Here is a 230,686-nt window from a genome sequence, read left to right as displayed (position 1 = left end):
AGCAAGATAAGGCCGATCGTGGCAATCAAGCTTCCCATGAAGGAGGCAATCGCCGAGATCGCCAACGCCTCGGCGGCCTTGCCCTTCTGCGCCATCGGGTAACCGTCGAGACAGGTCATCATCGCCGGCTCATCGCCAGGAATATTGAGCAGTATCGACGAGATACGTCCGCCATACATGGCCCCGGCATAGACGGAGGTCAGCATGATGAGCGCGGTTTCCGGTGGCAGGCCCAGCGTAAAGGCCAGCGGAATCAGAATCGCCACGCCATTGGCTGGCCCCAGCCCCGGCAAAGCCCCGATCAAGGTACCCAGAAAGGCCCCGATCAAGGCGAACATCAGGTTGTGCGGCGCCAGAGCGACGCCAAACCCATCAATCAGATAGCCCAGGGTTTCCATCAGCTTCCCTCCAGTACACTCAACACGCCCAGCGGCAGGGACAAATCAAGGCCGATCGTGAACAGAAAATACACCACGATGCCCGCGATCAGACCCGTGACGTAAGCGCGAATGGGCGCCGCCCCCATGCGCCAGCACAGGGTGCCGACAGCCAGGGTCGTGGTAATAATGAAGCCCAAGGGCTGAAGCAAAAGCACATAGGCGATCAACACCACCACGGCGATCAGCAGTTCCAGCCCCGTGCGCATCGGTGGCCATTTTGATCCCGGATCGGGTTTGACGATCAGGTACAGACTACTTAGCGCCAGCACCACGGCCAGCAAGGTGGGAAATGTCTCGGGTCCGATGCCCTCACCCCCACCGAATGGTACGGGAAACTGAGTGGCGCCCCAGCCGTACGCGACGGCCAGGACGAGCATCAGTAGACCGAAGATGCGGTCATTGCATTTCATTTAATCAGTCCGATTTCCTGGGAGAGTTCCTGGATATCCTGGATCTGCTGTTTCACGAATTCATTGAACTCATCATCACTCTTGTGGAACGGCATCAGCCCGTTCTTTTTCATGAGCTCCTTCCATTCGTCGCTGGCGTAGACGGTATTCATCGCGTCGACCCAGTACTCACGGGCGTCATCGGAAATATCCGCCGGCATGTAGAAACCACGCCAGTTGGGGCCCAGCGCATCGATACCCTGCTCACGCGCGGTAGGAATGTCGCTGAACTCGCCGGGCAGGCGCTCTTCCGAGAGCACGGCGAGGATGCGCAGATCGCCGGATTCCATGAAGCCTTGCGCCTCGGTGATGTCGCCGGTAAACGCGTCCACATGGCCGCCGACCACCTGCGTCAGTGCCTCACCTCCGTTGTTGTACGAGAGGTAGGGAATCTTCGGCAGCTTGCCGACATCGGCCGCTTTCGCCGCGATCAGCACCTTGAGATGGTCCCAGCCACCTTTGGCACTACCCCCGGCAAATTTAACCGCACGCGGATCGTCCTTGAGGGCATCCATCAGGTCATTGAGGTTTTCGTACTCGGAATCCTTGCTTACCGCGATGACGCCATAATCGGCACCCAACGCGCCGATCCAGTTGACCATGTCGGCGTCCAGGCCCTGGAACTGCCCCTGCGCCAGACGCGTGGTGGTGGCCGTGGAGGCGGCAACCAGCAGTTGCTCGTCCCCGGCACGCTTGCTCACGGTGTGCGCATAGGCCACCCCGCCGCCGGCGCCGGCCATGTTGATGGTCTGCACGCTGCGCGGCACAAGATCGAGATCCTCGAGGACATTGCCAATGCTACGGCAAGTGAAGTCCCAACCGCCGCCCGGATCGGAGGGCGCGATGCACTCGACCTTGCCGGACGGTTCGAACGCCATGGCGGTGCTGGCACCGAGTGTCAGCGCAGCCGCCATGATGATTTTGAGCGGCGTCTTGAAAGCCATTGTTGTTATCTCCCTTGAGCGAGAATTGAAATGGGTTGCGGGCAACCTGACACTTACCTTACAGTTCTGTAAGGCAGAACAACGTTCCCTTGAGCGGAAAACTAGGCCTGTCATAAGCGAGCGTCAACGCTCGTGCCGCCGTTCAAGACTAAAGTTGAATACTGCCATTGCGGCACGCAAACACCCTGGGAGACCCGCCATGGCGCAAGACCGGGTAGAGGCTGTCGAACGTGCGCTATCCGTCATGGAAGCCTTCGACACGCAGCATGAAAGCCTATCCTTGGCCGAGTTGGCCGAGGTAACCACACTCTATAAAAGCACGCTGTTACGCTTGCTCGGCTCGTTGGAGCGTTACGATTACGTGCAGCGCGATGCACGCGGACGCTATCGCCTGGGCGCCACGCCGGCGCGCTTGGCCAGACGGCACGCACCTACGCGTCAATTGGCCAGCCTGGTCATGCCGGTTCTCGAACGTTTATGCCGCGACACGGGAGAAACCGCCGCGCTACTGTCATGTGAGGAAGATCAGATGGAATGCTGCTTGAGCGCCTTGCCGGACACCGACCTGCGCCATACGCTACGCCCCGGCTACCGCTGGCAGATGCAGGACGACGATCCCTCGCTGGCCTTGCCCGGCGGGACGATGACCTGCCAGGCCATCCCTGACACCGCCTACTGGCTGAGCCTTTCCGGCCCCAAGGGGCGTTTGCCCGCCCGCGAAGCGCGACGCGCCCTGCAAGAAGCCGCGACAGTACTAAGCCACCGCGCATTGCAGGACTATCCGTCATGACGCCCGAGACCACCGCTCCCCTATTGCTGGTCGAGGACGATGCCCTGCTGGCCAGTACGCTGTACGACGTCCTGAGCCTGGCCAGCTACCGAGTCGATGCCCTCGAGGACGGCGACGCCGCCTTCACCCGCCTGGCCTCCCCCGAGCATGGCTATGTATTGGTACTGCTCGATCTCAACCTGCCGGGCCGCGGCGGCCTCGAGATACTCGATGCCATGCGGCGCCATGATCGCGACACGCCGGTATTGATCCTGACCGCACGCGGCGCCATCGAGGATCGCGTCAAGGGGCTCGATCTGGGCGCCGACGACTACCTGGCCAAACCCTTCGCCCTGGATGAACTAGAAGCCCGGGTGCGCGCCCTCTTACGCCGGCGCCAACACGACGACGGCACGCAATTGCATGTCGGGGCGTTGCATTTCGACACCCTGACACAACGCTTCACTCTCGATGATGTCACGCTCGAGCTGCCGCCCCGCGAGCAACGCCTATTGGCTTATCTGATGCGCCATGCCGGGGAACCGGTGGAAAAAGCCCACCTGCTCGAGCAGGTCTTCGCCGAGGAAACGCTCGGCGACAACGCCATCGAGGTCTATATCCACCGCCTGCGGCGACGTCTTTCCGGCTCGTCTCTGGCACTGCGCACCGTGAGGGGGCTGGGTTATCTGTTGGAGAGCGACGCGTGAGCCCACCGGTCAACTCGCCCAGCCTCTACCGGCGCCTGCTGGTCTGGCTGCTGGTGCCCATGCTGGCACTGGGGACTTTGATGCTCATTCAAGCCTACTTGGCCTCGCGCGATACCGCCGACCGGGCGTTCGACCGTTTGCTCGAATCGGCCTCACTCTCCATCGCCGAACAGGTCAAGCGCCAGCAGGGCCAACTGTGGATGGACCTGCCCCCGGCGGCCCTGAAAATGCTGGCCTCGAACGCCGAAGAGCGCGTTTTCTATGCCCTTTACGATGCCCATGACAACTTCATCAGCGGCAACGCCGAGCTACCACGCATCGACGACGGGCAAGGCAACATGCGCTTCGCCAACATCGAGTGGCACGACATGGCGTTGCGCCTGGGCGTGCGGCGCTCGCTACTCGAAGGGTGGCGCGACCGCCAGCCTTTCGAGGTCCGCGTGGCGCATACCCGCGAAGGGCGCGCAGCTCTGACACAGGCGCTGTTCCAGGGCAGCATGCTGCGTTTGATCGCCATGGCGCTGTTGGCCATCGGCGTGGTGCTGCTCGGGGTGCGCATGGCCCTGATGCCCCTGACCCAGCTGCGCCGGGCGATCCGCGCCCGTGACCCGCGCACCCTGGCACCGCTCGACCTGACCCTGCCTCGCGAACTCGCCGAGCTGCGCGAAACCCTCAATGAACTGTTGGCGCGCATGCGCCGTGTACGCGCCAACCAGGAACGCTTCATCGGCGATGCCTCGCACCAATTGCGCACCCCGCTGGCGGGGCTTTCGGCACGCGCCGAGCTCGCCCTGCGCCAGGACGATCCTCGCGCCTGGCACGATGCACTCGGCGTCATGCGCGGCAGTGCCGACAAGACCGCGCGCCTTGCCTCACAACTGCTCTCCCTGACGCGCCTCAACAACCCCGAGTCGATGCCGGAAGCCCGCGATATCGATCTTTGCGACATCGCCCGGCAAGCCATACGTGACGCCCTGACGAGTTGCCATCGCGCGGGCATCGACCTGGGCGTCGAGACACCCTCGCATGCGGTCATCCAGCACGCGGTCGAATGGCAGCTCGCCGAGGCCCTGGCCAACTTGATCGACAACGCCTGCCGCTATGGTGCATCGCGTATCACGGTGCGCGTCGGCGAAGCCCCAACACGTCTCGAGGTCGAGGATGACGGCCCCGGGATCCCCGAGGCACAACGCCTGCTAGTGCTGCGTCCCTTCCATCGCGGCATCGAAGGTGGCCAAGGCTCGGGGCTTGGCCTGGCAATCGTCGATGGCATCGCCCGGGCCCATGCCGCCCGACTCACCCTGGCGCCGGCTCAGCCGAATGCCGAACCGCCGGGCTTGCGCGTGCGCTTGCATTTCACCGAGGAGCCGACACCATGACCGCGCCACATCGCTCACCCGCGCGCTGGGCCGTCGCCCTCACCGCCATGATGCTCTCCGCCATCACGCTGGCCGATGACGCCAATGTCCTGCGTTACCCCGCCGCCCACGAGGCCGCCGCGCAGCCACTGGAAATTCACGGCGCACTGGACAACGAGTTGATGGCCCCGCTACTGGCCGACTTTCATGCGCGCTACCCCGAGATCGAGCTGATCTACCGCAACCTGACCACGCTCGCGTTGTACCGGCGTTTTCTGGCGGAAGACGAGGCCTCCGCCGACGTGGTGATGTCCTCGGCCATGCCCTGGCAGTATCAGCTTGCCAACCGCGGCCACGCACGGGCGTTGACCACCTCCGCAGCACAGCAGTGGCCCCAGGTATCGCGCTGGCGCCACGAATTGTTCGGCTTTACCTTCGAACCCGTGGTCATCGTCTATCGACGCGACGCGCTCGAGGGCGCAACGCCTCCGGATAGCCACGAAGCCTTGCTGAGCTTGCTCACCCATGAGCGCCAGCGTCTCAAAGGCCGCGTGGTGACTTACGATCCTTGGCGCAGCGGTGCCGGCTATACCTATGCCACCGAAGACGCGCACATGTCACCGCGCTACTGGGAATTGGTGGCTGCCTTGGGCGGTGTGGAAGCGGCGCTGGCCGACACCACCGGCGAAATGCTCGACGGCCTGGCCGACGGGCGCTACGCCGTCGGCTATAACTTGCTAGGCTCCTACGCACGTGACTTCGTGGCCGATCACCCGCAACTGGAAATGGTCATTCCCAACGATTATGCCCTGGTGACGCAGCGTCTGGTGTTGATCCCCAAGCGCGCGCGCCATCCCGAGACCGCCGAACGCTTCGTCGATTATCTTCTCAGTCGTCAAGGGCAACGGGTAATCCGCGACAAGACGCCTCTCGGGGCGGTACACACCGCACTCGACGGCGAAGGCACTGCGCGTGACTTGCGCCAGACCCTCGGCGATGCCCTTCATCCGATCGCCATCGACCCCAGCCTGCTGGCCACGCTCGACACTCTCAAGCGCCACTCACTGCTCGACCGTTGGCAGCGCGAGTACACACGGCTCAGCGACAGCGGGCCGTGAACGCATGAACGTCACGCCACCTCGCGCTATACTGCGCGGCGTTTTATCGACTCCTTTTATCGACTTCTCAGCGGTGTGGGCATGCAACGTCTCGACCAACTTCTCGTCGCCCAGGGCTGGGCACGCTCACGCACGCGGGCCCAGCGTCTGATCCGCCATGGGCGCGTCACGCTGATCTCGACGGACCCACCGCGTACGCTGACCAAGCCCGGCGAGAAAGTCGCCGACGACAGCCGCTTCCAGCTCGCCGAGGATCCGGAAGAGCGCTACGTCTCGCGCGCCGGGCTCAAGCTGGAGGCCGTTCTCGACACGCTGGGACTGCGCCTCGCAGGGATGACGGTACTCGACGTGGGACAGTCCACCGGCGGGTTCACGGATTGCGCCTTGCGCTACGGTGCCACGCGCGTGGTAGGTATCGAGGTCGGGCGCGATCAGCTCGACGCGACGCTGCGCAAGGATGAACGCGTCATCTGTCTGGAAGGCGTCAACGCCCGCGCGCTTCCCCACGAGCGGCTCGCCGCTCTGGCCCCGGAAGGACTGCACGTGGCGGTCATGGATGTCTCCTTCATCTCGCAAACCTTGATCCTGCCCGAGCTCGCCACCGTGCTCTCGCCAGGCGCGCACCTGGTGTCACTGGTCAAGCCGCAATTCGAGGTCGGCCCGCATAAGGTCGACGCCCACGGCATCGTCCGCGATCCGGCGCTTTATGCGGCGGTGGAAGCTCGCATCCGCGAGAGTTGCACCGCCGCCGGCTTCGAAATCCGCCACTGGCAGGAAAGCCCGCTACGCGGCGGCGACGGTAACCGCGAGTTCCTGCTGCATGGGGTCAAAAGCGGCTGAGGCCGCCCTCAATCATCGCTGCCAGCCGTCCCGTCTCCGCCGGAACTGCGGCCGGCATCGACATCCTCGATGCCATCGCGTCGCGCCGGCCTCGATGACGTTACCTCGCCGCCCAACGGCGCCTCTCCCTGAGGTTGCGAGCTTACCCAGGCTTGCCGCCCTGCGGCATCGTGCAGCCAGACATCCAACTGGTTGAACGCGATACGGATGCCGTATTCATGGAACAAGGCATCGAGGCGTCGATTGATTTCATCGCTGGCATACAGGCGATCCATCAGGTCGTTGACGAAGATCCGCAACTCGAAGCTGAACGCCGTGGCGCCATATTCGAGGCAGAAGATCTGCGGCTCGGGATCGCGCAGCACGCGCGGGTTTTCCTCGGCGGCCTGACGCAGCAGGCGGTGGACCTGCTCCAGGTCGGAACCGTGCGACACGCCATAAGTCAGCACCACCCGCGTGATGTTGTCGGAAAGCGACCAGTTGATCAGTTGATCGGTGACGAAGGTCTTGTTGGGAATGATGATTTCCTTGCGATCGAAATCCGTCACCGTGGTGGCGCGAATGCGGATACGGCTGACCGTACCGTGCAAGTTGCCCAGGGTGATGGTATCGCCGATACGCACCGGGCGTTCGAACAGGATGATCAGCCCCGAAATGAAGTTGGCGAAGATCTCCTGTAGCCCGAAGCCCAGCCCCACGCCCAGCGCGGCGACCAGCCATTGCAGCTTGTCCCACGACACCCCCAGCGTGCCCAACGACACCACGACCCCGGTGCCCACGATGGTGTAGGAAAGCAGCGAGGAGATGGCATAAGCACTGCCTTGCTTGAGACTCAGGCGCGAGAGCACCATGACCTCCAGCAGCCCAGGCAGGTTGCGCGCCATCATGAACGTCAACGCGACCAGCACCAGCGCCGTGAGTACGTCGGCCACGGTGATCGGGCTGGTGGTCATCGCCTCGCCCTGGCCGCGCTCGATCTGCCAGACGGAGACGTTGTCGAGATAAGACAACACCCCCAGCAGATCCGCCCACACCACGTAAAGCACCAGGGTAAAACCCAGAAACAGAATCAGCTTGGACAGGCGCAGCGACTGCTGATTGACCTGCTCCATATCCAACGGCGGCTCTTCGACTACTTCGAGTCCACTCTCTGTGTCCTCCTTGGATTGCGCGTGGCGACGCGCCACCGCACGCCGATAGGCCAATCGCCGCGCCGCGACCGCCAATCCGCGAACGACCGCAGCCTCGACGAGAATCCACAGCCCCAGAATATAGATAGAGGTGATAAAACGTCCGACCAAACTCAGCGCGGTATACTCGAACCCCATGACGATCAGGCCCGCGAGTATCAACGGCACGACCGATAACGCCAAACCCAGCAGCAGACGAAAAAGCTTGAGGCCGAAAAACGGCACATGGGCGAGGATCAGGCGCACTAGTACCGCGGTCATCATCACCAACCCCAGCAGCAGCAATAGCAGCGACAACGGCCGCTCCGCCAGGCGCCCATCGCTATAGGGCGCCACGTTACTGATCAAGATGACCGGAATCAGCGCGATGCCCAGCCATAGCAACAGTTGCCGCAAGCGCAGCACGTACTGCGGTGACCAGTGAAAGTGGCGCGCAGCCACACCATCGGAGACCAGCAAACGCCGCGACCAGGCGATGACGCCCCACGCCAGCGCCAGTTGCAACAGCGCGTCGCCCAGCACCACGGCGAGGCCATGCCCACCCAGGTTGAGAGCCCCGCCCACGGCCGCCAACGACAAGGGACCATGCGCGGCGAGCAACGCATTGAGCGCGATCGCTCGGGGCGTGTGCATCTGGGTGTCACGCTTGAGGCGCCCGATTTCCTCATGCAACCTGAGCAGTGACGCCTTGAGACGCCGCCGCCATAGCAACAGCCCGCCGGAAAGCAGCAACAGCGGCACCATGGCGAACGCCTCGCCATCGGGACGTTGCCACGCGGATCCCCATGTCGAACGCCAGTCGTCGTCTGTCATGCCTTGCCACAGCGTGCGCGGAAACTGCCGCAGCCATGTCCAATCCAGCGGGCGCCCATTGGCCACCCAGAACAGCTGCTCTTCGATAGTCGCGCGCAGCTCGTCACTGATCTTCAACAACTGCTGTTGATTGAGCTGCTGGTTGATGGCAATCGTCAGCAGGTTGCCGTATTCCCCATCGAGCTGGTCGAGCAGCTCACGGCGCGACTCGAACAACTTGATCAACGCCTCACGCAGCCCCGGGGCATCGTCTATATTCGCATCGGCCAGGCTTTTATCGGCCAATTGCTGGGGGCGTCGCAAGGCGTCGCGTTGCTGCGATAGATCGAACTGGCGCAGGCGCAGATCGGCGATTTCGTCCTGTAACCCGCTCAGCGCATCAACCTCGGGCAACGACTCTCGCTGCTCGCGAAGGATGCGCGACAACAGCAAGCTGCCACGAATCGCATCGATCTGTTCGTTGAGCGTGCGCTGGACCTGGCGCACACGATCGAGCTGGGTTCGCGTTTCGATCCCCTCGCGCACCAGGTCGTTAGCGCGGTCGGTCACTTCCAGCAATTCACCGCTTAGATCGCGATTGACCTGCTGGACCTTGGTCAGCACAGGATGCTCGGCAATCGTCTCGGCATCTTCGCGACCGACATCGGCGATGGCCTTCTCCGACTGCTCGCGCCGCGCCTTATCCAGTGCTGCCTGCAACGCCGACAATTGGCTTTCCTGGAGCGCGATGCGCTTTTCCAGCACGTCACGCTGCTGCATCGCCAATTCGCGCAAGCGAGTGTTATGAGAAAGCTCGCTCTGATGCCACCGTGCGCGGCGCTCGGCCAGCGCCTGCTCAACCTGATAGCGGTCACGCTTGGCAAGTTCCGCCTCGTTCGACTCTTCGACGTCGTCTAACTCGGCAAGCTGAGCCTGGCGCGTATCGGCACGTTCCCGCGCTTCGACAATCGCCGTCTGGGCGCGTTCGGGAAGCGTCTGGGCACTGATCAACTGGGCATTGACGTCCGCCAGACGGCTCTGCAGTTTCTCCAATTCTTCCAACGCATCGCCGGTACGCTCACGCAATTCATCCAGCGACAAGGCGTCAAGTCCGCCCTCAGGCGCGGCATCCGACGGCGCCTCCAGGCGCTGAAGTTGCTGCGCCAAGGATTGCGATTCCTGAGGCGCGTTCTCCGCGCGCTGCTCGAGCGCGTCGAGTTTATCGTCGACCGACTCGAGTTCTTGCAGCCCTTCCAACGCGGCGCGGGTATCGTCTATGGCCGTGCGCTGGTCGCTATCGGGCTGCTCGATGGATTGCAGCCGTTCCAGACGCGTTGTCAGCTCATCATGCTCGGGCAATGCCGACTGCGCCATGGCGTCGCCAACCACGCACAGCAGGCAAAGCGCAACACATGCGATACAATGAACCACACGCACCTTGGCATGCCCACGTTCATGCCGCCCAGGCCAGCATTGCCAAGTGAAGAAATGATGCCAGCGTCGCCACGACATGCTCTGTCCTCGTTACCCATGCGGTGCGCCGATTGTCGGTGCGTGGCACGCACATGGCAATCTTGGGCGAATATTTGCGTTCTACCACCCACGTGATAGAAATATTCACCATGACCAATGTTAGGGTTTTACGCCATCGACAAGGTACTACCATCACAAGGTACTAAATGACATGGAGTCACCACGCCCCCGCTTGCCGATCCTCGTGTTGCTCACGCTTGCACTGTCCGCTCCCGTGCAGGCAGCCGCCGCCCTGAGCGATAGCGAACGCGAGGCCATTGAAGCGCGCGTTCAGACACTCGAAGCGGAGCTGCAAGAGCTACGCGCAACATTGGCCGACGACACCACGGCCACAGCGGCCAACGCCACGCCCCGAGAGCGCGAGGCACAGAACTTGGAAGCCCGTGCCGACAAGCGTCGCGCGCTGGAGCGCGAATCCTCGCGCAACCCGTTGGCAGTCACCACGTATCGGCGCAACTATCTGTTGCCTTGGGCCTACAACGCCAACCCCGATCAAGACCGTTTCAGCGAAGTCAGCGACGCGGACAATGCCGATAACGCCGAGGTCAAGTACCAGTTGAGCTTCAAGGTCAACCTGATCGAAGATCTGTTCGAGGATAACGGCGATCTATACTTCGCCTACACCCAGCGCAGCTGGTGGCAAGCCTACAATTCCGAGGCATCGGCGCCATTTCGCGAAACCAACTACGAACCCGAGATGTTCGTCAGCTTCGATAACGACATGAGTGCCCTAGGCTGGACCAATACCATTAACCGTGTCGGTTTTGCACACCAGTCCAACGGCCGCTCCGACCCGTTGTCGCGTAGCTGGAATCGTGTCTACGCCGATATGGTGTTCCAACGCGGTGAGTGGGCGGCAAGCATCGCCCCTCACTGGCGTGTCCCGGAGGATGAGGAAGACGATGACAATCCCGACCTCGAAAACTACATCGGCTATGGCGATATCACCTTGGTACGCGCCTTCGGCGATCAGGAAATTTCTCTGCTGATGCGTGGTAACCCCGGCAAGGACCATTACGGCGCCCAGTTGGACTATTCGTTCCCACTTTTCGGCAAGGTTCGCGGTTACGTTCAGTATTACCATGGCTACGGCGAAAGCCTGATCGACTACGACCACATCAACCGACGCCTAGGGCTGGGTTTCAGCATCAATACCTTCTTGGCCGGCATTCCTGGCCTGGACTAACGATGCAGGCCAGGAAGGGCTGTTGATACGGCGGCTTGGCCTGCTATGCTGAAGACGCAAATTAACCCGTCAGAGGAAGACATCATGGCCATGCAGCCTACCGGTACCCAACGCGAAAACGAAGCGTCCACCGAGCAACTCAAGAATGACCTGCGCCAGCTGTCGCAGACCGTTGAAGAACTGGTCAAGGCGACTTCTGACGATTCTCGCGGGCACATCAGCGAAGCTCGCGAGCGCGCTCAGCAACGTCTCAACGAAACGCGCGCCAAGCTTGAAGCGCGTGGTGAAAAAGTCTACGAAAGCGCACGCGAACAGATGGATTGCTGCGACCGTTACGTACGTGACAATCCCTGGACCAGCATCGGCATCGGGGCTGGCGTCGGGGTCGTCATCGGCTTGCTCATCGGGCGTCGCTAATGGCGGATCGCCAGGGACCGGCGGAGCGCGTCATTAGCTCGGCGCGCCGTCTGCTTTCCAATGTGATCGCCATGGGCGAGACGCGCTTGCGTCTCGCCGTGCTCGAGTTGGAAGACGAACGCGATCGCATGCTCAGCCTGCTATTGCTGGCGGGCGCAGCATTGATCACCTTCTCGTTCGCCATCGGCATGCTGCTTTTGATGCTGGTGGTCCTGTATTGGGAAGATCACCGTCTGCTCGCAATCGGTGTGTGCGCGGTCGTGTTGTTCATCATCACCGCAGGCCTGGCGTACGCTGCCAAACGTCTCGCCAAACGTCGGCGCCTGATGCAGTCCACCTTGAGCCATTTGGAACAAGACCGCCAAGCGCTAGGGGGTTCGCGTGAATCGTCGTGAACGCGCTGCGGAGCTCGAGCATCTCGAGACCCGTATCCTGCAGCAACGTCTCGATATGGGTCACGCACTGCTCGACTGGCGAGACGCCACGGCGCCCATCGATCATGGCTGGCAACGCCTGATGCAGTGGCGAGCACCCTTGGTAGGAGGCTTCGGCCTGCTCGCAGCGGTGGGTATACGCCGTCCCCGGGGAGCACGCGCCTGGATGCGCCGCGGCCTCTCGACCTTCTTGATGGCAAATCGAGCACGCGCTCTGTACCGCCTCGCACGCCGTTAGCCCTCGCTATCGCTAGTGCCATAAAGCCTCCATTCGGAGGCTTTTTTCATATTCAAGGTGTCAGTCGGCTAGTCAGCTCGGCATCGATATCCACGGTACCGGGCACTAGGCGTACAAACGGCACGCCCCGTGCCGCTAATCCCTCACGCGTTTCATCGGCGAAAACGGCCAGATCGTCCTCATGGCAATAAACCACCGCCGCCACACTATAGCGTTCCACCAGTGACGGTACCTCGCTGGGATAGTAGACACGCACGCCTTCCACTTGCGTACCGTGATGCCAGGGATAGTCATCGACCACCGCCAGCGCCCTGTAGCGTGTCGAGCGTGCGAAATGGATCAGCAACCGATAATGCGCGTATTCCAACCCGCACACCACCACCGGCAAGCGTTCCCGCCCCTTCTTCGACCGGCTAGCGGAGAGTCGTTGGCCTATCGCGTGCCAGAACCCTCGCGATGCACGTTGCGACATGCACGCCTCCTTTGCTTATTAGCCGCTTGCTGGGCTATAACTACATCGACTGCCCGCAGGCCACGCCGGACGCCCACGCCCATTGAAAATTGAAGCCGCCCAGTTGGCCGGTGACATCCAGCGCCTCGCCGATGAACCGCAGCGCCGGCAGCCCTTCTACCGCAAAGGTCTTGGAAGAAATCGCCTGCGTCTCGACGCCCCCCAGCGTTACCTCGGCGGTCCGCCAGCCCTCGGTCCCTGCGGGTTTGAGCTGCCAGCGTTTTAGCTCGCCATCCAGGCGCGACACTTCACGCTTGGAAAGCGCTCCCAGCGGTTTTTCCGTCACCCCTTGCCATTCGCACCAGGCCTGCGCCAAACGCTTGGGAAGTCGCTCGCCCAGCCACGTGGATACATGCCGCTTGGGCGCTTCGTGACGCAGGGTGGCAAGCTCTCCGGCAACGTCGATATCCGGCAGCAAGTCGATGGACAACGCCATACCCGGCTGCCAATGGCTGGACGCCTGCAGCATGGCCGGCCCCGAGACACCACGATGCGTAAACAGCATGGGTTCACGATAGCGCCCCTCGCCGACCTCGACCGTCACTGAGCAGCTCACCCCCGCCAGCGACGCGGCCCGCTCTCGCCATTGAGAGGTCAGCGTGAACGGCACCAGCGCGGCTCGCGTGTCGGTGACGCCCAAGCCAAACTGACGGGCGATGTCATAGCCGAAACCGGTGGCGCCCATGGTGGGAATCGACAATCCGCCGGTGGCGATGACCACCGCACCGGCGTCGATCGCGCCACTCGAGGTCTCGAGACGCATGCCCTCACCACGGCGCTCGAGAGATGTAATACGCGTCTTGAGGCGTACTTCCGCGCCTGCCCACTCGCATTCGGTGAGCAACATGGACACTATCGGCTTGGCCGAATCGGCACAGAAGAGCTGCCCCGGCGCCTTCTCGACATGCTCGATGCCGTGGCGCTCGACGAGCTCGACGAAATGGCCCGGCGTATAGCGCTTGAGTGCGGAGATGCAAAAATGCGGGTTGGCAGAGAAGAAATGCTCCGGCCCCGTCGCCAGGTTGGTGAAATTGCAGCGCCCGCCTCCGGACATCAGGATCTTCTTGCCCGCCTTGTTGGCATGGTCAAGCACCAGCACACGCCGCCCCTCATAACCGGCAGTCAGTGCGCACATCAGGCCCGCCGCGCCGGCACCGATCACCACTACGTCATAGGTCTGCGCCATCGTCGCGTCTCATTGCTGGCAAAGGCGATCATTCTAAGCGTTAAGCGACACAGCGACGAACCTGTATATTCTGTATGCTCGTCATCGTCACCGACAGCACAACAACGAGACACTATGCCCGTATTTCCTCTCCCGGCCGTGAGCGCATTCGGCCGGCGCACTCTCGGGCTGGCGGCATTGAGCCTGCTGGCACTGACAAGCGCCCACGCGCAGGAAGCCACCGAGCGCACGCAGGTCATCGCCGTGCAGGCGTCCACCGCCGAGTGGAGCGATCCGCTGGAAGCACTGGGTACGCTGCGTGCCGACGAAAGCGTGACGCTTTCCGCGACCGTGACCGAGACCGTCGCCGAGCTCAATTTCGATGATGGCCAGCGCGTCGCCGAGGGCGAGCTGCTGATTCGCCTCGACGATAGCGCGGAACAGGCCGAGCTGCGCGCCGCCCAGGCCCTGCGCCGTGAACGCGAGCATGCCGTGCGCCGCGCCCAGCAACTGCAGGACCGCAACGTCGGCATCCGCGCCGACGTTGAGGATGCCCAGGCCCAACTCGCCCAGGTCGACGCGCAGATCGACGGGATTCAATCACTCCTCGCCGATCACCGCTTGCGCGCGCCGTTCGACGGCACCGTCGGTCAACGCAATCTCAGCGTCGGTGCGCTGGTCACGCCCGGCACCGAGCTGGTCACGCTCGACAAGCTCGATCACATGAAACTCGATTTCACCGTCCCCGCGACGGTGCTCGACATGCTCGCACCAGGGCTATCGCTCAGCGCCACCACGCCCAGCTATCCCACACGCACCTTTCGTGGCGAAGTGACCAGCATCGGCACGCGTATCGACCCCGTCTCGCGCAGCGTCAGCGTACGCGCTCGCCTGCCCAATCCCGAACGCACATTGCGCCCCGGCATGCTGATGGTGGTCACGCTGGAACGCAATCCACGCCAGACACTGATGGTGCCGGAGTCCGTCCTCGTGCCCAGCGGTGAACGCCAGTACGTGATGCGCATCGACCGTGACGCGGACAACCGCATCCAGCGCCATCCGGTGGAGATCGGCAAACGCCGCGTCGGCAGCGTCGAAATTCTCGACGGCCTCGCGCCGGGCGACTGGGTCGTCAGCCACGGCATGAACAAGGTACGCGATGGCGATCACGTGGATATCCTGGCGCTCGACGATGGCAGCCGCGAGATCAGCGAGATCCTCAAGGCCGCGCGTGACGGAGAAGACGGCTGATGCGCCTTTCCGATACCGCCATCCAGCGCCCGGTGCTGGCGACCGTCTTCGCACTGCTGTTGATCGCCTTCGGCATTCTCGCGCTCGAACGCTTGCCGGTGCAGGAATACCCCGCCATCGACCCGCCGGTGGTCAGCGTCGAGACGAACTATCCGGGCGCCTCGGCGGATGTCGTGGAAACGCGCATTACCCAAGTGATCGAAGACCGCATTGCCGGTATCGAGGGCATCGACCTGATCGAGTCGACCAGCAGCGATGGCGAATCGGAGATCGACATCACCTTCAACCTCGACCGCGACATCGAAGCCGCCGCCAACGATATTCGCGACCGGGTCTCCGGGGTCAGCGACAACCTGCCCGAGGAAGCCGACCCACCCGAAGTGGAAAAGGCCGATAGCAGCGACGACGTCATCATGTGGCTGAGCCTCACGGCGGAAGGCTACTCGGTCCCCGAATTGACCGACTACGCCAATCGCTACCTGGTCGACCGCTTCTCCACCCAGACCGGCGTCTCGCGCGTGCGCGTCGGCGGCGGCAAGGAATACGCCATGCGCGTGTGGCTGAAGCGCAATGCGCTGGCCGCTCGCGAGCTGACCGTCAGCGATGTGGAAGGCGCCTTGCGTGCCGAAAACGTCGAACTCCCGGCGGGCTTTCTGGAGTCCGACTCGCGCCAGTTCACCCTGCGACTGCCGCGCAGCTTCGAGACCGCCGATGACTTCCGCGACCTGGTCATCGACCAGGGCAACGACGGCTACCTCACGCGGCTAAGCGACGTGGCGCGTGTCGAAGTCGGCTCGGTGGAGGAACGTTCTCTGTTTCGCGGCAACGGCGTGCCCATGGTCGGCCTGGGCGTCATGAAACAATCAACCGCCAACATTCTCGAGGTCTCCCAGGGCGTCAAGGCGGAGATGGAACGCTTGGAATCGACTCTGCCCGACGGCATGCAACTGCGCCTCAACTTCGACTCCTCGGTGTTCGTCTCCGGCGCCCTGAAGGAAGTCGTCGCCACGCTATTCATCGCCATGGGTCTGGTCGTGGTGGTGATCTTCCTGTTTCTGGGCAACGTGCGCACCACGCTGGTGCCGGCGGTCACCGTGCCGATCTCGATCATCGGCACTTTCATCGCCCTGAATGCCTTCGGCTTCACGCTCAATCTGCTCACCCTGCTCGCCCTGGTGCTGGCCATCGGCCTAGTCGTCGATGACGCCATCGTGGTGCTCGAAAACGTCCACCGCCGCATGCAGCGCTATGGCGAAACACCGCTGGTAGCCGCGTTTCATGGCACACGCCAGGTTGGCTTTGCGGTCATCGCCACCACCCTGGTGCTGATCGCGGTATTCGTGCCATTGAGCTTTCTGCGCGGCGACATCGGCCGGCTGTTCTCCGAATTCGCGCTGACTCTGGCCGCCGCCGTGGCAATCTCCGGCGTGCTCGCGCTATCACTGGCACCGATGATGTGCTCCAAGGTCCTCGACCCGCGCATGCACGAAAGCCGCATCAGTCATGCCGTGCACACCCTGCTCGACGCCACCCAGCGGCTCTATCGCTATGTTCTGGTCACTCTGCTGCGACTGCGCTGGCTATGTCTGATCGTGTTCTTCGTCCTGCTCGGCGCCACGGCCTGGCTGTTTGCCGAGCTACCCAACGAATACACGCCGCAGGAAGATCGCGGTAACTTCTTCATCCTCGTCAACGGTCCCGAAGGTGCCACCTTCGATTACATGCAGGACTACATGGACGAGATCGAGGCGCGTCTGCTGCCGCTGGTCGACGCGGGCGAGATCCGCAACATCTCGGTACGCGCACCACGCGGCTACGGCAATATCGAGAACTTCAACGACGGCATGGTGGTGGTCAGTCTCGCCGACTGGGGCGAGCGGCGTTCGGCCTGGGAGATCATGGCCGACGTGCGCCAACGCCTCGCGAACCTGCCCGGCGTCGACGCCGCCCCGGTAATGCGACAAGGCTTCGGCGGGCGCATTCAGAAACCGGTGCAGTTCGTGATCGGCGGCGGCACCTACGATTCCCTGGTCACCTCGCGCGACCGCTTGCTCGAACGCATCCGCGAGGACGACTCGGGACTCACCGCCGTAGAGAGCGACTACAAGGAGACCCAGCCCCAACTGCGCATCGAGATCGACTACCAGCGTGCCGCCTCGCTGGGCGTGACCGTCGACACCATCGGCAGCACCCTGCAGACACTGCTCGGCGGACGCAGCGTGACCAGCTACGTGGATGACGGCGAGGAATACGACGTGATGCTCGAGGGCGAACGCGACACGCAGCGCAGCCCCAGCGCGCTGGACAACATCCAGGTGCGTTCCGAACGCAGCGGCGAATTGATCCCGCTGGCGAGCCTGGTCACCCTCAGCAACTACGCCGACGCCAGCGAACTCAACCGCTTCAACCGCGTCCGCGCGATCACTCTGGAAGCCAATCTCGAAGACGGCACCTCCATGGGCGAGGCACTGGGGTATCTCAACGCCATCGCCGACGAGGAACTGCCCGCCGACGCCATGATCGATTACAAGGGTCCCTCGCGCGACTATCAGGAAGCCAGCGGTGCCACCGCCTTCCTGATGCTCATGGGTCTGCTGGTGGTCTTCCTGGTGCTCGCGGCGCAATTCGAGAGCTTCGTACATCCAATGGTCATCATGCTGACCGTGCCCCTGGCGATCAGCGGCGCCCTGCTCGGCCTGTGGCTGACCGGCCAATCACTGAACATCTACAGCCAGGTGGGCATGGTGATGCTGGTGGGGCTCGCCGCCAAGAACGGCATCCTCATCGTCGAGTTCGCCAACCAGCTCCGCGACGAGGGGCGTGCCTTCCGCGATGCCCTGATCGACGCCTCGGTAACACGCCTGCGCCCGATCCTGATGACCGCCGTGACCACCATGGCCGGCGCCGTGCCGTTGATTTTCGCCAGCGGTCCCGGCGCCGAAACACGCCTGGTCATCGGTACGGTCATCTTCAGTGGCGTGGCCGCCGCGACGCTGTTTACGCTGCTCGTCGTGCCCGTGGCCTACGACCTTCTGGCACGCCATACCGGCTCGCCCGGCGATGTGGCGCGGCGTCTCGAGCGCGAAATGGACACGACAACACGTGACACGCCCGCGTCTTGATCAAAAAAAACCCGGCCATCCTAGCCGGGCATTTGCACGGCGTGTCCTTTGCCGTACATTCATCATAGGCGGTATGGCGACGTTTACCTGTCAGTGATATCTGACACGCGATGTACGTTTAACGCTGACAGCGCCTTGCATCACGCAAACTCTTCGGTATCGACATCCGCCTGCTGAGCATCGTTGTAGCGTCCGCCACGCACTTGATCGGGCGTCATCATGGCATTCAACGTGGTGAGCGATGCAGCATCCAATTGCAATGTCTCGGCTGCCAGGTTCTCGCGCATGTGCGCGACATCACGCGTGCCGGGGATGGGCACGATATCCGCACCTTGCGCCTTCACCCACGCCAGCGCCAATTGTCCCGGCGTTATCTCCAGCTCATCGGCCAGCGCAGTAAAATCCGCCAGCAGGCGCTGATTGTGCGGATAATGCTCGTCGCTGAAGCGCGGCATGCCGCGGCGCATGTCGCTTTCCTCCAGACGCGCCGGGTCCGGCACTGCATCCGCCAGAAAGCCCCGGCCCAACGGGCTGAACGCCACCAGCGTGGTGCCTCGTTCGCGACAGGCTTCAAGCAAGGCGATCTCAGGGTTGCGCGTCCACAGCGAATATTCCGACTGCACCGCCGCCACCGGATACTCGGCGTGGGCACGGCGTAGCGTCTCGGCGGAGACCTCGGAAAGCCCCACCGCACGTAGCTTGCCCTCCTCGACCAGTCGCCCCAACGCCCCGACGCTCTCCTCGATGGGCACCTGACGATCCATGCGATGCAGGTAATAGAGATCCAGCCGATCGGTACGCAGGCGCTGCAAGCTCGCCTCGCACTGGCGGCGCAGCGTCTCGGGACGCCCATCGATCACCTTGCGCCCCAATGCCGGATCGATCGCCATGCCGCACTTGCTGGCCAGCAGCAACTGATCGCGCCGCCCCTCGAGCGCCTTGCCCACCAGCGACTCATTCGCCGTCGCTCCGTAAAGCGTCGCGGTATCGAAATGGCGATAACCCATCTCGAATGCCGCCTGCAACGCCCGCACCCCTTCGTCCTCCGGCACCGGCGTCCCATAGCCATGGGACAAGTTCATGCAACCAAGCCCGATAATCGGCGACGCAGCCTCCTCCAGAAGAGATAACACATTCGGCATGGGGGAATCCTTGTAAACGAGTGGCATAAAGACCGACCAGCAGCCGGGATGACAGAGACACAGCTTAGCAAAATAACGGCATGCAAGGCTGCGGTTCCACAGGTGTTGAAAAGCTTCGGCTGGCGTTTCTGGAGCGCATTCACCACTGCCAAGTCCATCAAGCATCTTAAGGGCGGTGCATTGGCAAAGGAACTCGATGACCAGGCGCCGGTAGTCTGCACGCTTAGTACGCCCCATGAATCTGACGGGAGGGCGACTTAAGTATAGTTAACCAAAGTCGCATCCAGACGCTCTCGTGTATGCCGATAAACAATGAAATGAAGCATTCACGCTGAGTACGGGAGGTCGTCTGGATGGCCACGACAAAACACGGGGCGCACCGCGGTATTTCGCTAAGCCTGCAGGGCAAGGTTCTGCTGCTGGTTCTGGTGCCACTCTTCCTGGTGACTGTCACCCTGATCGGGGTAGTCGCCTACGACCTGACGCAGGCATCGCGCAATGCGCTGGCCGAGCAGCGCGACATGTTGGTCGAATCGCGTAAAGCCGCCGTACAGAACGTCATAGAAACCGCCAAGTCTGCCATTGCGCCAATCGTCGCCGAGGCCGGTCCCGACGATGCCGAAGCTCAGGCCCGCGCCAAGGAGATCCTCAGCAGCATGCGTTTCGACGGCAACAACTATGTCTTCGTCTATGACTATCAGGGGACTACGCTGGTGCAGCCGGTGAAGCCGGAGAGCATCGGCCAGAATGCCATCGAGACTCAGGACAAGCACGGCAATCTGCTGATCAGCGACATGATCGACCTCGCCAAGCAAGGGGGCGGTCATTACCAGTACGCCTGGCCGCATCCAGACAGCGGCGAGACCGAAACCAAGTATTCCTACGCCGCCGGTATCGACAAGTGGAACTGGATGCTGGGCGCCGGCACTTATGTCACCGGAATCGACGCGGCCATGGTCGCTGTCGAGGCTACCCAAGCGGCCGAACTGCGCAGAGTGCTGATCGCTACCGTACTGATCGGTGCAGCCATCTTCGTCATCGTTGCCCTCATCGCCTACTGGCTGACCCGGCGCACCATTCAACCCATCCGCCGCACCGCACATGCCATGCAGGACATCGCCCAGGGCAAGGGGGACCTGACCCTACGCCTCACAGTTGAAAGTCGCGACGAGGTCGGCGAGCTGGCGACCCAGTTCAATGCCTTCGTGGCACGCATGCAAGAGACCCTGCGCGAGGTGCGCACCAGCACCACCCATGTTACTCGCGCCTCGGAAGAAATTGCCCGCGGTAGCGAAGAATTGGCAACACGTACCGACCAGGCTGCCGCCAACCTGCAGGAAACCTCGGCCTCGATGGAAGAGATCACCTCCACCGTCACGCATAGCGCCGAATCGGCACAGCAGGCCAATCAATTGGCCCAGACCACGGCCGACGTGGCACGTCGGGGCGAAACCTCGATGAACCAGGTCGAGCGCACCATGAACGATATCAACGCCTCGGCGACCAAGATCGGCGAGATCATCACCATGATCGACTCGATCGCCTTCCAGACCAATATCCTGGCACTCAACGCCTCGGTGGAAGCGGCCCGCGCCGGCGAACACGGTCGCGGTTTCGCCGTGGTCGCCGAGGAAGTACGCACGCTCGCCAGCCGCTCCAGCGAGGCCTCGCGGGAGATACGCGAGCTGATCGATACCTCTGTCACGTACACGCGCTCGGGCACCGAACTGGTGCGCAATGCGGGCGAGACCATGCAGGAGATCGTCACCAGCGTGGCACGCGTCACCGATGTGATCGGCGAGATCAGCGCGGGCGCGCGGGAGCAAAGCAGTGGCATCAGCCAAGTCAATGTCGCGGTGACGGAAATGGACACCATGACCCAGCAGAACGCCGCCATGGTCCAGCATACCGCCGCCAGCGCCGACGCCATGCGCGAACACGCCCAGCGCCTGAGCCAATTGATCAACGGCTTCGTGCTCGGCGAGGACGAGGGATCGTCGGCATCTCGTCCACCTGCAACGCAGCCGGCGGTACACTCGACACCGGTGCGAAGCGAGAAAACCAAGTCGCCGGTATCCAGCGAGGGGGATGACTGGGAAGCGTTCTAGGTTTGTACGAATGATATCCCGACAAGCGGAACCGCGCTTCACTCGCAATACCGAGTGGCCGACAAATGTCCGTCACTCGGGCGAGACATCGGGAAATGGTTGTTTCTCGCGAATCCGCCCTCGAACATTCGCTAGGCTTTGGTCAAATAGTCATACAACGCCAATTCGCGTAAGGTGCTAATGGCTATCGCGCTATTTAATTATGGCAGACTCTCATGTCACCTTCACGAGGCGCTTCGTGACCGACCCCGCCACTTCGACGCCCTCCCCCGACACGGGCACTCCCGCACGTGCGGTGCCGGCGTTATGGATGCTGGTGCTCATCACGCTGGCCGGCACATTGGCCATGCATATCTTCGTGCCATCGCTACCCATTGCCGGCGAGGCTTTGCACGCCAATAACGCCCAGATGCAGTTGACGATCAGCCTCTACATTCTGGGGCTGGCGCTCGGGCAACTCTTCTATGGGCCATTGTCCGATGCGCTAGGTAGAAGACCCGCACTGATGCTGGGCATGCTGATCTACAGCGTGGCCGGCATCGTCGCCTGGCCGGAGGCATCTCGATGCTGGTCGTCGTGTTCGCCGGCTGGGCATCCGTCGTCACCCTTGAGGCTTCGATGCTGCTGTTCACGCTGGGCGTGGGCATGACCGGCCCAACGGCACTGACGCTGGCCGTCGGCATCAACCCCAAGGTTGTGGGCTCGGCCGCCGGCCTCTACGGATTTGCTCAGATGGGCATCGGCGCCCTGTGTACCGCGCTCGCCGGACTGGGTGACAATCCGGCTCAGGCAGCGGCCATGGTGCTGGCCACGGCCGCCATTATCGGGCAGATAGCGCTGAGAACCGCACTGCGGTTCGATCGCCAGGCAAAGTGACGGGGTCGATTCGCTTTAAATAGCGGGGCCTCAAGAATTAGCAGTACTACAAAAGCTGGGTGAAACACCACGTAGTAAGAACATCGATGAGGACACCCGAGTCCAAAGATGAGAATGTTAAGTATTCTTGTTAATGTGGATTGACGTCATGTTGAGTGATTCACCCAGCCACTACGGCAGCATCACGCGATGCCTGAACTGGCTCATCGCGATTCTGGTCATTCTTCAACTGACCAGCGTGTTCTTCAATATTCTGTGGGAGGGGAACGTCTACAGTCAGGCTGTCGTCCAGTGGCATACGACCATTGGCGTCGGCATTCTGACATTGATGGCCATACGCACGCTGTGGGCCATCTCGCAACTCAGACACCGGCCAGAGCACCATGGCGCACTTCAAAAGGCGGCGATATGGGGTCACGCGCTGATGTATCTAGTGCTGTTGCTGATGCCGCTGTCGGGTATGGCATTCACTTGGGGATCGGGCTACGGCATCTCTGTATTCGATACGACGTATTGGACCGACGCCGATGTGCCCTGGGCCGCCGCATTCGGCCAAATCCATGTGCCTCTTTCCTGGTTCCTCTCCGCGCTGGTGACCGGACATATCGTCATGGCGGGTTATCACCGGTTGATTAGGCGCGACGACACGCTAGATCGGATGCTCGGGCGCTAAGCGTTCACGGTGTCGTATCGTCTAGCGCCCCCTTGATGGCCTACTTCCCTGCCGTTGCTCGATCAGATGACGCACTGGACGAGTTTGGTCAGATGAACCTGAAAGCGCTGTGCCGCCATATGCGGGGCCTAAAGGAGACCTGACGCGGATGCCGGCTGTATGACGTATTCAGCGTACCCAGAGAGTTCACTGGATATCGTCCTGCCAATTCCTTTCCCCGCGTTCAGCCGCGACGCGCCGGAACGGAGAGCCCAGCGGGAGCGCAAGTTGATGACCGTCTTGGGCGAGCTCAATGGGAAGATGAGCAAGGGCACGGTGCGCCTGCTTGTGCCACACAAGAACGCCGCCTAGCACCTGCTCAGTTCGCACCGCACACATAGATGAACCACGCAATAGGGAGAATTGAAAACGGTGAAAACTTGAAGCCGGCCTTCCATGGCCTGCCACGACCCATGCTAAGTACGCAATGGCGTCCCTGGCGGCGGGCTTCTCCTGAAGCGCGCAGGTGCCTGACGGCATGCGTTTCAGCCTAGCGCCGCCGGAGAGTTGGCAATGTCAGCGATCACTGACGAGAAGAGTCAGTTAACTTGATCAGCTCGGAGAGAGCCAGTAGCCAGATAAAAATCACTCATATCGAAAAAATAACACCCGAGAAAAACTCAGGCGTAAAAATCCAAAAATCATCGACTTATATAAAAACTTACCAATCCTGCGTACGCAAATACAACAAAAAAAAGTTTAAAACCTCATCAAATATTTTTTCACTACATCCAAACGAAGCAGACGATGACACTTCCATACGACCACGTCTATAGCCTGTATGAAGCTGTATACGCACTTTCCCAATAAAAAATTCTTTGTTTTTCAAAAAAGAAACAGCATCCTCAAATGCATTTTTTGCCGACGTAAATACAATATCTGCTCTTGATGACTCATTAACAACAATCTTTTTTGCTTGCAACCTATCTATGCTATCAACCTCGAGCTCAGCAGACTCACCCAAAGCGGATAAGAATCCACTTATATCGACCTCGATAGTGCGGACATAAACTCCTGTTCGTATGGCATCAGACAACGATGAAATCAAAGACTTCAGTGTTCTGGGCGGATTATAAACCACCAAAAAGAAGCAGTCATCATGGGAAAATATCGAAAAAACACACTCCTCAAACCTTATTGTTTCAACTTCCGACTCATCTCCGTAGGGATCAACAACCAGCTCGCTATAGATAACCTTTTTTACAAACTTGGCTTTCAAGGAGCTCTTGTCGTATTCAAAAATCTCAAAACCTTTTTCTTGTTCACTACTATAATAATAGTGAGACAAAGCCTCCACCAGTCCATCAAGAGACTTGCCAATACGCAAGTTGACAATCTTAGCTTTCAACATCCTCGATCTCCTCGCCATCTTCCTCCATCACTTCTTCTATAGCACAGCGCGCGGCTTCTTCTATCTTTTTACCTAAAGCCCGCTCCTGCTGATTGTCAAATCTCTTCCTATGCTTATTATACTCCCCTCCTGCTTTATATCCATAATAACCTTTCGCCAAATAAGAAAAATTTCTAAACTTCTCAGGATCGGAGAACTGAGCCTCAAACTCATAAACATCAGAGTCGTGAAACTTCCCTTTTGACTGCCAAACAATTTTCCAAATATAAAACCCTCGATCGTAAAGCCCCCTCAGCTCATCCGAATGCAAAACCTTTTCCCCTTTGAGGGAAGCTTTCTTTATATGAACACCGGTATCAACCGGGTCTAATGACTCACTATCTTGATCTTCAAAACTGTCTTCTTCAGGCTCATCATCTACATTTTTAGGATGATAAATATACACATCTGAAACATCGTAATGTTTCAGATCCTCTAAATTATGAACAAGACGCTCAAAAAACTGAGTTCTGAACAAAGGATCTCTAACCCCCTCCATATTAATAGTGCTCACATCAACATCTTCATCAACATTATTTGATAACGCGTTTATAAAAAGATCTGTAATCTCTTGGACTGTTTCAGTGTGGGGCCTCCTGATGCAAAGGGCACCATTTTCTATGCTTAGATTAATGCTTGCTTCACGCTCAGAAACCTGCCTAAACTCGTTAACATTAAAATTTAAAACTCTATACTTAAGCGAAACCTCGACAACATCACCTACGCGATTTATGTGACATGAAGCATCGTACGCGCCTAGATTTTCTGATATGTCGTGAGCAGCCTCTTCCACTTGCTCGATTGAAAATTTTTCTGCTGGAACATAAGAAACCGTGGACTTATCTCTATAATTTCTAGAGTCCAAAGTGCGAGCCAGTTTTTCATAGTCATAATAATCATGGACAAACATTGAAAAATAATTTGCTAAATTATCACGCTTGGTTTCTGAAGAAACCAAAATACCTCTGGAGTAAAAAAGATCAACGATATCCGACTTCGTTACTTGTGATTGCTTAATCGCATCAGAAAGCGACTTATCGTTAGCGCAATAGATATTACCAGACTTCATCAGCTATCTCTCCAGCCAATATCAACCGAGCTGAAAACTTTTTTGACAGTTTCGACTCTTTCTATCTCAATCTCTTGTAGCAACCCTTTCTTATAACCATCGAACCCCCAAGCTTGGGAATATGCATCAATAGCTTTACTGAAATTAGAAATCATCTCGCTGCTACACTCATCACAAGCAACTCTAACTCTAATCTTAAGGCCACTTTCCAAAAGCTGATAGTTAGAAAGCATATCAAAAAAGTACATAAACTCATGATGAGTACTACCCGATCGATTGTAATAGACAACAAAGCCCATCGGGTACTCGCCTATTTGCTCGCCAGTACTTTCATCAAAGCGTTTCGCAACTTCGTGCTTAATAATCAAAAAAGGGCCAGTCAACATCTCGATTGTAGCTGGCCTTGAGGATGACTCACCGTGTGTCTTGTGAAGCCTAAGGTCCGGATAAAAGAAAGAATAATTTTTCTTGGGGAAGGTTCCATCAAAATGAAGCACCTTCATATCATTAACGATAGTAATAAGATAGGATATAAGCTTAGGATCAACAATGTGAATTTGCTGATTCTTCTCTAACGGAAGCTTGCCTAAATTAACCCCTCTTTTTTTACCTTCATCATCTGGAGGCCTTATATAACTATAAAAATGTTTATGAAACTCCCCGTCATGATTATACACAAATAGCATGCCTCTAACTTCAGGCTGCTCATCTTGCATATACGAGTAACGGTCTCTCCAAACAGGACTAACACGAGCACAGTCAATAGCTTTGGCCAAAGACCTCAGGGCATTCCTGATTGAAGAAGGATTAATTGAATCTCTTTTATAGCTCTTGAGATCGGCATTAAAAAACACCCTTTTATTTGTGTACGGATCAGTGTAATAAAACACAACATCCACAGGGTGTGTATACTCATCTTTTGTGCTATGCTTATTCGGCTTTGCACATGGGAAGTTTTCGTCCTTGAGATTCAAGCACTCCCACCTGAAATGCTTAAATATTTCCTCAGAAACCTTATTGGCCATCTGAGATATGTTTGAAGTCTCTCCCGCCATATATGCGTCCCCTGCGAAACAATCATCTAAATTTAATTAAAATATTCATCAACTAACCCGCCCAATCCGAATCTCAGACCGCCCTATGGTCTCCACGTCTTCCATGTCCTGTGGCTCGATCAATTCCTTCTCATAGCACGGGTTGTCGCTGATCAGCAGCCAGGGCGACGCGCTGGATACGTCACTCGGCGTGCACGAGCAGCAGGAACACGCCTTGGGGATATCCGCAGGGGCCTCAGGTCATCCTGTAGACTCTGGTTACCGACTCCAACGGCACAATGCACGCTATGTGAAATGACTCGATAGAAAGCTGGAGTTACCAAGCCCATCGCTCCCAAACATACTGCCACTCAGCACACTTAGGAAACACTACCGAAAGCCAAGGTCGCTGTCATTCCTAAATGAGCGGATATGCGACCAAACGGGGATGGCGGTGAAAACGAAAGCGAGGGCGGGAGCCGGGAAGTGCGGAGCAGACCTTCCAAAAGGCAGACACAAAAAAGCCGCTGATGGCTCAGCGGCTTTTCTAAATTCTGGCGGAGGGGGAGGGATTCGAACCCTCGAAGCCTTTCGACTTACGCGCTTTCCAGGCGCGCTCCTTCGACCACTCGGACACCCCTCCGCAAATTGTTGTCCCGTCGGAGGGCCTTGGCCTTCTCCGTCAGAACGGCGCACATACTATCGAGCTAAGTACTGTTTTGCAAGCGATTTTCCCTTCTGCGGAGAATCACTTGAGTACGGCGTAGCTGCCTTGAGCTTCCATGCAGAGAGTGTCGCCGCAGTAGACGCGCTGCACGAGCTTGATGCGCCCTCGCCCTTTCTCGCTGAGCGCGGTATCGAGCCTGGCAATACCGTCGGCTTCAAGGGGAAAGCACTGCATGTGGTAGTCGGTCGTCACGGGGGCGAGAAAACGCTGCTGGCCTTCGGCAATCACCACGTCTTGCGCCCTGCCCTGGGCACGTAGCCAGAGCGTCGTCCAGCACCAGCCAAGCAAGGTGGTCTCACCGGCAAGTGCACCGCCGAAGCCGGTGCCTTTGTCGTTGAGGTTGTCAGCCAGCGCTACCCGCCAGCTGAGTACTGAATCATCCCAGGCGGGCTGTTGGATGCCGTAATGCGCGACTTGAGGGATCGCCTCGCGCAGCCAGACGAAAAAGGTTTCGAGGTCTTCCCCACCGCCTGCCTCGGGCAACGGCAAGCGGGGATGCATCACCCCCGGTTGACGCGGTGTATCGTTCACGACCAGCGCTCGACGAAGTCTTCGGGATCGCGCTCGGGCAGCGGCTTGTGGCGCCCGCCCATCTGTCCGAGGTAGAGAAAGCCGACCAGTTCGTCGTCATCGGCGAGGCCAAGGCCTTCACGCACGGTGGGATCGAAGGCGTAGTGGCCGGTGCGCCACATGGCGCCCAGGCCTTGCGCCTGCGCGGCAAGCAGGATGCCATGCGCTGCACAGCCCGCAGAGAGCACCTGTTCGATACGCGGCACTTTGGGGTGATCCGGCGTGACCTTGGCGATCACTGCGATCAGCAACGGCGCCCGCTTGGGCTTCTTGCGCGCGGCGTCGAGGTGGCCGTCATCGATATGCGGATTGAGTCGCTGCTCGGCCTTGGCGTAAAGCTCGCCCAGTCGGTCGAGCCCCTCGCCAGAGAATTCGATGAACCGCCAGGGCATCAGGCCATCGTGATCGGGGGCTCGCAACGCGGCACGATAGAGTGCATCCAACTGCGCACGATCAGGGGCAGGCGCGGCCAGTTTTCCCATCGAGCTACGTTCATGAAGAAGGGTCATCGCCTCCACGGGCGTCTCCTTGGCCGTTGACTGTAATGACGATATGCGGTCGGCGGCGCGAGCGTTCAATGACGCTGGCGCTCGCTTTCCGGCAAAAATTCCGTCTACTGACGCGCGAGGCGTAGCGGCAAGGGGGGGCGCTCGCCGGGAGTGCCACGCCAGGGGCTGATATCCAGCCCGCCGCGCCGCACGTAGCGCGCCATGACCAGCAGCCGCTCCGGCCGGGCCCGCGCCATGAGATCGACGAACAGGTGCTCGACGCAGTGCTCGTGAAAGTCCTGATGCTGGCGGTAGGAAATCAAGTACTTGAGCAGCGCCTCGCGCACCAGTTTGGGGCCGCGATAGCGAATCAGCACGCTGCCCCAGTCGGGCTGACCGGTCACCGGGCAGTTGGACTTGAGCAGGTGCGAGTGCAGCGTTTCCTCGACGATCTCTTCGCCCACGTCGAGCAGTTCGGGCGTCGGCGTGTAGTGCTCGATGCTCACATCGAGGTCATCCAGACACTCGCCGGGCAGCGCACGCGGGGTCAGGGCCTCGTCCTCGACGCCGAACAGCTCTACCGTGACCGGCGCGCCCGCCGCCTGGGCCAGATCACGCTCGAGGGTCTCGACCACCGCTGCACGGCTATCGAAATGCGTCTGATTGAAGCTGTTGAGATACAGCTTCCAGGATTTCGACTCGATCAGCGACGGCGAATCGGCGGGCAGTCGAAACCGGGCCACCGCGACATGCGGCTTACCCTTTACGTCCAACCAGGAAAGCTCGAAGGCGTGCCATTCGTCCTCACCGACGAACGGCAGCGCGGCATCGTCGAGGCCCAGCGGGGCGCGATTGGCCTGCCGGGGAATGGGAAACAGCAAGCCGGCATCGTAGTGCTCGGGATACGCGGACTCGCGTCCTAGCGGCGCATGCTCGAGCGTATCGGCGCGTTCATTCATGTCAGCTACGAATCCCCTTGCCACGCTCGAGCATCCACAGACCCGCCATGAAAAACACCACGATGAATACGGCGATGGCCACCAGCGCCCCGCCGACCGGAATGTCCGAGACGCCGAGAATGCCGTAACGGAAAGCGTTCACCATGTACAGGATGGGGTTGATCATCGACACGCCTTGCCAGAAATCCGGCAGCATATGGATCGAATAGAACACCCCGCCCAGATACGTCAGCGGCGTCAGCACGAAGATCGGCACGATCGAGATGTCGTCGAACTTGTTCGCCACCAGGGCGTTGATGAAGCCGCCGATGGAGAACAGCAACGCCGTCATGATCACCACGGCGATGGTCACTAAGGGATGATGAATCGAAAGGTCGGTGAAGAACATCGACACCACGGTGACGATCAAGCCTACCGCCAGACCGCGCGACGCCCCGCCAACCACGAAACCGGCGAGGATCACCCAGTTGGGCATCGGCGAGACCATCATCTCCTCGACGCTACGCTGGAACTTGTTGGAGAAGAAGCTCGAAGCCACGTTGGAATAGCTGTTGGTGATTACCGCCATCATGATCAGCCCGGGGACGATGTAATCGATATAGGGGATATCGTCCATGGGCCCAATGCGCGAGCCGATCAGGTTGCCGAAGATGATGAAGTACATGGTCATGGTGATCGACGGCGGCAACAGGGTCTGCGGCCAGATACGCATGTAGCGGCGCACTTCCTTGGTCACCAGCGTCCACAGGGCGATCCAGGTCTGCCAGGCGTTCATGAGCGCACCTCCACCTTGTCGGTGGATCGGCCGCTTTCGGCATTGGCGTGTTCGACCATCGACACGAACATCTCCTCCAGACGGTTGGCACGGTTGCGCATCGAGACGATTTCGAAGCCCTGCGCGGAGAATTGCGCGAAGGCGTCGTTGAGCCGCTGACCACGCTCGACGGAAAGTGCCAGTTGCGTGGCATCGACACGTTCCACGCTGAAGCCTTCAAGCGTCGGCGCGGTCTCGACCGGATGCGCCAGATCGAGCAGGAAGGTCTCGGTATTGAGCTGGGCCAGCAGGTCACGCACGCTGGTGTTCTGGACGATATCGCCATGATTGATGATGGCAATGTTACGGCACAGACTCTCGGCCTCTTCCAGATAATGCGTGGTGAGGATGATGGTGGTGCCTTCACGATTGATGCGCTTCATGAATTCCCACATGCTGCGGCGCAGCTCGATATCCACCCCGGCGGTGGGCTCATCGAGAATCAAAAGCCGTGGGCGATGAATCAACGCGCGCGCAATCATCAGGCGACGCTTCATGCCCCCCGAAAGCATTCGCGCGCTGCCCTTGCGCTTGTCCCAAAGGCCGAGATCGCGCAGCAACTGCTCGGTGCGGGGCTTGGCCTCGCGCATCGGCATGCCGTAGTAGCCGGCTTGGGTCAGGACGATGTCCTCGACCTTCTCGAACTGATTGAAGTTGAATTCCTGCGGCACCACGCCGAGGTGATACTTGGCCTTGGCGAAGTCGCGGTCGATATCGATACCGAACACGCTCACGCTGCCACCGGTCTTCTGCACCAGGGACGAGACGACCCCTAGGGTGGTAGATTTGCCCGCACCGTTAGGGCCGAGCAACGCAAAAAAGTCGCCTTCGGCGACGTCGAGATCGATGCCCTTGAGGGCATGGAAACCATTACCGTAGACCTTGGTCAGCCCGCGGATGGACAGTGCTGGTTCTGCCATCTGGCGCACCCAATTCTTGATATTCGAAAGAAACCTTGCAAAGACAGCTGACAATGCGGGCACATCGAGAAAAATCAATGCCTCGAACGATGCACTGCGCGGCAAGGCAAACAATGAGAAGGCGAAGTGGCGTCCCATAGGGGGTTCGAACCCCTGTTACTGCCGTGAAAGGGCAGTGTCCTAGGCCACTAGACGAATGGGACGTATCAATACAGAAGGGGGGGAGTTGTTGAAGCGGGAAAGGAGATTCGACTGGGCTGGCACACCAGCTCCCGACCCTCACTTACCGTTTTGCTACTACCAAAAACTGGAGCGGGAAAGGAGATTCGAACTCCCGACCCTCGCCTTGGCAAGGCGATGCTCTACCGCTGAGCTATTCCCGCATCACGAACAATACTGCTACTGCGACCACAAACTGGAAGTGGCGTCCCATAGGGGGTTTGAACCCCTGTTACTGCCGTGAAAGGGCAGTGTCCTAGACCGCTAGACGAATGGGACGCATTTTGGAGCGTGACAGGCAATACTGCCTATCGGATGCTACCAAAAATTGGAGCGGGAAAGGAGATTCGAACTCCCGACCCTCGCCTTGGCAAGGCGATGCTCTACCGCTGAGCTATTCCCGCATTTCCAGCCACACGAGGTGAGTTGGCGTCCCATAGGGGGTTCGAACCCCTGTTACTGCCGTGAAAGGGCAGTGTCCTAGGCCACTAGACGAATGGGACGTGTCATCACTCGCCTCGTCGAGGTGCGGCGTATATTACTGGGCACCCCCGCGGGTGTCAACCCTCTGTCACGACACCCTTTTCTCATGGTCACTTTGTCCCCATATTGTAAGCCAAGTAGCGTTCACTGCCGCTACTAGGCCGCGACATCCCTCATGCTATATAAGGGCGTTCGGCATCGGCATGACGCATCACGACACTCACAATGCAGGAGGCGGCAATGAGCGACAAAACGCACAAAAGCGAGCAAGAATGGCAGCAGCAGTTAACGCCCGAGCAGTATCGTGTGACGCGCGAGAAAGGCACCGAACGCCCTTTCACCGGCGATCACCAAGTATCCGACGAACAAGGCATCTACCACTGTATCTGTTGCGGCGCTCCACTCTTCGAGAACGAGCATAAATTCGATTCCGGGTGTGGCTGGCCGAGTTTCGACCGCCCGCTCGCGGATGCCGGCGTCGAGGAACACCTGGATACGACCCACGGCATGCGCCGCGTCGAGGTTACGTGCCGGCGCTGCGACGCACATCTGGGACATGTATTCCCCGACGGCCCGCAGGAGACCACCGGGCAGCGTTATTGCATCAACTCGGTATCGCTCGACTTCCACCCCGGCGAGTAATGCCTCTGCATGAATCATGCATCTGGAGAGTGATTCGTCACGGCCGCCGCTCTGCTACCATAGGCGGCCGTTTGTTTGAGCTGGAGTAAAGACGATGCTGGGTTGGTATCCCGGACACATGCACAAGGCCCGCCGCCAGATAACGGAGGCGCTGCCGGAAATCGACGTGGTACTCGAAGTCCTCGATGCCCGCCTGCCCTACTCCAGCGCCAACCCCATGCTGGCCGAGCTGACCGAGCACAAGCCGGTGCTCAAGGTGCTTTCGCGGGCCGATCTCGCCGATCCTGAGCAGACCGAGCGCTGGGTGGAGCACTTCAACGCTCAGCCCGACATCCGCGCGCTGGCGGTCACTACCACCCAGTCACGCGAATTGAAGCGCATTCCCGCGCTGTGCCACGAGCTCGCCGGCCATGTGCGCGCCGACCGCGACGTGCGCGTGATGGTGATGGGCATTCCCAACGTCGGCAAATCGACGCTGATCAACGGCCTGGCCGGCAAGAAGCTCGCCAAGACCGGCAACGAGCCGGCGGTCACCAAACGTCAGCAGAAGATACGCCTTGATGGTCGCGTTGCGCTGATCGACACCCCCGGTGTGCTCTGGCCAAAGATCGAGGATCAGGCCAGCGCCTATCGCCTGGCGGCCAGCGGCGCGATCCGCGATACCGCGATGGAATACAGCGATGTTGCCATCGTTGCCGCCGCCGAGCTGGCCAAGCGCTATCCGGAGGCCCTCAAGGCGCGTTACAAGCTAAAGACGTTGCCTGCCTACACCCCCAACCCGGATGCCGGCAACGTCGAGGCCGATGGACCGCCGCACCGTGATCTGCTGGCGCTGGCCGGTTTCGATGGCCAGGCCATCGTCGAAGCCATCGCCGGCAAGCGGGGTGGCCTGCGTGCCGGCGGTGTCGTCGACATGCACCGCGGCGCCGAAGTGCTGCTGCACGAACTGCGCGACGGCAAGCTGGGGCGTCTGACGCTGGAGACGCCGGACGACATTCCCGTACCCGAGGAAGACGATCCCTCTCTGGACGAGCCGGTTTCCCCGGCCTGAAGCCAGGCTTTTACCCTTCTACTTCAATCGCCTATTACAGTGCGGGCCATTTGCGTGGCCCGCGCGCCACGGTATGCTAGGAAGCGGCGCGGCAGCCCGCCCCGAACGGTACGGAAACACCGCCTCCACCCCATCGGCTGCGCAGCAAACGGAAGCCCCATGGATACCGACACGCCCATTCGGAAATCGCACAAGCTCGATAACGTCTGTTACGACATTCGCGGCCCGGTACTCGACCACGCCAAGCGGCTCGAAGACGAAGGTCAGCGCATCCTCAAGCTCAACATCGGCAATCCCGCATCCTTCGGTTTCGAAGCTCCCGAAGAGATTCTTCAGGATGTGATGCGCAACTTGCCGACGGCCCAGGGCTACTGCGATTCCAAGGGACTTTACTCGGCGCGCAAGGCGATCATGCAGGAATGCCAGCGCAAGAGCATTCCCGACGTCAGCGTCGAGGATGTATTCGTCGGTAACGGCGTCTCCGAGTTGATCGCCATGGCCATGCAGGCGCTGCTTGACGACGGCGACGAGGTATTGATTCCCGCGCCCGACTATCCATTGTGGACGGCATCGGCCAACCTCTCCGGCGGGCGACCGGTGCATTACCTGTGCGATGAACAGGCCGACTGGGCGCCGGACTTGAACGATGTGCGCGACAAGATCACCGCGCGCACCAAGGCCATCGTCATCATCAATCCCAACAACCCCACCGGCGCTGTCTATCCGCCGGAAGTGGTCAAGGAGTTGCTGGCGATCGCGCGGCGCCACGGCCTGGTGGTGTTCTCCGACGAGATCTACGACAAGATCCTCTACGATGACGCCGAGCATGTCTCCACCGGTGCCCTGGCCGACGACGACCAGCTCGTGGTGACGCTCAATGGACTGTCCAAGAGCTATCGCTGCGCCGGGTTTCGCAGCGGCTGGATGATTCTCTCCGGGAATCGCGGCAAGCAGCGCGCCGACGACTTCATTCAGGGGCTCAACATGCTGGCCTCGATGCGCCTGTGCGCCAATGTGCCCGCGCAGCACGCTATTCAGACAGCGCTCGGCGGCTATCAGTCGATCAACGACTTGGTGCTACCCGGTGGGCGTCTGCTCGCCCAGCGCGACATCACCTATGACAAGCTCAACGCCATTCCCGGCGTCAGTTGCGTCAAGCCCAAGGGAGCGCTTTACGCCTTCCCGCGTCTCGACCCCGAGGTCTTCAACATTCAGGACGATCAGAAGCTGGTGCTCGATTTGCTCCTGCAGGAGAAGATCCTGCTGGTCCAGGGCACGGCCTTCAACTGGCCGACGCCCGATCATGTGCGCATCGTCACCCTGCCTTGGGCCGATCAACTCGACGATGCCCTCGAGCGCTTCGCCAACTTCTTGTCACGTTACCGCCAATAACACGCTATCGCCGATGCCCCGGACCTTGCCCGAGCCATGCCCGGCTCGGGCGGCAATCATCGCACTTTCAACGATTATCGACATTTGTCTTGAAACCCAAGGCCAGACGCCGTATCTAATGGCCAACAAGAATCGACATGACCATTGCTGTCTCACTGATTGAGGGAACCCAACGATGATGCGAATCCTGCTGTTTCTGGCGACCAACCTAGCCGTGGTGATCGTGGCCAGCATCACCCTGCGAATACTCGGGGTGGAGCCTTATCTCAACGCCAACGGGCTCAACATGAACAGCCTGTTGATCTTCTGTTTCGTGTTCGGCATGGCAGGGTCGTTGATCTCGCTATTCATCTCCAAATGGATGGCGAAGAAGAGCACCAAGGCCAAGGTGATCGAGCAGCCCAGCAACGCGACCGAGCAGTGGCTACTCGACACCGTCGGCGAGCTGGCGCGGGATGCGGGCATCAAGATGCCCGAGGTGGCGATCTTTCCCGCGCAGCAATCCAACGCCTTCGCCACGGGCTGGAACAAGAACGATGCCCTGGTCGCGGTATCCGCCGGTCTGCTCGAGCGCATGCGTCCCGAGGAAATCCGCGCGGTACTAGCGCACGAGATCGGCCACGTTGCCAATGGCGACATGGTCACGCTGGCGCTCATTCAGGGCGTGCTCAACACCTTCGTGATGTTCTTCGCGCGCGTCGTCGCGCAACTGGTGGATAGCTTCCTGCGCCGTGACGATGATGGCGGCGGCCTGGGCTTCTTCGGTTACATGGCGGTGGTCGTCGTTGCCGAGATCGTCTTCGGCCTGGTGGCCTCGGTCGTCGTCGCCTGGTTCTCGCGCTTCCGCGAATACCGTGCCGACGCCGCCGGTGCCAAGCTTGCCGGTAGCGGCGCGATGATCAATGCCCTGGGACGTCTCAAGGCCGAAACGCAGATGAAGGACCAGATGCCGGATACGCTGACGGCCTTCGCCATCACCTCCGGCCAGACACGCAAGATCATGGAGCGCCTGTTTTCCAGCCACCCGCCGCTGGACGATCGCATTCGCGCCCTCAAGGAAAGCGCCTACCGCGAATAATCGCGGCACGCGACTGCGCAACGCAAAACACCCACCGGCCCTGAATTCATCAACAGGTCAGTGGGTGTTTTCGTATCGGCACGGGTTAAGGCGCCAAGCTGCTTTTTGGAAACCAATTTATTTTTTGGAAACCAAGCTACTGTTTCGAAACCAAGCTACTTATTGGAAAGCTTGACCTTGAAACCGAAGCCTTCGAGGGCGTCACGTAAGCCGCCCTTGTTCTGCTTGAGTTCGACACGCAGGGTGGAAAACTCACGGCGCAGCGGATACTCGGCGCGGTAGGCGTCAAAACCTGCCGCCATGCCCATGCGCCGTCGATAGCGATCGAACGCCAGCATATCGCGGCGCACGTCGTAGCAGGCCCGCGTGCATAACGACAGCGCTTCCAGCGGCGGCGACCAGGGCGTCAGGACGATCTTGCGCAGCCACGGGTCCGGTTTGAGCTGACCGAGCTTCTTGCGCGCCGGCAAGCCGAAATGGCGCATCGCCGCTTGGTAGACCAGCTCGGTGCCACGCATCTTGCCGTCGATGCTATGCCCGGCAATATGCGGCGTGGCGATATCGACGAGATCGTAGAGGCCTTGATCGATGCCCGGCTCGTTCTCCCACACATCGAGCACCACGCGCAGATCATTGGTGCGCTCGAGACGCTCGCGCAGGGCCTGATTGTCGAGACAAGCACCACGCCCAGCGTTGATCAGCACGGTGCCCGGCGCCAGGGCCTCGATACGCGCCGCATCCAGCAGATGCCGGGTCGCGTGTTCCCCGTCCTTCACCAGCGGCGTATGCAAGCAGACGATATCGGCACGCTCGAGCAGGCTATCCAGCGCCAGGAAATCCTCACGGCCTTCCGTCTCGGCACGTGGCGGATCGCAGATCAGGCATTCGACGTCAAGATCGTCGAGACGCTCCGCCAGGCGGTTACCCACGTTGCCGGCCCCGACGATGCCGATGGTCTTGCCGGCCAGATGGAAGCCATCTTCCTCGGCCAGCAACAGCAGGCTCGAGAGCACGTAGTCGACCACCGAGTCGGCATTGCAGCCCGGCGCGTTGGCGAAGCCGATGCCTGCTTTTTGCAGGTAGTCGAGGTCGACATGGTCAGTACCGATGGTGCAGGTGCCCACGAAGCGTACGCGGGATCCATCGAGCAGCGCCGCATTCACCGGCGTGATCGAACGCACGACCAACAGGTCCTGATCGCGGACCGCCGTCGCATCGATGTCGCGCCCAGGCAAGCGGGTGATATCGCCCAGCTCACCGAAGAATTCGTCGGCCAGAGGAATGTTTTCATCGACCAGGATGCGCATGACCTTCTCTTTTCTCCCTTGTTCACGTCCGACGGCCGGTTACAATACGCGCGGGGCGCACTTGCCCGCCCACGGCCACGCCGGGGACGGCACTTGCCGGGGATTCGATACCCGCCGGGAATGTCGATAGTAGGCCCGCGAAAGACACGTCACAAGCCCATTGCCAACCACAACGGCAGCCACCAGGAGTTCTCGTGATCGTCCGCTGGGAAAGTGAACACGACTACGTTCTCGTGCATGTCCACCAAGATATGTTCGGGGACTGGATATTCAGCCGCGCCTGGGGCCAGATCGGCACCCAGTTCGGCGGCCTCAAGCATCAACTCGCCGACAGCTATGCGCAGGCCATGACCTGGCTCGAGGATGTCGCGCATATCCAATCTTCACGCGGCTTCGCCAAGGTCTTCGAGGCCAGCGATGAGACCAGCCCCGAGGCCCAGGCAGCGGTGCGCCAGCTGTCGCTGCTCGACGGCCTCTAACCCCGCGCCCGCACCTCGCGCGGCCGCGGCCCTCAGCGGTGACGAATCAAAAAGCAATGGTGCAGATCCGGACGCCGTGCGAAGTCCGGGTCGAACGTCCGCGCCGAAATGTCTTCCACCGCAAAACGCTCGCCAATGGCGGTGTCGAGCGTGAAGCGCCGCTGATTGTTGGAAAACACCAGAGTACCGTCCGCTGAAAGGCGCGCCATCGCCAGCTCGATGAGCCGCGCGTGATCGCGCTGCACGTCGAGTACGTCATCCATCTTCTTGGAATTGGAGAACGTCGGCGGGTCCATGAAGATCAGGTCGAACTCGCTACCTGCGGTTTCCAGCCACCGCAGGCAGTCGTCACGAATCACCCGATGCCGGCTGGGATCGAGGCGGTTGAGCGCGAAGTTATCGCGTGCCCAGGTCAGGTAGGTATTGGAAAGATCGACACTGACACTGTCGCTCGCCCCGCCCAGTGCCGCCTGAACCGTGGCCGTTCCTGTGTAGCAGAACAAATTGAGAAAGCGCTTGCCGTCGGCCATGTCGCGCAGCATCCGGCGCACGGGGCGATGGTCCAAAAACAAGCCGGTATCCAGGTAGTCGCGCAGGTTGACCCACAACCGCGCTACCCCTTCGCTGACCTCGAAACGTTCGCCGCTGGCCCCCTGCTTGGTGTATTGCGCCTTGCCCGATTGCCGCGTGCGCTGCTTATAGTGCACGTCCTCTGGACGCACGCCGAGCACCTGGGGGATGACCTCCAGGGCATCGAACAAGCGACGCTGCGCCTGGCGCGGGTCTACCGAGCGCGGTGGCGCGTATTCCTGTACGTGTACGTGGTCGCCGTAGACATCCACCGCCAGGGCGTATTCCGGCATATCCGCATCGTAGAGCCGATAGCAACTCTCGCCGGACTGTTTGAGCCACTTTTTCAGTCGCTTGCGGTTCTTCTCCAGTCGGTTGGCGAACATCTGCGCGCCCTCATTGCGCGGGGCGCGGCCCGGCACCTCCTGAGCGCCCTGCTCGCCTGCCGAGTCGCTTTTTGTCGAGCCCTTAGCAGAGGCCCCGCGCGAAGCGCTCTCCGCCACGACCGGGATCAGCAGCAACTTGCAATCCAGCGGCCCATTCTTGAACGCATACTGCTTGGTGGCCCGCAGCCCAGTGCGGTGGCCCAAGTCGGGGTTGCCGGTGAACAGTGCCAGTTGCCAGCCCTCGAACTCGGCGCGCAGACGCTCGCCGAGAGCGGTGTAGATAGGCACCACCCCGGGCAACTCACCCAGACGCTCGCCATACGGCGGATTGGTGATGACCAGCCCCGGCCCGTCGATGCCTTCCGGGCGCGTGAGTTGTGCCACCTCGGCGCCTTGCAGCTCGATCAAGGCGGGAATCCCCGCGCGCATGGCGTTGGCCTTGGCGGCCGCGATGGCCGGCGGGCTCTGGTCGCGACCGAACAGCGTTGACTTCACGCGGCGACGCCCCACGCTGGCACGGGCATCCGCCTCGCGCTTGAGCTCCTGCCATGCGCCGGGATCGTGACCCGCCCAGGCCTCGAAGGCGAAATGAGGCCGGGCCAATTGGGGGGCGATATCCGCCGCCATCAAGGCCGCCTCGATGAGCAGTGTGCCTGCTCCGCACATGGGGTCGAGCAAGGGTTCGCCCCGCCGTGCCCGCGCCGGCCAGTCGGCACGTATCAGCAAGGCCGCGGCGAGGTTCTCCTTGAGCGGCGCGTGGCCAGCATCGAGGCGATAACCACGCTGATGCAGACTACCGCCGACCAGGTCGAGCCCTAGCAGCAAGCGGCCACGATGCAGGTGTGCGTAAATACGCATATCGGGGTTTTTGAGCTCGATCGTCGGGCGCTCGTGTCCGGCCGCCTGCAGCGAATCGACGATACCATCCTTGACGCTTTGAGCGCCGAAGCGCGTATGGCGGATATGCTCGGATTGGCCGTGGAAATCCACGGCCAGACTATTTCCGGTACGCAGGTGCGCGCGCCAATCGACCCGGCGGGCGGCCTCGACCAGCGCCTCGGGACGCTCGATATCCTGCTCGCGCAGAAGACACAGCACCACGCGATTCGCCAGACGCGACCACAGGCAGATGCGATAGGCCATCGCGACATCGGCCTGAACGTGGACACCCGCCACGGTGGTGCCAGTCACCTCCGCGCCGAAGCCCGCGAGTTCGTCGGCCAGCAGGCCCTCGAGGCCCCGGGGACAGGTGACGTAGAGCGTCAAGGATGGGGATTGCACATCGGTCATAAAGTCGTCATCCCGGCGCCACGCACCGGTCATATTCCTGTGGTTTACATGGAACGTTTGGCTTATGCCAAATCGCTGGTCGACAAATCCGCCTCAAAGCACTAAACATTAAAGGTAGTAGCTACTGAAAACGCATGCGTTTCGTGTCCGGACGTTCCGGTTCATGGCGGTGATGGGTGCCCCATTGTCGGCATGTACTGTCAGATCTCAACAATCGGTTCTTGATAAGAGGCCATCCGATGAAACGACAGAAACGTGATCGCTTTCAGCGTGCATATGTCCACGGATACAAAGCCGGTATGACGGGGCGCTCTCGCGATGACTGCCCCAGCCAGGACATCAACCTCCGTGAATACTGGATGAGCGGTTGGCGTGAAGGTCGTGGGGACCAATGGGCCGGCATGACGGGGATTTCCGGCATCCATCGAAACCCCATGGTACTGTGATGGTAGAACTCTTCGTGGCACCTGGATCAACACCCCATTGACAGGTCCATGACAAGGCCCGCATCGCGGGCCTTTTTATTTCAAAGCACGCTACTCATGTCAAAGCACACTACTTATGTCAAAGCACGCTACGCCAGCGCCCCAGCGCATTCGCCTACCAGCGCCGGTCCGCGATAGATAAAGCCAGTATACAGCTGCACGAGATCGGCCCCCGCCTCGCACTTGGCACGCGCCGCGTGCGCGTTATCGATACCGCCGACGCCAATGATCGGCAGCGTCGGTAGATGACGGCGCAACTCGTGAATCACCCGATTGGACGGCTCGAACACCGGGCGTCCGGAAAGCCCGCCCTGCTCCTCGGCGTGCTCGAGCCCCGCCACCGCCTCGCGTGACACGGTGGTATTGGTAGCGATGACCGCGTCGACAGCGTTGGCCGCCAGCGCCTGTGCAACGAGCGCGACTTCGTCGTCACTCATGTCAGGAGCAATCTTCACGGCCAGAGGCACACGCCGGCCATTGGCATCGTCGAGGCGATGCTTTTCCTCGACTAGGGTGCCCAGTAACGCCTCTAGATGCTCGCCGAACTGTAAGTTGCGAAGTCCCGGCGTGTTCGGCGACGACAGATTCACCGTGACGTAATGCGCATGCGCATGCACCTTGCGCAGACACGTCAGGTAATCGTCCACCGCGTTCTCGACTGGCGTACTCAGATTCTTGCCAATGTTGATGCCGATCACGCCGTGATAGCGGCTCTTGCGTACATTGGCGACCAGCGCGTCGACACCGGCATTATTGAACCCCATGCGATTGATGATCGCCCCTTTCGCCGGCAGCCTGAACAGGCGCGGCCTGGGGTTGCCCGGCTGTGGCTTGGGCGTCACCGTGCCCACTTCGACGCAGCCGAAGCCAAGCGCCCCGAGCGCATCGAGGTGCTCGGCGTTCTTGTCGAGCCCCGCCGCCAGCCCCACGCGATTGGGGAACGTCAGCCCCATCAGCGTGACGGGCGCCTCGACATGCGTGCTCATCCACCTACCCAGCCCCAGGCGATGGCCGGCATCGAGTGACGTCAGTGCAACGCCATGGGCGGTTTCAGGATCGAGTCGGAAAAGTAGCGAACGGGCCAGGGCGTACATGGATCCTCGGACAACATAATGAGCGGCAAGAGGTGAAACGGGCGCGCAGTATAGCGTAGCCACACCCAAAAGCGCAGAGCCCCGCGTTCGCGCATGGCGAAGCGGGGCTCACGTCGAGGTGCATCAGCACCCCGACATTGCAGCGAGCTTACGGCTGAGTATCGAGTTGCTGCACGCGTAGCGTGTAGTTGTTGACGCCGCTCATCGCACTGCCGAACTTCCGGCCCTTCACCCAGACAGTGTAGCGTCCCGGCTGCAGCGTCGTTTCGATGTCGAAGTCACTCTCGAAACCTTCACCTTTGTCACTGGCCACGACATCACCGCTCTCGTCGAGGATCCGCGCTTCGAGGCTATAGGTGCCCTCATTGCCGGGGAAGGTCGAGCTGGTCACCGACACGGTACCCGCTTCCACCACATCGAAACTCAACACCTTGCCCTGCTCGCGAATGGCCAGGTCGGTCACGATCTCGTCGAACGCGTCCGGCAAGGCCTCTTCGTCGTCCTGCGTGGCCGCCGAGGGATCACTGCTTGACGTGGAGTCCGATGCCGCATCGTTCGCTGCCGATGACGTTGCGGCGGTACCCGAGGCCACTGCAGACGCCGACTCGGCCGCTTCACGACGCGGTGCTGCGATGGTCGCCACGTCATCTTCATCATCGACGAAGGCCGTTGTACGGCCATCTTTACCCGGCCCACCGAACATGATGCCACCGCCGGCGTCGACACCGCTCTCCTCACTCGAGAGCCGATTGCCCTGGGCATCCAACTCATTGACGGAGACAACGAAGCTATTGCCGCCCGTCTTGGTGGTACCGAACTTCTGACCGGAGACACGCAGCACGTAATCGCCGGGCTCCAGGCGCTCCTCCATAGTCAAGCCATCGTTCTGGCCCAACCCCGACGCCGAGGCAATCTCATTGCCTTGAGCGTCGAGCAAGGTCGCTTCGATTCGGTAATCGTCGGAGTCGCCCGGCAAGGTCGAACTCTGGAATTGATAGCGCCCTGCCTCTTCAACGGTAAAGGGATGCCTCTGCGTCCCGCCGAAGAAAAAGCTCTGGCTACGTGCGTCGGAGCTCGACTGGAAGAAATCGGTAAGATCGATTTTAGCCGCCGCTTCGTGCGCCTTCTGCTGTGCAGCACTCTGGGCCATGGCCAGTGACGACGTACCGGCCAGTCCCAAGGCCACAAGCATTGTGGTAATCACGCGATGATTCATGGGGCTTCTCTACTTGGCTTCGAACCTGAGTCGGATACAGCATATCAGAGACATAAGCGCCAATGCTTCACTTGCGGGTTCGAAGAGGAAGGAAAAACGACAACGCCCCGAGCACGCTGCTCGGGACGTTGTGAGCGATTGGCTTATCCCTCGCCGTTGCTCTCGGCGAGATCGACCAGTTCGCGAATGGCCACCGCGAATAGCGGGAAGCCGCCCTGAGCACCGGAACGCACCTCGTTGAGCAGACCACACCAGCGTTCGACCAAGCCCGCGTGGCGTTCCAGCCACTGCTCGACACGAGGCTCCACACCACTTGGCGCGCCGTCCATCTTGAGCACGCTGACGGTCAGCGCCAATTGCTGACGATCGAGATCGTCGCGGAAGGTTTCGCGCGCCTGCGCCTGCCAGCTATCGCGCACTTTCAGTGCGTTGATCTGGGTATTCATCCACGGCAGCTCCAGACGATGGCCGATGTCGTAATAGACCTCGGCGACACGCTGGATCTTCTCGTCGGTGGCACGGGCCGCCTCGATGATGCCCAGCCCGGCGTACAGGCTGTCAGCCGCCGCGACGATACTCGCCAGAGAGGTCGGCACGCCGGCCTTTTCCAGCTCGTCACGACGCGCGTCCCACATTTCATGGTCCTCGCCGCGCAGGCGCTTGCCGATCCCCTCTTGCAACTGCGTGATACGCGGCGCGAAGTACTCCACCGCCTCTTGGATGCTCTGGTTGGTGCGGTGACGCAGGAACCAGCGTGTGGCCCGGCGCAGCAGCCGCATCAGATCGAGCATCATGCCGTACTGAACACGGCTTTCGACCTGATGATCGAGGGCCTCGATCTGCTCCCAGAGACCTTCGAGATTGAAGCAATCGCGTACGATGAGATAAGCGCGGGTCACTTCCGCTCGCGTGGCGCCGGTGGAGTCACGCAGACGCCGCACGAAGGTAATGCCCATGTGATCGACCAGGTCGTTGGCGATCTGCGTCGCGGTGATCTCGCGCTTCAAGCGATGCTGATACATCTCGTCGGGGAAGCGCTCGACCAGCGTCTGCGGGAAGGCCCGCGCCATGTGCCGCTGGACATGCGGGTTGTCCGGCAGATCGGAGGCGATCATGTCGGTCTTCAGCGCGCTCTTGGCATAAGAAATCAACACCGACAGCTCAGGTAGCGTCAGCCCTTTCTCTACATTGGAGCGTTCGAGTAGCGCCTCATCGGAAGGCAGGAACTCTAACTCACGATCCAGACCGCCGGCGGCTTCCAATTCATTGATGAAGCGCCGATAAGGGCCCATGCCTTGCTGGCTGAGAATCTCCGACAAGGAAAGTGCCTGGGTCTGGCGATAGTTATCGCGCAGTACCAGTTCACTCACTTCCTCGGTCATGCTCGCCAGCAACTCATTGCGCTGCTTGTCGGTCATATCGCCGGCTTTGACGATGTCATCGAGCAGGATCTTGATATTGACTTCGTGGTCGGAGCAGTTGACCCCGCCAGCATTATCGATGAAGTCGGTCGTGACGCGAACGCCCTGCTCGGCAGCTTCCATTCGCCCGAGCTGAGTAAAGCCGAGGTTGCCGCCTTCACCGATCACACGGCAGCGCAATTCATGCCCATCGACACGCAAGGCGTCGTTGGCTTTGTCGCCCACCTCGGCATGCGTCTCGTCGGAAGACTTGACGTAGGTGCCGATGCCGCCATTCCAGAGCAGGTCGCAACGCGAGGTCAGAATCGCGCGAATCAGCTCGTTGGGCGACAACTTGCTGGCCTTGATGTCGAAGGCCTTTTTCATCTGCGGCGTGATGCTGACGGACTTGGCATCGCGCGAGAACACGCCACCTCCCTCGGAGATCAAGGTGGTGTCGTAATCTTCCCAGCTCGAGCGCGCCAGCTCGAACATGCGCTTGCGTTCCTTGAACGAGGTCGCCGGATCCGGATCGGGGTCGACGAAGATATGCCGGTGGTTGAAGGCAGCGATGAGGCGGATCTTGTCCGACAACAGCATGCCGTTGCCGAACACGTCGCCCGCCATGTCGCCGACACCCACTACGCTAAACGGTATCTCCTGGGTGTTGAGACCCATTTCACGGAAGTGGCGCTTGACCGATTCCCAGGCACCCTTGGCAGTGATCCCCATCTTCTTGTGGTCATAGCCATGCTCACCGCCGGAGGCGAAGGCATCGCCCAGCCAGTGGCCGTATTCCAGCGAAATGGCATTGGCGATGTCCGAGAAGGTCGCGGTGCCCTTGTCGGCGGCCACTACCAGGTAGGGATCGTCATCGTCGTGACGCACCACGCGCTCGGGCGGCACGGTCTCGCCACCCTCCAGGTTATCCGTCACGTCGAGCAGCGCACGAATGAAGGTCTGGTAGCAGGCAATGCCTTCCTTCTGCACCGTGTCGCGGTCGGCGCCATCGGGCATGCGCTTGCAGATGAAACCGCCCTTGGCACCTACCGGGACGATGACGGCGTTCTTGACCTGCTGCGCCTTGGCCAGGCCCAGGATCTCGGTCCGGAAGTCCTCGTGACGATCGGACCAACGCAGCCCGCCGCGCGCGACCTTGCCGCTGCGCAGGTGAACGCCCTCGACGCGCGGCGAGTAGACGAAGATCTCGAACATCGGGCGCGGTTTAGGCATGTCCGGCACTTGCGTCGGCTCGAGCTTGAGGGCGATGTAATCCTTGGCCTCGCCGTCTTCACGTCGTTGGTAATAGTTGGTGCGCAGCGTCGCCTGGATCAACGCCATGTAGCGACGCAACAGCAGATCGTCATTGAGGCTGGCCACCTCATCGAGCAGGCCCTCGATACGCGCCACGCACGCCTCGATCTCGCTGTCACCGGCGGTATCGTCGGGATCGAAGCGCAGCTCGAACAGCGTCACCAACTCGCGGGTAATTTCCGGATAGCCGGTCAAGGTATTGGCGATGTAGTCCTGCGACAGCCCGAAGCGCAGTTGCTTGAGATAGCGCGCATAGGCACGCAATACCGCCACTTCGCGCCATGCCAAGTTGGCACCGATAACCAGGCGATTGAAGGCATCGCTTTCGGCATCGCCGGTCCAGATCCGCGTAAATGCCTCGATGAAGACATCACGCATTTCCTGCAGATTGACGACCCCGTCACCACGGTGTTCGAGGGTGAAGTCATGAATCCAGTAGGCCTGATCAGGGCACTCGACCTCGTAGGGACGCTCGCTGATCACTCGGAGCCCCAGGTTCTCGAGCACCGGCAGCACATCGGAAAGCGGAATCGGATTGCCGGCGTGGAACAGCTTGAGGTTGACCCCGTCGATATTCTCTTCGACCAGCCGATAAAGGCTCAGGCTGATCGGCGCGTTGGCGTTCAGCTCGCCGAGGTGGTGAATATCGTAGACAGCGGTGCGCGCCGAGAAGTCTTCGCGATAGCTGCTGGGAAACGCCTCGCGATAATCTTGCATCAGGCGGTTGGCCTGTTCCTCACCGTAACCCTCGACCATGGCTGCCTGCAGATCGTCCCGCCAGCTACGCGAGAGCGCCGTGATCTTTTTCTCCAGGCGGCGTATATCGTATTCGGCCGGGCGCTCGCCGTTGAAACGCAAGATGAACTGGATCCGCGCCAGCACCGACTCGGAGAGGTACGTATTGAAATCGCCGAAGGTGGCATCGAGCTCTTCGCAGAGCAGGTTCTGGATACGCACGCGCAATTCGGTGGAAAACACATCACGCGGCACGAACGCCAAGCACGAATAGAACTGGCCGAAACGGTCCTCACGAATGAACAGCCTCACCTTGCGGCGTTCGCGGATATTGAGGATGCCGAAGGCAGTCTGCGCCAGCTCGTCGGTATCGATCTGGAACAGGTCGTCACGCGGATAGACTTCGAGAATCTGCGTCAGCTGTTTGCCGTTGTGTCCCTTCGGATTGACGCCTGCGGCCTTGATGACGGCTTCGATCTTCTTGCGCAGCACCGGCACATTGCGCGGTGATTCGTTGTAGACCGTCGAGGTATAAAGCCCCAGAAAGCGGCGTTCGCCGATGACGCGACCGTCTTCGTCATAACGGTCGATGGAGATGTAATCCGGATAGGCAGGACGATGCACGCGTGCGTGATAGGCGCTCTTGGCGAAAGACAATAGCTCCGGCACCAGTACGTACTGATCGTCTTCGACGCCTTCGTCGGTACTGATACGTTCGCGATAACGCGGCTGGTCGAGCTTGAAAACGCCCAGCTCGCTCTTAGGTATCTGGCGCAGGCGATCCTGATCGTCTTCCTGCAGCACCTCGTATTCGTCATAACCCAGGAAGGTGAAGTGGTCGTCGAGCAACCACTCGAGGAAAGCGATGGCCTCTTTATGATCATCGGCCTTGATCTGCTTCGGACGCTGCGCCTTGAGTTCCTTGATCGCCTCGCGCACTCGCTCGCGCATGGGATCGAAATCTTCTACCGCCGCCCGCGTATCGCGCAGCACCTCATCGAGCCCCTCATGCAAATCATCCAGGGTGGTCGGATCGGAATGACGGTCGACCTCGACCAGAATGATCGACTCACGCGCCGTCGGCGCATCCTTGGCCTGGGTCGAGGTCACGCGCTTGAGGTGATGCTTGGCATCGCGCTCCACCGCCAGGACGGCGTTGTGGATCGCATGCACGGTCAGTCCGCGGCGGTTGAGCTCGATACGCACCGAGTCGACGAGAAACGGCATGTCCTCATGCAGCACGGCTACCACAGTGTGCGGCGACTGCCAGCCGTGCTCCTCGAAATCGGCGTTGAAGACGCGCACCTTGGCATCGCTAGGATCATGCGTCTGCATGAAGTGCCACGCCGACAACGTGGCGCCATAGATATCATCCAGACCGCGCTCGGCGGCTTCCTCGAACGGCGCCGAGGCATACAGGTCCTCGGCGAAGGCAGCGATCTGCTCCACTTTTTCCTGGGGAAGCCGCTTGGCCAGTTGTTCTTTGAGCTGGGCGAGAAATTCTTCCTTGCCCTCGATCGCAACGTGTTGCATCAAGCACCTCGTCTACGACCGGCCGCTCTTCATGGCGACCGATGAATGATCCTTCGGCGGCATGCACGCGTATCGCGTGTACCACCACGGTGACACGAGCTTACGCCTATCGTGCGTCAAGCCCCACCAATGTGACGCACCCTCATGGCGTATGCCGGTTGTGCATGGGCCTCGTCACGCCTGTGCTGGCGCTTCCCGGCGTTCCAGCAGCACGCCACATTCGCAGTGGTCGGTATACGGAAACTGATCGAACAATGCGAAACGGGTTACGATATGGGTCTCGCTCAATGTCTCGAGATTCGCCTCGAGTGTTTCAGGGTTACAGGAAATATAGACGATGCGGGCGTAGGCTTTTAACTGCTCGCAACTATGCGCATCGAGTCCCGCCCGCGGTGGGTCGACCAGCGCCGTGGTGAAGGCATGCTCGTCGAGCGCCAGCGCCGCCACGCGCCGCCCGCTTTTCTCGCCAGCCAGGGCTTCGCTGAATTCCTCGGCGGACATCCTCGCCACCACGGCGTTGACCACACCATTGGCGTCGAGATTGACGTTAGCCGAAGCGACCGAAGTCCGCGAGATTTCGGTGGCCACCACGCGACGAAAGTTCTCTGCCAGCGCAATCGTAAAATTGCCATTGCCGCAATAGAACTCCACCAAATCGCCATCGCGGCTCTCGCGGGTCACGTCTCGCGCCCACCCCAGCATCGACCGGCAAATCGCCGCATTGGGCTGAGTGAAGCTGTTCTCCACCTGCTGATAGACGAATTCGCGGCCTTCGACGTTCAGCCGCTCCCAGACATGATCGCGCTCAAGCACCAGACGCTGCTTGCGCGCCCGGCCGATGATCGATACGTCCAAGGCTTCCTGCAACGCTCGTGCTTCTTGCTCCCAAGCTTCGTCGAGTTGGCGGTGATAGATCAAGGTCACCAACGCCTCGCCACTCAGCGTGGTCAAGAATTCGACCTGGAACAACTTACGCCGCAGGGTATCGCTGGCCAACAGTGCATCGCGCAGGACCGGCATGAGCGCATTGATGCGCTCGCCCGCCACCGGATATTCATCCAGGCGAATGACCGCCTTGCGCTTGGGATCGGCGGGGTCGACCTCGAACATGGCATAGAACAGATCGTCGCCGTCATGCCAGATACGAAACTCGCAGCGTTGCCGATAATGACGCGGCGGCGAGGGAAACACCTCCAGCGGCGGTGGAGAGAAGCGCGCAAATTGCGCCGTAATGCGCTCGCGTTTGGTGTCGAGTTGGGACTCGTAACGTTCGGGGTCGACGACGGGTACGGCCACGAAAACTCCTTTCAGCAAAAACTCGCGATGTCGCCGCAGCGACACCGTCTCATGGAAATCAAAAGGTTAAAACCGCATCAGGCAATGCCAAAGAACACGGTGCGCTGAAGCCGTAGCCCGCCAGGGTGCGTACCAGGCCCATTTGTTGCGCCGCGCTGGCCCAGCTCGCATCGCGGGCGGACGCATCACACCAGATGTTAGCAGCGACCTGAGGAACGACCTGCGCCACGCGCCGCGCGATGGCGTCGCCGGAATCGATCCACGCGATTTCACGCGGCGCATGCCGCTCGAGGGCCTCGCGCAGCAGCGGAAAGTGCGTGCATCCCAGCACCACGGTATCGAGCCGCGACGCTTCCCATAACGGCGCCAGGCTCGCGGCGATGACCGCATCGTCCCAAGCCATCCCGGTCAGGACGCGTTCGGCCTGCGCGACCAAAGGATCGGCGGCCAGCCTCACCACCGTGCAATCCGGCGCGAACTCATCGATCAAACGCTGCGTATAAGGACGCGACACCGTCGCCGAGGTCGCCAGTAACCCGAACACGCCGCTGCGTGAGGCATGGGCCGCCGGCTTTATCGCCGGCACAGTGCCGATCACTGGAATACGCAGGTTCTCGCGCAAGGCGTTTAACGCCAACGTGCTGGCCGTATTGCAGGCCACTACCAGGGCGCGCGCGCCACTCGCCGCCACCGCCGCGCGACACACCGCGACGATCCGCGTCACCAGCCAGTCATCGGGCTTGGTGCCGTACGGCAACGCGGCGTTGTCACACACATACGCCAGCGGCGCGCCGGGCAGGTGCGTGCGCAATGCCCCCACCACCGAGAGCCCGCCGACGCCCGAGTCGAAGATCAGAATCGGCGCCGTCATGTGCGAGTCTCCGCGAAGTGCTCAAGCAACGTATCCACCAAGGCTCGCAGGCGCGCGGGGATGAACTCACGCTCGGCATACAACAGGTGGACACTGATCGGCGCCACGCTGAACTCGTCCAGCACGCGGACCAGCCGCCCGGCCTCGACTTCCGGTTCACCCAGGAACGCCGGTTTGTAGACCAGCCCCATGCCGCGTATCGCCGCCTCGGTCAGAGCGCGGCCGTTATTGCAGGCCATGACCGGGCGAATGCGCACCCGATACGGCGCTGAGTCGACCTGGAAGTGCCAATAGTGCCCTTCGCGCGCCAGGCTGTAGTGCAGGCAACGATGCCCACGCAACTCGGCAGGATGCGTCGGCGTCCCATGCCGCGCGAGATATTCCGGCGCGGCGTAAACATGACGTGGCATGTCCATTAACGGCCGCGCGATCAGGCTGGAGTCTTCCAGCTCGCCGATACGCACTACCAGATCGAAGTCCTCGGCCACCGGATCGACACGGCGGTCCTCGAGGACGACATCGAGCATTACCGCCGGATGGCGGCGCTCGAACGCCTGCAAGGCGGGCATTAGCGCACGCACGCCGAAATCCAGCGGTGCGGAAAGCCGTAACCGGCCACGCACTTCACCGCGCTGCTCGCCGAGCCCGGCCTCCAGCTCCTGCAGTTCGTCGAGCAGACGGCTCGCCCCATTGAGATAACGTTCGCCCTCGGCGGTCAGTTGCAAGCGCCGCGTGGTGCGCGTCAACAACCGTACCCCCAGGCTGGTCTCCAGCTTGGCGATCTGCTTGCTGACCATGGCATTGGAGAGCTCCAGCTTGCGCGCACCGCCGGCGAAACTGCCGGCCTCGACAACGGCGCGAAAGGTGTGCATCGCCTGCAGGCGGTCCATACGACTTCCTCGAAAACGCGTGCGCTCATTCTACCTTACCCGCCCACGCGATGAGATGGCTCGACTTGCCTCAAGGCAAAATACTGTTTATTTTTACAGTATTCATCATTTCGTTTTCGAGGTTCCGCCATGTCCATGACGCCTATCGCTCTTGCCGCGTCGACCTCGGCGCCCACATCGGGCGATACCCTGACACGCGGCGCCAGCGGCTTCCCCTCCCCGGCCGACGACTACCGGGAAGCACCGCTGGATCTACATCACCATCTGGTGCGTCGCCCAGCCTCGACGTTCTTCATGCGGCTGGAGGGCGATGACCACCGCCACGCCGGCCTGTATCACGGCGACTTGCTGGTGATCGACCGCGCCATTTCACCGCGCCCCGGGCATTGGCTGGTCGTGGTCATCGACGGCGAACTTAGTGTGTTGCGCCTAGAGCGCCGCGCGGCTCGGCTGTATCTCGCGCCGTCACGCCCCGACCTGGCGACGATGCCCTTCGAGGCCGATGACAACCGCTTGTGGGGCGTCATCTGCTACGCCATTCACGCCTTGCCCGCCACGGGCGAGGAACCGGCTTCGCCCCCATGTTCGCGCTGATCGACTGCAACAACTTCTATGCCGCCTGCGAGCGTTTGTTCGAACCACGTCTGGAGGGCGTTCCGGTGGGCGTGCTATCCAACAACGACGGCTGTGTCATCGCGCGTTCCGAGGAGTTCAAGGCGCTCGATATTCCCATGGGCATCCCCACCCACAAGATCGATCCAACACTGCGGCGCCGCGTGGTGCTGAAGTCCTCCAACTACACGCTTTACGGCGATCTCTCGGCACGCGTACAGCAGGTCCTGGCGCGCCAGGTACCCACGCTGGAGCCTTATTCCATCGACGAGTGCTTCCTCGATCTACGCGGCATGCAGGAAGACTGGCACGCCCTGGGCGCGCACCTGGTGCGTAGCGTGGTGCGAGAAGTAGGGCTACCAGTCTCTATCGGCATCGCCCCGACGCGCACCCTGGCCAAGCTCGCCAACCGCCAGGCCAAGGCGCAGTCGACGCGTCCTCAGGTGTGTGTTTGGCAAAGCGCCGACGCACCCGAATTGACGGCGCACCTGAAGCGGCTATCGCCGCGCGATGTGTGGGGCATAGGCGAACGGCTCAACGCGCGCCTGGCCGGCCTGGGTGTGCTCACCGCCGCTGCGCTACGCGAGACGCCCGACAGCGAGCTACGGCGTCGTTTCAGCGTGGTACTGGCGCGCACCGCCAGCGAACTCAACGGCCATCCCTGCTTGTCGATGAGCGACCTGGAAAGTCCGCGTCGCAGCATTCTCTGCTCACGCTCGTTCGGGCGCCCCCTGCGCGACCGCGCCGCCCTCGCCGGTGCCTTGCGTCATCACTGCCAACGCGCCGGCGAAAAACTGCGACGCGACGCCATGCAGGCGTCGGCCATCGGCATCTATCTGCGCACCAACCCGCATCACAATACGCCCTATCATCACGCTTGCGAGTGGACCGCGCTGCCCTTTCCCAGTGCCGACACGCAGCAGCTCAACCGCGCGGCGCAGCGTCTTCTAACGCGCTTATGGCAACCGCTGGCGTATCAGAAACTCGGGGTAATGCTCACCGAACTGACGCCCCGTCAACAGCGCCAGACGACGCTCTTCGATGGCGCCGAGCCCGCCCGGCAAGAGGCGCTGATGGAGGCCTGGGACACGATCCGCGCCCGCTACGGACGCCAGGCACTGACCTTGGGCCCGCAACCCGCCGACGCCGCCTGGCAGATGAACAGCGCCTACCGCTCGGCGTGCTATACCACGCGCTGGGAAGAACTGCCCCGCGCACTCGCCAGGTAGCCAATATGACGTTGACATGGCGACATAGCTCAATTCAACGGCGAGGGCGCCTCTCGGAATTCGGCGTAAAGCTCCGGATAACCGTCCTGCAGACGCGCCAGTTCGGCTTCGGCCCCTTCCGGCAGCGCCTTGGCCAACCGGTCCAGATCGTCTTCGTCGAAGTGCTCGCGGATCAACGGAAACAACTCCTCACGCTCGCCGCGCAAATAGGTCCGATGCGCCTCGAGATAGGCCTTGAGGTCTTCGCTGAAGCGGTCCATGGGCACTACCGCGTCCATCAGGATCATGTCGAGATCCTGGGAGAGCCGGGCCAGACGGGCATTGAGTGCCCGATAATCGTCGGCCAACCGCTGACACAGTGCGTCGGCTTGCGGCGCCCGCGTGTTCAACTGCTCGGTGCACATGCGTTCCAGCGGTTCGGTGAACCCGCTCATGTAGTCGAGAATGTAATCCACGACCTCGCGTATCAATTGGAAGTTGGGTCGCTCGCCTTCCGCCAGGGTCTTCTGCTTGAGCTGCAACACGTGCAGCAGACGCGCCATATTGGCGTGGTCTTGGCGCAGTTGGGTCAGCATGGGCATGTACAGGCCTCCTTTGCTGTCGGAGCGTGGCAGCGCGGGGTATCCGGCAGCCTTATTTGCCAGTCTAGGCGAGAGTACGAGAAGACTCTCGCCTTCCCCGACGGGAAACACCCTACCGGGGCTTGAATGTTTTACCCTAGCGCGTATGACAGGATTACGCCTGTTGGCCGAAAGTCTAGAGACGGTTTTCGGCGACTCGACCCAGAGGGTCGTTACAAAACAGGCGAACGAAGACAAAACAAGGCAAAATTGGCCGAAAACACGGAGTTTACATGGGGTAAATGAGTATTCTGAGGCCGATTTTAACGCCGGATTGTCGAGTGCAGCCCTTTTGTAAACACCCTCTCACCCACCGGTGGCATACACATGGACCTGTTCGCTTCATCCCAACCCGATAACACGCCGCTGGCCTATCGCATGCGGCCACGCCAGCTCGATGACTACGTCGGCCAGGAGGCGCTGGTCGGCCCCGGCAAACCGCTGAGTCGCATGGCGGAAAGCGGCGCGGTACGCTCGATGATCCTGTGGGGGCCGCCGGGCGTGGGCAAGACCACCCTGGCCGATATCCTCGCCGATGCCTCGGGTGCCATGCTCGAACGCCTGTCGGCGGTGATGGCCGGCGTCAAGGACATCCGCGCCGCCGTGGAACGTGCCCGCGAGGGCCAGGTCCGCGGACAGCCGACGCTGTTGTTTCTCGACGAGATCCACCGTCTCAACAAGAGCCAGCAGGATGCCCTGCTGCCGCACGTCGAATCCGGGCTGCTGACCCTGATCGGCGCGACCACCGAGAATCCCTCCTTCGAGGTCAATTCGGCGCTCCTCTCGCGGGCACGCGTCTATGTGCTGCGCAAACTGGAGGTGGACGACCTGCTGCGTGTGCTGCATCAGGCCCTGACGGATACCCAACGTGGCCTAGGAGAGCGCCATATCGAGGCCGACGAAGACGTGCTGGAAACGCTCGCACGCTCGGCCTCGGGCGACGCACGTCGCGCACTGGGTCTGCTGGAGACGGCTTGCGATTTCGCCACACCCACCGAGAACGGCGAACGCCTGACCCTGCAAGCGCTGCATGAAGTCCTGGGGCACCAGGGCAGCGCCTTCGACAAACAGGGCGATCATTATTACGACCTGCTCTCGGCGATCCACAAGTCGATACGCTCGTCACGCGCCGATGCTGCACTTTTGTACATCGCGCAATTCGTGCAGGGCGGCGGCGACCCACTCGACGTGGTACGCCGCCTCGCCGCCATCGCCTCGGAGGATGTCGGCAATGCCGAGCCCCGTGCCCTGCCGCTGGTGATGGCCGCCTGGGATGCCTACCTGCGTCTGGGCGACTACGAAGGCCAGCGCGCCATCGCCCATGCCGCACTGCATCTCGCCATCGCGCCCAAGAGCAACGCCATCGACCAGGCCTGGAACGCGGCCAAGCAATTCGTCGCCGCGAATCCCGACTTCGAGGTGCCAACGTATTTGCGCAACGCCCCCACCAAGTTGATGGAATCCCTCGGCCATGGCGAGGGCTACCGCTATGCGCACAACGAACCCAACGGCTACCCCGCCGGCCGCGCACACGACTGCTGGCCCTCGGAGCTCCCCGAGACCACCTTTTTCAACCCCACGGAATACGGCCAGGAAAAACGCTTCAAACAGATGCAAGCCTGGCGCGCCGAACTCGACGCCCACGCCGACGGGACGTCATGAAACGTCTCGATGCCCCCACAGCCTCAACGGCAGCAAGTAAAGGATCACTTGAGCGGCACTCGCTCCTGTCGTTCATCAAACCACTGTTGCTTGAGTCCGCGTTGCTCGTCGAGCAGCAATGCCAGGTAGCCGTGCAGAGGATGCTCGGCCGGCAGTTGGTCGCGATACTGGCGCAATGCATCTTGATCCGGGAACTGCTCGGCGGGTACATGATGTCGCGTAGCGTGCTCGCGTAGCCAGTCCGGGGGTGGCAGCAGCATCTGCGTGGCCCCGCTGCCGAGTACGATACGCACGCCTCGCGGGTCGAAATCGCCAAACCCCAGGTGCGGCTTACTGCGGGCGCTCCAGGCCTTGGCCAGTTGGCTGAAGCCACCGCCATAGTGCCTGTCGCCCCTATAGACCACCAGCGGCTGGCAATATCCCGCCAGCGCCAAGCTATCAGGCGCAAAGGCATAGAAGCTGTCGAGGTTCTCGATCATGATCAGCGCATCGAAGGCATCAAGGTCCAGCTCGCGCCAGTCGAGATCGATGATCTCACGGGCGGCGTCGGAAATCCCCGGCCGAGAGCTCAATGTCTCGAGATTCAGCAGCACACGATGGGCGCGCGGGCGCTCTCTCGAGCCTTTGTCTTCCAGGTCGCTGAGCCGTGCCTGCTGGGAGGTCGTCTTGCCACTGGCGCTCTCCCCCAGGGGAAGATGGCCAAGGCTGTCCAGCAGATCCTGAACCTTGGTGATCAGCATGCGATCGAAGCGCAGCACACCGCTTCCCAGGTAGGCATCGAGATCGATTTCATGCTCATCGCACCATCCCCTGAATTCTTGCGTCGCTTCGAGCTGGAGCTTCTTTTCGACACATGATTGACGGCGCAACCTATCGTGAATGCCGCTGAGCCAACGATGAGTCCGGGGCGATAACGCTTCATTCATGCCGAATTCGCCAGTTGCAGGGTGACGTCGTGGATCAGCCGAAGGTCGTTGAAGCGGCTGGCGCGGCTCTCCAATTGATGCAGCTCAAAGGCCTTTTGCTCGTTGCGTGGCAGGCCCTGGTACTCGGCGATCACCTGGAAGAGCCAGATCTCCTCACCCCATTCCATGTCACTTTCCTGCAGGTACGCCAGCGCACTGATGCCGGGGGGATCGGGATGGTCGATCACCGTCAGATAGAAGCTTTCCACGTCCTGCTTGAGCGCCTGTTGGCGCGCCGCCACCAAACTCTGCTCCTCGGCTTCGGCGGGCCGTGCAGCGGCGACCGTCTGCGGCTTGTGCAGCGGCGTCGGCAACTGGTGCACGAGGTCGGTCAGTACGCGAATATCCGGCTCATGATCCAAGGCCGGCGCGGCAGCGGCGATCAACGGGACGGCCTGGTTGATCAGGTCGGGCACATCGCTGCGCCGTGCATAGTTACCGGGAACGAAGTTGGGATGCTCACGCAGAAACGCCGCCATGCCACTGATCAACCGACTGCGCGATTGCTGCTGGCGGAAGCGGGCCATCAGCTCGGTCAAACGACTCTGGACTTCACGCAAGCTGGTGTAGTGCTGGCTGATCTGGCGCTGCAATTGACTGATCAGCAGCTTGCGCAGGGTGCCATCGCCGCCGACCAGTTCGATCAGCTCGTCGAAGTCGATCAGTTGCAGGCCATCCAGCAGGCGCACGATCTGCTTCTGGGCACGCTCGTTTTCGCGAATCTTGTCGGTCAGGCGACTGACGAAGCCGAAGTCGCTGTTGAGGCGCTGCCAGAGACTGTCGATGGCATCGGCGAAACGTCCGTTGAGATCATCGACGGCCTGGCGCAGACGCAGCAACTGCTGCTCCTGACGCCAGTATTCGCCCTGGCTCTGGGCCTCGCGGTAGCTCTGCACCAGCGTGCGCACCAGCTCCAGGGTTTCGCCCACATCGGCGTTGACCTGGCGGCGGGTTTCGTCGGCCAGCATCTCGGCGATCAACTCGCGCACCCTGGGCGCCAGCTTGACGCCCCCTTGATCATCAGGCCGCCAGACGATACGCGCGGCCAGCAGCCGCCGCAGCGCACTGTCGCTCAGGGCCTCCAGCGGCACTTCATCGCGACTGTAGCCCTGCATCAGGACGTCGGCGTGCTTGCCAAGCAGCGCCAGACGTTCCACGCCGGTGCCGATCAGGCGACTTTCCAGCTCATGCTCGTCGCTCACCGCAAACTCTTTCATAACAAGCTTTCCTGCGTCTGCGGGCTCTCGTCGTCGACGGGCAGGTTTTCTTCGTCGCGAATGAGCCGCACTAGGTCGACGAGGTAATCGATCTTGCCGGTGACCAGATAGACCTGGCGGTCGGCATGCGGCTGCAGCAGATAGCCGTGTTCCCTGAGGCGTTTGAAGACTTGCTTCATCTGGGCGTCGAGCTGTTCGCTCTGAGAACCGAAGAAGCTGTCGCCGGCGAGACGTTCGAGCTGCTCGCGCAGGCTCTGGTTGTCCTCGCAGCGGGCACTGAGTTCGGCGGGTTTGAGCACGTCGCCAGGTGCCACCAGGGCATCATGGCCCAGGGCTTCCTGCATCAACTGCAGCCATTCGAGCATCGGCATCAGGCTATGCAGCACCTCGCCGAGCTGCCGCGATAGCTGCTCGCGGGCCTCGTCGTTGAGCTGCCGCCATGCCAGGAAGTAGACACTGCCCTCGGCGTTGGTGGCCAAGCGGCGATTGAGCGGCCGCAGGTAAGTATCGATCTGCTCGCGCACCTCATCGTCTTCGAGACGCCGGAAGGCTCTTTCATCGCTCACGGCGCAGACGAACTCGCCGGCCAGCAAACGCTCCAGCAGCGGACCATGTTCGATCATGACGCGACCTCCTCGGTGGTACGTTCCTGCAGGCGCTCGGCCAGGCGACTAAGACGCGGTTCGATGCGCTTCAGGCGGCGGCGACTGGGTTGCTCGGCGTCACGGTCGATCAGATAGCGGTTATGGAACAATAGCAAGACGTCGGATTCGGGGTTGGGAAACGCCCCGACGATATGGATGCGGTTGCTATCGCAGGCCTCGAACAGCATCTCGACATTGTGATAGGCCAGCGTGCCGATCTCATCGATGGGCCAGTGAATGGCGATCTCCGATGGTCCGCGCAACAACCGCGTAAAGGCGAGCAGGAACTTGCACAGGATCAGATAAGCCATGCCGTGGCTCGAAGATTCGAGCAACTGACGATCGCTCTTGATCACCAGGTCGGTGCCACCCTCGTTCAAGTGCAACTCAAGGCGCAGCAGGCTTTCGAAACTGTATTGCTGGTCGTGGCGCAGCAGATCGACGACATCGGCCAGCGCATCCAGATAGTCATCACTAGGCAGCGTCTGGCTGGAACTCTCCCAGTCACGGTAAAGCTGAGCGAAGCGCTTGAGCGGCTCCCAGAAGCCCAGCTCGTCGATGGTCGACTGAATGCGTACCTCGGCCTTGTTGATGCCCTCGAGGCGCAGGTCATCGGCCACCTCTTCGGACAAGCGACGGCTCTGGGCACTGATGCGTCGATTGAGGTCGCGGAAGACGGTGAAGAACTTGTCCAGATCGGCGCCCAGATTGCGTCCCTGCTGGATCAATTGCTGCTGCTGGTCTTCGAGCAATTGCAGCATGCCCCGCAGCAACGGGAGCTGACGCCGTGGATCGATGCCCTGCTCGCCCGCCCCGCTGCCAGCACCACTGAACAGCTTGGCGCGCTCGGCTTCCAGGGTCTCGACGAAACCCTGGCTGGCGCCCTTGATCAGCTCGCTTTCGACCTGTTCGCAGCCCTTGCGCAGGGTTTCCACCTCCCTGCTCCGGTTGCTCAGTGCTTGGCGCGTACGCTCGATGCGTTCATGCACATCGCCTGGCGCCTCCCGGGAAGGTTCGTCGGCGGCACTCGGCGTTGAAGTAAGCCCTAGCCCGTCGACCTGACCGAGCAATGGCTTGAGGGCATCGATGACTTCGCGTTCGCCATTGCAGCGTGCCTTGAGCGTCTTGGTGGCTTTCTGGTGCGCCACCTTGGCAGCCTGATAATCGCTGCGGCACTGCTCACGCTGGTGCTCGGCGGCCTGCTTGTCACGCGTCAGCGTCGCTTCGCGGTCGACCAGTTGCGGCTTGCGCTCGCCCCATTCGACACGCATGAAACGCGTGTAGGCATCGAGCTCTTCACGGCGGCTTTCGGTGACGCGAATGCGCTCCTGCAGATCGCTGATGCGCTGGCGCGTCGAGCGCAGGGTTTCAGGATCACCGCCCTGGTCTTGCAGCTCCTGATCGAAGGCCGCTTCCAGTTCCTGGCGTTGACGCTGGTGCTCAGTCTTGAGGCCTTCGAGTTGCTGCTTGTACTGATCGATACGGGCATCGAAGCTGGCCAGTTGGCTCTGGCCATCGGCCTTGAGTTCCAAAAGTTGCGCTTGATGAGTCTCATCGAGCGTGCTGAGTGCCTCGCGCTTTTCATCGCGCAGCGCCTTGTCGGCGGCCTGCTGACTGGCCAGCGCTTCTTCGGCGGCCTGCCGGCGCTCTTTCTGCTGCCGAGCGTGGCGCTCCTGAAGTTGATGTCGGGCATCCAGGGCATATTCGACTTCGTCATCGGCATGCTTGAGGGCGAGCCGCGCCTGGCTCAGAGGTTCCTCGGCCCCCTGTACTCGGTCATGGCAGGCCTTGAGTTGTTTCTCGGCAGCCTGAAGATCGGTTTCGGCGCGCGCTTGTTCAGCCTCGGCGACATCGATAGCAGCATTGAGACTCGCCTCGTCGCGGGCGTGATCGGGCAACTCGATGGCGGCAAGATCGAGCGCCACGCCGAACAGGTCATCATGCTCGGTGTCACCGAGCTGTGGCGAAAGATCGCGGCGCTCGAGCAGTTCCGGCGCGATGACCTTGCCCAGGCGGTGCTCCCAGCCAGGGCGATGGTAACGCATGAAATAGCGCAGGCTGCCCTCGTCAGGATCGCGCTGCCGCTGGAGTTCCTGAGAGCGCTGATTCGCCCGATTGAGTTGCTGTTTGGCGCTTTCTCGCTGCTGCTCTGCCGTGTCGCGTTCGCGGCGCAGGGTTTCGTGCTCACGGCGCAAGCCTTCGAGTCGACTGGCGGCCGCGTTGCGATCGCTTTGGGCCTGATCGACCCTGGACTGGGCGAGTTCCGCTTCCTGAATCTCCTCGGGCACCTGACCGGTCGAGGCGAGTTGCGCCTTGAGATCGGCCAAGCGTTCGATGCCTTGCTCGAGCCGGGCCTGATAGCCGGCGTCCAGTTCGCTGCGCTGCGTGTGGTACTGGGCTTCCAGTTCACGCTCGGACGCCCACTGCTGCTCCTGACGCGCCGATTTCTCGTCGCCCAGTTCATTGATGAGCGCCTGGATTTCATCACTGCGCCACGAGAGGTTATCGGCAAGTTCACGCAGGCGACCATCAAGGCGTGAGCGGTTAGCCTTGGAGGCCTCCTGCATTACCGCCAGATGCTCCTGCAACTGCTGGGCCTGTTCGCGCCATTGCGGCAGTTCGGCCAGGTCCCGCTCCAAGGCGGGCATATCGGCCTCGGCATATTGCTCATATTGCTGCTGCAGGTCGTTCAGGCTGCGCTGGGTGCGATCAAGCTCGCTGGCAAGCTCACTGATACGGTCATTGAGGGTGTCACGCGCCTGTTCGTATTCCTGCTCGCGCGCCTGAAAGGCTTCCTGCTGCGTGTTCAGCTCGGCCTCGGTGTCGGCCAGCACGCGCTCCGCGCGATGGCGGTCGGCATCCAACTGTGGCTTGAGCTGCCAGAGGGTCGCTTCCAGATCGACGATATTGCGGTCGACATCGGCCAGTTCCGTCAGTGACTTTTGCAGCGGCTCCAGACGCATCGACTGGCGCATCTGCGCGATCCAGTCGCGCGCCTTGGTGTTGCGGATGCGAGTCACCGGCAGTTCGACGCCGTCTTCCTCGAAGATCGCCGCCAGCATGGTCTTGAGGGTGTCCATCTTGCCCTCTTTGGCATGCACCGCTGAAATCAGCTTTTCCATGTGGCGGATGCGCCGCTCGGGTTTGACCAGGCTAAACTGCGCAGCGGTCTGGCGCAGCTTCAACGCCTCGCGCCGATTGCCCTGCTGCTGGGTGAAGTCGTTCTGGATCACCGCACGGTATTCGGAGGTCGCCCCGAACTTGGCCGAGAAATTGATACCGGCGCGACGCAACCCCGCCAGCCAGTCGCCGTACTCCAGCGCCACGACACCGTCCTGACTTTCCACCAGGTAGTCTTCGGGCTGGTACGGCGCAGCGACGAAGCGATATTCCAGGCCGCCCTCTTTCTTGCGCGTCAGCACGGCCTGGCAGACATTGCCGGCTTCGCGACGGTATTCGTAGATCAGATAGCTGTTGCGATGCGGCAGGTAGAAGGCATCGAACTTCATGCGTGTCTTGGGGACGACCTTGTTGGGCAGTTCGCCATAGAAGACCGGCACCAGTCGCTGCAGCGTGGTCTTGCCCGAAGCGTTGGTGCCACAGATATTGGTATGGCCATCGACATCCAGTTCGACGACGCCTTCCAGATGACCGTGAATCATCACGATACGTAATAAATGGGCCATGCCGCGTCCTTGGTAGTTTGCGCTTTTGTGCAAAAAGCCATTCTACCCACCGCCGGCAGGCACAACCAAGTTGGCTCCTCCTCCACGCTTTCCATTGCGAGGGGCGCCCGCTCACTCACATCGGACAGTCCCCGTTCTCTTCTACCCCAGCCTGCTTACAGATCGTCAGCTCGCGGCGGCTTGCCGACGGTCACTTCACTGAGATTCTCGTGGGCCAAGCCCCGCAGCAGCGCAAACATCATGGCAAACACCAGGATGAACATCGGCAGGCCAATGACGGTGATGACCTGCTGCAAGGCGGTCAACCCGGCATCGCCGGCAAGCACGATCAACATCGCGGCCAGCATACCTTCGGACACGCCCCAGAACACCCGCTGATGCCAGGGGCCCGGCTCGGGCGTCCCGGTGCACAGCATATCGACGACCAGTGAGGCTGAGTCCGACGAGGTGGCGAAGAAGATCGCCACGATGACCACCGCCAGGCCCTGAATCAGCGTCGCCGCCGGGAAGTTCTCGAAAAAGGCGAACATCGCCAGCGGAATGCTCTCCTCCACTGCCGTAGACAGCGACCCGGCCTGCGCGCCGAGTGCCGCACGTGCATCTTCGCCGATACCGTCGATCTGCATTGCCGACCAGCCGAAGATCGCGAACCACACCAGGGTAAATATCGACGGGGCGAACAACACACCGAGTACGAATTCACGGATCGTGCGGCCGCGGGAGATACGCGCCACGAAGATGCCGATGAAAGGCGACCAGGTCACCGTCCACGCCCAATAGAAGACGGTCCATCCTCCTTGCCATCCCCAGCCTCCCTCTTCGTGAGTATATTGCGCCAGCGCATCGTTCCAGAACGCCATCGGCACGATGTTGGAGACGTAGATGCCGACCGTTTCGATGATCGAGCGCAGCAGGAACACGGTCGCCCCGGTGACCAGCACGAACAGCATCAAGCCGACGGCCATGCCGATATTGATGTTGGACAGCACCCTCACGCCCTTGTCCAGACCCGCCACGATCGAACACACCGCCACCGTCGTTAGAACGGCGATGATGATGACCTTGGGCATGACGCCATTGGAGACACCGAGCAGCTCACTCAAGCCGGCATTGATCTGCTGAGTGCCCAGACCGATCGACACGGCCACACCGAACAGGGTGCCGAGAATCGCGAAGACATCCAGCGCTTTACCCAGTGGCCCGTAGATACGATCGCCGATCAACGAATAGAACACCGAGGAAAAGCGCATCGGCAGGTCATAGCGGTAGATGAAATACGCGAATGCCAACCCGGGCAGCGTAAAGATCGCCCAGGTGTGCAGTCCCAGATGATAGATCGCGAACCCCATGGCGTCGTCGGCGGCCTGCACCGAGAAGGCCTCGACATCCGGCCGCGGCGGGTTGGCGAAATGCGACATGGGTTCGGCCACCCCCCAGAACATCAGCACCGTGCCGATGCCCCCGGCAAACAGCATGGTGAACCAGGAGACATTGCCATAAGCCGGCTTGGCATCATTGCCGCCGAGGCGAATTGCGCCGAAACGACTGATGGCTACCCACAGCAGAAACACCACCCAACTGGTCACCCCGAAGATGAAAAACCAGCCAAGATTGGTGACGATCCAGGTTCGTCCGGCCCCGAAGGCAGCACCGATGGGTTCAGGTGCCACTAGCAGGGCGATCAGGAAGACCACCATGATGCCGGCCGACACGAAGAATATGGTCGGATCGGTTTGCAGCCCGAGTCTACGCGCCAGTTTTTCCATGGGTTATTCCTTTATCTTTTGTTGTCCTTCTAGGAATACCGTAGAAGCAGACGGGCACGGCGTCGAATGGCACACGCCTTCCCGGCATCACCGACCCCGACGATATGCGAGAATAGGCATCTGCCAATCGCCACGCTCGCGATATCCCGGCCATACTCAGTTCTGCAGCGAGAGCGATCGATGATTCAGGAAACCTTGCAACGCGTCTTCGGCTACGCCGATTTTCGCCCCGGCCAACGCCAGGTGGTGGAGGCTGTCACCCAGGGACGTTCGGCGGCGGCCATCTTCCCTACGGGCTCCGGCAAGTCGCTGTGCTATCAGTTGCCGGCCCTGCATCTGCCAAATCTGACGCTGGTGGTCTCGCCGCTGCTCGCACTGATGCAGGATCAGCTCGATTTTCTGGCGCGTCACGGCATCGCCGCGGCGAGTCTCGATTCGCGCCAGACCCGCGAGGAGGCCTCGGCGGTGATGCGTGGCGTCAAGCAAGGCGAGATCCGCATCCTGATGATCTCGGTGGAGCGCCTCAAGAACGAGCGTTTCCGTGCCTTCCTGCGCCAGGTGCCGGTGTCGCTACTGGTCGTCGACGAGGCGCACTGTCTCTCCGAATGGGGCCATAACTTTCGCCCCGACTATCTCAAGCTGCCCGACTACCAGCGCGAATTTGCCATTCCTCAGGCGCTGTTGCTCACTGCCACGGCGACGCCCCGCGTCATCGAGGATATGCGTGAAAGCTTTGCCATCGACGCCGAAGACGTCACCGCCACCGGCTTCTACCGCGCCAACCTCGAGCTCGAAGTATGGCCCACCGCCGCCGACCGACGCGCTCGCACCCTGGCCGAGTGGCTTGGCCCTCGCCTGGCGCAGACACCGCCGCAGCCGAGCATCGTGTATGTCACCTTGCAGAAGACCGCCGAGCGCCTGGCCGCCTATCTCGGCAAGGCGGGCATCGACGCGCGGGCGTATCACGCCGGGCTCGATAGCCAGACCCGCGATACGCTGCAACAGGCCTTCATGAGCGGCGAGGTGAATTGCATCGTCGCCACCATCGCCTTCGGCATGGGCATCGACAAGGCCGATATCCGCAACGTGGTGCACTTCGACTTGCCCAAGTCGATCGAGAACTACAGCCAGGAGATTGGCCGCGCCGGGCGCGATGGCCAACCGTCTCAGTGCCTGATGCTGGGCGGACGCGACGCCCTCGGGGCGCTGGAAAACTTCGTCTACGGCGATACCCCGGAGCGCGACGGCATCGAACGTGTGCTGCGCGACATCAGCGATGCCGCGCCCCACGGCCAATGGGAGGTACGCCTCAACGCGCTCTCGCAGCACAGCAACATTCGGCCGCTACCGCTCAAGACGCTGCTGGTGAGGCTCGAGCTCGAAGGCATCATCGCGCCTCGCTATGCCTATTTCGCCGAGTACCGCTTCAAGTATCTGCTCGACCCCACGGCGCTGATCGAGCGTTTCAGTGGTGAGCGTCGCGACTTCGTCGCCGCGTTGATCGATGCCTCGCCCCGCGCACGGACCTGGTGCGAGCTGGATCAGGATGCGCTGGCGACGCTCGGCGCCGAACGCGGCCTCGATACCTCACGCGGCCGCGTCATCAGCGCCCTGGAGTATTTCAACGACCAAGGGTTCATTCAGCTCGAAAGCAAGCAGATGACCGAGGTCTACGCCGTGCTGTCCAGCGAGGTCGATGTACCCCTGCTAGCCGAACGGCTAACGGCGTATTTTCAGCACAAGGAGCGCGCCGAGATCGAACGCCTGCAGGCCATGCTGTCGTTGTTCGAGTCGACGACCTGTCTCAGCCGGCGCCTGGCCGACTATTTCGGCGACGCCAATGCGCCCGAGCACTGCGGCCATTGCTCAGTGTGTCGTGGCCATGTCGCGCAGTGGCCGGCAGACACAACGCGCGCACCGCTCGACCCGCGCCAGGTAGCCTCGCTGTGCGCGCCGCTGCATGAACGGCTAACCGCGCTGTCAGATGCACCGCCACCCAGTGCCGCGTTGTTCACACGCTTTCTCGCGGGGCTCACCAACCCCGTGCTGACGCGGCTCAAGGCACGCCAGCTCGAAGGCTTCGCGGCGCTGGAAGACTGGCCCTATCCGGAGATTCACGCGGCCGTGATGGCCACATCTTCGATCGAGTCGTAAATCATGTTTCGTTACGGTAGGCCCGCCCCGGCGCTGGCTTCTACACTGATATAAATCACTCGAAGGAGGCGAAAAACACCATGAGCGAGCTTGCCGAACTGAAGTGCGAAGCCTGCAGCGCCGACGCCCCCACCGTCAGCGAAGGGGAAATGCATAGCCTCGGTGCGGAGATTCCCGAGTGGCGGATCGTGGAGCGCGATGGCATCATGCAGTTGGAGCGTGAATTCACGTTCCGCAACTTCAAGCAGGCCCTGGCGTTCACCAACCAGGTGGGCGATATCGCCGAGGCAGAAGGTCATCACCCGGCGCTGACCACCGAATGGGGCAAAGTCACCGTTACCTGGTGGTCGCACAAGATCAAGGGCTTGCATCAAAACGATTTCATCATGGCCGCCAGAACCGACGAGGTAGCTCAGTCCCATGTTCGAGCAGATTGAACGCGTACCCGGGGATGCCATCCTCGGGCTTATCGAAGCCTTCAAAAAGGATCCCAATCCCCAGAAAGTCGACCTGGGGGTCGGCGTTTACCGTGACGCGCACGGCAATACGCCCGTCATGCGGGCCGTCAAGGAGGCCGAGACGCGGCTGCTGAGCAACGAGACGACCAAGAGCTATATCGGCTCGCACGGCGATCCGCGTTACGGCCAGGCGGTACTCGAACTTGTCCTGGGGGCGGATTCACCCGTGCTGACCGCCAACCGCGCCAGCGCTACGCAATCCCCCGGCGGCACGGGCGCGCTGCGTCTGGCGGCGGACTTCATCAAGTCGCAACTGCCCGGCAAGGGTATCTGGGTCTCCGATCCCACCTGGCCCAACCACTTGGGTATCTTTCATGCGGCGGGCGTCGAGCTGAAGAAGTACCCGTACGTGGACGCCGACAACCGTCTCGACTTTGACGGCATGCTGGGCGCCCTGCAGCAGATTCCCGAAGGCGATGTGGTGCTGCTGCACGCCTGCTGCCACAACCCCTCGGGCTTCGACCTGTCACGCGAGCAATGGCAACGCGTGCTGGAGGTCGTACGCGAGCGCCGCCTGCTGCCGCTGGTCGACTTCGCCTATCAAGGCTTCGGCGATGGCCTCGATGCCGACGCCTACGGGCCGCGCCTGCTGGCCGAGAATCTCGACGAAGTGCTGATCACCAGCTCGTGCTCCAAGAACTTCGGGGTCTATCGCGAGCGTACCGGCTGCATGATCATGATCGCCCGTGATGGCGAGCAGATGGAGAACGTCCGCTCGCAGATGGCCATCGTCGCCCGCGAGAACTACTCCAATCCGCCCGCCCACGGCGGCGCAGTGGTCGCCGAGATCCTCCATGACGAGGCGCTGGCCAGCGTGTGGCGTGAGGAACTGACCGAGATGCGTGACCGCATCAACGGGCTGCGGCGCGATTTCGTGGAAGCGCTCAAGCCTTACGGGCTGGACGAACGGTTCGCCTTCATCGCCGAGCAGCGCGGCATGTTCTCCTACACCGGCCTGAGCCCGGAACAGGTCGACCGCCTGCGCGACGAGTTCGGCATCTACATGGTGCGCTCCGGCCGGGCCAACGTCGCCGGTCTGGCGCAGGAAAACCTGCCCTATGTGGCCAAGGCGATCGCCACCGTCGTGGGCTGAGATACGTAGGCCGAGAAAAAAATCCCGGTACACAAACGCCCGTCATGCACACGCATGACGGGCGTTTTATTGTGCGCTTACTTATTGACGCTCACTTCTCCTGAGCGTCGGGTAGCGTGTCCGAGCCGACTTCGTCGCGAAACGTCTCCCGCGTCACCTCGCCATCACCCTCGTCGAGGCGTTCGAACAAATCGAGCCGGTCGGCCTGGCGTGCTTCCTCTTCGCTGAGCACACCATCCTCGTCGACATCCATCTGATCGAAGGTCACCGCATTGCGGCGTTGGTCGAGCGGAGTTTGTGCACCGCCCTGACCGAAACTGGCCTCTTCATCGCTGACCCCGGTCGCCTCCTCGCTGATCTCGTCTGCCTCGGTCGCTTGGCCCTTCTGGTCCGAGGATGGCGCGGTCTCGTCCTGGGCGAGTACCGCCCCACTCATCATCACCGAACTGCTCAATAACAACGCCAGCATGCCGGCGCTTGCGGCACGCCCGCCCGAGCGAATCGTCATCGCTGCCTCCTCAATGGCTCTCATCGCACTCTCAAGAGTACCCGGTATGGATGGACCCGGGACGGATAGACCGGGTCTGATGCGAGTTTGGACAAGCGAAGCGCGCAGGGATTCCCTACGGAATGGGTCACGCAGCGTAACGCGCCACACCCAGCCCCTGGGGGTCGATTTCCGGGCGACGCCCCGCCATCAGGTCGGCCAGCAAGTGCGCGCTACCGCAACTCATCGTCCAGCCCAGAGTGCCATGTCCGGTATTGAGCCACAGGTTGTCATACTGCGTGGCGCCGATGATCGGCGTCGAATCCGGCGTCATCGGTCGCAGGCCGGTCCAGAACTCAGCCTTGGCCATATCGCCGCCTTCCGGAAAGGCATCCCGCACCACCATGCTGATGGTCGCACGGCGTTTTTCCAGCAGGCTCAAATCGTAGGATGCCAACTCAGCGGTACCGCCGACGCGGATCCGGTCGTCGAAGCGCGAGATAGCCACCTTGAAGGTTTCATCCATCACCGTGGACTGCGGCGCACCACCGTCGTCGATCACCGGCAGCGTCAGGCTGTAGCCCTTGACCGGGTAGATCGGCAAGCGGATATCGAGGTCCTTGACCAGCAGCGGCGAGAAACTGCCCAGGCACACCACGTACGCATCGGCACTCAGCGCGCCCGCCGAAGTCATGACGCGCTCGACGCGACCCGCCTGACGCTCGATGCGCTGGATATCGACATTGAAACGGAACTCGACGCCCAACTGCTCGCGGCAATAATCGGCCAAACGTTGGGTGAACAGATGGCAATCGCCGGTCTGATCGTCCGGCAGATGAAGTCCGCCCACGAACTTGCCCGGCACCCGCGCCAGCGCCGGTTCCACGGCGGTCACTTCCTGGGCATCGAGCAGCCGGTGGCGTACGCCACAATCGCTCAATACGCGCATGTCCTTGGCGACCGCCTCGACCTGGGAATCGTCACGAAAGAGCTGCAGCAGCCCGCGTTGACGATCCTCGTAGCGGATGCCCGTGTCGCGGCGCAAGGTGTCGATGCACTGCCGGCTGTATTCGGCCACCCGCACCATGCGTTCCTTGTTGACGGCGTAGCGCTCGGGCGTGCAGTTATTGAACATCGCCATCATGAAACGCGCCATGGCAGGATCGGCCTTGGGCTGAATCTTCAACGGCGCGTGTTCCTGGAACATCCACTTGAGCGCCTTGCGCGGGATGCCCGGGGCCGCCCAGGGCGAGGAAAAACCGAAGGAGACCTGACCGGCATTGCCATAGCTGGTCTCCATGGCGGGCCCCGCCTGGCGATCCACCACCGTGACCTCGTGCCCCTGCGATGCCAGGTAATAGGCGCTGGTGACACCGACGACACCACTGCCGAGAATGAGTACGTGCATGGCCTTCCCCTGCTTGGCGCTGATTGGATGCGAAGCGAAGCGCCAGTATAGGATGGAGAGGCTAGAAAATTATGGGGTAATCAGTTTCATGACCAGATGATGGAATCGATTTTTATCCATCATCTGGTCTTTACGACTTAAAGAACGGCGTTTTCAAGTATTGCTATGGGCCGCCATACGCAGCGTCAGGGAGCGCCGGAAGATACCCCAGGCGAGACCGCCCGCCAGCACGTTGCCCAGCGCAGCTCCCCAGGCGACGCCAAAGATCCCCGACAGCCAGGCGCCCACCGCCAGACACGGCAAGTAACACACGAACAAGCGCATGAAGGACAGCAACATGGCGCGTACCGGCCAACCCAGCGCATTGGAAGCGGACACCACCAGCATGCAAAGGCCCAGCAGGCTATAGCTGGGTAACAGCCAACGAATCAATGTTGCGAGTTCATCGCGTATTTCCGGATTGCCCGACAAGGCGACCGCTATCCAAGGCGCCGCCAGTGCCATGACACACCCCAGCGCCAGTTGCCAGATCACGGCCGTGCGCACCGCCAGCCTCATCAAGGCATCGATGCGCGGCCAGTCACCGGCGCCGTAACAACGCCCCAGCCAGGGCGGCAGCGACATGGTCAGCGCCAGCACCACCATCAACGACAGCGTTTCCAGACGACTGGCCAGGCCCCAGGCCGCAACAGCGGTCTCGCCCAGCTTGGCAACGATCGAGGTCGCCAGCATCGCCGAGAGCGGCGGCATCAACTGACTGATCATCGCAGGTCCGGCAATCGCCATGAATGGCACGGCCGAAGCCCGCATTTCCTCGCGCAACCCACTACGCGCCAGCCAGTCGTGGGCCCGCAAGCGCACCACCAGAAACCAGATGCCGATGGCAAACGCCAACGCCGTCGCCCAGGCCGCGCCAGGTAGCCCCCAGCCCGACCAGTCGCCGACGCCGAAGATCAGCAAAGGGTCGAGGACCAGATTGATCAGGCTGGTCAGCACCATGAGCTTGCCGGGCAAGCGCGTATCGCCGTGCGCCCGAAACAGGCTATAGCCGAAATACAGCACCGCCCCCAGCCAGTTAGCCACCAACTGCGGGGCCCAGTAGCCGCGAATCAGCTCCCGCGTGGGGACATCGGCCCCCAGCAGCGTGAAGATCGGCGTCTGCGCAGCCCACATGATCAGCATCAGCAATGCCATCAATGCGCTTCCACCGACCAGCACCAGGCTGCCCAGGCGCCTGGCACGCGCTGTATCGCCGGCACCCAGGGTGCGCGAGATCAGCGCCGCGATGGCAATACCTAGTCCCACCTGCACGCCGATGATCAGAAACGACAGCGGAAAGGTGAAGGATTGCGCCGCGAGCGGCTGGGTGCCCAAACGGGCGATAAAAGCACTGTCGACAAGCTGAAAGCCCAGCAGCGAGAGCACACCAATGGCCATGGGCCAGGTCTGCTGCCACAGCTGGCGACGCAGCGAGGACATGGATTCCGTCACGGAAACCTCTTTATGAGTCAACGGTCAAGGTATCAAACAGGGCGCCCCCGGTATCGCTCGATACCGGGGGCGACAAGTCTAACAGGCTACTAGCAAAAAGCGCCTTCGTGAGTGATGACGATTCAGGTATCCCAGTCGGGCGCGAAGTCCGGGTTGGCGATGCGTTCACCGCGATCCAGCGCATCGATACGCGCCATCTCGTCGGCACTCAAGGTGATCGCCATCGCGTCAAGATTCGATTGCTGGTGCTCGGGCTTCGTGGACGACGGGATCACCACGATGTCGCGCGCCGCGACCCAGGCCAGTGCGATCTGCGCCGGACTCGCGCCGTGCGCCTCGGCAATGTCCTTGAGCACGGGCTCGTCCATCACCTTGCCCACCGCCAGCGGCATGAAACCGGTGACTTGCAGGCCCAGGTCGTGGCAATGCTCGACTACGGTGCGGTTGGCCAGGAAGGGATGCACTTCGATCTGGTTGGTGATCAGGTGCTCACCGCCGGGGACCGAGAGCGCCTGATCGAGCTGGGCCACCGTGAAATTGGAGACGCCGATCTCGCGCGTAAGGCCTTTCTCGCGCGCCTGATTCAAGGCGCCGATGTAATCGGCCATCGGCACCTCGTCGCCGGGCGACGGCCAGTGCACCAACGCTAGATCGACGTATTCGACACCGAGTTGCCGGCAGCTCTCTTCGAGACTCTCCAGCAATGCCTGCGGCTGCAGACGGTCCCACCACACCTTGGTGGTAAGGAAAATCTCGTCGCGGGGCACATCGCTTTGCTTGAGCGCCTCACCCACGGCGCGCTCGTTATCGTAGAACGTAGCGGTATCGATATGCCGGTAACCGAGTGACAGCGCTGACATGACCGAGTCGATGACGTCCTGATCCTTGAGGCGAAAAGTCCCCAGACCGATACGGGGCAACGTACGTTGATTCAGCATGGTGACTCCTTGTCAGATGGCAAAAAGTACAAAAAACCTAGTTACAATATGAAACATAGTGTCAGGCGATCTGTCGTACTTCTATCTCTCGTACTTCCAAAGGAGTTGGGGACCGTTAAATTGACTTTCAACACCCGCCTCATGCTAGATCGCATTGAGATTGGCCACTGCATCCCCTTATGATCAAGCTTAACGTAACCAGTAGTTACATCCTTGAGGAAGCTCCGCCTCATGCCTCATTCGCTCTACATACGCATGATAGTCGCCGCCATCGTGCCGTTCATGATCATGATGACGGGCTGTCTCGCCCTCTATCAGGCGTCCCAGGTCGAGCAGCGCACGGCACGCAGCGTCGCCCAGACCCTCGAGGTGATCGCCGATGCCAATCACTTGATGCGCCTGTTCATGGACGCCGAAACCGGTCAACGCGGGTATGCCCTGACCCATGATGGCACTTACCTGGCGCCCTATCAGCGCGCCTTGAGCGCTTTTCCGCGCACCCTGAGACACCTGCACGAGGCCTCGAATGACGAAACACAATATCAACGCCTCGTGCAGGCCAACCAGCTCTTCCGACAATGGATAAAAGACGTCGCCACCGACAGCATCATCAAGACGCGTAACGACAATACCGAACTCTCTCCTATAGCCGATAAAGCCAGCAAACGCCTGGTCGATGACTTCCGCACCGTCATGGGGGCCTTCATCGATACCGAGCAGGACGCCCTCCATACACGCCAGGCCGATAGTCAGGATGCCGCGAAACGCGCGCAGCACATCATGGTATGGAGCATCTTGCTGGCGCTGGCGAGCGCCCTGCTGACCTGGTGGCCGCTGTTTCGTCGCACCCGCCACGCTATTTCGGAAATCACCCAACGCTCACAACGCATGGTCGCGGGGGATCTCAGCCAGCGGGTAGCGCTCCGGGGGCGCGATGAGTTCGCCTGGATGGCGAATACCTTCAACGCCATGGCGGCGCGCCTCGAGGCCCTGGTCGCCACCGAAAAACGCACCAGCCGCGAGCTCGCCGAACGCGTCAATGTACTGGTGCGTGACCGAACCCGCGATATGCGGGCGCGTCATGATCTTGTCGAAGCCCTGCAAGCCTGCCGCAGCACGCAGGAAGCGCAGTCGACGCTCCGCGACCAGTTACCCACGGTTTTTGCCAACACTCTCGGCGGCACCTTGTGGTGCCTCGATGCACACACTGCTGCTCCCCATCGCATTTGCCAGTGGGGCGAGGACAAAGGCGATGTCGATGGAGACGAATGCCTGACCCTGAACGATGGCGGAATACGCGATGTCACTCTTCCCGTGGCGCACGATGCGGAAGTTTGTTCGCACCTGCGTACCGCATTCCCCGGACGGCATCTTTGCATTCCCCTGAAAGGTACGGGGGGGCCGGTAGGTATACTCCACCTGCATCTTGCCAGCGCTCCCGACGAGGCGGGAAACGGCGATCCTCAAGCCGAGTTCGCCAAAGGCGCTGCCGAGGATATGGCACTGTCGCTAAGCAATGTGCGACTACGCGAGCAACTCGAGGAGGCCAGCATCCGTGACGCCTTGACCGGCCTCTACAATCGCCGCTTCCTGGACGATACCTTGATGCGCGAACTGGCGCGTGCCGAACGTCAGCCCGGTCCCTTGTCGGTCCTCATGCTGGATATCGACCATTTCAAACCGATCAACGATGACCATGGTCATGCCTTCGGGGACAGAGCCTTGATCGAGGTCGCCGATCTCCTGAGCGACAACGTCCGGCGCGGCGACATCGTCTGCCGTTACGGCGGCGAGGAATTCGTGATCATCATGCCCGGCGCCGGCCTGTCCGCCGCACGGCAACGCGGCGAGCATCTTCGCCAGCAGGTCGCCGCGCTGGACATTCCCCTGGATGACGCAACACCGCTTCGCGTTACCGTCTCTCTGGGGCTCGCCTGTTACCCCCAGCACGGCGAGTACGCCGAAACCCTGCTGCATCACGCGGATATGGCGCTTTACGAGGCCAAGCAAAGCGGGCGCAACCGCCTGGCAATTGCTCAAGACTGAGCCCAACGTGAATCGCCCCGCACGAGGCGGGGCGATTCAAGCTCGATCATGCATGGCGAATTACTGGCGAATACCTTCGACCACCAGGTACATGTCAACGGTGGACGCCGTCGGCCCCAACTTGCTGGTATCGATGCCGAAGTCGGACAACGTCAACGTCGTTTCCCCCTCGAAGCCATCGCGATAATCGCCCCACGGGTCGTCGCCGCCGCCGATGTGGTCGACATCGATGGTGATCGACTGCGTCTGGCCATGCAGCGTCAAATCACCTGTGAGTTCTCCCTCGCCATCACCGGTCGATTCGAAACTGGTGGATTCGAACGTCGCGGTGGGGTACTGCGACGCATCGAGGAAGTCGTCACTCAGGATGTGCTTGTCACGCTCGGCGTGGTGGCTATCGAGACTGTTCACGTCGATCTCGACATTGGCACTGGCTTCTTCCGGGGCATCGGCATCGTAGCTGAATGTTCCCGTGAAGTCCTCGAAGCTGCCGAGCACATAGGAATAGCCAAGATGGCTGATCTTGAACTCAATGAAGGCATGCTGCCCTTCGCTGTCGATCTTGTAATCGGCGGCGTTGGCCTGGGCCATGGGCAATAGTACGGCAGCACCGAGGGCGGCACTGGTCGCGGTCTTGAGTAGCGATTTCGAGAACATCATCATCTCCTTGAAGGATTGAAGTACTAAAGTGGCGGCTTTCCGCCACGGATATCGAACTCATTGACGTCGAGATCCGCCGGGCCACCACATGCGACGCAAGGTGTCCCGGCGATCGAGAATATGATGTTTAACCGCGGCCAGCGTGTGACCCACGGCGAGCACTATCAATGCCCAAGCTACGTACCAGTGCACCTCCCCCGCCAGAGTTGCCTGGCGGGGCAAACCGCTGAGCAATGCGGGGACTTCGAAGACGCCGAACACACTGATGCCTTGGCCTTCGGCCGTGGAGATCAAGTAGCCGCTGAGCATCACCGTCAACAGTAAGACATAGAGCAGGCCATGGCCGGCATGCGCCAGCATTCGCTCCCAAGACACGCCATGTGCCTCGGGCGTGGGCTGGCTCAAGCGCCATGCTAGCCGCAGCAGCGTCAATCCCAGTAGCATCAGGCCCAGCGACTTGTGCCACCACGGTGCCAGTTGATACCAGCGATCGTAATAGCCAAGGCCGGTCATCCACCAGCCCAGCACGAAGAGCGACACGACCAGCACGGCACTCAGCCAATGCAAGAGAATGCTGGGCAAGCCCCAGCCGTGTACCGAATTACGCCACATCGTGTCTCTCCGCCAGTCATGCCTTCAGCATAATGGCTATCGCGCGTCACGCCAGGACGTATCGAGGAAAGGCATCATTAACCAAAAAGAAATAATGGCCCGCCAAAGCGAGCCATTATAAGAAAAGCGTGTAAGAATCGAGAGGTAGTGTCAGCCTATCAGCGCCTCCAGCAGCAACTTGGCCGTCGGCGCACTGGAGGCCGGGTTCTGACCGGTAATCAACAAGCCATCACGCAGTTGAAAAGGCGCGAAATCGGTAGCGGAACGCTCATAGTGGCCACCCTTTGCCTTCAAAGCATCTTCCACCAGCAGGGGCACGACTTCGGTCAGCCCCACGGCGTCTTCTTCGCTGTTGGAGAACCCTGTCACACGATGGCCCTTGACCACCGACTGGCCGTCAGCGCCATGCGCGTTCACCAACACGGCAGGCGCATGGCAGACTGCGGCGACCGGCTTATGCGCCACAAGGAAGTCGTGGATCAACTGCTGGGAATGACGATCCTCGGTCAAGTCCCACAGCGGGCCATGGCCACCGGGATAGAAGACTGCATCGTAATCATCGGCGCGCACCTCGGCCAGCTTGCGCGTATTGGCCAACTGCGCCTTAGCCTCGCTATCCGCCTCGAAGCGGCGCGTTTCCTCGGTCAGCGCATCGGGTTGCGTAGAGGTGGGGTCGATGGGCGGCTGCCCACCTTGAGGCGACGCCAGGGTCAGCTCCGCGCCCGCATCCTTGAACACGTAGTACGGTGCAACGAACTCCTCGAGCCAGAAGCCCGTGGCGTGGCCGGTATCGCCCATGCGATCGTGCGACGTCAGTATCATCAGAATCTTCATGCGAGCCTCCTTGGGTAAGCGACATTCATGTCGATACCCATGAGGTGGAGACATCCGAGTAGACTTCAAGGTATCGCCGCGCCAAGCCCCCTACTCGATCGCCACTTCCACCTCGTAGCCACCGAACTTGCGCAGATTGATGACACCCGTATCGAAGATCAGGTACTGCCCCTTGAGTCCCATCAAGCGGCCGCTGACCTCGGGGGATTTATCGAAATTGTGCGATACTACCTTGACGGGAAACTCCAGGACCGGATAGTGCAGATCGACCGGCGTCGCCGCCAGCGTACCGATCGCCTGCTCGCCGATGCGTCGCTTCAGCGCCGCCAGCTCCTGATCGAGCGCCGCCAGGAGACGATCCCGCTCGGCAGGTAGATCGAGCGGCGCCACATCGCCTTTCAGCATGGTGCGCCAGTTGGTGCGATCGCCCACCACCTGCTTGAACAAGGTTTCGACCAGCCCCGACTGCAGGCGATTGTCGACCTCGAGAATCGGCAGTGCCTGAATCGCCCCCTGATCGAGCCAGCGCGTGGGCAATTGCGTCTTGCGCGTGATGCCGACCTTGAGCCCCGACGAATTGGCCAGGTAGACCACATGCGGCTGGAAACAATGCTGCTCACCCCACGTCGGTTCGCGGCACGTGCCCGCATGATAGTGACAGGTTTCCGGCTTGACGATGCAGGTATCGCACTGAGCAAGCGACTTGAAACAAGGGTAGCAATAGCCCTGGGCAAAACTCTTGCGCGTGGCACGCCCGCAATGCACGCAGTGAATGGCGCCGGTATGCACGAGTCGCAACGACGCCCCCAGATGCGCGTTGAGGCCGATGCGCTGTTCGCCGGCACGCAGGGTGTATTGCGCCGGCGTCTGAGCGTCGCCGGGCGCTATGTCCATCTTGCGCAGCGGTCCGCGTGCGGCGCTGACATCCGCCACGCTGAACAGATCGCTCATCAGTTCATCCACTTGATGGCATCGGACTCGCCCGCTTCGTCGTTAGTGCTGCAACTGCTGCGCTCGAGATAGCCCACCCGCTCGTTCTCGGGGATACCGTGGGCGACTTCGTATTTCATCACCGCCTCGAGACACAGCTCGGTCTGCTCCTGGCTCAGGCGCTGTCCATCCGGCCATTTACGCAGTGCAATGGCCTGCTTGAAGCTGTCGTACACGGCGGGTGTCATCTGCGCCACCATCTTGTCGAAGTTCATATCACTCACTACCGTTCTCCTCTCGCGGCACGTCCACCGGCCCACCATCCGCTGACCAGCCCGACCAACAGACCACCCAGATGGGCCTCGTTGGCGACGTTACCGAATCCAAACAAACTCGCCATATCGGTCATGGTGAAGACCATCCAGGCAAGCATGAACACCACCAGCATCTGGGGCACGAAAAATCCGCTTTCCGGGGCTCGACGTGCCATCAGCCAGACATACCCCAGCAAGGCATAGTCGACCCCGGACATGCCGCCGAACAGCACGGTCCCCGTGGCGTATTGCGCCAGGTTGGAGACGAGCGCCGCCACGACGGCGAGCATGATAAGGCGCACGGGGCCTTGCAGGGCCTCGACCTGGCGTCCGAAATACCACAACCACAGCATATTAAAGACCAGATGCATCCAGCCGAAATGCATCAACGCCGGCGATACCAGACGCCATATCTGACCGCTGGCCAGGGAATCCCCCAGGGTGCCGACCGTCAGGCGCCCGGATACGGAATCGACGGGCACGAAGGTCAGCGCCGCGATCACACGATCCCCGAACAGCGCCATCAAGGCGAAGACCACCACACACAATGCCACGCAAGCAGCCGCCAGCGGCGCCTGGGTAAAAGCACTACCCAGCATGCTGGGCGATCGGCGTTTTGCCGCTTGAGCGGGACGCTCGGCCAACTCGCCACGATGCCATTGCTCGATCAAATACGCCGCCTCGTCACGCTGACGCGGATCGGCCAGCCATAACACCTGAACCGCCTCTTCCTCAGTCACCTGATGGCCGATACGATGCGCCCACAACGCTCGACGCAGCGCGACGATATCCTGTTGATGAGGCAATTCCAGCAGCTTGTACATGGGCGGGGTCCCTTTCAGTACCGCAGACGAACGCACAAAAGAAAAAGTCCGGCGGAGGGGGCCGCCGGACAAGAGCAAGGGATCATTCAAGGGAACACTTACTCTGACGACGCCCCACCGCGATGAGTTCCCGGCGCAACGAAATTTTTTCCAACTTTTTTCTGCGCCCCTCAAGCCAGTGCGATGTCATCCGGCGTTGGAGGAGCCGATCCCTCACGCGCCACATCGACCCACACGAAGCGATTGGCATCCAGGCGCTGCTCACCTTCCCAGCGATAGGCCACCAGACGCCCGTATTTCACGGCGCTGTAATCGAGACAAGCAATATTCGGCGCCGGCAACGCCGGGACCCCCTCGCACCAATAGTGGCCAATGAAAAGTGGTAGCTCATCCGGCCCGTAATACGGCAGGCGCTGTCGCTCATCCGCACTCAAGGGCTGATTCTCGATATCGCCGGGAAGGTTGTCGGGCTGGAAGACCACATCGCCATAGGTAAGAGGATCACGTGCCCAGAAATGAGTGCGAAAGGTGGTACGCGTGAAACCGTCGCCGGAATAGATCCGCAGCCCTGCCGGCAGTGGCAGGGAGGGGCCGCGCGTCAGCCGATCCATGACGCGAAAGGCGAAGGTGCCTGGGCACGCCGAATCGTAAAAAAAATCCTCGCTCATGCAACCATCGGGACACTGCGCCAGGAATGGCGCGATGAGATCGTGATCCCAGCAGGCATGCACCACCCGTAGCCCGTCACGCTCGAGGCACAACGGCATCGTCATGAACCAGTCGAGATGGGACTGCCACTCCTGAGGGTGATCGCGAAACTGTGCCAGCGTCTCATTGATGATGCGATTGTGGCGCGGTGAATGCTCGCGTAGCCACTCGCCCGCCCATTCCGGCGGCGCTCGGCGACAATACGCCAGGGCATTGTATTCGTGATTGCCCATCACGATATCCGCCTCGCCCGCCTCGACCATATCGCGTGCGATATTCAACGCCAGCCGAATGCGAGGACCACGATCGATCAGATCGCCCAGGAAGATGACCCGACGACGCGGATGACGATACACGCCATTCCAGTCGCGATACCCGAGCTTCTCGAGCAACACCGCCAGCGAGGCGCCACACCCATGCACATCGCCGATCAGGTCGTAGCCATCGAGATCATTCCGAGCCAGCGTCATGTCACTCCCCCATCCGGCTACTCCAGCCGAGCTTGGTGCGACAGGCCTCGAAATAGTTGTGTCCATGCGGATGAAGAAGCGTCAACCGTTCTCGCTTACGGCGCACGACCAGGCGGTCACCGGGCTTGGAAACCACCTGGGTCTGGCCGTCACAACTGACATGCGGATACGCGTGGTTGGTTTCGCCGATATGCACCGTGATCTCGCTGGCCGCATCGATGACGATCGGCCGACTCGACAACGTATGCGGAAACATCGGCACCAGTGTGATGGCCTCGAGCCGGGGATGGACGATCGGGCCGCCTCCCGACAAGGCATAGGCCGTGGAGCCGGTCGGCGTCGCAATGATCAACCCGTCGCTGCGTTGGCTATAGACGAACTGGCCGTCGATGAACAGCTCGAATTCGATCATCCGCGCGGCCTTGCCGGGATGGATGACGACATCATTGAGCCCCGAGGCCGTGCCGACCTGTTCGCCGGCGCGAATCACTTCTGCCTCCAACAGGAAACGGCGCTCGCTCTCGAAGTGCCCATCGAGCACTTCGCCGATTCGCTCTTCGACTTCATCCGGCGAAATATCGGTCAGAAAACCCAACCGCCCTCGATTGATGCCCACTACCGGCGTCCCCGTGTCGCACAACGCCCGCGCGGCGCCCAACAGACTGCCATCCCCCCCCACCACGATCGCCAAGTCACAGCGCTCACCCAGTTGGCGACGGCTCGCCTCAGGATAACCATGATTGGGCAAGACCGTGGCGGTGCGTTCCTCGACGATCACATGGAGTTGGCGAGCGCCGAGAAAGCGGAGCAACCGCTTGAGCGTCTCGACCGCGTTAGGGTTGCCCAATCGCCCGATCAGGCCAATGGTCTTGAATGGCTGCATGAAAGCGTCTCGTTGCCGGCGTCGCGGCCCATCATTATGCGGACTGGCGAGCAGCGGAGCAAACCGCCCCGAACCGCAAGGCTTGCGACATTAGCGGCATACACTCATTTCTCGGGATCGTTGTACTGATCCGACTCAGGCGTCTGCACGGGGTGCAACTCCCACCAGTAGAGATACAAGGCCACGGGCGACGCAAAGATCGTATTCAAGATCATGAAGGTCACCAACGCTGCCCGGCCCTGACCATCGACCTCGCCGTAATAGAGCATCATGAAGGCAATGCCGGCGATGCCCACAATCACGTTGATCACGATGATGGCCGCGAAGAATTTGCCGATGGCGCGCCACCGACGACGCTGGACCGTCTTTTCCGTCATTACGCATCTCCGGTTCAAGAATTGGCGTGCCACCTCGGTGTCTGTCGACGACCTGGCAAGCAAGGGTATATTGTCAACACGCGGGTGCACTTAGTACAGCCTTGAGTAGACGCGATGTTGATGACAGGCGCCTCACAGATGACCACGACATGACGCAAGCAATGCTCGATGCCACCACGTCAGCGTTGGAAGACGAAGGGGCAGCGCTTCACCATCCTGGGGTGCGTGATCTCGCTTGGCTATTGCATGCACCGGATATCATCGAAAGCGCTCATCCGGGCCGGCCGACCCTCGAGGAACTCGGGCTTGGCGACGCCGCGTACAGAAAGGCCTGGCTGCATGCGCTCGACGCCGAACCGCAACGGCTCGTGCCTTATATCGGCACGCCGCCGCAACGCCTGGGGCATTATCATGAGCGTCTCTGGCACGCCCTGCTCGACCTTGCCCCGGCGACACGCCTACTGGCCACCAACATCACGATTCACGAGGCCGGCCGCACCCTCGGAGAACTCGATATCATCTATGCCGATGCCCAGGGACACCCCGTCCATCTCGAACTGGCCATCAAATACTATCTGGGACTACGTGATGGGCCCGGCGGCGAACGCCACCCGGCACGCTGGATCGGCCCCGGCTGCGCCGACTCGCTGGCACGCAAGCATACCCATACTCGGCATCATCAGCTGCCCCTGGCCCATCATCCCCTCGCGGCGGCACGCTTGAACGCGCTGGGTATCGACCCAAAATCGCTGCGACAGCGTGCCGCCATGCTCGGAATGCTGTTTTACCCGTGGCCCGGCACGATAGCGGCACCGCATTTGGCAAGCACCACCGCCGCTCATGGCGCTTGGCTGACATGGCGAGACTGGCCGATACTGCGTAACCACTTACCGACGGGAACCTTGGGCGCCCCTCTGCGCAAGCCGCATTGGCTCGCACTCCCCGGAGTCGAGGCATATCGCTCGCTGGAGAGACTGGAAGCCGAGCTCGAAGCACACTTCACGAGCGCCAGCGCGCCACGGCAATATCATCTGCAAGCGCCCGACGGCACACAGCGACGTTTTTTCATCGTGCCCGATGACTGGCCGCGTAGCCTGCCGCTACCCCCTACCACCCCGATCACAGGGAGGAACCATCACCATGTTGAGGATTGGAGAACTCGCCGAGCGTAGTGGCGTCAGCGTCGACACGTTGCGCTACTACGAAAAGGAAGGGTTACTCCCCGAAGCCCTGCGCGGCGACAACGGCTATCGCTACTACGCTGCGGACAACCTCGAGCGCCTGCATTTCATCCTGCGCGCCAAGCGCCTGGGCTTTACCCTGGCCGATATCCGTGAGCTGCTTTCATTGCAGGTCGACGCCGATGCGCACACCTGTGAAGAGGTCAAACGCGTCGCCGAGGACAAGCTCGCCGCCATCGACGCGCGCCTGGCCGAGCTGCATCACATGCGCCAGGCGCTGGCCCATCTGACCGATGCCTGCTGCGGAGGCCCGCACGCGGCCACGCAATGCACGATCCTTACCGCCTTCGCCAACGGCAAGACCGCCCCCGAGCCCCTCCAGCACCGGCATGACGCCTGAAAACACCCACTACGCGGCCGTCGCCCCGCTCGGCGCGTCAACCAACTGCACGGGGGCGAAGCTCTTGGCCTGCGCCATGCGCCAGATACGGCCATAAAACGGCCGCTGAACGGGGTCGCGCAACAACTCGCCCGGCTCCAGGAACGGATGTAGATGAGTGAACAGCTTCACCTCGTTTTCCGAAACCCGGTGCACGAGGTGATCGGGCGTAATCTGCCACGGGCGCGTCAGCCCCGCCGCCGCGATCATTTCCGCCAGGGCATGCAAGGTATTGTGATGGAAGTGATACACCTGCTCGGCCTTATCACCGACCACCAACGCCTTCTGACGTAGCGGGTCCTGAGTGGCCACCCCGGTCGGGCAGCGGTTGGTATGGCAGCTTTGCGATTGAATACAGCCCAGCGCGAACATGTAGCCGCGCGCGGCATTGACCCAATCAGCGCCCATGGCCATGACCCTCGCGATATCGAAGGCGCTGATGATCTTGCCGCTCGCCCCTAGGCGGACCTGCTCACGCAGCCCTGCGCCGACCAGCGTGTTATGCACGAACAAGAGCCCTTCTCGCAGCGGCGTTCCCAAATGGTCGGAAAACTCCACCGGGGCCGCGCCGGTGCCCCCTTCACTGCCATCGACGACGATGAAATCGGGCACGATATCGGTTTCGAGCATCGCCTTGACGATGGCCATGAATTGCCAGGGTTGGCCAAGGCACAGCTTGAAGCCCACCGGCTTGCCGCCGGAAAGCTCACGCAATTGCGCGATGAAGTCGAGCATCTCGAGCGGCGTCGAGAACGCCGGATGGCTGGCCGGCGAGAGACAATCCTCGCCCTGGGGGATCTCCCGCGTCTGGGCGATTTCCGGCGTAATCTTGTCTGCCGGGAGCAGCCCACCGTGGCCAGGCTTGGCCCCCTGACTGAGCTTGACCTCGATCATCTTGACCTGTGCATCGTGGGCCTGCTCGGCAAAGCGCTCGGGGTCGAACTCGCCTGCCGGCGTACGGCAGCCAAAGTAGCCACTGCCTAGCTCCCAGATCAGATCACCGCCATGTTCGCGATGATACGGGCTGATGCCACCTTCCCCAGTATCATGCGCAAAGCGTCCCAGCCGGGCGCCCTTGTTGAGAGCGCGAATCGCATTGGCACTCAGTGCGCCGAAACTCATCGCCGAGATGTTGAACAACGAGATTTCATAGGGTTGCGCGCACTGATCGTTGCCGATGGTCAGGCGGAAATCGTCCGGTTCCGCCACCGGCGCCGTTTCCATCGAATGGCCGATGTATTCATACGTATTGGCGTAAACATCGCGCAGCGTCCCGAAGGGCTTCGCATCGTTATGCTGACGCGCGCGCTGATAAACTAAACTTCGCTGCACATGGGAAAATGGCAACTGCTCGGTATCGGCCTCGAAGAGATACTGACGCAACTCCGGGCGCAATGCCTGAAAGATATAACGCAGGTTGCCAAGGATGGGATAATTGCGGCGTACCGCATATCCGCGCTGCGAGAGATCGGCGATGCCCAAGAGCACCAGCGCACCGCTCACCAGCGGTACCGGCCACCATCCATGCCACTGTATGGCCATGAACGCCGTCACCAGCGTGGTCACACAGCACACCGTAAAAAACCCGTAACGCGATAACAAAGAATGCTTCATGAAGATGTCCTGAACGAAAGGCGTCATCACCATGAAAACACGAAACGTCTTCCGGGTTTAGAGCCGCCTGACGCCACAGGTGCCCGCCACGCTATCACGCAACATCGAGCGATGCCTGATGGCGCCGACGCCACCAGGTATTGATCAGCAGCGAGGCCAGTAATATTCCCCCGCCCAACACCAGACGCAGTACGTCAGCGTCGCGGTTCCAGATCAGCAGATTGACCAGCAATCCGGCGGGCACCAAGGCATTGTTCATGATCGCCAGCGTCCCGGCATCGACGCGGCAAGCGCCCTTGTTCCACAGGAAGTAACCCAGTCCCGACGCGACGACGCCCAGCCATAGCAGGATGCCCCACTGCAACGAGGTCGTCGGCAATGCCGTGACATCGCCGAACAGCCAGAACGCCGGTAGCGCCACGCACAACGCCCCCAGGTAGAACCAGCCAAAGATATGGCGATGCGCTATTTCCCGAGGCAAGCGTGGCGCCAAATGGCGATAGGCGACCTGCCCCACGGCAAAGCATAAATTCGAACTCTGTACGACCAGGAAGCCGACCCAATAGGCATCGCTGATATCAGCGTAACGGATGACCGCCGCCCCGAGCACGGCAAGCGCAGCGGTGAACAGATAGAATGGCGTGAAGCGCCCCTTGAGGATATCGTCGATCAAAGTGATGTAGAGTGGCGTGAAGATCGTGAACAGCAAGACTTCCGGCACACTCAACAACAGAAACGACTGATAGAAACCGATATACATCGCGCCTAGCTGTACAGCGCCAATGGCCATCAGTCCCAGTACGTGCCCGAGCGGCAAACGTCGCGGACGTAGCCAGATCAGGAAGACCAGCGCCGCCAATCCAATGCGGGTCAGCACCGCGAAATAACTATCGACCTGGCCGGAGAGGTAGACCCCGATCAGGCTGAAAGAAAATGCCCAGAGCGTCGTCACGCCGATCAAATACCCCATTTACGGTTAACCTCAGGATTTATTAAAGTTGACTGCTATTATACGCCTGACACGTCTGTTGCCTAGTATTCGTCGACTGAGTTTCACGTCTCGCTCGGGACACGCCTCCCAGGTGGCCTGGTCCGGCCAGGGCGCGGGGATCGTGACGCCCGAGACACACACCGACTGGGTGCGCTTCATCGAACAGGGCCACTTCCTGCCTCAAGGACAGTCACGCGAAGTCGCGTTTCGCAACGTCTATCGCTGGGATTTTCATCCTGAGCATATCGCGCTCTATCATGAGCGCCGTGGCCCCGACGCAGCGGTCTGGCTATTCGATCTCGTCGCCGAATCGGCGACCACATTGATCAGCAAGTCGCCGCATCTCTGCGGTGCCGATACCTACCAGGCCCGGCTCGACCTCGAGCCCCATGGCTTTCGACTCGAATGGCATATCGCAGGACCGCACAAGAATGAGCGACTCGTCTACCATTATCGGCAGCCAGACGATTAACGCAGCGCAGCGCAGCGACACGTCTTCGTCGCCAGCACTGGCAGGCATCGTCACAACGCGCTAGAATAGTTTGAGAACACTGTTTTAAAACAGTATGGCAAGCAACGGAGGTCGCATGAAAGCACTACTTCCTTTAGCACTCATCGGAACATTGGCACTGGCCGGTTGTGCCAACACCTCGCCTTATTCCGGCGATGTCTATCGCAGCGGGCAAGCCGAGACCGCGCAGTCGGTGACTTACGGCACCATCACGTCGGTGCGCCAAGTGCAGATTCAGGCCGGCGATCAGAACGAAGGCATTCTAGGTGGCCTAGGCGGCGCCGTACTGGGTGGCTTGCTGGGGAACCAGGTCGGCGGGGGTTCTGGAAGCACCATCGCTGCGGCGGCCGGAGCCATCGGCGGCAGCGTTGCCGGCAGTAAGGTCGAGAATGCCGCCAACCGTACCCAGGCCTGGGAGATAGAAATTCGGCGCGATAGCGGCGATTCCGTCGTCGTGGTCCAGAAGGCTGACCGCAACTGGCAGGTAGGACAACAAGTGCGCATGGTCGGCAGCGGGGCCAATCTCAGCGTCGCCCCCTACTGAGCCAATGTCACAGCGCTCATGCTCTCGATGGGGGCATGAGCTTTAAAAGCACGCTAATTTTTCCTGTTCGAACCTTTTTACATACGCTATCGTATGTAGCGTGATACGCCACGGATAGGAAAATCGTCTCATGAACAAAGGGCGCACGCTCGGTTACCTCGTCTCTACCCTTGCCTTTACAGCCTTCTCCAGCCCCGTGCTGGCCGATGGAATGCTCACGATCAAGAGCGAAAACGACCTTTTCGCCAGCGGTGACGACGGGCATTACACCAATGGTTTGGAAGTCGACTGGTCCTTCAAACCCGATGAGGCGCACTGGACACGACGTCTCGCCGACGCCGTGCCCGGCTGGTCGGGCGCCGATCTCGACGGCGTGGCTTATCGTGCCGGCCAGCAGATTTACACACCCAACGATATCGACCGCTCGGACCTCGTCGAGAACGACCGGCCCTATGCGGGCCTGCTCTACGCCGGCGTGTCACTCTTCGATGACCACCAATACAATGGCTGGCGCCAGGCGGACGATCTCCACTTCGACGCCGGCATCGTCGGGCCGGCATCGGGGGGGGAAGCCGTACAGAAGAACTTTCATCACCTCATCGGTAGCGACGAACCCAAAGGCTGGTCGCACCAGCTTCATAACGAACCGGTGCTCAACCTGACCTACAAGCGCAGTTGGTGGCTGCAAGACTCGCTCGGCAACCTGGACATGGAATACGGCCCCAATGCAGGCTTTGCCCTCGGCAACCTGTATACGTATGCCGCAAGCGGCGTGGGCCTGCGTATCGGCGATAACCTACACAATAGTGCCGGTATGCCTGCCGTCGCCCCCGCCCAAAGCGGCCGAAGCCATTTCACACCCGGCCAAGGATTTGGCTGGTATGCGTTCGCGAGCCTCGAGGGTCGCTTCATGGCCCACAACCTGTTGCTCGACGGCAATACCTTCGAGGACAGCCACTCAGTGGACCGCCGCCAATGGGTCGGCGATGCGTTGGCCGGTATCGCCTTGACGTGGGACAGCTGGCAGCTCACCTACACCAGCGTCTGGCGGACCCACGAATTCGAAGCCCAAGACGAAGGTGACCAGTTTGGCTCATTGACGCTTTCACTGTGGCTGTGACGCTCCCCGATAACGACAATGCCCCGCATCAGCGGGGCATTGATCTATCGCAAAACGGCTTTTCGTCAATGTAATTTGACGCGGCGCATCAACCAGCATCCCAAGCGCTTGGCGATCCAGAAAAACAGCGCCAGAAGAATCAGCGTCAGTAACATCGAAATCGGATTGACGATGAAGGTGGCGCCCAACACGGCCAGGGCAATGCTCCACACCCAACGATCGTCACCGCCCAGCTGCAACGCCTGCGGAATGCGGCGCATGATCATCTTTCCGAGAGAACCATCCCACGCACGCAGTGCCAGGAAAAGAATCACGGCGAAAGCGATCAGCCAGATCAGCGTTACGGTCATGTTGGCCTCCTGATAGGCAACGTCGGTAATCTTTCAAATGCACCAATCTCGGCAGGGTACCGTCACCCCCTTTACCGCGCAACCGGCGCGACGTCCTGACGCAGGGTGTTATAAAAAGACCGTTCGCCGGTGAATTCGTTCCCGATGCACCTTGAAGTATCGTCATGCAACTCAAAGGGCATATGAAAACCCCGAGAGACCCCTGACACACTTGGGTGAGCGCGTTACCATGGGTGGCGACATACACCCAGAAAGGTCTTCAACATGCAGATTGCCCAGAATTCCGTGGTTTCCTTCCACTACACCCTTACCAATAACGAGGGTGAAGTGCTGGACAGCTCGGAAGGCCGCGATCCTCTGACTTACCTGCACGGCGCGGGCAACATCATTCCAGGGCTGGAAAAGGAACTGGAAGGCCGTCAGAGCGGCGAGAACCTCAAAGTCACCGTCGAGCCGGCAGAAGGCTACGGTGAAACACAGCCCGGCCTGATGCAAGAAGTGCCGCGCGATGCCTTCCAGGGTGTCGACGATATTCAACCGGGCATGCAGTTCCAGGCGCAGACCCAGGGTGGCCCGCTCATGGTCACGGTCACCCAGGTCGAAGGCGACACCGTCACCGTCGATGGCAACCATCCGCTGGCCGGTCAGACATTGAATTTCGATGTCGAGATCGCTGAAGTGCGTGAAGCTTCCGAGGAAGAAGCCGAACACGGTCACGTACACGGTGAAGGCGATCAGGAACAGGAGCACTAAGACGCTCCTTCGCAACACCTGACGTAAAAACGGGCGGCCTGCGGGCCGCCCGTTTCATGTCTACGCCCCGCTTACCAGGGCTTATCTCTCGATGAGTCAGCCTCTTTCCCGAATGATTCTCCGGAGCCACCTTCAGCCCTGCTCAAGGCACGGTAGCCTCCCCCGATACGCATCGCCGCCGTCAGCAGGCACGCCAGCGCGAAGAAGACCGCCAACCCGGGAAAATATGCCGGCCACAGGCAGAAAACGACGAAGGCAATGATTGTCTCGGTACCTTCGGTCAAACCATCCAGGTAGTAAAACGCCTTGTGCTCGAAATGCGGACGCTCCAAGCCATGGCGTGTCGCGGCGATCGCAAAGGCCAAAAACGAGGCGCCGGTCCCCATGAACGCGAAGAGCAAAAAGGCCGCAGGCAAGGCGTTTTGTACCGGGTCGGCGAGCGCGAATCCCAATACAACGGCGGCATAGAAGACGAAGTCCAGGGCGATATCGAGAAATCCGCCAGCGTCGCTTTGACATTGCAGATGACGCGCCAAGGCGCCATCCAGACCGTCACACGCGCGATTGAGAACAATCGCCAAAAGTGCCAGACCATAGGCCTGATAGGCCAATAACGGCAGCGCCAGCATGCCGATTGCAAAGCCGCCCACCGTCAGTTGCGTCGGCGTCACGCCACGACGCCCCAAGCCAATGGCGCAGCGCGCCAGTACCGGCGCAACCCAGGCATTCGTCCATTTATCCAGCATGCGAGTTCTCGCTATTTTTCGAGTAGACTTGATGTATGTTCAGCACATCAGCATGGCACATTAACCCGACGAACCCGACGTTCAGGAGCTTCCCGATGCGCTTTCCCGTGATGGCGTTAGCTCTACTCACAACGCTTGCAGTCGTTCCCATCTCCCAGGCGCATGCCGCACAACGCGAGGCCATCTTCGCCGGTGGCTGTTTCTGGTGCATGGAACCGCCTTACGACAAACTCGAAGGCGTCGTCTCGACAACCTCCGGCTATATCGGCGGTGATAGCGAGCGTCCCACCTACGAGCAGGTCAGCAGCGGCACTACCGGCCATGCCGAGGCGGTCAAGGTCGTCTACGATGACGAGGTCGTCGACTACGACACGCTGCTCGACGTGTTCTGGCACAATATCGATCCCTTTGCCGAGGGACGCCAATTCTGCGATGTCGGTAGCCAATACCGTAGCGCCATCTTCCCTCTCGACAAGCGCCAGCGACGCCTCGCCGAAGCCTCCAAAAAAGCCGTGGAAACGCACTTCGAGCGCGGCGTCAAGACACGCATCGAGCCGAAAGCGCCCTTCTGGGACGCCGAGGAATACCACCAGAACTTCTACAAGAAAAACCCCGTGCGTTACCGCTTCTACCGGGCCGGTTGCGGCCGCGACGACCGTCTTGAGGCGGTATGGGGCGATGACGCCGGCAAACCTTGAAGGTACGCGCTCAGGTCGTCGCCGGCATGCGTCGCTCGCGACGCCACAACCAGGCCGCCACGCTGAAGGTTCCCAGCAACACCAGCAGCGAGGCAGCGATCACGCCGCCCCATTGCCAGCGCGCCCAGAACGGTTCCAGATAGAAACCACCGAGGCTGGCGCCCAGGTAGTAGAACACCAGATACAGCGACGACGCACTGCCCCGCGCGCGCTGGGCGTGGCGGCCCACCCAGCTCGAGGCCATCGAATGCGCCAGGAAGAACCCCACGGCATTAACCGTCAGCCCAGCGACGATCGTGATCAAAGAGGGCACCAAGGTGAGTAACGAGCCGCTCATCAGGATACCGATCCCCAGCATCATGCAGGCCGGTTGCGACAAGCGCTGCGCGATACGTCCGGACAGCGCCGAGCCGACAGTACCGCCGAGATAGGTCAGAAAGATCAGGCCCAGCCATTGCGAGGTGAGAGAAAACGGTGCCTCGCTGAGCCGAAATGTCACATAGCTGTATTGATTGATGAAGATGAAGAAGTTGAATCCGCCGATCAGATAAGCGGCAATCAACCGGGGATCGCGCAAATGCCCTTGCATGTCCCGTGCGGCCTGTCCCACGCGCAACGGCGTGGGTCTGAACTGTTGGGCTGGCGGCAAGGCGCGCCAGAAGACCCAGGTGCATGCCAAGCTCAGACACGCGATTGCCACGAAACTGCTATGCCATCCCCAATGTTCGGCGACCGTACCGCCGATGACACGCCCGCCGATCCCACCCAACGTATTACCGCTGATATAGAGCCCGACAGCCAGCAACAGCGCTGGCTTGTTGAACTCATCGCCCATCCAGGCGATCGCCACCGCAGGCAACCCGCCCAGCAAGAACCCCTGCAAGGCACGCAAGGCCAATAGACTCGCGAAGTTGGGCGCAAAGGCCATAGCCAAGGTGCAGAGACTGGCGAGTATCAGCGTGACGCGCATGATGGCGGTTCGGCCGATGGCATCGGAAAGCGGTCCGTAGAACAGTAGCGACAGTGCCAGCGTCAACATGCTCACCGACATCGCACTGCCCGCAGCCAGCGTCGAGACATCGAAACTCTCGCGAATGGCCGGCAGCAACGGCTGAGCAACGTATAAATTGATGAAGACGGCAAAGGAGCCCAGGCACAGTGCCAGGGTTGCGCGCCACCAGGCGCGAGTACGCGGTTCGATCATAATTTCCTCCATGAGCGCATCATGATCTCGTCCGGCGCACCATTATACAAACAAGACACGAGACGAACCTGTCGCCCCGGCATGGCGAACCGGCGAGTCGCTCATCCTTCGTGGGGTTGGCGATCGATACGCGCCGCCAGTTGCGTTCTATCCATGGGTCGACGTGACTGCCAGTAGTGGCGATTCCAGTAGACATTATCGAGGCGTGACAGCTTGACGCCCTGTGATGTCGAGGCATGCAGGAAATAGCCGTCGTCGACATAGACGCCGACATGATTGTAAGGGCCAGGGGAGCGGAAAAAGACTAGGTCGCCAGCTTCCAGCTCACTGCGCTGGACCCGTCTTCCCTCTTGCATCTGCTGTTCGGTAGTACGCGGCAAAGAGAGCTGAAACGCATCGCTATAGACATGCTGCATCAACGCCGAGCAATCGATGCCACGTTGCGTGGTCCCGCCGAGGCGATACGGAGTCCCGACCCAGCGCCGATGTTCAGATAGCAGCGCCTCGCGAATACGCGCCGGTGACACCAGCGCGCGCTGAACGTCGCTGGCACGAAAGGTGGCCAACGGAGATTCGCGCCCCGCGTTGGGCAGCGCGTCTTCACCGGCTTTGGCAGCCGCGGACAGGGAAGACGATTGTGGCGCGGTATGTTGCGGGCTTTGTGTGGCACAGCCACTCAATAGAGCAGCCAGCACCCATCCCAATGCCATGGTTCGAAGCATCCAAGCGACCTCATCACACGTATTCAACCTCGCGGATGCCTCGGGGCGCTTGCACGAATGCAAGACGACGCCCTGCCTTGCTAGGCACTACCTGGCGAGGGGGTCGCTGTGGTGGTGGCGCGCATCGCAGGTGCCACCGCCAGAGCGGCCTAGACTCGACTCGTTAACATGCCATGTTCCCAATGGTGGGCATCACGACCGACACGATGATAGAGAAACTCCCGCCTTTTGACGAGAGCTCTCGGAAGCGGGATACGAAATGTTTCATCCCGGCGCCCTACCCGATCAGTGCAACGTCCGCGCATCGCCCGGCAGGGTATCGATATGCAGAGGAGCCCAGTGACGTGCGGGCGCACCCGGAAAATCGAGACTCGCCCAGCCGCCGGCCAGCGGTGGCGCGGCCGTCAACCAAGCGGTCAGTGCCTCACCGAATCCTTGCAGGAACGCCTCACGCTCGTCGGTCTCACCCATGAAGAAGGAAAAGCCCGCGTAAAGCCCACGGGCATAGTCGTACCAACTCGCATAATGCGATTGCGCCAAGTGAGCGGCGCGCTCTACCAGGGCGTCGAACTCCACCGCCGTCAGCCAATTCATCTGTCGCCCGGCAATCGCGAGATCGACGGCCTGGGCCACATCCCAGGCGGCCATGTCGTACTCGTTGCATCCCGAGGCGTTATTCTCGACACGCCGCAGGCGCAATAGATGATTGCGATCATCCTCGCTGCACTCGCCGGACTCGATGATCGCGACTTCCTCACGCAAGCGCGCGGCATTGAGCGTGTAAGGCGCATAGTTGATCTGATATTCCTGGCGGTCGCCCGCCTCGATCAGAAAATCCAGGAACTCCCTGAGTGCCTCCGCCGACAGCAACCCATAATGGCTATCGAGCCATTCGCGAAGCTCTTCACGCTCGCTACCGACTTCAGGGCCCGGAGCGCTCCACACAGGGGCATTGAGAGGGCCGACCAACGCCAAGGCCGTGAAGCGCGGCAACGACAAGCGCTCGCCGGGTTCAATCCAGGTGCCATGGCGCCAGTCGAGCCAATGGAAGGGGCTTCCCGGGTCATCGCGGTGCCAACGAATTTCCGCCACCAGGGACGGCTCTTCCGCTTCTGGAAGCGCCGCCTCCCATGCCGCCCACGCCTCGATCAGCGCCTTGGGGCCACTATAAAAGCGACTCAGCACACCGCGCAGCGACTCCGCCAGCGCCTCGAGCTCACGTCGATCGTAATCACCGCTGTCGGCACACATCATCAGATAGAAAGCGTATTTCTCCGCCATGAAGATCGTCGCCGCATGGCGCGCGCAGTGCTTGAGGCCATTGCGAAGTCGCACGGCCTCTGACATAGCATGTCCAAAAGGGGTTTTTGCCGCGGGCAATGCCCCGTGAGCGGCATCCGCAGCCAGTTGATTGAGATGATGCACCTGTCCGGGCAACCACAAACTGGCCAGACCAGCCGTGCCCATGGCAGGTTCTAGGCCCAACGTGTCACGCAGATAGCGGCGCGCTTCGTCTCGCTGCTGCGCATCTGGGGGGCGGTCGATGCCCTGCCGATACAATAGATCGGGTTCACGCATCGCCGACAACGCCAGGACCCAGTGCCACGCCGGGGCACGCCAGGCGCGAATGACCGGGCGCGCGGCCTCGCGCTGGGCATCATCCAGCAGCGCCTCGAGCGTTACCTGCCAGGGGCTCGACCGTGAACGCAACAAGACATCCCAGTCACGCGCGAAATCCGCACGTCGATCGGCCCCCTCGAAAAGACTACGCCCACGCTGGTACGCCTTGGCGACGGCCGTCCAGTCGCGATACCGGCGCATCAGCAGATCGCCTGCGTGCGCGGCAAATGCCTCGGCTTCCTGGGCGTCGAGCCAGCCCGCGTTCCAGCCTGCGTAGGCTAAATCCGCCAGCCGCAGCCAATCCCATGCCGCCCATTCCAGCGGCTCTCCGCCATCGATGAATGTCAGCATTATCTGGCCGTAGTCACTCGCCTGGCCGAGCGACTCCCACCATTGACGTCGAGCGCTTTCGCCCTGAGGGGTCAAACGCGCGGCATCGAGATCCCATGTATAACGATGCCCTTGCCCGCCCAACCACAGCAGCATGCGAATCAATTCATCGCGCCCGTCGATCTGCCAGACATCGACCAACCAGCGCTCCACCTCCGGCCAGTCCAAGCGCGCATCGCACGTCGCAGCCAGTACGGGGGCGAAGACCGCGCGCAACCGCCATACGCCAGCGTTCTGATCGACCGGCCACGGCAACTCACGAGGCCGGTCGGACAGCCACTCGGCGAGTACCTCCCAAGTGACGCCGGCCGCTTCGCGCTCGAGTTGCGACAATGCTTCGCAGGCCTCGAGAAAGCCGTCATCGTCATGCGTCCAGTCGATTTGCCCTCGCTCGTGGCGCAACGCCGTCAGCCATGCATCCAGCGAGGCATGATGCGCCTGGATGTCGGCAGCAATCCACTCTGCCCAGGCCTGGGCTCGGGTAACGTCCAGCCAACCGGCAGCGCCCGACAACGCCAGCAGCTCAAGTGCTTGTAGCTGGCGCAAAGCCTCGCCCTGCCCCAGCATGCACGCTTCGGCCAGGCGCCAGCCGAGCTCTCCCCGTTCGCGCACGTCCAACAACGCTAGACGGGCCTGCGCCGTCTCGGGCGGCACACTCAACGGTTCGGGATCAAACGCCCAGCCGCACAGCACCAATTGCTGGGCCCACCAGGCGTTAAGAGGATCGATCAAGACGCACCTCACTCATGACTCGGCATTCACACAACGGCGCCATAGTGTACCGGAAAGAGACTGGTGTCGCCGATACGCAAGGCACGATAACCTGCCTGCGCAGGGATACGAAAAATCGCTGGACGCCACCTCGCCCAAGTGTTTTAAATAATGCACACTCGTCACACAATAGGCGATGAATCACGCTTCACCCGGAGGCTTCCATGAGTCAGCCAACACCCAATATCTTGATCGACCGCGCCTACATCGGCGGCGAGTGGCGCGATAGCGCGCGCCGTTTCGCCGTCACCGACCCTGCCACGGGCGAAACCCTGGCCGAGGTACCCGACCTGGGCGCCACCGATGCACACGATGCCATCGCCGCCGCCGAAGCCGCTTGGCCGGCATGGCGCAAACGCCCCGCCAAGGAGCGCGCGTCCTTGTTGCGTGCCTGGTTCGAGCGTGTCATGGCCCACCGCGAAGCCCTGGCACAACTCATGACCCTGGAACAGGGCAAACCCCTCTCTGAATCGCGTGGCGAGGTCGCCTACGGGGCCAGCTTCATCGAATACTACGCCGAGGAAGCCAAACGCATTGCCGGCGAGACCTTGCCCGGCCACGGTGCCGACAAACGTATTCTCGTCATGCGCGAACCGATCGGCGTGGTGGCGGCGATCACGCCCTGGAACTTCCCGCTGGCGATGATTACCCGCAAATGCGCCCCGGCCTTGGCGGCCGGCTGCCCGGTAGTGATCAAGCCTGCGGAAGCCACCCCGCTAACCGCCCTGGCATTGGCCAAGCTCGCCGATGATGCTGGGCTACCCGCAGGGGTCATCAACGTGCTTACCGCCGAGAAGCCCGCCGAGATCGGTCACGTTCTGACCACCGACCCTCGAGTACGCAAGGTCTCGTTCACCGGCTCGACACCGGTCGGTAAGCGCTTGCTCGCGCAATGTGCCGAGACGGTCAAGAAAGCATCCATGGAGCTGGGCGGCAATGCGCCCTTCGTCGTCTTCGACGATGCCGATCTGGATGCCGCCGTGGAGGGCGCCATCGCCTCCAAATTCCGCAATTCCGGGCAGACCTGCGTGTGCACCAACCGCTTCCTGGTGCAAGACGGCATCTACGACGCCTTCATCGCCAGATTCGCCGAGCGCATCGCACAACTCAAGGTCGGTAACGGCCTCGACGACGACGTGACCCAAGGCCCCTTGATCAACGCCGCCGCCATCGACAAGGTGCAGGCACACATTGCCGATGCCCGGTCCAAGGGCGCACGCTTGGTGTGTGGCGGCGAACCGCACGCGTTGGGCGGCACCTTCTTCCAACCGACCCTGCTCGCCGACGTCACCGACGACATGCATGTCGCCCGCGAAGAGACATTCGGCCCCGTGGCGCCGGTCTTTCGTTTCACCGACGAGGCTCAGGCCATCGCCATGGCGAATGCCACCGAATTCGGCCTTGCCGCCTATGTCTATGCGCGCGACTATCGGCGTATATGGCACGTAATGGAAGGCCTCGAATACGGCATGGTCGCCATCAACGAAGGGCTTCTATCGACCGAGCTGGCGCCCTTCGGCGGCATCAAGGAGTCCGGGCTGGGACGCGAAGGCTCGCACCACGGTCTCGAGGAATACACCGAACTAAAATATGTCTGCATGGGCGGACTTTGACAAGGAGGCAAGCATGAACAACGCACAGCTCAATGAACTCAAGACACGCTATGTCGCCAGCGGCGCCGCGAGCCCGGCGACCCAGTTTGCCGAGCGCGCCGAGAACGCCCTGATCTGGGATGCCGACGGCAATCGCATCATCGACTTCGCCGGCGGCATCGGCGTGCTCAACGTCGGCCACCGTCATCCCAAGGTAGTGCAAGCGGTCAAGGACCAGCTCGACAAGGTGATGCACACCTGCCAGACGGTGATGCCCTATGAAGGCTACGTGAAGGTCGCCGAGAAGCTCAGCCAGCTCACCCCGGTACGCGGCCATGGCAAGGTAATGCTCGCCAACTCTGGGGCCGAGGCGCTGGAAAACGCCGTCAAGGTGGCCCGCGCGGCGACCGGGCGCGACAACGTCATCTGCTTCACCGGCGGCTACCATGGCCGGACCTTCATGACCATGGCGATGAACGGCAAGGTCGCGCCCTACGCCACCGACTTCGGCAGCATGCCGGGCAACGTCTTCCGTGCGCCCTACCCGGTGCCTTATCACGGCGTCAGCGAGGAAGACGCGCTAAACGGCCTGAAGATGACGCTCAAGACCGATGCCAACCCAAGTGATACTGCGGCCATCGTGCTCGAGCCAGTCCTCGGCGAAGGCGGTTTCTATGCGGCCTCGCCCAGCTTCCTCAAGGCGGTCCGCGAGATCTGCGACGAGCATGGCATGCTGATGATCGTCGATGAGGTGCAATCCGGCTTCGGTCGCACCGGCAAGCTGTTCGCCATCGAGCACAGCGGCGTCGAACCCGACATCATCACCATGGCCAAGAGCATGGCCGACGGCATGCCGATCTCCGCCGTGGTCGGCACCGACAAGGTCATGGACGCTTCAGGCGGTAACTCGCTGGGCGGTACCTACACCGGCAGCCCGGTCTCCTGCGCCGCCACGCTGGCGGTGCTGGAAGTCTTCGAAGAGGAGAAGATTCTCGAGAAGAGCCAGGCGCTAGGTGACAAGCTGGGCGAGCGCTTCGCAAAATGGCAGCAAGACTTCGCCTGCGTCGACAACGTCCGTCACCTGGGGGCCATGGCCGCCTTCGACGTGGTCGCCGACAAGGCCAAGCACACGCCGGATGCTGAACTGACCGGAGCGCTGTGCAAGAAGGCGCGCGAGAAAGGGCTGATCCTGCTGTCCTGCGGCCTTTACGGCAACACCCTGCGTTTCTTGATGCCGGTCACTATCGAGGATGACGTGCTCCAGGAAGGCCTGGACATCGTCGAAGCCTGCCTCAAGGAGCTGAACCACGCGTAAACGACTCGCGCGCACTCATGACAACGCGTGCTCATGACAACGCGTGCTCATGACAATCAGGGGGCGCCATGCCAATGGCGCCCCTTCGTCGTTAAAGCCAGGGTGTTAGAGCCGCGCAGCGACGTCAGCGCGCCACCTTCTCGGTATGCGACGGCGGCGACCCCACCCTCGGCAGCAGCCAACGCTGGATGGCATTGCGCACCCGCAGCACGAACTGTTCCTGAAAAATCACGCAGAACAGCACCGTCAACAAGAGAAACAACGGGTAGAGCACCAGCGAGCTATCACCGGCAGCGTCGAAACAGGCGCGAAATCCGCTCGTGCACAGGGCGGGATCGCCCGCGAAAACGCGCTCGATTCGGGTGAAGATCACGAACAGCGGCACATGCAGCGCGAACATCGGCAGCGACGCGCCACCCAGCCGACTCGCCAAGCGACGCACACGGCGACTCTCGGGCGTGCGCCATTGCGTGGCCAGTAGAATCAATGCCAACTGCGCGGGCAGTAACAAGCCATTATGCAGCAGGTAATACCAAGCATGGCCCTTACCCAACAACCAGACCGCCACCACGACACAGCTCGCCACGAATACCACCAGCAACAGCCGCTGCCTGACACTCAGCCAGCCGCCCGCCGCCCGATAGCGGGTATACCACACGCACAATAGTATTCCCGCCACGAATTCCGGCAAGCGGATCAACGGATTACGGTGCAGGATACCCGTTTCGGGCATGCCGAAGTCGGTCATGGCGATGACCAGTAACGGGGGAATCAGGTACAGCACATTGGTCAGCGCTAGGGCCCGGCCCACGCGACGCAGACGAAATAGGCGCGGCGCTAACCACGGGAAGACCAGATAAAAGCCCATCAGCGCCGAAATCGACCAGGATGGCGGGTTGAAGGTCAGGTAATACGGATTCCAGGCATGCAGTAGACCGACATTGAGCACCAGATTGAGCGCAAGCTCGCCGTTGCCCATGAAATGCTCGAGAGCATCCGGCGTCGCTTGTCCCAGATCATTATTGACGTCGTAAATGACGAAACGAGGCGACATCCCGGCGTCTTGAGGAGAGATCGCCAGATAGCCTACCAATAGGGAAATACCGATCGCCAGCAACAGAGAACCGATATGAATCGGATACAGATTCGAGAAGCGTTTGATCCAGAAACTACGCGCCGGCTCACGCAGTTGGCGATGCTCATCGAGGTACACGTGGGTCAGCAAAAATCCCGACAGCACGAAGAAAGTACTCGTCGAGAAAAAACCGATATCCGTCACGTAATGCGACCAAGCACTGATCGACGGATAGGTATGCAGGGTATGGAAGATAACGATATAAAGCCCGAGCGCGAAGCGTAACCACTCCAGGCCGATGAAGCGTTCCTTCTGGGCTGTCTGTTGCGTCTTGTCCATAAGCGCGAATCTCACAGCAGTTCCGAGGGCACGGCATTCATGAAAAGCCCCGACCTCTCAACGGGGTCGGGGCAATGAGTCATGCGTTTTCCATCTTCAACGGGTGCTCTTCAGCGTGTCGGTACCTCACGACGCGCTACGACTTGCGGACCTTGGCTACGATCCACAGCAGCAGCACCGCACCAATCACGGCCATGATCAACGAGCCGATGATATTGGTCTGCGCAAGCCCCAGTAGACTGAAGAGGAAACCGCCGATCACCGCGCCCACGATGCCGACCCCAATGTTGCCGAGGATACCGAAGCCGCCACCGCGCATGATCTTGCCAGCAATCCAGCCGGCCAAGCCCCCGATGATCAACCACAAAATGATACTCATTCCTTCATCTCCTTCTTTCCTTGAATGCGACGCTAAATGACAGACCACTTACAGACATCGTTTCCAGCATAGCAGCTAGGCTGGCAGCGATGACGTCATACCCCATCGTCTCATCCCGGTACCCGCCATGAGACAGGCGTCGGCATGCCGAGTTCACGCCAGTCCGGGTGTGCATCGGACGATGTCCATACCCAGTGATGCAGCATCGACAGCAGCACGGGGTCATCGAGAAAGTTCAGTTGGGTCGCGGGCTTCACCTTGCTGGGATTCTCGGTGACGACCGCCCTGACCCGCTCTTCTCGACGCCGCCGCAGGAGCGCCGATACGCCATGTCGGCTCGTGGCCAGTGCACACCCTAGCGCATTGGCCACAGGATCGACGGCTACCTGCACGAAGGTCGGTGCCGCCGACTGCTGGGCACGCATGCGTTTCAGATGCCGCACCATGCGCCGCAACACACGCGGAGGGTGCGTCTCTTCGGGAATACGAAACAAGCGCGCATGCTGACACCAGCGCCCCAGCGACACACGGCTGGAAAGCACCGAGACGGGAATCGACACCATCAAGGCGCCAACGATGGGCGCCAACCACCAGAGAAAGGTCGGTTCCATATAATACACGCCGACAGCCCATACCGCCCCGATGAGCGTCTGTACGCCATGGTGACGCACGGCATCGCCCCATGGCGTATCGCTGTTATCACGCGACGGAGAGCGCCACTGTATGGCACGTCCCAGAAGCGCCGTCAGTACGAAGCGTGTATGAAAGAGCATTCGCACCGGCGCCATCAGCATGGAAAACAGCGATTCCAGGACCATACTCGCGCATAGCCGCAAGCCGCCGCCGAATTCCTTGGACCCTTGCGCGATAACCAGGATCACGCTGAGCACCTTGGGCAAGAACAACAGCGTCGCCGTCGCCGAGAACAGCCCCACCGCCATGGTCGGATTCCACTGCGGCCAGACAGGGAACATCATGCCCGGTTCGGGGAAATACTGGGGTGTACTCAACGTATGCACCGCCAGCAAGGCCGTCGACAAGATCAGAAACAAGCACCACAGCGGCGCCGATATATACGACATCACGCCGGTCAGGAAGACCGCACGATGCACGGGATGAATACCCTTGGCCAGAAACAGGCGAAAGTTCATCAAGTTGCCGTGACACCAGCGGCGATCGCGATTGAGCTCGTCGAGGAGATTGGGGGGCATCTCTTCGTAACTGCCATCCAGGTTGTAGGCGATCCACACACCCCATCCCGCGCGGCGCATCAACGCTGCTTCGACGAAATCGTGAGACAGGATTTCCCCGGACAGCGAGCCTTTCCCCGGCAACGGCGCCAACATGCAGTGGCGCATGAAGGGGGCCAGGCGAATGATCGCATTATGCCCCCAGTAATGTGACTCGCCCAACTGCCAGAAATGCAGCCCCGCCGTGAACAGCGGCCCGTAGACACGCGTGGCGAACTGTTGCATACGCGCATAGAGGTTTAGACGGCCGGAGGCACGCGGCGCGGACTGGATGATCCCCGCTTTGGGATGCGCTTCCATCAACCGCACCAGACGCGTCAAACACGCACCGCTCATGACGCTGTCGGCATCCAGCACCAACATATAGCGGTAATTGGCGCCCCAACGGCGGCAGAAGTCGTCGATATTGCCGCTCTTGCGCTTCATGCGACGCTGGCGGCGCCGATAGAAGACGCGGTCGAAGGCATCCAGTTCACGACACAGCGACAACCAGGCGTGCGTCTCCGCGATCGCCAGTTCGGGGTCGAAGCTATCGCTCAGGATGAACAGGTCGAAGTGGCGTTCCTGGCCGCTATCGCGCAGCGACTCGAGCGTGGCACGCACACCCGCAAAGACGCGTGCAACGTCTTCGTTGCAGATGGGCACGACCAAGGCCGTGCGCGCCGTCTCCTCGATCGGCGCATCCTCCTCCACGTCACGGGCATCGATTGCGTAGCGGTCGCGTCCGCGCAACAGCTGGAAGAATCCCATGAGAGCCGTCCAGAACCCTGCCGAGACCCAACAAAACAACAGCACGAACAGCGTCAGAATGGCGATCTCAAGCGCTTGTTTGCCTTGATAGGGTAATACCGAACGCATGTATTCCGCCGCGACCAGGCTCTGCCCCACCACCAGAATCAACAGAATTCGGCGTCGCAGCATGCCGACTTTTTGCCAACGCGGTGTCGGGGAAGCTTCAGGCTTAGCCTTATGCCGGCGTCGAAACCCCCGGTCGATCCACTTGCGCACTCGTTGTCCATAGCGCACGAAGGGGTTGGTCGCCCAGGGTTCCGGCGCCAAGGGCGTGCGCGTCATCGGCGGCGTAGTACAAAGCTGCGTGATGCCTTGCGCATCGGTCGTGAGCACGGTGGGTGGCGCCAACGGACGGGCGCTATACGCCAGCGACAGACGCGCGCCCACCGACGTCGCGGCCGGGTCATCCTCCGCGACCTCGCGCGCGCCGAGGCTCGAATGCAAGGCTTCCATGCCTTGTTCATCGAGGCGACTGGCGAGTAGCTCGCGGCGCGCTCTACGGGAGTCCGTTTCCTGTGCCAGGCGCTCGAGATAATCGCCCGTCACCGTACCGGCTTGTGTATCAACCATTGGCAGGGAGCCGGTAATACCAGGTTTCCGAAAGCCGCTCATCCCCATCCTTCAAGAAGGCGCGGATATCCAGCGGTTTGCTGCCATCGCTGCGCTTGACGCGCAATAACATGCGCCAACCGCCTTCGGCATCATTGGATACGACACGGCTTTCGACCAGCTCGCCGTTATCTCCAACATCGGCCGCGACTTCCATAGTGGCGCCGTCTTCCAAAGACTCCAGGCCCGGCCCCTTGAAATCGACGATGAAGGCCAGCGATCCATCGGTCTCACGTACCAGGTTGTCCTTACGCACCTCGCCTTGCGAGCGGCGCGTCTGGTCGGCCCAGGACAAATCGGGGCTATGAAACTTGGCTTCGTGCGTCGTCCAGTACATGCGGTAACTGAAGTCGAGTTCATCCCCCGCTTGTGGCGCTTCGTCGGGCTTCCACAAGGTGACGATGTTGTCGTTGGTTTCGTCGGGCGTAGGAATCTGGATCAATTCGATCTGACCTTTGCCCCAGTCGCCCTGCGGCTCGACCCACACGCTTGGACGACGGTCGTAGCGATCGTTGAGATCTTCATAGTCGTGAAAGTCGTGACTGCGCTGAAGCAGCCCAAACCCCTTGAGGGAGTCGACATCCTGCTCATCGACCATCAACTTGTCGGGATTGGCAAGCGGGCGCCAGACCCAGTCTTCCTCGCTCCCTTCTGCTTGTTTGCCTCCGTCGTGCACCAACAAGCCATTGGAATCGTGAATCGCCGGGCGATAGTTGAGTGAATCAGTAGGCTGACCAGGGCCATATAGGTACATACTCGTCAGCGGTGCGACACCCAACTTTTCTACGGCGTTACGCATGAAAAGCTGCGATGTTACATCGACGACGGTGTCTTCGCCGGGGCGGAGGACGAAACGATAAGCGCCGGAAAGGCTCGGTGAGTCGAGCAAGGCGAACACCGTCAGGTACTGGCTATCCTTGCTCGGCTTGACGACCCAGAACTCACGAAACGCGGGGAATTCCTCACCACTGGGTAACGCCGTGTCGATCGCCAGTCCACGACCGGAAGCACCATAGGTCTGATCACGTCCCAAGGTGCGAAAGTAGCTCGCCCCCTGAAAGGCCATGATTTCATTCATGCGGTCGGCGTCATTGAGCGCATTGGTCACCTTGAAACCCGCAAACCCGAGGTTCTCAAGATCTTCATCGGGAATATCCAGATCGCCGTAAGCGAAATCGTCAGGGTTGAAGGAAATGTCTTCTACCTCACCATCCACCACGGTGTGTATCTTCACCGGGGTGTCGTAGTGCATCCCTTCATGAAAGAACGCGAGATTGAAGGGTAGATCCTCATCTCCCCACAGCGCGTGACCATCTTTGGTGTGAATCTTGGCGTAGTCAGAATACTCCAGGTTGCTCAGCGATTCCGGCAGGTTCGCTCCGGGGGATTGATACCCCTGCTCGGAAATTTTTTCGGCTTTCTTGACCACATCTTCAAAGCCAAAGGCAACACAAGCCTGCGCCGCGAAGGCCAACCATATGCCCAGGACGCCCGCGAGAGGGCGACTACAACGGCGCGAGGAAATTGCCGTCAAAAAATGTCGATTCGGTACACTCACATTACTACTCCCTTGCGGCTTTTCAGGGGGAAATCACCCCTTTACGTCACATTCTTCGGCTGAACACACTAGTCTATGCAATACACTCAACGAAGATAAAAGTTCCGGAGCAACGCAGATTGATGAGACGAGAAGCCTTCCATGCTCCTGACACAAGAGCTTAGCATCACGCAGGGCGTGAAGGGAGCCCACTGGCAGCGTTGTCGTTACATGGCGCTCATCCGCACTTTCTCCACACCGACGAAGGGTACCTGATGTCGACACTGTCAACGCCGCCACCCTCTCGCACGCCGAGTCCCAATGCCTGGCGATGGATAGGCGCCTTCATTGGTCTTGTGCTTGCCACTTACCCGATCGTGGCGGCCGATCGTCTCTACCTCGACGATATCTGGCGCAGCATGCATGGCGACCCCGGCTGGACCTCGAATGCGCGCCCTCTCGCCGACGCCGTCATGCTCATGCTCAACCTAGGCACACGTGTCGTCGAGCTGGCTCCACTTCCTTTATGGTTGGGATTGGCCGGCGTCGCGACAATGCTCGTCGGACTACGCCAGACCTTTGTAAAATTTAGTGACGGCCACGCCTGGCTTGCGATGGCGCTGTTGGTCCTGCAGCCCTTCTTCCTGCAGAACCTTTCCTATCAGTTCGATGCCTTGCCCATGGCACTTGCCGTTAGTTGCGCCGGGTTGGCCTTTGCCATCGGCATGAGATCGTCACCGAAAAAGGGGCTCATGCTGTCAGTCATCGGCTTATTCGCCAGCCTATGCTTCTATCAGGCGGCAGTGAGCGTTTACTTCGTGTTGCTCGCGTTTCATGCCCTGCTCAGCTTGGCCACGCATGGCACACTACAATGGCGGCGTCATGTCGGCTTGCTGGCCGCAGGCGCCGTCACGCTGCTGGGGTACAAGCTGATCTCGGGCTGGTGGCTAGCTGGCGATTATAGCTTATCGCATAGCCAAATGGCTGCCCCGGCGACATTGCCCATGCATATCCTCGACAACACCCTGACCTTCTGGCGTTATGCGGCCAGGACGCTCGCCGGTGCACCTTGGTGGGGCCTATCGGCCACGGCGCTGATCGCACTGACCGGCCTGATCCTGGGTACCCTCAACCCTCCTCAGGCCAAGCGCCCCCTCGCCTGGCCCTGGCGACTCTTGCTCCTGTTGGTCATCTTGCTGCTACTACCGCTTGGCGCGCTGGGCATCATGGCAGCGCTTGAAGATCCTCTCTGGCGTCCGCGCACCTTCATCGGATTCGGCGCCTTGTGCGCCGGCTCACTGTTTTGCGCAGTCGCTATTTGCGAGCGCTACGGATGGCCACGCTTAGGCATGTCAATGCTCATTCTCGTGCTGGGAGGTGCCACAGTGATCGCGTATGCCTATGGCAATGCCCAGGGCAGCCAAAAAGCGTTCGAGGAAAGCGTGTCGCGCCAGCTAGTCGACGACCTGCGACGGTTCGAGGCGAACGGTCCGCTCGTCGTCTTCGGCACCCTCCCGCTGAGTAGCAGCGCCGACAACAGCGTACGCGCGCTTCCCGTGCTCAAGGAACTGCTGGGGCGCTATCTCGACAACGGCTATTGGTGGGGCTATCAAAACCTCTACCGTCTGGGCTTGCCCCAGCGTTACGAGTTCAATGGCGACCAGGCGCTGCGCGACGCCTTCGCCGACCGTTGCACTACCCTCGAGCCTTTCCTGGAACGTGGCTGGTACACACTGTACCAGTGGCAAGACGCAACCTTCGTCTCCTTGGACGGGGCCTGCCGAAGGAACGCTAGCAACCCATGAGTCGAGCTGCACAGACATTGCTCGAGCAATGTCAGACAAATGGCGAATGGTAGTTTACGGTTCGCCGGCTAAAATTCGTCCCCACGATGTAGTGTTATCGACGCGGCGTGCGCTTGAAGACTGACGATATGCCAATGGCATGTCGTCGGTCTTCAATTGTATTGATCGCAGCAGGCTATTTCATACCGCCCTTCAACAAGATTCTCGACGTCACCAGCCAGTACCACTTCGTGGCAGGCGTCTTCGTCTTGCTGGTCGTCATCATGCTGATCATCGGCAAGCTGTTCCCGCGTGAAACCAAGTGGGTACACCACGACGCCGGCGAAGTCGATCTAACGCCCTGGAAAGGCGCTTGGCCCGTAGGCTTGGTGCTGGTCCTGTGTGTCATCGCCATCTATGCTGCATTTGCTGGCGGTTAAACGCACACATCATCAATGAGAACGATGAAAAACGCCCGATCGGCATTGAAGCCGAGCGGGCGTTTTTTCGAAAGTTCAGGAAAAGCGACTAGTCCGCGAACGGGTTGCGCAGCACGATGGTCTCGTTGCGATCGGGGCCCGTGGAGATGATATCGATCGGCACCCCCGTCTGCTCCTCGAGAAAGCTGATATAGGCCCGTGCGTTATTGGGCAGGTCCTCGATGCGCTTGGCCCCCAGGGTCGACTCGCTCCATCCGGGAAGATCCTGATAAAGCGGCTTGACCACTTCATAACCTTCGGAGTCGACAGGGTGATCGATGATGGCGCCATCCTTGCTGCGATATCCCACGCAAACCCGGATGTTTTCCAGACCATCGAGCACATCCAGCTTAGTCAGGCATATCCCCGATACCGAATTGATCTGCACCGCATGGCGTAGCGCCACGGCATCGAACCAGCCACAGCGCCGTGCGCGCCCCGTCGTGGCACCGAACTCGTGGCCTTTCTCGGCCAGATGACGGCCGAATTCATCGAAGATCTCGGTGGGAAACGGCCCCGACCCGACACGCGTCGTGTAGGCCTTGGTAATCCCCAGCACGTAATCAAGATACAGCGGCCCCACGCCAGAACCGGTGGCCGTCCCCCCCGCTGTAGTATTGGAGCTGGTCACGTACGGATAGGTACCGTGGTCGATATCCAGCAACGAGCCCTGGGCACCTTCGAAGAGGATATTCTCGCCGGCCTTGCGCATCTCGTGAACCAGCGACACGGTATCGCAGACCATCGGGCGAAGTTCCTCGGCCATTTCCATCGCCTGATCGAGAACCTCCTGAAAATCCACCGGTGATTCGTTGTGATACTGCGTCAACACGAAATTGTGATAGTCGAGTACCTCGCCCAGCTTCGACGCGAAACGCTCGCGATGCAGAATATCGCCGAGACGCAGCCCACGCCGCGCGACCTTGTCCTCGTAGGCCGGCCCGATTCCCCGGCCGGTCGTGCCAATCTTGGCAATGCCACGCGCCTTTTCGCGCGCCTGATCGAGACGCACGTGATACGGCAAAATCAGAGGACAGGCCGGAGACAAACGCAGCCGTTCACGCACGGGGACGTCTTTCGCCTCCAGCTCGCGGATTTCTTCCATCAACGCTTCCGGTGAAAGCACCACGCCATTGCCAATCACGCAGGTTTTACCGGCACGCAATACACCTGAGGGAATCAGGTGCAGGACGGTTTTTTCGCCATCGATCACAAGCGTATGGCCGGCATTGTGCCCCCCCTGAAAGCGGACCACCGTGGCGGCGGATTCCGTCAGCAGGTCGACGACCTTGCCCTTGCCTTCGTCACCCCATTGGGTGCCCAATACGACTACGTTCTTGCCCATTGCTTTCGTCTCTCGATCAAAGAATCCGCCGATTTACGCGAGCGGTTCGACCCGCCATTCGCCGTTGGTTTCCACTAGCTGCCGATCACAACGCTGTTCGCGAGGCCCCACACGCTGCCCTGGTAATGCCTGAATGACACGCTCGCCGGCGGCGCGCAGATGCGCAATGGCCTGGATGAGCGTGTCACGATCGTCGGCAGGCGCCCAGATGGCATCGCTACGCGGGCCACTCTCGATGAGCGAGGCCAACAGTTTGAGATCCATGGAAAACCCCGTCGCCGGACGCGCCCGACCGAAGGCGCGTCCCGTGTCATCGTAGCGCCCTCCCTTGGCCAAGGCCTGACCGTAACCCGGCACATAAGCCGCAAACACCATCCCCGTATGGTATTGATACCCGCGCAACTCAGCCAAGTCGATATACACTTCGGCCTGTAGATGATTGGCCGTGACGGCGCGGCACAGCGCCTGAAGTTCATCCAGTGCCGCCGCGACGGCGGGAGGCGCTCCCGCAAAGACTTCGCGAGCCTGGTCGAGCATCTCCTGCCCGCCGTAAAGACGCGGCAACGTTTGCAGCATCTCGGCCAGCGCGGGGTCACGAACGTCACGCGCGACCAAGGCATCGACATCATTGAAGGCTTTGCGCTCGATGGCTTCGAAAAGCGCATGCTCGCTTTCCGCATTCAATGCTGCCGCGTGCACCAAGGCACGATAGATGCCGATATGACTGAGCGCCAGGTGAGTTTCGCCGGCCCCGGCAACTTCGAGCCCCGTGAGTGCCAACCGCAACACCTCGATGTCTGCATCCAACCCCGCATGGCCGAACAGCTCCACGCCGACCTGAGTCGGGCTGCGTCCACCCTGATGTTGATCGGCCTTGGCGCGCAACACGGTCGTACAGTAGCAAAGCCGTGCCGGCCCGTTGCGCTTCAACGAATGCGCGTCCATACGCGCCACTTGCGGCGTCACATCCGCGCTGGCGCCCATCATCCGCCCAGAGAGCTGATCGGTCAGCTTGAATGTCTGCAGATCGAGATCGGTCCCCGTGCCGGTCAAAAGCGAATCGAGAAACTCGACCGTCGGAGGAATCACCAAGTCATACCCCCAGCGATCATAGAGATCGAGCAATGCGCGGCGCAGTTGTTCCATGCGCGTCGCCTGAGGCGGAAGCACTTCATCCATACCGTCGGGAAGCAGCCAGCGGTCAGCGATGGTCATTTTTCGGTCCTGCCAGAAATGAATGGCGTATTGGCATCGTCGGCTAAGGACGAGCCGACACGAACGCTGACACGTCGTGCCGGAGTCACATACCGAGCCCGTCGCGAATCGCCGTAGAGGCAGCCAAATCCGCTGACAGGCCACAAAAAAACCGGGCGACGCCCGGTGTCAAGAGTCTATCACATTTGGCCTCCGGATGTACCCCGGACGGATGTACCCCGAACGGAGGTTCCCCGGAGGCCAGGTCGTGACTTATTCGTCGTTGCTGCTTGTCTCGCCGTTCGGCGACCGGAAATAACGGAAGAACTCGCTATCCGGGCTCAACAACAGCATATCGTCGCCCTTGTCGAAGCTGTTCCGATACGCTTGCAGAGAACGATAGAAATTGAAGAAGTCTTGATCCTGTGTATAAGCACTGGCATAGATGTCCGCAGCCTTGGCATCACCTTCACCACGCAGGGTCTCGGCCTCCTTGCGCGCATCCGCCAACGTCACCTGACGCTGACGATCGGCCCGGGCGCGAATACGCTCGGCCTGCTCCTCACCTTGGGCGCGATACTGACGCGCTTCGGCATTACGCTCGGTACGCATGCGCTGGAAAACCGCCTGCTGAACTTCTTGAGGCAGTTCAACACGCTTGAGGCGAATATCCAGTATCGAGACACCCACCTCTTCGCGCAGTCGTTTATCCAACTGTTCTTGAGGCTCCTCGAGCATCTCGTTGCGTTCTTCGCTGATGATCTTGTCCACTTCGCGGCTACCAAAGGCGTTACGCAAGCTTTCATCAACGCGCGGCGCAATGAGGTCCTCAGCACGCGACACCTCGCCTCGTGTGGCCTGATAGTACAGGCTGGGATCGATGATCTGCCACTTGATGTAAGAGTCGACGATCAAGGCATTGCGACGCGCTGTCAGGAAGCGACTTTCGGTGCTTTCCAGCATCTGCACGCGCGCATCGAAGAAGCGCACGGTGTTGAGCACCGGCCATTTTGCGTGCAAGCCAGGCTCGATATCGGATTGCACCACCTCACCGAAGCGTAACTTGATGGCACGCTGCTTCTCCGTCACCACATACAAGCTGGAACTGGCGATCCAAGCCCCCACGGCCAGCAGTGCGACGATACCCAAGGCACGATTGTTGACCATGATTAACGACCCTCCCGCGAAATTCCGCTCGACTGGCGCTGACCACTGCTATTGTCGCCACCAGAAAGTGGTTCGTTTTGAACCTGCTGGGAGACCGACTCAAGTTCACGTATATCTTGTGAGTCAACACCGCTACCGCTACCACCGGCGCGAGGCTTACCTAGCTGATCGAGCGGTAGATAGATCATCGAATTGTTCTGAGAACCGACATCGATCAATGCCTTGCGGTTGTTACCCAACACTTCGCTTACCGTATCCAGATAGAGACGTTGGCGTGTCACTTCCGGCGCCTGCTGGTATTCGCCCAACACGGCCAGGAAGCGGCTGGTTTGACCTTCGGCATCCGATACCACGGTATTACGATAACCAGTGGCTTCCTCGATAAGGCGCTGCGCTTCCCCTTCGGTGCGGGGCTGCAGGGCATTCTCGTAGGCGCGCGCTTCGTTGATCGAGCGCTGACGATCCTCTCGCGAGCGAATCACGTCGTCCACGGCCTCTTGAACCTGGTCGGGCGCCTGAGTGCTTTCCAGGTTGACGGTCTGCAACCGCAGCCCTAGCCCATAGGCATCCAGCGATTCCTGGAGCCGTTTGGCGACCTCGGGTCCGAGTTCTTCACGACCACTGAGCAATGAATCCGGGACCGGCGGCGTCATGGTGACCACCGGCAATTCGCTGGGATCCTCCACGGTTTCCGGCATATCCGGCACCTTGCCGCCTTCATCGATCTGTTTGACTTCTTCGACCTCAGTGGTACTGGTCAACACATTCTGCATGCCACTCGCGCCGACGACATGGCGCAACGTGGAATCCAGCGCGTTGCGCAGGCTCTGCTCGGGATCACGCACGTTAAGCACATAATCACGAGGATTAGCGACCTGATACTGGGCGGAGAGACGTACCGTCACGATGTTGGTATCGCTCGTCAGCATGGAAGCATTCTGACGGAACGAACGCACCTCGGTAACGTTCACCCTCGTCACTTGATCGACGAAGGTGGGGCTCCAGTGCAGACCAGGGTTCACCGTATCGTGGTATTTGCCGAAGCGCAGCACCACGCCACGTTCAGACTGATCGACCACGTAGAACCCGGACCCGGCCCAGATGACCAATGCGATGATCACCAGCACACCCGGCAGTATGAAGGGATTCCCCTTACCGCCCCCGGAGCCGCCATTGCCATTGTTATTGCCACCACGCTTGCCGCGCTTCCCCATCAAGCGACTAAGCTTATCCTGAAACTTCTTCAGCGCCTCGTCGAGATCCGGTGGGCCTTGGTTGTTGCCACCATTACCACCATTGCCCCCACCGCTACCGCTACCGCTGCCACGGCGACCACCGCCGCCGCTCCACGGGTCCTGCTGATTCCCACCACCAGGCTCGTTCCAAGCCATACGTTTTCTCCACTGCATTGATTGCGATGCATCTCGCCAAGGACGCCAGTGACGGGCACTGTCAGTGGCGCTCCCACTCCGGGTGATCAAGGGCTCCCGGCGGCAAATAATCTGCTGCTTTCTCGCCGAGACGGGCCATCAACTGAAAGAAATCGCGTCTAGGTAGACGGATATCCAGAAGGATTCGGCCCTGCTCGTCAAATTGTTCTTGCTGCACGGCATTCAACGCATGCAACGATGCCCGCAATCTTCCCTGATCGGGCGCCAGCGTCAAACTCGTCTCGAGCAGCTCTTCAGCCAGCAGCTCGCCGAGTGCTTGATGCAGCAATTCAAAGCCGCGTGCATCACGTGCCGATAGCCACACGATCTGTGGACGCCCGTGTCCGTCACGCTCAAGACGTGGGGCGCTGTCCAGCATATCGATCTTGTTCATGACTAGCAGCCGCGGCACCTCAGCGGCACCGATCTCCTCGAGCACCGTATCCACCTGCGCCACGTTGAAGTCGCGATCCGGGTCCGCCGCATCGATGACATGCACCAATAACGAGGCTTCAGTCGCTTCCTGCAAGGTGGCGCGAAACGCTTCTACCAATTTGTGTGGCAGGTGGCGGATGAAACCCACGGTATCAGCCATGACCACGGGCCCGACATCCTCGACGTCGATGCGACGCAGCGTCGGGTCGAGCGTGGCGAACAACTGGTCGGCGGCGTACACATCCGAATTGGTCAAAGCATTGAACAGCGTCGACTTGCCGGCATTGGTGTAGCCCACCAGGGAAACGCTGGGGATCTCGGCGCGTGCCCGCGCACGGCGATTCTGATCGCGCTGTGTACGGACCTTTTCCAACCGCTTGTGAATCGCCTTGATCCGCGCACCCAACAAGCGACGGTCGGTTTCGAGCTGCGTTTCCCCGGGGCCGCGCAAGCCGATCCCGCCCTTCTGGCGCTCCAGGTGGGTCCAACCACGCACCAGGCGCGTTGACATGTACTCTAGCTGCGCCAGCTCGACCTGAAGCTTACCTTCGTGCGTACGCGCGCGTTGCGCGAATATATCCAGTATCAAACCCGTGCGATCCAGCACGCGACTTTTCAGGGCGCGCTCCAGATTGCGCTCCTGCGAAGGCGACAAGGCATGATTGAAAATGACGACCTCGGCGCCGTGAAGTTCGCGTGTCTCGCGAATCTCCTCCAGCTTACCGCTGCCGATAAATGTTTTGGGGTCGGGACGACGCCGACTGCCCTCGATGAGGGTCGCCGGCGTCACACCCGAGGAACGCACCAACTCCAGGAATTCTCCCGGGTCTTCACGCTCCTGTTCGTCGTGGAAATCCACATGGACGAGAATCGCCGTTTCACCGGCGTCGGGACGTTCGAAAAACAATCAGCGCCTCTCGATCAAACGTCTTCTTCCGCCGGGGCATTCGGATCCTGGACGGGAAGACGCACGTTGCGGGATGGCACAACCGTGGAAATGGCGTGCTTGTACACCATCTGACTGACGGTATTGCGCAGCAGGATGACGAATTGATCGAAAGACTCGACCTGTCCCTGCAATTTAATACCGTTCACCAAAAAGATGGAGACCGGAATGCGCTCCTTGCGCAGAATGTTCAAGTACGGATCTTGAAGGGACTGTCCTTTGGACATTTTGCTCTCCCTAACTTCTCGCTGTGGTTTATGGTCGTTTTCGAAGGGTCACAGCCGCCATTCGCGTCGCCACCGCCGTTCGCGGCGCTACTCGCCAAGCGTTGTCGTGACCGGTCATCTTACGCTAAGTGCCGCTTCCGCGCACGATTTTCAATACCTGCTCGTGCATATCGCTCGCCTCGCTATCGACCCACCGCACGCCTTGCCAATTGCGCAGCCAGGTCAACTGACGCTTGGCGAGTTGCCGCGTCGCCGCCATGCCTCGCTCGCGCATCGTGGCTTCATCGGTCTCGCCATCCAGATGTTCCCACATCTGACGATAGCCGACACAGCGAATCGCGGGGAAGCCGCGATGCAAATCGCCGCGCGCCCGGAGAGCGGCGACTTCCTCGCGGAAGCCTCCCGCCAACATGTCCTCGAAGCGCTGTGCGATACGTTCATGCAGCACTCGGCGCTCGGTGGGTGCCAGCGCTATGGACACGAGACGCCAGGGAAAGGTTTCACTAGGCTGTTCGGCCCATAGCTCGCCCAGTGCCCGGCCAGTGAGGCGATACACTTCCAGTGCCCGCAGCAAACGCTGCCGATTGTGCGGGTGGATAGTGCTCGCTGCGATCGGATCGACCTGCGCGAGCTCGGCATGCAACGCCTCCAACCCCTCGCGTTCGGCGCGCAGAGCCAGCTCATCGCGCAGCGCAGGATCGCGAGCGGGCAGTTCCGCCACGCCATCGATCAAACGCTTGATGTACATCATGGTGCCACCCACGAGTATAGGGATACGCCCCTGCGACGAGATGTCGCGCATTTCGGCCAAGGCGTCCTCGCGGAATTCAGCGGCGGAGTACGTGTCGGCAGGGTCGCGAATGTCGATCAGACGGTGCGGCGCACGCGCCAACTCTTCCGCCGAAGGTTTCGCGGTACCGATGTCCATGCCGCGATAGATCATCGCCGAGTCGACGCTGATCAGTTCACCCCCCAAGCGCTCGCGCAAGGCGATGGCCGAATCGGTCTTGCCGGCCGCCGTCGGGCCCATCAAGAGGATGGCCAGTGGCCGCGTATCGTTCATCGAGAATCCTGAAAACGGTCGCTGACCAGCATTACTGGCCACGAAGAAATAGCTTATCCAGCTCGTGCATCGACATCTCGGTCCAGGTCGGCCGCCCATGATTGCACTGCCCGCTGCGTTCGGTGCGCTCCATGTCGCGCAGCAAGGCATTCATCTCGGGCACTGTCAGCCGACGGTTGGCCCGCACGCTGCCATGGCACGACATGCTGGCAAGCAATTCATTGATATGCGCTTCGACTCTGTCCGACCGCCCGAAACGCTCGAGATCGCCCAGCATGCCATGAATCAGCGATTCGACATCGGCATTGTCGAGCAGCACCGGCACCCGACGCACGAGCAGCGTCTCCGGGCCGGCGACGTCCAGCTCGACCCCCAGGCGCTCGAACGTCTCTCGCTCGCGCTCGGCGGTTTCCACCTCGCGCGTGCTGACCGCCAGCGACATCGGCACCAGCAGCGGCTGTGTCTGCAATCGCCCCAGGGCCTGGCCGTCACCATGAACTTGCTGCTTCATGCGCTCGTAGGTAATGCGCTCGTGCGCGGCATGCATGTCGACCACGACCAGTCCGCGTGCGGTCTGCGAAAGGATATAGACACCATGCAACTGCGCCACCGCATACCCCAATGGCGGGGCTTGAGTCGCATCGGCTTCGGGCATCGCCGGTGCCTGGATGTCAGGCTCAGAGGTCGCCGTCGCCTCGGGTTCGGCGCGCGGTGGCTGCGGCGTCAACAGCTGGTCTTCATGCTCGGGATGCAGCGCCTGGTAACCGGCCATGAATTCGCGCACGCGATGCGCCGCGGGACGCTCCTGATCGGCGCCCAGCGCCATGCCCTGTTGTTGCCAGCGCGGTTGCGCGTCGACAGCCGCTGACGACGCTCCCGATACCGGCATTTCATCACCAGCGCTCGCGGTCGCCGGGTCTGACGAAGTGGCCTCGTTGGGGCGCACATCGGCCAGCGCACGATGCAGGCTCGAGAACAGGAAATCATGCACTAGGCGCCCATCGCGAAAGCGGACTTCATGCTTGGTGGGATGCACGTTGACATCGACCACGTGCGGGTCAAGCTCCAGATAGAGCACAAACACCGGGTGACGCCCGTGAAATAGCACATCGCGATAGGCTTGACGCACGGCATGGGCGACCAGGCGGTCACGCACGACACGTCCATTGACGAAGAAATACTGCTGGTCCGCCTGTGCGCGGGAGTGGGTCGGCAGCCCGACCCAGCCCCACAGCCGCAAGCCGGTCGCTTCGATATCCACATGCAGGGCATTCTCGAGGAAATTGCGACCCAGCAGCGCCCCGACGCGCCGCTCCATCGCCGCCGGCTCTTCGCCCGCCCGCAGCTGATGCACGACCTTCTGATTATGGCGCAGCACCCAGGCGATGTCGTAGCGCGACAGCACCAGCCGCCGAAACGTCTCTTCGACATGGCCGAATTCGGTCTTCTCGGTACGCAGGAACTTGCGTCGCGCAGGGGTATTGAAGAACAGATCGCGGACCACGACCGAACTGCCACGCGGATGTGGCGCGGGGCTCACCCGAGGCTCCATCTGGCGGCCTTCGGCGACCACGCGCCAGCCCTCGCTCGGCTCATCCTGCGTATTGGAAACCAGTTCGAGCCGCGAGACCGAGCTGATCGAAGCCAGTGCCTCACCGCGAAAACCAAGGCTATCCACGCCTTCGAGATCGTCCAATGAGGCAATCTTGCTGGTGGCATGTCGTGACAATGCCAGCGGCAGATCGTCCTCGGCGATGCCACGCCCATCATCGCGCACACGAATCAAACGGGCGCCGCCGGCTTCGAGATCGATCTCGATCCGCTGGCTGCCGGCATCGATGGCGTTCTCGGCCAGCTCCTTCAATACCGAAGCCGGCCGTTCGACGACCTCGCCGGCCGCGATCTGGTTAGCGAGCCGAGGATCAAGGATATGAATGCGTCGGGATTCCGTCATAGCCACCATTGTGCCTCGCGCATAGGGCTCACGTCATGTTCACGCTCACGAATGGGGGATCTGCAACACTTGGCCCACACGCAGGATATCGCCGCTAAGATCGTTGGCCTGCTTGAGCGCCAGCATCGTTACATCATGACGCGCCGCCACCTGAGACAGGGTATCGCCTTTTTGCACGCGATATTCGCCAGGCCCTTCGCCACGCCCCTGGTCACGTTGCCAGGCCAACAAGCTGCTAGGCGGCGGATGGCGGCGAAAATGCGCGATGATGCCGTCGCCGATGGCATCCGCAACCTTTTCTTGAAACGCCGACGAGAGCAGCCTCTTTTCTTCCCCAGGATTGGAGATGAATCCAGTTTCGACCAGCAATGACGGAATATCAGGTGATTTCAACACCACGAAGCCCGCCTGCTCGACTTGTGAGCGATGCAGACGATTGACGCGCCCGAGTTTATCCAGCACCTGGCCGCCGACGCTGAGTGAATCATTCATCGTCGCGGTCATGGTCAGGTCGAGCAGAACACCGCGCAGCACTTCGTCCTTGTCGGACAGGTCGAGATTGCCATCGACACCGCCAATCAGATCGGAACGGTTTTCCGTCTCGGCCAGCCAGCGCGCACTCTCCGAAGTAGCCCCGTTCTTGGATAGCGCATAGACGGAGCTGCCAGTGGGCCCTCGGCTCTTGACCGCATCGGCATGCACCGAGACGAAGAAATCGGCTTTTTGTTCACGCGCCAGCAGCGTTCTCTTGCGCAGGCCCACGTAGTAATCGCTGTCTCGCGTCAAAAAGGCTTTGAAGCCTGGCGTGGCATTGATGTGCATCTTGGCCTTGCGCGCGATGGCCAATACGACGTCCTTTTCATACGTGCCGCCAGGTCCGATCGCCCCGGGATCTTCCCCCCCATGGCCGGGATCGACAGCCACGATGATATCGCGCTTGGGGTGGGGCTTGGCCTGGCTATCATTCTTGGCCAACGCCGCGCTCGGCGACGTCCCTTCTGCCTCGGCCTGCCTCAGCTCACGTTCGGCATCCATTTCCTGGTCGCGAATCATGGCCGCGATGGGATCGACAGGTTCTTCCAGCGCGCCCTCGCCCGGGTAGTCGAGATCGACCACGAGGCGATAGCCATACTGATCGGTGGGCGGCAACAAGAAATGATGGGGCTCTATCTTCCTGTTGAGATCGAAGACCACGCGTAGGTCGTCGCCGTTGCGCCTGCCAGTGCGCAACGTCTCTATCGCGCTGTCGCTGGTGTCGATATCGTCCGGGTCGAAGGCCAGTTGCGCGTCCTTCAAGTCGACGACTAGGCGGCGCGGGTCGTCGAGCTTGAACACGGAACTGCTCACCTCGTCGGACAAATCGAAGACCACGCGCACATGATCGGGTGCCGCCCAGAGTCGGATGTTGTCGACGTCGACATCAGCGGCCTGGGCAGATGCCACATGACTCATCGCCAGCATCATCAGCATCGTCAGGCTAATGAGATGCCGAACGGCACTCAGGCGACAGCGTATCTGCCAGGGGGTATCGTGAAACGGCTTCAAGCGTCGGTTTCCTTGTCCTGACGAGTGGCGTGTAGTGCAGCGATCACGGCCTGACCGTGCGGACTGAGCCCTTCGAGCGTGACGTGGCGGCCCTCGCCTTCCAGGGCAAGGCGTACCACGAGATCGGCCCGGGGCAGCCATCCAGCACCTCGGGACGGCCATTCGATGAGGCTCAAGCCGTCCTCGCCGAGCATGTCGCGTGCGCCCATGAATTCGAGTTCTTCGGGATCGCCCAGCCGGTAGAGATCGAAATGATAGAGGCGGCGCCCGTCCAGCATGTACGGCTCCACCAATGTATAAGTAGGACTCTTGACCGCCCCCTCATGGCCATAGGCACGCAAGATGCCGCGCGTCAGCGTCGTTTTGCCGGCCCCCAGCTCACCCTCCAGGTGTACTTGGCCGTGACCATCCAGGGCATGCCCCAGGGCTTCGCCGAAAGCGACATGGGCGGCTTCATTGGGCAGAAAACGTTGCATCTATCGTGGCATCTCGCGTTATCGCATGACATCAAAGGGGGGAGGGTTGGCAATCGCGCGCGCATAGGATGCCAGATCCGTGGCGACCAGACCACGCTCGCCTCCATCGCGTGCCGCCGCATCACCGGCGAGGGCATGCAGTAGAACACCATACCGCGCCGCTTCGCCCGGCGTTTGGCCCTGTGCCAGCAACGCCCCGACGATTCCGGAGAGCACATCGCCCATGCCGCCACTCGCCATGCCCGGGTTGCCATAGGGACACACGGCGACGCCGTTGGCGTCGGCGATCAGAGTGCCCGCCCCTTTGAGCACCACCGTACCCCCATAGCGCTCATGCAACGCCAGTGCCGCCGCACGCCGATCACCCTGAATCTCGGCGCCGGAGACACCCAGTAACCGCGCCGCCTCGCCGGGATGCGGGGTCAGCACCCAGTCGTCACGGCGGCGCGGGGCTTCCTCTGCCAGCCAGTTGAGCGCATCGGCATCGAGCACGCTGGGCACCCCCGCAGCGAGCGCCGCCTGCCACAGGGCGTGCCCCCAGGCCTGACGTCCAAGCCCCGGCCCGACCACCAGCACATTGGCTTGATCGAGCAGCTCGCGGATATCTTCGGCCTTCTCCACGCCGCGCGCCATGATTTCCGGGCTGCGCACCAGGCTTGCCGCGACATGCGCGGCATCGGTAGCCAGGCTGACCTTGCCCGCTCCGCTGCGCAGCGCAGCTTCGCTGGCCATCAACGCCGCGCCCCCGAAACCGGCGCCGCCACCGATCACCAACACATGACCGAAATCGCCCTTATGACTGCCCCGTGGCCGGGGCGGAAGTGCGTGCTGCAATATGTCGGCCGCCTGCAGTTCGCCCAATGGCACGAGATCATCATGCGCCTGAGGCGTCACACCGAGCATCTCGACACGCAGTTCACCGACATGATCCGCGCTGGCACCGGTATGCAAGCCAAATTTATCGGCAATAAAGGTGACGGTCAGGCTGGCTTGTACCGCCACACCTCCGATACTGCCGGTCTGTGCCGACAGTCCCGAGGGTACGTCCACCGCCAGCACCGGGCGCGGTGTCGCATTGAGAATTTCGATGGCACGGCGCAATGGTTCGCGAACCTCGCCCGTCGCTCCGGTGCCCAGCAGCGCATCGATCACCACGTCGCCATTGATCACTGTCTCGGGCCGCCATTCAATGACATCGATCCCGGCTTGCCATGCCATCTCATAAGCCCGGGCCGCGTCGCCGCTCAGCGTCGCGGGGTCGCGCAAGGCGATGAGCTGCACGTCGAGGCCATCGCCCGCCGCCAGCGCCGCCATCACATAACCATCGCCGGCGTTGTTGCCACCGCCACACAAGATGCTCAAGCGATGCGCTTCCGGCCAGCGCGCACGCAAGGCGGCATACGCCGCCTGCGCGGCACGCTGCATCAACTCAAACCCCACCACTCCCTCGGCGATGAGACGCCGGTCCAGCGCCTGAACCTGATCGGCACCATACAAGGGATGCGGCGCTCGGCATGTGGTTGTCATGGTTCGCCTCCTATTTTCGTGCTCGCCGGCGACAAGCATTTATTCCCCGCAACGATTGCGCTAGGGTGGCGCCCTCGCTTCACGGGGGTCTCGTCATGTCCTCATCTTCGCCCATCGATTACGCCGCGCTGGCCGATCGCATCCATACGTGGGGACGCGAACTCGGTTTCCAGCAGGTCGGCATCACCGACACCGATCTCGAGGCGCATGAGCGCTATCTCGAGCGTTGGCTCGCGGCCGGCTACCACGGCGAAATGCATTTCATGGCCAAACATGGCCACAAACGCACGCGCCCCGAGGAACTCATACCCGGCACCCTGCGCGTGATCAGCGTGCGTATGGACTACCTGCCCCCCGAGGTGGAAACCACCAAGGTGCTCGGACAACCCGAACGCGCCTATGTTTCACGCTATGCGCTGGGACGCGATTACCACAAGCTGATCCGCAAGCGCCTCGCCACCCTGGCCAAGCGCATCGAGGACGAAGTCGGCGCTTACGGCTACCGTGCCTTCGTCGATTCGGCCCCGGTCATGGAGCGTGCACTGGCGCAGAAAGCCGGCCTTGGCTGGTTCGGCAAGAATGCCATGCTGCTTAATCCCCAGGCCGGTTCACTGTTCTTCCTCGGCGAGCTTTACACCGACCTACCGCTACCGATGGACGCGCCCTTCGAGAGCGAGCATTGCGGCAAATGCTCGAGCTGTCAGACGGCTTGTCCAACAGGTGCCATCGTCGACGATAAGGTCATCGACTCGCGGCGCTGCATCTCGTATCTGACCATCGAACTCGCCGGCTCGATCCCCGAAGAATACCGCAAGGCGATGGGTAACCGCGTATACGGCTGCGACGATTGCCAACTGGTATGTCCCTTCACGCGTTTCACGCGCGCTTCGCAGGAAGAAGACTTCGCGCCGCGCCACGATCTTGACCGTGCCTCGCTGATCCGCCTCTTCGCCTGGAGCGAAGAAGAGTTCCTGATGCGCACCGAAGGTAGCGCGATTCGTCGCATCGGCTACGAACGCTGGCTGCGCAACCTGGCCATCGGCCTGGGCAACGCGCCCTGGAGCGAACGCGTCGAAGGCGCTTTGCGTGCGCGCCTGGCCTACCCTTCCGATCTGGTCCGCGAACACGTGCGCTGGGGACTCGAGCAGCAGCGCCATAAGCGCGAGCAGTTGATCGTCAGTCACGTCGAGGTCTAACTAGCAGCCTGCTCAGACGCGCAGAAACGTCTTGCGGTAATGCGCCAGTTCGGCCAACGACTCGCGGATGTCATCCAGCGCCTGATGCGTATTGCGCTTCTCGAAGCCTGCCAGGGCCTGCGGGTTCCAGCGCTTGGCCAGTTCCTTGAGCGTCGACACATCGAGATTGCGGTAGTGGAAGAACTCGGCCAGTTCGGGCATTTCCCGCAGCATGAAACGCCGATCCTGGTGCACGCTGTTGCCACACATCGGCGAGCTGTTCGGCGTCACATACGTCTTTAGAAACGCCAGCGTCTGGCGCTCGGCCTCGGCGGTATCGATACCGCTCTCGCGGACGCGTTGCGTCAGCCCCGAGGCGCCATGCGTGCGCGTATTCCACTCGTCCATCGCCTCGAGCAACGCATCCGGCTGATGCACCGCCAGCACCGGCCCTTCGGCGATCAGGTTCAGGTCGCCATCGGTGATCAGGGTCGCCACCTCGATGATGCGTTCGCGGGCGGGGTCGAGCCCGGTCATTTCCAGGTCGATCCAGATCAGCAGGTCGTTACGCGGGGCTTGCGGAGTGTCACTTGCCATGGGGGTCTCCATCGGGGCGCCATGCCTAGGGACAGCATGGCGCAATGAACGCTACAATGACCACCATTGTACCCTGTCCCGAGAGCGCATGAGCAAACGTAAACTCAGCCGCCAGCAACGTTGGCGGGTCGAAAAGATTCAAGCCCAACGCGCCGAACGTGCCGAACGCCGCACCCAGAGCGACGACACCGCGCTCGAAGCCGGCGATTACGGCCCTGAGCGCCTGGGACGCGTCACCGCGCATTTCGGGCGCACCCTGGAGGTCGAAGCCGAGGATGAACACGGTGATCTTCAGCGCCACCGTTGCCATCTGCGTGCCAACCTCGAGGGCCTGGTCACCGGCGACGACGTGGTATGGCGTACGGCGAGCGACGGCAGTGGCGTGGTCGTGGCGCGTCAGCCGCGGCGCAGCGTACTGGAACGCCCCGACGCGCGCGGCCAGCTCAAGCCCGTGGCCGCCAACATAGCGCAGATCCTGATCGTCTTCGCCGTGGAGCCCGCACCCCACCCCAACCTCATCGACCGCTATCTCGTCGCTGCCGAAGCCACTGGCATCGCCCCGGTGCTGGTGCTCAACAAGACCGATCTGTTGCCCGACGAAGGCGGTGAGCTGCGCGCGTTACTGGCGCGCTATCGCGAACTGGGGTATCAAGTAGTCAGCGCCTCCACCCAATGCGAGAACGGTCTCGATGCCCTGCATGCCTGCCTCACCGAACGCACTTCGGTGTTCGTAGGTCAGAGCGGGGTCGGCAAGTCGTCCTTGATCGACCGTCTGCTGCCCGATAAACAACTGCGGGTCGGCGCGCTCTCGGTGGACTCTCGCAAGGGCACGCACACCACCACCACCGCCACGCTCTATCACCTGCCGGCGGGCGGCGAACTGATCGACTCGCCGGGCATTCGCGAATTCGGCCTCGGCCATCTCGACGAACCCGACGTGGCGCGCGGCTTCATCGAGTTCCAGCCCTACCTGGGCCACTGCCGGTTTCGCGATTGTCATCACCGCCAGGAACCGGGATGCGCCTTGCGTGAAGCCGTGGAGCGCGGCGAGATTCTCGCCTCACGGTTCAATAGTTACCGACACATCGTCGATAGCCTGACACCCGATCGCTCTCCATGAAGAACGCCTCATGAAAAACGCCACGCCCCAGAAGGGGCGAGGCGTCATGCGTACGATGTGACATGTTACCTAGCGTAATCGACAGGCCAGGATGCGGCTCAGCCGAGCGTATCGAGCCCACGGCGGATATCGCGCTTGAGATCATCCAGCGCTTCCAGTCCCACGGCAATGCGCACCAAGCCTTCACTGATTCCCGCGGCGGCCTTCTGCGCGTCACTCAAGCGCGCATGCGTCGTCGTCGCCGGGTGCGTGACGGTGGTTTTCACATCCCCCAGGTTGCCAGTGATCGACATCAGGCGAGAATGGTCGATAAGCGCCCAGGCACCGTCGCGACCGCCCTTCACCTCCACGCCCAGCACGGCGCCGAAGCCGCTTTGCTGTTGCTTGGCCAGCGCATGCTGCGGATGGCTTTCCAGGCCGCTGTAATGCACACGCGCGATTTCCGGCTGCGCCTCCAGCCACTGGGCTATGGCGAGGGTATTCTCACAATGCGCTTTCATGCGCAGCCCCAGGGTTTCCAGCCCCTTGAGGAAGATCCACGCATTGAAGGGGCTCATGCACGGACCGCAGGTACGCACCACGCCCACCAGTTCCTTGAGCATCTCCTCGGGCCCCACCACGGCACCGCCGATGGCACGCCCCTGGCCGTCCAGATACTTGGTCGCCGAATGGATCACCAAGTCGGCGCCCAGATCGAGCGGACGCTGCAACACCGGGGTCAGAAAGCAGTTATCGATGGCGAGCCAGGCGTCATGGCGATGCGCCAAGTCGGCCAACGCGGCAATATCCACCACCTCGGAAAGCGGGTTGGACGGCGTCTCGGCGAACAATAGGCGCGTCTGCGGCGTGATCGCAGCCTGCCAGGCATCCAGGTCGCCCAGCTCCACGTAGCGGGTCACGATGCCCAACTTGCCGAGATACTTGTCGAACAGGCTGACCGTGGAACCGAACAACGAACGCGAGGCGACGATTTCATCACCGGCCTGCAAGAAGGCCAGCGCCGTGGCGAGAATCGCCGCCATGCCGGAGCTGGTGGCGACGCAGCTTTCGCCCCCCTCGAGCGCTGCCAGACGTCGCTCGAAGGTGCGCACCGTGGGGTTGGTGAAACGCGAATAGATGTTACCCGGTTCTTCGCCGGAGAACTTGCGCGCCGCCTCGGCGGCGCTACCGTAGACGAAGCTCGATGTCGGAAAGATCGGCTCGCCGTGTTCCTGTTCGTGCGTGCGGTCGTGGCCGGCACGGATCGCCAGTGTGTCGAGCGCGAAGGCGTCGTCATGATCGTCATGCATGTCTCACCTCCTCAGTCTTCTTCTTCGACATCGTTATGCAGATCGACCACGGCATGCACCGTATTGTCCTGATGCTTGGCCACATCGTTACGCGCGGCCTCGAGATCGGCCAGATAGGCGGCATCGATATCGCCGGTCACGTACTCGCCATCGAACACCGAGCAGTCGAACTCCTCGAGCGCGGGATTGACGTCGCGGCATGCCGCTTTGAGGTCCTCGAGTTTCTGATAGACGATGCGATCGGCGCCGATCAGCTCCCCGACCTCCTCTTCGCTGCGCCCATGCGCGATCAATTCCGACGCCACTGGCATATCGATACCATAGACATTGGGATAGCGCACCGGCGGCGCGGCAGAGGCAAAATAGACCTTACGCGCACCGGCCTCGCGAGCCATCTGGATGATCTGTTTACACGTGGTACCGCGCACGATGGAATCGTCGACCAGCAGCACGTTCTTGCCGGCGAACTCGACGTCGATGGCATTGAGCTTCTGACGCACGGATTTCTTGCGCTGCGTCTGCCCGGGCATGATGAAGGTCCGCCCGATATAGCGATTCTTCATGAAGCCTTCGCGGTACTTCACCCCCAGATGCTGAGCCAGTTCCAGCGCCGAGGTCCGCGAGGTATCGGGAATCGGGATCACCACATCGATGTCATGCTCCGGCCAGTCACGCTGAATGCGATCACCCAGCTTGCGCCCCATCTCCATGCGCGTGCCATAGACATAGGCGCCATCGAGAATCGAGTCGGGGCGCGCCAGATAGACATGTTCGAAGATGCACGGCGTCAGCTGTGGGCGGTCGGCACACTGCTGAGTATGCACTCGGTTGCCCTCGGTCTCGATGAAGATCGCCTCGCCCGGCGCCAGATCGCGACACAGCTCGAAGCCGCCGACATCCAGGGCCACCGATTCGGAGGCGATCATCACGTCCTGGCCTTCTTCATTGTCGCGCGTCCCGTAGACCACTGGGCGAATCCCATGCGGATCGCGAAACGCGACCATGCCAAAGCCGTTGATGCAGGCCACTGCGGCATAACCGCCCTGGCAACGACGATGCACGCGACGTACGGCATCGAAGATGTCATCGGGCGTGAGATGGTGCCCCTGCTTGCCCAGCTCGTGTGCAAACACGTTGAGCAGGACTTCAGAGTCGGAGCTGGTATTGATGTGGCGCAGATCGGAAAAGAACAGCTCACGCTTGAGCTGCTCGGAGTTGGTCAGATTGCCGTTATGCGCCAACGTGATGCCATAAGGCGAATTGACATAAAACGGCTGCGACTCCGCTTCGCTGGACGAGCCGGCCGTCGGGTAGCGAATATGCCCAATTCCCATGTTGCCGCGCAGACGCGTCATGTGGCGGGTATGGAACACATCCCGCACCAGGCCGTTGCTCTTGCGTAGCAGGAAACGTCCCTCATGCCATGTCATCATCCCGGCGGCATCCTGGCCACGGTGTTGGAGCACTGTCAGCGCGTCATACAGCGACTGATTGACCGCCTGATTGGCCATGAGGCCCACGATACCGCACATTGTGCCTTTCCTCGCTTGCCTTGAGAGTAGCAAGCGGCGATGAACGCCGCTCGCGATTGAAACCTGTCACGCATCGAGGCGCTTTTTCAGGGCGCCGTCGTCTCCGATGATGTACTCGATGCAGGTACCTCGGGCGATGTTTCCAGCGCTTGACCGGCGGCCTCGCGGCCCGTGTCGCGCAAGGCACGTTCGGCGCCCGAGGTGTCGATTTCCCACGCCTCCAGGCGGTCCACCGACCAGTCGCGCAGTTGCTCGAAGGCCGGGCGCAGCTGCGCATTCTGCCATGCGGCGATCCCCGACAAGGGCGTCAATGTCAAGATGACCGTCGCCAGCACCAGAATCAAGGCACCCCGCGCGGCACCGAACGTCGCACCGGCGACACGGTTGAAAAACCCCATGCCGACCCATTCGATGGCGGCGTTGATCATGCGGATCAAGAACCCGCAGAGCATGACGATGACGAAGATGACCAGCACGAAGCCGAGCACCAGGCGAATTTCGGGATGATCGATATAGGGCGACATCATTTCGGCTACCGCCGGGGCGAACATTCGCGCGCCCAACAATGCCGCCACCCAAGCCGCCAACCCTAATGCTTCGCGCACCAGACCCCGCATGAAACCGGCCAACATGGAGACGGTCAATACCGCCAGGAAGGCCCAGTCGAGCCAGGTCAGCGTCATCACTCCTCCCGCACGCGAATCAAGAGCCCCTGGATATTGACCTCTTCTTTGAGCTCGGTGCGCACGCGCTCACCTTCATCGGAGGATTCGAACGGACCGACGTACACCGTCGTCAGATCATTATCCCGGGGGCGCTGGTAGGCATCGAAACCTTGCGATTTGAGCTTTTCGACGAGCCGTTGGGCATTGTCCGGCTGGCCGAAGCTGCCGACCTGGACCGCCCAGCCACCTTGAGCCTGGGGCGCACCGGACGTTGAAGACGCTTCGCTGTTGCCGTCGCTCTCCTCTTGCGCTGTTGAAGAAGAAGACTGCTCGGCAATGGCGGCAATGGGATCGTCGTTCGTGGATTCCGCCTCGCCGGATGCTTCACCGTCATCGGGCGTCGCTGGCGGCGAAGACACAGTTGGCGAAGAAGCACCAGCGTCGGGTTGACCGAGCTGGGACCCGGTCGCCGGCTCGACAACCCTGTCATCGCCCGTATCGCCTTCGAGATTCGCCGGCGGCTCGGGTGAAGCGACATCGCGCTGATCCACGGGAATCGGCTGTTCAATGGTCAGTACCGGTTCGGGGCGCTCGCCGCGCGGCGTCGGCTCATCGAGCAGCATGGGGAGGAAAATCACCGCCAACGCGACGAGAATGATCGCGCCACTGATACGCTCACGCATTCCATATTTCATGACACACTCCTTGGGCTCGCCACGATCCCGAGTGCCTCCAGGGTGGTCAAAGCCTCGGCGACGGTCCAGAACGAGCCGCAGACCAGCACCTCGTCGCCATTGTCCATATTGGTGTGCAACCAGCGTACGCCAGCGTCCGGCGACGCGGCGCAATGCATCACATGAGCGTCGCACGCGCCAAGAAAGGCCGCCAACTGCTCGGCGTCGCGCGCGCGATCACCGCTCAACGACACCGGCACCCACGCATCGACCTGCGGCGCCAGCGCTTCGATCACGCCCTTGGCGTCCTTGTCGGCCAGCATGCCCAGCAGACAAAAACGTCGTCCGCGCGGCGGGCGCTGCGCCAAGTAGGTGGCAACATAAGCGGCGGCATGCGGATTATGGCCGACATCCAGACACCAGGGGCCCTGCCATTGCAGCCGACCGGTCAGGACGGCGCGACCCAAGGCCCGCTGGCACGCCGATTCCTCCAGAGACATACCGGCCAGCATCAGTGCCTGCAATGCCGTCGCGGCATTATCCAGTGGCAGACCAGGATCGGGAAGCGCACGCAGCGTCAGGGGCTCACCGGTAGCGGTTTCGCCCTGCCATTGCCAGCCATCGGCTGCGGCTTGCCAGTCGAAACGTTCGCCCAGTGCGAATACTGGTGCCGCCAGGCTCTCGGCATGCTGACGCACACTCGCCGGTAAGGCGGTACTCCCCAGCACCGCCGGACGCCCCGAACGCATGATGCCCGCCTTTTCCTGGCCGATGGTCTCGAGATGGGTGCCTAGAAAGGCCGCATGATCCTGAGCGACGGTCGTCACCACCGCCACATCCGGGTCGACGACATTGACCGCGTCCAGCCGTCCGCCCAGCCCCACCTCGAGCAACGCCACATCGGGTTGCTCGCGCCTAATCAGCCACAAGGCGGCCAAAGTGCCAACTTCAAAGTAGGTAAGGCTGATCTCTTTATCCGCAAGGCGCGCCGCTTCAACGGCCTCGAAGGCCTCGACCAGGGCGGCATCATCGGCCTCTTGGCCATTGAAGCACAGGCGCTCGTTGTAACGCTGTAGATGCGGTGATGTATAAGCGGCGCTTCGCCAACCATGCTCGCGTGCCAGTGCATCGAGCATGGCCACGGTCGAGCCCTTGCCGTTGGTGCCGGCCACGGTGATGACACGCCCCGCCAGCGCTCTAGTCTTGAGACCCAGGCGCGCAGCGACTGCAGAGACCCGCTCGAGCCCCAGATCGATGGCAACGGGATGCTGGCGCTCAAGACGCGCCAGCCAAGCTTCCAGAGTGGTCGTATCAGCCATTCAGTGATCGGTCCGGGAGAACTCGTCCAGTGTGGCCTGAGCCGACGCTTCGTCGTCCTCGCTATCTTGGCCGAGACGCGATTGGTGCGTCAGCTTGCGCATGACACCGCCCAGACGCTCACGCATGTCATGACGATGCACGATCATGTCCACGGTGCCATGATCAAGCAGGAACTCGCTGCGCTGGAAGCCTTCCGGCAATTGCTCGCGCACGGTTTGCTCGATGACGCGTGGCCCGGCGAACCCGATCAGGGCGTTGGGTTCGGCGACATTGAGATCGCCCAACATCGCCAGTGACGCCGACACGCCGCCGAAGACAGGGTCGGTCAACACTGAAATATACGGCACACCCGCCTGCTTGAGCTTTTCCAGGGCCGCAGATGTCTTGGCCATCTGCATCAGCGAGAAAAGCGCTTCCTGCATGCGGGCACCGCCGGACGCGGCGAAGCACACCAGCGGGACACCCTCTTCCAGCGCTTGAGACGCGGCACGCACGAACTTCTCGCCCACCACGGCCCCCATGGAACCGCCCATGAAGCTAAATTCGAATGCCACCGCAACCACCGGCAGACCATCGAGCTTGCCGCGCATGGCGATCAAGGCATCGTTTTCGTCGGTAGCTTTCTGGGCCGCCGCCAAACGATCCTTGTACTTCTTGGAGTCGCGGAACTTGAGTCGATCACTGGGCTGCAGGTCGGCGGCAATTTCCTCGCGGCCTTCCGTATCCAGAAACCAGTTGAGTCGTTTGCGTGCTGTCAGGCGCAGATGATGATCGCACTTGGGGCACACGCTCTGATGGCGCTCCAACTCGGGAAGATAGAGCACTGCTTCGCAATTGGGGCACTTACGCCACAGGCCATCCGGCACGCTTTTCCGGCGATCGGTTCGCTGGGTACGGCTCATCGACGGCACAATTTTGTCTAGCCAGCTCATGGTTCTGAGACGCTTCCATGTTGCTTGTCTGACGCATCGAGCCACGTCCGTGGCCCGATACAGCGAATAAAGGGGGCTCGCATGGCCACCTCAGCGATCCAGTGCATCACGCATGTCGCCAAGCACGGCCTTGAGCGCCGCGGGTATGGCCTCGGGACGTTCGGCGTTTTCGGCAATACGCGATACCAGCGCACTGCCGACGATGACGCCATCGGCCACTCGACCGACCGCCGCGGCGGTCTCGCCATCGCGAATGCCGAAGCCGACACATAACGGCAAATCGGTCATCTCGCGTAGCGGCGCCAACTGACGCGCCACGGCCTCGACATCCAGCGAGGCGGCACCCGTCACCCCCTTGAGTGATACATAGTACAAATAACCTTCGCCGTGCGCACATATTGTAGCGGCCCGGGCGGATGAGGTGGTAGGGGCCAGCAGGAAGATCGACTGCAGGCCGTGCTCGGCGAACAGCGGCGCAACCTCGGCCCCTTCCTCAGGCGGCATGTCGACCATCAAGACGCCGTCGACGCCCACATCGCGCGCGCGCCGGACGAACGTCTCGTACCCCATGCGCTCCACGGGATTGACATACCCCATCAACACCACCGGCGTTGTCTGGTCAGTCTCGCGAAACGACGCGACCATGTCGAGCACGTCGGCCAAGCGCGTGCCATGCTTGAGCGCACGTTCGCAGGCCTTCTGGATCACCGGCCCATCCGCCATGGGATCGGAAAACGGCACACCCAGCTCCAGCACATCGGCCCCCGCCTCGACGCAGGCGTGCATGAAACCGACGGTATGTTGCGGCGCAGGGTCGCCGGCGGTGATATACGGAATCAGGGCGCAGCGAGACTGATCCTTGAGCGCCGCGAAACGTTGATCGATGCGATTCATAGTCATGCTCAGAATTCCAGACCGTCGAGCTTGGCCACCGTGTGAATGTCCTTGTCACCGCGCCCGGAAAGATTGACGACAATATGCTGATTGGGGCGCATGGTAGCTGCCATTACCTTGGCATGGGCCAGCGCATGAGCCGTTTCCAGGGCGGGCATGATGCCTTCGATGCGCGTCAGCTCACGAAACGCCTCGAGCACTGCATCGTCGTTGGCGGCCACGTAGCTGACACGCCCGACATCTTTCCACAGCGCGTGCTCGGGGCCGACGCCGGGATAGTCGAGACCGGCGGAGATCGAGTGCGTATCCGACACCTGTCCGCTGGCGTCGGACATCAAATAGGTACGGTTGCCATGCAGCACGCCGCTGGGCGCATTGGCAGTCAACGGCGCGGCGTGACGTCCGGTTTCGACACCGTCGCCACCGGCCTCGACGCCGACCATGGCCACCTCATCGTCCTCGAGGAACGGATAGAACAGACCGATGGCGTTGGAACCGCCGCCCACGCAGGCCACCAGGGCATCGGGCAAGCGGCCGATCTGCGCCAGACTCTGCTCGCGGGCCTCACGACCGATCACCGAAGTAAAATCGCGGACCATGGCGGGATAGGGATGCGGCCCCGCCACGGTGCCAATGATATAGAAGGTGTCGTCGACATTGGTCACCCAGTCGCGCAGCGCCTCGTTCATGGCGTCCTTGAGGGTCCGCGATCCGGACTCGACCGGGTGCACTTCGGCTCCCAGCAGACGCATGCGATAGACGTTGAGCTTTTGACGCTCAACATCTTCGGCGCCCATGTAGATCTCGCACTTGAGGCCCAGACGCGCGGCCACAGTAGCGGTGGCCACGCCATGTTGCCCGGCACCGGTCTCGGCGATGACGCGCGGCTTGCCGCTCTTCTTGGCGAGCAACGCCTGGCCGATGGTGTTGTTCACCTTGTGGGCGCCGGTATGGTTGAGATCTTCGCGCTTGAGCCAGATCTGCGCGCCACCGATTTTATTGGACCATCGTTCAGCGTGATAAAGGGGAGACGGGCGGCCCACGTAATGGGCCAGGTCACGATCGAATTCGGCCTGGAAATCGGCATCGTCGCGAAGGCTTAAATAAACCTTCTCCAGCTCTTCCAGGGCGAAGCTCAGAGTCTCCGAGACGAACCGGCCACCGTACGGACCGAAATGGCCTTGGGCGTCCGGCAGTCGGGTCAGGTCGCTGAACTTGGTCACGAATGACACCTCATAGGGCTTGGGTATGGGACACTTGGGACAGAAATGCCCGGATGCGCGCGGGATCCTTGACGCCCTTGGCCGCCTCGACGCCTCCCGAGACGTCAACGGCATAGGGCCGCACCCGCTGGATGGCTTCGGCGACATTGGTTGCCGTCAAGCCTCCCGCGAGAATAACAGGTTTCGCCAGGTTTGCGGGGATTCGCGACCAGTCGAAGGTCTCGCCCGTGCCGCCCGGCACGCCAGGGCGATAGGCATCCAGCAACAGGCCGCGCGCACCGGCATAACGCGCCGCCTCGGCGTGCAGGTCAAGCCCGTCGCGCATGCGCAAGGCCTTGATCCAAGGGACCTCCAGACGCTCGCATGCCTCGGCGGTTTCACTGCCGTGCAACTGAACCAAATCCAGATGCCGCGCGCAACGCCGAATTTCGTCCTCGGGCTGGTCGACGAACAACCCCACCCGCGTGACGAAGGGCGGCACGCACGCCGATAGCTGGGCCAGGCGCGCTGCGTCGATGGCCCGCGCGCTGCCCGGCCACATCACGAAGCCCAGCGCATCGGCGCCCGCCGCCACGGCCACCTGGATATCTTCTTCACGCGTCAGGCCGCAGATCTTGACGCGTGTGCGCTGCATCGTCGCCTTCATGACGACACCTCCCGCCGCGGCGGATAAACGCGGCGCTGGCGACGCGCACGCGCCCACTCACTATCCGGCAGCGTGCGCTCGCCGCTCCATTCTCCGATGAACGCCAGCAAGTTCGGGCCGAGCGGCTCTTGGGGCAATTCGAAGCGCTCATCGTAATACACGTCGACGAAGTGCAGCCCACACCCCGGCGCCGTGACATTGCCCTGCGTTCGATCACGCAGCGCCAACAGCTCTCCAAGATAGCTCGTCGGATGATCGCCGCGTCCGACGGCCACCAGCGCGCCGGCGATATTGCGAATCATGTGATGCAAGAAGGCGTTGGCTTGAATATCGATGACGATCATCTGCCCATAGCGTCGTACCTCGATGAAGTGTACATGACGATGGGCGCTTTTCGACTGGCAGCCTGCGGCGCGGAAACTCGAAAAGTCGTGCTCGCCGATCAACGCCTGGGCGGCGGCATGCATGCGCTCGGCGTCCAGCGGCTCACGGCACCAGGTCGCATTGGCGCGTTCGAGCACCGGCCGCGATGGCTGATTGAGGATCACGTAACGATAGCGCCGCGCCAAGGCCGAAAGTCGCGCATGAAAATCATCGGCGACCGGGGCCACCCAGCGCACCGCAACATCGCGCGGCAGCTTGGCATTGGCGCCGAACAGCCAGGCTTTTTGTGTGCGGAGCACCGGCGCGTCGAAGTGCACAATCTGACGCGTCGCATGCACGCCGGTATCGGTGCGTCCACTGCACAGCACCTGCACTGGCGTATTGGCGATCTTCGAAAGCGCCGCTTCCAGCGCTGCCTGCACCGAAGGCGCTTGGGTGAGGCGCTGCCAACCGCAATATGCACTACCATCGTACTCGACCCCGAGTGCGATGCGTCCTTCCAGCGGCTGTCGGTCATCCTGGAATTCGAAGAAGGCCATCGATATCCGTCACGTTGAGTCTTGGGTATGTCACGCTGGCGCCCACGTATAGCACTCAGGCACCATCGTATTCGCGTATCAGCGCCCTGGCCTCCCGTGCGACGCTGTCGTCTTCAGCGCGCGACGCAACTTGCAGCAGCGCCTTGGCCTGCGTGGTTTCGCCTTCGGCGGCCAACAAGCTCCGCGCTTTCTCCAACGCGTCGGCTGGCGTCTCGGCGGCGCGCCTATTATCCAGATGCGGGGGTGCGAACGCCACTTCCTCGACCTCCCAATGCGCAATATCGTGGGAGGACTCAGGCGACTCGTTTTGAGGCGCGGACGCCACCGACGGCTCCACCTCAGGAAGCTGATAATCCAGACGCGTTGGCGCCTCCGGAACGTCAGGCGGCTCGAACTCGAGCGGCGCGGCCTCCGCGGCGGGACGCGCGGCCGGCATTACCGCCTCCGATTCCTCGTCGGACACATCATGCGGTGTCTCGGGCTCGGTATTGTCGGCAGGCGCCGAGACGCCTGCGAACAGCGAGTCTTCCTCGGAGGAGGATGCCGGCTCACGTAGCGCATCAGCAGACGGCGCGACACCGACTTGGCGATAATGCGTCACCAGTGTCGCGGCTTCGCGATGCGTTTCATCACTGACCGACGGCGCAAAGCGCTCGGCTTCACGCTCCAACGCGGTGAACTCGCCCAACTCGCCCAATACCGACAACAACTTGAGGCGTAATTCGGCATTTTCTTGCGCCGCAAGACGCGCCTGCAGCCATTCGCGCGCCTGGGTATAACGTCCATAGGCGATATAAATATCAGCCTCGTCGATGGTGGCCGTCTCGGGTACATCATCGTCGCTTAGGATCGGGCGTGCCTTCGCGGTGGACTGCGCGGTCCCCAAGCGTGCCGCCATATCCTGGTAGGTCGCTTCGCGGCCGGTACGCCAACGTTGCCATCCCCAAAGCGCCAGCAATGCCGCCAACACGATCAGCAGCCCCACCTGCAATGGCCCCAACCAGGATGACGACGTTTCTTCACGCTGGGCAGCGCTCGGGGGCGTTTCGTCGCTGGTTGATGCTGCCCGCTCGCCGGACGATGCCGACGGTGCATCGGATGCCGTCTGCGCCAGCAAGGCCGTCACGCCGGTCACGTCGACCGGTGGTAACGCCGAAAGCGCTTCGAGACGCTCGGCCAGGGCATCACGCTCCCGCTCGACATAGGCCACGCGTACGCGCAGTGCTTGCAGCGCCGCCTCCAGCTTGGCCGCACGTCGAGAATCGGGCTCTCCTTCGCGCTGCATCGACGATGTGCCGCCCGATGCGGGGCGCAAGGTCGCGTCACTACGCTCGCGAGCCGTCCCGATAACGCCCTGCGGCACCTCAGGTTGGGGCTTAGATGTCTCACGAGAAGGCGTCGATGCATCATCTCGCGTCGAAGCACCCTGTGCTGCCTGCGGCGCGCCGGCAGGGTTCGCCAGGGCGTAGCCAGGTGGATCGAACAGCAGTGTCACCGGCTGCTGAATACGCCCTTGCGGCCATGACACCTCCAGCAATAACTCGAGATAGGCGCGCCCCACCGACGCCTGGCTGCTGATCGTGATACGTGGCGGCGTGGTATCGCGCGATAGCGCGACATTCAGCGGCATCTTGAGTGCTCTTGCGTCCAGCCCCGCCGCCTCGAAGGCGTCGTCATCCGCGAGACGCACCTTGAGCCGCTGGGGATCGATATCGCCGACACCGGATAGGGTCAGCTCGGCACGCAAGGGCTGATTGAGATACGAGGTGACCTGCGGTGCTCCCACGCTCACCCCTAGCGCCACGGGGCTCATCACGACTAGGCACAATGCCAAGGCAGTCTTGCGCAGCATGGAATCCTCAGCAACGACGTCAACGATGGTTGGAGTTTTATCATATCTTTTGACCAGCCACCTCATACTAGGCACTACCCAAACGAGACGAGCCCGCCTAGGCGGGCTCGTTGCTCCGTGACAGTCAGGCAGGGGCGTCTTCTCGACGGCGCCATCTCTGTCAGCGCGTGGCGATGATCCAAACGGCGTGAATGATGCCGGGAATATACCCCAACAACGTCAGCAGAATGTTGAGCCAGAAATGCAGCCCGAAACCGACCTGCAGGAAAACCCCCAGGGGCGGCAGCAAAATAGCCAGAATTATGCGGATAATGTCCATACATCCTCTCCTTGTGAATGCGTCCTTTCAGAGCCTTTCAAAGTCGTGTGGGGCGCCCCCACTAGTGGTATCCACCACCTAGCATGATACGCAAGGACATGATGCCTCGATAGTCTTACTATTGCTTGCCGCGGGGGTCGCAATATTCGACGCCCGGGGCATGCGAATGGGCGTCAGGATCGATCTTCTGGCGCACCTCGTCGGCGCCGGAGGCCAGCGTGTCGTGGTGGCGCTCCCAATCTTCCCAATCATGCGGAGTGCCACTGCGCGGGCGATGGCTCGCCGCGCCTCGAGCACGTGCCCAGGCCTGCTCTTCGAGGGTAGTGGGCTTGTCCTCTTCCTTGTCGAGGCCAATGCCCTGCTTGGCCAAGTAATCGCGTGCGTTCATGTTACCTCCCGAAGAGCCGGACCCTGTGTATCGCGTCTCGTGCCACTGGCTCGTGGCGCATATGTGCGGCGTCATTATCTCACGACGCCACTATAGCGTATCCCCTTTAAATGAAGGCATGAGTCCGACTTTCAAGAGGATGCTGCTTTATCGTTTTTACCTATCAGCGCTTTCATTTTAATCAAATTCATCATGCCCTTGCTCCTCGACATACTAGCCCGCGTTTTCAGGTAGCCGGGCGCAACACGACGGCTCGCTCATTTCACCATCGACGATTCAAAGAGGACACAGCATGGAAGTACGCAAGGTGGATGTCGCCATCATCGGCGCCGGAACCGCAGGACTCGGCGCCTATCGCGCCGCCAAGGCACATACCGATTCGGTGGTGATGATCGAAGGCGGCCCCTATGGCACAACCTGCGCGCGCGTCGGCTGCATGCCGTCCAAATTGCTGATCGCCGCCGCCGAAGCTGCACACCATGCCCGCGACACAGCGCCCTTCGGCGTCAACATCAGTGGCGAGATAACGGTCGACGGGCGTGCGGTGATGGACCGTGTGCGCCGTGAGCGCGACCGCTTCGTGGGCTTCGTACTCGCGTCGGTCGACGGCATCCCCGCCAGCGACAAATTGCACGGCTATGCTCGTTTCGCCGACGCCAACACGCTGATCATCGATGAGGAAACCCGCGTCGAGGCCGACAAGATCGTCATCGCCACCGGCTCGAGCCCCACCTATCCAGCTTTCTTCGAAGCCGCCGGCGACCGCCTGGCAATCAACGACGATGTCTTCGAATGGGAAACTCTCCCCGAGTCGGTCGCCCTTTTCGGCCCCGGGGTGATCGGTCTCGAACTGGGCCAGGCGCTTCACCGGCTGGGCGTACGGCTACGCATCTTCGGTGTAGGCGGTGCGCTGGGACCGCTTCAGGACGCCGCGATTCGCGACTACGCCGAGCAGGCGTTCAACGACGAGCTTTACGTCGACCCCGACGCCACGGTCGAGTCCATCGAGCGCGACGGCGACAGCGTGCTCATCACCTTCATCGAACGCAAGACCGGGGAGCGCCTGACCGAGCGCTTCGATTATCTCCTCGCCGCAACTGGGCGGCGTCCCAGCGTCGATAATCTCGACATCGAGGCGGCTCATCTCAAGCTCGATACCCGTGGCGTGCCGCTATACAACCGCCATACGCTGCAATGCCGTAACCGCCAAGACGCGCCCAGCCATGTATTCATCGCTGGCGATGCCGATAACGAGCTACCGCTTCTGCACGAAGCCTCCGACGAAGGGCGCATCGCTGGCGACAATGCCGGTCGCTACCCTGAGGTCAGGGCCGGGCACCGTCGCACGCCGCTGGGCGTGGTCTTTAGCGACCCGCAAATTGCTACCGTGGGAATGAGCTATCCTCAACTAGAAGCGCGCTATGGCGATTGTGACTGCTTCGCTACTGGCGAGGTATCTTTCGAGGGCCAGGGCCGTTCACGGGTCATGCGCATGAACAAGGGGCTGATGCATGTATATGCCGAACAGGGCTCAGGACTGTTCCTCGGCGCCGAGATTTTCGGGCCGCGCGCCGAGCACTTGGGCCACCTGCTCGCCTGGGCGCATCAGCAACGTCTGACAGTCAGTGAAATGCTGGAGATGCCGTTTTATCACCCGGTCGTCGAAGAAGGCTTGCGCACCGCGCTGCGCGACCTCAACGCCAAGCTCCAGTTGGGGCCGGCGGTCGTCGAGCGCTGCATGGAATGCGGCCCGGGGGACTGACGTTTCAACGCCACGCGCCGCGTGGTGCCACGCTAACGGCATGACGTCAGCAAACGTTATGCCGTCGACGCCCAGGAGACCCGCCATGTCGCGTTCTTCCCCCGCCGTAGTCGGCGACATCATGATCGGCGATGGCTACCGAGTCACCGCCAGCACCTCGATCACGGCCCTCGCCGAGGGACTCGCGCGCCACCGGTTGCCCGGCGCGCCGGTCGTCGATGCGCAAGACCGCCTGATCGGCTTCATTTCGGAACAGGATGTGCTCGGCCAGCTACTCGATAGCGCCTATCACTGCGGCCAGCCATCCTTGGTCGGCGAGCTGATGCGCGAAGTCGTGCTGACCGTGACGCCCGACAAAAGCATCGTCGACCTGGCCGAATCCATGCGTGGCGAACGACCCAAGGTGTATCCCGTCGTCGATGACGGACACGTCATCGGCTTGGTCACCCGTCGTGAGGTGCTCGCCGCCCTATTGACCATGCGCAACCGCTGCTGAGACCAACGCCAGCCCATAAAAAACCGCCGTGCAAAGGCACGGCGGTCAATCGAGAACAGTAAGCTCAAAACGCATTTCCTAGCGACTGCCTGAAATCACGTTTCTTGCATTAACTCAGACCACGCTGCAGGCAAAAGTTCCCTCGCCTCGCGCATTTTTATCGAGCACTGCCGTAATCGGGCTTGCCAAGGCTTGGCTCGCTTGATTAACATCCCTGCGTCGAGCGGGCATAGCTCAGTTGGTAGAGCATCAGCTTCCCAAGCTGAGGGTCGCGAGTTCGAGCCTCGTTGCCCGCTCCACTCCTTCCTTGCGATTTCATCGCGCCAGGAGAGTCACTGCGTCGCGGCGCGATCGCATGCTAGACTCGAGGCTTCGCATTCGTTTCGGCCTCTCACCGCCTCATGCTTCTTTTCTTACTGGTTTTCGCCGTCTGTCTGACGATCCTGGTCGGTACCGTGGCGATGCTGATGCTCAGCCGTACGCCCCGCTACCGGACCGAGCCCGAGCACCTGCTCACGCTGTTCGACAAAACGCTGGACAAGCGCGTCAGCGTGGCCGAGTGGCATACACTGGTCGATTATCCGATTCGCCACGATGCCTATCTCGAAAGCATTCGCCGCCGTGCGCAGCATGTCATGGAGGAGCACGGTAGACCCTGGCAAGTCGCACAGGGAGGCTGCCTGTTATCGCGTGCCGGGCGCGACGAACTCGAGGCGATACGCGATCATTTGCGCGCGCGCCTGGCACTGCCGAAGCCTGAACTAGAGGCCTGAGAATTGCGCCTCACGCGCGATGGGCGTGTATGGTAAGCTCACTGCGAAGCTCAGGAGGGTCGCTATGAGCAGCAGCATTCGTCTGACGCCACTCGACAACACCGTCAAGCATCACGGTCATGCCTTTCATCAGATCGTCATCGGCCTGGCTGGGCACGCCGAATTCGAGATCGAGGGACTGGGCGGCTCCATCGCTCCCTTGTCCGGCTGCATCGTCCCGATCAATCATGTGCACTATTACGAAGGCATCGGTGATAACCGCCAGTTGATTCTCGACCTCCCGGATGACTCGCCCTCGCTGACCGGAGGCCATCGCGAACTGGCCAGCCTGTTCGATGCGCCACGCTATTTCACGCTCGATGACCCCCTGCGCAACTATCTCAACTTCGTGGTGCAGGAAATGTCGCAGCCGCGCCACGCCGATGGCGAATTGCTCGCCACCACCTTCTTGAGCTGCCTACATGCCCGCCTGTCCGCGCCGACGGCGCTCGATAACGGCCGCGCACTGAATCTCGACACCATCGATCGCTACATCGACAGCCACCTTGCCGAGCGCGTGACGGTCAAGGATCTGGCGCGCCTGGCCTGTCTGAGCGAGGCGCATTTCGGCGAGCGCTTTCGGCGCCATACGGGGCTGACGCCTTACCAATACTTATTGCGTCGCCGCCTCGAACGCGCAAGCATCTTGCTGCGAAACGCCGGCGCGCCACTCAGCGAGATCGCAGCACGCACAGGCTTCGCCAATCAAAGCGCCTTGTCGCATGCCTTCCGACGCCACCATGGCCAGTCGCCCTCGCAATGGCGTCGAGGCGCTACCGCTTCCGTCATGACCACGCCGCCCATCATAGACTAAGGTCTAAAATTCAAGCCCACCTCGTCTTCTGTCATATTTTTTGACACAAACACCCGGGAAATTGGCAAGACCGGGCACGCTGACCCACTCTAAAGTCGACGCTATACAACATAATCAGGACGCCGCTACTGGCGCCGACTCCGCACGCCCACCTTCATTATTGCGTCGCCGATTATCACGGGGTCATGACATGCAAAATGCCAACACCATGCTGGAAACCGCCACCTGGAACGACGATCTCGACACGCTGTTCACGCGTGTCAGCGATTATTACAGCGTCGAAGAAGACGCCTATGTCGCCGAGCTGGTCGCGTTCTTGCGTACCCAAGAGCAAGACTTCAAGCGCATCGCCACGCAAACCGCCGAGCTGGTGCGCGAAGTCCGCGAGATGGATACGGCGGTCGACTCCATCGATGAACTGTTGCAGGAATACAGTCTCGATACTCATGAAGGCTTGATGTTGATGTGCCTGGCCGAGGCCATGCTCCGCATTCCCGACAAGGCCACCGCCGACGCCCTGATCGAAGACAAGCTGGGGCCCGCCGACTGGAAGGCACACGTCGGTCAGAGCGAATCATGGTTCGTCAATGCTTCCACCTGGGGGCTTCTGATGACCGGTCGCGTTCTACAACTCGACCAGCCCCAAGAAGGCAAGCCCGCCACCTTCATCAACAAGATGGTCAATCGCATGGGCGAGCCGGTGATTCGTCGCGCCATGTATCAGGCGATGAAGATCATGGGCAAGCAGTTCGTGCTGGGACGGACCATTGACGAGGCCCTGAAACGCTCGCAGCCGCTGTTCGACAAGGGGTACACCTACTCGTATGACATGCTCGGTGAGGCGGCGCGCACGCGGCCCGACGCCGGTCGTTATTTCGACGATTACGCCCAGGCCATCGAGCGGGTCGGTGCTACCAGCCGCAAGCTGGATACCACGACGCCAGCGCCCTCGGTGTCGATCAAGCTGTCAGCCTTGCATCCGCGTTACGAATTCGGACGCCGCCGCCAGATCCTCGAGGAGCTTACCGACAGTGTCCGCCGACTCGCCTCGCTGGCCCGCGAGAACAACGTCGCCATCACCATCGATGCCGAGGAAGCCGACCGCCTGGAATTGTCGCTGGAGGTTTTCCGCGACGTATTCGAAAGCGATGTCTGCCGGGGCTGGGGGCACTTTGGATTGGTGATACAGGCCTATTCCAAGCGTGTCTTGCCGGTTCTGCACTACATAAACCGTCTCGCCGATCAGTGTGGCGACGAAATCCCGCTACGCCTGGTCAAGGGCGCCTACTGGGATACCGAAATCAAGGAAGCCCAGCAGCAAGGGCTCGACGGCTACCCGGTCTTCACTCGCAAGGCATGCACCGACGTCACCTACCTCGCCTGCGTGCATTTCCTGCTCTCCGAGAATACCCGGGGGCGGATCTTTCCGCAGTTCGCGACGCATAACGCCCACACCATCAGCACCATCCTGGAGCTCGCCAACGCGGGTGATCGTCATTTCGAGTTCCAACGCCTGCATGGCATGGGCGAAGCGCTCTACGAGGCCGCGCTCAAGCGAGCGCCACAGGGCACTTACTGCCGTATCTACGCACCGGTAGGCGCACACAAAGACCTTCTGCCCTACCTCGTGCGACGCTTGCTTGAAAACGGCGCCAATTCGTCTTTCGTGCACCAGTTGGTCGATCCTAGCGTGCCCGTCGAAAGTCTCTGCGAGCATCCGGTAGAGACCTTGGCGCAATACGACACCTATGCCAATCCACGGATTCCGTTGCCACGCGATATCTATGGGGAAAAACGCAAGAACTCCAAGGGCATCAACTTGAACATCAACAGCCAATATCAACCGCTGATCGACACCATGGCGACCTTCATGGATAGCGAACACCACGTCAAACCGCTATTGGCTTTCGACGTAGAAGACGATGCTGCGCAGCGTCACGACGTACTCAGCCCTTACGATACCCGTCAGCGCGTGGGCAGCGTGCAGTGGACCACCAGCGAGCAGGCCCAGCGCGCCGTGGATGCCGCCTGGGCGGCTTTCCCGCGCTGGAGCGACACGCCGGTCGAGGAGCGTGCAGCGATTCTCGAGCGCTTCGCCGACTTGATGGAAGAGCACCTCGCCGAACTGATGACACTGTGCTCCCGCGAGGGCGGCAAGCTGCTCACCGATGGCGTCGACGAGATCCGCGAAGCGGTGGACTTCTGCCGCTACTATGCGATGCGCGCCCGCGAGATGTTCGGCGCGCCGATTCCGCTGCCCGGCCCGACCGGTGAGTCCAACGAGCTGATCCTATCCGGCAAGGGCGTGTTCGCCGCCATCAGCCCGTGGAATTTCCCGGTGGCGATTTTCTGCGGCCAGATGGTCGCCGCCGCCGTCGCTGGCAATCCGGTGCTCGCCAAGCCGGCCGAGCAGACCTCACTGATCGCGCACCGCGTCGTGGAACTGCTCCATGAGGCGGGCATGCCGCGCGACGTGGTGCAATTGCTGCCCGGCGATGGCCCCACCGTGGGCAGCGTGCTGACAGGTGATGCTCGCATCACCGGCGTCGTCTTCACCGGCGGCACGAACACCGCGCAAATCATCAACCGCGCCCTCGCCGACCGCGAAGGTGCCGCGCTGCCGACTCTGATCGCCGAAACAGGTGGCTTGAACGCCATGATCGTCGATTCCACCGCGCTCCCCGAACAGGTCGTCGCTGACGTGGTGGCCTCGGCGTTCCAGAGCGCCGGCCAACGTTGTAGTGCCTTGCGTGTGCTTTACATCCAGGAAGACGTCGCCGACCACGTCATCGAGCTGCTCAAGGGCGCCATGGCGGAACTGCATATCGGCGATCCGCGCGACCTGGGGACCGATGTCGGCCCGGTCATCGACGAGGACGCCCATCGTCAACTCAGCGATTACATCGTGCGCCTCAAGGAGGAAGGCCGTCTGGTGGCTGAGGCGGAGCCCGATGCCGACGCCACGGCGCACGGTCACTTCATTGCGCCGACCGCGTTCGAGATCGAAGGCATCGACGCGCTGGAGAGCGAGCAATTCGGGCCGATATTACACATCGCCCGGTATCGTAGTGCAGACATCGACCAGGTCATCGATACCATCAACGCCAAGGGCTATGGCCTGACGTTCGGTATTCATAGCCGCAATGAATCTTTCGCCGCTGAAATAGCGCGCAAAATTCGAGTGGGCAATGTCTACGTCAATCGTAATATCATCGGTGCTGTCGTCGGCGTTCAGCCTTTCGGTGGCCAGGGCCTGTCGGGCACTGGTCCCAAAGCGGGCGGACCGCATTATCTACAGCGGTTCGCCACGGAGAAGACTCGCACCATCAATACCGCCGCTTTGGGTGGCAATGCGTCTCTGCTAGCGCTGGGAGACGAGTGATCTCCACTCGTCATCCAACAACAAACGAAGGGAACCCCCTCATGACCAAAATATTGCCACCATCGGCTTCACCTCCGCGCTCGGCCTATTCATGATGCTCGCCATCAGCGTTCTGGCTCGTATGCGTACCCACAATTTACCGGAGCTACATCCGGCCTAATAACTAAGATAATTAAGAATAGGAGACGTTTTTATGGCTATTGGTGTTTGGATCAGCCTTTTTGCTTACTTTGCGCTCATGATCGGCATAGGCCTTTATGCCATGCGCACATCCACGTCCACCTCTGAAGATTACATACTGGGTGGCCGAACCCTCAGCCCCAAAGTGGCGGCCCTGTCGGCCGGCGCTTCGGATATGAGTGGCTGGTTGCTGCTGGGCTTGCCCGGGGCGATGTTCGTCTCCGGCTTGGGCTCGGCCTGGATCGGTATCGGCCTGTTCGTGGGCGCGTTCTTCAACTGGCTGCTGGTCGCACCACGCCTGCGTGAACAGACGGTTCACTATGGCAATGCGATCACCATTCCCGCCTTCCTGGCAAATCGATTCCCGACCCGGGCAATGTCGCTGAGGACGGTATCCGCTATCGTCATCGTCGTCTTCTTCGCGGTGTACACGGCATCAGGCCTGGTGGCAGGCGGCAAGTTGTTCGAAAGCGCATTTTCCGGCGTCATCAACATCGGGGGCCTGAGCGATTACGCGGCGGGCGTCGTCATCACCCTGGGCGTAGTACTTGTCTATACGGTCGTCGGCGGCTTCTTGGCCGTGAGCATGACGGACTTCGTGCAAGGCTGCATCATGATGCTGGCACTGGTAATCATGCCGGCGGTTGTGATCTTCGGCGAAGGTGGCGGCGGTTTCGCCCAAGCCACACAGACCCTGAATGACGTCGATCCCACACTGCTCTCGTGGACGGATGGGCTGACCTTCATCGGCTGGCTGTCTGCGGTGGCCTGGGGGCTGGGTTATTTCGGGCAACCGCACATCATCGTGCGTTTCATGGCCATTCGAACGCTGAAGGATGTACCCATTGCTCGTAACATCGGCATGAGCTGGATGCTCATTTCCCTGATCGGTGCGGTTTCTCTGGGGATATTCGGACGGGCCTATGCAATCCGCAACGGTATGGATGTCGAGGATCCGGAAACGATCTTCATCATCCTGGCCGACCTGCTGTTCCATCCGCTGATCACCGGTTTCCTCTATGCCGCACTGCTTGCAGCGATCATGAGCACCGTTTCCAGCCAGCTTCTGGTGGCGTCTTCATCCTTGACCGAGGACTTCTACCGCCTGTTCCTGCGTAAGCAGGCAACGGAGAAGGAAACCGTCACCATCGGCCGCGTCAGTGTCGTATTGGTTGGCTTGGTGGCAGCCTTCATTGCATCTGACCCGAACTCTCAGGTCCTGGGGCTGGTCAGTAACGCTTGGGCAGGCTTCGGTGCGGCGTTCGGCCCGCTGATCATCCTGTCGCTGATGTGGTCACGCACCAATGGTGCTGGCGCCATCGCAGGCATGGTCGTGGGCGCCGTCACCGTCATGATCTGGATTGCACTGGGCTGGAACGCAGCGTTCCTGGGAGGTTCCGGTGTATACGAGATCATTCCAGGCTTCATCGCGTCCTTCATTGCGATCCTGGTGGTGAGCAATATGACGAAAGATGCCGGGGAGTATAAGCAAATCTCCCGCTAAAAGCGGCGCGTATAGCGCGCTTAGAGTAGTGAAGGGGCTCCTGCGGGAGCCCTTTTTCGATGGTCGGTCACGGCGGTGCGCCAAAGGCCCAGAAGCGTGATGCCAAGTAGGTGAGCACCGGCACCGTCAATGTCGCGATCGCTACGGCAATAAAGCCGCTTAGCGGAGTCACGGCCAAAAGAGCCGCCAATACCCCGTTGTTGAGAGCGAATCCCAACGCCGCCACCAGGAAGAAGCGCTTTGCCCGGCCACGCCGGCGAAAGGTAACGCGCCGATGACCGATCAACGACACCTGAAAAGCCGCCAAAAACGCCACGAGATTCGCCGCGAATTCGGACATTTCCGACCACAGGCCGAGCAGCGCGCCCGCCACCAGCAAATGTACTCCCGTGGCGATGCCCCCGACGAGCCCGAAGCGTGCAGCAGTCCCGGCCTCCCCCGCGAGCCGACTCATGGCTCGCTATCGCCTCGTCGACGCGACGCGCGTGGCATCTCGCTATCTTCGGCGACCAAGTAAAGCGGACGATGCTTGGCCTCGACGAAGAGGCGCCCTACATATTCCCCCAGCACGCCGATCGACAACAATTGCATGCCGCCGAAAAACAGGATCGCCGTCATCAGCGAAGCATAGCCGGGCACGTCACTGCCGAACAGCACCACGCGCCCCACCAGTAATACGATGTACAAGAAAGCGATCAAGGCGATCACCGCCCCGAAGTAGGACCAGATCCGCAGCGGCCAGGTGGAAAAACTCACCACGCCGTCCAGCGCAAAGTTCCACAGCTTCCAATAATTGAATTTACTCTGCCCTGTCTCGCGGGACGGGCGCGCGTAATAAACCCCGGTGGTGCGATACCCCGGCCAGGAGAACAGCCCTTTCATGAACCGGCTGCGTTCCGGCAGGCGGTTGATGGCGTCGACCACGCATCGATCCATGAGCCGAAAATCCCCTGCATTATGCGGAATCGGCGTATCCGCCATACGGTTGAAGAAGCGATAGAACAAGCCGGCTGTGGCACGCTTGGTATGGGTGTCCTCGTCACGAGTGCCGCGCACGCCATACACCATGTCGAAGCCTTCCTCGCGCCACAGGCGCACGAACTCGAGGATCACCTCTGGTGGGTCCTGTAGATCGACATCCATGGGCACGATGGCATCGCCACGGGCATGCGCGAGCCCCGCCGATAGCGCTGCTTCCTTGCCAAAGTTACGCGTCAACGAGAGATAGCGCACGCGGCCATCTTGCGCATGCGCATGGCGCAAGCTGGTCAGGGTCGCGTCCTGCGACCCATCATCGATAAAGAGCACTTCCCAGCGCGCAATATGGCCATCGAGGGCGTCACGGACCGCTTGAAGAAAGCCCGAGATGGCGGCTTCTTCGTTCATGACCGGCACCACGATGGACAACAGCCAACCAGCGCCGGGGCCTTCTCTTTGCCCCGCCTCGCCCGACGACGATGATAGTTCCATCTTCTCCTCCGCTTTTTAGTTCGCCACGAACAACCATAGACTCAACGTCGCCAGATCCACTCCATCGACGCATTCCTTCGCAATGGGCTTACTTGGCAGTTAAGAGGTTTTTCACCCTCTTGGCGAATTCGATCATGGCGATGACTCGACGCCCGCATGATGCCGAACTCGTCCACCATGGTGAATCGTACTCATCAAGGAGAAGAAAACAGTGTTTGAAAATTCTTCTGGACTTAAAAAACACTGTTTCCTATACTGTAGTCGTTGATACGGAAACGCCGTTCGATACGGCGCTGTAACCTAAAGGAGTGTCCCATGACCAAGACCAAAATTTTTTCCGCTCTCGTACTGGCTGGTACCTGCGCTTTCGGTACCCAAGCTGCACTTGCTAACGATGCCGGTGACGTCTACGGCCATTTAGGCGTTGCTAAAACCGACGTTGACACCGGCTACGCTGACGACGACACGGGCGCCTATCTAGGCTTGGGCTATATGTTCCATGACAAGATGGGTGTCGAATTGAGTTCCATGACTGAAACCAAGGTTCACGCCGAGGGCGGCACCTTCAAGCAGGTCCCAGTCAATCTGATGGCTCAATACTACCCGCTCGGCGGCATCGACTCTCGAATCCAGCCCTACGCTGGCCTCGGTGTCAACTACACCACCTTCTCTGACGAGAGCGGTGTCGGTAGCGTCGATGACTCCTGGGGCGCAACTGGCCAACTGGGCGTCGACCTAAACGTCACCCAAAACTTCGGCTTCAACGCCTTCGCACAGTATACCGATGCCAGCGCCGATATCAGTGGCGGAAACGACATCGATCTCGACCCGGTGACCGTCGGTGCCGGTGTTACCGCGCGCTTCTAAGCGCTCGGCGACCGATAGCCAAGACCACACCAAGACCGGGCCTTTCAAGGCCCGGTTTTTTGTGTCTATGATTCCTGTATTGAGAACACCCAATGTGGCAATAGCCAATCACGCCTCGGTGACGATCCGATCTACCTCGGCCACGGCTTCGGTGACCACGCGACGTACGCTGGGCGAGGCGTCCTTCAGCCAGGTATCCACTGCGGGCGCGACATCGCAGGACGCCGGTAACGGCGACTCGGCTTCGGCCAACTCTTCGAGCCGCGCCACGAAGACATAGCGCAGCCACTGCGGCATCGCCATGGTGTCGACGCAAAATGGCTGCTGGCTGGCGAAAGCCGCTGCGGATGGCTCTTCCATTCGCCACATATCGACACTGCGTAATGTCGCAACCAAGTTTTCCAATGCCTTCATCAAGGCGTCATGAGTCGTCATCTCGTCTCCTGAAAGGGGCTAAATATCCTCCCATTATCGCGTTCACCATAGGCGATTGACCACCTCACAGACAGTTTCTCCCCAAGACGCTGTTTACCCACAGTTCATTGGGACGGGATTGTGGATAAACGTGGGACAACCTTCGTTTGGCCATGGATGACGCCGCTTAGCCGCAAGCGTTTATTTTTTGACCAACCTGGGGCTGGTCAGCGCCATCCTTGAACGCTACAGTGCCGGCCTCGATCCCGGAGGCAGCATGCAGTCGATCACCACGCTCAGTGAATTTTTCCAACGTACCGGTGCGGACGTACGCCTTTTCGACATGGGGCGTCGCATCGCGCCTTTCGAATTCTCAAGACTCACCGAGTTAGAAGCAGGAACGGCGCCCTGGCCCTTACCCTGGAACGGTCAGGCGCGTCTGGCGTGCGCGTTCCGTCTGGGCAGCGATGCCACAAACGAGCCCTTGATCTGGTTCTTGGCCTTGCCCCTCGATGAGCAAGGCATGCTGGTTCCCGGGCCGCGTGACGCCTTCCTCGAGCGCCTGATCGAGACGCTCGGCCGCACGGTGGATAACATCGGGCGGGACGACGCACCGCACATCGACAACTTGATGCGCGACAACCCTTTGGTCTTTACTCCCGAGCTCACGCAACAGGCCATATTGCATGCCCAAGCTGCCCGCGACTTTGCACAGCCGACCAGCAAGCACCATGCACTGGCCCACGCCTACCTGATCGATGCCGACACCAGCGTCAACTGGCAAATGCTCGGCTTGCAGGGCATTGCCGATCTCGTGGCTCGTCTCGACAGCGTGGAAGAAGCGCACCTGGCCGAGCGCATCTCCGCGCTGCCGGTCGAGGTCCTGCAACCGCTTTGCTACTGTATGGAGCATCGGGACGTGGCCTCGGCAAGCGTGAAACCGCTTCGCGAACGCGCCGAACTAGCGGCGCGAGCGGGAGACCTTGAAACCTTGTGTGCGGTTATTCGCGCCTTGGGCGGCAGTCGCGATTCACGCGTTGGCGTCTGGTACGATACGCTACTCGCTGATCCGGCGGCCTGTGGGCCCGATGTGCTCGCTGCCATGGCCGCGCGCGGCTGGATGCATCTCGAGGATGAGCAACGTTTGCCGCAGTTTCTCACACGCCTAGCGGAAACGCCGCAAGCGAACTTCACTGCACTGGTACGTGACCTAGCGCTTGTGCCACGCTTGCGCCTACCGGTATTAATGACGCTGCGCCAAGCGAGTGCCGATTCACCTATCGGCCTGCGCTTGGCCGAACTGGATCGTTGATGCATGAAAGCACTGCCCTATCAAGCCAAGGCCGTCATCGGCCGGCGCGAAATGGTCACTCTGCCGGAGCTGGACCTGACGCTGTGCGCTAAAATCGATACGGGAGCGCGCACCTCGGCGTTGCACGCCGAAGATATCGAGACCTTCGAGCGGCAAGGGCATCTTTGGGTGCGTTTCATTACACGCAGCGGTGGTCCCGACGCCCCATCGCATTCGCTGGAACTACCGCTGTACGACCGCCGCAAGGTCAAGAGTTCCAACGGGTTCGAGCAATGGCGCTATGTCATCCGCACGCACATGCAGCTCGGCGGGCTCGACTATCCCATCGAACTGACCTTGACCGACCGGCGTAGCATGCGCCATCCCATGCTGCTTGGACGGCGCGCGTTGCGCCGCCTTCTGGTCGCGCCCGGCGCGGCTTTTCTGCACGGCGAGCCCTGACCCCGCCGGCATCGCCATCGAGTGGAGACGACCATGCACATCGGCATTCTTTCACGCAATCGCAAACTGTACTCGACGCGGCGTCTGATCGAGGCTGCCGAAGCGCGCGGGCACACCGCCCGCGTGGTCGATACGCTGCGTTGCTACATGAACATTGCCTCACACCGACCGTCGATCCACTACAAAGGCGAGGAAATCGAGCCGTTCGACGCCATCGTGCCGCGCATCGGCGCCTCCGTGACTTTCTACGGCTGCGCCGTGTTGCGCCAATTCGAGATGATGAGCACCTATGTGCTCAACGACTCGGTATCGATCACGCGCTCACGCGACAAGCTGCGCTCTTTACAACTGCTCTCACGCAAGGGGCTGGGGCTACCGATCACCGGCTTCGCGCATTCGCCTGACGACATTCCAGATCTGATTACCATGGTCAAGGGCGCGCCGCTGGTCATCAAGCTGTTGGAAGGCACGCAAGGTATCGGTGTGGTGCTGGCCGAAACCAACCAGGCCGCCGAGAGCGTGATCCAGGCCTTCATGGGTATGAAGGCCAACATCATGGTGCAGGAATATATCAAGGAGGCGCGAGGGGCAGACATTCGCTGTTTCGTGATCGGCGACAAGGTCATCGCCTCAATGAAGCGTCAGGCCGCAGAGGGCGAGTTCCGCTCCAATCTACACCGCGGCGGCAGCGCCAGCGTGATCCGCATCACCCCGGAAGAGCGTTCCACTGCCATCCGCGCCGCCAAAGCGATGGGGCTGCGCGTCGCCGGTGTAGACCTACTCCGCTCCAACCACGGCCCCGTGATCATGGAGGTCAATTCCTCCCCGGGCCTGCAAGGCATCGAAACCGCCACGGGCAAGGATATCGCCGGACAGATCATCGACTACATGGCGAAAAATGGCGTTACCCCACGCAAGGCGCCTCCCAAACCCAAGGGCTGAGTGGGGCATCCGCCGTGCGGCGTGCCATGTGGGAAATTTTCTTGCTGCCGGGGTAGCAAAACGCTGTTTCCACCCGCACAATTTGCGTCACCGGAGGAGGTGACCGCCCATGTTTCTCGATAATCGCCAAGTGGCGATGGACAGCGTGCTGGAAGCGCTGGCCGACAGTCTCGATTATTTCCAGGACAATTTCGAGCGCCTGCGCCCCGCGCTGCGCGATCGTCTGAAGCCGCACTACGAAGAACGCGGCAAGGCCATGCGCGAGCTGCAGAAACTTGCCAAGGAACATCTCCATATTCTGCCACGCGATGCCGATGTCGAGCGCGACGACTACCTCTGGCTGTGGAGTCGCATCAAGAGTTTCGTAGGCAACGACAGTCAGGTACTGCTAGGCGAGCTACTCGAGCAGGAACGCGTGTTGATGCAGGCCATGGGCACGGCTTTCACCCACCCTCTTCCGGATGCCGTGGAACCGGCGCTGGAGCGCTGCTGGAAGAATTGCCGCGCGCTGATTCGCGAGCTCAACGCGCAACACAAGCGCTGACACCCGATAGCCGGCGCCATTATTTCTCCTTATTGCGGATAGGCAGCGTTTCGGGCGGCCCAAGAAAATAAGGCACCCGTCCCCATAGGTAGATATCACCGACGGTCGCTGCGCGTGCCAGCCATTCACGTAGCCATAGCTGCCACTCTCCTCCAATCCGACCATCTGGCACGGCGCAACCTTGCGCTTTCAAACCGACAGCATCGGCAATGAACAGGGCCCGCGGCAAGTGCCATGCTTGCGAGATCATCAGCACGTGTTCGGCCCCGAAGACCCGACGCGCCCGCACCACGCTGTCGAAGGTGCTGAAACCGGCATAATCGAGGGTCATATCGTCACTATCGACGTTACGAGCACGCAATGAGCGCCACATCGACACCGGCTCATTGTAGTAGCGCGTACGATTGTCGCCAGACAGCAAAAGGTGCTGGACACGCCCCAGGCGCAGCAATTGCGCCGAGGCTTCCATGCGTGCGGCAAAATAAGGGTTGTGGCCGCCGCCACGCAATCCCTCGGAGGTCCCAAAGACCAGCCCAACCGGCTCGGAAGCGCACATCAACGTATCGTGATGAATACGGCCAGCCGTCTTGGTGAACACCCAGATGTTGAGTGCTACCACCACGACGAACATGAAGATCACGCCGACAAGACACCACTTGAGCAGTCGCCATCCCCACCGGATAAGCCCCCGGCGACCGTTTTCACGCGGCATGCAAGTCTCCAACGAATAAGGGGCGTCGTCCACGCCCCACCATGAGAAAGAGAGCAACGAAGGCTCAGGGCCCTAGAACATGCCCAGTTCCAGCCTCGCCTCCTCCGTCATCATCTCACGGCTCCAGGGCGGGTCGAAAACGATCTCGACATGTACCTTGGCCACTTGCGCGGCACCCTGGAGTTTGCGTCGAGCGTCTTCGGCGATTACCTCGCCCATGCCGCATCCCGGCGCCGTCAATGTCATGCGAATGGTCACCATGGTCTCGCCACTCAGCAGATGCTCGATACGGCATCCATAGACCAGGCCCAGGTCGACGATATTGACCGGAATCTCCGGGTCGAAGCAGGTCCGCAGTTGCGACCAGATGAAGGCCTCGAGCTCCTCGTCACTGGCCCCCTCGGCCAGGGACTCACGCGACACGGCCTCGAGCCCCAGGGCATCGAGGTCATGCCCCTCAAGCAGGAACATGCGTCCCTCGAAGCCGATACTGACCGTTCCGCCCTTGGCCTGCATGACCGAGACGATACTGTCCTCGGTCAAGGTCACGCTCTTGCCGAAGGGAACCGAAATCGCCTCGACATCGCGCTGCAAGGGCATTTCCTGCCCCCTGTAGAGGCTTTGCAGTTGATCCATGCCGTCTCCGTTAACGCACCATGGCGATGACTTTCTGTAAGGCCTCGACGAACGCATCGATCTCTTCCGGCGTGTTGTACGCCGCCACAGAGGCGCGGCAAGTCGCGTCGAGTCCCATGCTGGCAAGCACCGGCTGGGCACAATGATGCCCGGTACGGATCGCCACGCCAAGCTGGTCGATCAGCAGGCCGATATCTTGGGAATGCGCGCCGTCGACCACGAACGACAACACGCTCACCTTATCTGGCGCCGTGCCGATCATGCGCAGGCCATCGACTTCCTTCAGCTTGTGGGTGGCACGTTCGAGCAGGTGATGCTCCCACCCCGCCATCAGGTCGATGCCGGTATCCGCTATCCAGTCGAGTGCCGCCCCCAGGGCGATCACTTCCGCAATAGCCGGTGTGCCAGCTTCGAACTTGTGCGGAATCTCGCTGTAGACCGTGCCCTTCTCGAAGGACACCCGGCTGATCATCTCGCCACCGCCCTGCCAAGGCGGCATCGCCTCGAGCAAGGCTTCACGACCATAGAGCGCGCCCACACCGGTGGGGCCATACGCCTTGTGGCCCGAGAACGCATAGAAGTCGACATCCAGTGCCTGGACATCGACGCGCTGATGCGGCACCGCCTGGGCACCGTCGACCAGAATCAGCGCGCCATGAGCATGCGCCGCCCGCGCCATGTCTGCCACCGGATTGACGGTGCCCAGCGCATTCGAGACGTGATTGACGCACACCAGACGCGTGCGCTCGCCCAGCATGTCCCGGTAAGCCGCTTGATCGAGCACGCCGCGCTCATCGACCGGAATCACCTTGAGCGTGACATCCAGCGCCTCGGCCAGCATCTGCCAAGGCACGATATTCGAATGGTGCTCCATCAACGAGACGATGATCTCGTCGCCCGGGCGCAGGTTGGCCCGCCCCCAGCTATTGGCGACCAGATTGATCGCCTCGGTGGTGCCGCGCGTAAAGACGATTTCGCGATGCGACGCCGCCCCCAGCCAGGCACGCACTTTCTCGCGCGTGCCCTCGTAAGCCGCCGTGGCCTCGTCAGCCAGGGTATGCAGCCCGCGATGGATGTTGGCGTTATAGCGCCGATAATAATCGTCCAGCGTATCGATGACCGCCGTCGGCGTCTGACTGGTCGCCGCATTGTCCAGATAGATCAACGGCTTGCCGTGAACTTCCCGTTCGAGGATCGGGAAATCACTACGCACACGCGCCACATCCAGCATCGTCTCGGCAATGGCATTCATGGGCTCAGGCCTCCTCAAGCGCGTCGGAAACCTCGACCAGATCCGAAAGATTGAAGCGCTCGGGCAATTTCCCCGCCACGGCACGCTCGACACGCTCGGCAATGCCCGGCAGACGCACCTGATCCATCACCTCGCCAGCGAACGCCAACGTCAAGAGACCGCGCGCCATTTGCTCGTCGATGCCGCGTGTACGCAATGCGAAAACGGCGTCCTCATCGAGCTGGCCGGTCGTCGCGCCGTGCGAGCACTTGACGTCGTCGGCGTAGATTTCCAGCTCCGGCTTGGTATCGATCTCAGCGCGGTCGGACAACAGCAGGTTGGCGTTATTCTGATACGCCTCGATCTGCTGGCTATCGCGCTTGACGACCACCTTGCCATTGAAAACGCCGCGGGCACGGTCGTTGAGAATGCCCTTGTAGTTCTCGTTGGAGAAAGTGTTCGGCGCGTTGTGGTTGACCAGGGTGTGATTGTCGACGTGCTGACGGCCCTGGACGAAGAACAGGCCATTGTAATTGGTCTCCGCGCCTTGCGCGTTGAGATCCGTGACCAAGTCGGTGCGCACCAGTGCGCCGCCCAGGTTCAAGTTGAACGACGTAAAGCGCGAATCGCGGCCCTGCTCGACATGGATGCTCGCCACATGCAGGTCCTCACTCGAAGCTTCCTGCAGCTTGTAGTGATCGACGATGGCGCCGCGTTCGAGCATAACCTCGCTGACCACGTTGGTGAAGTTGGCTGCGCCCGCCTCGCCGGCGTAATGCTCGACCACCGTGGACTGGCTACGCGCGCCGGCCATCACCAACACGCGTGGATGACTCATCCGCGCCGATTCATTGGCGCGCGAGGCGAAGACCACATAGATCGGTTTGTCGACCACGACGCCCGGCCCGATGCGCACGACCGCACCTTCTTCGGAAAGCGCCACGTTGAGCGCGGTGAACGGCGAGAAGTCGACGCCCGCCAAGCGCCCGATGGCACCGCCGATCGCCTCGTGGTTGGTACGCATCGCCGTGGTCAAGGGCTCGATGGAAACGCCGTCAGGCAGATCCGTCAGATCGGACAAGGCCGCCGAGAAGACGCCATCGACAAACACCAGACGGTGCGCATCCAATGGCATACCCAGTGCCGCGAAACGTGCCTCGTCGAGCTCGGCGTCATCGGCCAGCGTGAATTCGCCTTCGGCGATGCGCCGAACGTCAGTATATTTCCAGGCCTCGTCACGCTTGGTGGGAAACCCCAAGGCTTCGAAGCGTGCCGCCCCGGCCTGGCGGCGTGCCGCCACCCAGGTCGGCTCGTCATCGGCTCGCTCGCCGAGCCGCTGTAGAAAAGCGTGTGCTGCACTCATGCTGCGGACTCCTCCAGCACCCATTCATACCCACGAGCCTCAAGCTCGTGGGCGAGGTTCTTGTCACCGGACTTGACGATACGACCGTCAACCAGGACATGAACACGATCCGGCACGATATGTTCGAGCAGACGCTGATAGTGCGTCACCATGAGAATCGCGCGATCGGCATTGCGCAGCGAATTGATGCCCTCGGCGACCACCTTCATGGCGTCGATATCCAGCCCTGAGTCGATCTCGTCGAGCATCGCCAGCTTGGGCTGCAATACCAGCATCTGCAGGATCTCGTTGCGTTTCTTCTCGCCGCCCGAGAACCCCTCGTTGACCGCACGCTGCAAGAAGCTGCCGTCCATCTTCATGAAGCTCAACTGCTCGCGGACCAGTTTCATGAATTCCGGTGCCGGAATTTCCTCTTCACCACGCGCGACACGCTGCGCGTTGAGCGCCGCCTTGAGCAGGTAGATGTTCTTGACACCCGGAATTTCCACGGGGTATTGGAAGCCCAGTAGAATGCCGGCCAACGCGCGTTCTTCGATTTCCATTTCCAGCAGATTCTTGCCTTCGAACAGCACCTCGCCGCTGGTCACCTCGTAACCGTCCTTACCCGCGATCACCGCCGACAGTGTCGACTTGCCCGCCCCGTTGGGGCCCATCAAGGCATGAACTTCGCCGGGATTGACGGTCAAGTTCAGCCCCTTGAGGATTTCCGAACCTTCTACCGTGACATGCAGATCTTTGACTTCGAGCATCTTGGTACCTTGCTTGCGTTCGAGTCGCCCGGCGACTCCGATACATGGGTTGAGACCTTGTTTGTGCGTCTGACGGTATATCGGGCGCGTTACCCGACTGCCCCTTCCAACGTCACATTGAGAAGCGCTTCGGCTTCCACCGCGAACTCCATCGGCAGCTCCTGGAAGACGTCCTTGCAGAAGCCGTTGACGATCATGTTGACGGCGTCTTCTTCGGAAATGCCGCGCGCCTTGCAATAGAACAACTGGTCCTCGCCGATCTTCGAGGTAGTCGCCTCATGCTCCACGGTCGCCGAGTTGTTGCCGATTTCTTGATACGGGAAGGTATGCGCGCCGCAGCGATCACCGATCAACAGTGAATCGCACTGCGTGAAGTTGCGCGCATTCTTGGCGCGCGGACCAACCTTGACCAGGCCACGATACGCCTGATCGCTGCGTCCAGCGGCAATCCCCTTGGAGATAATGGTCGAGCGCGTCCCTTCGCCGATATGAATCATCTTGGTGCCGGTATCGGCCTGCTGGCGGCCGTTGGTTACCGCCACGGAATAGAACTCGCCGACACTGTCCTTGCCGCGCAGCATGCAGGACGGATACTTCCAGGTGATCGCCGACCCGGTCTCGACCTGCGTCCAACTGATCTTGGAGCGATCGCCTCGGCAATCGCCGCGCTTGGTGACGAAGTTGTAGATGCCGCCCTTGCCATTCTCGTCACCGGGATACCAGTTCTGCACCGTCGAGTACTTGATGTTGGCATCTTCCAGTGCCACCAGCTCGACCACTGCCGCGTGTAGCTGGTTCTCGTCGCGCTGGGGCGCAGTGCAGCCTTCCAGATAGGAGACCTGGGCGCGCTTGTCGCAGACGATCAGCGTGCGTTCGAACTGGCCGGTATTCGCCGCGTTGATGCGGAAATAGGTGGACAGCTCCATGGGGCACTCGACGCCTTCAGGCACATAGACGAAGGAGCCATCAGTGAACACCGCCGAGTTGAGCGCGGCGAAGTAGTTATCGCCCTGAGGCACCACGCTGCCCAGATACTGACGCACCAGTTCGGGATACTCGCGAATCGCCTCGGAGATCGAGCAGAAGATAACCCCGGCTTCCGCCAGCTTATCCTTGAAGGTGGTCGTCACGGAGACGGAGTCGAACACCGCATCCACCGCAACCCCGGCCAATGCCGCGCGCTCGTGCAGCGGAATGCCCAGCTTCTCGTAGGTTTCCAGGAGCTTAGGATCGACCTCATCCAGGCTCTGGGGGCGATCTTCGTCCTTCTTTGGTGCGCTGTAGTAAGAGATCGCCTGATAATCGATGGGCGGATAGTCGAGATGTGCCCAGGAAGGCGTGGTCATCGTCAGCCATTGGCGATAAGCCTCCAGGCGCCATTCCAGCATCCACTCGGGCTCGCCTTTCTTGTTCGAGATGAAGGCGATGGTGCTTTCATCCAGCCCCGGCGGCACGGTATCGCTTTCGATGTCGGTCACGAACCCTTGGGTATATTCGCGACTGACAAGTTCTTCCATTTCCTGACTTGCCATGGTGTCTCTCCTCCCGAGCGGTATGCTCTCGGCTCGTGGCCATCGCCACAGCCCCGGTATCGTGTAGTCAAATCTCGGCGCGACTCGCCAGGGTCACGCTCTGTATGGGCAATTGAACGGGCAGTTTCAGCGGTGATTCCTGGGCGAGATGCGCCAGGGTCACGCTGTCGAGCAAGGTGCGAATCGCCAGCGAGACACGCTGCCAGTTATCGGCGACGCCGCAGGTAGCGACCAGGTCGCAGTCGCCATCGGCGTGGCTGCACTCGGTCATCGCCACCGGCCCTTCGATGGCGCCGATGATGTCGGAAGCGGTGATCAAGGTCGCCGGTCGCGCCAACCGATAACCGCCCAACGAGCCGCGCCGCGATTCCAGCAGCCCGGCTCTCACCAGCATCTTCAACGTCTTGCTGACGGTGGGGTGTGGCAACTGAACCGCTTCCGCCAGTTCGGTAGCGGCATGTGCCTGCTCCGGATAACGCGCGATCTGCGCCATCACCACGGCGGCGTAGTCGGTTAGCCTGGAAAGCTTCAACATGCCTTCACTCCACGATTCATCTATTGAGGACCATTTTAGTCCCCTATCGATTCGATGTGAAGGGAGCCGACGCGTTCGCCGCTTCGAACGCTATGTTAGCGTCAAGATAGCGACCATTCGCATCAATAATGACAATTATTACTATTTGAGAAGACTATCGCCTCTTGCCTTGGACGTGATTCACCCGCACATTCAAGGCAGAACTTCAGTCGGATACTGCAATGCGACGTCACTTGACCCAGGAACTGCACAATTTCATCGAGCGCGGCCGCGACCGCCAGTTGCGTCTCGCCGTCACCGGCCTTTCCCGAGCCGGCAAGACCGCCTTTCTGACCTCGCTGGTGCATCAGTTGCGCCACGCAGGGCTGGAAGCACGGCTCGATCTGTTGCGCGCCGCCCGCGAAGGCCGCCTACTGGGCGCCCAGCGCGTCGCCCAGCCCGACCTCGGCGTACCGCGTTTTCCCTATGACGCCGCCATGGCCTCTCTCGATGGCACACCACCGCACTGGCCGGCGCCCACGCGGGGCATCAGTGAGCTACGTCTGACCATCAAGCATCGCACGCGGCGGGCCCGAGGCCTGCTCGGCGATACGGCAACGCTGACCCTCGACTTGATCGACTATCCCGGCGAGTGGCTGCTCGACCTGCCCCTGCTCGAGCACGACTTCCTCAGTTGGAGCGAAGCCCAGCAGACCGCCATGGGCAATGAGCGCCAACGCCTCGCCGCAACCTGGTTGAGTAGCGCCAAAGCCCTGGCCCCCGACGACGAGGCCGACGAAAGCCAGCTCGCCGAGATTGCCGGGCATTACGCCGACGCATTGCGCGCCTCCCGCGAGGCCGGTTTCGCCGACCTGCAGCCGGGGCGTTTTCTACTCCCGGGCGACCTGGAAGATGCGCCGGTGCTGCAATTTTTCCCGCTCCCCGGCGTAGGTGAAGCCAACCGCGCCGAACTCGACGCCTTGCCCGAGACGAGCGTCTACAAGACCCTGGCGCGGCGCTTCGACCACTACCGTCGCCACGTGGTCAAACCGTTCTACCGGGAGCATTTTCGGCGCTTTGACCGTCAGATCGTGCTGGTCGATGTATTGGGCGCGCTCAACGCCGGTCCGGAACGCTTCGAGGATCTTTCCCGCGCGTTGAGCACCTTGATGCGGAGTTTCGACTACGGCAAGCGCAGCCTGATGAGCCGCCTGTTCTCGCCGCGCATCGACCGCCTCGCCATCGCCGCGACCAAGGCCGATCACGTCACCCCCGAACAGCACCCCAACGTCGTTGCCCTGCTCGAGTCCCTGCTCGCCGAGCCGCTCAAGGACCTACGCTATGCCGACGTGCCGGTAAAGGCGCTATCCTTGGCGGCGGTGCGTGCCACCGAGCCACGCGAAGTGGACAATGACGGCCAGCGTCGTGCCGCCCTGCGCGGCACCACCCTGGATGGCGAAGATGTGCTTCTATTCCCCGGCGACGTACCGCCGCGCCTGCCCGAGCGCGGCTTCTGGGCCCGCCAGGGATTCGACTTCACGGCGTTTCGTCCCCCGCTTCGCGACACGCCCGAACTGCCGCATGTGCGCATGGATGCGGCGCTCGACTGGCTGATTGGAGATAAATTGACATGAGCGAGCCGCGCCCCGGACAACGTTTTCACGTCGACCCTGAGCCTCCGCCCCCCTTTACGGCCGCCCCCGAACCGGGAGCACGCTTTCATCCAGACAGCACTTCTCAGCCGCTCGCCGCCCAAGACACCGCCCCGGACGTGCCGCTCGAGGCCAGCCTGGGCAAGCCCCGCAAACGCCGCTGGGGGCTCACGGCACTACTCGGTGGCTCCCTAGTACTAGGCGGCGTAGAAGTGGCGCGTCACCTGTATACCGCCACTCTGGGGGGCGACTGGCTGGCAGGCGCCTGGAGCGCGCTGGGTCTCTTGGCGCTGGGCTTAGGTGGCGTGGCACTATTACGCGAGCTATGGCGTCTGCGGCGTTTGAAGCGGCATACCCAATTGCGTGACCAACTCGACGCCCCGGAAGAGACCACGCCCCAGGACATACAGGCGCTCGCCGAACGCTTACGACGCCAGATGCACCTCGGCGACGACGACCCTCACTGGCGTGCCTTTCAAGCCGCACATCAGCCGCACCACAACGCCCAGGAAACACGCACCCTACTGGCGCATCATCTCCTGGCCCCACGCGATCGCCAGGCACGCCGGCTGATCGCGCGCATGTCCGGCGAAACCGCCGTCATGGTCGCCGTCAGCCCGGTAACATTTTTCGACATGGCCTTGATGGCGTGGCGCAATATCGGCCTGATCGACCGCCTCGCCGCGCTCTACGGCCTGGAATTGGGCTACGCCAGCCGCCTGCGTCTGTTCCGCGCAGTGCTCTACAACATGGCCTTCGCCGGCGCCAGCGAGATCGCCACGGATGCCGGGATGGATCTGCTCTCGATGAACGTGGCCGGCAAGCTTTCCACCCGCGCCGGCCAAGGGCTCGGCGCTGGCCTGCTCACCGCGCGGCTCGGCTTGCGCACGCTGGGCATGACACGCCCGATCCCCTTCGACGAGGGCGAATCCCCACGCCTCGCCGATCTGCGCCGCGAACTCTGGCAACGCCTGCGCCGGCTGGAAACACAGGGCGATAATCAACAATCCACGTCGTCTTGATCCAGATCACGATTCGGCAAGTACTCGGCAACTAGGCTAGATTGAGTGCACACGCGATAGCCTCCAAGCGCTTCGCAAGTGCCGACTTTCATTCCAGCACCCCAGGAGGTTGCCATGTTCTCGACCATAGTGGTTCCCGTCGACGGATCGGAAGCAGCCAGTACAGCGCTCGATATCGCCTGCACGCTGGCCAGCGCCAATGGTGCGCGCCTGCATATCCTGCATATCCCCCAATCGCTGGCCCACGAAACTCTGCTCGTGTGGGGCGTGGGTGCTGTGCCAATGGAGGCTAGCACCGAGCAACTCGAACGTACCGGCCGACAGCTTCTCGATGCCGCTACGCAAGCCGCCCGCGAACGTGGCATCACCAATGTCGAAGGCTCATTGCATCAGGGCGATCCGGCACGGGTGATCACCGCACAAGCCAAGGCACTCGACGCCGATGCCATCGTCATGGGCAGCCGTGGCTTGAGCGATATCGCGGGGCTCGTCGTCGGCAGTGTCTCGCACAAGGTCTCGCACACCGCTTCCTGCCGCGTGATCAGCGTGCATTGAATCGCCGAAGACTCAGGTTAGCGCGAAGAACTCTCGCAACTGCCAGGCAACGCCATAAGGATGGTGATGGCCAATGCGCGCGGCGTCAGGCACGCGTCGTACCAGTTCGGGGTGGGCGTTTTCCACGATGAAGCCGTGACCGGCCAACGCCAGCATCTCGGCATCGTTGAGGTTGTCGCCAAACGCCAGACAGCGTTCAGCGGGGAGATCGAGATGCGCCAAGAGGCGCTCCAACGTCGCGCCCTTGTTGACGCCTTCCGCCATGATCTCCAGTGAATTGACCATCGAATAGGTCACGTGAAGCCGTGTGCCGAACGACTCGCTGATGCTCTGCTCCAGCGACGCCAGCGCAGCCGGATCGCCGATGCACAGCACCTTGCCCACCCCATTGCCATCGTGGGCCTCGAGATCGGCGATCCGGTAATGAAAACCGGTGTGCGCATGCAAGGCCTTCAACTCGGGGGCCGACGCATCGATCAACCACTCGTCGCCGGTATAGAGATTGAGCCGGATATCGGCAGCGCGTGGCAGTTCGATCAACGCCCGTACCAACTCGGCCGGCACCCACTGCTCGGCGATCAGGCGATCGTCGGGCGCATAGAGATGCGCACCGTTGGTACTCAAGATATAGGCAGGCACGCCCAATCGCCGGCGAAACGCGGTGATGTCGTGAAAGTGTCGCCCCGACGCCAGCGCAAAACGATGGCCCTCGGCGGCCAGTGCCTGAAAGGTCTCGATGGTCAACTCGTCGAGATCGTGCTCGGCATTGAGCAGGGTGTTGTCCAGATCCGTAACAATCAGATGAGGCTGCATGCGGCTTCCCGGTTGGTTCACGACCTCCCAAGGTTACCGCATATCGACCTGGAGTTGGGACTGGCGTTAGCGCCACGTACTATGGATCAAGGTGTATCTCACAACAGGATAGACCCATGGCAGAACGCGCAATACCGACGACTCCAACGCCAGTGTGGTCGATCGTTACGTGCTTTTCCTTGAGTCGCCCAACTGTTCAGCATTTTCGTCGTGCGGCGCATGGCGGATAAATGCTGAACAATTAAATCCCTAGAGCGAGCTATTCTCGTCACCTTCATCGGGCTTGGCCGAGCCCTGATGTTCCAGCGGCGTGGCCCGATCGAGACGCGGATGGTTATTACGGAACTCCTGGTGCGGATCGTCGAGGGCATCCAACGCCTGGATGGTATAGGTCAGCGCATGGATCGCCGCGAGCACGTCCTGAGTATTGCCGGTCTCGGAGATGGTATGCATGTTGCGAATCGGAAAGCCGATCGAGGTGGCGGCGCAATCCACCGCCGCCAGCACCCCGGCCATACCGTCGGTGCCGGTGTCGGTGCCGACCATGTCGCGCTGCATGGGAATGTCGTGCTCCCTGGCAGTGCTCTCGATGATCCGATTGAGCTGCTCGCTGGCGATCGCGCCCACCGCCATGGTGAAGCCCTTGCCCATTTCCAACGGCTGCATGCGTCGGTCGCCGATGCCGGGCGCCGCCACATAGTCGTGATTGACGTCGACACCGATCAGCACGTCCGGCTCGAGTTCCCCGGCCAGTACCCGGCTACCTAAGCGGCCGATCTCCTCGTAGCTGGCGATGGCGAACAGCACACGCACCTGCCGGGTGCCGCCCGCCTCGGCGATCAGCCGTGCGACCTCGCTGGTGACGAAGCAACCCAGGCCGTTGTCCAGGTAGGCACCGTAGAAGGTGTCGGGGCTGAAGCCAGGACGGATGGGGCGATCCATGATGATCGAGTCGCCGGGACGCACGCCGAGATTCAAGACCTGCTGCTTCTTGTTCTCGCCGTGGATCTGCAGATCCAGATAGAGCTGCTCCTTCTTGATGCCCCGTTCGCCCGAGCGCACCGCCGGGTCGGCGAAATGGATGGCGCCCAGCGCCTCCACCGTGCCGCCCTGGATCACCCGGTAGTTGCCGGGATTCTCAGGGTCTTCGCTGAACAGCTTGACCTCGTGGCCGACCAGCACCGTGGGCAGGAAGGAGTCGCTATTGATCCAGATCTTGCCGTCGTCGCCGATGGAGCGCACCTGCATGCGAATCTTGTCGGCATGCCCGATCAGCATCACCTTGAACATGTCGTCGCGACCGGGATGAGTATCCAGCACCACGCCGGCATGGCCCTGATACTGGTGCAGGTGCCAGTCGCTGGGCGCGAACGACTCGAACTGTGGCTTGAGCACGCCATAGGTCATTGCGCCCTCCAGGCCAACCGGGCTGGGTGCGTCGAGAATCTCGCGCATCAGCTTGAACTGCTGATCCTGCATGGGCTGGTTCCAGGGTTGGTTCTTCTCGCTCATTGCGCTTACTCTTTGTGAATTCAGTGTCTATAGAAGACTAGTCTGGCAGATTTCAGGCCACTAACTGAAGCCAAACATCACGATGCTCTGCGCATCCGGCGCGTCACTCCGTTCGTGAGAGCAACGCGGCGCGCAGCTCGTCGGAAAGCGGTGGTTCGGCCAGCCAGATACCGAAGTAGACCCGCGCCAACTCGCCGTCGTCCGACTCGAAGCGCGTATCACCGTTCAGACTCAGGCTCAGTCGTGGCACGTCCGGGTCCCAATCGAGCCGATAGCGGTCCCCGTCAGTGACATCGGTCATTGCATTCTGGATAGCCTCGATCTTGGGACGAAGCGCCTCGCGTTCTTCCTCCTCGTACTGATCGTCCAGAGCGGCCCTGGTCGCCTTGCGAATGTCTTCAACATCTACATCGCGCCGATACTCGAGGAGCAGACTCATCGGCACCTCGGCATTGATGATCGCATCCTGACTAGCCTCAGCCGGTGCGTAGAGCGCCGCGTCATACACATCCCAGAGCATATAACTGGCAGTGCCCGCCCCCTGCAAGGCGAGGTCACTATCGCCCAACGATGCTTCCGACGAAAACGACGCCGCGAGCGCCGAACCACCACTGCAGCCGATCATCGCCACCAACGCCAATCCCTGAGCGAGACCGATTAAAACAGCGCGTATCGTCATGACGACTCCCCGTCCGGATTAGACTTGGTAAAGAACAGCGTCACCTCTCCGACCTGGATACCGAATTTCGTCACGGTCGCCCGGTTGATCACCACGTTCTCGCTCTGACGGATCATCCAATCATCGAAGCTGACATCGATGGTCGAGCCATCGTAGGGCAGCCGTAACTCGTAACGCCAGTTCAACGCCTGCCCCACTTCCCTGCCTTCGGCCGTGCCGATGATATCGTCGGCGCGGCCTATATAACGGCCCTCGCCGGTGGGCGTGATTCGCCAGGTGCGCTGGTCGGTCTCGCCGTCATCGTAGACAAAGTCTTCATCCAGGACGAATTCCTCACCCTCCCAGTAACCATCGATCTCGACGCGGAACTGACGCTTGATTTCCCCGCCCCGGCTCTGAAATACCCCATGCCCCCAGGTTTTCCCTTCGAAATAGTCCGTCAGCGCGAATGCCGGCTGGGTCCCCCTAAACTGCTCGAGTGTCATGCTGCTGCACCCCGCCAATAGCAAGGTAAAGGCAACGACCGTCGCCACCATGAAGCGTCGAATCATGAGATGGTTCCTCGCGGTTTTAGCTCGATGTCGATCAATTGATGCAAGATCAGTCAGCATCGGCAAGATGGTCATACACATCGATCAGAGGCTGAAACACCTCGAAGGTCGACTCAGCGACATCGTGGTCGATATTGACAGAGTATTCTCCAGGTCTCTGCGGTGTCAGTAAGAGCCGGTAGAAAAAGCACCTGATCATCGCGGCGGGAGTCACGGGCTCGTCAACCGGGCCTGTCTCCGGTTAGATTCATCGCTAGTGACATTCGCCTCTGGTGGCATACATTCGCCCTCGACAACTCGGAGCTTACTCATGTCTCGCCCTATCGAAATCCCCGCCGCCGACGGCACCCTCGACGCGCATATCTTCACGCCCGAGAGCGCCGACGGCCCGCTGCCGGCCGTGGTGCTATTCACCGATATCGGCGGCCTGCGCCCCTGCTATCACGAGAAGGCCCAGCGAATCGCCGATAACGGCTATGCCGTGTTGATGCCCAACGTGTACTACCGCGATGCAAGCGGGCCCGTCGTGCCGGAGGGCAAGTCCTTCCGCGACCCGGACGTGCGGCCGACGCTGCTCGAATACGCCGGCCGCCTCACGCCCGAGGCACAATCCCGCGACTTCGCCGCCCTACTGGACTGCATCGACAACGAGGCCGAGTTCGCGAACGGCAAGATAGGCGTGATCGGCTATTGCATGACCGGCGCCTTCGCGCTGCGCATGGCGGCTGAACACGCCGACCGCGTCGCGGCTGCGGCAGGTTTCCACTCAGCCCGGCTCGCGGAGAAAGACGACCCGGACAGCCCCATTCATGGGGTCGGCAGCATCCAAGGACGCGTCTATTTCGGTCACGCCGACAAGGATGAGCTACTACCCCCCGAGCAGATCGCCCGCATGGACGAAGCGTTAGCCGCCGCCGGCGTGCACTTCACCACCGAACTCTACAAAGGCGCCGCCCACGGCTTCACCGCCAAGGACGCCCCCTCCTATGATGCAGCCGCCGATGACCTGCATCACAAGCGACTAGCCCAGCTGTTGGAAGAGACGCTGTAAGGAGTCACGGCGAGAGGTGCGACGAAGGATTCAGGGCGTAAGTCGAGCAGAATCTTTATAAGATAGGCAGGATAAGATGGAAAAATCTGATGTAGATTCCATCTAAACCCTGCCTATCGTAACCACGATGTAAAGTGAAAGCCTGAGCGTCTACTTTTTAGATTACTTCGTTGCCGTCACTTTTCGGTTTCCATAATTGATAGGCACCCACTCATAGCCCTCTCCGACCTTGCGAATATGACCGATGCCAGGGAAAGGCATATGCGGCACGGCCACCAGGTCCCGATGCTTGGCAAAGTCGGCAAAGGCTGCTGTGCGGACTTTCCTCGCCTTCTTCTGATCGACGTCATAGGCGATCGTCACGGACGGATCGGGGAGTTGGACAGCCGCCACATGAACAATGTCGCCGGTGAAAGTAAGGGTCTGACCCTCGCTTTCCAATTTGAAGAATGCACTTCCCGGCGTATGCCCCGGATGAAGGGAGGCGGTCAGGCCCGGCAGTACTTCGGTAGTTTTATCGAAGGTGTCGATCTTCCCGGCTTTGACATAGGGTTCGAGGATCGTTTCAGCCTGGTCAAAGTAATGCTGGTCATAGTCGGTCTGTTCTGCATTTTGAGGATCCAGGAAAAAGTCGACATCCGGTTTACCAACATGGACCGTCGCGTTGGGAAAAACGCGCTGGCCATCCCGAGTCAGCCCGCCCATATGGTCGGAATGGACATGGGTCAGTAAGACATCCGTGATCTGTTCGGGTTTTACGCCGGCCGCCTGCAAGCTCTCGATCAGCTGACCACCGAGTTTTGAACCGAAGAGTTGACCTACGCCGGTATCAACGAGGACAAGCTTGTCCCCTAGCTCTAGCAAAAATGCATTGATGGAGACCTCGACGGGATTGGTCAGGTACGCCTGCGCCAAGCGTTCGTCGATCTCCTTGTTGGTGATACCGTGCAGAATCTTGTGAAGGTTCTGCGGTACGGTGCCGTCGGAGAGAGCCGTTACCCGGACGCTTCCAATAGTGAAGGCATAAGTATCGGCGCCTTCATCCTGTTGGGCGGTCCCCGGGGAGTGATTCAGAGTGGCGGTAGTGGCTGCAGAGACGGGTCCTGCGGCTGAAAGACCCAGCAGTAGGGTGGAAAGTATGAGTGAACGTATCATCATGGGTCTGTCTTCCTGGTTCAGGTAGGTGTCAGAGACAGATCATAGGGGCCGGCGGGTCTGGCGAGAAAACGATGCCGGTTATACCTTGCATAACCCTCACGAATACTCATGCCCACGCTCGAATTGAGCGAGGCTCCACAAAAGACGTGCTTTCATGCCCGACCGTTTGAATGATATCGATATTGGTCTGTTGATGGCCTTCGAAGCCCTGATCCAGGAGCGCAACGTCAGCCGCGCCGCAGACCGTCTAGGAATCAGTCAGCCGGCCCTTTCAGGGCGATTGACCCGTCTGCGAGCATTGTTCGGCGATCAGCTTTTCGTACCGGTGGCGGGTCGGGGTGTCACGCCGACGCCTCGTGCCGAAGCACTTGGCGAGACGTTGCCCCCGCTCTTGGGACATCTGCGCGAGTTCATCGGGCATTCTCCCCATTTCGATCCGTCAGAGAGCGACCGGACGTTCGTGCTGGCAGCTTACGATAACCCTGCCGTCATGATTGGCCCCGACCTTGTTACGGCCTTGAAGCGGGCGGCGCCCCATGCCCGGATTACCTTCGTGTTGCCGGATCCCGAAACGATCACCCCGGCGCTTGATCGCGGGGACGTGGATATGGTCATCGGACTGCCCCGTACGGCAGACGAGGGCCTGATTGGCCGGACGCTGTTTTCCGATCAGTTCGTCACGGCACAGCGCCGGGGTCATCCGCGGGGAAGTCAGCCGGTCACGCTGGACGAGTTTTGCGCCGCTGAGCATGTAGTGGTGTCGAGCGAGGGCGGGGGCTACGCGGGGCCGGTGGATCGTGCATTGGAGGCGCTGGGTCGGAAACGGCAGGTTAGTCTATCGGTCCAGAGCTATGCCCTGGCGCCGATTATCATGGCGGACAGCGATCACCTGTGTACGTTGCCCAGCCGCTTTCTCCGGCGCTTTGAGTCCATGTTGGACCTGTTCACGCCACCGATGGAGATGGATTCATTTGAGCTTTATGCGCTTTGGCATCCACGCATGCGGGACGATCCAGCTCATCGGTGGTTTCGCGACCTGGTCGTTGAAGTCAGCGAGGGCATGAGCGATCGTTCCGCGACAAGATGCTAACCATACACTTAGGGGCATTTCTTGCCGGGTGGCAACGCCATCGATGCCCTGGAAACATGCCTTGTACACGTATGTGGCAAGCAGCTGTGAAAGGGCCCCAATGGCGGGGCCAGGCACGAACAGTATGCGTATTATCCTCGATGCTCGTTTAGCCACCGCTGTATATGCCCTGCGGCTTCCACTGGCGCTTCCAGCGGCAGCAAGTGGCCGATGCCCGCCAGTTCATGTGCTTCCGGGGTCGGTAGAAAGGGCACAAGCCGGTCGGCGAGCACGGCTGGAGGATCGACACGGTCGCACTCACCGATCAAAAGCAGCGTCGGCACATCGATCCGTCGTGTCGTCTCGCTGATATCTTCGAGCATGGCGACGGCGGGCCAGGCGGCTTTGGCCGCCGGATCGCCGGCCAAACTGTCGGCAATGGCGCGTTCGCGCACCATCCCTACGAGCGACGTCTCTGTGAGTACATGATCGAGCGTCTCCTCGACACTCGCGCGGCTGTCATAGGCCGATTGCATGGCAAGACGCTGAGGCTCCGGAACATCCATTGGCAGGGCCGGGGAAGACGCCACCAGTACCAGCTCCTTCAGCCAGGCCGGCCGCTGGCCCGCGAGATACTGGGCAATCTTGCCACCCATGGAATGACCGACTAGTACGACATCACGGAGCTGACGTGCTTCGATCATCCCGCCAACCGCCTCGGCCAGATCCGCAATCCGATATTCACTGCGCGACGGGCCGGACTGACCCCAGCCTGGCAGATCCGGCATGAGGCAAAGGTTCCGCTCCCCAAGTGCCGCCGCTACTTCCATCCATGTGCGGCCAGAACCGCCCCAGTAGTGAAGAAACACGAGCGTGCGCTGCCCAACACCATACTCGGCGACGTGAAGAACGGCGTTGTCTGTTTCGATCGTCATGGCTTGTACTCCGAATAGGTACGAGGAGCCAGCATCATGAATGCGATAGCCAGATGATAGAATGAGATAAATACGAGTTGGCGTCGATCATTAAACGATGGAATGAAAGGCATGGATCGTTTTCGACAAATCGAGATATTCATTGCGGCGGTCGAGCACGGCAGTATTGCTGCAGCCGGAAGAGCGCTGGGACTGTCGCCTGCCATGGCCGGCAAATACCTGAGCGCGCTCGAATCGGCACTGGGGACACGACTCTTGCAGCGCAGCACCCGCGCGTTGTCGTTAACCGAGGCCGGCCAGCAATACCTGGTGGCGTCAGAGCGCATCATGGATGAGCTGGCCGAGGCGGACGCCGAAGCACGCGAGGGCCGCAGCCAGCTTGCCGGGGAGATCCGACTCGGCGTACCCCGCGCCTTCGGCACCCAAAAGCTGACGCCGGTGCTGGCTGCGTTCTGCAAGGCCCATCCGCAGATTACGTTGAACCTGCACACGGATGAGCGTTACGCCGATCTGATCGATGGCCGGCTGGACCTTGCCGTGCGCATCGGAACACTCTCCGATTCGGCTTTGTATACCCGGCCACTCGGCAGTGTTCGCATGGGCCTTGGCTGCGCGCCCGGCTTGCTCGGCGCTCATGAACGTCAAAATGTCTCGCTAATCCGCCAGCTACCGCGACTAATGTTCACGGCCGCCCGCTCGCCCGGCGACTGGATGGTGAGCGATAGTGACAATCGCGCGTACGCCATCGACGGCCCAACCGCTATGCGTTCGGACGACATCACCCTGCTGGTTCGCGCGGCGACCGAAGGCCTGGGTATCGTGTACGCGCCCATGTTCGCGCTCGAGGAGCCGCTGGACGACGGCCGCCTGGTACGGGTATTGGCCGATCACCAAACGACACGACTCGACCTGCAGATCGTTTACACCGACCGCCACCATCAGCCTGCGCGAGTTCGCGCCCTGATCGACCATCTGGCCACCTGCTTTCAAGAGGCACGGACTTGATGCAGCAATACGCGTGGCTTCCCTCAGTAAGGAGGAGTAATTTGCGAGAGCGGGCACTCAAGTGTGTCGATTTACATGTGCACAAGAACTTTCCCTATGACTTGGTGTGATTCCAGTGCCTCATGGGCGCAGACAATATTTTCCAGAGGAGAATTCAATCCGATTTTTGGAGAATATTTTCCCGTCAACAGACAGGAGTTGATGTCCTTTATTGCGTTCTGTTTTGCCTCGTCAGGCACGTTGTAGATGTAGACGAAGCGGAAGACGCATCCATGGATCATGGATTGCAATAACGGAATGGATAGTTCGTCCATCGCGCTGTCGGTGGCATAGGCGCTAATAATTCCGCCTTGAGATAAGCAGGCCAAGTTGGTGGCAAGGTTGGACTTCAAAGCGACATCCACAATATGGTCGACGCCGAGTCCATCGGTTGCTTCTAGAACAAGATTCGCAACATCTTCCGATGCTCTGTCGAGAACCATGTCCGCACCATTTGCCTTTGCTATAGCGGCCTGGTCAGTATTCGTCACCGTTGTTGAAACCCACGCGCCAGCCCATTTAGCCAACAGAATTGCTGCTGTTCCGACCACTCCGGCACCGCCATGTATCAATACCCGCCGACCTTTGAGAGTGCCATCGGAAAACAGGCAGCGGTGAGCGGTTAACGCCGGAATGCCAAGCGAAGCACCCACTTCGAACGATACCGTGTCAGGCAAATGAACTGCCTGGCTCGACGGTAATACGACGTATTCTGCCGCCGTTCCCATGGCTCGGCCAAACTGCGCTTCATAAACCCAAACCCGCTCACCACGTCTGTCGGGTGATACATTGGCGCCGACAGCATCAACAACGCCTGCGCCATCCTGGTGAGGAATGATTCGCGGGTAGGGCATTTCCGCTGAGAATCCGGTTCTCGCCTTGATATCAGTCGGGTTCAATCCGGAAACATGAATGCGTACCCGGACCTCATCCGGACCGGGTTCCGGAGTCGGCAAATCGTCGACAACCAACACCTCCCGGGCACTGCCCTGGGCCTCATAGTAGGCTGCTTTCATCGGTATTCTCTCCACGCCCTATATCAGAAATGTATGCGACAAGGCTGTTAGCCGCTGCGGGAATGGATTCTGGAGTCTTTCATGTACTTTGAAAAGTAGGTACATTGTTTATACATAGGTATAAATTTTATACTAATGGGCGCTTTTCGAACGATGAAAAATCAAGATATGCACGAATACCGATGCACTGTGGAAGCAACCGTTGCCGTCGCCGGCGGTAAATGGAAGCCGCTTATTGTTTACTATTTATTGAGTGGGACGAAACGGTTTGGGGAGCTTCGTAACCTTATCGGTGGTGTGACTCAACGGTCTTTGACGTTGCAACTTCGAGAGCTTGAAGCGCATGGCATCATCTCCCGCGAAGTGTTTGCGGAAGTTCCTCCTCGCGTAGAGTACTCACTCACGGAGCTTGGGTTGACTCTTTCCCCGGTGCTTGATGCCATGAAAGAGTGGGGAGACAACTACTTATCGTGGCAACAGATCGGCGAATAGTAAGTGCGCAGATTGATGTCTCGGACAGAAGGCATCTTCGGAAAATGTAAAGCCAAGTTTGAGCGTATGACGCCGGATATCTGAGGAGTCATTTCGAGCTTTGCCGGCAATGGGCGTCCCAGTAAAAAATCTCAATATTATTCAATATCAGTTACCTCTCGCGCCGGATACGGCGCGAGAGGTACTCGGGGCAATTTTTCAATCAGCCAGGACTTCGATCGCGAGTTCCAGGAAAGCGCGCAGTCTGGCGAGCCGACGCAGGTCCGCGTGATAGCCGATCCACAGATCGCGACCCGGTGGCTCTTCGGAAAGCGAGATCCGGCGCAGTTCGGGTGAGCTGTCGCCGACGGACAGTGGAAGCAAGACGAGTCCCTCACCTTCGGCAGCCAGCAGTGCTTGTGCCGTACGGTTGTTTGAGCGGAATGCCACGCGCGCATTGGGGAAACGGGATTTTAGCCAGTCGGGATTCGGATAGGTTGGCGTCGCGAGGTCCTCGAAAATCGTCACGCCTTCACCGTCACCTTCCTCGGGAGAAGGGAAGCTAAGAGCCGAGTAGACCCCGAATCTAACCGTCATTAGCCGACGCTGCACGATATCCGGCTGATCGAAAGGGACGACACGGAAAGCCACATCGGCTTCCCGATGGGCCAGATCGGCGAGTCGGGTGCCCGTCAGAAGATCGACCGTCACCGCCGGGTTTTCCCGCGTATAGCGTGCAAGGAGCGCCGGCAGCGCCCAGGCGCCGAACCAGTCGGATGACGCAATCCGCAAATGTCCGCTGATCTCTCCTGGTGACCCCGAAAGGCGTCGCGAGACGGCTAGCGCGCTCTCTTCCATCTGCTCGGCGAGCACGAGGACCGACTCACCCTCCTCGGTCAACACCAAACCCTCCGGGCTTCGTTGAAAGAGCTTCTGGCCCACGGCCTGTTCCAATGCCTGGAGTCGACGACCGACAGTCGGATGACTCACGCCAAGCGAACGCGCCGCCTCACCCTGCGTGTGAGAGCGGGCAATGCTCAAGAAGACACGCAGATCGTCCCAATTCATCGAGCTGAACAATTTTGTACATCCACCGTAAATCCCTGTCTATGTAAAACATATTCGTTCGCTGTCAGCATGTCGATCAAATATCGGGTGAGGGTGAGAAAGCGAGCGTACCCTCGCATGGCTGGCCGGCGCCCCGCCTGATGCTCCGATCCGCCCCAACCCCAACCGCGCAGTCGCGACGACTCTGTTCGCCATCCGTTAAACGGCCATGGCCCAACGGGAAAGATGATGAATCCGATGTCCAGGACACAGAAGGCTCGTCGAGGATCGCGCTCGGCAAAAGAGGCTTGCCACGACGATCAACTACCGCAAGGCGAGTGCGACCGGCCGATATCAAGCCCCGCGCAAACGCCAAGACGCGGTCTGGTTTTCATGATGGCAATGGCGACCGGCCTTGCAGTGGCCAGCCAGTACTATAACCAGCCACTACTCGGGCTGATCGCCCGGGATTTAGATGTCGACTCCGGCGTAAGCCTGGTGGCCACCGCGACACAGATCGGCTATGCCATCGGCTTGATACTTCTCGTCCCCCTGGGCGATCGATTGAATCGACGGTGGTTGATTCTGATCCAGAGTATTGGGCTGACACTCGCGATGCTCGCCATGGCCATCACCCAAAGCCTCGCCGGCCTGGCTCTCGTCTCCATTGCGGTCGGCGTGTTTGCGACCATTGCGCAACAGATCATTCCGTTTGCCGCCGAACTGGCATCACCATCGTCGAGAGAACGGGTGTTGTCGATCATCACCAGCGGGCTACTGGTCGGCGTCTTGCTATCGCGCACGATCAGCGGCGTGGTCGGCGAAACTTTCGGCTGGCGCGCCATGTTCGTGCTTGGCGCCATCATGACGGCCGGGATGACGGTAGTACTCGCCGCCCGGCTCCCCTCCAGCGTACCCGAGACGCGAGAGAGCTACGGACAGTTGCTGCTGTCACTGTTGCACTCGTTAAGAACCAGCCCGACGTTGCGTCGCGCGACCGTCATACAAAGCCTGCTTTTCTTTGGGTTCAGCGCGTTCTGGACCATATTGGCCCTGTTCCTACAGACCCCGAAATTCCATCTCGGCGCCAGTGTCGCCGGCGCCTACGGCATTCTCGCGCTGGTCGGCGTACCGCTCGCTCCGTACGGCATCAGGATTTTTGGCCGACACCATCTCGGCAACGCGGTGAGAGCCGGCGCTTTGCTCATCACCACCAGCTTTTTCGTGATGGCGTTCGTCGCGAACCTGGCAGGCCTTGCCGTCGGTGTCGTCCTGATGATTACCGGTCTTCAGATCGCGCTCATCGCTAATCAAACCCTCGTGTTCAACGCCGCCGGATCGGCCCGAGGTCGTTTCAATACCGTGTTCATGGCGGGCCAGTTCACTCTCGGCGCCGTGGGCTCGGCGGCCGCCAGTTGGGCATGGAGCGTCGGCGGCTGGCCGGCGGTCATGGCGCTCGCCGCCATCTGCGCAGTCATGGCGCTGATTTATCAATGGATCGCGCCCATCGATCCGCGCGACTGAAGCCTTTCCTGCAAGATCCGCACTATAGTAAACCCACGAAGGAGAGTCAGATGACGACTGCAATTCACATTGGACGTTTCAAGATGACATGGCTACTGGGCGGCGTTTTCCCGTTCACCGCCGACTTCATGCCGGCGGTCGCCTCGGCACAGGGCCAGCACAATTTCGCCGCCGCCGGGTTGCCGATAGAAGGTCCATCCTTCGAGCCATTCCACGCCTTTGCCATCGAATGGGACAATCATTTGTGGCTGCTGGACGCCGGCCCCGGACTTGAAGAAGGCCCGGATCGCGGGGAAGTCCTGAATGAGCTCCGCACTCTGGGCCACGAGCCTGAAGACGTGGACGCGATCGTCATCACCCACTTGCACAAGGACCATACGGGCGGACTACTGACAGCCGAGGGCAAGGCGCTCTATCCAAACGCCACGCTTTATGTCGGCGAAACAGAGATGGCGTTCTGGACCAACCCCGACCAGGTGCCTGCCGGCAACCAACGTGATCATGAAGTTGCACTTCTGATGCAGGCGCATTACCAAGGCCGAATCGAGGTGCTGGCCGACGACGCGGTTATCCGGCCAGGCATCCGTTTCGTGCCTTTGCCCGGCCACTCGCCTGGGCACAACGGCGTGATGCTCGAAGATGGCGATGCACGTCTGCTCATGTGGAGCGACCTCATGCATTCGGCGGCTCAGCAATTCAACAATCCCGAATGGAGTGTCGTCGTCGACCTGGATCCCGAGCGTGCGATCGAAACTCGGCTGGCATTACTCGAGCGGCTAGCCGAAGAAGACACCCTGGTGGCTGGGTCTCATACACAGGGCGTCGGAAAAGTTCGGCGTCACGCGTCTGCCTACAAGCTCGTGCCCGCAGAAGGAGGCGTGTTCGAGCACTCAGAATGACGGTTCGTAAGCTCGACCGCAGTTGATTGGCCAAGGGTGAAATATCCAAGCTCAGGTCGAGCGCGTTCGGTGAAAAACGCACAGGGTCGACCGTCATTTCTAAAGACGCGGTGCGCCAGGCATGGCGCACCGCAAAAAAGCCGGGCTATTCTGCCCGGCCGAAGTTGAACCGCTTTCACGCGACAGTACGTTCAGCGATCCCCGAGGCTGGCGGCGACGCCGGCAGCACGCTCGCCCAGCAGCACATGAACCAACCCGCCTTCGATACGCTGCACGCCTTGCGCGCCCAGTGTCTTGAGTGCGGCTTCGTCGAGACTCGCGGCATCGGCGAGGCGTAGTCGCAGGCGGGTCATGGCCACGGCGGTGGCTTCCTGGACGTTGCCACGTCCGCCCAGCGCGGCCAGCCAGTGGTCGAGCTGTTCGGCACTCAATCGCACTACGCTGGCCGCATCCGGGCCGTTGCCCTCGCTGGTCACTGGCACTTCACTGGGCGCGGTGCCTTCGGCCTTCATGGCCGAGCGAATCTCGTCGGCGACACCGTCGGCTATCGGACCCAGGATTACTTGCAAGCCGCCGCCGCGCAGGTGCAACACGCCCCGGGCGCCGAGTTGCTTGAGCGCCGGTTCGTCAATCGCCTTGTCGTCGACGAGCACCAGCCGCAGACGCGTGGTGCAGGCGCCCACGCTGGTCATATTGGCCGCCCCACCCAAGGCATGCACGAAGGCCGGACCGCGCTCCCCAAGATCGACTGGGGCACTGGTGGCGCCCGCGGTTTCCGGCTCACGCCCCGGCGTGGGGAGATCGAAGCGCACAATCGCCCAGCGGAACACCGTGTAATACAGCGCGAAATAGCACAGCCCCACCGGAATCATCAGCCAGCCATTGGTCGAGAGCCCGTAGGAAAGCGCGTAGTCGAAGGCCCCGGCCGAGAAGGTGAAGCCGAGCTTAACGTCGAGCAGGTTCATGATCACCATCGAGAGCCCGGTGAGCGCCGCATGCAGCACGTACAGAAACGGCGCCAGGAACATGAAGGTGAACTCGATCGGCTCGGTCACGCCGGTCAGAAACGCGGTCAACGCCAGCGACAACAATAAGCCGCCGACCTGGGCACGCCGTCCCTTGGGCGCAGCGTGATACATCGCCAGCGCCGCCGCCGGGAGGCCGAACATCATCACCGGGAAGAAGCCCGCCATGAAGCTGCCCGCGCTGGGGTCACCGGCGAAGAAGCGATTGAGGTCGCCGGTCGCGCCGTCGAAACTGCCGAACACGAACCATACGAAGCTGTTGAGTACGTGGTGCAGCCCGGTGACGATCAGCAAGCGATTGAGCACGCCATAGACGAAGAGCCCCAGGTCACCGGCATCGATCAGCCACTGGCCGAGGGTATCGATGCCGGTCTGCACCGTCGGCCAGATCACCCCGAATATCATCCCCAGGACGACCGCGGCAAGACCGGTGACGATGGGGATGAAGCGCCGCCCGCCGAAGAATGCCAAGTAGTCGGGGAGCTTGATGTCCTTGAAGCGGTTATAGAGCAGGCCTGCCACGGTACCGATGATGATGCCCGACAGCACGCCCATGTTGATGTTTTCGTTGAGCGTATGCAGGACCGCATCGAGCACCAGATAACCGACGACACCCGCCAGCCCGGCGGCACCGTTACTGTCGTTGGCGAAGCCTACTGCCAGACCGATGGCGAAGATCAACGCCAGGTTGGCGAAGATCGCGTCCCCGGCATTGGCGATGAAGGCGATGTCGAGCAGGTCCGGCTGTCCAAGTCGCAGCAGCAGGCCGGCGACCGGCAGCACCGCGATGGGTAGCATGAGCGAGCGACCCAGCTTCTGCAGGCCGCCCATGATATCGAGTTGCATGATCGTTTCTCCCACTCTTGTTGTTGTCCAGAATGTTGTTGCCCATAACATCAGGCGCGTCAGGCAACGACCGGTACTTCCAGCCAGGTTTTGACCCGCTCGCGCACGGCGGTGGCGTCGTCCAGTTCCAACCATGTCGGCAGCTTTTCGGCGAGTGCGGCGGCGTCTAGCTCACGCAGCGCGGCCTTGACCGCCGGCACACGGCTTGGCTCCACCGAGAGTTCGTCGACACCCAGTGCCACCAGCACGGCCAAGGCCAGCGGATCACCGGCGGCGGCACCGCATACCCCCACTGGGCAACGTCCGGCGGCACCTTCGACGGTTGCCTTGATCAGCCGCAATACCGCTGGATGCAGCACGTCGAGTTGTGCCGCGAGTCCGGGGTCTTCACGGTCCATGGCCAGGGTGTACTGGGTCAGGTCGTTGGTGCCGATCGATAGGAAATCGGCCTCGGCGGCGAGGCTAGCGGCGCACAGTGCGGCCGACGGCACTTCGATCATCACGCCGAGCTGCGGCAATCGGCTCACGCCCAGTTCCCCGGCCAGCGTTTCGAGCCGTTGGCGCAACGCCCGCAGCTCGCCGACACCACTGACCATCGGCAGCATGATGCGCAACGCATCGAGCGGTTCGAGCGTGAGCAAGGCGCGTAATTGGCTATTCAGCAGTTCGGTATGACTTGCCCACAAGCGGATGCCGCGCACCCCCAGCGCCGGATTGGCCACGCTGGGCAGCGGCAGGTAGTCGAGTTGCTTGTCAGCGCCGATATCCAGCGTACGTACGATCACTGGCTTACCACCCAGCGCATCGAGTGCGGCCTGATATTCACCGCGTTGCTCATCGACACTCGGCGCGCTGTCACGCTCGAGAAACAGGAATTCGCTGCGCAGCAGGCCGATACCGTCGGCGCCCTCCTGGGCGGCGATAAGTGCCTCGGCACCGCCGGCGACGTTGGCGCAGACCTCGATAGTGCGTCCGTCACGGGTCGTCGTCGGCTGGCTTGCCGACGCGCGGGCGGCGCCTCGAGCCTGCTCACGTTCCGCGATGCGCGTGCGCATGGCTTCCAGGCTGGCGCTATCCGGCTGCGGTTCGAGCAGGCCGCGCTCGGCATCGAGAATCGCCAGCTCCCCTTCGACCGATTCCAGCGCCGCGCCCATCGCCACCAGGCACGGCACGCCCCGAGCCCGGGCGAGAATCGCCACGTGCGACGTGGTCCCCCCCGCCATCAGGCAGATGCCCGCCGGGTGTTGGGCGGCCAAGGCCGTGAGTTCCGAGGGCGTCAGATCGTCGGCGATGACGATGGCGTCGGCTGGCACCTCTGGGGCGCTCGGCGCCGACCCCAAGCACGCCATTACTTGACGCTGTAAATCGCGCAGATCGGCCACCCGCGCCGCCAGCAGTTTATTGCCGGTGGCCTGCAGGCGCGCCGCTTCGTCATCGAGGGCGTCCTTCCAGGCCTGCCCGGCGCTGCGTCCGCTGTCGATGTAACCCTCGGCGGCCTCGCGCAATGCTGGGTCGTCGAGCCAGGCCAAGTGCGCCTCGAGGATCTCGGCCTCGCTGCTTCGTGCGCTGCGCTTGGCTTGCGCCAGCGCCGTCTTGAGTGAATGACCGACGCTCTCCAACGCTTCGCCAAGCGCCACACGTTCCCGGGCTGGGTCGTCGCCGGCTTGCGGCACCGTAGGCAACGCCGCCACATAATGATGCAGCGGCCCGACCGCCAGCCCTTGGCTGGCGACGAGACCGGCCAACTGCCCTGCCCCAGCCTCGGCGGTAGGCAGCTCGGTGGCGCTGGAAGCCGGATCATTGGCCTCGGCTTCGCTCAGCAGCCGTTCGGCAGCATCCAGCGCCGCCGTGGCACGTTCGCCGCGTGCGATCAGCGTCACACGATCGCCTTCCACCAGCCCCATGTTCATCAACCGGCTCAGGCTGCGTGCCTCGAAGTGCGTCTCGCCGTGGACGAGTTCGAGCTCGACATTCTGCTCATGGGCGATGGCGCGCAGCCGGGCCGCGGGTCGCGCGTGCAGTCCGGCCGCCAGACCCAGGGTCACCTCGCGGGTGGCCTGAGGGCCCGATGCCGCGGGTGTATCCACGCCGGTCGTTTCTAGCGGCGCCTCGAGACGCATGATCGCCTCGCCCCGGCGCACGCTGTCACCGCTGCGCTGTGCGTCGCGAGACGTCAGACGCCAACCGGCCGGTTCGGCGATAATCAATGGCGTGATCAGGCTCATCGCCTGCTGGGCAACCTGGTCGGCGTCAAAGCGCAGCAACGGCGCGCCGGCCTCGACCCACTGACCGGCCTCGACCAGCAGTTCGAGCCCCGCGCCCTCGAGATTGACGGTATCCAACCCCAGATGAACGAGCAGTTCGACGCCGCCCGCACTGCGCAGCGTCACCGCGTGGGCGGTACGTGCGCAGTGTACGATCTCGCCGTCGCAAGGCGCATGCAGCGTGCCACCGAGCGGGTCGATGGCCAGGCCCTCGCCGAGGGTGCCCTCGGCGAAGACCGGGTCGGGCACCGCGTCGAGGGCGACGAGGACGCCGTCCACCGGTGCCAGAATATCTAAGGATGAAGCCATGTTGCCTCCGGCGTTGTTGTTGTGGAGAAAGCTGTTGTCGGGAAAAGGAATCGCAAAGCGCTCAGCGCGTACGGGTTACCTTCTTGAGGTGGCGCGGCTGGTCGGGGTCGCTACCCCGTGCCACCGCCAGTTGGGCGCTCATGACGTAGAAGCTCTGGATCACCGACAGCGGCTGCAACGCCGCATGACCGGCATCGACGAGCGTCAGCTCACGCTGGGCGACGCCTTCATCGGCGGCCAGCAGCACCCGCGCGCCGACGCTTTCGAGCCATTCGGCAAGTTCGAGCAGGCCGGCCTGTTCGGGCCCCGGTGGCGCGAACACCAGCACCGGATAGCTGGGACCGATCAACGCCATCGGACCGTGCTTGATCTCGGCACCGCTGAACGGCTCTGCCTGGAGGGCGCAGGTTTCCTTGAACTTGAGCGCCGCTTCCTGGGCGACGGCCAACCCCGCGCCGCGCCCCACCACCATCAACTTGTCGGCATCGCGTAGTGCCTCGATGGCCGGTGACCAATCCTGCTCGGCCGCCACGCGCAGCCGTGCGGGTAACGCCTCGAGCGCGGCGAGCAATTCACGGTCCCGATTCCAGTAGCCAAGCAGCTGCGCGCAGGCCGATAGCGTGGCCAGGTAGCTCTTGGTCGCGGCGACGCTGCGCTCTTCACCGGCCTGCAGCGCAATTTCACGGTCGCTCACTTCGCCCAACGGCGACTGCGGTGTATTGACCAACGCCAGCGTCTGCGCCCCACCGGCGGCCAGCGCCTTCTGGGTCTCGATCAGGTCGGGGCTCTGCCCGGACTGTGAGATCGCCAGCGCCAGTTGGCCATCGAGCTTCCATGGCGCCCGCGCCAGGGTGGTCAGCGACGGCGGCAGCGAGGCCACCGGAATTCCTCGGCTCTGCATGCATAAATAGGCGAAGTAACTGGCGGCATGATCGGAGCTCCCCCGCGCCACGGTGACCACGCCATGCGGGTCGCATTGGCGCAGCCACTCGCCGAGTTCGGCCAGCGGTTCGGTATTGCGGCTCAATTGATCGGCAATGCGCTCGGGGGCATCGCGCGCTTCGCTGAGCATCATCGAACTCATGCATCGTCTCCTGGGCGGGTCGCTTGGGCGTTTTCGGAGTGATCGCCAGCCACGTACTGGCCCTCGACATAGACACAGTCGACGGCCAGATCGCGGTCGAGCACCACGACGTCGGCGTAACAACCATCGGCCAACCGGCCGCGGTCAGGCAGGCCGAGAAAATCGGCGGGATGGCGCGATACGCGTTCGCTGGCCTCTGCCAGCGACAGACCGATAGCGACTAGGTTGCGCAGTGCCTGATCCATGGTCAGGGTGCTGCCGGCGAGCGTGCCATCGGCCAGGCGTACCCCGCCCAGGCACTTGGTCACCGCCTGCTCACCGAGGCGATATTCCCCATCGGGCATGCCGGCGGCAGCGGTCGAGTCGGTCACCGCATAGAGGCGCGGAATGCTCCTGAGCGCGACGCGAATCGCGCCGGGATGGACGTGCAGCAAGTCGGGAATCAGCTCGGCGAAGTCGGCATGCGCCAAGGCGGCGCCGGCCATGCCCGGGTGGCGGTGATGCAGGCCGGTCATAGCGTTGTAGAGGTGGGTAAAACCGCAGGCGCCGTGCTCCATCGCCGCCACGCCCTGTTCGTAGGTGCCCAGGGTATGGCCGAGCTGGACACGCACGCCGCGCTCGCTCAAATGCCGAATCAGTGCGTAATGTCCGGAGAGTTCCGGCGCCAGGGTCACCAGCCGGATCGGCGCCAGCTCGCACAGCGCGTCGATTTCGGCGATCTCGCCGGGTCGGGCGTGGGGCGGCTGGGCGCCGAGTTTGCCGGGGTTGATGTAGGGGCCTTCGAGGTGCACGCCGAGAATCCGTGCACCCTCGCCGGGTGTCTGTTCCATCAAGGCACCGATTTCGCCAAGTACTTGGCGCACCTCGGCGTCGGTGGCGGTCATCGTCGTCGCCAGCAGGCTGGTGGTGCCGAAACGCGCATGGGTACGCGCCAGCGTCGTCACTGCCTCGCCGCCCTCCATGGTGTCGGCGCCTCCGCCACCATGCACATGCAGGTCGATGAAGCCGGGCAGTATATAGGGCGCGTCGTTGTCGGCCGGATCTGCCGGCTTGCCATCGATGCGCGCGATACGCCCATCGCGCCAGTGGATCTCGCCGAGGCGCCAGCCTTCGGGGGTGAGGATATTGCCGTAATGCATTGGCTTACCTTTTCCTTCTTATCGAGCCCGGTGAAGCTCGACCATGAAGTCGTAGTAGTCGGTGCGGCAGTATGTGATGGTCAGCTCCGCCGGGCTGCCGTCGGCGAGGTAGCCGAGTCGGGTGACCTTGAGCAGCGCCTGACCCTCGGGCACTTCGGCCAACGCGGCGAGTTCGGCGTCGGCGTTGACGGCGCTCAGGTGTTGCAAGGCGCGCTCCACCGTTTTGCCGTGCGCTTCCAGCGTCGCGTAGAGCGACTGCCCGACGCCTTCAGGCTCGGGCAGTATCGATTCGGGCAGGCAGCTTTCCTCGACTGCCATTACCACGTCGTCGGCCAGGCGCAGGCGCTTGAGCCGTGCAACGCGGGTGCCGCCGCGCAGCCCGAGCCGCAACGCCTCTTCGGTACTCGGCATGCCCAACTGGCGCGACAGCCAGCGCGAGCGGGGCGTAAAGCCACGCTGCGTCAGCAACTCGGAAAAACTCGTCAGACGCGTCAAAGGCTGATTGAAGCGGGGCGCGATGAACGTGCCAGAGCCGTGGGTGCGCCGAATCAGGCCCTGCTCGGCGAGCCGCTCCAGCGCCTTGCGTGCGGTAATGCGCGAAACCTCCAGCGTCTCGGCCAAGGCACGCTCGGAAGGTAAGGCCTCACCGGCCTGCCAGGCCCCCGCCTCGATGGCATCGCCGAGCTGCCGCGCCAACTGATGATAAAGCGGCGTCGCCAAATCGGGATCCAGTGTCATCTCAACAAAGCGTGGGTCCATGAAGGCGCTTTCTCCTTTTAGTTTCTTGATAACCAATATAGAGCCTCTTTAATACCAGTCAAATACCAATTGGTCTTGTGGTGGTATCTATGCCGAAGGAGAACGTGAACAGGGAGGTAGAAGAGATAAGAAGGAAGAGAGAAGAGAAATGGAAGGCAAGGCTGGTCGACGAAAGCACTTTTCGGGCTTGATTACTGGCGCCGAGAACCGCATTCAATAAGAATCGACAACAGTCTGTGTCAAAGCAACTGCACGGCAAAGACAACTCTCAGGAGAACCCCATGAAGACACTGGTAATCGGTGCCAACGGCCAGATCGGCCGCCAGTTCTGCGAACTCGCGCATGAAGCCGGCGTGCCGGTTCGCGCGATGATCCGTGATACGTCACAGCAGGCGTGGTTCCAGGCGCGAGGCATCGAAACGGTGCTTGCCGATCTGGAAAGCAATTTCCGCCATGCCTTCTATGGCTGCGATCAGGTGGTTTTCGCGGCGGGGTCGGGTCCGCATACCGGTCCCGACAAGACGCTGATGATCGATCTCAACGGTGCGCTGAGCGCGGTCGATCTGGCGGCATCGCTGGGTATCGGGCGTTTCATCATGCTCAGCGCCATGCGTGCCGATAAGGTGCTTGAGGCACCGACCAAACTACGCCCCTACATAGCCGCCAAACATGCCGCCGATGCGCATCTACGCGCCTCCCGCGTGCCTTACGTGATCCTCAAGCCGGGCCGACTGACCGACGAGGCCGCGACGCAACGCGTCACCACCGACGTCGCCAATGCCGACGACAACCGCATTTCACGCGCCAATGTCGCGCACGCCTTGCTTGAGGTAGTGCGCAACCGTGAGCTGCGCCAGCACGAGTTTTCCCTGCTCGATGGCGATACCGCGATTGGCGAGGCGCTGCGCTGATCCAGCGCTCGGCAAGGGATCGCGTTTATCCCCCGCTTCTCCCCGCCAGGCGTTGGTTGGCGGGGGATACGCGAACCCGTATAGTATTGACCTACTCCCCCCAACCGAATGTGTCTCGATGCTGCAGAACAACTCCGCGCTTGCCCAGCTCAAGCAACAGATTCGTGAAACCACCCCGCGTGTTCAAGGGGTGATCAAGGCCACCGACCGCGGCTTCGGCTTTCTCGAAGTCGAAGACGGCACCTCCTATTTCGTTCCGCCCCCCGCCATGAAGCAGGTACTGCATGGCGACCGCGTCGATGCGCTGATCAAGCAGGAGGGGGACAAGACCTCCGCCGAGCCCGATACGCTCCTCGAAGCGGGGCTCGACCGCTTCGTGGCACGGCTGGTCAAACGCGATGGACGCCTTAGCGTGGTTCCCGACCATCCGTTGATCAACAACCAGTTGCGCGCACGCCTCAAGAACACCCTCGACGAAAGCACGCTCGGCGACGGTGACTGGGTCGTGGCACGCTTGGTGCGCCACCCGCTCAAGCCCGACGACCGCGGTTTCTTCGCCCAGGTCGATGAGCTCGTGGTCAAGGCCGACAACCCCGCCGTACCGTGGCGCGTGACCCTGGCGCGCCACGCGCTGGAACAGGCCTCGCCGCAATTCGGTGAAGAGTGGCCGCTGCACGATGAAGGTCTCGAGCGCGAGGACTGGACCGCGACGCCCTTTTTCACCATCGACGGTGAAAAGACTCGCGACATGGACGATGCCCTGCACATCGAGACACGCGAAGATGGCTGGCGCCTCAGCGTGGCGATCGCCGATCCCACGGCGTACGTCCGCGAAGGTGATCCGGTCGATCTGGAAGCGCAGACACGCGCCTTTACCGTGTATCTGCCGGGCCAGAACGTCACCATGCTGCCGGAAACTCTGGCCAACGAGCTGTGCTCACTGAAGGAAGGCGAGGAACGCCCGACCCTGGTCTGCACACTGGATATCCAGCGCGATGGCACCCTCGGCGACTATCGCTTCTTCGCTGCTAATGTCCGTTCGCATGCACGTCTGGTGTACGACCAGATCTCCGACTGGCTGGAAGGCCAAGGTGATTGGGCCCCTGCCGACGACACCATGGCCACGCAGCTCAAGGCCTTGGCCGCGATGACCGAGGCCCGCAACGCATGGCGCGAAGAACACACATTAGTGTTCAAGGACCGCCCCGATTATGCCTTCGACGTCGATGACTCGGGCAACGTGCTGGCGGTGCGTATCGAGGAACGTCGCACCGCTCAGCGCATGATCGAAGAGTCGATGATCGCGGCCAACGCCTGCTGCGCCGACCTGCTGGCCTCGCACGTAGGCCATGGTATTTTCAACGTGCACCAGGCGTTCGAGCCCGAGAAGGCCGATCAGGCGATCGAGTTCCTGGCCACCCAGGACATCAGCGTGGAACGCGAACAGTTGCTCGAACTCTCGCGCTATCGCGAGCTGCGCCGCGCCCTGGAAGCACGCGAGGACGCCTGGCTCGACGCACGCCTGCGGCGTTTCCAGGGCTATACCAACATGTCCGCCCAGCCAGGCCCGCACTTCGGACTGGGACTGCCGGCATACGCCACCTGGACATCGCCCATCCGCAAGTACGGCGACATGGTCAATCACCGCTTGATCAAGCGCGTGCTCAAGGGCGAGGACGCACCCGCCGAAGCCAGCCAGGCATTGACCGAGCAGCTTACCGAGCGGCGGCGCCTGAATCGCATGGCAGAGCGTGACGTCAAGGACTGGCTCTACGTGCGCTATCTCGGCCCGGCCGCCGAAAAAGGTGAAGTCTTCGACGCCGAGATCATCGCCATCAACCGTGGCGGCATGCGGGTTCGGCTCTCCGCCAATGGCGCCACCGCCTTCGTCCCGGCACCGTTCATGCACAGTGAGCGTGACAAGGTCGTCATCGACGACAAGGAAGGCCGTATCCAGATCGAGGGCCAACCGCGCTACAAGCTCGGTGACAGCGTTCAGGTCGCACTGGCCGAGGCCGTCGAGACGACGCGCTCGTTGGTCGCACGTCCCGCCGTCTGAAGCCGACCATGCCTTGCGTCACAAGTAGTGGACGCAAGGCATGCCATGTGCCAGCGTGATCTCATGACAGGACGGTGACATTCATACGACAGACCCGCCAGGGTCCGAGCGGTCACTCCGTAACCAACCAGGAAGGTTTCGAGGAGTCACGCTTTGCACATCGCCGATATCACGATGTTCTACGCCCCTGCCAGCGGCGGGGTGCGCACCTACCTCGAGGCCAAACGCAACCGTTTGGCGACACTGCCTGGTGTGACATCCAGCCTACTGATCCCCGGCGTCCGCCACGCGGTCAGTGAATCCATCCATGAAGTCCCTGCACCACCGCTACCCTTCAGCCAAGGCTATCGTTTTCCTCTGAAACGCGAGGGCTGGCGACGCAAACTCATCCAACTAGCGCCGGATATCATCGAGGCCGGCGACCCTTACGTCACCGCCTGGGCCGCGCTTGATGCCGGACGGACCTTGGACGTGCCCGTAATAGGGTTTTATCATTCAGATCTGCCTCGCTTGATCGGTAATCGTCTCGGAAATTGGACGCGCCTGGCCCTCGAACGCTATGTCGAAAACCTCTATGGACGTTGCGATCGTGTCCTCGCCCCCAGCCGCGTCATTGCCGATAAACTGCATGGCCTCGGCCTCGACAATGTCGCCCTGCAACCGCTAGGTGTCGACTTGAAAGCCTTCTCGCCTCAGCGCCGCCAAGATACCTATCGCCAGCGTCTGGGCCTCGATGACGATACCCGCCTGCTGATCTTCGTGGGGCGCGGCTCACGCGAGAAGAACCTGCCGGTCCTGCTGGAAACCGCACGGCGACTCGGCAAGGGCTACCATCTACTGTTGATCGGGCCGCAAATGCCGCAACGCGTTCCCGACAATATCAGCGTCATCGGCCGCTACACGGCCACCGCCGACGTCGCCGAATGGCTGGCCAGCAGCGACATGCTGCTGCATGCCGGTACTCAGGAAACCTTCGGTCTGGTCGCCCTGGAAGCCATGGCGAGTGGCATTCCGGTCGTCGCGGCACGCGCCGGTGCCCTAGCCGAGAACGTTCCCCTGGGCTGCGGACTGCTCTGTGAGCCCCACTCGGCGGATGACATGGCACGCGCCGTGCGTGAACTCTGCGCCAACGCGCCCGAGGAACAAGGACGCCGTGCTCGCCAGCATGTCGAACGCCATCACGATTGGGATATCGTGGTCTCTAGCCTGATGCATCATTATCGTGAATTGACCGGACAACGCGTCAACACGGAGAGTCTTCAGCATGGCTGATCGTCACCTTTCCCTCGTCCTGCACGATGTCGCGCCGGAAACCTGGCCCGACTACATCGATTTCGTGGCCAAGGTCGACGCCCTCACACGTCGACACGGCCCGATCCCCATCACCTGGCTGGTAGTGCCCGATTTTCATCATCGCAGCGACTGTCGCCGCGATGATGCCTTCCTTGAGCACTTGCAACACCGCCGATCCATGGGCGATGAGCTGGCATTGCACGGCTATTACCATTGCGACGATGCGCCCTCGCCGCGCACGCCTCGCGACTGGTTCATGCGGCGCTTTTACACCTGGGAAGGCGAGTTCTACGCCCTCGACCAACATGAGGCGGCACGGCGGCTGGACAAGGGCATAGCACTCTTTCGCTCACAGGGCTGGCCGCTCACGGGGTTCGTGGCACCAGCTTGGCTCATGAGCCAAGGAGCGCGGCAAGCACTAGCCCAGCGCGACTTCCGCTACACCAGTGACTCACAGCATCTGTATACGCTGCCCGACTTCACACGCATCGACGCGCCGGGGCTGGTATGGAGCGCCCGTAGCGCCTGGCGTCGTGGTCTGTCACGCCTGGTCAGCGAAACGCAGCGCTGGCGTGCCCGCCAAGCCCCCTTGCTGCGCCTGGGGCTGCATCCCGTGGACATGCGCCATGCCAGTGTTCAAGCCTATTGGCTCGAGGTTCTGGAACGCCTGATCCTCGAAGGGCGTCAGCCCATCACCAAATACGACTGGGTAGCTCGTCAACGTCAGCGGGAGCAGCACGCCGCATGAAGCGTCTGGTGATCCTGCTGGTCATCGGGTTGTTGGCTGCCATCAGCATCCCATTTTTGTTCGGGGGGCGTGCACTTTTTGGCGAACTCGCCGCATTCCCCTTGCAGTTACTTGCATTGATGCTGCTGCTGATCGTCATCTGCTGGAACATCAATGCTTTGCGGCTTCGCTTGCTGCTGGCGGGACGCGCCGGGCGCCTTGGCCAGACGCGCGCGGTGGGCATCGTGATGTCCACTGAGTTCGCCATTTGCGCTACGCCCGGCGGTACCGGGGGCTTATTGACGCTCCTAGGTTTGCTGGCACGGCGCGGGGTTCGTCCCGCGCAAGCCTCGGCGATCTTCGCCGTCGATCAGTTGACCGACCTGCTCTTCTTTCTTTCCGCATTGATCGGCGTCGCGCTGTATGTCGTCATCGAGGCCATCGATCTCAACCTCGGTTGGCTGGTAGGCCTGCCGTCGTTACTGCTGGTGTGCGGATTCATCCTGCTGTGGTTGGTCATACGCCACTATGGGCGCCTGCTCCAGGTCACCGGCGGCTGGCTCGAGCGGTTCAAGGTGCGGCGCAAGGCTCGCTTCGGCTTCGCCCGCCGCCTGCTGCATTTTCGTAATGCCTTGATCGAGACGCTACGCCTGCCTCGCCTGACCTTGTTGTCGGTCTTCGCGCTGTGCTGCGCCCACTGGATGCTGCGTTACAGCATCCTGTATCTAGCCGTAAAGGGCCTGGATGCGCACATCGACTGGGCTTGGACCTTCCTGGTCCAGATGCTCTCCATGGCGGCGGGACAGTTGAGTTTTCTGCCCGGCGGCGCAGGCGGTGCCGAACTGACGTCCACCGCTTTGCTGGCGCCGTTGATCGGCAAACAAAGCGCCGCTGCCGCCGTGCTCATCTGGCGATTCGTGACCTACTACTTCTATCTCATCGCCGGCGCGCCGGTCTTCCTCGCGCTGGCGGGACGCGCCTTCGCCAAACTGCTATCCCGGCGTCGATAATCACTCGTCCGTTTTTACGAACGGTCCCGTTTCCAAGAAAAGCAGCGAACGCAGGCCATTTTCGTCACCCACCTGAAACGACGAAGGGCATCCCCGTGGGGATGCCCTTCGTCACGCTCACTGCCCGGCCGCTCATGAGCCGCCGGGCCTAGAGGCGCCTTACCAGCCAGTCGCTTCTTTCAGCGCATCGCCGATCTCGGCGAGCGAACGCACAGTCTTGACGCCCGCAGATTCAAGCGCTGCGAACTTCTCGTCCGCCGTGCCCTTGCCGCCCGCGATGATGGCGCCGGCATGGCCCATACGCTTGCCAGGAGGTGCCGTCACGCCCGCGATGTAAGACACCACCGGCTTGGAAACGTTGGCCTTGATGTAGGCCGCCGCTTCTTCCTCGGCGGTACCACCGATCTCGCCGATCATCACGATCGCTTCGGTCTGCGGATCCTGCTCGAACTTCTCGAGGATGTCGATGAAGGTAGAGCCCGGAATCGGGTCGCCGCCGATGCCCACACAGGTGGACTGGCCGAAGCCATGATCAGTGGTCTGCTTGACGGCTTCATAGGTCAGGGTGCCAGAACGCGACACGATGCCGACCTTGCCGGGCTTGTGGATATGCCCCGGCATGATGCCGATCTTGGTCTCACCCGGCGTGATCACGCCCGGGCAGTTCGGGCCGATCAGGCGCACACCCAGCTCGTCGCACTTGACCTTGACATCGAGCATATCGAGGGTCGGGATGCCCTCGGTAATGCACACGATCAGCTTGATGCCAGCATTGGCGGCCTCAAGGATGGAATCCTTGCAGAACGGCGCGGGCACATAGATCACGGAGGCTTCGGCACCGGTCGTGTCGACGGCTTCCTTGACGGTGTTGAACACCGGCAGACCGAGGTGCGTCTGGCCACCCTTGCCTGGCGTCACGCCACCCACCATCCGGGTGCCGTAGTCAATCGCCTGCTCGGAGTGGAAGGTTCCCTGGCCACCTGTGAAACCTTGGCAGATGACCTTGGTGCTTTTGTCGATCAGGATACTCATTACTTGCCCTCCGCTGCTTTGACGACCTGCTGGGCCGCGTCGGTCAAGCTGGTAGCAGCGATGATGTTCAGTCCGCTGGAGGCCAACTTCTCGGCACCCAGCTCGGCGTTGTTGCCCTCGAGACGCACCACGACCGGCACGTTGACACCGACCTGCTCGACGGCACCGATGATGCCCTCGGCGATCATGTCGCAACGCACGATGCCGCCGAAGATGTTGACCAGCACGGCCTTGACGGAATCGTCGGAGAGGATGATCTTGAAGGCTTCACCCACGCGCTCTTCGGTAGCACCGCCGCCAACGTCCAGGAAGTTGGCCGGCTGACCGCCGTTAAGCTTGATGATATCCATGGTACCCATGGCCAGACCGGCGCCATTGACCATGCAGCCGATGTTGCCTTCCAAGGCGACGTAGTTGAGTTCCCACGCCTGGGCGTGCGCCTCACGTTCGTCTTCCTGGGACGGATCACGCATGGCCTGCAGATCGGGATGACGATACAGCGCATTGCCATCGAGGCCGATCTTGGCATCGAGGCAGTGCAGATCACCACTTTCGTTAATCACCAGCGGGTTGATCTCGAGCAGCGCGAGGTCTTTTTCCTCGAACAGCTTGGCCAGGCCCAGGAAGATCTTGGTGAACTGCTTGATCTGAACACCTTCCAGACCCAGAGCGAACGCCAGTTCGCGCGCCTGGTACGGCTGAGCGCCGACCAGCGGATCGACTTCGGCCTTGAGAATCTTCTCCGGCGTCTCTTCAGCGACCTTCTCGATTTCCACGCCACCTTCGGTGGAGGCCATGAAAACGATACGGCGTGTGCCGCGATCGACGACGGCGCCCAGATAAAGCTCGTTGGCGATATCGGTAAGATTTTCAACCAGAATCTTGGTGACCGGCTGGCCCTTCTCATCGGTCTGGAAGGTCACCAGGTTCTGACCAAGCCACTGCTCGGCAAAGGCCTGGGCTTCTTCCGGGCTTTTGATTAGCTTGACGCCGCCCGCTTTGCCACGGCCACCTGCGTGAACTTGGGCCTTGACGACCCACTTGTCACCGCCGATCTTCTTGCACGCCTCGGCAGCTTCCTTGGGGGTATCCACGGCGAAACCCTTGGACACCGGTAGACCATAATCAGCAAACAGCTGTTTGCTCTGATACTCGTGAAGGTTCATCGTGTCATGCCATTGGTTGCATGTGACTCGAATGGTAGCAATAGCCTCGACCTTTTACGGCCCCAGGCCATCGCCACCCCTGTTCGCTACCGCCTCGGCGGTAGCGACGCGTCTCTACGCATTGGGACGCTAGACGAAGCGCTTATTTGCGCTTCTTGCGGTTGGCCATGTGAATGGCGTGGCCATCCACTGCCAACGCCGCTTCGTGCACGGCTTCCGAGGTGCTCGGATGCGCATAGCAGGTCAAGGCCAAGTCTTCGGCACTGGAGCCGAATTCCATGGCAATGACGCCCTGCGCGATGAGCTCCCCGGCATGCTGACTGATGATGTGCAGCCCCAGGATACGATCGGTCTGGGCATCGGCAATGACCTTGGCCATGCCTTCCGACGCATTGTTGGCCAGCGCACGTCCGTTGGCGGAGAACGGGAAGGTGCCAGTCTTGACCTCGATACCGGCCTCTTTCGCGTCCTGCTCGTTCATGCCGACCCAGGCGACTTCCGGCGCGGTATAGATCACGCTAGGGACGGCGTCGTAGTTCATCTCGGCTTTGTGGCCGGCGATGATGTCGGCCACCATCACGCCTTCTTCGGAGGCCTTGTGCGCGAGCATCGGGCCGCGCACTACGTCACCGATGGCGTAGACACCCGACACGTTGGTGCGGCACTGATCGTCGACGAACACGAAGCCGCGCTCGTCGAGCTTGACGCCCACGCTATCGTCCAAGAGGCCCTCGGTGTAGGGACGACGTCCCACACACACGATCAGCTTGTCGAAGGTCTGTTCCTGATCGCCGTTGGCGTCGGAATACTTGACCACGACTTCCTTGTCCTTGATCTCGGAGCCCGTCACGCGAGCCCCCATCTTGATGTCCATGCCCTGCTTCTTGAGCAGTTTCTGACCTTCCTTGGCGATGTCCTTGTCGACCATCGGCAGGAAGCTATCCATCGCCTCGATGACCGTGACGTCACTGCCCAAGCGATTCCAGACACTGCCCAGCTCGAGGCCGATGACGCCGGCACCGATCACGCCGAGGCGCTTGGGCACTTCGTCGAATTCCAGCGCGCCGGTAGAGTTGACGATCAATCCTTCGGTCAGCGGTGTCGGCGGAATATCGACAGGCGTAGAACCAGACGCAATCACGATGTTCTCGGCATCGTAGGTGGTCGTCTCGCCATCTTGCCCGGTGACTTCGACCTGCTTGTCGGAGACGACCTTGCCGGTGCCTTCCAGCGCCGTGACGCCGTTGGCCTTGAACAGTGCGCTGATGCCGCCCACGTTCTTGGCGATGACGCCTTCCTTGAACTCCTGCATCTTGGCGATGTTGGGAGTCGGCTCGCCCACGTCGATGCCGATTTCCGCGTAATGATCGCGGGCTTCGACGAACTTGTGAGAGGTTTCCAGCAAGGCCTTCGAGGGAATACAGCCCACGTTCAGGCAGGTGCCGCCATGGACGGTCTTGCCTTCCTTGTTGACCCACTTCTCGACGCACGCGGCCTTCAGGCCCAGTTGAGCAGCGCGAATGGCCGCTACGTACCCGCCAGGCCCGGCACCAATAACGATCACATCGAATTTATCGGCCATGAAATCATCCTGTTCTAATTCAATTAATTAGTCGCAACGCATCATTCGGCGACCGCCATCACACGTCGAGCAAGAAACGTGCGGGATCCTCTAGCAATTCCTTGATCGTGACCAGGAATTGCACCGCGTCCTTACCGTCAATCATGCGGTGATCATAGGAGATGGCCAGGTACATCATCGGACGAATCTCAACCTTGCCGTCGACGGCCATCGGACGCTCTTGGATCTTGTGCATACCCAGGATCGCGGTCTGCGGCGGATTGATAATCGGTGTCGACAGCAGCGACCCGAAAATACCGCCGTTGGTGATAGTGAAGGTACCGCCCTGCATATCTTCGATGCCGAGCTTGCCATCACGACCGCGCTTGCCGAAGTCGACGATGCTCTTCTCGACATCGGCGAGCTTCATGCTGTCGGTATCACGCAGCACCGGCACGACCAGACCACGCGGCGTGGACACGGCAACACCAATATCTTGATAGCCGTGATAGACGATATCGCTGCCATCGATCGAGGCATTCACGTCGGGGAACCGCTTGAGTGCCTCGGTGCACGCCTTGACGAAAAAGCCCATGAAACCGAGCTTGGTATCGTGCGCCTTGAGGAAGGTTTCCTTGTACTGGCTGCGCAGGTTCATTACCGCGCTCATGTCCACCTCATTGTAGGTGGTCAGCATGGCGGCGGTCTGCTGCGCCTGCACCAGACGCTTGGCGATGGTCTGGCGCAAACGGCTCATCGGCACGCGTTGCTCGGGACGATCGCCCTCGATGGCAGGTGCCGGTGCAGCGGCCGCTTTGACGTCGCCACTGCCACCGGCGGGCTTGGCATCCTTCTTCGCGGAACCGTCCTTGACGGCCTTCTGGACGTCTTCCTTGAGGATACGGCCACCCTTGCCGGTGCCTTCGATCTTGCTGGCGTCCAGGTCGTGTTCGGCGACCAACTTGCGCGCCGCCGGCGCGAGAATCTTGTCGTCGACTTTTTCGTCACTGCTACCGGTGTCTTTCGACTCACTCGCCGTATCGCCGGATGCGGCAGCTTCGCCACCCCCCGCATCACCGCCGGCGCCTTCGGCAAACAACGCGAGTACCGCTTCGGACTCGACCTGCTCGCCTTCTTGCACCTTGATCTCGCTGAGGGCGCCATCGGCCGGGGCGACGACTTCGAGCACCACCTTGTCGGTCTCGATGTCCGCGAGAATCTCGTCGCGCTTCACCGCTTCGCCAACCTGCTTGTGCCAGGTGGCCACGGTGCCTTCCTGAACGGATTCCGGGAAGCTGGGCGCTTTGACATCATGCTGCTTGCCGGACGCCGCCGGCTTGGCGTCGTCGGACTTGGCCGCTGCCGCGTCCTGCTTCTCGCTGGCCTCTTCTTTTTTCGAGTCCTTGGCAGGAGCGTCCTCGGCGGACTTTTCGCCGCCGCCTTCACTTGCGGCACCCAGCATCCCGAGCACCTGCTCAGAGTCGCATGTATCGCCTTCTTCCACCTTGATTTCGGTCACGGTGCCGGCGTCCGGCGCCACGACTTCGAGAACGACCTTGTCCGTCTCGATCTCGACAATCAGCTCATCACGTTCAACGCTATCACCGACCTTCTTGTGCCAAGTGGCGATGGTGCCCTCGGCGACGGATTCCGGGAAATTCGGCGCTTTGATCTCAGTAGCCATGTCGTTTCCTTAGTGTTTTCTCTCGATCCCGATGGAGAACGCCTCAGCCCGTAATGGCGTCTTCCACCAGCTGACGCTGCTGTTCAACATGGACGGACATATAGCCGGATGCCGGCGCGGCGGATGCCGGACGCCCTGCGAACTTCAGATCGCGCCCCAAGCCTTCTTGAACCATATCGGCCACCAGACGCATATGATGCTGGCTTTGATACCAGGCGCCTTGGTTGAGCGGCTCTTCCTGACACCAAACGACCTGCTCGAGGTTCGGATAGGTCTTGAAGACCTCGTACAGCTCTTCCTTGGGGAAAGGATAGATCTGCTCCAAACGCACGATCGCAACATCGTCGTTGCCATTCTCGGCACGATAGCTCGCCAGGTCGTAGTAGACCTTGCCCGAGCACAACACCACGCGCTTGACACTGTCCGCGTCGAGCTTGCCTTGATCCGGCAGCACCATTTCGAAGCGACCGTTGGCCAGATCTTCCAGCGTCGAGGTTGCTTCCTTGTGACGCAGCAGGCTTTTCGGTGACATGATCACCAGCGGCTTGCGCAACGGGCGAATCACCTGACGGCGCAGGAGGTGGAAAATCTGGGCCGGCGTGGTCGGCATGCAGACCTGCATGTTGTGCTCGGCGCACAGCTGCAAGAAGCGCTCGAGACGCGCAGAGGAATGCTCGGGTCCCTGGCCTTCATAGCCATGCGGCAACAGCATGGTAAGACCGCACAGTCGTCCCCATTTCGTCTCGCCGGAGGAAATGAACTGGTCGATCACCACCTGCGCCCCATTGGTGAAGTCGCCAAACTGGGCTTCCCAAATAATCAAGGCCTTGGGCGTCGTCGTGGAATACCCATACTCGAACGCCAACGCCGCTTCCTCGGACAGGAGGGAGTCGCGAATGGTGAAATTCGGCTGGTCTTCCTTGATGTACTCAAGCGGCACATAGGTCGAACCGTCTTTCTGGTTATGCACGACGGCATGACGGTGAGAGAAAGTACCGCGCCCCGTATCCTGGCCCGTCAGGCGAATCGGGTGGCCTTCATCCAGCAAGGTGGCATACGCCAGTGTCTCGCCGAAGCCCCAGTTGATGACCAAGTCACCGGCGGCCATCTTGCGACGATCCTCGTAGATCTTGGCCACTTGGCGCTGGACTTCGACGTCCTCGGGGACCTCGCACATCTTGGCGGCAAGCTGCTGCATGCGCGTCATGTCCACCGACGTATCGGCGTCGCCAGTCCACGTGTGCCCCAGATAAGGCGTCCAGTCGACGAACAGCTCAGTATTGGGCTCTTTGACCAGCGCATTGGCGACGTGATTGCCCGCTACCAGATCATCGCGATACTTCTCGACCATGGCGGCCGCATCGTCGTTGCTGATCATGCCCTCTTCCACCAGGCGCGCCACGTAGAGCTCGCGCGAGCTCTTGTGCGACTTGATCTTCTGGTACATCAGCGGCTGAGTCCCGGAGGGCTCGTCGGCCTCGTTGTGACCGCGCTTGCGGTAACAGACGAGGTCGATCACCACGTCTTTATTGAACTGATAACGATAATCCACGGCCACCTGGGTGGCATGCACCACCGCCTCGGGATCGTCGCCGTTCACGTGGAAGATCGGCGCCTGGACCATCTTGGCGATATCGGTGCAGTACTCCGTAGAGCGTGCGTCATCGGGCCGTGAGGTGGTGAAACCGACCTGGTTGTTGATGACGATATGCACGGTGCCGCCGGTCTTGTAGCCACGCGTCTGGGACATCTGGAATGTCTCCATGACCACGCCCTGGCCGGCGAGGGCGGCATCACCATGCACGACGATCGGCAGTACCTTGGCGCCCTTGCCGTCTTCACGGCGGTCCTGGCGGGCACGCACCGACCCTTCGACCACCGGCGTGACGATCTCGAGATGCGAGGGGTTGAACGCCAAGGCCAAGTGGACCTCGCCACCCTCGGTCATGACGTTGGAACTGAAGCCCTGGTGGTACTTCACATCCCCCGAACCTTGCTGGATGACTTTCTTGCCATCGAACTCGTCGATCAGTTCCGACGGGCTCTTGCCCAGCAAGTTGACCAGCAGGTTGAGGCGTCCCCGGTGCGCCATGCCGATGACGACTTCCTTGGTACCGTAATTGCCGGTGCGCTGGATGATTTCGTCGACCATCGGAATGAAAGTCTCGCCGCCTTCCAGACCAAACCGCTTGGTGCCTGGATACTTGGACGCGAGATAGTTTTCCAACCCTTCGGCGGCCGTCAAACGTTCGAGGATGTGCGTGCGCACATCGACGCTGTAGTCCGGCTTGGAGCGCACCGATTCGAAGCGTTGCTGCAACCAACGCTTCTCGTCGGTGTTGACGATATGCATGAACTCGCAGCCAATGCTGCGGCAGTACGTCTTCTCCAGGACGTCGACGATTTCCTTGAGCGTCGCCTGATCCTTACCCAAGAACAGCGAGCCGGTCTGGAAGGACGTTTCCATGTCAGCATCGGTCAGCTGATGGAAGGCAAGATCCAGATCAGGAATCGGGGTCGGGCTGCGAAGCCCCAGCGGGTCGATATCGGCCCGCTGATGGCCGCGGAAGCGGTATGCGTTGATCAGTTGGAGAACCTTGACTTGCTTCTTGTTCTCGCTGCTGTCGGCGACACCGGCGGCGGGTTTGCCACGCTGGTTTTGTGCCAACTGGTAGAACTGATCGCGAATCGGACTGAGAGGAACGTCGTGAGAGGGGGCGCCTTCCGGACGAGGTAACTGATCGAAATAGTTACGCCATTCGTCGGGAACCTCAGTGGGCTCGACGAGGTATTGCTCGTAGAGCGCTTCCACGTAGTGGGCGTTACCACCACTGACATGGGAAGTGCGCCACATCAACTCCATTATGCCTTCTTGCATTTCTTAATCACCCTATGCACTGATGGGTGTTCTTGGCGCTGGCACGCCCGGACGTGCCGGCGTCACTTGGGACCTGCGGGAGCAGGTTGGCGTCACACGCGACGCTGGGGCCCACTTACCGTCAAAAGCCGGTGCGCAGGACACCGGCTAACGACGGTCGCGAGGCCGACTTCCTGCGACGCCATGTCGCAGGAAGAAGCTTGTTGCCAATGATAACAAGCCACGCGGCGCGATTTAAGTGGCATTGGACAGTAACATCTCACGAATCTTGCCAATCGCACGCGTCGGGTTGAGCCCTTTAGGGCACACCGCCACGCAATTCATGATGCCACGGCACCGGAACAGGCTGAACGGATCCTCGAGCCGCGCCAGGCGCTCGCTGGTTGCGGTATCACGCGAATCGGCGAGGAAGCGATAAGCCTGCAGCAAGCCCGCCGGCCCCACGAACTTGTCCGGATTCCACCAGAAAGAGGGGCAAGCCGTAGAGCAGCAGGCGCACAAGATGCACTCATACAGCCCATCGAGTTTTTCGCGCTCTTCCGGCGACTGCAAGCGCTCGGTGGCCGGTGCCGCGGTATCGTTTTGCAGATAGGGCTGGATGCTCTCGTACTGCTTGTAGAACACTCCCATATCGACCACCAGGTCACGAATAACCGGCAAACCGGGCAGTGGACGCAGCACCAGCTTGTTGTCCTTGACCACCTCGGACAACGGCGTGACGCACGCCAGGCCATTCTTGCCGTTCATGTTCATGCCATCGGAACCGCAAACCCCTTCGCGGCAGCTACGCCGATACGCCATGGAGCTGTCCTGCTGCTTGATCATTTCAAGCGCATTGAGAACCATGATGTCGCGGCCCTGCGTGTCCAGTTCGAACTCTTGCATGTAGGGCGCGGAGTCGGTTTCCGGGTTGTAACGATAAATGGATATCTGAAGCGTAGACATCTTGGACAACCCCTTAGTAGGTGCGGATTTTCGGCTCGAAGGTCTCGACGGTCTTCGGCGCAAAGTTCACGTCACGCTGCCCAAGCCGCTTCTCGACCGGGAAGTACATGGAGTGCTTGAGCCAATTGGCGTCGTCGCGATCCGGATAGTCGTAGCGCGAGTGTGCGCCGCGGCTTTCCTTGCGCTCGAGAGCGGAGATGGCCGTGGCTTCCGCCACCTCGAGCAGATTGTCGAGTTCCAATGCTTCGACACGCGCGGTGTTGAAGGCATTGGATTTATCGGCCAGATGCGCGTTAGCGATACGCTCGCGGAGGTCGGCCAGTTTCTTGACGCCTTCCTGCATGGTGTCTTCCTGACGAAAGACACCGAAATCGTTCTGCATGACGTCCTGCAGCTCGGCGCGCAACTCGGGAATCGCCTCGCCACCGTTCGACTCATCCCAGCGGTTGAGACGGGCCATGGCACTATCGATATCGGATTGCGCCGCTTCGAGGTAATCGACCCCTTCATTGAGCGCATCTTCGATGAACATGCCGGCAGCTCGCCCGAAGACCACCAGGTCGAGCAGTGAATTGCCGCCCAAGCGGTTGGCGCCGTGTACCGACACACATGCCGCTTCGCCACAGGCGAACAGCCCGTTGACGATCTGATCGTTGCCATCGGCGTCTTGCATGATCGCCTGGCCGTGCACGTTGGTCGGCACACCGCCCATCATGTAGTGGCACGTCGGCACGACCGGAATCGGATCCTTGGCGGGGTCGACATGGGCGAAGGTCTTGGATAGCTCGACGATGCCCGGCAAACGCTTGCCCAACACCTCTTCACCCAGATGATCGAGCTTGAGCATGACGTGATCACCGTTTTCGCCGCAACCGCGCCCTTCGAGGATTTCCATGACCATGGCGCGAGCCACGACATCGCGGCCGGCCAGATCCTTGGCGTTGGGCGCATAACGCTCCATGAAGCGCTCGCCATCCTTGTTGATCAGGTAGCCGCCCTCGCCACGACAGCCTTCGGTGACCAACACGCCGGCTCCGTAAATGCCGGTGGGGTGGAATTGCCACATCTCCATGTCCTGCATGGGGAAGCCGGCGCGCAGCGCCATGCCGATGCCATCACCGGTATTGATCAGCGCATTGGTCGTGGACGCGTAGATACGGCCCGAACCGCCGGTCGCCAATACCGTCGCCTTGGACTTGATATGTACGAGTTCGCCAGTTTCGATGCACATGGCGATACAGCCTACTACATCGCCGTTGGCATTCTTGACCAGATCCACCGCGTACCATTCGTTCAGGAACACAGTGTTATTTTTCAGATTGTTCTGATACAGCGTATGCAGCAGCGCATGGCCGGTACGGTCGGCGGCAGCGCATGTGCGCGCGGCCTGGCCACCCTTGCCGTAATCCTTGGACTGGCCACCGAAGGGACGCTGATAGATGCGGCCGTTATCGAAACGCGAGAATGGCAGCCCCATGTGTTCCAGCTCGAAAACCGCCTTGGGGCCTTCGGAACACAGATACTCGGCGGCATCCTGGTCGGCGATATAGTCACCGCCCTTGACGGTGTCGTACATGTGCCAGCGCCAATCGTCATTGGGGTCGGCGGAGCCAATGGCACAGGTGATACCACCCTGAGCGGAGACGGTGTGCGAGCGCGTCGGAAAGACCTTGGATAGCACCGCGGTCTTCTTGCCGGATTTGGCCAGCTCGAGCGCGGCACGCAGGCCGGAGCCACCGCCACCGATGATGATTGCGTCAAATGTCAGGCTACGCATATTGGACATGGATTAGGCTCCCCAAAGGACTTGAACGCCCCACACCAGAAAAACGAAGATGGCCAGCATGACGACCGCTTGAAATGCAAAGCGTGCACCCGCCTGCTTGAGATAGTCGGTGGATACCGTCCACAAACCGACCCACGCGTGCGCCGCGATGGAAATGAAGGCCAGCAGGGAGAAGATGCGCATCCAGGTCTGCGAGAAGAGACCGCTCCACGTGGCGTAATCGAGCCCCGGATGGAACAGTAGATACAGGACCATGAACACGGCATAGATCGCAAGAATGATGGCCGAGACACGCTGGATCAGCCAATCGGACAGGCCACTGCGGCCGAGGTTCGTGATGTTGGTTACCATACCCAGACTCCTGCCAGAACCACCAAGATGGCACTGATCACGACCGTGATCTGCGCCTTGCGATATCCACCCTCGAGATCCACGCCAACGCCTGCGTCCATCAGCAAATGCTTGATGCCGGCCACGAAGTGGAAGCCCAATGCCGAGAGCAATCCCCAGGCAATCAGTTTGGCGAGTATGTTGTTGGCGAGGGTGTCACGCACTGCTTCGAATCCTTCGGGAGACGAGAGTGACGCGTCGAGAGCCCAGAAACCGAAGATCAACCCCACGAAGAGGATGACACCGGTCACGCGGTGGGCGATGGAGGTCAGTGCGGGAAGTGGAAATTTTATCGTCGTCAGGTCTAAGTTTACGGGTCTTTTGCTATTCACGGCTCATCACACTCTCTTGGCCCGCCAGCGGCTAGGGCTGTACCCGGTGCGGGCGGTGGTTTGAGGGGGAAGCCTTGGTCGAGGGCTTACATGACCAAGCCATGCTCCTGCCAGTCGCGCGGATAAAGATTATAAGGACCGGGGCATGTCATGACAAATGAGATAGCCCTTGCAGCCATCCCCATGGACGCGTCAAATAGGGTGACACTTCCGTGTAGAAATCTTGCTCGCCTCCTTTCTATCACCACGTCGGGACACGCCATGCGCAGCGGTGACATGGCTACAGCCGCTCTAGGCCCAATTGACAATCCACCGCGTGGTTCTATAGTAGGCGCATTATTTTCGCTGGCATGGCAAGCAAGACAAAGACTTAGGTAAAAGAGGAGGCCATAATGGCTGACAGGAAAGCGCAGTTGACGGTAGAAGGGTTGGACAAGACGATCGAGTTCCCTGTCTACTCCGGCACCGTCGGGCCTGATGTGATCGACGTCCGCGGCCTGACCAGCGAAGGTCTGTTCACATACGACCCGGGCTTCGTCGCCACCGCCTCCTGCGAATCTGGCATCACCTATATCGATGGTGCTGCGGGCGTACTGCTCCACCGCGGCTACCCCATCGGCCAACTCGCCGAGAACTCCAATTACGTCGAGCTCTGCTACCTGCTGTTGTTCGGAGAGCTCCCCAGCAAGGCGCAATACGACGACTTCGCGGCCACCGTGAGAAATCACACCATGGTCCACGAACAACTCGTCAACTTCTTCAAGGGCTTCCGCCGCGACGCGCACCCGATGGCGATTCTGTGCGGCGTCGTCGGTGGCCTGGCCGCCTTCTACCATGACAACTTGGATATCACCAAGGAAGAAGAACGCCGTGTCAGCGCGGTTCGCCTGATCGCCAAGATGCCGACACTGGCCGCGATGTGTCACAAGTACAACATCGGCCAACCATTCAACTATCCGCGCAATGATCTCGATTACGCGGAGAACTTCCTCTACATGATGTTCGGCAACCCGTGTGAAAGCTATGAGGTCAATCCGGTCTTCGCCAAGGCCATGGACCGGATCTTCATGCTGCACGCCGATCATGAACAGAACGCCTCCACGTCTACAGTGCGTCTGGCGGGCTCGACAGGCGCCAATCCCTTCGCTTGCATCAGTGCCGGCATCGCCGCGCTATGGGGTCCCGCACATGGTGGCGCGAACGAAGCCGTGCTCAACATGCTCGACGAAATCGGTGATGAATCCGAGGAGAACATCCAACGCTTCATCGATCGCGCCAAGGATAAGGATGATCCGTTCAAGTTGATGGGCTTCGGGCACCGCGTCTATCGCAATTTCGATCCGCGCGCCAAGGTTATGAAAGAGACCTGCGATGAAGTGCTGGGCGAACTCGGCTTGGCCGACGACCCGCAGCTCAAGATCGCCAAGCGACTCGAGCAGATCGCACTGGAAGACGACTACTTCATCGAGCGCAAGCTCTACCCGAACGTCGACTTCTATTCCGGCATCATCCTCAAGGCGATCGGTATTCCGACCAACATGTTCACCGTGATCTTCGCCACGGCGCGCACGATTGGCTGGATATCCCACTGGAACGAGATGATCAGCAGCAGTTATCGCATTAGCCGTCCGCGTCAGCTCTATACCGGTCATTCCAAGCGGGACTACCCGACCAAGTAACTCACTTGGTCGCAACGCTTAGCCAGGTGACTGCACGCATCACGGACCGTCTTCAGGGCGGTCCGTTGCGTTTGATTCGCCTTCTCCTGGCGCCTACAACTCTCCGTCCCCACAGATGCGCTCTCCCATCCTGACGCCGCCGAGCGTTTTCCACACTTTCTGTGGATAAACCTGTTCAAAACCTCTAGGCAGTTCGCCAGAAACACCATGACAAGGCGGTTACGCTCAGATCGGTTAATTTTTAACCTTTCATAAGTGATTGAAAAACATAAAATTTTACTATAACGCGCAGTATGACGGGCCTCATTCGGCGTTATACACAACACAGAAAGGAAGACGACACGGCAGTGGACAAGGTCCCAGAGGTGTCAAGGGAAAAAACGTATAAAAACGTCTAATAGCGAGCGGGAAAGCAAAGACAAAAAAAGACGCTTTCGCGTCTCCGGGTATTGCCATTGCTGATTCTGATAGGCAAGAAAAAGTGGCGTCCCATAGGGGGTTTGAACCCCTGTTACCGCCGTGAAAGGGCGGTGTCCTGGACCACTAGACGAATGGGACGCATTGTCTTGAGCTTGGTGGAGCCTAGCGGGTTCGAACCGCTGACCTCAACACTGCCAGTGTTGCGCTCTCCCAACTGAGCTAAGGCCCCGTGCCTCAAGACGGTGCGTAGAATACTGATTCCACCTGGCTTCGTCAATATCTTTCGAGAAGGAAGAAGGAAGAAGGAAGAAGGAAGAAGGAAGAAGGAAGGTAGTATCTGGGGATTTTCTTCCCTCTTCAAGCTGCGTAGCAGCGTTCTTCCTTCTTCCAGGCGCGCAGCGCCGCTCTTCCAGTTCAGGGCAAAGCCCGGGAGCTTACAGCTCCCGATATTCTTTCTCGAAGCGCTTGGCCTGCTTCTTGGAAATGCCTCCCAACACCTGGGTGGCATGACGCAGGCGCGCCCGTGTCATATCCGAGCCGAGAATCGCCATGGCATCCAGCACTGAGGTAGAGGTCGCACTCCCCGTGACGGCGATGAAGACCGGCGCCAGGAACGCTTTCATCTTCATGTCGAATGCCTCGGCCAGGCATTTGACCTCGTCGAGCAAGGCCTCCTTATGCCAACTGGAGACGCCTTCCAGACGCCAGGTCAAGAACTGCAGCAACTTGAGCAGGTCCTCATGCTCGAGTTTGACCCCCTCGAAACTGGACGCCTCGAGCGGCGGCATCCCCGAAAAGAAATGCCCGGCCAGCGGCATGACATCGGAGAGTGTCGAGATTCGCGGACGTACCTGCGGCAGGATCTGATTGACGTATTCTTCGTTGAAGGCCCATTCACGTAACGCCTGAAGCAGTGCCGCATCGTCCAGGTCCTCGCGGATATAGACGCCGTTGAGCCAGGTGAGCTTCTCCAAGTCGAACACCGGGCCGCCCAGCGACACACGCTGAATATCGAAGTTCGCCATCATCTCCTCAAGGGAGAACTTCTCGCGATCATCGGGCATCGACCAACCCATGCGCCCCAGATAGTTGGTCACCGCCTGCGGCAAAAAGCCCATGTGCCGATAATAATTGATCGAGGTCGGGTTCTTGCGCTTGGACAGCTTCGACTTGTCCGGATTGCGCAGCAGCGGCATATGGCACAGCGTCGGCATCGGCCAGTCGAAGTATTCATACAACAGCTTGTGCTTGGGTGCCGAGTTGATCCACTCCTCGCCGCGCATGACATGGGTGATGCCCATCAGATGGTCGTCGACGACATTGGCTAGGTGATACGTCGGCATGCCATCAGACTTGAGCAGGATCTGCGCATCGACCTGCGCCCAATCGACTTCGATCTCGCCACGCAGCATATCGCTGACGATACAGCTCCCCTCGCCCGGTACCTTCATGCGCACCACGTAAGGCCACTGCTCGCGCTCGCGACGCACTACTTCTTCATCGCTAAGCGCTAGATCAGCCGGCTTGAGCGCCAAGTGCAGCCCTGCTGCCTTGCGCGTCTCCCGCAGTTCGTCGAGCTCTTCACTGGTCCGGTAGCACTTGAACGCATGTCCGGCGTCGAGCAGTTGCTGCGCATATTGCGCATAGATATCGCCCCGCTCGCTCTGCCGATAGGGGCCATGAGGGCCACCGATATCCGGGCCTTCATCCCACTCGAGTCCCAGCCAGCGCAGGGAGTCGAGGATCATCTGCTCCGATTCGGCCGTCGAACGCACGCGGTCCGTATCCTCGATGCGGAGAATGAACTGCCCGCCGTGCTGACGCGCGAAGCAGAGGTTGAACAGCGCAATATAGGCCGTGCCGACATGGGGATCGCCGGTCGGCGACGGCGCGATACGTGTACGTACGGTCATGAAGTTCCCGATCGTTGGTGACTGACGATGGCATCATTATACGCATGCACCTACCCGGCATCAGCACCGCCGACACCTTCTTCACAAGGCCAGGTGCTCGCGAAACCACTCCGTGATGAAATCCAGGTAAGCACGGGTCTTGTCGGGCAGGTATTTGCGCGAGCGAAACAACACCAGCATGCTGCCGTGCTCGTTCCAATACGGCTGCAATAGCGGTGTCAGCTGCCCCTCCTCCACCGCCGCGCGTGCCGCGAATGTCGGCAGATAGGCCAAGCCGAATCCCGCCTTCGCTGCCTCAACGACGCCCAGCAGGTTATTGATCACCAGGCGTGAGTTGGGCTCGATATCCAGCGGCTGTCCATTGAGCGAAAAGCGCCAGTGAGCGCCCAGATCGTAATTGCCGTAGAACACCGTATCGAACTCGGCGATGTCCTTGGGATGCAGTGGCCGCCCCACGCGGGCCAGATAATCCGGCGCGGCGTACAAGCCATAGACCACTTTGCACAGCGGGCGCGACACCAGGCTCGAAGGCGGCATCGGCCCCATGCGAATGGCCAGGTCTACCGATTCGTCGATGGGCTCGAAACGCTGATCCTCGAGCAGGATTTCCACCGACATCTCGGGATAACGACGCATGAAGGCCGTCGTAGGGGCCGCCAGGTACATGAAGCCGAAGCTCACCTGGGCGCTGACCTTGAGTTGCCCCCGAGGTTGCGACGTGACGGACTGCACCTGTGCCTCCGCCGTCTGCAACTCTTCGATGACCCGCAACCCATGCTCGTAATAGATCTGTCCGGCTTCCGTGAGGCGCAGTGAACGCGTCGAGCGGTTGAGTAGACTGACGCTCAACTCATCCTCGAGCGCGGCCACACGCTTGGAAGCCAGCGACTTGGAAATACTCAAACGCCGCGCCGCTGCGGTAAAACTCCCCGCACGAACGACCTCGACGAAGACCCGCAATGCATCCAGTGTCGTCACGTTGAAGATACTCCGAGATACTAGTTTCCAAATTAGAAACACTAGTTTTCGATTGTACCCTCTTATTACGCAAAGGCCGACTGCTTATACTGGCCGCTCGGGTAGGCGAGGTACCGTATCGCTCCCGACATGCGTGGCCTTTTCTCAGCGGAATTGCCACGCGCACGCTAACGGCGCCAGGCAGCTTCGGCTTTCCTGCGTCGTGTGGCGTCTTCAGTGAAACGAGCTTTTCTTTGCGCCATCAGGCTGTTCTCCGGGACGGCCGGCGCTCTTTTCTTACTCATTCTCTCCTTTCCGCACTGCAATACGGATCCGATATTCGCACTGCGTGCTGTTCATAACCCCCAACCCGAAACATACTTTGCCATTGGCTGGATATGCTAACGCGTTCACCTCATGGCGAGATGTCTACATGGACGCACTGGGACCCCGAATCAAGCAGCTAAGGATAGACGCCGGCTTGAGCAAGGCCGCCTTGGCTAGGCGTGTCGGCGTATCGGACGTCACGATTTCCTATTGGGAATCCGGCACGATCAGACAAGTCGGACACGAACGACTCATCGCGCTGGCCGATGCGCTGCATTGTCCGCTCGAACGTCTACTCGAAGATGGCTCTGCCGTCGCCACGCCCACGACCTCCCAACGTGTCACCGAGGATGTGTCCGGCAATGCACGCCTCTTGGCACTACACGCTACGCCCCCGGTGCCGTGGGAAGCTCAAACGCTCGCCGACCCTCTTGCCGCCTCAGGCATCGCTATCGATGCTCTAGTTCAGGGGTGTTACCTAGTGACACCAGGTGCAGGCGAGACGTTCGCTTATCTTGAGGAAGGCGATCTCGCCGCCATTCTGCCCACCTCTCACTTCCGGCAGGAAGGGCTTTATCTGCTCGAATGGCGACATGCACTCACGATCCTGCACCTGAGCCAGCCTGAGCCGGAGACACTGCGCATTAGTGACGCTGGGCACTGCACCCTTTTCGACTCGAACAAGCCGTTCCCCTTCCGTATAGCGGGACGCCTTCAGGCTCGCTGGCAAAAATGTAATGGCAGTGAGTGATCCCCCCTGAAAAGAACCTCCAAGCGTATCGGGAATTCCATGCGACATGCCATGGTCCATACTGGAGGTATATTCTCATCGCTGGGAGGCCTCATGATAAAAGCCATTCTGCTGGTGACACTGTTCGCCCTGGCATGGCCGGTACTGGCCGACGACCCTGGCCGGCACGACTCACTTAACGACAGTCGACAGCGCAATCAACTGCAACGTGACGTCAGCAGCGACCGCGCCACCACGATCGAGCGTCGCCAGTCACTGAACCGCAGCGAACACGGCGATGAGCGTTTCGACGAGCGCCAGCAGCAAGAGCGTCAACTCAAACGCTCTCAGCGCCGCCTGGAAGACTCGCAACGCCAGCTTCGAGATAAGCGCAACCAGTCACCCTGACACAAAAAAACCCGACCAATACCGGCCGGGTCTTTATGCAAATCTGCATTTCCTTGCAGTTATCACGAACGTCCTGTCCGTGCCTCCATGCTTACCTAGGCTTCCTTTTCCCTAGCTTCCTTGCTTTCCGCCTTTCCTTAGCGGACACCATCACCATGGTAGAAGAAACGCAGTAGGGCAAATAACCTGCATTAAATAACACCAATTTAATGTTCCAGAAAGTAAATAAGGCCGCGAAAGCGTCATTGCCTCCCACATAGGCCGACTCGGCTCGGATCTGGCGATATATTGCCCACTTCGCCTTATAGCGTACAATACGCGGCCACTGCATCCGCTATCGTTCTTAACCAACCCCTTATCGGAGGCCGACAATGGTTGAAAAATCAGCGCAAGACTCGCTAGCGCGGGCCCGCCGATTTTCTATCGCCCCGATGATGGATTGGACGACTCGCGACTACCGTGCGTTCGCCCGTACGCTGACGCGTGAGGCATTGCTGTATACCGAAATGGTCACCACCGGGGCGATTCTGCATGGCTCGCCCCGCGAGCGCTTTCTCGGGTACAGCGATGTGGAGCATCCGGTGGCGCTACAGCTGGGCGGTAGCGATCCTGCTGCGCTGGCGGAATGCGCCGCTATCGCCGAGGCCTGGGGCTACGATGAGGTCAATCTGAATGTGGGATGCCCCAGCGATCGGGTACAGAACAACCTGATCGGCGCCTGCCTCATGGAGCATCCGGACAAGGTGGCGGCGGCGGTCAGCGCCATGCAAGCGGCGACCTCGATTCCGGTCACGGTCAAGTGCCGTATCGGCATCGACGAGCAAGACGAGGACGCCGACCTGGCGCGCTTCATCGAACGCGTCGCCGATGCCGGCTGCGAGGTCTTCATCGTGCATGCGCGCAAGGCCTGGCTCGAGGGCCTTTCACCCAAGGAAAACCGCGACGTGCCGCCGCTCAATTATCCACGCGTGCATCGTCTCAAGGCGCAGCATCCCGAGTTGCATATCGGCATCAACGGCGGCATCAAGACGCTGGACGAGTGCCAGGCTCAGCTCGAGAAAGTGGATAGCGTGATGATCGGGCGTGAGGCGTATCAGAACCCCTGGCTACTGGCCGGGGTGGACACCGCCCTCTACGGCGGCACCTCGCCCATGAGTAGCCGCCATGCGGCCGCGCGCGCTTTTCGCCCCTATATCGCCGAACGTCTGGCCGAGGGAGCGAAGCTTAATCACATCACCCGCCATCTGCTCGGCCTGTTCCAGGGGTGTCCGGGGGGGCGTCAATTCCGTCGCCACCTGTCGGAAAACGCCCACCGCGATGGTGCCGGGCTCGAGGTTTTCGACGCAGCACTGGCCAAGGTACGCGAACTCGACACTACAAGTGCCGTCGCCTGAGCGAGATAACGCGCCTGACTACAGTTCCTGGCGTGTCTCGAAATCCGAGTGAAAGGTTTCAACGGCGTTCTCGGCCTCTTCGATTTCATCGAAGCGGGCCACATGAAAGAGCGCCTCACCTTCATTGGCAAGCGGCAGATTGCTCATGCCAATGACGATGCCATCGGCGTTGGCGCGCACTTCCTGCTCAGCATTACCGAAGGGGTCGGCAACGCGCCCCAAGACATCTCCCCGTGCCACGCGCGCGCCCAACCGTGCCCGTGGCCGCAGAATGCCATCGATCGGCGAACGTGCCCAACTCGAGCCATTGGCGACCTCCGCAACAGCGGGTGAATGCCGACGCCGGTCGGTGGGCAGCATACCCAGCAAACGCATCACGCGCTGCACGCCTCTTACTCCCGGGGCGATCGCCCACTCGTCGAAACGCAGCGCCTCGCCGGCTTCATAGGTCAGCACCGGCACGTCACGCGACTGCGCGTATGCCCGCAGACTTCCCTCGCGCAGCTCGGCATTGAGGATCACCGGCACCCCGAACGCCTCGGCCATGGCCTGCGTCGCGGGTCGATCCTTCAACTGCGCCCGTACCTGGGGGAGATTGGTGCGATGAAGCGCCCCGGTATGCAAATCGACGATATGCGTCGCCAAATCGACGATCTGCTCGCGAAACAGCGACGCGACGCGTGAGCCCAAGGAGCCGGCCTCACTACCCGGAAAGCAGCGATTCAAGTCACGTCGATCAGGCAAGTAACGCGTCTGCTGCACGAAACCGAAGACGTTGACGATGGGCACCGCGATCAGCGTGCCCCGCAAGCGCGATAGCGACGCCAGCCTCAGCATGCGACGCACGATCTCGACGCCATTGAGCTCATCACCGTGAATCGCCCCGCACACCAACAGCACTGGCCCTGGCTGACGGCCATGAACAACCTCGACGGGAATATGCAACGGTGCATGAGTGTAAAGCTTGGCCACCGGTACATCGATCTGTGCCCGGCTGCCGGGCGGAATACGCGTACCGGCGAGTTCGAAGGGAGCGCGAGCCATGAGTGTTCCTATACCGAAGATGGCGGATTCTTTATACCCGCCATGGCGCCTCATGATACTCATTCATGCAAGCAATTCTTTTTTTAGCCCTCAATGAAGGGCGCGACGCATGTCAGCAGCGCAGGCTTTTACGATCACTGTCATGAGGCGAGAAATCAAGCATGCTCATCTCCAGAGCGCCTCGCGGGGGCTGTCTGGACGGCGTGCTCTTAAAATATACCCAAGGGGGTATATCACAGGATTGCCGCCTCTTCGTAACGTTACCTCAACGCTAATGCTCAACTGGTCAGCCTTTAATAAAGGCCAGTAAGATACAACAACGTTTCTGGAGCAAACCGTGCAGACAACGTCTCATCCTCATTCTTATTACGCAGCGTCCGCGAATGACAAGCGCGTGCGTCCGACCCTGCAGGGTCACGTGAAGGCAGATATTTGCATCGTCGGCGCCGGCTTCACCGGCATGTCTACAGCCCTACACATGGCCGAAAATGGCTACAAAGTGGTCGTCCTGGAAGGCAACCGCATCGGATTCGGCGCATCCGGCCGCAATGGGGGGCAGATCGTCAACAGCTACAGCCGCGATATCGACTTCATCGAACGCCATTACGGCCAGAAAGTCGGCGCAGAGATGGGCCGAATGGCCTTCGAGGGCGGTCATATTCTGCGGCGTTTCGTCAAAGACTACGACATCCAATGTGACCTGAAGGAAGGCGGTATTTTCGCCGCGTGCAACCGCAAGCAGTTCGATGAGCTGGTCGGGAAAAAAAAGCTCTGGGAAGCCCACGGCCACGAACGATTGGAACTGCTCGACGAGAATGCCATCCAGCAATACGTCGGCACCCAGCGCTACGCGGGTGGTCTGATCGATCACAGCGGGGGACATTTCCACCCGCTGAACCTGGTACTGGGGGAAGCCGCCGCCGTGGAATCCCTGGGAGGGATCATCTACGAGAACTCTCCGGCACTACAGGTTCATGAAGGCGACAAGCCGATCATTCATACCGAGGAAGGCGACGTCGAAGCAGACTACGTGCTGGTCGCCGGTAATGCCTATCTCAATGGCCTGCTGCCAAAGCTTGAATCCAAGGCCATCCCCTGCGGCACCCAGGTCATCACCACCGAGCCCCTGGCCAAAAGTGTGCAGCAGCGTTTGTTGCCTAAAGATAACTGCGTCGAAGACGGCAACTACCTGCTGGACTATTTCCGCCTATCGGGAGATGGTCGCCTGATCTACGGCGGCGGCGTCACCTACGGGGCTCGCGAGCCGGAAAAAGTCGAAACGCTGATCGTGCCAAAGATGCTCAAGACATTTCCGGAACTCAAGGGCGTTAAAGTGGATTTCGCATGGACCGGCAACTTCCTGCTAACGCTGACCCGCTTGCCCCAATTCGGCCGCATCGGAAAAAACATCTACTACGCACAAGGATATAGCGGCCATGGCATCACCTGCACTCACTTGGCGGGCAAAGTGATCAGCGACGCGATTCAGGGACAGGCAGAACGCTTCGATATCTTCGCCGGCCTACCCCAGCACTCGTTCCCTGGCGGGCGGGCCATGCAGATCCCGCTGACCGCCATGGGCGCCTGGTACTACGACTTGCGCGACAAGCTCGGGATTTGATTTTTGAAGATCGACCACCGCCGCAAAAAACAGCAAAACGCGACGGCATTTAAGCGATGAACTGAATAAGAGGAAGGTAACTGACTCGCAAGCCCCTCCAGGGGATTTCTCCTCCCTGGCGCGAAACGTTTGTCGTGTTATTGCCAATTATTCAACAAAAACAACAGGATGGAATTCATGCGCAGTACCGTCTCGGATACTCCCAATTCTTGGTACCGTGCCTCCATTGCCGTAGACCTCGAACCCACCATGCCCCTTGAAGGCGACACGAGGAGCGATGTGTGCGTGATCGGTGGTGGAGTGACAGGCTGCTCGGCGGCCCTGCACCTCGCCGAACGTGGCTACTCGGTGACATTGCTCGAGGCCGGCGAGATCGGCCATGGCGCCTCCGGACGTAGCGGCGGGCAGATCCTGCCGGGGCTGGGTACCGACATCACCACCGTCCAGAAGGCCCTCGGCTTGCTTCGCGCCCGCGAGGTATGGGAGATGAGCCGCGAAGCGGTACGCCTCACCGCCGAGTTGATCGAGCGCCATGCCATTCCCTGCGAGCTGGCCTGGGGCTACCTTCACGCCGCGGTCAAGCCGCGTCATATCAAGGAGCTCACCGCCTTCCGCGAACAGATGACCCGTGACTACGACTACGAAGCTCTCGAATGGCTGGAGGGCGATGCCCTGCGCGAGCACGTCGTCACCGATGCCTACCCGGCGGCCCTGTACGACCGGGAAGGCGGCCATCTTCATCCTCTCAACTACACCCTGGGCCTGGCGCGGGCGGCGCAGCGCGCCGGGGTACGCGTGCATTCGCATAGCGCCGCGTGCACGATCCGCCGCGGTCAACCGGCCACGGTCACCACCGAGCATGGCAGCGTGACTGCAGATTTCGTGGTCCTGGCCACCAATGCGTATCACGGCGGCCTGGTGCCGGAACTCTCCGGCCGCGTCATGCGGGCCGCCAACTACATGATCGCCACCGCACCGCTGAGCGAGACACAGGCGGCACAGGTACTGCCGAAGAACGACGCCCTGGCCGATGCCAACTTCGTGCTCGACTATTACCGGCTCAGCGCCGATCGACGCCTGATCTACGGTGGCGAGGTCAGTTACGACGGCCGCGAACCCCCGCAGTTGCAGGCGCGCATGGACGCCAAGATCACCCGACTGTTTCCGGTACTCGAAGGAGTGCCCATCGAGTACCGCTGGGGCGGCGATGTGGCGATCACCCTCAATAGAGCCCCCGATTTCGGCCGTCTAGGCGATAATCTCTACTATGCCCAAGGGTATTCCGGCCATGGCATGGCTATGGCCGGGCTGGCCGGCAAGCTGATGGCCGAAACCATCGCCGGCCAGAGCGAGCGCTTCGATGTCTTCGCCGCTATACCGCATCGTCAGTTCCCGGGCGGTCGCGCTCTGCGCAAGCCGCTGCTGGTACTGGCGACCAACTTTTACAAACTGCGCGACCGGCTCTGAGAGAAGTCTTCAACAATAAAGAGGTATCCCCATGAGCGAGACCATGACGGCAGATATCGCCGACCATCCGGACGCTCGCCCGGCCGCCGATGAACGCGACCGGTCGAACCATAAGGCGTCTTCGATCGAGATGCAGGGCCTGCACAAGCGCTTCGGGCGCGATACCGTCGCCTTGGATGGCGTCGATCTGAACATCCGGGCCGGCGAGTTCTTCACCCTGCTGGGGCCGTCCGGCTGCGGCAAGACCACATTGCTGCGCATCCTCGCCGGCCTGGAAGAACCGGATGCCGGGTCATTGGTGGTCGGCGGCAAGGACATCACCGAGACACCCCCTCATCAACGCAGCGTCAATACCGTCTTCCAGTCCTATGCACTCTTCCCGCATCTGTCGGTACGCGAGAACCTGGCTTTCGGGCTGAAGATGCGCGGCATGCCGGCCGCCAAGCGCCACGCCAAGGTCGACGAAATCGCCGACTTCATCAAACTCGGTGATCTCGTCGATCGCCATGTCGACCAGCTCTCCGGTGGCCAACGCCAGCGCATCGCACTGGCCCGAGCGCTGATCTGCGAACCCGACGTGCTGCTGCTCGACGAACCACTCTCGGCACTGGATGCCGGGCTGCGCAGCCAGCTACAGGTGGAACTGCTGCGGGTGCAGAAGCGACTCGGCATGACCTTCGTCTTCGTGACCCACGACCAGCAGGAGGCGATGGTCATGTCCGACCGTATCGCCGTACTCAATGGCGGCACCATCCAGCAGGTTGGTCCACCGCGTGAAGTCTACGAGCGCCCGGTGAATGCCTTCGTGGCGCACTTCATGGGCCACGACAATCTCTATCCGATCAGCGCTCGCCAGGGCGACCGTTTGACCACGGCGCTGGGGGAGCTGACCGCCGAGGAGGCCGGCGACGGCGAACTGTTGCTGATTCGCCCGGAGACGCTGGATCTATTGCCCGGCGCGGTCGAGAGACCCAACCATCTGACGGCGACCGTCACCGAGCGACTCTATCGTGGCAGCCATGCCGAGTTCCGCCTGGCCATCGGCGATACCACCCTGCAGGCCACGGTCAACAACCGCGGCCGTCATCTTCCCGAGGTCGGCGAAACGGTGACGGTAGCAGTAGCGCCGGAAGACCTGGTCACCCTGAGCGAGTGAGGAGGCGAACATGTCCTATCCTGGAGCAGTACCCACTGCCCGCAGCCGGGCCATGGTCCGCGAGACCCGCCATCTGCTGTTCACGGTGACGCCGGGGGCGTTATGGATATTCATCTTCCTGGTATTGCCCAGTGCGTACCTGATGGGTGTGGCTTTCATGACCAACGGGCCCTATGGCTTGCCACAGATGCCACTGTCGCTGGACTCCTTCGAGCGCCTGGCCGGCGTCGGCTTTCTAGGCTGGAGCCCGGGTAATCTCTACACCCTGCTGCGCTCGCTGTGGCAGACCCTAGTATCGACGCTGCTGGTAGTGATAATCGCCTATCCAGTGGCCTACTACATCACCACCTGTCGTGAGAAGTGGCGGCCGATCCTGCTGTTGCTGGTCGTCGTGCCTTCGTGGACCAATCAGGTGATTCGCGCCTTCGGCTGGATGAACCTGCTGGCACCGGGCACACCGCTATCCAGCCTGGCCGAGAGTCTGGGGTTGGTGGCACCGAACATGGGGCTGTATCCCTCCAACTTCGCGGTCACCCTGGGGCTAATCTACAACTTCCTGCCTTTCATGGTGCTGCCGCTGTATGCCGCCTTCGAGAAGCTCGATACGGCGCAGGTGCAGGCCGCACAAGATCTCTATGCCAGCCCGGTGCGCGCCTTCTGGCACGCCGTCTTCCCGCAGACACTCCCTGGACTACTGGCGGGCACGGTCCTGGTGGCGATTCCCGCCTTCGGCATGTACGTGATTCCCGAACTGCTCGGCGGCGGCAAAGGCATGATGCTCGGTAACCTGGTCGCCAACCAGTTCGCCGGCAGTTCCAATTGGCCGCTGGGAGCGGCCGGGGCGATCTTGATGTTGATCGCGACGTTCATCGGCCTGTTCGCCATGCGGCGTATCGGCAAGCGCCTGGGCGGCGGTGAGGAGGTGGTGATATGAGAAAGCGAACGCTTGCGCGCGGTCTCGCCGGCATCTGGTGGGTGACGCTGTTCTTCCTCTACGTGCCCCTGTTCGTGATCGTGCTGTTCTCCTTCAATTCCGCCAACAGCACCGCTATTTTCGAGAACTTCTCGCTGGTCTGGTATCGCAGACTGTTCGGCAATGAGCAGATCATCGACGCCTTCGGCCACAGCCTGGTACTGGCGGTGAGTTCCTCGATCGTGGCGTTGGTGATTGGCTGTCTGATCGGCTATGGCATGTACCGTCATCGCCACCGCAAGCTGGGCTGGCTGATCGTGCTGATCTATCTGCCGATCGTGCTGCCGGATATCGTCTTCGGCATCTCCGAGATGGCCTTCTTCGTGCAGATCCACGCCTGGACCGGCCTACTCAAGCCAGGACTCGGCACCATGATCATCGCGCATGTGACTTTCCAGATCCCCTTCGTGGCGCTGATCGTCTACTCGCGCTTCGTGGGCCTGGATCCAACGCTATTCGAGGCCGCCAAGGACCTCTATGCGTCGCCGGTCAAGCGCGTGGTGCACTTCATGGTGCCGACCATCAAGCCAGCGTTGATTTCCGCCTTCTTCCTGTCGTTTACGCTGTCGATCGACGACTTCGTGATCAGTTTCTTCACGGCAGGGCCGGAGAGCGCCACATTGCCGATCTATATCTGGAGTGCCATCAAGAAAGGCGTGACGCCCGAGATCAACGCCATTGCCACCCTGATGATCGGCGCAGTGGCCATAGCCGCCATATTCAGCATGCTATTCAACCGGCAGGGACGCCGCTAGGCGCTTCCTGTCAAAACAAAGTAGCACCAACAAAACGTAGCACCGAAGGAGAGCGAAACGATGAAAACAATGACCACAAGAATCGCCGCTACACTCGGGGGCCTATTGCTGGCCAGCGGCGTCCAGGCTCAGGAAGACAACAAGCTTTACCTGTTCAACTGGACCCAGTACATGGACCCGGCGATCATCACGACCTTCGAGGAAAAATACGACGCTGAGGTGGTGCAGAACTACTACAACTCGCTACCCGAGATGTTCGCCAAGCTCAATGCTGGCGGCGTATCGCAGTACGACATCATCGTACCGTCCAACTACTACGTGCCGCGACTGATCGAGACCGGTATGGTACAGAAGCTCGACAAGTCCAAGATTCCCAACTTGGACAACGTCATGGAGCAGTTCCAAGACCCCGGCTATGACCCGCAGAGCACCTATTCAGCGCCTTACCAATGGGGGGTAACCGGCCTGGTGTATAACACCGAGACGTTCCCCGACGCGCCCAAGAGCTGGTCGCTGATGTTCGATCCCGAGGTCAACCCAGGACACCCTTTTTCCCTGATGGGCGATGGTCAGGTAAGCATGGGTAGTGCTTGCGCTTATCTAAGCCACAACTATGACTGTACCGATACCGAGGACTGGAAGGAGGCCGCGAGGTTGCTGATCGACACCAAGGATCGCGACAACTTCAGCGGCTTCGTCGACGGCACGCCGAGCCTGCAACAATTGGCGCGAGGTGTAACGCACGCTGCCTTGAGCTATAACGGCGACTACCTCTTCTACAGCCAGGAAAATCCGGATTCTTTCAAGAACATCAAGTTCATGATTCCCGACGAAGGTACCGAGATGTGGGTCGACACCATGCTGATCCCCTCCAAGGCGCCCCATCCCGATCTGGCCCACAAATTCATCAACTTCATCCTCGACGCCAAGATTGGCGCCCAGCTATCCAACTACAACTACTACGCCAGCCCCAATGCGGCGGCTCAACCCTACCTCGACGACATACTGACCCAGCCGCCGATCCAGCCGTCCGAGGAGGACATGCAACGGCTGTACTTCACGCCCAGTCTCGAGGGCGAGCAGCTGCAGGTTTTCCAGCAGTTGTGGTCAGAGGTCCAGGCACGCTGAGACGTCAGTCCCCGGCCATCCGGCCGGGGACCCATCCGCAGAGCAAGGAAATCCCATGAGTAACCGTCAGGAACACCCTCACTTCAGCGATTGGTTTCAGACGCGCGGCATCACCGAGGTCGAGTGCCTGGTCACCGATCTCACCGGCATCCTCAAGGGCAAGATCATGCCCGCCGGCAAGTACCTGGGCGGCGGACGTCCGCGACTGCCAGATTCGATCTTCATCCAGACCGTCACCGGCGGCTACCCCGACGACGATGACATCCACTTCTGGAATCCTGCCGAACGGGACATGGAGCTGGTGCCCGACCCCAATGCCATCTTCCTGGTGCCCTGGGCCGATGATGCCACCGCCCAGATCATCCACGATTGCCACTACCTGACCGGCGAGCCGGTGGAGCTTTCCCCCCGCCACGTCCTCAAGCGAGTGCTCTCCTTCTACGAAGCGCGCGGCTGGAAGCCGGTCGTCGCGCCCGAAGTCGAGTTCTTCCTGGTCAAGACCAACACCGACTCCGACTATCCGCTGGAGCCACCTATCGGACGTAACGGCCGCCAGGAAAGCAGCCGTCAGTCGTTCTCCATCGATGCGGTCAACGAGTTCGATCCGCTATTCGAGGAGATGTACGACTACTGCGATGCCATGAACCTCGACCTGGATACCCTGATTCACGAAGAAGGCGCCGGACAGATGGAGGTCAACTTCCAGCACGGCGATCCCCTGCGGCTGGCCGATCAGGTGGTGATGTTCAAGCGCGCCCTGCGTGAAACGGCGCTCCGGCACGGTATGTATGCCACCTTCATGGCCAAGCCGATGGCCAACGAGCCAGGCAGCTCGATGCACCTCCATCAGAGCCTGTTGGACGCCGAATCCGGTGACAACCTGTTCGCCGGCGAAAACGGCAAGTCCAGCCGACTCTTCCAGCAATTCATCGGCGGGCTGCAGCAATACCTGCCGGCGGCCATGCCGCTGCTGGCGCCCAACGTCAACTCTTACCGCCGGCTGATGCGCACCGAAACCAGCGGCTCGGCGCCGACCAACGTCGAATGGGGCACCGACAACCGCACCGTGGGCCTGCGGGTGCCGGTCTCGACGCCCGAGGCGACCCGGGTCGAGAACCGCCTGGCGGGGGCCGATGCCAACCCTTATCTGGTCATGGCAGCCTCGCTGGCCTGCGGCTATCTCGGCATGCTCGAACAGCTCGAGCCACGCCCACCGATGATCGGCTCGGCCTGGTCCGGCGGCCACAAACTGCCTGACGATATCCGTCCGGCGCTGGATATGCTAAGCGATTGTCAGCCCCTGGCCGAGGTCCTCGGCGAACGTTTCACCAACAGCTACCTGGCGGTCAAGCGCGCCGAGCACCGCGAGTACTTCCAGGTGATCAGCTCTTGGGAGCGCGAGCACCTTTTGCTCAGGGTCTAGCAGACTGGTGACGTGTCGCCGCAGTCGCAACGATACCCCGGATCATCCACCGGGGTCCGTTAGCCTACCAGCTATGCTCACGACGAGGGCGTCAGCGTCATCCACACCGTCTTGAGGTCGGAGTATTCCTCCAGCGAGTGGTGAGACTTATCGCGGCCGTTGCCGGACTGCTTGACGCCGCCGAAGGGCACCGTCTGGTCCATGTCCGCCCAGTTGTTGACGAAGACCTGCCCCGAGCGCAGCCGCCGCGTGACGCGCATGATCCGATCGATGTCCTGGCTCCACAGGCCTGCTGCCAGACCATAGTCGCTGTCGTTGGCAAGCCGCACGGCCTCTTCCTCGGTGTCGAAGCCGAAGACCGCCAATACCGGACCGAAGATTTCCTCGCGGCCGATGGTCATGCTATCGGTCACGCCGTCGAATACCGTCGGGCCGATGAACAGGCCCTGGCCATTCGCCTCCTCGCCGTCCAACGCCTCGCCACCGGCACGTAACGTCGCGCCTTCTTCAACGCCCTGGCGGATATAATCGAGCACCCGCTGGTACTGGGTCTGATCGACCATCGCCCCCATGAAGCTCGCCGGATCCAGCGGATCGCCGGGCTGCATGTGTTCGGCGGCGCTCAGAACCTTGTCGACGAAGCGCTCGCGAATGCTGTTTTCGACCAGTAGCCGCGAGCCGGCGATGCACACCTCGCCTTGATTGTGGAAGATCGCGGCGGCGGCGTGCTCGGCCACCCGGTCCAGGTCCTTGCAGTCGGCGAAGACCACATTCGGGCTCTTGCCGCCGCACTCCAGAAAGACCTTCTTGAGGTTCGACTGGCCGGCGTACTGCATCAGTTGCTTGCCGACCCCGGTGGAGCCGGTAAAGGCCAGACAGTCGACGCCCATGGAAAGTGCCAATGCCTTGCCCACGGTGTGGCCAAAACCGGGCAGTACCTGGAAGACACCACGCGGTAAACCGGCTTCGCGCGTCAGTTGCGCGAGGCGTAACGCCGACAGCGGCGACTTTTCCGAGGGCTTTAAGATGACACTGTTGCCGGCCGCCAGCGCCGGGCCGATCTTCCAGGCCGTCATCATCAACGGAAAGTTCCAGGGCACGATCGACGCCACCACACCGAGCGGCTCGCGCAGCACCAACCCCAGGCTGTCCTCGCCGGTGGGCGCGATCTCGCCGTAGAGCTTATCGATGGACTCGGCATGATGACGAATACAGCCGATGGCACCGCCCATGTCTCCCATGGCGCTCGACACCGGCTTGCCCATGTCCAGACTGTCGAGCACCGCCAACTCATGCTTGTGCTCCTCCATCAGCTCGGCCAGACGCAGCAGCACGGCCTTGCGTTCGCCCGGTGACAACCGCGACCACGTGCCGTCCTCAAAGGCACGTCGCGCGACCGCCACAGCTGCCTCGGCGTCGGCGGCATCACAACTGGCCACTTCGGCGAGCGTCTCGCCGGTGGCCGGATTGAGGCTCGTGAAAGTCTCGCCGCTGACAGCGTCAACGAAGGTATCGTCAATATAGGCACGCGCCTCGAGGCCCTTTTCGACACTCAGATGCTCGGCCAGCGCCCGCCAATCGGCATGGGTTTCGGGAATTGAGGTTTTGGATTGAGTCATGTCGTTCTCCCTATGTCAGTACACGATTGGCGCGTTCAAGGATGGCATCGCCAGGTGATTGAGCACTGGACACATTAGGCGGCGCTGCGCGGTTTCGATATACCCCCATCAGGATATATTCCCGCCACCCTTTCCCGCGCTAATCTCCTTCTGAACACAGAAAGAAAGCCTCTCTCGACAACTTATCTCGACATCTCATCTCAATGACGACTTCCAACCTACAAGACGCAACCATGAGCACCGAGAGCCGCACCACCACGCCCGCCGAGCGGGGCTTTGCCATGCCCGCCGAGTTCGCCCCGCATGACGCCTGCTGGATGCTCTGGCCGCAGCGTCCCGACAACTGGCGCTACGGCGCCAAGCCGGCTCAGGCGGCATTCGTCGCCGTCGCCGAGGCGATCGCCGTGAGCGAGACGGTCTTCGTCGGCGTCAACGACGATCAGTACGAAAACGCCCGCAACCAGTTGCCGACACACATTCGGGTGATCGAGCTTTCCAGCAACGACGCCTGGATGCGCGATGTCGGGCCGACCTTTCTGACCCATCCGGATGGTCGCTTGGCGATGGTCGACTGGGAGTTCAATGCCTGGGGCGGGCTCAACGGAGGGCTCTACTTCCCCTGGGACAAGGACCGCCGCATCCGCCAGAAGATCGCCGAGATACTCGGCATCGAACGCTTCATCACCCCGCTGGTACTCGAGGGTGGCGCGATCCACGTCGACGGCGAGGGCACCCTGATCACCACCGAGGAATGCCTGCTCAACCCCAACCGCAATCCCGATCTCGACAAGGCCGAGATCGAACGGCTGTTGTTCGTCTATCTGGGTGTCGAAAAGGTCATCTGGCTACCGCGCGGCTGTTTTCAGGACGAGACCGACGGCCACGTCGACAACCTGTGCTGCTTCGTCGCCCCCGGCGAGGTAGCACTGACCTGGACCGACGACGCTAGCGACCCGCAGCACGCCATCTCCCGCGAGGCCCTGGCGATTCTCGAGGCCGCCACCAACGCCAAGGGACGGCGGCTTATAGTGCACAAACTACCGATGCCCGGCCCGCTGAAGATCGCCGAGACCGAGGCCAGCGGCGTCGATCGGCTAAGCAGCTCGCGGCCCCGCCAACCCGGCGACCGCATGGCCGGCTCCTATGTCAATTTCTATATCGGCAACGCGGTAGTGGTGATGCCCAAACTCGATCCAGTCCATGACGACGCGGCACGAATAATCCTCGAGAGATTGTTCCCGGGGCGCCGGGTGGTCGCCGTCGATGCCCGCGAGATCCTGCTCGGCGGCGGCAACATCCACTGCATCACCCAACAGCAACCCCGGGCCTGATTCCTGTCAGGCGCTATCGTGGGACAAGCCGATGCAGCCAAGCGGCCGTGTTAGCCACGCTCGACGACGTCTACTCTGTTGAAGAGCGACCCTGCTGCAAAAAAGCGGCCATCCAGTGGGCGACCTGCAGTGAGTCCGTACGCGCAGATGCCTCATGGAGTTTGGTCAGCGCCTGGTCGGCCGCCGCCGACGGAATCGGGGCGTCGCGACGTGACTGAAGCAACCGGGTTTCGAACTCCACGTTGAACTCCGGATGCGCCTGCAGGGTCAGGATGCGATTGTCGTACTGCAGCGCCGCAAACGGACAGAACGGCGAAGAGGCGATGACCTCGGCCTGCGTCGGCTTGCTCAGTACCTGATCCTGGTGCACCGCATTCAGTGTGAATTGGCCGCCCAGGGCATCCAGTTCCGGCACGCTTTTGTCCAGTTGGTAGGTATGCAGCCCCACGCCCCAACCGTTCGGATACCGGTTGACGTCGGCCCCAAAGGCTTCCGCCACGATCTGGTGGCCAAAGCAGATCCCTACTATGGGACGGCCGGTGGCGTAGATTTCAAGAATCAGTGCTTTCAAGCGTGCCATCCAGGGCGTCTTGTCGCAGACGCTGGATTTTGAGCCGGTGATGATCCAGGCATCACAGGCAGCGGCTGATTCGGGAAAGATATCGTCGCGGACATCGAAGGTAATGAAGGTAAAGTCATAGCCCGCTTGCCCGAACAAGTTAACGAACATGTCGGCGTAGGAGCCATGCGTTTCGATCAGATTCTCCGGCGTGGTGCCGGTGGCCAATATGCCGATTTTCAGCGTCATGACGAATTCCTCACTCACGGTCGCGCCGTGCCTGTCTTCAGCGCCTAGCCAGGATCAGAGCAATCCCAGATAGGCTTCGTATTCGATATCGGAGATACGCTCGCTCAGGCGACTGCGCTCCTGGCGCTTGGCTTGCGCATAGACACGCACGAACTCGTCGCTCAGGTATCCCCGCAGTCTCTCACTCTGGTCGAAACGCTTGATGGCGTCCTGCCACTCGCAAGGCAACGGATAGCGGGGATTCTCTTCGGCGTAGGCATCACCTTCCACCGGGGCATCTGGCTCGAGTTCGTTTTCCATGCCATGCAGCGCACCGGCGAGAACGGCCGCCAGCACCAGATACGGGTTGGCATCGGCACCGGCTACCCGATGCTCGATCCGCCGCGCCTGATGGGGGCTTTCCGGCACGCGCAGCGCCACCGTGCGATTCTCGTAACCCCAGCTAGCATGAGTCGGGGCATGGGCGCCCGGCATGAAGCGGCGATAGGAATTCAGGTGCGGCGCGAACATCAGCATGCTCTCCGGCATCGACTGCATCAGCCCCGCAATGGCATGGCGCAGCAGATCGCTGCCCTGTTCGGTGCCGTCATCGAAGACATTGTTGCCGTCGCAGTCGAGCAGACTGAAATGCACATGAAAACCGTTGCCGCTTTCCTCGACATAGGGCTTGGCCATGAAGGTGGCCGCATAGCCGTGGCGACGGGAGACACCGCGTACGAGACGCTTGAACAGAATCGCCTGATCGCCCGCATTCAGCGGATCGGCCACATGGTTGAGGTTGACCTCGAACTGCCCCGGTCCCATCTCGGCGATGATGGTATCCGCGCCGATACCCTGCACCTGGCAGGCCTCGCGAACATCGGCAAAAAACGCCTCGAAGCCATCCATTTCCTCAACGGAATAGCCTTCCGTATTGGCCAGGCGGCGCCCTTTCCCCTCTGTCAGTGCCGGCGGCGTCGGCCGCTGAGTCCGTTCCGACTCGGCATCCATCAGATAGAACTCAAGCTCGGTAGCCATCACCGGTGTCAGCCCCTTTTCAGCGAAGCGATCCACCATGCGCTTGAGCACCTGGCGAGGATCGGCCTCGAAGGGCGTGCCATCAGGATTGAACATCATCGCCAGCATCTGGTCACGCGGCGCTTCCGACCACGGCACTGGAATCGGCTCTTCGCTGACAGGCATGCAGATACCATCACTGTCGCCGGTCTCGAACACCAGGCCATTGTCCAGAACATCGGCACCCCAGAAATCAAAGCCCACCACCGAGCGCGGCAGTTTGAGCCCTTCCTTGCGGACCTTTTCCAGACCGCTGGCGGGCATACGCTTGCCGCGTAAATTGCCGTTCAAATCCGTGATGAAAAGATCCAGCTCGCGGTTCTTGTCGTGTTTTTTATTCGTCGCCATACGTGTGACTCTTGAATGCTTTTCGAAAATCAGAGCATCAAGATATCCCATCCAGATAGTGGTGTATCTATCACCCCAGGGGTATCCGGCCAGTGGCAGACGTCATGTATCTCTGTCTGCAACATGACCCTCAGGCAAGCCGGGCTGGTACCGGCCCACCATCTGGCTTAGCCTTGGTAAGATTCCTGACAGCACCCTTTCGGCCGCCGACAAGAAGCAAGGACAAGCGATGAGAGATCGCGTCAATCAGATACACACCAATGAGAGTTGGCAGAAAAACCTGGCCGTACTCATCGAGCATCAGCGACTGCGTAGTTTTCCGATGATGCTAGAGGCCTTCCTGTCGACCCTGTGCTTCTTCGACACGATTCTGCTACTGACCTACAAGAAATCGCTGCGACCGATTCTCGTCCATCCTTCCGACCCGGCGGAGCAGAGCGATACCCTACGCCAGTACATCAATCATTCCTATGTACTCGACCCACTGTTCCACGCCATCAAGGACACCGCATCCCCTGGCATCGTGCGACTTGCCGATATCATGCCGGATTCGTTCAAGAGCACCGAGTACTATCAAACCTGCTACCAGAACTTCGGGCTGGTGGATGAGATCAACCTCTTGATCCGTCTCGACGACGAAGTGACCTGCGCCATCACGCTGGGGCGCAAAGCCTCGCTGGAAAGCATTTCGCGTACCGAACTGAATGCCCTACAAGAGTTTCACCCAGTTATCAGCGCGCTCATGCGCCAGTTCTGGCAGACCCAGTCCGACGAATTCCTGCAATACGGTCGCTCCGACGGCCCCATGAAGCGCGCGCTACGGACCTTCGCCAGCGGCGTGCTGACTCAGCGTGAGCGGGAAATCACCGATCTGATCCTGCGGGGCTTTTCCTCCCAGGCGATTGCCGACCACCTGACAATCAGCGTCGGCACGGTAAAGGTGCATCGCAAGAATATTCATGCACGACTGAACACTTCTACCCAGGCGGAAATCTTCACACAGTTCATCAACCACCTGAATCACCTGGAAGAACATCACTAGAAAGACATCCTCCTACGAGCGCATAAGTCCAATATCAGATACGCATGCGCCGGTGGCGATATAGCCACGCGACATCAATCGCAAACGAATACGTCAGCAATACCAGCGCCAGGCTCACACAGAGCATGGCCCAGAAAGGTGCCACGAACGGCAGCAGCGCCACCAGCAGGCTAGCGACTTGCCATACACACACCAACTGGCGACGAAAGCTTGGGGGGAGCGGCCGTTGCAGCCAGTGCCACACCCACCCTGCCGCGACGAAGGCATAGCGCAGCGCCCCGCACAACAGCACCCAACCGCCCAGCTTGTCGAGCACCACGAGCGCGCAGCACAGCACAGCGATGAAGAAGGCATCCAACTCCATATCGAAACGGGCACCGAAGCCAGTGGCGGAATGCGTATGCCGGGCCACCCAACCATCGAGGCCGTCCAGGCACAGGGCCAACAATGCCAGTCCCGCCATTTCCAACGCATGACGTTGCATGAAGTCGGGAAACGCCATGCTGCCGGCAAGCAGGGCGACCAATACCCCCCGCAGCAAGGTCACGCGGTTGGCCCAACCCAGCCAGCGCGATGCCGTCGGCCAGGCCCACACGATCATGACCGCCATGCCCAGATACACACCGCCCACCGCCCAGCCAAGCCCTGCAGGTGCCGCCAGATGCCACTGCAAGGCCTCCACCAGCACGCCCACCAAGCCTAGACCTAGCAAAAGCTCCAGAATCGCCGGCAAACCATGGGCCCAGGAAGGCCTACGATCGATGGTGTGGGGTGATGTGCAACGCATGCCCTTCCTCCGCAGCCTTTTAGTTTCACTATGGCAGAGACACCGCTAGCCAGCGCGTTTTTTACTACGCTGATAGCACTCGGTGCTCAAAATAAAAATGGTACATAAACGCCCCTATGTACAACACCTGTACATGAATGATGTCATGGACGATACTCAAGGCAAAGAAGGAGGTTTGCCATGCATGCAGCGAACGCCCAGGCTTTCTGGATACAGGCACCGGGACACGGTGAGATTAGGCAGCACGCCCTGCCCGACCTCCAGGCGCATGAGTTGTTGATCAGAACACGCTACAGCGCCGTCAGTCGCGGCACCGAAAGTCTGGTATTTCAAGGCAAGATCCCCGAGAGCGAATACACCCGCATGCGCGCGCCCTTTCAGGAAGGCGATTTCCCGGGGCCGGTCAAATATGGCTATGCCAACGTCGGCGTGGTCGAAGAAGGGCCGGAGGCTTGGCGTGGCCGCGAAGTCTTTTGTCTCTATCCTCACCAGACCCGCTACGTCGTTCCCATTGATGCCGTCGTGCCCCTCCCCGAGGATCTTCCCGCCGCACGCGCGGTTCTCGCGGCCAATATGGAAACTGCCGTCAACGCCCTGTGGGACGCCGCCCCACGCGTCGGCGATCGGATCAGCGTCGTCGGCGCCGGCGTGCTCGGCAGCCTGGTCGCCTGGTTGTGCCAAAAAACGGCTGGCGCGCGCGTGCAACTGCTCGACATCGATGCCGACAAGGCCGAACTGGCCGCCGCGCTGGGCCTGCCCTTTCGCCACCCACGCGATGCCGAGGACGAGCAAGACATCGTGATCAACGCCAGCGGCAGCCCTCACGGCCTGCGCAGCGCTCTGGAGCTGGCGGGATACGAAGCGGAGATCATCGAGCTGAGCTGGTTCGGACGCGACGAGGTCACGCTGCCGCTCGGCGAGGCTTTTCACTCGCGGCGGTTGACCCTGCGTGCCAGCCAGGTCGGCGGTGTCTCCCCGGCACGCCGCGCGCGTCGCAGTCATGCCCAACGCCTACAACTGGCCCTGACGCTACTGCGCGATGCCCGCCTCGATGCCTTGATCGACGCTGAAAGCGATTTTCAAGACTTGCCCACCACATTGGCACGCCTGAGCGACGCGGATCGCCCGGCACTGTGCCATCGCATACGCTATTCGTGACGCCACCGCCATGCGGTGGCGCCCATATAACACGTCTAGCCAGTAATACGCGTAACGGCAATACAAAAGGAGTCACACGGATGTTCAGCCTGACAGTTAGAGACCACTTCATGATCGCGCACAGCTTCAATGGCGAGATCTTCGGTCCCGCACAGCGTCTGCATGGCGCCACCTACGTGGTCGATGTCGCCTTCAAGCGCCCCGAACTCGACCGCGACGACCTCATCGTCGATATCGGCCTGGCCAGCCAGACGCTGTCACGCGTGCTGAGCGATCTCAATTTCAATAACCTCGACGACGTGCCCGAATTCCAGGGGCGCAACACCACTACCGAGTTCATGGCCAAGGTGATTTTCGAGCGTCTCACTAATGCCATCCGTCAAGGCGAGCTCGGCGAGACCGGGCATGGCCTGACGGCCCTCGGCGTCACGCTGCATGAATCGCATATCGCCTGGGCGAGTTACGAGGGCGCGGTATGAGCCATCCCGTGACCCTCATCGTCGCCGGCGACCCCGCGCAGTTGACCGGCGGCTACGTCTACGACGCACGTGTCGTCTCGGCCCTGCGCGAACACGGCTGGCCGGTCGAGGTCATCGGTCTCGAAGGGCGTTTCCCCGAACCCGACGCCACGGCGCAAAAGGCCCTGGAAAACGCCTTGGCGGCCCAGCCCGAGGGGGCCCATGTGATCATCGACGGACTCGCGATGGGCGGCTTGCCCGACGTCCTCGAGGCTCACGCCCAGCGTTTGACGCTCACCGCCCTGGTCCACCATCCGCTCGCCGATGAAACCGGTCTCGGCGACGCCGAACGCGAGCGCTTCTTGATTAGCGAAACGCGCGCACTGTCGGCGGTGCGCGACGTCATCGTCACCAGCCTCTTCACCGCTCGGCGCCTAGCGGATTTCCAGGTGGGTCCCGAGCGCCTGCACGTGGTCGAACCCGGCGTGATGCGCGCCACGCCGGCACATGGCAACGGCGATGTGCCGCGCCTGTTGTGCGTGGCCACGGTCACCCCGCGCAAGGGACATGATGTGCTCGTCGAAGCGCTGGCCACGCTGACCGACCTGCCCTGGACATGCGACTGCATCGGCGGCTTGGATCGTGCGCCGGCACATGTCGAGCATGTCCAGGCACGTATCGCCGCCCACGGCCTGGAAGAACGCATCCACCTGTTCGGCGAGCGACCCGCCGATGCCTTGGACGAGGCCTATCACACCAGCGATATCTTCGTGCTGCCCTCGCATTACGAGGGCTACGGCATGGTCGTCAGCGAAGCCCTGGCGCATGCCTTGCCCGTGGTCACCACCACCGGCGGGGCCCTCGCCCATACCCTGCCCGACGATGCCGGCCTCAAGGTTCCCCCCGGCGATGTCGAGGCGCTCGCCGCTGCGCTGCGCGAGATGCTCGATGACCCGCGCAAGCGTCAAGCATGGCGCGAAGGTGCCGAGCGCGCCCGAGTCTCGCTGCGCGACTGGTCGCAGGTCGGCGTGGCCTTCGCCGCCGCCTTGCAACGAGGCGCCGCATGAACACCGCCGGCACGTTCAGCGAGTCCTGGCTGGCGCAGCGCGAGCGGGCCGATCATGATGCCCGCGCCATGGCGCCTTTGCACGCCGCCAGTGACTGGCTTGCCACGCGTGGGAGCCACGTTCCCTGGCAACTACTCGATCTGGGCAGTGGCAGCGGTGCCAATGTGCGCTACCTCGCGCCTCGCTTGCCCGGTCCCCAGCACTGGTACCTGGTCGATCATGACGCCTCTCTGCTCGGTCATGCCGTGGCGCGCTGTCAGCCCTTGTGCGATAACGCGGGAGCGCCCATCCACGTGACCACGCAGCAGCGCGATCTGCATGCGCTCGAATCATCGTGGTTCACCGGTATCGATCTCGTCACCGCCTCGGCGTTGTGCGACCTGGTCAGTGCTGACTGGGTCGAGGCCCTGGCCGACGCCTGCGCGGCCCAACGCGCCGCAGCACTGATCACGCTCAGCGTGGACGGCGAAATTCGTTTCCAGGCCAATGACGTCGCGGTCAATGATGCCGAAGATGCCTGGCTCTTCGCGCTCCTCGCCGCGCATCAACGCCGCGACAAGGGCCTCGGCCCCGCGCTGGGCACCACGGCACCCCAAGCGCTTGCCGAGGCCTTCACTGCTCGGGGATTTCACCTCGTCGATGCCCCAAGCCCCTGGCACCTGACGCCGGCGCAGTGCCCCCTGGCGCTGAGCCTGATCGACGGCTGGGCCGACGCCGCCCGCGAACAAGCGCCACATGAGCGTCAGCGCATCGAGCGCTGGTGGCGACACCGCCGAGAGGCCCTCGAGCGGGGCCATCTCGATCTATACGTCGGGCACCGCGACCTGTTCGCCGCCCCGGGGCCTGCCCATGCGTCCCGCTAAGGCGACCCTCGTACGCCTGGGCGTGAGCCTGGCGCTGATCGGGGGGCTCGCCTGGCAACTCGACACGCGGGCGCTGCGTGACGCCTTCGTCGCCCCCGCGCCGAGCTGGCTGTTACTGGCATTGGCCCTCAGCGTGCCCCAGGTAGTGCTCTCCGCCTGGCGCTGGCGTCTGACCGCTCGCCGCATGGGGCTGACGCTGACGCTACGCCGCGCCGTGGCGGAATACTACATGGCTACCTTTCTCAACCAGGTACTGCCGGGCGGCGTCATCGGCGATGCCTCGCGGGCCTGGCGCCACGCCCGGTCGAGCAGCGACCGTCCACGCGCGTGGCGCGCGGTGATCATCGAACGCCTCTCCGGCCAACTGATGCTGGCCGTAATCGCCATCGCGGGGCTAATGGCCTCATCGGACTTGCGCGATAGCGTGCTCGGTGGCCTTGTCCGGCTGGGTAATGCCCCTGGTGCGCTGACGATAGGGATCATCATGCTGGGCGGACTGGGAATCTGGGGCTATCGCCGTCCGCCGACCTGGCTACGCGACACGCTGGGCGATCTCGGCGCCGCCTTGGTCGCCTCGCGCATGTGGTTCTGGCAATGCCTCAGTTCTCTGGGTGTGGTGGCGAGCTATATCGCCATCTACGCCATCGCCGCCCGTGCCGTGGGGGCCGATATCCACCTCGCCACCCTGTTGCCGTTGATCCCGCCAGTACTGATGGTCATGGCGATCCCCCTCTCGGTCGCCGGCTGGGGGTTGCGCGAGAGTGCCGCCGCATTGGTGTGGATGGGGGCCGGGCTGGATCCCGCCCAGGGTGTGGCCATTTCACTGGTCTACGGGATTGTAGTTCTAATCTCGAGTCTGCCGGGCGCCTGGCTGCTCTGCCGCCGACATCCTTCACACCAGAATCGCGACACTCAAACAGGCGCCCCGCTAACGAGCAAGAGCGGAGGAGACTGCCATGCGCGATAACGCAGAGGGTATTTACAAAAGGGCTGCACTCGACAATCCGGCGTTAAAATCGGCCTCAGGGACGCAGCGTCAGATCGAACAGCGTGTCGTCGCCCATCGCGAACGTGCGACACGGCGGACGCAGGGCGGCGTCGAGGGTCTCGATCTCGGCCAGGCTCACTGCCGGGCGCCCCGAGCCGATCAACAGCGGCGCCACGACCACATGCAAACGATCGAGCTGACCGTCCGCCAGGAAACGCGACACGGTCTGCCCGCCGCCTTCGATGAGCACCCGGTGAAGACCGCGTGCCGCCAGGGTGTCGAGCAGCGCCACAGGGGTCAGATCGGCCGCACTCTCGAGCACCAGCGATTCGACATGGGCGCCCAGAACGTCGCGCGGCAGCGGATGCCGAGTGATATGCAGCGTGGGGGCGTCGCCGCGCTGAAAAACGCCGCTGGTCGCAGGAACTCGGCCGTTGGGATCGAGAATCACGCGTACCGGATTGTCTCCCGGCACATGCCGCACGGTGAGTTGCGGGTCGTCGGCACAGGCCGTTCCCGCCCCGATCACCACGGCATCGACCAGCGCGCGCAGGCGGTGCAGGTGCACGCGGCTGGCCTCGCCGGTGACGTAATGCGAGGCGCCGGTGATCGTGGCGATACGTCCATCGAGGCTCTGCCCGAGTTGCGCGATGACGAAACGCCCGGGTGTCGCACTGCTCGGCAACAGACTATCGAGCAGCGCCGTCGCCTCCGTCGTGACCGGGCCCTCGGCTTGCCAGGCGCCGCCGCGCCAGACGCGCAGTCGGCCGTTCGCCAGCGTCAACGCCGCATGGCCGTCCCAATCCTCGCGTCGAGCCTCGCAAACTCCCTGCCAGGCCAGCGCCACATCGAGTGTCGCAGGACTCATACGGTCTCCCGTGCCGTGTGCCAACGAAAATGTCATGACACGTCATCGAAGCATTACGACGCGCAAAAACCAAGGAGAGGCTCATGAGACAGGTAGAACGTGCGATCTTCGATTTGCGCCGCGGCCTGCCGGTCGTGCTGCGCACCCCACAAGACGACGTCTTGATCCAGCCACTGGAAGGCATCGACGATACCGCCCTGAGCGCGCTCGCCGATATGGCCGGTCACGCGCCCGGTCTAGTGATTACCACGCATCGACTCGCTTCCCTGGGCACGCACGCGCCCGAGGGCGCCGACGCAGTCCGCCTGCCCCTCGGCACGCATCACCGCGCCAGCGATGTCGTCGCCTGGGCGATGGCGGCCATGGCCGAGCCTCCGGGCGTCCAGCCGCCCGCCCCCGCCTCGGCGGCGGAAACGGCCGCGCTGAATTTGATGCGGCGTGGCCAGTTAGTGCCCGCCGCGCTCAGCGCCCGTGTCGACGCCACGCGGCGCGAAGCCATGGCTGCGCTCATCGACGACGGCACCCTGCTTGGTGTAGCACTCGACGACGTGCAACGCTACGGCGAAGGTGACACGACCACCCTCAAGCGTATTAGCGAAGCCAACGTGCCCCTCGCCGATGCCGAACAGGCCCGCTTCGTGCTTTTTCGCGAAAGCGACGGCCTGCGCGAACATCTAGCGGTGCTGGTCGGCGATCCCACCGAGTGGGCGGACGCCGTGCCCGTGCGTCTGCATTCGGCCTGCCTGACGGGCGATCTGTTCGGCAGCCTGCGCTGCGATTGCGGCGAGCAGTTACGCACCAGCGTGGCGGCCATTAGCGAACATGGCGGTGGCATCCTGCTGTATCTCGCCCAGGAAGGACGCGGTATCGGCCTGGCCAACAAGCTGCGTGCCTATGGCCTGCAGGATACCGGGCTGGACACCGTCGATGCCGATCAGGTGCTGGGCTTCGGCGAGGACGAGCGGCAGTACCGCGCCGCGCTGCAGATGCTCGCCGAGCTTGCCGTCACGCGTATCGCGCTGTTGACCAACAATCCCGACAAGATAGCGGCCATGAGCCTCGGCGGCATCGATGTGGTGGGTCGCGAAGCCTGCTATGGCAAACTCAACGAGCACAATCGGCGCTACCTGAACGCCAAGGCCGAACGCGCCGGCCACTGGCTGGAGGACGTGCTCGAAAGCCGCGATGTCAGCGACAGGCACGCCCTGCACCGCGATACCTCCGGCTCGCTCGAATGAGATGACGCGCGCCTCACTGTGGTGAGCGTTCGCGTAGCTGGGCAAGATCGAAGCAGCCGGCTTCCTCGATCACGTTCGCCAGGCGCGCGGCGAAATGCGCCACCAGGCGCTCCCCCAGGGCCGGCGTGGCCAGGGTCGCGTCACCCACCACGCCGCTGGGGTGCAGATCCTGCGCCATCCAGGCGAAACCGGCATCGCCCTCGGGCAACAACGTGCGCCCCGCGCGTTCCTGATGGGCGCCCAGCGAGACCGCTTCGTCGAGCTCGGCCCGGCGGACCTTGTGCGGCGCCAGATGCATCATCATCGCGGTTTCCAGCGCCCCGCCGTGCAGTCCGTGGCGCAACTCCTCGGCGGGCAGCGCGTCTTCGGGCGGCGTGAAGCGAAAGTAATTTGCCTTGACCACCAGCAAACCATATTGCTGGCGTAACTTGAGTGCCGCCAGATCGACCACCGCCTTGTTACCGCCATGGCTGTTGAACAGCACCAGACGGCGAATACCCGCACGCGCCACGCTGGCGCCGATATCCACCAGGTGCGCGATGGCCGTCTCTGGCATCAGGCTCAAGGTGCCGGCGAAGTCACCATGCTCGAGGCTCGACCCCACCGCCAGCGTGGGCAGTATCAGCAAATCTCGCGACGCCTCGACACGTGTGCGCATCGCCGCGACCAGGCCCTCGGCGATATCCACGTCGGTGGAAAGCGGCAGGTGCGCGCCATGCTGTTCGATGGCCCCCAGCGGCAACAACGCCACGCTCTCCGGGCCTACGCGCCGGGCCAGCTCGGGGCTGCTCAGCGACGCCCAGTCGACGCCACCGTTCGCAGTATTTTCAGGCGATGAAGCGTTCATGATCTCTCCTCCTGTTGCAACGCCGCCACCCAGTCGGCGAAGCCGCTGTCACGCACCACGCGGCGCTGCAAGGCGCTGTCCATGACCCGCGCGTCGCCGCCGGCCAGCGTCAAGCGGCGCTTGGCGCGGGTAATGCCGGTATACACCAGCTCACGGGTCAGGATCGGGTTGGCGTGCTCGGGCAGCACGAACAATACATGGTCGAACTCGGAGCCCTGCGATTTGTGTACCGTCATCGCGAATACCGTCTCGCAGGCCTCGAGACGCGACGGCAACACTGCCCGTGCGCCATCGGCGGTCGCGAAGAATACCCGTAGATGCTGCTGCGCCTCGGGATCGGGCAAGACGATACCGATGTCACCGTTGTAGAGCCCCAGTTGCGGATCGTTGCGCGTCACCATCACCGGGCGCCCGGCGTACCAGCCCTGATGGTCGTCGATGAAGCCCTCGCGCCACAGGCGTGTGGCGATGCGCGCATTGAGCCCTTCGACGCCCCAAGGGCCACGTTTGAGCGCGCACAGCACCTGGAAATCCCCCAGTCGCTCCAGCGCCTCTGTCGGCGTGGCACCTGCCGCGATGCGCCGGTAGAGATCGCGATAGCCGGCCAACGCGGCACGCTCGACGGCGGCCTGGTCGCGCGACGCCGAAAGCCACTGTATATCCGCGTACCCCGCGTCCCACGCCTGGCGAAACGCCGTAACGTCGCCGGCATTGGTCGCCGCCGCCAGGGCGCCGATACCGCTATGCGCATCGAAGCGGTAGCTCTTGCGCAGCATGACCACGTGATCGGCCAGCGGCGAACACCCGGCATCGGCGGTCATCGAGATCCCCGCCAGTTGCTCGAGAACGTCACAGGCGTGAGGCGAATAGCTCTGATCCAGGGCATTGGCGCAGAGATCGCCGAGCACCGAGCCGGCTTCCACCGAGGCGAGCTGATCCTTGTCGCCGAGCAGAATCAGGCGCGCCTCGGCCGGCATGGCCTCGAGCAGCGCGGCCATCAGCTCCAGATCCACCATCGAGGCTTCGTCCACCACCAGCAGGTCGAGACTCAGCGGATGTCCGGCGTGATGACGGAAGCGCCGCGTATCCGGGCGCGCGCCGAGCAGGCGGTGCAGCGTCAACG

General features: G+C 61.2%; 206 protein-coding genes and 9 tRNA genes (2 of these 215 cut by a window edge). 87 read left to right on the top strand and 128 right to left on the bottom strand.

Going from position 1 to position 230,686, the window contains the following annotated elements:
- The 3 genes in view from L1071_RS04510 to L1071_RS04500 are tightly spaced (each overlapping or abutting the next) and all read right to left on the bottom strand, a layout consistent with a single transcriptional unit that may run on beyond the window.
- A protein-coding gene (locus tag L1071_RS04510) for a tripartite tricarboxylate transporter permease (protein WP_246969218.1) crosses the window boundary here: on the bottom strand, positions 1 to 398 show its beginning. 1,117 nt of this gene lie to the left of the window's left edge; 398 of the gene's 1,515 nt are visible here — the first part of the coding sequence; it begins with the start codon at positions 396 to 398; its stop codon lies off the left edge, out of view.
- Positions 398 to 850, bottom strand: a complete 453-nt coding sequence (locus L1071_RS04505; RefSeq protein WP_246969216.1) for a tripartite tricarboxylate transporter TctB family protein — start codon at positions 848 to 850, stop codon at positions 398 to 400. Before L1071_RS04505 ends, L1071_RS04510 begins: the two co-directional genes overlap by 1 nt.
- Positions 847 to 1,833 (bottom strand): Bug family tripartite tricarboxylate transporter substrate binding protein, encoded by a 987-nt coding sequence (locus tag L1071_RS04500; protein WP_246969214.1) that lies wholly within the window; start codon positions 1,831 to 1,833, stop codon positions 847 to 849. The genes L1071_RS04505 and L1071_RS04500 overlap by 4 nt, the downstream gene beginning before the upstream one ends.
- A gap of 199 nt (positions 1,834 to 2,032) precedes the next feature.
- On the opposite strand from L1071_RS04500, the gene L1071_RS04495 reads away from it, so the two are divergent.
- The 5 genes from L1071_RS04495 to L1071_RS04475 all read left to right on the top strand — a co-directional run bounded on the left by L1071_RS04495 (position 2,033) and on the right by L1071_RS04475 (position 6,625).
- Complete coding sequence (locus L1071_RS04495; RefSeq protein WP_246969212.1) at positions 2,033 to 2,623, top strand: IclR family transcriptional regulator; 591 nt, start codon at positions 2,033 to 2,035, stop codon at positions 2,621 to 2,623.
- Positions 2,620 to 3,309: a response regulator transcription factor gene (locus L1071_RS04490; RefSeq protein WP_246969210.1), complete on the top strand. Its 690-nt coding sequence runs from the start codon at positions 2,620 to 2,622 to the stop codon at positions 3,307 to 3,309. Before L1071_RS04495 ends, L1071_RS04490 begins: the two co-directional genes overlap by 4 nt.
- Positions 3,306 to 4,688 carry a sensor histidine kinase gene (locus tag L1071_RS04485; RefSeq protein WP_246969207.1) on the top strand — a complete coding sequence of 461 codons (1,383 nt, stop codon included), beginning with the start codon at positions 3,306 to 3,308 and terminating at the stop codon, positions 4,686 to 4,688. The genes L1071_RS04490 and L1071_RS04485 overlap by 4 nt, the downstream gene beginning before the upstream one ends.
- Positions 4,685 to 5,785 (top strand): ABC transporter substrate-binding protein, encoded by a 1,101-nt coding sequence (locus L1071_RS04480; protein ID WP_246969204.1) that lies wholly within the window; start codon positions 4,685 to 4,687, stop codon positions 5,783 to 5,785. Before L1071_RS04485 ends, L1071_RS04480 begins: the two co-directional genes overlap by 4 nt.
- Positions 5,786 to 5,866: 81 nt before the next feature.
- Positions 5,867 to 6,625 (top strand): TlyA family RNA methyltransferase, encoded by a 759-nt coding sequence (locus L1071_RS04475; RefSeq protein WP_246969201.1) that lies wholly within the window; start codon positions 5,867 to 5,869, stop codon positions 6,623 to 6,625.
- Positions 6,626 to 6,633: 8 nt separating this feature from the next.
- On the opposite strand, the gene mscK is transcribed toward L1071_RS04475, so the two are convergent.
- Positions 6,634 to 10,119 (bottom strand): mechanosensitive channel MscK, encoded by a 3,486-nt coding sequence (gene mscK / locus L1071_RS04470; RefSeq protein WP_246969198.1) that lies wholly within the window; start codon positions 10,117 to 10,119, stop codon positions 6,634 to 6,636.
- Between the two features lie 172 nt (positions 10,120 to 10,291).
- Between mscK and L1071_RS04465 the strand changes: the two genes are divergently transcribed.
- The 4 genes from L1071_RS04465 to L1071_RS04450 all read left to right on the top strand — a co-directional run bounded on the left by L1071_RS04465 (position 10,292) and on the right by L1071_RS04450 (position 12,415).
- Entirely contained in the window at positions 10,292 to 11,326 is a 1,035-nt protein-coding gene (locus L1071_RS04465; protein ID WP_246969195.1) for a phospholipase A, read from the top strand.
- A gap of 84 nt (positions 11,327 to 11,410) precedes the next feature.
- Positions 11,411 to 11,743, top strand: a complete 333-nt coding sequence (locus tag L1071_RS04460) for an ElaB/YgaM/YqjD family protein (protein WP_246969192.1) — start codon at positions 11,411 to 11,413, stop codon at positions 11,741 to 11,743.
- On the top strand, positions 11,743 to 12,138 hold the full coding sequence (locus L1071_RS04455; RefSeq protein WP_246969189.1) for a phage holin family protein: 396 nt from the start codon (positions 11,743 to 11,745) through the stop codon (positions 12,136 to 12,138). The genes L1071_RS04460 and L1071_RS04455 overlap by 1 nt, the downstream gene beginning before the upstream one ends.
- Positions 12,125 to 12,415, top strand: coding sequence for a YqjK-like family protein (locus tag L1071_RS04450; RefSeq protein WP_246969186.1), 291 nt, complete (start codon positions 12,125 to 12,127; stop codon positions 12,413 to 12,415). Before L1071_RS04455 ends, L1071_RS04450 begins: the two co-directional genes overlap by 14 nt.
- Before the next feature lie 52 nt (positions 12,416 to 12,467).
- Here the strand turns inward: L1071_RS04450 and L1071_RS04445 are convergent, their stop codons facing one another.
- Positions 12,468 to 12,887, bottom strand: a complete 420-nt coding sequence (locus tag L1071_RS04445; protein WP_246969183.1) for a nucleoside-diphosphate sugar epimerase/dehydratase — start codon at positions 12,885 to 12,887, stop codon at positions 12,468 to 12,470.
- A gap of 40 nt (positions 12,888 to 12,927) precedes the next feature.
- The gene (locus tag L1071_RS04440) at positions 12,928 to 14,112 is read right to left on the bottom strand and encodes a BaiN/RdsA family NAD(P)/FAD-dependent oxidoreductase (protein WP_246969180.1); all 1,185 of its coding nucleotides are present in this window, start codon (positions 14,110 to 14,112) and stop codon (positions 12,928 to 12,930) included.
- Positions 14,113 to 14,226: 114 nt separating this feature from the next.
- Between L1071_RS04440 and L1071_RS04435 the strand changes: the two genes are divergently transcribed.
- Both L1071_RS04435 and L1071_RS04430 read left to right on the top strand, forming a co-directional pair.
- Positions 14,227 to 15,342: an efflux RND transporter periplasmic adaptor subunit gene (locus L1071_RS04435; protein WP_246969177.1), complete on the top strand. Its 1,116-nt coding sequence runs from the start codon at positions 14,227 to 14,229 to the stop codon at positions 15,340 to 15,342.
- Positions 15,342 to 18,464 carry an efflux RND transporter permease subunit gene (locus L1071_RS04430; protein ID WP_246969174.1) on the top strand — a complete coding sequence of 1,041 codons (3,123 nt, stop codon included), beginning with the start codon at positions 15,342 to 15,344 and terminating at the stop codon, positions 18,462 to 18,464. Before L1071_RS04435 ends, L1071_RS04430 begins: the two co-directional genes overlap by 1 nt.
- Before the next feature lie 140 nt (positions 18,465 to 18,604).
- On the opposite strand, the gene L1071_RS04425 is transcribed toward L1071_RS04430, so the two are convergent.
- Positions 18,605 to 19,606 (bottom strand): aldo/keto reductase, encoded by a 1,002-nt coding sequence (locus L1071_RS04425; RefSeq protein WP_281504423.1) that lies wholly within the window; start codon positions 19,604 to 19,606, stop codon positions 18,605 to 18,607.
- A gap of 353 nt (positions 19,607 to 19,959) precedes the next feature.
- Here L1071_RS04425 and L1071_RS04420 point away from each other — a divergent pair, with 353 nt between their 5' ends.
- From L1071_RS04420 to L1071_RS04400, 5 genes are all read left to right on the top strand, one after another.
- A complete protein-coding gene (locus L1071_RS04420) occupies positions 19,960 to 21,714 on the top strand; it encodes a methyl-accepting chemotaxis protein (protein ID WP_246969169.1) in 1,755 nt (584 codons plus the stop codon).
- Between the two features lie 238 nt (positions 21,715 to 21,952).
- Positions 21,953 to 22,363, top strand: coding sequence for an MFS transporter (locus L1071_RS04415; RefSeq protein WP_246969166.1), 411 nt, complete (start codon positions 21,953 to 21,955; stop codon positions 22,361 to 22,363).
- Complete coding sequence (locus L1071_RS04410; protein ID WP_246969163.1) at positions 22,333 to 22,590, top strand: hypothetical protein; 258 nt, start codon at positions 22,333 to 22,335, stop codon at positions 22,588 to 22,590. The genes L1071_RS04415 and L1071_RS04410 overlap by 31 nt, the downstream gene beginning before the upstream one ends.
- Positions 22,591 to 22,738: 148 nt before the next feature.
- Positions 22,739 to 23,263 (top strand): cytochrome b, encoded by a 525-nt coding sequence (locus tag L1071_RS04405; RefSeq protein WP_246969161.1) that lies wholly within the window; start codon positions 22,739 to 22,741, stop codon positions 23,261 to 23,263.
- 159 nt (positions 23,264 to 23,422) lie between these two features.
- The gene (locus L1071_RS04400) at positions 23,423 to 23,614 is read left to right on the top strand and encodes a hypothetical protein (RefSeq protein WP_246969158.1); all 192 of its coding nucleotides are present in this window, start codon (positions 23,423 to 23,425) and stop codon (positions 23,612 to 23,614) included.
- Positions 23,615 to 23,963: 349 nt separating this feature from the next.
- Here the strand turns inward: L1071_RS04400 and L1071_RS04395 are convergent, their stop codons facing one another.
- The 14 genes from L1071_RS04395 to L1071_RS04330 form a co-directional block, all read right to left on the bottom strand.
- Positions 23,964 to 24,653, bottom strand: a complete 690-nt coding sequence (locus L1071_RS04395) for a phospholipase D-like domain-containing protein (RefSeq protein WP_246969155.1) — start codon at positions 24,651 to 24,653, stop codon at positions 23,964 to 23,966.
- The gene (locus L1071_RS04390) at positions 24,640 to 25,761 is read right to left on the bottom strand and encodes a hypothetical protein (protein ID WP_246969152.1); all 1,122 of its coding nucleotides are present in this window, start codon (positions 25,759 to 25,761) and stop codon (positions 24,640 to 24,642) included. The genes L1071_RS04395 and L1071_RS04390 overlap by 14 nt, the downstream gene beginning before the upstream one ends.
- Positions 25,761 to 26,816 (bottom strand): PD-(D/E)XK nuclease domain-containing protein, encoded by a 1,056-nt coding sequence (locus tag L1071_RS04385; RefSeq protein WP_246969149.1) that lies wholly within the window; start codon positions 26,814 to 26,816, stop codon positions 25,761 to 25,763. The genes L1071_RS04390 and L1071_RS04385 overlap by 1 nt, the downstream gene beginning before the upstream one ends.
- A 534-nt stretch (positions 26,817 to 27,350) precedes the next feature.
- Positions 27,351 to 27,438: transfer RNA gene (locus L1071_RS04380), tRNA-Ser, on the bottom strand.
- Positions 27,439 to 27,543: 105 nt separating this feature from the next.
- Positions 27,544 to 28,023: a YiiD C-terminal domain-containing protein gene (locus tag L1071_RS04375; protein WP_246969818.1), complete on the bottom strand. Its 480-nt coding sequence runs from the start codon at positions 28,021 to 28,023 to the stop codon at positions 27,544 to 27,546.
- 26 nt (positions 28,024 to 28,049) lie between these two features.
- Complete coding sequence (locus L1071_RS04370) at positions 28,050 to 28,610, bottom strand: nitroreductase family protein (protein ID WP_246969147.1); 561 nt, start codon at positions 28,608 to 28,610, stop codon at positions 28,050 to 28,052.
- 95 nt (positions 28,611 to 28,705) lie between these two features.
- Positions 28,706 to 29,539 (bottom strand): NADPH-dependent 7-cyano-7-deazaguanine reductase QueF, encoded by an 834-nt coding sequence (queF, locus tag L1071_RS04365; RefSeq protein ID WP_246969145.1) that lies wholly within the window; start codon positions 29,537 to 29,539, stop codon positions 28,706 to 28,708.
- Position 29,540: 1 nt separating this feature from the next.
- Complete coding sequence (locus L1071_RS04360; protein ID WP_246969143.1) at positions 29,541 to 30,314, bottom strand: ABC transporter permease; 774 nt, start codon at positions 30,312 to 30,314, stop codon at positions 29,541 to 29,543.
- The gene (locus L1071_RS04355) at positions 30,311 to 31,273 is read right to left on the bottom strand and encodes an ABC transporter ATP-binding protein (RefSeq protein ID WP_246969141.1); all 963 of its coding nucleotides are present in this window, start codon (positions 31,271 to 31,273) and stop codon (positions 30,311 to 30,313) included. Before L1071_RS04355 ends, L1071_RS04360 begins: the two co-directional genes overlap by 4 nt.
- A gap of 127 nt (positions 31,274 to 31,400) precedes the next feature.
- Positions 31,401 to 31,476 (bottom strand) — tRNA-Glu (locus L1071_RS04350).
- A gap of 105 nt (positions 31,477 to 31,581) precedes the next feature.
- Positions 31,582 to 31,656 (bottom strand) — tRNA-Gly (locus L1071_RS04345).
- Positions 31,657 to 31,695: 39 nt separating this feature from the next.
- Positions 31,696 to 31,771 (bottom strand) — tRNA-Glu (locus tag L1071_RS04340).
- A gap of 50 nt (positions 31,772 to 31,821) precedes the next feature.
- A tRNA-Gly gene (locus tag L1071_RS04335) sits at positions 31,822 to 31,896 on the bottom strand.
- A 23-nt stretch (positions 31,897 to 31,919) separates the two neighbouring features.
- Positions 31,920 to 31,995 (bottom strand) — tRNA-Glu (locus L1071_RS04330).
- Positions 31,996 to 32,215: 220 nt separating this feature from the next.
- Here L1071_RS04330 and msrB point away from each other — a divergent pair.
- The 4 genes from msrB (at position 32,216) to htpX (ending at position 36,138) form a co-directional block, all read left to right on the top strand.
- The gene (msrB, locus tag L1071_RS04325; RefSeq protein WP_246969139.1) at positions 32,216 to 32,617 is read left to right on the top strand and encodes a peptide-methionine (R)-S-oxide reductase MsrB; all 402 of its coding nucleotides are present in this window, start codon (positions 32,216 to 32,218) and stop codon (positions 32,615 to 32,617) included.
- Between the two features lie 94 nt (positions 32,618 to 32,711).
- The gene (ylqF, locus tag L1071_RS04320) at positions 32,712 to 33,668 is read left to right on the top strand and encodes a ribosome biogenesis GTPase YlqF (protein ID WP_246969136.1); all 957 of its coding nucleotides are present in this window, start codon (positions 32,712 to 32,714) and stop codon (positions 33,666 to 33,668) included.
- Between the two features lie 159 nt (positions 33,669 to 33,827).
- Positions 33,828 to 35,060, top strand: coding sequence for a pyridoxal phosphate-dependent aminotransferase (locus tag L1071_RS04315; RefSeq protein WP_246896619.1), 1,233 nt, complete (start codon positions 33,828 to 33,830; stop codon positions 35,058 to 35,060).
- 175 nt (positions 35,061 to 35,235) lie between these two features.
- Positions 35,236 to 36,138: a protease HtpX gene (gene htpX / locus L1071_RS04310; protein WP_246969133.1), complete on the top strand. Its 903-nt coding sequence runs from the start codon at positions 35,236 to 35,238 to the stop codon at positions 36,136 to 36,138.
- Positions 36,139 to 36,293: 155 nt separating this feature from the next.
- Here htpX and pdxB read toward each other — a convergent pair whose 3' ends face one another.
- Positions 36,294 to 37,445: a 4-phosphoerythronate dehydrogenase PdxB gene (gene pdxB / locus L1071_RS04305; RefSeq protein WP_246969131.1), complete on the bottom strand. Its 1,152-nt coding sequence runs from the start codon at positions 37,443 to 37,445 to the stop codon at positions 36,294 to 36,296.
- Between the two features lie 194 nt (positions 37,446 to 37,639).
- Here pdxB and L1071_RS04300 point away from each other — a divergent pair, with 194 nt between their 5' ends.
- On the top strand, positions 37,640 to 37,924 hold the full coding sequence (locus L1071_RS04300; protein WP_246969128.1) for a hypothetical protein: 285 nt from the start codon (positions 37,640 to 37,642) through the stop codon (positions 37,922 to 37,924).
- 32 nt (positions 37,925 to 37,956) lie between these two features.
- Here L1071_RS04300 and rlmKL read toward each other — a convergent pair whose 3' ends face one another.
- The gene (gene rlmKL / locus L1071_RS04295) at positions 37,957 to 40,170 is read right to left on the bottom strand and encodes a bifunctional 23S rRNA (guanine(2069)-N(7))-methyltransferase RlmK/23S rRNA (guanine(2445)-N(2))-methyltransferase RlmL (RefSeq protein ID WP_246969126.1); all 2,214 of its coding nucleotides are present in this window, start codon (positions 40,168 to 40,170) and stop codon (positions 37,957 to 37,959) included.
- 239 nt (positions 40,171 to 40,409) lie between these two features.
- Here rlmKL and rmf point away from each other — a divergent pair, with 239 nt between their 5' ends.
- Complete coding sequence (rmf, locus tag L1071_RS04290; protein WP_040243900.1) at positions 40,410 to 40,616, top strand: ribosome modulation factor; 207 nt, start codon at positions 40,410 to 40,412, stop codon at positions 40,614 to 40,616.
- 128 nt (positions 40,617 to 40,744) lie between these two features.
- Here the strand turns inward: rmf and L1071_RS04285 are convergent, their stop codons facing one another.
- The 6 genes from L1071_RS04285 to L1071_RS04260 all read right to left on the bottom strand — a co-directional run bounded on the left by L1071_RS04285 (position 40,745) and on the right by L1071_RS04260 (position 51,004).
- Positions 40,745 to 41,749, bottom strand: coding sequence for a quinone-dependent dihydroorotate dehydrogenase (locus tag L1071_RS04285; protein ID WP_246969124.1), 1,005 nt, complete (start codon positions 41,747 to 41,749; stop codon positions 40,745 to 40,747).
- 148 nt (positions 41,750 to 41,897) lie between these two features.
- Positions 41,898 to 42,965 carry a hypothetical protein gene (locus L1071_RS04280; protein ID WP_246969122.1) on the bottom strand — a complete coding sequence of 356 codons (1,068 nt, stop codon included), beginning with the start codon at positions 42,963 to 42,965 and terminating at the stop codon, positions 41,898 to 41,900.
- Positions 42,966 to 43,108: 143 nt separating this feature from the next.
- Positions 43,109 to 47,947, bottom strand: a complete 4,839-nt coding sequence (locus L1071_RS04275) for an NAD-glutamate dehydrogenase (protein ID WP_246969120.1) — start codon at positions 47,945 to 47,947, stop codon at positions 43,109 to 43,111.
- A 174-nt stretch (positions 47,948 to 48,121) separates the two neighbouring features.
- Complete coding sequence (gene trmA, locus L1071_RS04270; RefSeq protein WP_246969119.1) at positions 48,122 to 49,243, bottom strand: tRNA (uridine(54)-C5)-methyltransferase TrmA; 1,122 nt, start codon at positions 49,241 to 49,243, stop codon at positions 48,122 to 48,124.
- Between the two features lie 58 nt (positions 49,244 to 49,301).
- The gene (murI, locus tag L1071_RS04265) at positions 49,302 to 50,114 is read right to left on the bottom strand and encodes a glutamate racemase (protein ID WP_246969118.1); all 813 of its coding nucleotides are present in this window, start codon (positions 50,112 to 50,114) and stop codon (positions 49,302 to 49,304) included.
- On the bottom strand, positions 50,111 to 51,004 hold the full coding sequence (locus L1071_RS04260) for a LysR family transcriptional regulator (RefSeq protein ID WP_246969117.1): 894 nt from the start codon (positions 51,002 to 51,004) through the stop codon (positions 50,111 to 50,113). Before L1071_RS04260 ends, murI begins: the two co-directional genes overlap by 4 nt.
- 129 nt (positions 51,005 to 51,133) lie before the next feature.
- On the opposite strand from L1071_RS04260, the gene L1071_RS04255 reads away from it, so the two are divergent.
- Together L1071_RS04255 and L1071_RS04250 are read left to right on the top strand one after the other, a co-directional pair.
- Positions 51,134 to 51,598, top strand: coding sequence for a LexA family protein (locus tag L1071_RS04255; protein ID WP_246969116.1), 465 nt, complete (start codon positions 51,134 to 51,136; stop codon positions 51,596 to 51,598).
- Positions 51,586 to 52,845, top strand: a complete 1,260-nt coding sequence (locus L1071_RS04250; protein ID WP_246969114.1) for a Y-family DNA polymerase — start codon at positions 51,586 to 51,588, stop codon at positions 52,843 to 52,845. Before L1071_RS04255 ends, L1071_RS04250 begins: the two co-directional genes overlap by 13 nt.
- A 29-nt stretch (positions 52,846 to 52,874) precedes the next feature.
- Here the strand turns inward: L1071_RS04250 and L1071_RS04245 are convergent, their stop codons facing one another.
- Positions 52,875 to 53,420 carry a hemerythrin domain-containing protein gene (locus tag L1071_RS04245; RefSeq protein ID WP_246969815.1) on the bottom strand — a complete coding sequence of 182 codons (546 nt, stop codon included), beginning with the start codon at positions 53,418 to 53,420 and terminating at the stop codon, positions 52,875 to 52,877.
- A 372-nt stretch (positions 53,421 to 53,792) separates the two neighbouring features.
- Between L1071_RS04245 and L1071_RS04240 the strand changes: the two genes are divergently transcribed.
- A complete protein-coding gene (locus L1071_RS04240) occupies positions 53,793 to 55,127 on the top strand; it encodes a replication-associated recombination protein A (protein WP_246969112.1) in 1,335 nt (444 codons plus the stop codon).
- 44 nt (positions 55,128 to 55,171) lie between these two features.
- On the opposite strand, the gene L1071_RS04235 is transcribed toward L1071_RS04240, so the two are convergent.
- From L1071_RS04235 to L1071_RS04215, 5 genes are all read right to left on the bottom strand, one after another.
- Entirely contained in the window at positions 55,172 to 56,053 is an 882-nt protein-coding gene (locus L1071_RS04235) for a DUF7281 domain-containing protein (protein WP_246969109.1), read from the bottom strand.
- Positions 56,050 to 57,309: a hypothetical protein gene (locus L1071_RS04230; RefSeq protein ID WP_246969106.1), complete on the bottom strand. Its 1,260-nt coding sequence runs from the start codon at positions 57,307 to 57,309 to the stop codon at positions 56,050 to 56,052. The genes L1071_RS04235 and L1071_RS04230 overlap by 4 nt, the downstream gene beginning before the upstream one ends.
- Positions 57,306 to 57,932 (bottom strand): condensin complex protein MksE, encoded by a 627-nt coding sequence (locus L1071_RS04225; protein WP_246969103.1) that lies wholly within the window; start codon positions 57,930 to 57,932, stop codon positions 57,306 to 57,308. The genes L1071_RS04230 and L1071_RS04225 overlap by 4 nt, the downstream gene beginning before the upstream one ends.
- Positions 57,929 to 61,639: an ATP-binding protein gene (locus L1071_RS04220; protein WP_246969100.1), complete on the bottom strand. Its 3,711-nt coding sequence runs from the start codon at positions 61,637 to 61,639 to the stop codon at positions 57,929 to 57,931. Before L1071_RS04220 ends, L1071_RS04225 begins: the two co-directional genes overlap by 4 nt.
- Before the next feature lie 155 nt (positions 61,640 to 61,794).
- The gene (locus L1071_RS04215) at positions 61,795 to 63,405 is read right to left on the bottom strand and encodes a BCCT family transporter (protein WP_246969097.1); all 1,611 of its coding nucleotides are present in this window, start codon (positions 63,403 to 63,405) and stop codon (positions 61,795 to 61,797) included.
- A gap of 180 nt (positions 63,406 to 63,585) precedes the next feature.
- Between L1071_RS04215 and L1071_RS04210 the strand changes: the two genes are divergently transcribed.
- The 3 genes from L1071_RS04210 (at position 63,586) to L1071_RS04200 (ending at position 67,170) form a co-directional block, all read left to right on the top strand.
- On the top strand, positions 63,586 to 65,559 hold the full coding sequence (locus tag L1071_RS04210) for a RecQ family ATP-dependent DNA helicase (RefSeq protein ID WP_246969095.1): 1,974 nt from the start codon (positions 63,586 to 63,588) through the stop codon (positions 65,557 to 65,559).
- A gap of 80 nt (positions 65,560 to 65,639) precedes the next feature.
- Entirely contained in the window at positions 65,640 to 65,996 is a 357-nt protein-coding gene (locus tag L1071_RS04205) for a 4a-hydroxytetrahydrobiopterin dehydratase (protein ID WP_246896640.1), read from the top strand.
- On the top strand, positions 65,980 to 67,170 hold the full coding sequence (locus L1071_RS04200; protein WP_246969092.1) for an amino acid aminotransferase: 1,191 nt from the start codon (positions 65,980 to 65,982) through the stop codon (positions 67,168 to 67,170). The genes L1071_RS04205 and L1071_RS04200 overlap by 17 nt, the downstream gene beginning before the upstream one ends.
- Positions 67,171 to 67,261: 91 nt before the next feature.
- Here the strand turns inward: L1071_RS04200 and L1071_RS04195 are convergent, their stop codons facing one another.
- The 4 genes from L1071_RS04195 to dkgB form a co-directional block, all read right to left on the bottom strand.
- Positions 67,262 to 67,678 (bottom strand): NfeD family protein, encoded by a 417-nt coding sequence (locus L1071_RS04195; RefSeq protein WP_246969090.1) that lies wholly within the window; start codon positions 67,676 to 67,678, stop codon positions 67,262 to 67,264.
- 127 nt (positions 67,679 to 67,805) lie between these two features.
- Positions 67,806 to 69,065 (bottom strand): D-amino acid dehydrogenase, encoded by a 1,260-nt coding sequence (locus L1071_RS04190; protein ID WP_246969087.1) that lies wholly within the window; start codon positions 69,063 to 69,065, stop codon positions 67,806 to 67,808.
- A 153-nt stretch (positions 69,066 to 69,218) separates the two neighbouring features.
- Positions 69,219 to 70,544 carry an MATE family efflux transporter gene (locus L1071_RS04185; protein ID WP_246969813.1) on the bottom strand — a complete coding sequence of 442 codons (1,326 nt, stop codon included), beginning with the start codon at positions 70,542 to 70,544 and terminating at the stop codon, positions 69,219 to 69,221.
- Positions 70,545 to 70,678: 134 nt separating this feature from the next.
- Positions 70,679 to 71,494 carry a 2,5-didehydrogluconate reductase DkgB gene (gene dkgB, locus L1071_RS04180; RefSeq protein WP_246969084.1) on the bottom strand — a complete coding sequence of 272 codons (816 nt, stop codon included), beginning with the start codon at positions 71,492 to 71,494 and terminating at the stop codon, positions 70,679 to 70,681.
- A gap of 231 nt (positions 71,495 to 71,725) precedes the next feature.
- On the opposite strand from dkgB, the gene L1071_RS04175 reads away from it, so the two are divergent.
- Entirely contained in the window at positions 71,726 to 73,540 is a 1,815-nt protein-coding gene (locus L1071_RS04175; RefSeq protein WP_246969080.1) for a sensor domain-containing diguanylate cyclase, read from the top strand.
- A 60-nt stretch (positions 73,541 to 73,600) separates the two neighbouring features.
- On the opposite strand, the gene L1071_RS04170 is transcribed toward L1071_RS04175, so the two are convergent.
- The 9 genes from L1071_RS04170 to L1071_RS04130 all read right to left on the bottom strand — a co-directional run bounded on the left by L1071_RS04170 (position 73,601) and on the right by L1071_RS04130 (position 80,152).
- Positions 73,601 to 74,197, bottom strand: a complete 597-nt coding sequence (locus L1071_RS04170; RefSeq protein ID WP_246969078.1) for a YceI family protein — start codon at positions 74,195 to 74,197, stop codon at positions 73,601 to 73,603.
- Between the two features lie 60 nt (positions 74,198 to 74,257).
- Positions 74,258 to 74,812 carry a cytochrome b gene (locus L1071_RS04165; protein ID WP_246969075.1) on the bottom strand — a complete coding sequence of 185 codons (555 nt, stop codon included), beginning with the start codon at positions 74,810 to 74,812 and terminating at the stop codon, positions 74,258 to 74,260.
- Positions 74,813 to 74,962: 150 nt separating this feature from the next.
- The gene (locus L1071_RS04160; protein ID WP_246969073.1) at positions 74,963 to 75,646 is read right to left on the bottom strand and encodes a type 1 glutamine amidotransferase domain-containing protein; all 684 of its coding nucleotides are present in this window, start codon (positions 75,644 to 75,646) and stop codon (positions 74,963 to 74,965) included.
- Positions 75,647 to 75,736: 90 nt separating this feature from the next.
- Positions 75,737 to 76,597 carry a DUF2797 domain-containing protein gene (locus L1071_RS04155; RefSeq protein WP_378110684.1) on the bottom strand — a complete coding sequence of 287 codons (861 nt, stop codon included), beginning with the start codon at positions 76,595 to 76,597 and terminating at the stop codon, positions 75,737 to 75,739.
- Entirely contained in the window at positions 76,597 to 76,860 is a 264-nt protein-coding gene (locus tag L1071_RS04150; RefSeq protein ID WP_246969068.1) for a YeaC family protein, read from the bottom strand. Before L1071_RS04150 ends, L1071_RS04155 begins: the two co-directional genes overlap by 1 nt.
- Entirely contained in the window at positions 76,860 to 77,714 is an 855-nt protein-coding gene (locus L1071_RS04145) for a rhomboid family intramembrane serine protease (RefSeq protein WP_246969064.1), read from the bottom strand. The genes L1071_RS04150 and L1071_RS04145 overlap by 1 nt, the downstream gene beginning before the upstream one ends.
- A gap of 170 nt (positions 77,715 to 77,884) precedes the next feature.
- Positions 77,885 to 78,892, bottom strand: a complete 1,008-nt coding sequence (locus L1071_RS04140) for a metallophosphoesterase (protein ID WP_246969061.1) — start codon at positions 78,890 to 78,892, stop codon at positions 77,885 to 77,887.
- Position 78,893: 1 nt separating this feature from the next.
- Complete coding sequence (locus L1071_RS04135; protein WP_246969058.1) at positions 78,894 to 79,775, bottom strand: NAD(+) kinase; 882 nt, start codon at positions 79,773 to 79,775, stop codon at positions 78,894 to 78,896.
- Positions 79,776 to 79,879: 104 nt separating this feature from the next.
- Positions 79,880 to 80,152: a hypothetical protein gene (locus L1071_RS04130; protein WP_246969056.1), complete on the bottom strand. Its 273-nt coding sequence runs from the start codon at positions 80,150 to 80,152 to the stop codon at positions 79,880 to 79,882.
- Positions 80,153 to 80,301: 149 nt separating this feature from the next.
- Between L1071_RS04130 and L1071_RS04125 the strand changes: the two genes are divergently transcribed.
- Together L1071_RS04125 and zntR are read left to right on the top strand one after the other, a co-directional pair.
- Positions 80,302 to 81,324 (top strand): DUF1853 family protein, encoded by a 1,023-nt coding sequence (locus L1071_RS04125; RefSeq protein WP_246969054.1) that lies wholly within the window; start codon positions 80,302 to 80,304, stop codon positions 81,322 to 81,324.
- Positions 81,293 to 81,733, top strand: a complete 441-nt coding sequence (gene zntR / locus L1071_RS04120; protein WP_246969052.1) for a Zn(2+)-responsive transcriptional regulator — start codon at positions 81,293 to 81,295, stop codon at positions 81,731 to 81,733. Before L1071_RS04125 ends, zntR begins: the two co-directional genes overlap by 32 nt.
- A 9-nt stretch (positions 81,734 to 81,742) precedes the next feature.
- Here zntR and L1071_RS04115 read toward each other — a convergent pair whose 3' ends face one another.
- Positions 81,743 to 83,386: an FMN-binding glutamate synthase family protein gene (locus L1071_RS04115; RefSeq protein ID WP_246969051.1), complete on the bottom strand. Its 1,644-nt coding sequence runs from the start codon at positions 83,384 to 83,386 to the stop codon at positions 81,743 to 81,745.
- Between the two features lie 94 nt (positions 83,387 to 83,480).
- The gene (locus L1071_RS04110; protein ID WP_246969049.1) at positions 83,481 to 84,356 is read right to left on the bottom strand and encodes a carboxylate/amino acid/amine transporter; all 876 of its coding nucleotides are present in this window, start codon (positions 84,354 to 84,356) and stop codon (positions 83,481 to 83,483) included.
- Between the two features lie 28 nt (positions 84,357 to 84,384).
- On the opposite strand from L1071_RS04110, the gene L1071_RS04105 reads away from it, so the two are divergent.
- The 3 genes from L1071_RS04105 (at position 84,385) to L1071_RS04095 (ending at position 86,552) form a co-directional block, all read left to right on the top strand.
- Positions 84,385 to 84,849 carry a DUF6314 family protein gene (locus L1071_RS04105; RefSeq protein ID WP_246969047.1) on the top strand — a complete coding sequence of 155 codons (465 nt, stop codon included), beginning with the start codon at positions 84,385 to 84,387 and terminating at the stop codon, positions 84,847 to 84,849.
- A 115-nt stretch (positions 84,850 to 84,964) separates the two neighbouring features.
- On the top strand, positions 84,965 to 85,432 hold the full coding sequence (locus tag L1071_RS04100) for an outer membrane lipoprotein (RefSeq protein ID WP_246969044.1): 468 nt from the start codon (positions 84,965 to 84,967) through the stop codon (positions 85,430 to 85,432).
- Positions 85,433 to 85,562: 130 nt separating this feature from the next.
- On the top strand, positions 85,563 to 86,552 hold the full coding sequence (locus L1071_RS04095) for a lipid A deacylase LpxR family protein (RefSeq protein WP_246969041.1): 990 nt from the start codon (positions 85,563 to 85,565) through the stop codon (positions 86,550 to 86,552).
- Positions 86,553 to 86,617: 65 nt separating this feature from the next.
- Here L1071_RS04095 and L1071_RS04090 read toward each other — a convergent pair whose 3' ends face one another.
- Positions 86,618 to 86,902: a hypothetical protein gene (locus tag L1071_RS04090; RefSeq protein ID WP_246969038.1), complete on the bottom strand. Its 285-nt coding sequence runs from the start codon at positions 86,900 to 86,902 to the stop codon at positions 86,618 to 86,620.
- 264 nt (positions 86,903 to 87,166) lie between these two features.
- Between L1071_RS04090 and L1071_RS04085 the strand changes: the two genes are divergently transcribed.
- Entirely contained in the window at positions 87,167 to 87,655 is a 489-nt protein-coding gene (locus L1071_RS04085; protein ID WP_246969035.1) for an FKBP-type peptidyl-prolyl cis-trans isomerase, read from the top strand.
- Positions 87,656 to 87,726: 71 nt separating this feature from the next.
- Here L1071_RS04085 and L1071_RS04080 read toward each other — a convergent pair whose 3' ends face one another.
- Entirely contained in the window at positions 87,727 to 88,401 is a 675-nt protein-coding gene (locus tag L1071_RS04080) for a CDP-alcohol phosphatidyltransferase family protein (protein ID WP_246969032.1), read from the bottom strand.
- Positions 88,402 to 88,496: 95 nt separating this feature from the next.
- Between L1071_RS04080 and msrA the strand changes: the two genes are divergently transcribed.
- A complete protein-coding gene (msrA, locus tag L1071_RS04075; RefSeq protein ID WP_246969029.1) occupies positions 88,497 to 89,099 on the top strand; it encodes a peptide-methionine (S)-S-oxide reductase MsrA in 603 nt (200 codons plus the stop codon).
- A gap of 10 nt (positions 89,100 to 89,109) precedes the next feature.
- Here msrA and L1071_RS04070 read toward each other — a convergent pair whose 3' ends face one another.
- The 3 genes from L1071_RS04070 to L1071_RS04060 form a co-directional block, all read right to left on the bottom strand.
- Entirely contained in the window at positions 89,110 to 90,303 is a 1,194-nt protein-coding gene (locus L1071_RS04070) for an MFS transporter (protein WP_246969026.1), read from the bottom strand.
- A 101-nt stretch (positions 90,304 to 90,404) separates the two neighbouring features.
- Positions 90,405 to 91,025, bottom strand: coding sequence for a C40 family peptidase (locus L1071_RS04065; protein WP_246969023.1), 621 nt, complete (start codon positions 91,023 to 91,025; stop codon positions 90,405 to 90,407).
- Positions 91,026 to 91,310: 285 nt separating this feature from the next.
- Entirely contained in the window at positions 91,311 to 93,767 is a 2,457-nt protein-coding gene (locus L1071_RS04060) for a DUF1266 domain-containing protein (RefSeq protein WP_246969020.1), read from the bottom strand.
- A 203-nt stretch (positions 93,768 to 93,970) separates the two neighbouring features.
- Here L1071_RS04060 and L1071_RS04055 point away from each other — a divergent pair, with 203 nt between their 5' ends.
- Together L1071_RS04055 and gabT are read left to right on the top strand one after the other, a co-directional pair.
- Entirely contained in the window at positions 93,971 to 95,419 is a 1,449-nt protein-coding gene (locus tag L1071_RS04055) for an NAD-dependent succinate-semialdehyde dehydrogenase (protein WP_246969017.1), read from the top strand.
- A gap of 13 nt (positions 95,420 to 95,432) precedes the next feature.
- Entirely contained in the window at positions 95,433 to 96,713 is a 1,281-nt protein-coding gene (gabT, locus tag L1071_RS04050; protein ID WP_246969014.1) for a 4-aminobutyrate--2-oxoglutarate transaminase, read from the top strand.
- A gap of 124 nt (positions 96,714 to 96,837) precedes the next feature.
- Here the strand turns inward: gabT and L1071_RS04045 are convergent, their stop codons facing one another.
- The 4 genes from L1071_RS04045 to L1071_RS04030 form a co-directional block, all read right to left on the bottom strand.
- The gene (locus L1071_RS04045; RefSeq protein WP_246969011.1) at positions 96,838 to 98,127 is read right to left on the bottom strand and encodes an acyltransferase family protein; all 1,290 of its coding nucleotides are present in this window, start codon (positions 98,125 to 98,127) and stop codon (positions 96,838 to 96,840) included.
- A gap of 136 nt (positions 98,128 to 98,263) precedes the next feature.
- Positions 98,264 to 98,506, bottom strand: a complete 243-nt coding sequence (locus L1071_RS04040; RefSeq protein ID WP_040243976.1) for a GlsB/YeaQ/YmgE family stress response membrane protein — start codon at positions 98,504 to 98,506, stop codon at positions 98,264 to 98,266.
- 110 nt (positions 98,507 to 98,616) lie between these two features.
- Positions 98,617 to 101,118 carry a glucans biosynthesis glucosyltransferase MdoH gene (mdoH, locus tag L1071_RS04035; protein WP_246969009.1) on the bottom strand — a complete coding sequence of 834 codons (2,502 nt, stop codon included), beginning with the start codon at positions 101,116 to 101,118 and terminating at the stop codon, positions 98,617 to 98,619.
- Positions 101,111 to 102,715 (bottom strand): glucan biosynthesis protein G, encoded by a 1,605-nt coding sequence (locus tag L1071_RS04030; RefSeq protein WP_246969007.1) that lies wholly within the window; start codon positions 102,713 to 102,715, stop codon positions 101,111 to 101,113. Before L1071_RS04030 ends, mdoH begins: the two co-directional genes overlap by 8 nt.
- Before the next feature lie 254 nt (positions 102,716 to 102,969).
- On the opposite strand from L1071_RS04030, the gene L1071_RS04025 reads away from it, so the two are divergent.
- Together L1071_RS04025 and L1071_RS04020 are read left to right on the top strand one after the other, a co-directional pair.
- Positions 102,970 to 104,499, top strand: coding sequence for a glucosyltransferase domain-containing protein (locus L1071_RS04025; protein WP_246969005.1), 1,530 nt, complete (start codon positions 102,970 to 102,972; stop codon positions 104,497 to 104,499).
- A 134-nt stretch (positions 104,500 to 104,633) separates the two neighbouring features.
- On the top strand, positions 104,634 to 104,918 hold the full coding sequence (locus L1071_RS04020) for a hypothetical protein (RefSeq protein ID WP_246969003.1): 285 nt from the start codon (positions 104,634 to 104,636) through the stop codon (positions 104,916 to 104,918).
- Between the two features lie 88 nt (positions 104,919 to 105,006).
- Here the strand turns inward: L1071_RS04020 and L1071_RS04015 are convergent, their stop codons facing one another.
- From L1071_RS04015 to L1071_RS03965, 11 genes are all read right to left on the bottom strand, one after another.
- Positions 105,007 to 106,302, bottom strand: coding sequence for an adenylosuccinate synthase (locus L1071_RS04015; protein WP_246969001.1), 1,296 nt, complete (start codon positions 106,300 to 106,302; stop codon positions 105,007 to 105,009).
- Positions 106,303 to 106,335: 33 nt separating this feature from the next.
- The gene (locus L1071_RS04010) at positions 106,336 to 107,517 is read right to left on the bottom strand and encodes an ATP phosphoribosyltransferase regulatory subunit (RefSeq protein ID WP_246968999.1); all 1,182 of its coding nucleotides are present in this window, start codon (positions 107,515 to 107,517) and stop codon (positions 106,336 to 106,338) included.
- Positions 107,518 to 107,769: 252 nt separating this feature from the next.
- The gene (gene hflC / locus L1071_RS04005) at positions 107,770 to 108,663 is read right to left on the bottom strand and encodes a protease modulator HflC (RefSeq protein ID WP_246968996.1); all 894 of its coding nucleotides are present in this window, start codon (positions 108,661 to 108,663) and stop codon (positions 107,770 to 107,772) included.
- A 2-nt stretch (positions 108,664 to 108,665) separates the two neighbouring features.
- Positions 108,666 to 110,054, bottom strand: a complete 1,389-nt coding sequence (gene hflK / locus L1071_RS04000) for an FtsH protease activity modulator HflK (RefSeq protein WP_246968993.1) — start codon at positions 110,052 to 110,054, stop codon at positions 108,666 to 108,668.
- A 61-nt stretch (positions 110,055 to 110,115) separates the two neighbouring features.
- A complete protein-coding gene (hflX, locus tag L1071_RS03995) occupies positions 110,116 to 111,435 on the bottom strand; it encodes a ribosome rescue GTPase HflX (protein WP_246968990.1) in 1,320 nt (439 codons plus the stop codon).
- Positions 111,436 to 111,449: 14 nt separating this feature from the next.
- Complete coding sequence (hfq, locus tag L1071_RS03990; RefSeq protein WP_040243993.1) at positions 111,450 to 111,701, bottom strand: RNA chaperone Hfq; 252 nt, start codon at positions 111,699 to 111,701, stop codon at positions 111,450 to 111,452.
- A 124-nt stretch (positions 111,702 to 111,825) separates the two neighbouring features.
- Positions 111,826 to 112,764, bottom strand: coding sequence for a tRNA (adenosine(37)-N6)-dimethylallyltransferase MiaA (gene miaA, locus L1071_RS03985; protein WP_246968987.1), 939 nt, complete (start codon positions 112,762 to 112,764; stop codon positions 111,826 to 111,828).
- A 31-nt stretch (positions 112,765 to 112,795) separates the two neighbouring features.
- Positions 112,796 to 114,718: a DNA mismatch repair endonuclease MutL gene (gene mutL / locus L1071_RS03980; RefSeq protein ID WP_246968984.1), complete on the bottom strand. Its 1,923-nt coding sequence runs from the start codon at positions 114,716 to 114,718 to the stop codon at positions 112,796 to 112,798.
- Positions 114,719 to 114,763: 45 nt separating this feature from the next.
- Positions 114,764 to 116,188, bottom strand: coding sequence for an N-acetylmuramoyl-L-alanine amidase (locus L1071_RS03975; RefSeq protein ID WP_246969807.1), 1,425 nt, complete (start codon positions 116,186 to 116,188; stop codon positions 114,764 to 114,766).
- 71 nt (positions 116,189 to 116,259) lie between these two features.
- Positions 116,260 to 116,739 carry a tRNA (adenosine(37)-N6)-threonylcarbamoyltransferase complex ATPase subunit type 1 TsaE gene (gene tsaE / locus L1071_RS03970; RefSeq protein WP_246968981.1) on the bottom strand — a complete coding sequence of 160 codons (480 nt, stop codon included), beginning with the start codon at positions 116,737 to 116,739 and terminating at the stop codon, positions 116,260 to 116,262.
- 18 nt (positions 116,740 to 116,757) lie between these two features.
- Positions 116,758 to 118,266: an NAD(P)H-hydrate dehydratase gene (locus L1071_RS03965; protein ID WP_246968979.1), complete on the bottom strand. Its 1,509-nt coding sequence runs from the start codon at positions 118,264 to 118,266 to the stop codon at positions 116,758 to 116,760.
- A gap of 95 nt (positions 118,267 to 118,361) precedes the next feature.
- Between L1071_RS03965 and queG the strand changes: the two genes are divergently transcribed.
- Positions 118,362 to 119,462 carry a tRNA epoxyqueuosine(34) reductase QueG gene (gene queG / locus L1071_RS03960; protein WP_246968977.1) on the top strand — a complete coding sequence of 367 codons (1,101 nt, stop codon included), beginning with the start codon at positions 118,362 to 118,364 and terminating at the stop codon, positions 119,460 to 119,462.
- Between the two features lie 12 nt (positions 119,463 to 119,474).
- Here the strand turns inward: queG and orn are convergent, their stop codons facing one another.
- The gene (gene orn, locus L1071_RS03955; protein WP_246968975.1) at positions 119,475 to 120,038 is read right to left on the bottom strand and encodes an oligoribonuclease; all 564 of its coding nucleotides are present in this window, start codon (positions 120,036 to 120,038) and stop codon (positions 119,475 to 119,477) included.
- Positions 120,039 to 120,126: 88 nt separating this feature from the next.
- Here orn and rsgA point away from each other — a divergent pair, with 88 nt between their 5' ends.
- A complete protein-coding gene (gene rsgA, locus L1071_RS03950; RefSeq protein WP_246968973.1) occupies positions 120,127 to 121,158 on the top strand; it encodes a small ribosomal subunit biogenesis GTPase RsgA in 1,032 nt (343 codons plus the stop codon).
- Positions 121,159 to 121,256: 98 nt separating this feature from the next.
- On the opposite strand, the gene L1071_RS03945 is transcribed toward rsgA, so the two are convergent.
- The 13 genes from L1071_RS03945 to L1071_RS03885 form a co-directional block, all read right to left on the bottom strand.
- Positions 121,257 to 122,447, bottom strand: a complete 1,191-nt coding sequence (locus L1071_RS03945) for an O-succinylhomoserine sulfhydrylase (protein WP_246968971.1) — start codon at positions 122,445 to 122,447, stop codon at positions 121,257 to 121,259.
- Positions 122,448 to 122,458: 11 nt separating this feature from the next.
- The gene (gene purF / locus L1071_RS03940) at positions 122,459 to 123,979 is read right to left on the bottom strand and encodes an amidophosphoribosyltransferase (protein WP_246968969.1); all 1,521 of its coding nucleotides are present in this window, start codon (positions 123,977 to 123,979) and stop codon (positions 122,459 to 122,461) included.
- Between the two features lie 86 nt (positions 123,980 to 124,065).
- On the bottom strand, positions 124,066 to 124,662 hold the full coding sequence (locus tag L1071_RS03935) for a CvpA family protein (RefSeq protein ID WP_246968966.1): 597 nt from the start codon (positions 124,660 to 124,662) through the stop codon (positions 124,066 to 124,068).
- Positions 124,662 to 125,339 carry an SPOR domain-containing protein gene (locus tag L1071_RS03930; protein ID WP_246968964.1) on the bottom strand — a complete coding sequence of 226 codons (678 nt, stop codon included), beginning with the start codon at positions 125,337 to 125,339 and terminating at the stop codon, positions 124,662 to 124,664. The genes L1071_RS03935 and L1071_RS03930 overlap by 1 nt, the downstream gene beginning before the upstream one ends.
- A complete protein-coding gene (folC, locus tag L1071_RS03925; RefSeq protein ID WP_246968961.1) occupies positions 125,336 to 126,637 on the bottom strand; it encodes a bifunctional tetrahydrofolate synthase/dihydrofolate synthase in 1,302 nt (433 codons plus the stop codon). The genes L1071_RS03930 and folC overlap by 4 nt, the downstream gene beginning before the upstream one ends.
- Positions 126,638 to 127,570 carry an acetyl-CoA carboxylase, carboxyltransferase subunit beta gene (accD, locus tag L1071_RS03920; protein ID WP_246968958.1) on the bottom strand — a complete coding sequence of 311 codons (933 nt, stop codon included), beginning with the start codon at positions 127,568 to 127,570 and terminating at the stop codon, positions 126,638 to 126,640.
- Between the two features lie 90 nt (positions 127,571 to 127,660).
- On the bottom strand, positions 127,661 to 128,464 hold the full coding sequence (gene trpA, locus L1071_RS03915) for a tryptophan synthase subunit alpha (protein WP_246969802.1): 804 nt from the start codon (positions 128,462 to 128,464) through the stop codon (positions 127,661 to 127,663).
- 8 nt (positions 128,465 to 128,472) lie between these two features.
- Entirely contained in the window at positions 128,473 to 129,687 is a 1,215-nt protein-coding gene (gene trpB, locus L1071_RS03910) for a tryptophan synthase subunit beta (RefSeq protein WP_246968955.1), read from the bottom strand.
- A 10-nt stretch (positions 129,688 to 129,697) separates the two neighbouring features.
- Positions 129,698 to 130,333 (bottom strand): phosphoribosylanthranilate isomerase, encoded by a 636-nt coding sequence (locus L1071_RS03905; RefSeq protein ID WP_246968953.1) that lies wholly within the window; start codon positions 130,331 to 130,333, stop codon positions 129,698 to 129,700.
- Entirely contained in the window at positions 130,330 to 131,256 is a 927-nt protein-coding gene (gene truA, locus L1071_RS03900) for a tRNA pseudouridine(38-40) synthase TruA (protein ID WP_246968950.1), read from the bottom strand. The genes L1071_RS03905 and truA overlap by 4 nt, the downstream gene beginning before the upstream one ends.
- A gap of 55 nt (positions 131,257 to 131,311) precedes the next feature.
- Positions 131,312 to 133,108, bottom strand: a complete 1,797-nt coding sequence (locus L1071_RS03895) for a type IV pilus assembly protein FimV (RefSeq protein WP_246968947.1) — start codon at positions 133,106 to 133,108, stop codon at positions 131,312 to 131,314.
- A 160-nt stretch (positions 133,109 to 133,268) separates the two neighbouring features.
- The gene (locus L1071_RS03890) at positions 133,269 to 133,427 is read right to left on the bottom strand and encodes a YqaE/Pmp3 family membrane protein (RefSeq protein ID WP_040244018.1); all 159 of its coding nucleotides are present in this window, start codon (positions 133,425 to 133,427) and stop codon (positions 133,269 to 133,271) included.
- A gap of 118 nt (positions 133,428 to 133,545) precedes the next feature.
- Positions 133,546 to 133,815, bottom strand: a complete 270-nt coding sequence (locus tag L1071_RS03885) for a hypothetical protein (RefSeq protein ID WP_075367796.1) — start codon at positions 133,813 to 133,815, stop codon at positions 133,546 to 133,548.
- Between the two features lie 292 nt (positions 133,816 to 134,107).
- On the opposite strand from L1071_RS03885, the gene L1071_RS03880 reads away from it, so the two are divergent.
- The 7 genes from L1071_RS03880 to putP all read left to right on the top strand — a co-directional run bounded on the left by L1071_RS03880 (position 134,108) and on the right by putP (position 142,765).
- On the top strand, positions 134,108 to 135,577 hold the full coding sequence (locus tag L1071_RS03880) for a dihydrolipoyl dehydrogenase (protein WP_246968944.1): 1,470 nt from the start codon (positions 134,108 to 134,110) through the stop codon (positions 135,575 to 135,577).
- An 85-nt stretch (positions 135,578 to 135,662) separates the two neighbouring features.
- Positions 135,663 to 136,073 carry a CBS domain-containing protein gene (locus tag L1071_RS03875; protein ID WP_246968941.1) on the top strand — a complete coding sequence of 137 codons (411 nt, stop codon included), beginning with the start codon at positions 135,663 to 135,665 and terminating at the stop codon, positions 136,071 to 136,073.
- 223 nt (positions 136,074 to 136,296) lie between these two features.
- Positions 136,297 to 136,372: transfer RNA gene (locus L1071_RS03870), tRNA-Gly, on the top strand.
- 102 nt (positions 136,373 to 136,474) lie between these two features.
- Positions 136,475 to 136,846 (top strand): hypothetical protein, encoded by a 372-nt coding sequence (locus tag L1071_RS03865; RefSeq protein ID WP_246968938.1) that lies wholly within the window; start codon positions 136,475 to 136,477, stop codon positions 136,844 to 136,846.
- Positions 136,847 to 136,910: 64 nt separating this feature from the next.
- Positions 136,911 to 137,699, top strand: a complete 789-nt coding sequence (locus L1071_RS03860; RefSeq protein ID WP_246968935.1) for an AraC family transcriptional regulator — start codon at positions 136,911 to 136,913, stop codon at positions 137,697 to 137,699.
- A gap of 190 nt (positions 137,700 to 137,889) precedes the next feature.
- Positions 137,890 to 141,081 carry a bifunctional proline dehydrogenase/L-glutamate gamma-semialdehyde dehydrogenase PutA gene (gene putA, locus L1071_RS03855; protein WP_246968932.1) on the top strand — a complete coding sequence of 1,064 codons (3,192 nt, stop codon included), beginning with the start codon at positions 137,890 to 137,892 and terminating at the stop codon, positions 141,079 to 141,081.
- A gap of 193 nt (positions 141,082 to 141,274) precedes the next feature.
- Positions 141,275 to 142,765, top strand: coding sequence for a sodium/proline symporter PutP (gene putP, locus L1071_RS03850; RefSeq protein ID WP_246968929.1), 1,491 nt, complete (start codon positions 141,275 to 141,277; stop codon positions 142,763 to 142,765).
- A 67-nt stretch (positions 142,766 to 142,832) separates the two neighbouring features.
- Here the strand turns inward: putP and L1071_RS03845 are convergent, their stop codons facing one another.
- On the bottom strand, positions 142,833 to 143,219 hold the full coding sequence (locus L1071_RS03845; protein ID WP_246968926.1) for a GtrA family protein: 387 nt from the start codon (positions 143,217 to 143,219) through the stop codon (positions 142,833 to 142,835).
- Positions 143,216 to 144,235 carry a glycosyltransferase family 2 protein gene (locus L1071_RS03840; protein ID WP_246968923.1) on the bottom strand — a complete coding sequence of 340 codons (1,020 nt, stop codon included), beginning with the start codon at positions 144,233 to 144,235 and terminating at the stop codon, positions 143,216 to 143,218. Before L1071_RS03840 ends, L1071_RS03845 begins: the two co-directional genes overlap by 4 nt.
- Before the next feature lie 315 nt (positions 144,236 to 144,550).
- Between L1071_RS03840 and L1071_RS03835 the strand changes: the two genes are divergently transcribed.
- Positions 144,551 to 145,102 (top strand): OmpW/AlkL family protein, encoded by a 552-nt coding sequence (locus tag L1071_RS03835; protein ID WP_246968921.1) that lies wholly within the window; start codon positions 144,551 to 144,553, stop codon positions 145,100 to 145,102.
- A 108-nt stretch (positions 145,103 to 145,210) separates the two neighbouring features.
- Here L1071_RS03835 and L1071_RS03830 read toward each other — a convergent pair whose 3' ends face one another.
- Entirely contained in the window at positions 145,211 to 145,537 is a 327-nt protein-coding gene (locus L1071_RS03830; protein WP_246968919.1) for a YqcC family protein, read from the bottom strand.
- A 256-nt stretch (positions 145,538 to 145,793) separates the two neighbouring features.
- On the opposite strand from L1071_RS03830, the gene L1071_RS03825 reads away from it, so the two are divergent.
- The 4 genes from L1071_RS03825 to L1071_RS03810 all read left to right on the top strand — a co-directional run bounded on the left by L1071_RS03825 (position 145,794) and on the right by L1071_RS03810 (position 148,755).
- A complete protein-coding gene (locus tag L1071_RS03825; RefSeq protein ID WP_246969799.1) occupies positions 145,794 to 146,828 on the top strand; it encodes a DUF3549 family protein in 1,035 nt (344 codons plus the stop codon).
- Positions 146,829 to 146,831: 3 nt separating this feature from the next.
- The gene (locus L1071_RS03820) at positions 146,832 to 147,269 is read left to right on the top strand and encodes an ATP-dependent zinc protease family protein (protein ID WP_246968917.1); all 438 of its coding nucleotides are present in this window, start codon (positions 146,832 to 146,834) and stop codon (positions 147,267 to 147,269) included.
- 33 nt (positions 147,270 to 147,302) lie between these two features.
- Positions 147,303 to 148,211 (top strand): 30S ribosomal protein S6--L-glutamate ligase, encoded by a 909-nt coding sequence (gene rimK / locus L1071_RS03815; protein ID WP_246968915.1) that lies wholly within the window; start codon positions 147,303 to 147,305, stop codon positions 148,209 to 148,211.
- A 109-nt stretch (positions 148,212 to 148,320) separates the two neighbouring features.
- Positions 148,321 to 148,755 carry a hypothetical protein gene (locus L1071_RS03810; protein WP_246968913.1) on the top strand — a complete coding sequence of 145 codons (435 nt, stop codon included), beginning with the start codon at positions 148,321 to 148,323 and terminating at the stop codon, positions 148,753 to 148,755.
- Positions 148,756 to 148,774: 19 nt separating this feature from the next.
- Here L1071_RS03810 and L1071_RS03805 read toward each other — a convergent pair whose 3' ends face one another.
- The 7 genes from L1071_RS03805 to L1071_RS03775 all read right to left on the bottom strand — a co-directional run bounded on the left by L1071_RS03805 (position 148,775) and on the right by L1071_RS03775 (position 155,513).
- Positions 148,775 to 149,467: a SanA/YdcF family protein gene (locus L1071_RS03805; RefSeq protein ID WP_246968911.1), complete on the bottom strand. Its 693-nt coding sequence runs from the start codon at positions 149,465 to 149,467 to the stop codon at positions 148,775 to 148,777.
- Positions 149,468 to 149,539: 72 nt separating this feature from the next.
- Positions 149,540 to 150,103: a putative Fe-S cluster assembly protein SufT gene (sufT, locus tag L1071_RS03800; RefSeq protein ID WP_246968908.1), complete on the bottom strand. Its 564-nt coding sequence runs from the start codon at positions 150,101 to 150,103 to the stop codon at positions 149,540 to 149,542.
- A 10-nt stretch (positions 150,104 to 150,113) separates the two neighbouring features.
- A complete protein-coding gene (locus L1071_RS03795) occupies positions 150,114 to 151,355 on the bottom strand; it encodes a SufS family cysteine desulfurase (RefSeq protein WP_281504422.1) in 1,242 nt (413 codons plus the stop codon).
- A 4-nt stretch (positions 151,356 to 151,359) separates the two neighbouring features.
- A complete protein-coding gene (sufD, locus tag L1071_RS03790) occupies positions 151,360 to 152,697 on the bottom strand; it encodes a Fe-S cluster assembly protein SufD (protein ID WP_246968905.1) in 1,338 nt (445 codons plus the stop codon).
- Entirely contained in the window at positions 152,694 to 153,446 is a 753-nt protein-coding gene (sufC, locus tag L1071_RS03785; RefSeq protein ID WP_246896731.1) for a Fe-S cluster assembly ATPase SufC, read from the bottom strand. The genes sufD and sufC overlap by 4 nt, the downstream gene beginning before the upstream one ends.
- Before the next feature lie 89 nt (positions 153,447 to 153,535).
- Positions 153,536 to 154,978, bottom strand: a complete 1,443-nt coding sequence (gene sufB / locus L1071_RS03780) for a Fe-S cluster assembly protein SufB (RefSeq protein WP_246968902.1) — start codon at positions 154,976 to 154,978, stop codon at positions 153,536 to 153,538.
- Positions 154,979 to 155,045: 67 nt separating this feature from the next.
- A complete protein-coding gene (locus L1071_RS03775; protein ID WP_246896733.1) occupies positions 155,046 to 155,513 on the bottom strand; it encodes an SUF system Fe-S cluster assembly regulator in 468 nt (155 codons plus the stop codon).
- A 221-nt stretch (positions 155,514 to 155,734) separates the two neighbouring features.
- Here L1071_RS03775 and L1071_RS03770 point away from each other — a divergent pair, with 221 nt between their 5' ends.
- From L1071_RS03770 to L1071_RS03760, 3 genes are all read left to right on the top strand, one after another.
- Positions 155,735 to 157,126 (top strand): YcjX family GTP-binding protein, encoded by a 1,392-nt coding sequence (locus tag L1071_RS03770; protein WP_246968899.1) that lies wholly within the window; start codon positions 155,735 to 155,737, stop codon positions 157,124 to 157,126.
- Complete coding sequence (locus L1071_RS03765; protein WP_246968897.1) at positions 157,123 to 158,166, top strand: YcjF family protein; 1,044 nt, start codon at positions 157,123 to 157,125, stop codon at positions 158,164 to 158,166. Before L1071_RS03770 ends, L1071_RS03765 begins: the two co-directional genes overlap by 4 nt.
- 114 nt (positions 158,167 to 158,280) lie before the next feature.
- A complete protein-coding gene (locus L1071_RS03760; protein WP_246968895.1) occupies positions 158,281 to 158,721 on the top strand; it encodes a universal stress protein in 441 nt (146 codons plus the stop codon).
- Positions 158,722 to 158,733: 12 nt separating this feature from the next.
- Here L1071_RS03760 and L1071_RS03755 read toward each other — a convergent pair whose 3' ends face one another.
- From L1071_RS03755 to L1071_RS03740, 4 genes are all read right to left on the bottom strand, one after another.
- Positions 158,734 to 159,534: a Cof-type HAD-IIB family hydrolase gene (locus tag L1071_RS03755; protein ID WP_246968893.1), complete on the bottom strand. Its 801-nt coding sequence runs from the start codon at positions 159,532 to 159,534 to the stop codon at positions 158,734 to 158,736.
- A gap of 249 nt (positions 159,535 to 159,783) precedes the next feature.
- Positions 159,784 to 161,046 carry a M20/M25/M40 family metallo-hydrolase gene (locus L1071_RS03750; RefSeq protein WP_246968891.1) on the bottom strand — a complete coding sequence of 421 codons (1,263 nt, stop codon included), beginning with the start codon at positions 161,044 to 161,046 and terminating at the stop codon, positions 159,784 to 159,786.
- A gap of 103 nt (positions 161,047 to 161,149) precedes the next feature.
- Positions 161,150 to 161,725, bottom strand: coding sequence for a chalcone isomerase family protein (locus L1071_RS03745; protein ID WP_246968889.1), 576 nt, complete (start codon positions 161,723 to 161,725; stop codon positions 161,150 to 161,152).
- Positions 161,722 to 162,276, bottom strand: coding sequence for a DUF3833 domain-containing protein (locus tag L1071_RS03740; protein WP_246968887.1), 555 nt, complete (start codon positions 162,274 to 162,276; stop codon positions 161,722 to 161,724). The genes L1071_RS03745 and L1071_RS03740 overlap by 4 nt, the downstream gene beginning before the upstream one ends.
- 310 nt (positions 162,277 to 162,586) lie before the next feature.
- On the opposite strand from L1071_RS03740, the gene L1071_RS03735 reads away from it, so the two are divergent.
- Entirely contained in the window at positions 162,587 to 163,327 is a 741-nt protein-coding gene (locus L1071_RS03735; protein ID WP_246968885.1) for a dienelactone hydrolase family protein, read from the top strand.
- Between the two features lie 162 nt (positions 163,328 to 163,489).
- Here the strand turns inward: L1071_RS03735 and L1071_RS03730 are convergent, their stop codons facing one another.
- The gene (locus L1071_RS03730) at positions 163,490 to 164,485 is read right to left on the bottom strand and encodes an MBL fold metallo-hydrolase (RefSeq protein ID WP_246968882.1); all 996 of its coding nucleotides are present in this window, start codon (positions 164,483 to 164,485) and stop codon (positions 163,490 to 163,492) included.
- 154 nt (positions 164,486 to 164,639) lie between these two features.
- On the opposite strand from L1071_RS03730, the gene L1071_RS03725 reads away from it, so the two are divergent.
- Positions 164,640 to 165,575, top strand: coding sequence for a LysR family transcriptional regulator (locus tag L1071_RS03725; protein ID WP_246968879.1), 936 nt, complete (start codon positions 164,640 to 164,642; stop codon positions 165,573 to 165,575).
- A 131-nt stretch (positions 165,576 to 165,706) separates the two neighbouring features.
- On the opposite strand, the gene L1071_RS03720 is transcribed toward L1071_RS03725, so the two are convergent.
- Complete coding sequence (locus tag L1071_RS03720) at positions 165,707 to 166,489, bottom strand: alpha/beta fold hydrolase (RefSeq protein WP_246968876.1); 783 nt, start codon at positions 166,487 to 166,489, stop codon at positions 165,707 to 165,709.
- 111 nt (positions 166,490 to 166,600) lie between these two features.
- On the opposite strand from L1071_RS03720, the gene L1071_RS03715 reads away from it, so the two are divergent.
- Positions 166,601 to 167,494: a LysR family transcriptional regulator gene (locus L1071_RS03715; RefSeq protein WP_246968873.1), complete on the top strand. Its 894-nt coding sequence runs from the start codon at positions 166,601 to 166,603 to the stop codon at positions 167,492 to 167,494.
- A 71-nt stretch (positions 167,495 to 167,565) separates the two neighbouring features.
- Here the strand turns inward: L1071_RS03715 and L1071_RS03710 are convergent, their stop codons facing one another.
- Complete coding sequence (locus tag L1071_RS03710) at positions 167,566 to 168,549, bottom strand: NADPH:quinone reductase (RefSeq protein WP_246968870.1); 984 nt, start codon at positions 168,547 to 168,549, stop codon at positions 167,566 to 167,568.
- Between the two features lie 153 nt (positions 168,550 to 168,702).
- Between L1071_RS03710 and L1071_RS03705 the strand changes: the two genes are divergently transcribed.
- Positions 168,703 to 169,041: a winged helix-turn-helix transcriptional regulator gene (locus tag L1071_RS03705; protein WP_246968867.1), complete on the top strand. Its 339-nt coding sequence runs from the start codon at positions 168,703 to 168,705 to the stop codon at positions 169,039 to 169,041.
- A gap of 198 nt (positions 169,042 to 169,239) precedes the next feature.
- Here the strand turns inward: L1071_RS03705 and L1071_RS03700 are convergent, their stop codons facing one another.
- Positions 169,240 to 170,088 (bottom strand): LysR family transcriptional regulator, encoded by an 849-nt coding sequence (locus L1071_RS03700; RefSeq protein ID WP_246968864.1) that lies wholly within the window; start codon positions 170,086 to 170,088, stop codon positions 169,240 to 169,242.
- 228 nt (positions 170,089 to 170,316) lie between these two features.
- On the opposite strand from L1071_RS03700, the gene L1071_RS03695 reads away from it, so the two are divergent.
- Together L1071_RS03695 and L1071_RS03690 are read left to right on the top strand one after the other, a co-directional pair.
- Positions 170,317 to 171,591 carry an MFS transporter gene (locus tag L1071_RS03695; RefSeq protein ID WP_246968862.1) on the top strand — a complete coding sequence of 425 codons (1,275 nt, stop codon included), beginning with the start codon at positions 170,317 to 170,319 and terminating at the stop codon, positions 171,589 to 171,591.
- Positions 171,592 to 171,641: 50 nt separating this feature from the next.
- On the top strand, positions 171,642 to 172,490 hold the full coding sequence (locus L1071_RS03690) for an MBL fold metallo-hydrolase (RefSeq protein WP_246968860.1): 849 nt from the start codon (positions 171,642 to 171,644) through the stop codon (positions 172,488 to 172,490).
- Between the two features lie 191 nt (positions 172,491 to 172,681).
- Here the strand turns inward: L1071_RS03690 and nagE are convergent, their stop codons facing one another.
- From nagE to L1071_RS03665, 5 genes are all read right to left on the bottom strand, one after another.
- Positions 172,682 to 174,361, bottom strand: a complete 1,680-nt coding sequence (nagE, locus tag L1071_RS03685; protein WP_246968858.1) for an N-acetylglucosamine-specific PTS transporter subunit IIBC — start codon at positions 174,359 to 174,361, stop codon at positions 172,682 to 172,684.
- Between the two features lie 59 nt (positions 174,362 to 174,420).
- Entirely contained in the window at positions 174,421 to 176,934 is a 2,514-nt protein-coding gene (gene ptsP / locus L1071_RS03680) for a phosphoenolpyruvate--protein phosphotransferase (RefSeq protein WP_246968856.1), read from the bottom strand.
- Positions 176,935 to 176,995: 61 nt separating this feature from the next.
- Positions 176,996 to 178,018: an SIS domain-containing protein gene (locus L1071_RS03675; RefSeq protein ID WP_246968854.1), complete on the bottom strand. Its 1,023-nt coding sequence runs from the start codon at positions 178,016 to 178,018 to the stop codon at positions 176,996 to 176,998.
- Entirely contained in the window at positions 178,015 to 179,157 is a 1,143-nt protein-coding gene (gene nagA / locus L1071_RS03670) for an N-acetylglucosamine-6-phosphate deacetylase (RefSeq protein WP_246968852.1), read from the bottom strand. The genes L1071_RS03675 and nagA overlap by 4 nt, the downstream gene beginning before the upstream one ends.
- An 18-nt stretch (positions 179,158 to 179,175) precedes the next feature.
- Entirely contained in the window at positions 179,176 to 179,916 is a 741-nt protein-coding gene (locus tag L1071_RS03665) for a GntR family transcriptional regulator (protein WP_246968849.1), read from the bottom strand.
- 281 nt (positions 179,917 to 180,197) lie between these two features.
- Here L1071_RS03665 and L1071_RS03660 point away from each other — a divergent pair, with 281 nt between their 5' ends.
- From L1071_RS03660 to gpgF, 5 genes are all read left to right on the top strand, one after another.
- Entirely contained in the window at positions 180,198 to 180,827 is a 630-nt protein-coding gene (locus L1071_RS03660; RefSeq protein ID WP_246968847.1) for an SDR family oxidoreductase, read from the top strand.
- 118 nt (positions 180,828 to 180,945) lie between these two features.
- Positions 180,946 to 182,886, top strand: coding sequence for an exoribonuclease II (locus tag L1071_RS03655; protein ID WP_246968845.1), 1,941 nt, complete (start codon positions 180,946 to 180,948; stop codon positions 182,884 to 182,886).
- 153 nt (positions 182,887 to 183,039) lie between these two features.
- Positions 183,040 to 184,158 carry an N-acetylglucosaminyl phosphatidylglycerol synthase gene (gene gpgS / locus L1071_RS03650; protein ID WP_246968843.1) on the top strand — a complete coding sequence of 373 codons (1,119 nt, stop codon included), beginning with the start codon at positions 183,040 to 183,042 and terminating at the stop codon, positions 184,156 to 184,158.
- Entirely contained in the window at positions 184,151 to 184,927 is a 777-nt protein-coding gene (gene gpgD, locus L1071_RS03645) for an N-acetylglucosaminyl phosphatidylglycerol deacetylase (RefSeq protein ID WP_246968841.1), read from the top strand. Before gpgS ends, gpgD begins: the two co-directional genes overlap by 8 nt.
- Complete coding sequence (gene gpgF / locus L1071_RS03640) at positions 184,924 to 185,916, top strand: glucosaminyl phosphatidylglycerol flippase (RefSeq protein ID WP_246968839.1); 993 nt, start codon at positions 184,924 to 184,926, stop codon at positions 185,914 to 185,916. The genes gpgD and gpgF overlap by 4 nt, the downstream gene beginning before the upstream one ends.
- Positions 185,917 to 186,075: 159 nt before the next feature.
- On the opposite strand, the gene sucD is transcribed toward gpgF, so the two are convergent.
- The 9 genes from sucD to sdhC all read right to left on the bottom strand — a co-directional run bounded on the left by sucD (position 186,076) and on the right by sdhC (position 197,690).
- A complete protein-coding gene (sucD, locus tag L1071_RS03635) occupies positions 186,076 to 186,948 on the bottom strand; it encodes a succinate--CoA ligase subunit alpha (protein ID WP_246968836.1) in 873 nt (290 codons plus the stop codon).
- Complete coding sequence (gene sucC, locus L1071_RS03630) at positions 186,948 to 188,114, bottom strand: ADP-forming succinate--CoA ligase subunit beta (protein WP_246968833.1); 1,167 nt, start codon at positions 188,112 to 188,114, stop codon at positions 186,948 to 186,950. Before sucC ends, sucD begins: the two co-directional genes overlap by 1 nt.
- 142 nt (positions 188,115 to 188,256) lie before the next feature.
- Positions 188,257 to 189,696, bottom strand: coding sequence for a dihydrolipoyl dehydrogenase (gene lpdA / locus L1071_RS03625; RefSeq protein WP_246968830.1), 1,440 nt, complete (start codon positions 189,694 to 189,696; stop codon positions 188,257 to 188,259).
- 58 nt (positions 189,697 to 189,754) lie between these two features.
- A complete protein-coding gene (odhB, locus tag L1071_RS03620) occupies positions 189,755 to 191,359 on the bottom strand; it encodes a 2-oxoglutarate dehydrogenase complex dihydrolipoyllysine-residue succinyltransferase (RefSeq protein ID WP_246968828.1) in 1,605 nt (534 codons plus the stop codon).
- A gap of 43 nt (positions 191,360 to 191,402) precedes the next feature.
- Complete coding sequence (locus L1071_RS03615) at positions 191,403 to 194,237, bottom strand: 2-oxoglutarate dehydrogenase E1 component (protein WP_246968826.1); 2,835 nt, start codon at positions 194,235 to 194,237, stop codon at positions 191,403 to 191,405.
- Positions 194,238 to 194,471: 234 nt separating this feature from the next.
- On the bottom strand, positions 194,472 to 195,182 hold the full coding sequence (locus L1071_RS03610; protein WP_246968825.1) for a succinate dehydrogenase iron-sulfur subunit: 711 nt from the start codon (positions 195,180 to 195,182) through the stop codon (positions 194,472 to 194,474).
- Between the two features lie 13 nt (positions 195,183 to 195,195).
- A complete protein-coding gene (sdhA, locus tag L1071_RS03605) occupies positions 195,196 to 196,968 on the bottom strand; it encodes a succinate dehydrogenase flavoprotein subunit (RefSeq protein WP_246968823.1) in 1,773 nt (590 codons plus the stop codon).
- Between the two features lie 3 nt (positions 196,969 to 196,971).
- The gene (gene sdhD, locus L1071_RS03600) at positions 196,972 to 197,319 is read right to left on the bottom strand and encodes a succinate dehydrogenase, hydrophobic membrane anchor protein (RefSeq protein WP_246968821.1); all 348 of its coding nucleotides are present in this window, start codon (positions 197,317 to 197,319) and stop codon (positions 196,972 to 196,974) included.
- Positions 197,313 to 197,690 carry a succinate dehydrogenase, cytochrome b556 subunit gene (sdhC, locus tag L1071_RS03595; RefSeq protein ID WP_246968819.1) on the bottom strand — a complete coding sequence of 126 codons (378 nt, stop codon included), beginning with the start codon at positions 197,688 to 197,690 and terminating at the stop codon, positions 197,313 to 197,315. The genes sdhD and sdhC overlap by 7 nt, the downstream gene beginning before the upstream one ends.
- A 392-nt stretch (positions 197,691 to 198,082) precedes the next feature.
- Between sdhC and gltA the strand changes: the two genes are divergently transcribed.
- Positions 198,083 to 199,369, top strand: coding sequence for a citrate synthase (gene gltA / locus L1071_RS03590; RefSeq protein ID WP_246968817.1), 1,287 nt, complete (start codon positions 198,083 to 198,085; stop codon positions 199,367 to 199,369).
- Positions 199,370 to 199,851: 482 nt separating this feature from the next.
- Here the strand turns inward: gltA and L1071_RS03585 are convergent.
- From L1071_RS03585 to L1071_RS03570, 4 genes are all read right to left on the bottom strand, one after another.
- Positions 199,852 to 199,927, bottom strand: a tRNA-Glu gene (locus L1071_RS03585).
- Positions 199,928 to 199,942: 15 nt separating this feature from the next.
- Positions 199,943 to 200,018, bottom strand: a tRNA-Ala gene (locus L1071_RS03580).
- 205 nt (positions 200,019 to 200,223) lie between these two features.
- A complete protein-coding gene (gene gltX / locus L1071_RS03575) occupies positions 200,224 to 201,702 on the bottom strand; it encodes a glutamate--tRNA ligase (RefSeq protein WP_246968814.1) in 1,479 nt (492 codons plus the stop codon).
- 81 nt (positions 201,703 to 201,783) lie between these two features.
- Positions 201,784 to 202,680, bottom strand: coding sequence for a LysR family transcriptional regulator (locus L1071_RS03570; RefSeq protein WP_075369618.1), 897 nt, complete (start codon positions 202,678 to 202,680; stop codon positions 201,784 to 201,786).
- Between the two features lie 412 nt (positions 202,681 to 203,092).
- On the opposite strand from L1071_RS03570, the gene L1071_RS03565 reads away from it, so the two are divergent.
- The 3 genes from L1071_RS03565 (at position 203,093) to dusA (ending at position 205,518) form a co-directional block, all read left to right on the top strand.
- Positions 203,093 to 203,737, top strand: a complete 645-nt coding sequence (locus tag L1071_RS03565) for a helix-turn-helix domain-containing protein (protein ID WP_246968810.1) — start codon at positions 203,093 to 203,095, stop codon at positions 203,735 to 203,737.
- A gap of 93 nt (positions 203,738 to 203,830) precedes the next feature.
- A complete protein-coding gene (locus L1071_RS03560) occupies positions 203,831 to 204,124 on the top strand; it encodes a hypothetical protein (RefSeq protein ID WP_246968807.1) in 294 nt (97 codons plus the stop codon).
- A gap of 371 nt (positions 204,125 to 204,495) precedes the next feature.
- A complete protein-coding gene (gene dusA, locus L1071_RS03555) occupies positions 204,496 to 205,518 on the top strand; it encodes a tRNA dihydrouridine(20/20a) synthase DusA (protein WP_246968804.1) in 1,023 nt (340 codons plus the stop codon).
- A gap of 18 nt (positions 205,519 to 205,536) precedes the next feature.
- Here dusA and L1071_RS03550 read toward each other — a convergent pair whose 3' ends face one another.
- Positions 205,537 to 206,562, bottom strand: coding sequence for a succinylglutamate desuccinylase/aspartoacylase family protein (locus L1071_RS03550; RefSeq protein ID WP_246968801.1), 1,026 nt, complete (start codon positions 206,560 to 206,562; stop codon positions 205,537 to 205,539).
- 337 nt (positions 206,563 to 206,899) lie between these two features.
- Here L1071_RS03550 and L1071_RS03545 point away from each other — a divergent pair, with 337 nt between their 5' ends.
- The 7 genes from L1071_RS03545 to L1071_RS03515 all read left to right on the top strand — a co-directional run bounded on the left by L1071_RS03545 (position 206,900) and on the right by L1071_RS03515 (position 215,085).
- Complete coding sequence (locus L1071_RS03545; RefSeq protein ID WP_246968798.1) at positions 206,900 to 208,183, top strand: NAD(P)/FAD-dependent oxidoreductase; 1,284 nt, start codon at positions 206,900 to 206,902, stop codon at positions 208,181 to 208,183.
- Positions 208,184 to 208,360: 177 nt separating this feature from the next.
- The gene (locus tag L1071_RS03540; RefSeq protein WP_246968795.1) at positions 208,361 to 209,650 is read left to right on the top strand and encodes an NAD(P)/FAD-dependent oxidoreductase; all 1,290 of its coding nucleotides are present in this window, start codon (positions 208,361 to 208,363) and stop codon (positions 209,648 to 209,650) included.
- Positions 209,651 to 209,681: 31 nt separating this feature from the next.
- Positions 209,682 to 210,806 carry an ABC transporter ATP-binding protein gene (locus tag L1071_RS03535; protein WP_246968793.1) on the top strand — a complete coding sequence of 375 codons (1,125 nt, stop codon included), beginning with the start codon at positions 209,682 to 209,684 and terminating at the stop codon, positions 210,804 to 210,806.
- 10 nt (positions 210,807 to 210,816) lie between these two features.
- On the top strand, positions 210,817 to 211,740 hold the full coding sequence (locus tag L1071_RS03530; protein WP_246896842.1) for an ABC transporter permease: 924 nt from the start codon (positions 210,817 to 210,819) through the stop codon (positions 211,738 to 211,740).
- The gene (locus L1071_RS03525; protein WP_246968791.1) at positions 211,737 to 212,534 is read left to right on the top strand and encodes an ABC transporter permease; all 798 of its coding nucleotides are present in this window, start codon (positions 211,737 to 211,739) and stop codon (positions 212,532 to 212,534) included. Before L1071_RS03530 ends, L1071_RS03525 begins: the two co-directional genes overlap by 4 nt.
- A 60-nt stretch (positions 212,535 to 212,594) precedes the next feature.
- Positions 212,595 to 213,662, top strand: coding sequence for an ABC transporter substrate-binding protein (locus L1071_RS03520; RefSeq protein ID WP_246968789.1), 1,068 nt, complete (start codon positions 212,595 to 212,597; stop codon positions 213,660 to 213,662).
- A 55-nt stretch (positions 213,663 to 213,717) separates the two neighbouring features.
- Positions 213,718 to 215,085, top strand: a complete 1,368-nt coding sequence (locus L1071_RS03515) for a glutamine synthetase family protein (RefSeq protein WP_246968788.1) — start codon at positions 213,718 to 213,720, stop codon at positions 215,083 to 215,085.
- Positions 215,086 to 215,162: 77 nt separating this feature from the next.
- Here L1071_RS03515 and L1071_RS03510 read toward each other — a convergent pair whose 3' ends face one another.
- Positions 215,163 to 216,704 (bottom strand): aldehyde dehydrogenase, encoded by a 1,542-nt coding sequence (locus L1071_RS03510; protein WP_246968786.1) that lies wholly within the window; start codon positions 216,702 to 216,704, stop codon positions 215,163 to 215,165.
- A 233-nt stretch (positions 216,705 to 216,937) separates the two neighbouring features.
- Between L1071_RS03510 and aguA the strand changes: the two genes are divergently transcribed.
- Complete coding sequence (gene aguA, locus L1071_RS03505; protein ID WP_246968784.1) at positions 216,938 to 218,035, top strand: agmatine deiminase; 1,098 nt, start codon at positions 216,938 to 216,940, stop codon at positions 218,033 to 218,035.
- Between the two features lie 70 nt (positions 218,036 to 218,105).
- On the opposite strand, the gene L1071_RS03500 is transcribed toward aguA, so the two are convergent.
- Both L1071_RS03500 and L1071_RS03495 read right to left on the bottom strand, forming a co-directional pair.
- Complete coding sequence (locus L1071_RS03500; protein ID WP_246968782.1) at positions 218,106 to 218,843, bottom strand: glutamine amidotransferase-related protein; 738 nt, start codon at positions 218,841 to 218,843, stop codon at positions 218,106 to 218,108.
- A 54-nt stretch (positions 218,844 to 218,897) separates the two neighbouring features.
- A complete protein-coding gene (locus L1071_RS03495; protein WP_246968779.1) occupies positions 218,898 to 220,247 on the bottom strand; it encodes a glutamine synthetase family protein in 1,350 nt (449 codons plus the stop codon).
- Between the two features lie 229 nt (positions 220,248 to 220,476).
- Here L1071_RS03495 and L1071_RS03490 point away from each other — a divergent pair, with 229 nt between their 5' ends.
- The gene (locus L1071_RS03490) at positions 220,477 to 221,289 is read left to right on the top strand and encodes a response regulator transcription factor (RefSeq protein ID WP_246968776.1); all 813 of its coding nucleotides are present in this window, start codon (positions 220,477 to 220,479) and stop codon (positions 221,287 to 221,289) included.
- Positions 221,290 to 221,323: 34 nt separating this feature from the next.
- On the opposite strand, the gene L1071_RS03485 is transcribed toward L1071_RS03490, so the two are convergent.
- Positions 221,324 to 222,076 carry a CDP-alcohol phosphatidyltransferase family protein gene (locus tag L1071_RS03485; protein WP_246968774.1) on the bottom strand — a complete coding sequence of 251 codons (753 nt, stop codon included), beginning with the start codon at positions 222,074 to 222,076 and terminating at the stop codon, positions 221,324 to 221,326.
- A 180-nt stretch (positions 222,077 to 222,256) separates the two neighbouring features.
- Here L1071_RS03485 and L1071_RS03480 point away from each other — a divergent pair, with 180 nt between their 5' ends.
- The 5 genes from L1071_RS03480 to L1071_RS03460 all read left to right on the top strand — a co-directional run bounded on the left by L1071_RS03480 (position 222,257) and on the right by L1071_RS03460 (position 226,589).
- Positions 222,257 to 223,234, top strand: coding sequence for a zinc-dependent alcohol dehydrogenase (locus L1071_RS03480; protein WP_246968772.1), 978 nt, complete (start codon positions 222,257 to 222,259; stop codon positions 223,232 to 223,234).
- 80 nt (positions 223,235 to 223,314) lie between these two features.
- Positions 223,315 to 223,713: a 6-pyruvoyl trahydropterin synthase family protein gene (locus L1071_RS03475; protein ID WP_246968770.1), complete on the top strand. Its 399-nt coding sequence runs from the start codon at positions 223,315 to 223,317 to the stop codon at positions 223,711 to 223,713.
- Positions 223,710 to 224,759, top strand: a complete 1,050-nt coding sequence (locus L1071_RS03470) for a glycosyltransferase family 4 protein (RefSeq protein ID WP_246968768.1) — start codon at positions 223,710 to 223,712, stop codon at positions 224,757 to 224,759. Before L1071_RS03475 ends, L1071_RS03470 begins: the two co-directional genes overlap by 4 nt.
- Positions 224,756 to 225,622: a class I SAM-dependent methyltransferase gene (locus L1071_RS03465; RefSeq protein ID WP_246968766.1), complete on the top strand. Its 867-nt coding sequence runs from the start codon at positions 224,756 to 224,758 to the stop codon at positions 225,620 to 225,622. The genes L1071_RS03470 and L1071_RS03465 overlap by 4 nt, the downstream gene beginning before the upstream one ends.
- Positions 225,609 to 226,589: a lysylphosphatidylglycerol synthase transmembrane domain-containing protein gene (locus L1071_RS03460; RefSeq protein ID WP_246968764.1), complete on the top strand. Its 981-nt coding sequence runs from the start codon at positions 225,609 to 225,611 to the stop codon at positions 226,587 to 226,589. The genes L1071_RS03465 and L1071_RS03460 overlap by 14 nt, the downstream gene beginning before the upstream one ends.
- A gap of 55 nt (positions 226,590 to 226,644) precedes the next feature.
- Here the strand turns inward: L1071_RS03460 and L1071_RS03455 are convergent, their stop codons facing one another.
- Entirely contained in the window at positions 226,645 to 227,478 is an 834-nt protein-coding gene (locus L1071_RS03455) for a RibD family protein (RefSeq protein ID WP_246968761.1), read from the bottom strand.
- 83 nt (positions 227,479 to 227,561) lie between these two features.
- On the opposite strand from L1071_RS03455, the gene L1071_RS03450 reads away from it, so the two are divergent.
- Positions 227,562 to 228,716 (top strand): GTP cyclohydrolase II, encoded by a 1,155-nt coding sequence (locus L1071_RS03450; protein WP_246968759.1) that lies wholly within the window; start codon positions 227,562 to 227,564, stop codon positions 228,714 to 228,716.
- 13 nt (positions 228,717 to 228,729) lie between these two features.
- On the opposite strand, the gene L1071_RS03445 is transcribed toward L1071_RS03450, so the two are convergent.
- Together L1071_RS03445 and recD are read right to left on the bottom strand one after the other, a co-directional pair.
- The gene (locus tag L1071_RS03445; protein WP_246968757.1) at positions 228,730 to 229,563 is read right to left on the bottom strand and encodes a creatininase family protein; all 834 of its coding nucleotides are present in this window, start codon (positions 229,561 to 229,563) and stop codon (positions 228,730 to 228,732) included.
- Positions 229,560 to 230,686: the 3' portion of an exodeoxyribonuclease V subunit alpha gene (gene recD / locus L1071_RS03440; protein ID WP_246968755.1), read on the bottom strand. Its footprint extends 841 nt past the window's final position; the window shows 1,127 of its 1,968 coding nt (coding positions 842-1,968); its start codon lies off the right edge, out of view; it ends in the stop codon at positions 229,560 to 229,562. Before recD ends, L1071_RS03445 begins: the two co-directional genes overlap by 4 nt.

Source organism: Chromohalobacter sarecensis (assembly GCF_023061135.1).
Lineage (GTDB): Bacteria > Pseudomonadota > Gammaproteobacteria > Pseudomonadales > Halomonadaceae > Chromohalobacter > Chromohalobacter sarecensis.
Note: the sequence above shows the minus strand (reverse complement) of the source record. Positions and strands in the feature narration are given on the sequence as shown.

Coding starts and splice junctions, on each gene's coding strand:
- L1071_RS04505 (WP_246969216.1), bottom strand. CDS start 850: ATGAAATGCAATGACCGCATCTTCGGTCTACTGATGCTCGTCCTGGCC.
- L1071_RS04500 (WP_246969214.1), bottom strand. CDS start 1,833: ATGGCTTTCAAGACGCCGCTCAAAATCATCATGGCGGCTGCGCTGACA.
- L1071_RS04495 (WP_246969212.1), top strand. CDS start 2,033: ATGGCGCAAGACCGGGTAGAGGCTGTCGAACGTGCGCTATCCGTCATG.
- L1071_RS04490 (WP_246969210.1), top strand. CDS start 2,620: ATGACGCCCGAGACCACCGCTCCCCTATTGCTGGTCGAGGACGATGCC.
- L1071_RS04480 (WP_246969204.1), top strand. CDS start 4,685: ATGACCGCGCCACATCGCTCACCCGCGCGCTGGGCCGTCGCCCTCACC.
- L1071_RS04475 (WP_246969201.1), top strand. CDS start 5,867: ATGCAACGTCTCGACCAACTTCTCGTCGCCCAGGGCTGGGCACGCTCA.
- mscK (WP_246969198.1), bottom strand. CDS start 10,119: ATGTCGTGGCGACGCTGGCATCATTTCTTCACTTGGCAATGCTGGCCT.
- L1071_RS04465 (WP_246969195.1), top strand. CDS start 10,292: ATGGAGTCACCACGCCCCCGCTTGCCGATCCTCGTGTTGCTCACGCTT.
- L1071_RS04460 (WP_246969192.1), top strand. CDS start 11,411: ATGGCCATGCAGCCTACCGGTACCCAACGCGAAAACGAAGCGTCCACC.
- L1071_RS04455 (WP_246969189.1), top strand. CDS start 11,743: ATGGCGGATCGCCAGGGACCGGCGGAGCGCGTCATTAGCTCGGCGCGC.
- L1071_RS04445 (WP_246969183.1), bottom strand. CDS start 12,887: ATGTCGCAACGTGCATCGCGAGGGTTCTGGCACGCGATAGGCCAACGA.
- L1071_RS04440 (WP_246969180.1), bottom strand. CDS start 14,112: ATGGCGCAGACCTATGACGTAGTGGTGATCGGTGCCGGCGCGGCGGGC.
- L1071_RS04435 (WP_246969177.1), top strand. CDS start 14,227: ATGCCCGTATTTCCTCTCCCGGCCGTGAGCGCATTCGGCCGGCGCACT.
- L1071_RS04430 (WP_246969174.1), top strand. CDS start 15,342: ATGCGCCTTTCCGATACCGCCATCCAGCGCCCGGTGCTGGCGACCGTC.
- L1071_RS04425 (WP_281504423.1), bottom strand. CDS start 19,606: ATGCCGAATGTGTTATCTCTTCTGGAGGAGGCTGCGTCGCCGATTATC.
- L1071_RS04420 (WP_246969169.1), top strand. CDS start 19,960: ATGGCCACGACAAAACACGGGGCGCACCGCGGTATTTCGCTAAGCCTG.
- L1071_RS04410 (WP_246969163.1), top strand. CDS start 22,333: ATGCTGCTGTTCACGCTGGGCGTGGGCATGACCGGCCCAACGGCACTG.
- L1071_RS04405 (WP_246969161.1), top strand. CDS start 22,739: ATGTTGAGTGATTCACCCAGCCACTACGGCAGCATCACGCGATGCCTG.
- L1071_RS04400 (WP_246969158.1), top strand. CDS start 23,423: ATGACGTATTCAGCGTACCCAGAGAGTTCACTGGATATCGTCCTGCCA.
- L1071_RS04395 (WP_246969155.1), bottom strand. CDS start 24,653: ATGTTGAAAGCTAAGATTGTCAACTTGCGTATTGGCAAGTCTCTTGAT.
- L1071_RS04390 (WP_246969152.1), bottom strand. CDS start 25,761: ATGAAGTCTGGTAATATCTATTGCGCTAACGATAAGTCGCTTTCTGAT.
- L1071_RS04385 (WP_246969149.1), bottom strand. CDS start 26,816: ATGGCGGGAGAGACTTCAAACATATCTCAGATGGCCAATAAGGTTTCT.
- L1071_RS04375 (WP_246969818.1), bottom strand. CDS start 28,023: ATGCATCCCCGCTTGCCGTTGCCCGAGGCAGGCGGTGGGGAAGACCTC.
- queF (WP_246969145.1), bottom strand. CDS start 29,539: ATGAATGAACGCGCCGATACGCTCGAGCATGCGCCGCTAGGACGCGAG.
- L1071_RS04360 (WP_246969143.1), bottom strand. CDS start 30,314: ATGAACGCCTGGCAGACCTGGATCGCCCTGTGGACGCTGGTGACCAAG.
- L1071_RS04355 (WP_246969141.1), bottom strand. CDS start 31,273: ATGGCAGAACCAGCACTGTCCATCCGCGGGCTGACCAAGGTCTACGGT.
- msrB (WP_246969139.1), top strand. CDS start 32,216: ATGAGCGACAAAACGCACAAAAGCGAGCAAGAATGGCAGCAGCAGTTA.
- ylqF (WP_246969136.1), top strand. CDS start 32,712: ATGCTGGGTTGGTATCCCGGACACATGCACAAGGCCCGCCGCCAGATA.
- L1071_RS04315 (WP_246896619.1), top strand. CDS start 33,828: ATGGATACCGACACGCCCATTCGGAAATCGCACAAGCTCGATAACGTC.
- htpX (WP_246969133.1), top strand. CDS start 35,236: ATGATGCGAATCCTGCTGTTTCTGGCGACCAACCTAGCCGTGGTGATC.
- pdxB (WP_246969131.1), bottom strand. CDS start 37,445: ATGCGCATCCTGGTCGATGAAAACATTCCTCTGGCCGACGAATTCTTC.
- rlmKL (WP_246969126.1), bottom strand. CDS start 40,170: ATGACCGATGTGCAATCCCCATCCTTGACGCTCTACGTCACCTGTCCC.
- rmf (WP_040243900.1), top strand. CDS start 40,410: ATGAAACGACAGAAACGTGATCGCTTTCAGCGTGCATATGTCCACGGA.
- L1071_RS04285 (WP_246969124.1), bottom strand. CDS start 41,749: ATGTACGCCCTGGCCCGTTCGCTACTTTTCCGACTCGATCCTGAAACC.
- L1071_RS04280 (WP_246969122.1), bottom strand. CDS start 42,965: ATGAATCATCGCGTGATTACCACAATGCTTGTGGCCTTGGGACTGGCC.
- L1071_RS04275 (WP_246969120.1), bottom strand. CDS start 47,947: ATGCAACACGTTGCGATCGAGGGCAAGGAAGAATTTCTCGCCCAGCTC.
- murI (WP_246969118.1), bottom strand. CDS start 50,114: ATGACGGCGCCGATTCTGATCTTCGACTCGGGCGTCGGCGGGCTCTCG.
- L1071_RS04260 (WP_246969117.1), bottom strand. CDS start 51,004: ATGGACCGCCTGCAGGCGATGCACACCTTTCGCGCCGTTGTCGAGGCC.
- L1071_RS04255 (WP_246969116.1), top strand. CDS start 51,134: ATGTCCATGACGCCTATCGCTCTTGCCGCGTCGACCTCGGCGCCCACA.
- L1071_RS04250 (WP_246969114.1), top strand. CDS start 51,586: ATGTTCGCGCTGATCGACTGCAACAACTTCTATGCCGCCTGCGAGCGT.
- L1071_RS04245 (WP_246969815.1), bottom strand. CDS start 53,420: ATGCTGACCCAACTGCGCCAAGACCACGCCAATATGGCGCGTCTGCTG.
- L1071_RS04240 (WP_246969112.1), top strand. CDS start 53,793: ATGGACCTGTTCGCTTCATCCCAACCCGATAACACGCCGCTGGCCTAT.
- L1071_RS04235 (WP_246969109.1), bottom strand. CDS start 56,053: ATGAATGAAGCGTTATCGCCCCGGACTCATCGTTGGCTCAGCGGCATT.
- L1071_RS04230 (WP_246969106.1), bottom strand. CDS start 57,309: ATGAAAGAGTTTGCGGTGAGCGACGAGCATGAGCTGGAAAGTCGCCTG.
- L1071_RS04225 (WP_246969103.1), bottom strand. CDS start 57,932: ATGATCGAACATGGTCCGCTGCTGGAGCGTTTGCTGGCCGGCGAGTTC.
- L1071_RS04220 (WP_246969100.1), bottom strand. CDS start 61,639: ATGGCCCATTTATTACGTATCGTGATGATTCACGGTCATCTGGAAGGC.
- L1071_RS04215 (WP_246969097.1), bottom strand. CDS start 63,405: ATGGAAAAACTGGCGCGTAGACTCGGGCTGCAAACCGATCCGACCATA.
- L1071_RS04210 (WP_246969095.1), top strand. CDS start 63,586: ATGATTCAGGAAACCTTGCAACGCGTCTTCGGCTACGCCGATTTTCGC.
- L1071_RS04205 (WP_246896640.1), top strand. CDS start 65,640: ATGAGCGAGCTTGCCGAACTGAAGTGCGAAGCCTGCAGCGCCGACGCC.
- L1071_RS04200 (WP_246969092.1), top strand. CDS start 65,980: ATGTTCGAGCAGATTGAACGCGTACCCGGGGATGCCATCCTCGGGCTT.
- L1071_RS04195 (WP_246969090.1), bottom strand. CDS start 67,678: ATGACGATTCGCTCGGGCGGGCGTGCCGCAAGCGCCGGCATGCTGGCG.
- L1071_RS04190 (WP_246969087.1), bottom strand. CDS start 69,065: ATGCACGTACTCATTCTCGGCAGTGGTGTCGTCGGTGTCACCAGCGCC.
- L1071_RS04185 (WP_246969813.1), bottom strand. CDS start 70,544: ATGTCCTCGCTGCGTCGCCAGCTGTGGCAGCAGACCTGGCCCATGGCC.
- dkgB (WP_246969084.1), bottom strand. CDS start 71,494: ATGCTGAATCAACGTACGTTGCCCCGTATCGGTCTGGGGACTTTTCGC.
- L1071_RS04175 (WP_246969080.1), top strand. CDS start 71,726: ATGCCTCATTCGCTCTACATACGCATGATAGTCGCCGCCATCGTGCCG.
- L1071_RS04170 (WP_246969078.1), bottom strand. CDS start 74,197: ATGTTCTCGAAATCGCTACTCAAGACCGCGACCAGTGCCGCCCTCGGT.
- L1071_RS04165 (WP_246969075.1), bottom strand. CDS start 74,812: ATGTGGCGTAATTCGGTACACGGCTGGGGCTTGCCCAGCATTCTCTTG.
- L1071_RS04160 (WP_246969073.1), bottom strand. CDS start 75,646: ATGAAGATTCTGATGATACTGACGTCGCACGATCGCATGGGCGATACC.
- L1071_RS04155 (WP_378110684.1), bottom strand. CDS start 76,597: ATGAGCGATCTGTTCAGCGTGGCGGATGTCAGCGCCGCACGCGGACCG.
- L1071_RS04145 (WP_246969064.1), bottom strand. CDS start 77,714: ATGTACAAGCTGCTGGAATTGCCTCATCAACAGGATATCGTCGCGCTG.
- L1071_RS04140 (WP_246969061.1), bottom strand. CDS start 78,892: ATGACGCTGGCTCGGAATGATCTCGATGGCTACGACCTGATCGGCGAT.
- L1071_RS04135 (WP_246969058.1), bottom strand. CDS start 79,775: ATGCAGCCATTCAAGACCATTGGCCTGATCGGGCGATTGGGCAACCCT.
- L1071_RS04130 (WP_246969056.1), bottom strand. CDS start 80,152: ATGACGGAAAAGACGGTCCAGCGTCGTCGGTGGCGCGCCATCGGCAAA.
- L1071_RS04125 (WP_246969054.1), top strand. CDS start 80,302: ATGACGCAAGCAATGCTCGATGCCACCACGTCAGCGTTGGAAGACGAA.
- zntR (WP_246969052.1), top strand. CDS start 81,293: ATGTTGAGGATTGGAGAACTCGCCGAGCGTAGTGGCGTCAGCGTCGAC.
- L1071_RS04115 (WP_246969051.1), bottom strand. CDS start 83,386: ATGAAGCATTCTTTGTTATCGCGTTACGGGTTTTTTACGGTGTGCTGT.
- L1071_RS04110 (WP_246969049.1), bottom strand. CDS start 84,356: ATGGGGTATTTGATCGGCGTGACGACGCTCTGGGCATTTTCTTTCAGC.
- L1071_RS04100 (WP_246969044.1), top strand. CDS start 84,965: ATGAAAGCACTACTTCCTTTAGCACTCATCGGAACATTGGCACTGGCC.
- L1071_RS04095 (WP_246969041.1), top strand. CDS start 85,563: ATGAACAAAGGGCGCACGCTCGGTTACCTCGTCTCTACCCTTGCCTTT.
- L1071_RS04090 (WP_246969038.1), bottom strand. CDS start 86,902: ATGACCGTAACGCTGATCTGGCTGATCGCTTTCGCCGTGATTCTTTTC.
- L1071_RS04085 (WP_246969035.1), top strand. CDS start 87,167: ATGCAGATTGCCCAGAATTCCGTGGTTTCCTTCCACTACACCCTTACC.
- L1071_RS04080 (WP_246969032.1), bottom strand. CDS start 88,401: ATGCTGGATAAATGGACGAATGCCTGGGTTGCGCCGGTACTGGCGCGC.
- msrA (WP_246969029.1), top strand. CDS start 88,497: ATGCGCTTTCCCGTGATGGCGTTAGCTCTACTCACAACGCTTGCAGTC.
- L1071_RS04070 (WP_246969026.1), bottom strand. CDS start 90,303: ATGATCGAACCGCGTACTCGCGCCTGGTGGCGCGCAACCCTGGCACTG.
- L1071_RS04065 (WP_246969023.1), bottom strand. CDS start 91,025: ATGCTTCGAACCATGGCATTGGGATGGGTGCTGGCTGCTCTATTGAGT.
- L1071_RS04055 (WP_246969017.1), top strand. CDS start 93,971: ATGAGTCAGCCAACACCCAATATCTTGATCGACCGCGCCTACATCGGC.
- gabT (WP_246969014.1), top strand. CDS start 95,433: ATGAACAACGCACAGCTCAATGAACTCAAGACACGCTATGTCGCCAGC.
- L1071_RS04045 (WP_246969011.1), bottom strand. CDS start 98,127: ATGGACAAGACGCAACAGACAGCCCAGAAGGAACGCTTCATCGGCCTG.
- L1071_RS04040 (WP_040243976.1), bottom strand. CDS start 98,506: ATGAGTATCATTTTGTGGTTGATCATCGGGGGCTTGGCCGGCTGGATT.
- mdoH (WP_246969009.1), bottom strand. CDS start 101,118: ATGGTTGATACACAAGCCGGTACGGTGACGGGCGATTATCTCGAGCGC.
- L1071_RS04025 (WP_246969005.1), top strand. CDS start 102,970: ATGTCGACACTGTCAACGCCGCCACCCTCTCGCACGCCGAGTCCCAAT.
- L1071_RS04020 (WP_246969003.1), top strand. CDS start 104,634: ATGGCATGTCGTCGGTCTTCAATTGTATTGATCGCAGCAGGCTATTTC.
- L1071_RS04015 (WP_246969001.1), bottom strand. CDS start 106,302: ATGGGCAAGAACGTAGTCGTATTGGGCACCCAATGGGGTGACGAAGGC.
- L1071_RS04010 (WP_246968999.1), bottom strand. CDS start 107,517: ATGACCATCGCTGACCGCTGGCTGCTTCCCGACGGTATGGATGAAGTG.
- hflC (WP_246968996.1), bottom strand. CDS start 108,663: ATGGTCAACAATCGTGCCTTGGGTATCGTCGCACTGCTGGCCGTGGGG.
- hflK (WP_246968993.1), bottom strand. CDS start 110,054: ATGGCTTGGAACGAGCCTGGTGGTGGGAATCAGCAGGACCCGTGGAGC.
- hfq (WP_040243993.1), bottom strand. CDS start 111,701: ATGTCCAAAGGACAGTCCCTTCAAGATCCGTACTTGAACATTCTGCGC.
- miaA (WP_246968987.1), bottom strand. CDS start 112,764: ATGAACGATACGCGGCCACTGGCCATCCTCTTGATGGGCCCGACGGCG.
- mutL (WP_246968984.1), bottom strand. CDS start 114,718: ATGACGGAATCCCGACGCATTCATATCCTTGATCCTCGGCTCGCTAAC.
- L1071_RS03975 (WP_246969807.1), bottom strand. CDS start 116,188: ATGCTGATGATGCTGGCGATGAGTCATGTGGCATCTGCCCAGGCCGCT.
- tsaE (WP_246968981.1), bottom strand. CDS start 116,739: ATGCAACGTTTTCTGCCCAATGAAGCCGCCCATGTCGCTTTCGGCGAA.
- L1071_RS03965 (WP_246968979.1), bottom strand. CDS start 118,266: ATGACAACCACATGCCGAGCGCCGCATCCCTTGTATGGTGCCGATCAG.
- queG (WP_246968977.1), top strand. CDS start 118,362: ATGTCCTCATCTTCGCCCATCGATTACGCCGCGCTGGCCGATCGCATC.
- orn (WP_246968975.1), bottom strand. CDS start 120,038: ATGGCAAGTGACACTCCGCAAGCCCCGCGTAACGACCTGCTGATCTGG.
- rsgA (WP_246968973.1), top strand. CDS start 120,127: ATGAGCAAACGTAAACTCAGCCGCCAGCAACGTTGGCGGGTCGAAAAG.
- L1071_RS03945 (WP_246968971.1), bottom strand. CDS start 122,447: ATGCATGACGATCATGACGACGCCTTCGCGCTCGACACACTGGCGATC.
- purF (WP_246968969.1), bottom strand. CDS start 123,979: ATGTGCGGTATCGTGGGCCTCATGGCCAATCAGGCGGTCAATCAGTCG.
- L1071_RS03935 (WP_246968966.1), bottom strand. CDS start 124,662: ATGACGCTGACCTGGCTCGACTGGGCCTTCCTGGCGGTATTGACCGTC.
- L1071_RS03930 (WP_246968964.1), bottom strand. CDS start 125,339: ATGAAATATGGAATGCGTGAGCGTATCAGTGGCGCGATCATTCTCGTC.
- folC (WP_246968961.1), bottom strand. CDS start 126,637: ATGGCTGATACGACCACTCTGGAAGCTTGGCTGGCGCGTCTTGAGCGC.
- accD (WP_246968958.1), bottom strand. CDS start 127,570: ATGAGCTGGCTAGACAAAATTGTGCCGTCGATGAGCCGTACCCAGCGA.
- trpA (WP_246969802.1), bottom strand. CDS start 128,464: ATGAATCGCATCGATCAACGTTTCGCGGCGCTCAAGGATCAGTCTCGC.
- L1071_RS03905 (WP_246968953.1), bottom strand. CDS start 130,333: ATGAAGGCGACGATGCAGCGCACACGCGTCAAGATCTGCGGCCTGACG.
- truA (WP_246968950.1), bottom strand. CDS start 131,256: ATGGCCTTCTTCGAATTCCAGGATGACCGACAGCCGCTGGAAGGACGC.
- L1071_RS03895 (WP_246968947.1), bottom strand. CDS start 133,108: ATGCTGCGCAAGACTGCCTTGGCATTGTGCCTAGTCGTGATGAGCCCC.
- L1071_RS03890 (WP_040244018.1), bottom strand. CDS start 133,427: ATGGACATTATCCGCATAATTCTGGCTATTTTGCTGCCGCCCCTGGGG.
- L1071_RS03885 (WP_075367796.1), bottom strand. CDS start 133,815: ATGAACGCACGCGATTACTTGGCCAAGCAGGGCATTGGCCTCGACAAG.
- L1071_RS03880 (WP_246968944.1), top strand. CDS start 134,108: ATGGAAGTACGCAAGGTGGATGTCGCCATCATCGGCGCCGGAACCGCA.
- L1071_RS03875 (WP_246968941.1), top strand. CDS start 135,663: ATGTCGCGTTCTTCCCCCGCCGTAGTCGGCGACATCATGATCGGCGAT.
- L1071_RS03865 (WP_246968938.1), top strand. CDS start 136,475: ATGCTTCTTTTCTTACTGGTTTTCGCCGTCTGTCTGACGATCCTGGTC.
- L1071_RS03860 (WP_246968935.1), top strand. CDS start 136,911: ATGAGCAGCAGCATTCGTCTGACGCCACTCGACAACACCGTCAAGCAT.
- putA (WP_246968932.1), top strand. CDS start 137,890: ATGCAAAATGCCAACACCATGCTGGAAACCGCCACCTGGAACGACGAT.
- putP (WP_246968929.1), top strand. CDS start 141,275: ATGGCTATTGGTGTTTGGATCAGCCTTTTTGCTTACTTTGCGCTCATG.
- L1071_RS03845 (WP_246968926.1), bottom strand. CDS start 143,219: ATGAGTCGGCTCGCGGGGGAGGCCGGGACTGCTGCACGCTTCGGGCTC.
- L1071_RS03840 (WP_246968923.1), bottom strand. CDS start 144,235: ATGGAACTATCATCGTCGTCGGGCGAGGCGGGGCAAAGAGAAGGCCCC.
- L1071_RS03835 (WP_246968921.1), top strand. CDS start 144,551: ATGACCAAGACCAAAATTTTTTCCGCTCTCGTACTGGCTGGTACCTGC.
- L1071_RS03830 (WP_246968919.1), bottom strand. CDS start 145,537: ATGACGACTCATGACGCCTTGATGAAGGCATTGGAAAACTTGGTTGCG.
- L1071_RS03825 (WP_246969799.1), top strand. CDS start 145,794: ATGCAGTCGATCACCACGCTCAGTGAATTTTTCCAACGTACCGGTGCG.
- L1071_RS03820 (WP_246968917.1), top strand. CDS start 146,832: ATGAAAGCACTGCCCTATCAAGCCAAGGCCGTCATCGGCCGGCGCGAA.
- rimK (WP_246968915.1), top strand. CDS start 147,303: ATGCACATCGGCATTCTTTCACGCAATCGCAAACTGTACTCGACGCGG.
- L1071_RS03810 (WP_246968913.1), top strand. CDS start 148,321: ATGTTTCTCGATAATCGCCAAGTGGCGATGGACAGCGTGCTGGAAGCG.
- L1071_RS03805 (WP_246968911.1), bottom strand. CDS start 149,467: ATGCCGCGTGAAAACGGTCGCCGGGGGCTTATCCGGTGGGGATGGCGA.
- sufT (WP_246968908.1), bottom strand. CDS start 150,103: ATGGATCAACTGCAAAGCCTCTACAGGGGGCAGGAAATGCCCTTGCAG.
- L1071_RS03795 (WP_281504422.1), bottom strand. CDS start 151,355: ATGAATGCCATTGCCGAGACGATGCTGGATGTGGCGCGTGTGCGTAGT.
- sufD (WP_246968905.1), bottom strand. CDS start 152,697: ATGAGTGCAGCACACGCTTTTCTACAGCGGCTCGGCGAGCGAGCCGAT.
- sufC (WP_246896731.1), bottom strand. CDS start 153,446: ATGCTCGAAGTCAAAGATCTGCATGTCACGGTAGAAGGTTCGGAAATC.
- sufB (WP_246968902.1), bottom strand. CDS start 154,978: ATGGCAAGTCAGGAAATGGAAGAACTTGTCAGTCGCGAATATACCCAA.
- L1071_RS03775 (WP_246896733.1), bottom strand. CDS start 155,513: ATGTTGAAGCTTTCCAGGCTAACCGACTACGCCGCCGTGGTGATGGCG.
- L1071_RS03770 (WP_246968899.1), top strand. CDS start 155,735: ATGCGACGTCACTTGACCCAGGAACTGCACAATTTCATCGAGCGCGGC.
- L1071_RS03765 (WP_246968897.1), top strand. CDS start 157,123: ATGAGCGAGCCGCGCCCCGGACAACGTTTTCACGTCGACCCTGAGCCT.
- L1071_RS03760 (WP_246968895.1), top strand. CDS start 158,281: ATGTTCTCGACCATAGTGGTTCCCGTCGACGGATCGGAAGCAGCCAGT.
- L1071_RS03755 (WP_246968893.1), bottom strand. CDS start 159,534: ATGCAGCCTCATCTGATTGTTACGGATCTGGACAACACCCTGCTCAAT.
- L1071_RS03750 (WP_246968891.1), bottom strand. CDS start 161,046: ATGAGCGAGAAGAACCAACCCTGGAACCAGCCCATGCAGGATCAGCAG.
- L1071_RS03745 (WP_246968889.1), bottom strand. CDS start 161,725: ATGACGATACGCGCTGTTTTAATCGGTCTCGCTCAGGGATTGGCGTTG.
- L1071_RS03740 (WP_246968887.1), bottom strand. CDS start 162,276: ATGATTCGACGCTTCATGGTGGCGACGGTCGTTGCCTTTACCTTGCTA.
- L1071_RS03735 (WP_246968885.1), top strand. CDS start 162,587: ATGTCTCGCCCTATCGAAATCCCCGCCGCCGACGGCACCCTCGACGCG.
- L1071_RS03730 (WP_246968882.1), bottom strand. CDS start 164,485: ATGATGATACGTTCACTCATACTTTCCACCCTACTGCTGGGTCTTTCA.
- L1071_RS03725 (WP_246968879.1), top strand. CDS start 164,640: ATGCCCGACCGTTTGAATGATATCGATATTGGTCTGTTGATGGCCTTC.
- L1071_RS03720 (WP_246968876.1), bottom strand. CDS start 166,489: ATGACGATCGAAACAGACAACGCCGTTCTTCACGTCGCCGAGTATGGT.
- L1071_RS03715 (WP_246968873.1), top strand. CDS start 166,601: ATGGATCGTTTTCGACAAATCGAGATATTCATTGCGGCGGTCGAGCAC.
- L1071_RS03710 (WP_246968870.1), bottom strand. CDS start 168,549: ATGAAAGCAGCCTACTATGAGGCCCAGGGCAGTGCCCGGGAGGTGTTG.
- L1071_RS03705 (WP_246968867.1), top strand. CDS start 168,703: ATGAAAAATCAAGATATGCACGAATACCGATGCACTGTGGAAGCAACC.
- L1071_RS03700 (WP_246968864.1), bottom strand. CDS start 170,088: ATGAATTGGGACGATCTGCGTGTCTTCTTGAGCATTGCCCGCTCTCAC.
- L1071_RS03695 (WP_246968862.1), top strand. CDS start 170,317: ATGAATCCGATGTCCAGGACACAGAAGGCTCGTCGAGGATCGCGCTCG.
- L1071_RS03690 (WP_246968860.1), top strand. CDS start 171,642: ATGACGACTGCAATTCACATTGGACGTTTCAAGATGACATGGCTACTG.
- nagE (WP_246968858.1), bottom strand. CDS start 174,361: ATGCAACTCGATATCATGGGCGGCCTGCAGAAGCTGGGTCGCTCGCTC.
- ptsP (WP_246968856.1), bottom strand. CDS start 176,934: ATGGCTTCATCCTTAGATATTCTGGCACCGGTGGACGGCGTCCTCGTC.
- L1071_RS03675 (WP_246968854.1), bottom strand. CDS start 178,018: ATGAGTTCGATGATGCTCAGCGAAGCGCGCGATGCCCCCGAGCGCATT.
- nagA (WP_246968852.1), bottom strand. CDS start 179,157: ATGCATTACGGCAATATCCTCACCCCCGAAGGCTGGCGCCTCGGCGAG.
- L1071_RS03665 (WP_246968849.1), bottom strand. CDS start 179,916: ATGGACCCACGCTTTGTTGAGATGACACTGGATCCCGATTTGGCGACG.
- L1071_RS03660 (WP_246968847.1), top strand. CDS start 180,198: ATGAAGACACTGGTAATCGGTGCCAACGGCCAGATCGGCCGCCAGTTC.
- L1071_RS03655 (WP_246968845.1), top strand. CDS start 180,946: ATGCTGCAGAACAACTCCGCGCTTGCCCAGCTCAAGCAACAGATTCGT.
- gpgD (WP_246968841.1), top strand. CDS start 184,151: ATGGCTGATCGTCACCTTTCCCTCGTCCTGCACGATGTCGCGCCGGAA.
- gpgF (WP_246968839.1), top strand. CDS start 184,924: ATGAAGCGTCTGGTGATCCTGCTGGTCATCGGGTTGTTGGCTGCCATC.
- sucD (WP_246968836.1), bottom strand. CDS start 186,948: ATGAGTATCCTGATCGACAAAAGCACCAAGGTCATCTGCCAAGGTTTC.
- sucC (WP_246968833.1), bottom strand. CDS start 188,114: ATGAACCTTCACGAGTATCAGAGCAAACAGCTGTTTGCTGATTATGGT.
- lpdA (WP_246968830.1), bottom strand. CDS start 189,696: ATGGCCGATAAATTCGATGTGATCGTTATTGGTGCCGGGCCTGGCGGG.
- odhB (WP_246968828.1), bottom strand. CDS start 191,359: ATGGCTACTGAGATCAAAGCGCCGAATTTCCCGGAATCCGTCGCCGAG.
- L1071_RS03615 (WP_246968826.1), bottom strand. CDS start 194,237: ATGCAAGAAGGCATAATGGAGTTGATGTGGCGCACTTCCCATGTCAGT.
- L1071_RS03610 (WP_246968825.1), bottom strand. CDS start 195,182: ATGTCTACGCTTCAGATATCCATTTATCGTTACAACCCGGAAACCGAC.
- sdhA (WP_246968823.1), bottom strand. CDS start 196,968: ATGTCCAATATGCGTAGCCTGACATTTGACGCAATCATCATCGGTGGC.
- sdhD (WP_246968821.1), bottom strand. CDS start 197,319: ATGGTAACCAACATCACGAACCTCGGCCGCAGTGGCCTGTCCGATTGG.
- gltA (WP_246968817.1), top strand. CDS start 198,083: ATGGCTGACAGGAAAGCGCAGTTGACGGTAGAAGGGTTGGACAAGACG.
- gltX (WP_246968814.1), bottom strand. CDS start 201,702: ATGACCGTACGTACACGTATCGCGCCGTCGCCGACCGGCGATCCCCAT.
- L1071_RS03565 (WP_246968810.1), top strand. CDS start 203,093: ATGGACGCACTGGGACCCCGAATCAAGCAGCTAAGGATAGACGCCGGC.
- L1071_RS03560 (WP_246968807.1), top strand. CDS start 203,831: ATGATAAAAGCCATTCTGCTGGTGACACTGTTCGCCCTGGCATGGCCG.
- dusA (WP_246968804.1), top strand. CDS start 204,496: ATGGTTGAAAAATCAGCGCAAGACTCGCTAGCGCGGGCCCGCCGATTT.
- L1071_RS03550 (WP_246968801.1), bottom strand. CDS start 206,562: ATGGCTCGCGCTCCCTTCGAACTCGCCGGTACGCGTATTCCGCCCGGC.
- L1071_RS03540 (WP_246968795.1), top strand. CDS start 208,361: ATGCGCAGTACCGTCTCGGATACTCCCAATTCTTGGTACCGTGCCTCC.
- L1071_RS03535 (WP_246968793.1), top strand. CDS start 209,682: ATGAGCGAGACCATGACGGCAGATATCGCCGACCATCCGGACGCTCGC.
- L1071_RS03530 (WP_246896842.1), top strand. CDS start 210,817: ATGTCCTATCCTGGAGCAGTACCCACTGCCCGCAGCCGGGCCATGGTC.
- L1071_RS03525 (WP_246968791.1), top strand. CDS start 211,737: ATGAGAAAGCGAACGCTTGCGCGCGGTCTCGCCGGCATCTGGTGGGTG.
- L1071_RS03520 (WP_246968789.1), top strand. CDS start 212,595: ATGAAAACAATGACCACAAGAATCGCCGCTACACTCGGGGGCCTATTG.
- L1071_RS03515 (WP_246968788.1), top strand. CDS start 213,718: ATGAGTAACCGTCAGGAACACCCTCACTTCAGCGATTGGTTTCAGACG.
- L1071_RS03510 (WP_246968786.1), bottom strand. CDS start 216,704: ATGACTCAATCCAAAACCTCAATTCCCGAAACCCATGCCGATTGGCGG.
- aguA (WP_246968784.1), top strand. CDS start 216,938: ATGAGCACCGAGAGCCGCACCACCACGCCCGCCGAGCGGGGCTTTGCC.
- L1071_RS03500 (WP_246968782.1), bottom strand. CDS start 218,843: ATGACGCTGAAAATCGGCATATTGGCCACCGGCACCACGCCGGAGAAT.
- L1071_RS03495 (WP_246968779.1), bottom strand. CDS start 220,247: ATGGCGACGAATAAAAAACACGACAAGAACCGCGAGCTGGATCTTTTC.
- L1071_RS03490 (WP_246968776.1), top strand. CDS start 220,477: ATGAGAGATCGCGTCAATCAGATACACACCAATGAGAGTTGGCAGAAA.
- L1071_RS03485 (WP_246968774.1), bottom strand. CDS start 222,076: ATGCGTTGCACATCACCCCACACCATCGATCGTAGGCCTTCCTGGGCC.
- L1071_RS03480 (WP_246968772.1), top strand. CDS start 222,257: ATGCATGCAGCGAACGCCCAGGCTTTCTGGATACAGGCACCGGGACAC.
- L1071_RS03475 (WP_246968770.1), top strand. CDS start 223,315: ATGTTCAGCCTGACAGTTAGAGACCACTTCATGATCGCGCACAGCTTC.
- L1071_RS03470 (WP_246968768.1), top strand. CDS start 223,710: ATGAGCCATCCCGTGACCCTCATCGTCGCCGGCGACCCCGCGCAGTTG.
- L1071_RS03465 (WP_246968766.1), top strand. CDS start 224,756: ATGAACACCGCCGGCACGTTCAGCGAGTCCTGGCTGGCGCAGCGCGAG.
- L1071_RS03460 (WP_246968764.1), top strand. CDS start 225,609: ATGCGTCCCGCTAAGGCGACCCTCGTACGCCTGGGCGTGAGCCTGGCG.
- L1071_RS03455 (WP_246968761.1), bottom strand. CDS start 227,478: ATGAGTCCTGCGACACTCGATGTGGCGCTGGCCTGGCAGGGAGTTTGC.
- L1071_RS03450 (WP_246968759.1), top strand. CDS start 227,562: ATGAGACAGGTAGAACGTGCGATCTTCGATTTGCGCCGCGGCCTGCCG.
- L1071_RS03445 (WP_246968757.1), bottom strand. CDS start 229,563: ATGAACGCTTCATCGCCTGAAAATACTGCGAACGGTGGCGTCGACTGG.